189 protein-coding genes, 5 pseudogenes and 2 riboswitches (2 of these 196 running past the window's edge) are annotated in these 230,686 nt (G+C 71.4%); of the genes and pseudogenes, 102 read left to right on the forward strand and 92 right to left on the reverse strand.

From position 1 onward, the window contains the following. Positions 1–729, reverse strand: a pseudogene (locus OG357_RS35830) (FdhF/YdeP family oxidoreductase); its annotated part reaches 1,446 nt to the left of the window's first position; the annotation flags it as partial. Positions 730–1,229: 500 nt separating this feature from the next. Here OG357_RS35830 and OG357_RS35835 point away from each other — a divergent pair. The 3 genes from OG357_RS35835 to OG357_RS35845 all read left to right on the forward strand — a co-directional run bounded on the left by OG357_RS35835 (position 1,230) and on the right by OG357_RS35845 (position 4,368). Beyond that, positions 1,230–2,423, forward strand: a complete 1,194-nt coding sequence (locus tag OG357_RS35835) for a molybdopterin molybdotransferase MoeA (RefSeq protein WP_329625803.1) — start codon at positions 1,230–1,232, stop codon at positions 2,421–2,423. A gap of 32 nt (positions 2,424–2,455) precedes the next feature. Beyond that, on the forward strand, positions 2,456–2,617 hold the full coding sequence (locus tag OG357_RS35840; protein WP_329625069.1) for a hypothetical protein: 162 nt from the start codon (positions 2,456–2,458) through the stop codon (positions 2,615–2,617). 113 nt (positions 2,618–2,730) lie between these two features. Further along, positions 2,731–4,368: an FUSC family protein gene (locus OG357_RS35845; RefSeq protein WP_329625804.1), complete on the forward strand. Its 1,638-nt coding sequence runs from the start codon at positions 2,731–2,733 to the stop codon at positions 4,366–4,368. On the opposite strand, the gene OG357_RS35850 is transcribed toward OG357_RS35845, so the two are convergent. Then, a complete protein-coding gene (locus OG357_RS35850) occupies positions 4,346–6,616 on the reverse strand; it encodes an FdhF/YdeP family oxidoreductase (protein WP_329625805.1) in 2,271 nt (756 codons plus the stop codon). The two genes, OG357_RS35845 and OG357_RS35850, sit on opposite strands and share 23 nt — an antisense overlap. 308 nt (positions 6,617–6,924) lie before the next feature. Between OG357_RS35850 and OG357_RS35855 the strand changes: the two genes are divergently transcribed. From OG357_RS35855 to OG357_RS35865, 3 genes are read left to right on the forward strand one after another with little or no spacing between them, the layout of a single operon-like run. Then, the gene (locus OG357_RS35855; RefSeq protein WP_329625070.1) at positions 6,925–7,920 is read left to right on the forward strand and encodes a Dyp-type peroxidase; all 996 of its coding nucleotides are present in this window, start codon (positions 6,925–6,927) and stop codon (positions 7,918–7,920) included. Then, complete coding sequence (locus OG357_RS35860) at positions 7,917–8,732, forward strand: family 1 encapsulin nanocompartment shell protein (protein ID WP_329625071.1); 816 nt, start codon at positions 7,917–7,919, stop codon at positions 8,730–8,732. Before OG357_RS35855 ends, OG357_RS35860 begins: the two co-directional genes overlap by 4 nt. 3 nt (positions 8,733–8,735) lie before the next feature. Continuing rightward, the gene (locus OG357_RS35865) at positions 8,736–9,371 is read left to right on the forward strand and encodes a DUF1345 domain-containing protein (RefSeq protein WP_329625072.1); all 636 of its coding nucleotides are present in this window, start codon (positions 8,736–8,738) and stop codon (positions 9,369–9,371) included. Between the two features lie 174 nt (positions 9,372–9,545). On the opposite strand, the gene OG357_RS35870 is transcribed toward OG357_RS35865, so the two are convergent. Further along, positions 9,546–10,028: a GreA/GreB family elongation factor gene (locus tag OG357_RS35870; protein ID WP_329625073.1), complete on the reverse strand. Its 483-nt coding sequence runs from the start codon at positions 10,026–10,028 to the stop codon at positions 9,546–9,548. Positions 10,029–10,382: 354 nt separating this feature from the next. Between OG357_RS35870 and OG357_RS35875 the strand changes: the two genes are divergently transcribed. Both OG357_RS35875 and OG357_RS35880 read left to right on the forward strand, forming a co-directional pair. Then, positions 10,383–11,597, forward strand: a complete 1,215-nt coding sequence (locus OG357_RS35875; protein WP_329625074.1) for a S8 family peptidase — start codon at positions 10,383–10,385, stop codon at positions 11,595–11,597. Between the two features lie 113 nt (positions 11,598–11,710). Beyond that, a complete protein-coding gene (locus OG357_RS35880; protein WP_329625075.1) occupies positions 11,711–13,399 on the forward strand; it encodes a glycosyl hydrolase family 8 in 1,689 nt (562 codons plus the stop codon). A 27-nt stretch (positions 13,400–13,426) separates the two neighbouring features. On the opposite strand, the gene OG357_RS35885 is transcribed toward OG357_RS35880, so the two are convergent. The 4 genes from OG357_RS35885 to OG357_RS35900 all read right to left on the reverse strand — a co-directional run bounded on the left by OG357_RS35885 (position 13,427) and on the right by OG357_RS35900 (position 18,146). Continuing rightward, the gene (locus OG357_RS35885) at positions 13,427–14,587 is read right to left on the reverse strand and encodes a phosphoribosylaminoimidazolecarboxamide formyltransferase (protein ID WP_329625076.1); all 1,161 of its coding nucleotides are present in this window, start codon (positions 14,585–14,587) and stop codon (positions 13,427–13,429) included. 34 nt (positions 14,588–14,621) lie between these two features. Continuing rightward, positions 14,622–14,715: riboswitch (ZMP/ZTP riboswitch) on the reverse strand. A gap of 86 nt (positions 14,716–14,801) precedes the next feature. Further along, positions 14,802–16,247: a glyceraldehyde-3-phosphate dehydrogenase gene (locus tag OG357_RS35890; protein WP_329625077.1), complete on the reverse strand. Its 1,446-nt coding sequence runs from the start codon at positions 16,245–16,247 to the stop codon at positions 14,802–14,804. A gap of 27 nt (positions 16,248–16,274) precedes the next feature. Further along, positions 16,275–16,967 (reverse strand): GNAT family N-acetyltransferase, encoded by a 693-nt coding sequence (locus OG357_RS35895; protein ID WP_329625078.1) that lies wholly within the window; start codon positions 16,965–16,967, stop codon positions 16,275–16,277. A 111-nt stretch (positions 16,968–17,078) separates the two neighbouring features. After that, on the reverse strand, positions 17,079–18,146 hold the full coding sequence (locus OG357_RS35900) for a serine hydrolase domain-containing protein (protein ID WP_329625079.1): 1,068 nt from the start codon (positions 18,144–18,146) through the stop codon (positions 17,079–17,081). 247 nt (positions 18,147–18,393) lie between these two features. On the opposite strand from OG357_RS35900, the gene OG357_RS35905 reads away from it, so the two are divergent. Beyond that, entirely contained in the window at positions 18,394–19,332 is a 939-nt protein-coding gene (locus OG357_RS35905; protein ID WP_329625080.1) for an RNA-guided endonuclease InsQ/TnpB family protein, read from the forward strand. An 85-nt stretch (positions 19,333–19,417) separates the two neighbouring features. On the opposite strand, the gene OG357_RS35910 is transcribed toward OG357_RS35905, so the two are convergent. Then, positions 19,418–21,172, reverse strand: a complete 1,755-nt coding sequence (locus tag OG357_RS35910; protein WP_329625081.1) for a VanW family protein — start codon at positions 21,170–21,172, stop codon at positions 19,418–19,420. A 167-nt stretch (positions 21,173–21,339) separates the two neighbouring features. Here OG357_RS35910 and OG357_RS35915 point away from each other — a divergent pair, with 167 nt between their 5' ends. The 6 genes from OG357_RS35915 to OG357_RS35940 all read left to right on the forward strand — a co-directional run bounded on the left by OG357_RS35915 (position 21,340) and on the right by OG357_RS35940 (position 29,834). Next, complete coding sequence (locus tag OG357_RS35915) at positions 21,340–21,771, forward strand: VOC family protein (RefSeq protein ID WP_171166537.1); 432 nt, start codon at positions 21,340–21,342, stop codon at positions 21,769–21,771. Between the two features lie 130 nt (positions 21,772–21,901). After that, positions 21,902–22,705: an IclR family transcriptional regulator gene (locus OG357_RS35920; RefSeq protein ID WP_329625082.1), complete on the forward strand. Its 804-nt coding sequence runs from the start codon at positions 21,902–21,904 to the stop codon at positions 22,703–22,705. Between the two features lie 45 nt (positions 22,706–22,750). Next, entirely contained in the window at positions 22,751–23,080 is a 330-nt protein-coding gene (locus tag OG357_RS35925; protein WP_329625083.1) for a putative quinol monooxygenase, read from the forward strand. Positions 23,081–23,173: 93 nt separating this feature from the next. Further along, entirely contained in the window at positions 23,174–24,208 is a 1,035-nt protein-coding gene (locus tag OG357_RS35930; protein WP_329625084.1) for a LacI family DNA-binding transcriptional regulator, read from the forward strand. Between the two features lie 230 nt (positions 24,209–24,438). Next, a complete protein-coding gene (locus OG357_RS35935) occupies positions 24,439–29,031 on the forward strand; it encodes an aminotransferase class I/II-fold pyridoxal phosphate-dependent enzyme (protein ID WP_329625085.1) in 4,593 nt (1,530 codons plus the stop codon). Next, positions 29,031–29,834, forward strand: a complete 804-nt coding sequence (locus tag OG357_RS35940; RefSeq protein ID WP_329625086.1) for a class I SAM-dependent methyltransferase — start codon at positions 29,031–29,033, stop codon at positions 29,832–29,834. The genes OG357_RS35935 and OG357_RS35940 overlap by 1 nt, the downstream gene beginning before the upstream one ends. 108 nt (positions 29,835–29,942) lie before the next feature. Here the strand turns inward: OG357_RS35940 and OG357_RS35945 are convergent, their stop codons facing one another. The 3 genes from OG357_RS35945 to OG357_RS35955 all read right to left on the reverse strand — a co-directional run bounded on the left by OG357_RS35945 (position 29,943) and on the right by OG357_RS35955 (position 34,638). Next, positions 29,943–31,034: a glycosyltransferase family 4 protein gene (locus OG357_RS35945; protein WP_329625087.1), complete on the reverse strand. Its 1,092-nt coding sequence runs from the start codon at positions 31,032–31,034 to the stop codon at positions 29,943–29,945. Positions 31,035–31,238: 204 nt separating this feature from the next. Beyond that, positions 31,239–33,125 (reverse strand): glycosyltransferase family 4 protein, encoded by a 1,887-nt coding sequence (locus OG357_RS35950; RefSeq protein WP_329625088.1) that lies wholly within the window; start codon positions 33,123–33,125, stop codon positions 31,239–31,241. A gap of 694 nt (positions 33,126–33,819) precedes the next feature. Next, entirely contained in the window at positions 33,820–34,638 is an 819-nt protein-coding gene (locus OG357_RS35955) for a glycosyltransferase family 2 protein (RefSeq protein ID WP_329625089.1), read from the reverse strand. Between the two features lie 161 nt (positions 34,639–34,799). On the opposite strand from OG357_RS35955, the gene OG357_RS35960 reads away from it, so the two are divergent. The 5 genes from OG357_RS35960 to OG357_RS35980 all read left to right on the forward strand — a co-directional run bounded on the left by OG357_RS35960 (position 34,800) and on the right by OG357_RS35980 (position 42,095). Beyond that, positions 34,800–36,650, forward strand: coding sequence for a glycoside hydrolase family 15 protein (locus OG357_RS35960; RefSeq protein WP_329625090.1), 1,851 nt, complete (start codon positions 34,800–34,802; stop codon positions 36,648–36,650). 120 nt (positions 36,651–36,770) lie between these two features. Beyond that, a complete protein-coding gene (locus tag OG357_RS35965; RefSeq protein WP_329625091.1) occupies positions 36,771–37,841 on the forward strand; it encodes a phosphatase PAP2 family protein in 1,071 nt (356 codons plus the stop codon). A gap of 43 nt (positions 37,842–37,884) precedes the next feature. After that, complete coding sequence (locus tag OG357_RS35970) at positions 37,885–40,104, forward strand: NADP-dependent isocitrate dehydrogenase (protein ID WP_329625092.1); 2,220 nt, start codon at positions 37,885–37,887, stop codon at positions 40,102–40,104. A gap of 121 nt (positions 40,105–40,225) precedes the next feature. Further along, positions 40,226–40,516 (forward strand): hypothetical protein, encoded by a 291-nt coding sequence (locus OG357_RS35975; protein WP_329625093.1) that lies wholly within the window; start codon positions 40,226–40,228, stop codon positions 40,514–40,516. A 118-nt stretch (positions 40,517–40,634) separates the two neighbouring features. Then, a complete protein-coding gene (locus tag OG357_RS35980; RefSeq protein WP_329625094.1) occupies positions 40,635–42,095 on the forward strand; it encodes a sigma-70 family RNA polymerase sigma factor in 1,461 nt (486 codons plus the stop codon). Between the two features lie 28 nt (positions 42,096–42,123). On the opposite strand, the gene OG357_RS35985 is transcribed toward OG357_RS35980, so the two are convergent. The 4 genes from OG357_RS35985 to OG357_RS36000 form a co-directional block, all read right to left on the reverse strand. Continuing rightward, a complete protein-coding gene (locus tag OG357_RS35985; protein WP_329625095.1) occupies positions 42,124–42,855 on the reverse strand; it encodes a CAP domain-containing protein in 732 nt (243 codons plus the stop codon). A gap of 138 nt (positions 42,856–42,993) precedes the next feature. Then, entirely contained in the window at positions 42,994–43,866 is an 873-nt protein-coding gene (locus OG357_RS35990; RefSeq protein WP_329625096.1) for a universal stress protein, read from the reverse strand. Between the two features lie 177 nt (positions 43,867–44,043). Further along, entirely contained in the window at positions 44,044–45,390 is a 1,347-nt protein-coding gene (locus OG357_RS35995; protein WP_329625097.1) for an acyl-CoA dehydrogenase, read from the reverse strand. 192 nt (positions 45,391–45,582) lie between these two features. Beyond that, the gene (locus OG357_RS36000; protein WP_329625098.1) at positions 45,583–46,038 is read right to left on the reverse strand and encodes an RrF2 family transcriptional regulator; all 456 of its coding nucleotides are present in this window, start codon (positions 46,036–46,038) and stop codon (positions 45,583–45,585) included. A gap of 492 nt (positions 46,039–46,530) precedes the next feature. Between OG357_RS36000 and OG357_RS36005 the strand changes: the two genes are divergently transcribed. Further along, on the forward strand, positions 46,531–47,391 hold the full coding sequence (locus OG357_RS36005; protein ID WP_329625099.1) for a glutathione S-transferase C-terminal domain-containing protein: 861 nt from the start codon (positions 46,531–46,533) through the stop codon (positions 47,389–47,391). A 34-nt stretch (positions 47,392–47,425) separates the two neighbouring features. Here OG357_RS36005 and OG357_RS36010 read toward each other — a convergent pair whose 3' ends face one another. Beyond that, complete coding sequence (locus OG357_RS36010) at positions 47,426–48,463, reverse strand: NAD-dependent epimerase/dehydratase family protein (protein ID WP_329625100.1); 1,038 nt, start codon at positions 48,461–48,463, stop codon at positions 47,426–47,428. Positions 48,464–48,601: 138 nt separating this feature from the next. Between OG357_RS36010 and OG357_RS36015 the strand changes: the two genes are divergently transcribed. After that, positions 48,602–48,844, forward strand: a complete 243-nt coding sequence (locus OG357_RS36015) for a DUF5133 domain-containing protein (RefSeq protein WP_329625101.1) — start codon at positions 48,602–48,604, stop codon at positions 48,842–48,844. A gap of 157 nt (positions 48,845–49,001) precedes the next feature. Beyond that, a complete protein-coding gene (locus OG357_RS36020; protein WP_329625102.1) occupies positions 49,002–51,395 on the forward strand; it encodes an excinuclease ABC subunit UvrA in 2,394 nt (797 codons plus the stop codon). 152 nt (positions 51,396–51,547) lie between these two features. On the opposite strand, the gene OG357_RS36025 is transcribed toward OG357_RS36020, so the two are convergent. Continuing rightward, positions 51,548–52,837, reverse strand: coding sequence for a D-alanyl-D-alanine carboxypeptidase family protein (locus OG357_RS36025; RefSeq protein WP_329625103.1), 1,290 nt, complete (start codon positions 52,835–52,837; stop codon positions 51,548–51,550). A 406-nt stretch (positions 52,838–53,243) separates the two neighbouring features. On the opposite strand from OG357_RS36025, the gene OG357_RS36030 reads away from it, so the two are divergent. Both OG357_RS36030 and OG357_RS36035 read left to right on the forward strand, forming a co-directional pair. Next, the gene (locus OG357_RS36030) at positions 53,244–55,235 is read left to right on the forward strand and encodes an NAD-binding protein (RefSeq protein WP_329625806.1); all 1,992 of its coding nucleotides are present in this window, start codon (positions 53,244–53,246) and stop codon (positions 55,233–55,235) included. Continuing rightward, on the forward strand, positions 55,228–55,419 hold the full coding sequence (locus OG357_RS36035; RefSeq protein ID WP_329625104.1) for a hypothetical protein: 192 nt from the start codon (positions 55,228–55,230) through the stop codon (positions 55,417–55,419). The genes OG357_RS36030 and OG357_RS36035 overlap by 8 nt, the downstream gene beginning before the upstream one ends. A gap of 73 nt (positions 55,420–55,492) precedes the next feature. On the opposite strand, the gene OG357_RS36040 is transcribed toward OG357_RS36035, so the two are convergent. Together OG357_RS36040 and OG357_RS36045 are read right to left on the reverse strand one after the other, a co-directional pair. Further along, on the reverse strand, positions 55,493–56,326 hold the full coding sequence (locus OG357_RS36040) for an NAD(P)H-binding protein (RefSeq protein WP_329625105.1): 834 nt from the start codon (positions 56,324–56,326) through the stop codon (positions 55,493–55,495). Positions 56,327–56,587: 261 nt separating this feature from the next. Then, positions 56,588–56,833, reverse strand: coding sequence for a hypothetical protein (locus tag OG357_RS36045; RefSeq protein WP_037646345.1), 246 nt, complete (start codon positions 56,831–56,833; stop codon positions 56,588–56,590). A 233-nt stretch (positions 56,834–57,066) separates the two neighbouring features. On the opposite strand from OG357_RS36045, the gene OG357_RS36050 reads away from it, so the two are divergent. Next, positions 57,067–58,347, forward strand: a complete 1,281-nt coding sequence (locus OG357_RS36050) for an outer membrane protein assembly factor BamB family protein (protein ID WP_329625106.1) — start codon at positions 57,067–57,069, stop codon at positions 58,345–58,347. A gap of 43 nt (positions 58,348–58,390) precedes the next feature. On the opposite strand, the gene OG357_RS36055 is transcribed toward OG357_RS36050, so the two are convergent. The 4 genes from OG357_RS36055 to OG357_RS36070 are packed head-to-tail and all read right to left on the reverse strand — an operon-like array spanning position 58,391 to position 63,022. Then, entirely contained in the window at positions 58,391–58,867 is a 477-nt protein-coding gene (locus OG357_RS36055) for an NUDIX domain-containing protein (RefSeq protein ID WP_329625107.1), read from the reverse strand. A gap of 32 nt (positions 58,868–58,899) precedes the next feature. Next, entirely contained in the window at positions 58,900–60,117 is a 1,218-nt protein-coding gene (locus tag OG357_RS36060) for an FAD-dependent oxidoreductase (protein ID WP_329625807.1), read from the reverse strand. Between the two features lie 11 nt (positions 60,118–60,128). Further along, the gene (locus OG357_RS36065; RefSeq protein WP_329625108.1) at positions 60,129–61,547 is read right to left on the reverse strand and encodes an FAD-dependent oxidoreductase; all 1,419 of its coding nucleotides are present in this window, start codon (positions 61,545–61,547) and stop codon (positions 60,129–60,131) included. After that, the gene (locus OG357_RS36070; RefSeq protein WP_329625109.1) at positions 61,544–63,022 is read right to left on the reverse strand and encodes an FGGY family carbohydrate kinase; all 1,479 of its coding nucleotides are present in this window, start codon (positions 63,020–63,022) and stop codon (positions 61,544–61,546) included. The genes OG357_RS36065 and OG357_RS36070 overlap by 4 nt, the downstream gene beginning before the upstream one ends. A gap of 303 nt (positions 63,023–63,325) precedes the next feature. Here OG357_RS36070 and OG357_RS36075 point away from each other — a divergent pair, with 303 nt between their 5' ends. From OG357_RS36075 to OG357_RS36095, 5 genes and pseudogenes are all read left to right on the forward strand, one after another. Further along, on the forward strand, positions 63,326–64,300 hold the full coding sequence (locus tag OG357_RS36075) for a hypothetical protein (RefSeq protein ID WP_329625110.1): 975 nt from the start codon (positions 63,326–63,328) through the stop codon (positions 64,298–64,300). Between the two features lie 115 nt (positions 64,301–64,415). Next, positions 64,416–65,951, forward strand: a complete 1,536-nt coding sequence (locus tag OG357_RS36080) for an amino acid permease (RefSeq protein ID WP_329625111.1) — start codon at positions 64,416–64,418, stop codon at positions 65,949–65,951. Between the two features lie 137 nt (positions 65,952–66,088). Further along, positions 66,089–67,417 carry a phytase gene (locus tag OG357_RS36085; protein WP_329625112.1) on the forward strand — a complete coding sequence of 443 codons (1,329 nt, stop codon included), beginning with the start codon at positions 66,089–66,091 and terminating at the stop codon, positions 67,415–67,417. A gap of 42 nt (positions 67,418–67,459) precedes the next feature. Continuing rightward, positions 67,460–67,600, forward strand: a pseudogene (locus OG357_RS36090) (RNA-guided endonuclease TnpB family protein); the annotation flags it as partial. A gap of 32 nt (positions 67,601–67,632) precedes the next feature. Beyond that, a pseudogene (locus OG357_RS36095) lies at positions 67,633–67,806 on the forward strand (rhamnogalacturonan lyase family protein); the annotation flags it as partial. 23 nt (positions 67,807–67,829) lie between these two features. Here the strand turns inward: OG357_RS36095 and OG357_RS36100 are convergent. Then, entirely contained in the window at positions 67,830–68,582 is a 753-nt protein-coding gene (locus OG357_RS36100; protein WP_329625113.1) for a GntR family transcriptional regulator, read from the reverse strand. A gap of 183 nt (positions 68,583–68,765) precedes the next feature. Between OG357_RS36100 and OG357_RS36105 the strand changes: the two genes are divergently transcribed. Continuing rightward, positions 68,766–70,106 (forward strand): DUF2252 domain-containing protein, encoded by a 1,341-nt coding sequence (locus OG357_RS36105; protein WP_329625114.1) that lies wholly within the window; start codon positions 68,766–68,768, stop codon positions 70,104–70,106. 36 nt (positions 70,107–70,142) lie between these two features. On the opposite strand, the gene OG357_RS36110 is transcribed toward OG357_RS36105, so the two are convergent. Next, positions 70,143–71,534, reverse strand: coding sequence for an NAD(P)/FAD-dependent oxidoreductase (locus tag OG357_RS36110; RefSeq protein ID WP_329625115.1), 1,392 nt, complete (start codon positions 71,532–71,534; stop codon positions 70,143–70,145). A gap of 23 nt (positions 71,535–71,557) precedes the next feature. Next, positions 71,558–71,935: an ArsR/SmtB family transcription factor gene (locus tag OG357_RS36115; RefSeq protein WP_329625116.1), complete on the reverse strand. Its 378-nt coding sequence runs from the start codon at positions 71,933–71,935 to the stop codon at positions 71,558–71,560. Between the two features lie 106 nt (positions 71,936–72,041). On the opposite strand from OG357_RS36115, the gene OG357_RS36120 reads away from it, so the two are divergent. After that, positions 72,042–73,940, forward strand: coding sequence for a heavy metal translocating P-type ATPase (locus OG357_RS36120; RefSeq protein WP_329625117.1), 1,899 nt, complete (start codon positions 72,042–72,044; stop codon positions 73,938–73,940). Positions 73,941–74,001: 61 nt separating this feature from the next. Here the strand turns inward: OG357_RS36120 and OG357_RS36125 are convergent, their stop codons facing one another. The 6 genes from OG357_RS36125 to OG357_RS36150 form a co-directional block, all read right to left on the reverse strand. Next, the gene (locus tag OG357_RS36125) at positions 74,002–74,544 is read right to left on the reverse strand and encodes a PadR family transcriptional regulator (protein WP_329625118.1); all 543 of its coding nucleotides are present in this window, start codon (positions 74,542–74,544) and stop codon (positions 74,002–74,004) included. A gap of 32 nt (positions 74,545–74,576) precedes the next feature. Next, complete coding sequence (locus OG357_RS36130) at positions 74,577–76,610, reverse strand: NADPH-dependent 2,4-dienoyl-CoA reductase (protein ID WP_329625119.1); 2,034 nt, start codon at positions 76,608–76,610, stop codon at positions 74,577–74,579. Between the two features lie 96 nt (positions 76,611–76,706). Then, complete coding sequence (locus OG357_RS36135) at positions 76,707–77,573, reverse strand: ATP-binding cassette domain-containing protein (protein WP_329625120.1); 867 nt, start codon at positions 77,571–77,573, stop codon at positions 76,707–76,709. Beyond that, positions 77,570–78,319, reverse strand: coding sequence for a cobalt ECF transporter T component CbiQ (gene cbiQ, locus OG357_RS36140; protein WP_329625121.1), 750 nt, complete (start codon positions 78,317–78,319; stop codon positions 77,570–77,572). Before cbiQ ends, OG357_RS36135 begins: the two co-directional genes overlap by 4 nt. A 6-nt stretch (positions 78,320–78,325) precedes the next feature. Next, on the reverse strand, positions 78,326–78,736 hold the full coding sequence (locus OG357_RS36145) for an energy-coupling factor ABC transporter substrate-binding protein (RefSeq protein WP_329625122.1): 411 nt from the start codon (positions 78,734–78,736) through the stop codon (positions 78,326–78,328). Beyond that, complete coding sequence (locus OG357_RS36150; RefSeq protein WP_317593183.1) at positions 78,733–79,431, reverse strand: energy-coupling factor ABC transporter permease; 699 nt, start codon at positions 79,429–79,431, stop codon at positions 78,733–78,735. The genes OG357_RS36145 and OG357_RS36150 overlap by 4 nt, the downstream gene beginning before the upstream one ends. A gap of 28 nt (positions 79,432–79,459) precedes the next feature. Beyond that, a riboswitch (cobalamin riboswitch) is annotated at positions 79,460–79,695 on the reverse strand. 14 nt (positions 79,696–79,709) lie between these two features. On the opposite strand from OG357_RS36150, the gene OG357_RS36155 reads away from it, so the two are divergent. After that, positions 79,710–80,102 (forward strand): RidA family protein, encoded by a 393-nt coding sequence (locus OG357_RS36155; protein ID WP_329625123.1) that lies wholly within the window; start codon positions 79,710–79,712, stop codon positions 80,100–80,102. Positions 80,103–80,150: 48 nt separating this feature from the next. On the opposite strand, the gene OG357_RS36160 is transcribed toward OG357_RS36155, so the two are convergent. The 5 genes from OG357_RS36160 to dhaK all read right to left on the reverse strand — a co-directional run bounded on the left by OG357_RS36160 (position 80,151) and on the right by dhaK (position 82,980). Further along, positions 80,151–80,543 (reverse strand): VOC family protein, encoded by a 393-nt coding sequence (locus OG357_RS36160; RefSeq protein WP_329625124.1) that lies wholly within the window; start codon positions 80,541–80,543, stop codon positions 80,151–80,153. Next, positions 80,540–80,842, reverse strand: a complete 303-nt coding sequence (locus OG357_RS36165) for an ArsR/SmtB family transcription factor (protein ID WP_329625125.1) — start codon at positions 80,840–80,842, stop codon at positions 80,540–80,542. The genes OG357_RS36160 and OG357_RS36165 overlap by 4 nt, the downstream gene beginning before the upstream one ends. A gap of 73 nt (positions 80,843–80,915) precedes the next feature. Next, positions 80,916–81,326: a PTS-dependent dihydroxyacetone kinase phosphotransferase subunit DhaM gene (locus OG357_RS36170; protein WP_329625126.1), complete on the reverse strand. Its 411-nt coding sequence runs from the start codon at positions 81,324–81,326 to the stop codon at positions 80,916–80,918. Then, entirely contained in the window at positions 81,323–81,943 is a 621-nt protein-coding gene (dhaL, locus tag OG357_RS36175) for a dihydroxyacetone kinase subunit DhaL (protein ID WP_329625127.1), read from the reverse strand. The genes OG357_RS36170 and dhaL overlap by 4 nt, the downstream gene beginning before the upstream one ends. Positions 81,944–81,987: 44 nt before the next feature. Next, positions 81,988–82,980, reverse strand: a complete 993-nt coding sequence (gene dhaK / locus OG357_RS36180) for a dihydroxyacetone kinase subunit DhaK (protein ID WP_329625128.1) — start codon at positions 82,978–82,980, stop codon at positions 81,988–81,990. Positions 82,981–83,426: 446 nt separating this feature from the next. Between dhaK and OG357_RS36185 the strand changes: the two genes are divergently transcribed. The 5 genes and pseudogenes from OG357_RS36185 to OG357_RS36205 all read left to right on the forward strand — a co-directional run bounded on the left by OG357_RS36185 (position 83,427) and on the right by OG357_RS36205 (position 87,052). Next, a complete protein-coding gene (locus OG357_RS36185; protein ID WP_329625129.1) occupies positions 83,427–84,932 on the forward strand; it encodes a hypothetical protein in 1,506 nt (501 codons plus the stop codon). Next, a complete protein-coding gene (locus OG357_RS36190) occupies positions 84,929–85,483 on the forward strand; it encodes a hypothetical protein (protein WP_329625130.1) in 555 nt (184 codons plus the stop codon). Before OG357_RS36185 ends, OG357_RS36190 begins: the two co-directional genes overlap by 4 nt. A 31-nt stretch (positions 85,484–85,514) precedes the next feature. Then, positions 85,515–85,805 (forward strand): hypothetical protein, encoded by a 291-nt coding sequence (locus OG357_RS36195; RefSeq protein ID WP_329625131.1) that lies wholly within the window; start codon positions 85,515–85,517, stop codon positions 85,803–85,805. A 172-nt stretch (positions 85,806–85,977) separates the two neighbouring features. Beyond that, positions 85,978–86,534 (forward strand): annotated as a pseudogene (locus OG357_RS36200) (transposase family protein); the annotation flags it as partial. After that, a complete protein-coding gene (locus OG357_RS36205; RefSeq protein ID WP_329625132.1) occupies positions 86,516–87,052 on the forward strand; it encodes a universal stress protein in 537 nt (178 codons plus the stop codon). The pseudogene OG357_RS36200 and the gene OG357_RS36205, both read left to right, overlap by 19 nt. Positions 87,053–87,188: 136 nt before the next feature. Here OG357_RS36205 and OG357_RS36210 read toward each other — a convergent pair whose 3' ends face one another. Continuing rightward, positions 87,189–88,469 carry a glycoside hydrolase family 6 protein gene (locus OG357_RS36210; RefSeq protein WP_329625133.1) on the reverse strand — a complete coding sequence of 427 codons (1,281 nt, stop codon included), beginning with the start codon at positions 88,467–88,469 and terminating at the stop codon, positions 87,189–87,191. Between the two features lie 95 nt (positions 88,470–88,564). Further along, positions 88,565–89,530, reverse strand: coding sequence for a glycoside hydrolase family 6 protein (locus OG357_RS36215; RefSeq protein WP_329625134.1), 966 nt, complete (start codon positions 89,528–89,530; stop codon positions 88,565–88,567). A 362-nt stretch (positions 89,531–89,892) separates the two neighbouring features. On the opposite strand from OG357_RS36215, the gene OG357_RS36220 reads away from it, so the two are divergent. The 5 genes from OG357_RS36220 to OG357_RS36240 all read left to right on the forward strand — a co-directional run bounded on the left by OG357_RS36220 (position 89,893) and on the right by OG357_RS36240 (position 96,083). Next, the gene (locus OG357_RS36220; RefSeq protein WP_329625135.1) at positions 89,893–90,906 is read left to right on the forward strand and encodes a LacI family DNA-binding transcriptional regulator; all 1,014 of its coding nucleotides are present in this window, start codon (positions 89,893–89,895) and stop codon (positions 90,904–90,906) included. Between the two features lie 321 nt (positions 90,907–91,227). Continuing rightward, a complete protein-coding gene (locus tag OG357_RS36225; RefSeq protein WP_329625136.1) occupies positions 91,228–92,538 on the forward strand; it encodes an ABC transporter substrate-binding protein in 1,311 nt (436 codons plus the stop codon). Positions 92,539–92,660: 122 nt separating this feature from the next. Beyond that, positions 92,661–93,665 carry a carbohydrate ABC transporter permease gene (locus OG357_RS36230; RefSeq protein ID WP_443066778.1) on the forward strand — a complete coding sequence of 335 codons (1,005 nt, stop codon included), beginning with the start codon at positions 92,661–92,663 and terminating at the stop codon, positions 93,663–93,665. Between the two features lie 13 nt (positions 93,666–93,678). Continuing rightward, a complete protein-coding gene (locus OG357_RS36235; RefSeq protein WP_329625137.1) occupies positions 93,679–94,587 on the forward strand; it encodes a carbohydrate ABC transporter permease in 909 nt (302 codons plus the stop codon). Positions 94,588–94,637: 50 nt separating this feature from the next. Continuing rightward, positions 94,638–96,083 (forward strand): GH1 family beta-glucosidase, encoded by a 1,446-nt coding sequence (locus tag OG357_RS36240; RefSeq protein WP_329625138.1) that lies wholly within the window; start codon positions 94,638–94,640, stop codon positions 96,081–96,083. 3 nt (positions 96,084–96,086) lie between these two features. Here OG357_RS36240 and OG357_RS36245 read toward each other — a convergent pair whose 3' ends face one another. Next, a complete protein-coding gene (locus OG357_RS36245) occupies positions 96,087–97,049 on the reverse strand; it encodes a zinc-dependent alcohol dehydrogenase (RefSeq protein ID WP_329625139.1) in 963 nt (320 codons plus the stop codon). A gap of 490 nt (positions 97,050–97,539) precedes the next feature. Between OG357_RS36245 and OG357_RS36250 the strand changes: the two genes are divergently transcribed. The 5 genes from OG357_RS36250 to OG357_RS36270 all read left to right on the forward strand — a co-directional run bounded on the left by OG357_RS36250 (position 97,540) and on the right by OG357_RS36270 (position 103,459). Next, complete coding sequence (locus OG357_RS36250; protein ID WP_329625140.1) at positions 97,540–98,541, forward strand: ABC transporter substrate-binding protein; 1,002 nt, start codon at positions 97,540–97,542, stop codon at positions 98,539–98,541. Between the two features lie 67 nt (positions 98,542–98,608). Next, entirely contained in the window at positions 98,609–100,168 is a 1,560-nt protein-coding gene (locus OG357_RS36255) for a sugar ABC transporter ATP-binding protein (RefSeq protein ID WP_329625141.1), read from the forward strand. Further along, positions 100,165–101,280 (forward strand): ABC transporter permease, encoded by a 1,116-nt coding sequence (locus OG357_RS36260; RefSeq protein WP_051786916.1) that lies wholly within the window; start codon positions 100,165–100,167, stop codon positions 101,278–101,280. Before OG357_RS36255 ends, OG357_RS36260 begins: the two co-directional genes overlap by 4 nt. Further along, positions 101,277–102,275 (forward strand): galactofuranose ABC transporter, permease protein YjfF, encoded by a 999-nt coding sequence (gene yjfF, locus OG357_RS36265; protein WP_329625142.1) that lies wholly within the window; start codon positions 101,277–101,279, stop codon positions 102,273–102,275. The genes OG357_RS36260 and yjfF overlap by 4 nt, the downstream gene beginning before the upstream one ends. A gap of 116 nt (positions 102,276–102,391) precedes the next feature. Beyond that, on the forward strand, positions 102,392–103,459 hold the full coding sequence (locus tag OG357_RS36270; protein WP_329625143.1) for an aldose epimerase family protein: 1,068 nt from the start codon (positions 102,392–102,394) through the stop codon (positions 103,457–103,459). Between the two features lie 65 nt (positions 103,460–103,524). On the opposite strand, the gene mmsB is transcribed toward OG357_RS36270, so the two are convergent. Genes mmsB through chvE form a run of 3 tightly spaced genes read right to left on the reverse strand, consistent with a single transcriptional unit; the run spans position 103,525 to position 107,515 of the window. Beyond that, a complete protein-coding gene (gene mmsB / locus OG357_RS36275; protein ID WP_329625144.1) occupies positions 103,525–104,769 on the reverse strand; it encodes a multiple monosaccharide ABC transporter permease in 1,245 nt (414 codons plus the stop codon). Continuing rightward, positions 104,766–106,409: a multiple monosaccharide ABC transporter ATP-binding protein gene (mmsA, locus tag OG357_RS36280; RefSeq protein WP_329625145.1), complete on the reverse strand. Its 1,644-nt coding sequence runs from the start codon at positions 106,407–106,409 to the stop codon at positions 104,766–104,768. Before mmsA ends, mmsB begins: the two co-directional genes overlap by 4 nt. After that, entirely contained in the window at positions 106,406–107,515 is a 1,110-nt protein-coding gene (gene chvE, locus OG357_RS36285) for a multiple monosaccharide ABC transporter substrate-binding protein (protein ID WP_329625146.1), read from the reverse strand. The genes mmsA and chvE overlap by 4 nt, the downstream gene beginning before the upstream one ends. A 226-nt stretch (positions 107,516–107,741) precedes the next feature. Between chvE and OG357_RS36290 the strand changes: the two genes are divergently transcribed. The 4 genes from OG357_RS36290 (at position 107,742) to araD (ending at position 113,201) form a co-directional block, all read left to right on the forward strand. Further along, positions 107,742–108,788: a LacI family DNA-binding transcriptional regulator gene (locus tag OG357_RS36290; RefSeq protein ID WP_015037908.1), complete on the forward strand. Its 1,047-nt coding sequence runs from the start codon at positions 107,742–107,744 to the stop codon at positions 108,786–108,788. A gap of 365 nt (positions 108,789–109,153) precedes the next feature. Then, complete coding sequence (araB, locus tag OG357_RS36295; protein WP_329625147.1) at positions 109,154–110,860, forward strand: ribulokinase; 1,707 nt, start codon at positions 109,154–109,156, stop codon at positions 110,858–110,860. Positions 110,861–110,934: 74 nt separating this feature from the next. Then, positions 110,935–112,443, forward strand: coding sequence for an L-arabinose isomerase (araA, locus tag OG357_RS36300; RefSeq protein ID WP_329625148.1), 1,509 nt, complete (start codon positions 110,935–110,937; stop codon positions 112,441–112,443). 44 nt (positions 112,444–112,487) lie between these two features. Beyond that, positions 112,488–113,201 carry an L-ribulose-5-phosphate 4-epimerase AraD gene (gene araD / locus OG357_RS36305; protein ID WP_329625149.1) on the forward strand — a complete coding sequence of 238 codons (714 nt, stop codon included), beginning with the start codon at positions 112,488–112,490 and terminating at the stop codon, positions 113,199–113,201. A gap of 57 nt (positions 113,202–113,258) precedes the next feature. Here the strand turns inward: araD and OG357_RS36310 are convergent, their stop codons facing one another. From OG357_RS36310 to OG357_RS36325, 4 genes are all read right to left on the reverse strand, one after another. Next, a complete protein-coding gene (locus OG357_RS36310) occupies positions 113,259–114,707 on the reverse strand; it encodes an endo-1,4-beta-xylanase (protein ID WP_329625150.1) in 1,449 nt (482 codons plus the stop codon). 138 nt (positions 114,708–114,845) lie between these two features. Then, the gene (locus tag OG357_RS36315; protein ID WP_329625151.1) at positions 114,846–116,537 is read right to left on the reverse strand and encodes a glycoside hydrolase family 43 protein; all 1,692 of its coding nucleotides are present in this window, start codon (positions 116,535–116,537) and stop codon (positions 114,846–114,848) included. Continuing rightward, positions 116,534–118,753: a beta-glucosidase gene (locus OG357_RS36320; RefSeq protein WP_329625152.1), complete on the reverse strand. Its 2,220-nt coding sequence runs from the start codon at positions 118,751–118,753 to the stop codon at positions 116,534–116,536. Before OG357_RS36320 ends, OG357_RS36315 begins: the two co-directional genes overlap by 4 nt. Before the next feature lie 9 nt (positions 118,754–118,762). Then, the gene (locus OG357_RS36325) at positions 118,763–119,776 is read right to left on the reverse strand and encodes a LacI family DNA-binding transcriptional regulator (RefSeq protein ID WP_314614121.1); all 1,014 of its coding nucleotides are present in this window, start codon (positions 119,774–119,776) and stop codon (positions 118,763–118,765) included. Positions 119,777–120,040: 264 nt separating this feature from the next. On the opposite strand from OG357_RS36325, the gene OG357_RS36330 reads away from it, so the two are divergent. The 12 genes from OG357_RS36330 (at position 120,041) to OG357_RS36385 (ending at position 136,885) form a co-directional block, all read left to right on the forward strand. Beyond that, entirely contained in the window at positions 120,041–121,333 is a 1,293-nt protein-coding gene (locus tag OG357_RS36330; protein WP_329625153.1) for an extracellular solute-binding protein, read from the forward strand. Next, positions 121,326–122,315, forward strand: coding sequence for a carbohydrate ABC transporter permease (locus OG357_RS36335; protein ID WP_443066779.1), 990 nt, complete (start codon positions 121,326–121,328; stop codon positions 122,313–122,315). Before OG357_RS36330 ends, OG357_RS36335 begins: the two co-directional genes overlap by 8 nt. Further along, positions 122,312–123,142, forward strand: a complete 831-nt coding sequence (locus OG357_RS36340; protein WP_314614118.1) for a carbohydrate ABC transporter permease — start codon at positions 122,312–122,314, stop codon at positions 123,140–123,142. The genes OG357_RS36335 and OG357_RS36340 overlap by 4 nt, the downstream gene beginning before the upstream one ends. Before the next feature lie 60 nt (positions 123,143–123,202). Beyond that, on the forward strand, positions 123,203–124,603 hold the full coding sequence (locus OG357_RS36345; RefSeq protein WP_329625154.1) for a glycoside hydrolase family 30 protein: 1,401 nt from the start codon (positions 123,203–123,205) through the stop codon (positions 124,601–124,603). 29 nt (positions 124,604–124,632) lie between these two features. Further along, the gene (locus tag OG357_RS36350; protein ID WP_329625155.1) at positions 124,633–125,679 is read left to right on the forward strand and encodes an endo-1,4-beta-xylanase; all 1,047 of its coding nucleotides are present in this window, start codon (positions 124,633–124,635) and stop codon (positions 125,677–125,679) included. Then, on the forward strand, positions 125,676–126,722 hold the full coding sequence (locus OG357_RS36355) for a Gfo/Idh/MocA family protein (protein WP_329625156.1): 1,047 nt from the start codon (positions 125,676–125,678) through the stop codon (positions 126,720–126,722). The genes OG357_RS36350 and OG357_RS36355 overlap by 4 nt, the downstream gene beginning before the upstream one ends. After that, complete coding sequence (locus tag OG357_RS36360; RefSeq protein WP_329625157.1) at positions 126,719–127,615, forward strand: PmoA family protein; 897 nt, start codon at positions 126,719–126,721, stop codon at positions 127,613–127,615. Before OG357_RS36355 ends, OG357_RS36360 begins: the two co-directional genes overlap by 4 nt. Continuing rightward, the gene (locus OG357_RS36365) at positions 127,612–128,358 is read left to right on the forward strand and encodes a cupin domain-containing protein (RefSeq protein WP_329625809.1); all 747 of its coding nucleotides are present in this window, start codon (positions 127,612–127,614) and stop codon (positions 128,356–128,358) included. Before OG357_RS36360 ends, OG357_RS36365 begins: the two co-directional genes overlap by 4 nt. Next, positions 128,358–129,833, forward strand: coding sequence for a non-reducing end alpha-L-arabinofuranosidase family hydrolase (locus tag OG357_RS36370; RefSeq protein ID WP_329625158.1), 1,476 nt, complete (start codon positions 128,358–128,360; stop codon positions 129,831–129,833). Before OG357_RS36365 ends, OG357_RS36370 begins: the two co-directional genes overlap by 1 nt. Positions 129,834–130,026: 193 nt before the next feature. Next, positions 130,027–131,577 carry a sigma-70 family RNA polymerase sigma factor gene (locus OG357_RS36375; protein WP_329625159.1) on the forward strand — a complete coding sequence of 517 codons (1,551 nt, stop codon included), beginning with the start codon at positions 130,027–130,029 and terminating at the stop codon, positions 131,575–131,577. Positions 131,578–131,856: 279 nt separating this feature from the next. After that, positions 131,857–134,220: a non-reducing end alpha-L-arabinofuranosidase family hydrolase gene (locus OG357_RS36380; RefSeq protein ID WP_329625160.1), complete on the forward strand. Its 2,364-nt coding sequence runs from the start codon at positions 131,857–131,859 to the stop codon at positions 134,218–134,220. A 40-nt stretch (positions 134,221–134,260) separates the two neighbouring features. Beyond that, entirely contained in the window at positions 134,261–136,885 is a 2,625-nt protein-coding gene (locus OG357_RS36385) for an RICIN domain-containing protein (RefSeq protein WP_329625161.1), read from the forward strand. Positions 136,886–136,996: 111 nt separating this feature from the next. Here the strand turns inward: OG357_RS36385 and OG357_RS36390 are convergent, their stop codons facing one another. Together OG357_RS36390 and OG357_RS36395 are read right to left on the reverse strand one after the other, a co-directional pair. Next, positions 136,997–138,118, reverse strand: coding sequence for a sensor histidine kinase (locus OG357_RS36390; RefSeq protein WP_329625162.1), 1,122 nt, complete (start codon positions 138,116–138,118; stop codon positions 136,997–136,999). Continuing rightward, positions 138,115–138,741 carry a response regulator gene (locus OG357_RS36395; RefSeq protein WP_443066839.1) on the reverse strand — a complete coding sequence of 209 codons (627 nt, stop codon included), beginning with the start codon at positions 138,739–138,741 and terminating at the stop codon, positions 138,115–138,117. Before OG357_RS36395 ends, OG357_RS36390 begins: the two co-directional genes overlap by 4 nt. Before the next feature lie 380 nt (positions 138,742–139,121). Between OG357_RS36395 and OG357_RS36400 the strand changes: the two genes are divergently transcribed. Then, complete coding sequence (locus OG357_RS36400) at positions 139,122–139,649, forward strand: hypothetical protein (protein WP_329625164.1); 528 nt, start codon at positions 139,122–139,124, stop codon at positions 139,647–139,649. 138 nt (positions 139,650–139,787) lie between these two features. Beyond that, entirely contained in the window at positions 139,788–141,026 is a 1,239-nt protein-coding gene (locus OG357_RS36405) for a DUF418 domain-containing protein (protein ID WP_329625165.1), read from the forward strand. Positions 141,027–141,288: 262 nt separating this feature from the next. Here the strand turns inward: OG357_RS36405 and OG357_RS36410 are convergent, their stop codons facing one another. Then, positions 141,289–143,076, reverse strand: coding sequence for an ABC transporter ATP-binding protein (locus OG357_RS36410; RefSeq protein ID WP_329625166.1), 1,788 nt, complete (start codon positions 143,074–143,076; stop codon positions 141,289–141,291). A 313-nt stretch (positions 143,077–143,389) separates the two neighbouring features. Here OG357_RS36410 and OG357_RS36415 point away from each other — a divergent pair, with 313 nt between their 5' ends. The 4 genes from OG357_RS36415 (at position 143,390) to OG357_RS36430 (ending at position 147,052) form a co-directional block, all read left to right on the forward strand. Then, complete coding sequence (locus OG357_RS36415; RefSeq protein WP_329625167.1) at positions 143,390–143,692, forward strand: response regulator transcription factor; 303 nt, start codon at positions 143,390–143,392, stop codon at positions 143,690–143,692. 281 nt (positions 143,693–143,973) lie between these two features. Then, positions 143,974–144,240, forward strand: coding sequence for a hypothetical protein (locus OG357_RS36420; RefSeq protein ID WP_329625168.1), 267 nt, complete (start codon positions 143,974–143,976; stop codon positions 144,238–144,240). A 492-nt stretch (positions 144,241–144,732) separates the two neighbouring features. Next, positions 144,733–145,785, forward strand: coding sequence for a tyrosine-type recombinase/integrase (locus OG357_RS36425; RefSeq protein ID WP_329625169.1), 1,053 nt, complete (start codon positions 144,733–144,735; stop codon positions 145,783–145,785). A gap of 439 nt (positions 145,786–146,224) precedes the next feature. Next, positions 146,225–147,052, forward strand: coding sequence for a helix-turn-helix domain-containing protein (locus OG357_RS36430; protein ID WP_329625170.1), 828 nt, complete (start codon positions 146,225–146,227; stop codon positions 147,050–147,052). Between the two features lie 153 nt (positions 147,053–147,205). Here OG357_RS36430 and OG357_RS36435 read toward each other — a convergent pair whose 3' ends face one another. The 5 genes from OG357_RS36435 to OG357_RS36455 all read right to left on the reverse strand — a co-directional run bounded on the left by OG357_RS36435 (position 147,206) and on the right by OG357_RS36455 (position 153,641). Beyond that, positions 147,206–147,583: a nuclear transport factor 2 family protein gene (locus OG357_RS36435; RefSeq protein WP_024757633.1), complete on the reverse strand. Its 378-nt coding sequence runs from the start codon at positions 147,581–147,583 to the stop codon at positions 147,206–147,208. 639 nt (positions 147,584–148,222) lie between these two features. Beyond that, positions 148,223–149,641: a cellulose binding domain-containing protein gene (locus tag OG357_RS36440; RefSeq protein ID WP_329625810.1), complete on the reverse strand. Its 1,419-nt coding sequence runs from the start codon at positions 149,639–149,641 to the stop codon at positions 148,223–148,225. Positions 149,642–149,954: 313 nt separating this feature from the next. Further along, positions 149,955–150,854 carry an alpha/beta hydrolase fold domain-containing protein gene (locus OG357_RS36445; protein ID WP_329625171.1) on the reverse strand — a complete coding sequence of 300 codons (900 nt, stop codon included), beginning with the start codon at positions 150,852–150,854 and terminating at the stop codon, positions 149,955–149,957. Positions 150,855–150,891: 37 nt separating this feature from the next. Further along, positions 150,892–152,259 (reverse strand): MFS transporter, encoded by a 1,368-nt coding sequence (locus OG357_RS36450; protein ID WP_329625172.1) that lies wholly within the window; start codon positions 152,257–152,259, stop codon positions 150,892–150,894. 170 nt (positions 152,260–152,429) lie between these two features. Next, on the reverse strand, positions 152,430–153,641 hold the full coding sequence (locus OG357_RS36455; protein WP_329625173.1) for a M20 metallopeptidase family protein: 1,212 nt from the start codon (positions 153,639–153,641) through the stop codon (positions 152,430–152,432). Between the two features lie 101 nt (positions 153,642–153,742). Here OG357_RS36455 and OG357_RS36460 point away from each other — a divergent pair, with 101 nt between their 5' ends. Then, complete coding sequence (locus OG357_RS36460) at positions 153,743–154,783, forward strand: Lrp/AsnC family transcriptional regulator (protein ID WP_329625174.1); 1,041 nt, start codon at positions 153,743–153,745, stop codon at positions 154,781–154,783. Here OG357_RS36460 and OG357_RS36465 read toward each other — a convergent pair. Further along, positions 154,780–155,736, reverse strand: coding sequence for a helix-turn-helix domain-containing protein (locus OG357_RS36465; protein WP_329625175.1), 957 nt, complete (start codon positions 155,734–155,736; stop codon positions 154,780–154,782). The genes OG357_RS36460 and OG357_RS36465 overlap by 4 nt on opposite strands. Before the next feature lie 123 nt (positions 155,737–155,859). Between OG357_RS36465 and OG357_RS36470 the strand changes: the two genes are divergently transcribed. Then, positions 155,860–156,618: a nuclear transport factor 2 family protein gene (locus OG357_RS36470; RefSeq protein WP_329625176.1), complete on the forward strand. Its 759-nt coding sequence runs from the start codon at positions 155,860–155,862 to the stop codon at positions 156,616–156,618. Positions 156,619–156,714: 96 nt separating this feature from the next. Here OG357_RS36470 and OG357_RS36475 read toward each other — a convergent pair whose 3' ends face one another. The 3 genes from OG357_RS36475 to OG357_RS36485 form a co-directional block, all read right to left on the reverse strand. Further along, on the reverse strand, positions 156,715–158,061 hold the full coding sequence (locus tag OG357_RS36475) for an MFS transporter (protein ID WP_329625177.1): 1,347 nt from the start codon (positions 158,059–158,061) through the stop codon (positions 156,715–156,717). Between the two features lie 115 nt (positions 158,062–158,176). Continuing rightward, a complete protein-coding gene (locus OG357_RS36480) occupies positions 158,177–159,943 on the reverse strand; it encodes a sulfatase (RefSeq protein WP_329625178.1) in 1,767 nt (588 codons plus the stop codon). Next, complete coding sequence (locus OG357_RS36485; RefSeq protein WP_329625179.1) at positions 159,940–161,532, reverse strand: sulfatase family protein; 1,593 nt, start codon at positions 161,530–161,532, stop codon at positions 159,940–159,942. The genes OG357_RS36480 and OG357_RS36485 overlap by 4 nt, the downstream gene beginning before the upstream one ends. Positions 161,533–161,817: 285 nt before the next feature. Here OG357_RS36485 and OG357_RS36490 point away from each other — a divergent pair, with 285 nt between their 5' ends. Next, positions 161,818–162,828, forward strand: coding sequence for a formylglycine-generating enzyme family protein (locus OG357_RS36490; protein ID WP_329625180.1), 1,011 nt, complete (start codon positions 161,818–161,820; stop codon positions 162,826–162,828). A 61-nt stretch (positions 162,829–162,889) separates the two neighbouring features. Further along, positions 162,890–163,519, forward strand: a complete 630-nt coding sequence (locus OG357_RS36495) for a PadR family transcriptional regulator (protein WP_329625181.1) — start codon at positions 162,890–162,892, stop codon at positions 163,517–163,519. A gap of 590 nt (positions 163,520–164,109) precedes the next feature. On the opposite strand, the gene OG357_RS36500 is transcribed toward OG357_RS36495, so the two are convergent. From OG357_RS36500 to OG357_RS36510, 3 genes are all read right to left on the reverse strand, one after another. Continuing rightward, on the reverse strand, positions 164,110–167,046 hold the full coding sequence (locus tag OG357_RS36500; RefSeq protein ID WP_329625182.1) for an FtsX-like permease family protein: 2,937 nt from the start codon (positions 167,044–167,046) through the stop codon (positions 164,110–164,112). Positions 167,047–167,048: 2 nt separating this feature from the next. Beyond that, entirely contained in the window at positions 167,049–167,795 is a 747-nt protein-coding gene (locus OG357_RS36505; RefSeq protein ID WP_329625183.1) for an ABC transporter ATP-binding protein, read from the reverse strand. 111 nt (positions 167,796–167,906) lie between these two features. Further along, entirely contained in the window at positions 167,907–169,067 is a 1,161-nt protein-coding gene (locus tag OG357_RS36510) for an MFS transporter (RefSeq protein ID WP_443066840.1), read from the reverse strand. Positions 169,068–169,357: 290 nt separating this feature from the next. Here OG357_RS36510 and OG357_RS36515 point away from each other — a divergent pair, with 290 nt between their 5' ends. The 3 genes from OG357_RS36515 (at position 169,358) to fdhF (ending at position 174,053) form a co-directional block, all read left to right on the forward strand. After that, the gene (locus OG357_RS36515; RefSeq protein WP_329625811.1) at positions 169,358–169,615 is read left to right on the forward strand and encodes an SHOCT domain-containing protein; all 258 of its coding nucleotides are present in this window, start codon (positions 169,358–169,360) and stop codon (positions 169,613–169,615) included. An 89-nt stretch (positions 169,616–169,704) separates the two neighbouring features. Then, positions 169,705–171,363: an NAD(P)H-dependent oxidoreductase subunit E gene (locus OG357_RS36520; protein WP_329625185.1), complete on the forward strand. Its 1,659-nt coding sequence runs from the start codon at positions 169,705–169,707 to the stop codon at positions 171,361–171,363. Further along, positions 171,360–174,053 carry a formate dehydrogenase subunit alpha gene (gene fdhF / locus OG357_RS36525; protein WP_329625186.1) on the forward strand — a complete coding sequence of 898 codons (2,694 nt, stop codon included), beginning with the start codon at positions 171,360–171,362 and terminating at the stop codon, positions 174,051–174,053. The genes OG357_RS36520 and fdhF overlap by 4 nt, the downstream gene beginning before the upstream one ends. 10 nt (positions 174,054–174,063) lie before the next feature. On the opposite strand, the gene OG357_RS36530 is transcribed toward fdhF, so the two are convergent. The 8 genes from OG357_RS36530 to OG357_RS36565 are packed head-to-tail and all read right to left on the reverse strand — an operon-like array spanning position 174,064 to position 181,807. Further along, positions 174,064–174,921 carry a universal stress protein gene (locus OG357_RS36530; RefSeq protein WP_329625187.1) on the reverse strand — a complete coding sequence of 286 codons (858 nt, stop codon included), beginning with the start codon at positions 174,919–174,921 and terminating at the stop codon, positions 174,064–174,066. Continuing rightward, a complete protein-coding gene (locus OG357_RS36535) occupies positions 174,918–175,598 on the reverse strand; it encodes a CBS domain-containing protein (protein ID WP_329625188.1) in 681 nt (226 codons plus the stop codon). Before OG357_RS36535 ends, OG357_RS36530 begins: the two co-directional genes overlap by 4 nt. Continuing rightward, on the reverse strand, positions 175,598–175,867 hold the full coding sequence (locus OG357_RS36540; RefSeq protein WP_329625189.1) for a phosphopantetheine-binding protein: 270 nt from the start codon (positions 175,865–175,867) through the stop codon (positions 175,598–175,600). Before OG357_RS36540 ends, OG357_RS36535 begins: the two co-directional genes overlap by 1 nt. Further along, positions 175,864–177,258 carry a dihydrolipoamide acetyltransferase family protein gene (locus OG357_RS36545; RefSeq protein WP_329625190.1) on the reverse strand — a complete coding sequence of 465 codons (1,395 nt, stop codon included), beginning with the start codon at positions 177,256–177,258 and terminating at the stop codon, positions 175,864–175,866. The genes OG357_RS36540 and OG357_RS36545 overlap by 4 nt, the downstream gene beginning before the upstream one ends. Position 177,259: 1 nt before the next feature. Then, positions 177,260–178,270: an alpha-ketoacid dehydrogenase subunit beta gene (locus OG357_RS36550; protein ID WP_329625191.1), complete on the reverse strand. Its 1,011-nt coding sequence runs from the start codon at positions 178,268–178,270 to the stop codon at positions 177,260–177,262. After that, positions 178,267–179,331, reverse strand: a complete 1,065-nt coding sequence (gene pdhA / locus OG357_RS36555) for a pyruvate dehydrogenase (acetyl-transferring) E1 component subunit alpha (RefSeq protein ID WP_329625192.1) — start codon at positions 179,329–179,331, stop codon at positions 178,267–178,269. The genes OG357_RS36550 and pdhA overlap by 4 nt, the downstream gene beginning before the upstream one ends. Then, positions 179,331–181,133 (reverse strand): acetate--CoA ligase, encoded by a 1,803-nt coding sequence (gene acsA / locus OG357_RS36560; RefSeq protein ID WP_329625193.1) that lies wholly within the window; start codon positions 181,131–181,133, stop codon positions 179,331–179,333. The genes pdhA and acsA overlap by 1 nt, the downstream gene beginning before the upstream one ends. Further along, on the reverse strand, positions 181,130–181,807 hold the full coding sequence (locus tag OG357_RS36565) for a CBS domain-containing protein (protein WP_329625194.1): 678 nt from the start codon (positions 181,805–181,807) through the stop codon (positions 181,130–181,132). Before OG357_RS36565 ends, acsA begins: the two co-directional genes overlap by 4 nt. A gap of 248 nt (positions 181,808–182,055) precedes the next feature. Here OG357_RS36565 and OG357_RS36570 point away from each other — a divergent pair. Beyond that, positions 182,056–182,253 (forward strand): annotated as a pseudogene (locus tag OG357_RS36570) (DUF1918 domain-containing protein); the annotation flags it as partial. 25 nt (positions 182,254–182,278) lie between these two features. Here OG357_RS36570 and OG357_RS36575 read toward each other — a convergent pair. Next, a complete protein-coding gene (locus OG357_RS36575) occupies positions 182,279–182,878 on the reverse strand; it encodes a CBS domain-containing protein (RefSeq protein ID WP_329625196.1) in 600 nt (199 codons plus the stop codon). 367 nt (positions 182,879–183,245) lie between these two features. On the opposite strand from OG357_RS36575, the gene OG357_RS36580 reads away from it, so the two are divergent. Beyond that, the gene (locus OG357_RS36580) at positions 183,246–184,145 is read left to right on the forward strand and encodes a universal stress protein (protein WP_329625197.1); all 900 of its coding nucleotides are present in this window, start codon (positions 183,246–183,248) and stop codon (positions 184,143–184,145) included. Continuing rightward, a complete protein-coding gene (locus tag OG357_RS36585; protein ID WP_329625198.1) occupies positions 184,145–184,852 on the forward strand; it encodes a helix-turn-helix domain-containing protein in 708 nt (235 codons plus the stop codon). The genes OG357_RS36580 and OG357_RS36585 overlap by 1 nt, the downstream gene beginning before the upstream one ends. Positions 184,853–185,211: 359 nt before the next feature. Here the strand turns inward: OG357_RS36585 and OG357_RS36590 are convergent, their stop codons facing one another. Further along, a complete protein-coding gene (locus OG357_RS36590) occupies positions 185,212–185,748 on the reverse strand; it encodes a hypothetical protein (protein ID WP_329625199.1) in 537 nt (178 codons plus the stop codon). 540 nt (positions 185,749–186,288) lie between these two features. On the opposite strand from OG357_RS36590, the gene OG357_RS36595 reads away from it, so the two are divergent. Then, positions 186,289–189,003 (forward strand): heavy metal translocating P-type ATPase, encoded by a 2,715-nt coding sequence (locus tag OG357_RS36595; RefSeq protein WP_329625200.1) that lies wholly within the window; start codon positions 186,289–186,291, stop codon positions 189,001–189,003. A gap of 59 nt (positions 189,004–189,062) precedes the next feature. On the opposite strand, the gene OG357_RS36600 is transcribed toward OG357_RS36595, so the two are convergent. Next, positions 189,063–189,926, reverse strand: coding sequence for a universal stress protein (locus tag OG357_RS36600; RefSeq protein ID WP_329625201.1), 864 nt, complete (start codon positions 189,924–189,926; stop codon positions 189,063–189,065). Positions 189,927–190,152: 226 nt separating this feature from the next. Between OG357_RS36600 and OG357_RS36605 the strand changes: the two genes are divergently transcribed. From OG357_RS36605 to OG357_RS36640, 8 genes are all read left to right on the forward strand, one after another. Continuing rightward, positions 190,153–191,058, forward strand: coding sequence for a universal stress protein (locus tag OG357_RS36605; protein WP_329625202.1), 906 nt, complete (start codon positions 190,153–190,155; stop codon positions 191,056–191,058). Then, positions 191,055–192,167 (forward strand): universal stress protein, encoded by a 1,113-nt coding sequence (locus OG357_RS36610; protein ID WP_329625203.1) that lies wholly within the window; start codon positions 191,055–191,057, stop codon positions 192,165–192,167. Before OG357_RS36605 ends, OG357_RS36610 begins: the two co-directional genes overlap by 4 nt. 27 nt (positions 192,168–192,194) lie before the next feature. Beyond that, complete coding sequence (gene ppsA, locus OG357_RS36615) at positions 192,195–194,597, forward strand: phosphoenolpyruvate synthase (RefSeq protein ID WP_329625204.1); 2,403 nt, start codon at positions 192,195–192,197, stop codon at positions 194,595–194,597. Positions 194,598–194,841: 244 nt separating this feature from the next. Continuing rightward, positions 194,842–195,255, forward strand: a complete 414-nt coding sequence (locus OG357_RS36620) for a CBS domain-containing protein (protein ID WP_329625205.1) — start codon at positions 194,842–194,844, stop codon at positions 195,253–195,255. 219 nt (positions 195,256–195,474) lie between these two features. After that, on the forward strand, positions 195,475–195,939 hold the full coding sequence (locus tag OG357_RS36625; RefSeq protein ID WP_329625206.1) for an Hsp20/alpha crystallin family protein: 465 nt from the start codon (positions 195,475–195,477) through the stop codon (positions 195,937–195,939). After that, positions 195,936–196,439 (forward strand): flavodoxin domain-containing protein, encoded by a 504-nt coding sequence (locus tag OG357_RS36630; RefSeq protein WP_329625207.1) that lies wholly within the window; start codon positions 195,936–195,938, stop codon positions 196,437–196,439. The genes OG357_RS36625 and OG357_RS36630 overlap by 4 nt, the downstream gene beginning before the upstream one ends. Before the next feature lie 48 nt (positions 196,440–196,487). Beyond that, a complete protein-coding gene (locus OG357_RS36635) occupies positions 196,488–197,075 on the forward strand; it encodes a LapA family protein (RefSeq protein WP_329625208.1) in 588 nt (195 codons plus the stop codon). Next, a complete protein-coding gene (locus OG357_RS36640; RefSeq protein ID WP_329625209.1) occupies positions 197,068–199,779 on the forward strand; it encodes a cation-translocating P-type ATPase in 2,712 nt (903 codons plus the stop codon). The genes OG357_RS36635 and OG357_RS36640 overlap by 8 nt, the downstream gene beginning before the upstream one ends. On the opposite strand, the gene OG357_RS36645 is transcribed toward OG357_RS36640, so the two are convergent. The 6 genes from OG357_RS36645 to OG357_RS36670 all read right to left on the reverse strand — a co-directional run bounded on the left by OG357_RS36645 (position 199,749) and on the right by OG357_RS36670 (position 205,649). Beyond that, positions 199,749–200,408 carry a DUF4389 domain-containing protein gene (locus OG357_RS36645; protein WP_329625210.1) on the reverse strand — a complete coding sequence of 220 codons (660 nt, stop codon included), beginning with the start codon at positions 200,406–200,408 and terminating at the stop codon, positions 199,749–199,751. The genes OG357_RS36640 and OG357_RS36645 overlap by 31 nt on opposite strands. 5 nt (positions 200,409–200,413) lie before the next feature. After that, entirely contained in the window at positions 200,414–201,019 is a 606-nt protein-coding gene (locus OG357_RS36650; RefSeq protein WP_329625211.1) for a CBS domain-containing protein, read from the reverse strand. A 42-nt stretch (positions 201,020–201,061) separates the two neighbouring features. After that, positions 201,062–201,973 carry a potassium channel family protein gene (locus tag OG357_RS36655; protein WP_329625212.1) on the reverse strand — a complete coding sequence of 304 codons (912 nt, stop codon included), beginning with the start codon at positions 201,971–201,973 and terminating at the stop codon, positions 201,062–201,064. 113 nt (positions 201,974–202,086) lie between these two features. Further along, the gene (locus OG357_RS36660) at positions 202,087–203,421 is read right to left on the reverse strand and encodes a nicotinate phosphoribosyltransferase (protein WP_329625213.1); all 1,335 of its coding nucleotides are present in this window, start codon (positions 203,419–203,421) and stop codon (positions 202,087–202,089) included. A 53-nt stretch (positions 203,422–203,474) separates the two neighbouring features. Next, complete coding sequence (locus OG357_RS36665) at positions 203,475–204,128, reverse strand: CBS domain-containing protein (protein WP_329625214.1); 654 nt, start codon at positions 204,126–204,128, stop codon at positions 203,475–203,477. A gap of 93 nt (positions 204,129–204,221) precedes the next feature. Next, entirely contained in the window at positions 204,222–205,649 is a 1,428-nt protein-coding gene (locus tag OG357_RS36670; protein ID WP_329625215.1) for an MBL fold metallo-hydrolase, read from the reverse strand. Positions 205,650–205,825: 176 nt separating this feature from the next. On the opposite strand from OG357_RS36670, the gene OG357_RS36675 reads away from it, so the two are divergent. Genes OG357_RS36675 through OG357_RS36685 form a run of 3 tightly spaced genes read left to right on the forward strand, consistent with a single transcriptional unit; the run spans position 205,826 to position 210,065 of the window. Further along, on the forward strand, positions 205,826–206,905 hold the full coding sequence (locus tag OG357_RS36675; RefSeq protein WP_329625216.1) for a zinc-dependent alcohol dehydrogenase family protein: 1,080 nt from the start codon (positions 205,826–205,828) through the stop codon (positions 206,903–206,905). After that, positions 206,905–207,678, forward strand: coding sequence for an HAD family hydrolase (locus OG357_RS36680; protein WP_329625217.1), 774 nt, complete (start codon positions 206,905–206,907; stop codon positions 207,676–207,678). Before OG357_RS36675 ends, OG357_RS36680 begins: the two co-directional genes overlap by 1 nt. Beyond that, positions 207,675–210,065, forward strand: a complete 2,391-nt coding sequence (locus tag OG357_RS36685; RefSeq protein WP_329625218.1) for a glycoside hydrolase family 65 protein — start codon at positions 207,675–207,677, stop codon at positions 210,063–210,065. Before OG357_RS36680 ends, OG357_RS36685 begins: the two co-directional genes overlap by 4 nt. Before the next feature lie 10 nt (positions 210,066–210,075). Here OG357_RS36685 and OG357_RS36690 read toward each other — a convergent pair whose 3' ends face one another. Then, complete coding sequence (locus tag OG357_RS36690) at positions 210,076–211,065, reverse strand: Acg family FMN-binding oxidoreductase (protein ID WP_329625219.1); 990 nt, start codon at positions 211,063–211,065, stop codon at positions 210,076–210,078. A 22-nt stretch (positions 211,066–211,087) separates the two neighbouring features. Then, positions 211,088–211,711 (reverse strand): CBS domain-containing protein, encoded by a 624-nt coding sequence (locus OG357_RS36695; protein ID WP_329625220.1) that lies wholly within the window; start codon positions 211,709–211,711, stop codon positions 211,088–211,090. A gap of 246 nt (positions 211,712–211,957) precedes the next feature. Here OG357_RS36695 and OG357_RS36700 point away from each other — a divergent pair, with 246 nt between their 5' ends. From OG357_RS36700 to OG357_RS36715, 4 genes are read left to right on the forward strand one after another with little or no spacing between them, the layout of a single operon-like run. Next, a complete protein-coding gene (locus OG357_RS36700; protein ID WP_329625221.1) occupies positions 211,958–212,860 on the forward strand; it encodes a universal stress protein in 903 nt (300 codons plus the stop codon). After that, on the forward strand, positions 212,857–213,717 hold the full coding sequence (locus OG357_RS36705; protein WP_329625222.1) for a universal stress protein: 861 nt from the start codon (positions 212,857–212,859) through the stop codon (positions 213,715–213,717). The genes OG357_RS36700 and OG357_RS36705 overlap by 4 nt, the downstream gene beginning before the upstream one ends. Positions 213,718–213,724: 7 nt before the next feature. Continuing rightward, positions 213,725–216,346, forward strand: coding sequence for a cation-translocating P-type ATPase (locus OG357_RS36710; protein WP_329625223.1), 2,622 nt, complete (start codon positions 213,725–213,727; stop codon positions 216,344–216,346). Between the two features lie 50 nt (positions 216,347–216,396). After that, entirely contained in the window at positions 216,397–218,130 is a 1,734-nt protein-coding gene (locus tag OG357_RS36715; protein WP_329625224.1) for a sensor histidine kinase, read from the forward strand. Positions 218,131–218,136: 6 nt separating this feature from the next. Here the strand turns inward: OG357_RS36715 and OG357_RS36720 are convergent, their stop codons facing one another. The 11 genes from OG357_RS36720 to OG357_RS36770 all read right to left on the reverse strand — a co-directional run bounded on the left by OG357_RS36720 (position 218,137) and on the right by OG357_RS36770 (position 226,994). Further along, positions 218,137–218,823: a response regulator transcription factor gene (locus tag OG357_RS36720; protein ID WP_329625225.1), complete on the reverse strand. Its 687-nt coding sequence runs from the start codon at positions 218,821–218,823 to the stop codon at positions 218,137–218,139. A gap of 51 nt (positions 218,824–218,874) precedes the next feature. Further along, positions 218,875–219,513 carry a CBS domain-containing protein gene (locus OG357_RS36725; RefSeq protein WP_329625226.1) on the reverse strand — a complete coding sequence of 213 codons (639 nt, stop codon included), beginning with the start codon at positions 219,511–219,513 and terminating at the stop codon, positions 218,875–218,877. A 27-nt stretch (positions 219,514–219,540) separates the two neighbouring features. After that, complete coding sequence (locus tag OG357_RS36730; RefSeq protein ID WP_328940959.1) at positions 219,541–219,999, reverse strand: Crp/Fnr family transcriptional regulator; 459 nt, start codon at positions 219,997–219,999, stop codon at positions 219,541–219,543. 190 nt (positions 220,000–220,189) lie between these two features. Further along, the gene (locus OG357_RS36735) at positions 220,190–220,384 is read right to left on the reverse strand and encodes a hypothetical protein (RefSeq protein WP_329625812.1); all 195 of its coding nucleotides are present in this window, start codon (positions 220,382–220,384) and stop codon (positions 220,190–220,192) included. A gap of 109 nt (positions 220,385–220,493) precedes the next feature. Then, positions 220,494–221,963: a bifunctional aminoglycoside phosphotransferase/ATP-binding protein gene (locus OG357_RS36740; protein ID WP_329625813.1), complete on the reverse strand. Its 1,470-nt coding sequence runs from the start codon at positions 221,961–221,963 to the stop codon at positions 220,494–220,496. A gap of 106 nt (positions 221,964–222,069) precedes the next feature. Beyond that, on the reverse strand, positions 222,070–222,780 hold the full coding sequence (locus OG357_RS36745; RefSeq protein ID WP_329625227.1) for a universal stress protein: 711 nt from the start codon (positions 222,778–222,780) through the stop codon (positions 222,070–222,072). Positions 222,781–223,380: 600 nt separating this feature from the next. Further along, positions 223,381–223,926, reverse strand: coding sequence for a flavodoxin domain-containing protein (locus OG357_RS36750; RefSeq protein WP_329625814.1), 546 nt, complete (start codon positions 223,924–223,926; stop codon positions 223,381–223,383). Positions 223,927–223,940: 14 nt separating this feature from the next. Then, positions 223,941–224,576: a hypothetical protein gene (locus OG357_RS36755; protein ID WP_329625228.1), complete on the reverse strand. Its 636-nt coding sequence runs from the start codon at positions 224,574–224,576 to the stop codon at positions 223,941–223,943. A gap of 315 nt (positions 224,577–224,891) precedes the next feature. Next, positions 224,892–225,890 carry a thioredoxin-disulfide reductase gene (gene trxB / locus OG357_RS36760; RefSeq protein WP_329625815.1) on the reverse strand — a complete coding sequence of 333 codons (999 nt, stop codon included), beginning with the start codon at positions 225,888–225,890 and terminating at the stop codon, positions 224,892–224,894. 5 nt (positions 225,891–225,895) lie between these two features. Then, entirely contained in the window at positions 225,896–226,312 is a 417-nt protein-coding gene (locus tag OG357_RS36765) for an arsenate reductase ArsC (RefSeq protein ID WP_329625229.1), read from the reverse strand. A 49-nt stretch (positions 226,313–226,361) separates the two neighbouring features. After that, positions 226,362–226,994: an arsenate reductase ArsC gene (locus OG357_RS36770; RefSeq protein ID WP_329625230.1), complete on the reverse strand. Its 633-nt coding sequence runs from the start codon at positions 226,992–226,994 to the stop codon at positions 226,362–226,364. Between the two features lie 79 nt (positions 226,995–227,073). Here OG357_RS36770 and OG357_RS36775 point away from each other — a divergent pair, with 79 nt between their 5' ends. From OG357_RS36775 to OG357_RS36795, 5 genes are all read left to right on the forward strand, one after another. After that, positions 227,074–227,388 (forward strand): ArsR/SmtB family transcription factor, encoded by a 315-nt coding sequence (locus OG357_RS36775; RefSeq protein WP_030842180.1) that lies wholly within the window; start codon positions 227,074–227,076, stop codon positions 227,386–227,388. A 40-nt stretch (positions 227,389–227,428) separates the two neighbouring features. Continuing rightward, positions 227,429–228,199: an MIP/aquaporin family protein gene (locus OG357_RS36780; protein ID WP_329625816.1), complete on the forward strand. Its 771-nt coding sequence runs from the start codon at positions 227,429–227,431 to the stop codon at positions 228,197–228,199. Continuing rightward, positions 228,196–229,254, forward strand: coding sequence for an ArsO family NAD(P)H-dependent flavin-containing monooxygenase (locus OG357_RS36785; RefSeq protein WP_329625231.1), 1,059 nt, complete (start codon positions 228,196–228,198; stop codon positions 229,252–229,254). The genes OG357_RS36780 and OG357_RS36785 overlap by 4 nt, the downstream gene beginning before the upstream one ends. 34 nt (positions 229,255–229,288) lie before the next feature. Then, the gene (locus tag OG357_RS36790) at positions 229,289–230,080 is read left to right on the forward strand and encodes a MerR family transcriptional regulator (RefSeq protein ID WP_329625232.1); all 792 of its coding nucleotides are present in this window, start codon (positions 229,289–229,291) and stop codon (positions 230,078–230,080) included. Positions 230,081–230,171: 91 nt separating this feature from the next. Then, positions 230,172–230,686, forward strand: the 5' portion of a protein-coding gene (locus tag OG357_RS36795; RefSeq protein WP_329625233.1) for a DinB family protein. It continues 34 nt past the right edge of the window; only the first 515 of its 549 coding nucleotides appear in the window; it begins with the start codon at positions 230,172–230,174; its stop codon lies off the right edge, out of view.

Below are 230,686 nucleotides of genomic sequence, written 5' to 3' on the forward strand. Positions count from 1 at the left end.
GGTCTCCTCCAGGGCGGAGAGCATGCGCGGGTGGTTGGTGCCCGGGTTCTGGCCCACGACGAAGACCAGGTCGGCGTGGTGGATGTCGTCGAGCGAGACGCTGCCCTTGCCGATGCCGAGGGCCTCCGACATCGCGGACCCGCTCGACTCGTGGCACATGTTGGAGCAGTCCGGCAGGTTGTTGGTGCCGTACGCGCGGGCGAAGAGCTGGAGGAGGAACGCGGCCTCGTTGTTCAGCCGGCCGGAGACGTAGAAGAGGGCCTCGTCGGGGGAGGACAACGCCTTGAGCTCCGCGGCCAGCAGCCCGAGAGCCTCGTCCCAGCCGACCGGCTCGTAGTGCGTCGCGCCGGGGCGCTTCACCATCGGCTCGGTCAGCCGGCCCTGCTGGTTGAGCCAGTAGTCGGACTTCCCGTCCAGCTCGGCTATCGAGTGCTCGCGGAAGAACTCCCGGGTGACGCGGCGCGAGGTCGCCTCGTCGTTGATGTGCTTGGCGCCGTTCTCGCAGTACTCGTTCCGGTGCCGCTCGCCCGCCGGGGGCTCCGGCCAGGCGCAGCCAGGACAGTCGATGCCCTTCGGCTGGTTGATGTTCAGCAGGGTCAGCGCGGTGCGGCGCGGGGACGTCTGGCCGAGGGAGTACTCCAGCGCGTGCGTCACGGCGGGCAGGCCCGTCGCCCAGGTCTTGGGCGCGGTGACCTTCAGGTCGTCGCTCGGGTCCTCGATGACACTCATGTTCCGCTCTGCCTCTTTCCGAATTCCGGCTCGCGCTGCGGGGGGAAGCTTCGTGGGATTTCCCGGGCAATGTCAAAGAGGTGTTTCCGATGAGGTGACAGGCGCGGCCTATCGATGTGTCGCACGGCTGTGTACAGGGGTTCTGTGGTCGGATAGGCGCCGCCGATGAACCCATCGAGAATCCCTCTTTGACTTCCCGGGGGAATGCGCCGAAGGTGATCGGCGGGTGATTGTTCCGGTTTCGCCGGCCGGCAGGAATGACAGTGAATTCCGGCACCGCACGACTGAAGGGGAGCCGGATGTACCAGATGCGTCAGTGGATCGCCGCGGCCGAGGCCGAACTGGACAGGGAGCTCGCCCTCGAAAGGCTGCTCGGCTCGGCCAACGCGCGGCCTCCTGAGCACGCGCCCGTACCTGAGCCCGTACCTGAGCCCGCGCCTGCACCCGTGCCCGCGCCACTGCCTGCACTCGTGCCCGCGCCTACGACGGCGGGTCTCCCCATGGCGTGGGAGCAGGCCCGTGCCCGTGCCCGCGCCGCGCAGCCGCTGCCCGTCGTGACCCGCGCGCTCGACGCGGCTCTCGGCCACGCCCTCGCCGGACCGCTGACGGCCCTCACCGACCTGCCGCCGTTCGACACCTCGGCCATGGACGGCTGGGCCGTCGCCGGACCCGGGCCGTGGCGGCTGCGGGACGGCCGCGTCCTGGCGGGCGGCCGGCCCGAACCGCTGGGCCACGGCACCGCCGTGGCCATCGCCACCGGCGCCCGCCTGCCGACGGGAGCGAGCGGCGTACTGCGCACGGAGCACGGCGAGACACGGACGGACGACGGCATGCTGCTCGACCGCTCGGGACGCCCGGCGGCCGGTGGCGCGGGCCCCGGCCGTGACGTCCGGGCGCGAGGGCAGGAGTGTCGCGCGGGCGACACCCTGCTTCCCGCCGGGACGGCCGTGACCCCGGCCGTCGTCGGCCTGGCGGCCGCGGCCGGCTACGACCGGCTGGCCGTCCACCGGCGCCCCCATGTGGAACTCCTCGTCCTCGACGACGAGTTGCTGGAGTCAGGCCCGCCCCGCGACGGACGCGTCCGTGACGCGCTCGGCCCGCTCCTCCCGCCGTGGCTGGCCCGCCTCGGAGCGGAGGTGACCGGCCGCCGTCTCCTGGCGGACGACTTCGGACGGCTGCGGGACGCCCTGCGCGACTCCGCCGCCGACGTCGTCGTCACCACCGGCAGCACGGCCGCCGGGCCCGTGGACCATCTGCACGCCGCCCTCGGCGACTTGGGCGCCCGCCTCCTGGTCGACTCCGTCGCCGTACGGCCCGGCCACCCCATGCTGCTCGCCGAACTGCCGCCGTCCCCCGACGGCCGGTCCCGCCACCTGGTCGGGCTGCCCGGCAACCCGCTGGCCGCCGTCGCCGGCACGGTCACCCTCGCCGTACCCCTGCTGCGCCGCCTCGGCGGCCACACGGACCCGGACCCCGCGCCGTACCGGACGACCGCCGCCGAGGCGCTGCCCGGGCACGCGCACGACACCCGGCTGCTCCCCGTGCGGCGCGTGGCGCGCGGGGTCGCGCCGCTGCCGTTCGGCGGACCGGCGATGCTGCGCGGTCTCGCGGTGGCCGACGGCCTGGCGGTCGTCCCGCCCGGCGGCGTGCCGGCCGGGGCCGACGTCGAGGTCCTGGACGTACCGGGACCGTGAAGAGCGGACGAGCCATCCCCGTGGAGACCCCGATGACGTACCGCCCCGCATCCGCCGACGCTCCGGTCCACCGCTGCCTCCGCGTCGTACGCGACACCCCGCTCTCTTCCGACGAGGTGTACGCGGCGGTGGCCGCCGACCCCACGGCCGCCTCCTGCCCGCATCGCGCGGACGAGTGGGTCGGCGCGTGCTGAACGGCCTGCGGCGCACGGCGGGCCGGGCGCGGAGCGCGCTCTCCCCGCGCGGCGCGCTCGCGCTGCAGAGTGTGGACGGCGCCCTGTCCTTCGCGCTGCGGGCCGCCCTCGCGATGGCGCTGCCCGCTATGCCGATGGCCCTCGCGGGCCGGGCGGACCTGGCCGTCTACGCCATGCTCGGGTCCTTCACCACGACCTTCGGCCGCAATCTGCCCTACGCGCGACGCGCCCGCGTGCTCGCGCTCGCCGCGGTGGCCATGACCGCGTGCGTGGGCGGCGGTTCGGCGCTCGCGGCGTGGGCCGAACCGGCCGGCGGGGGAGCGGGCGCCGCCGTGGTGGTCGCGGCGACGGCCGTCGTGGCCGGGCTCGCCAAGCTCGCCTGTGACGCGGCCCGCCTGAGCGGCCTCGGCGCGGTGCTGCTGCTCTTCTCGTTCGCCGTGGCGGCCAACAGCTCCTCGACGACGGCCGACGTCCTGCCCCACACCGCCCTGGCCGCGTCGGGCGCCGCCGTGGCCTGGGTCCTCGCGGTGTCCGGCCGGCTCGTGCACCCGGACCGACCGCAGCGCCTCGCCGTCGCCGCGGCGCTCCGCGAGCTCGCGGACCTCCTCGACCTCCAGGCGACCACCGGCACGGCGTACGACAGCGGGCTCCCGCGCCACCGCGCGACCGCCGCCGTCCTCCAGGCGTACCGGACACTGGGCCGCGTGCCCCCGACCGCCGCCGACGCCGTCCGCGGAGACCGGGACGGCACCTGCCTGCGGCTCGCCGACCTCGCCTGGTCCCTGCTCATCGGCATCGCCCGCCGCCCGTCCGACGACCCCACCGGCCTGGCCCGCTCCCTCCGCGCCCAGGTCCGGCTGCTCGTGAGCCGTCGCCGGCGGGACCCGGGACTCCTGCCCGAACTCGCGCTCCTGTCCGCCCTGGCCAGGGACGACACCGGCCCCGACCCGGCGCCGCCGGCCCCCACCACCCGCCGCGCCGCCGAACTCCGCGCGGCGGAACTGCTGACGGGCGGCAGAAGCGCCGAGACGCACGCCTCGGTCCTGCTCGTCCCCGCCCTGCGGATGGTCCTCGGCACCGGTCTCGCGGGCGGCGCGGCCCTCCTGCTCGGCCTCGGCCACGGCTACTGGGCGGCCGTGTCCGCCGCCGCCGTCCTGCACTCGGTCAACGTCCGTACGGCGACCCAGCGCGCCGTCCAGCGCACCTTGGGCACCGTCGTCGGCCTGGCCCTCGCCCTCGGCGTGCTGGCCGCGCACCCCGAACCCGTCGTGCTGGTCCTCGTGATCGTGCTCCTGGAGTTCCTGCTCGAATACGTGGTGGCCCGCAATTACGGTCTCGGCGTCGTCTTCCTGACACCGCTAGCCCTGCTCCTGACCGACCTGGCCGCCGACTCCCCGGCCGAAGCGCTCGTCCAGGACCGGGCGCTGAGCTGCGTCCTCGGCATGGGCATCGCCCTGGTCTGCGCGCTGCTCGTCGTCCACGACCGGGCGGCCGTCCGGGCGCAGCGCGCGCTGGCCGCGTGCACGGACGCCGCCGACCGCGCGGAACACGCCCTGGCCGAGGGGCCACAGGCGTCGTTCCCGCTCGTACAGACGCGTCTCGCGGCGGCCGTCGTGGAGCTCCGTGAGGCCGACGACGCCGCGGCGGGCGAGCTCTGGCCCGCGGAGATGGACCCCACCGAACTGGCCGCCGCGGAGCAGCGCGCGTACCGGCTCCTCGATCGGATCGTCAGGCCGCCGGGCCGATCGTGACCTTCACGTGCTTCATGATCGGCTGGTCGCTCTGGGTGCTGTAGTCGCCGAGCGCGCACAGCACGTTCATCTCCGGCATGTAGCCGGCCGCGCAGCCCCGGGGGATGTCGTACGGGACCGCGAGATAGCCGTGCAGGAAGCGTTGGCTGCCGTCCTTCGCGGTGCTCGTGATGTCGACGGGCCCCAGGTCGGGGATGCCGCGTTCGCGCATGTCCGCCCGGTTCATGAAGACGAGCGTCCGGAGGTTCTTGACGCCCCGGTAGCGGTCGTTGTCGGAGTAGATCGTGGTGTTCCACTGGTCGTGGGACCGCATCGTGCCCAGCGCCAGGGTGCCGGGGGCGGGAACGACGTCGGGCAGCGCGGCAGAGGAGAACTCGGCGCGTCCGGACGGGGTGAGGAAGACCAGTTCCCGCGCGGGCTGCTTGATGCGGAAGCCGAGGGGCAGCCGGACCCGCCGGTTGAAGTCCTCGAAGCCGTCGAGGGCCCGGGCCATGGTGTCGCGGATGCGGTCGTAGTCCTCGACGTACCACTCCCACGGCGTTTCGCTCCCCGGCAGCGCCGCGCGCGCCATGCCCGCGACGATGGCCGGCTCGGACAGCAGATGCGGCGACGCGGGGCGCTTCATGCCGACGGAGAGGTGGACCATGCTCATCGAGTCCTCGACGGACGTGCTCTGGATCCCCTTGCGCTGATGGTCCTTCTCGGTCCGGCCGAGGCACGGCAGGATCAGGGCCCGGCGGCCGTGGACGATATGGCTCCGGTTGAGCTTGGTGCTCACCTGCACGGTGAGGTCGCAGTTGGCGAGTGCGGCGTACGTGTACGGGGTGTCCGGCGCCGCGAGGGCGAAGTTGCCGCCCATGCCGACGAACACCGTGATGTCGCCGTTGTGCATCGCGGGGATCGCCCGGACGGTGTCCAGACCGTGCTCGCGCGGCGGGTCGATCCTGCAGACCTCGGCGAGGCGGTCGAGGAACGCGTCGGTGGGGCGGTGGTCGATGCCGCAGGTGCGGTTGCCCTGGACGTTGCTGTGGCCGCGGACGGGGGAGGGGCCCGCGCCCTCGCGGCCCAGATTGCCGCGCAGCAGAAGGAGGTTGACGATCTCCCGGACGGTGTCGACACCGTGCTCGTGCTGTGTGACGCCCAGACACCAGCTGACGATGGAGCGGTCGGCCTCCCCGTACACGCGCGCGGCCGCGAGGATGTCGGCGCGGCTCAGCCCGGACTGCCTCTCCAGCTGCTCCCACGACGTGGCCTCGCACACCGCGCGGTACTCGTCGAAGCCGGCGGTGTGCCGGTCGATGAACTCCCGGTCCAGCGCCTTGGGGTCGGTCTCCGACTGCTCCAGGATCGCCTTGGCCATGCCGCGCAGCAGCGCCATGTCGCCGCCGATGCGCGGCTGGAGGTTCAGGGTGCTCGTCTTCGTCGTCTTGAAGAGGGCCATGTCGAGGAAGTCGTGGGGGACGATGGTGCGGGTGGCGGCCGCCTCGACCAGCGGATTGACGTGCACGATCTGCGCGCCCCTGTGGTGCGCCTCCGCGAGGGCGGTGAGCATCCGGGGTGCGTTGGAGGCGGCGTTGACCCCCAGGATGAACAGCGCGTCGGCGCTCTCCCAGTCCTTCAGGTCGACGGTCCCCTTGCCCGTACCCAGCGAGGCCTGGAGGGCCCGGCCGCTGGCCTCGTGGCACATGTTCGAGCAGTCCGGCAGGTTGTTCGTGCCCAGCTCGCGGGCCATCAGCTGGTAGAGGAACGTGGCCTCGTTGCCGAGCCGGCCGGAGGTGTAGAAGGCCGCCTGATGGGGGCTGTCCAGCTCGCGCAGGGCGCGGCCGACCACCTCGAAGGCGTCCTTCCAGCTGATCGGCACGTAGTGGTCCGTGTCCGGGTCGTAGACCATCGGCTCGGTCAGCCGGCCCTGGTTCTCCAGGTCGTAGTCGCTCCACCCCGCGAGCTCGGTGACCGAGTGGGCGGCGAAGAACTCGCGCCCGACCCGCTTGCTCGTCATCTCCCAGGTGACGTGCTTGATGCCGTTCTCGCAGATGTCGAGGTGCAGGCCCTTGGTGTCGTCGGGCCACGCGCAGCCGGGACAGTCGAACCCGGTGTTCTCGTGGTTCATCTTCATGATCGCGCGGGGGCCGTCGACCAGCGCGCCCTCGGCGACGAGGAAGCGCGTCACGCTCTTGGCCGCGCCCCAGCCGGCCGCGGGGTGGTGGTACGGGCGGAACTCCGGTTCACCCTCGGGCGTGGGCCCCACACGGGCTTCCGGATGCGCGGGCCGCTCGGCAAGCCCCGAGCGCTCCGGGCGTTCCTGGTCGTCGCGGTCGGCAGCATTCACGACTCTCAACCCTTCCGGCCATCGGGCACGGGGAGGCGAAACGGCTCTCTCCGGCAGGCTAGGCCGGGCCGGTACCCGCTGCCACTCGACCCCGGCCACCGTCCGGATGCCCGTCCACCGCCCGGAGGCCCGTCCGGCCGGGCAGGCGGGCTGCTCCGCGCGCGGCTACGCTGACGCCGCTCCAGAAATCCTTCTTATATGAATCTGTCCTGCTCGACGGGAGTCCCATGGTCGTCGCTCAGCCCGTCATCACGCCCTCCTCCCAGGCGGCCGTCTTCCTGGTGGCCACCGTCGCCCCGGGCGGAGAGGCGGCCGTACGGGAGGCACTCCAGGACCTCGCGGGTCTGACCCGTTCGGTGGCGTTCCGTTCCCCCGAATCCGCGCTCAGCTGCGTCGCCGGCGTGGGATCGGAGGCCTGGGACCGGCTCGTCGGCGAACCGCGCCCGCGCGACCTGCACCCCTTCCCGCCCCTGAGCGGCCCCCGCCACCGCGCCCCGGCGACCCCGGGCGACCTGTTGTTCCATCTGCGCGCCCGGCGCATGGACCTCTGCTTCGAACTGGCCCGGCTGATCCTGGACCGCCTCGCCGGCGCGGTCACGGTCGTCGACGAGGTGCACGGCTTCACCTACTTCGACGAGCGCGACCTGCTCGGCTTCGTCGACGGCAGCGAGAACCCCGCGGGCACGGCCGCCGCCGAGGCGGTGCTCATCGGCGACGAGGACCCCGACTTCCGGGGCGGCAGCTACGTCGTCGTGCAGAAGTACGTGCACGACATGACCGCCTGGGACTCCCTCACCGTCGAGGAGCAGGAGCGGGTCATCGGCCGCACCAAGCAGGCCAACGTCGAACTGCCCGACGGCGTCAAGCCGGCCGACTCGCACGTCGCGCTCAACACGGTCGTCGACGACGACGGCGTCGAGCAGCAGATCCTGCGCCAGAACATGCCGTTCGGACGCGTCGGCAGCGGCGAGCTGGGCACCTACTTCATCGGCTACGCGCGCACCCCCGCCGTCACCGAGCGGATGCTGCGCAACATGTTCCTCGGGGATCCCCCGGGCAACACGGACCGCATCCTCGACTTCTCCCGCGCCGTCACCGGCTGCCTCTTCTTCGTGCCGAGCGCCGACCTGCTCGACGATCTCCCCGCCGCCCCGTCCGCGGGCGCCGCGCGCCCCGGGGACTCCCTGGGCATCGGCAGCCTGAAAGGAGCCCCCGCGTCATGACGACTCCCGACGTGACGAACAACCTGCACCGAGAACTCGCCCCGATCACCCCCGCGGCCTGGGCGGAGATCGAGGAGGAGGCCCGCCGCACCTTCCGGCGCCACGTCGCCGGCCGTCGCGTCGTCGACGTGCCCGACCCGGCGGGCCCCGGGCTCGCCGCCGTCGGTGTCGGCCACCTCGCCGACATCGCGCCGCCCGCGCCCGGTGTCTCGGCGCGGCTGCGCGAGGCGAGGCCGATCGTGGAACTGCGCGTACCGTTCACCGTCTCCCGGGCCGCCGTCGACGACGTCGAGCGCGGCTCCAAGGACTCCGACTGGCAGCCCGTCAAGGACGCGGCGCGCACGATGGCGTACGTCGAGGACCGGACGATCTTCGACGGGTACGGCGCCGCCGGCGTCGACGGACTGCGCTCCCGCTCCTCCAACCCGGTGCTGCGGCTGCCCGCCGAGCCGCGCGAGTACCCCGACGCGGTCAGCCGGGCCCTGACGGCGCTGCGGCTCGTCGGCGTCGACGGGCCGTACGCGCTGCTGCTCGGCGCCGACCAGTACCGGGCGGTCAGCGAGACCTCCGACCACGGCTACCCGATCGCCGCCCACCTGGGCCGGATGCTCGACGGCTCCCCGATCTGGGCGCCGGCCCTCAGCGGCGGCTTCCTCCTCTCCACCCGGGGCGGCGACTTCGAGCTGCTGCTCGGCCAGGACGTGGCGATCGGCTACACGGGTCACGACGCGGACGACATCCACCTGTACTTCCACGAGACGCTGACCTTCCTCGCCCATACCGACGAGGCCGTGGTCGTCCTGGAGGCCTGAGCCGTGAACCGCCGACTGGCCGACGCCGTCCCACGGCTCGTCGGAAGTACGGTCGTCGGGGCGGCGATCGGGGTGGTCGTCGGCGCTCTCTCGAACACGCCGCTGGGCATCCTCGCGGGCATCGCCACGGCGGAGACCCTCTTCGTCGTCACGGGGTGGCTCGTGCTCTGGCCCATGGACGCGGCCACCACCCATCGCAACGTCCGGCGGGAGGAGTTCCGGCCCGTCGTCGAGGAACTCGTCGTCGTCGGGACCGCCGTGTGCGGCCTCGTCGGCATCATCGTGATGCTCCTGGTCGGCCACTCGGACCTGGGCCACGCCGCCGCCGCGACGGCGCTCTGCGGCGTCTTCATGGCCTGGGCGGCGCTCCACCTGATGTACGCGGCCCGCTACGCGTACGTCTACTACGCCGTACAGCCCGGCGGCGGCATCGACTTCAACACCCACGACCCGCCGCGGTACAGCGACTTCCTGTACTTCAGCTTCAACCTCGGCATGACCTACCAGGTCTCCGACACGAACGTCTCGACGTCCTCACTCCGCGCGATCGTCCTCCGCCACTGCCTGCTGTCGTACGTCTTCGGCGCCAGCATCCTGGCCACCACGATCAACCTGGTGACCGGCATCGTCACGGGCTGAGCCGGCGCCCTAGGGCCTGTCCGGCGGATCATGGCCGGGGTCGCGGTGTCTGGCACGGCACCTCGCCGCGTTGCCGAAACGCCCGAATAGCTCCGCTATTAGTGCGCTCCGGCGCCTTGCGATGCACCGCACCAGACACCGCGACCTATCCGACCCTGATCCGCCGGACAGGCCCTAGCCGTCCCCGTTCGCGTCGCCGAGCGCCAGTACGACCGCGCTCGTGCGTCCCTCGGGCGTGTCGTACGTGACGGTGTCGCCTGCGCGGTGGCCGAGCAGTGCGCGGCCGAGCGGACTGTCGGCGGTGACCATCGTGGCGTCCAGGACCTCGGCGACCTCGCCGATCTGGACGGTCGTCTCCACGCCGTCCGCGAACCGTACGGTCACGGAACTGCCGACGCCGACCTCGTCGGTGTTCGGCGGACCGGCGACGGAGCCCTCACGCAGTCGCGCGTCGATGTCGGTGATGCGCGCGTCCAGGCGCTGGAGCTCCGTGACGCGTTGCAGCTCGTCGGCCTGGTCGGCGCGGTCGCCCACCTGATCGCCGCCGCCGTCGCGCAAGGTCACGGCGACCGTTTCGCGTTCGGCGCGCAGGTCGGCGAGTTCGCGCTCGAACGCCGCACGGGTGATGGCGCTGAGGGGCTCGGGTCCACCGGTCATGTCTGATCCCGTCGGGCAGCGGTCGGCACGGATGCGTGCCGCGGATTGGTCACGGCAAGCCGAAGATATCAGGCGAATCAGGGCATTACGCCCAGGGTCGCCGGGCAGTTCGACGCGCGTTCCCGGGGCGGTGCGGTGGGCGTTTTCCGTGGGTTCGACGGGAGTTCGATTGCGGGAGTATGGCAGATGCATGACAAGCGCCCAACTCCCTTGAGCTACGCCCGTAGACCGGAGAGGCTGCTGGTCATCCGGAGCGCCCCACACGGCTCCCGGCCGTGCGTGTGACCCACACGCGCCCCCCACAGTTGCGCCGCCCCACACGAGGCGCGACGCCGAAGAGGAGGACTCCCTCGCATGGCACTCCCTCAGCACACCAAGGCCCGGCTCGCCCTGACCGTGTCCGCCGCGACCGCGGCCGCAGTGCTCGGCACCTTCGCCGCCGTCCCCGCCCAGGCGGCCCCCGCCGAGGGCGTCGTCCTCGCGGCCGGTTCGGCCGACGCGGTGCCCGGCAGCTACATCGTCACCCTGAAGCAGGGTGCGGGCTTCAAGGCCGCCTCCTCCAAGGGTCGGAACCTGATAGCCGGTTACGGCGGCACGGTCGGCAAGACCTTCGGCTCCGCCCTCAACGGCTACACGGCCACCCTCGGTGCGACGGAGGCCCGCCGCCTCGCCGCCGACCCCGCCGTCGCCTCCGTCGAGCAGAACCAGATCTACCGCGCCGACGCGACGCAGACCAACGCCCCCTGGGGCCTGGACCGCATCGACCAGGCGAACCTGCCGCTCAACGGCACGTACACCTACCCCGACTCGGCGGGTGCCGGCGTCACCGCGTACGTCATCGACACCGGCGTCCGCATCTCGCACGCCCAGCTCGCCGGCAGGGCCGTGAACGGGTACGACGCGGTCGACGGCGACACGGTCGCCCAGGACGGCAACGGGCACGGCACGCACGTCGCCACGACCATCGCGGGATCGACGTACGGCGTGGCCAAGGCCGCGAAGATCGTCGCCGTCCGCGTCCTCGACAACGCGGGCTCCGGCACCACCGCCGGCGTCATCGCGGGCATCGACTGGGTCACCTCCCACCACACGGCGGGGGCCCCCGCCGTCGCCAACCTCTCCCTCGGAGGCGGCGCCTCCACCGCCCTCGACAACGCGGTGAAGAACTCCATCGCGGACGGCGTCACCTACGCGGTCGCCGCCGGCAACTCCGGTGTCAACGCCTCCTCCACGTCCCCCGCCCGGGTCGCCGCCGCCATCACGGTCGGCGCCACGAGCAACACGGACGCCAAGGCGAGCTGGTCCAACTACGGTTCGGTGCTCGACCTGTTCGCCCCCGGCGTCTCGATCACCGCGGGCTGGCACACGAGCGACACGGCCACCAACACGATCTCCGGTACCTCGATGGCCACCCCGCACGTCGCGGGCGCCGCCGCCGTGTATCTCGCGGGGCACACCTCCGCCACTCCGGCGCAGGTCGCGACCGCTCTGGTGAACGGCTCGACCCCGAACAAGGTGACCAGCCCGGGCAGCGGCTCGCCCAACCGCCTCCTGCGGCTCGTCCCGTAGCGCGTACGTGACGGGTCGGGGGTCTTGCGCGGATCCCCGACCCTCTCTACCCTCGCGGCTCAATGGTTAGGAAAACTTCCTAACGAATGAGCCGCGAAGGAAAGGGAGTTGTCATGCGTCGACGAAGCGTCTCGCTTCTCGGGCTCGCCGGACTGCTGGCGTTGCCCCTGGTGTCGATCCCGCAGGCACAGGCACAACCCCAGGCGCAGCCGCGCGCGCAGGATCAGGCGGCGGCCGCCGACAGTCTGGTCTCCGTCGGAAAGCCGGTGACGGCCTCGTCCGTCGAGGCCGCGGGCTTCGAGGCCGGCAAGGCCGTGGACGGCAACACCGGCACCCGCTGGGCCAGTCTGGAAGGCGTCGACCCGCAGTGGGTCAGAATCGACCTCGGAGCGAGCCACACCGTCTCCCGGGTGAAGCTCAACTGGGAGGCCGCCTACGGCAAGGCGTACCGGATCCAGACCTCGGCCGACGGCTCGAACTGGACCGACGTCTACGCGACGACGACCGGTGACGGCGGCGTCGACGACCTCACGGTCTCCGGCAGCGGCCGGTACCTCCGCATGCACGGGACCACGCGCGGCACGCCGTACGGCTACTCCCTCTGGGAGTTCGAGGTCTACGGCGCTCCGACCGGCGGCGGTGTCCCCGGCGGTCCGGCCGTCCCCTTCGGCAGCCACCTCAAGCCGTACACCGCCGGAACGCTGAAGCCCTCCGGCGCGCAGGCCACCGTCGACCAGAAGGTCGTCGAGTACTACAACAAGTGGAAGGCCGCCTTCGTCCGGCAGAACTGCGGCAACGGCTGGTACCAGATCATCTCGCCGGACGCCGACCACCCGTACGTCGCTGAGGCGCAGGGCTACGGCATGGTCGTCGCCGCGACGATGGCAGGCGCCGACCCCGACGCGAAGAAGATCTTCGACGGTCTCGTGAAGTGGAAGATCGACCACCCGTCCTCGATCAACCCGAACCTCCTCGCGGCCGAACAGGACGTCGCCTGCAAGAGCGTCAACGGCGGTGACGGCGCCACCGACGGCGACATGGACGTCGCCTACGGCCTGCTCCTCGCCGACAAGCAGTGGGGGAGCGCCGGCACGTACGACTACAAGGACCTCGCGCTCAAGCACATCGCCGCGATCAAGAAGGACGAGCTCAACCCGACGACCAAGCTCCTGAAGCTCGGCGACTGGAGCAGCTCCGGCGACCAGTACTACTACATCTCCCGCACCTCGGACTGGATGGTCGACCACTTCCGCGCCTTCCGTACGGCCTCCGGCGACACGACCTGGGACGCCGTGCGCAGCGCGCACCAGACCCAGATATCGCGGCTCCAGTCGACGTACGCGTCCGGCACCGGCCTGCTGCCCGACTTCGTCGTCGACACGAACACCACGCCCAAGCCCGCCCCCGGCCAGGTCCTGGAGGACCCGAACGACGGCGCGTACTGGTGGAACGCGTGTCGTACCCCGTGGCGCATCGCGGACGACGCGGTGACCAGCGGGGACGCCACGTCGCTCGCCGCCGCGCGGAAGCTCAACAGCTGGATCAAGACGAAGACCGGCGGAGACCCGAACAAGATCGCCATCGGCTACCAGCTCAACGGCACCCAGATCTCGGCGGGCAGCGAGGCCGCCTTCTTCGCGCCGTTCGCCGTGGCGGCCATGACCGACCCGGGCAGCCAGGCCTGGCTGGACGCCCTCTGGAACAAGATGCTGGCCACCCCCGTCGACACGAGCAGCTACTTCTCGGCCAGCATCCAGCTCCAGGTCATGATCACGGCCTCCGGGAACCACTGGGTCCCGTAGGCGCCGCCTCGGCGGTCATCGCGCCGATCAGTGGTGGAAGAGCCTCAGCCCGGTGCGCGCGAGCGTGATCCCGTGCTCGCGGCAGGCGTCCTCGACGTCGGTGGAGCGGATCGACCCGCCGGGTTCGGCGACGGCGGTGACGCCGTGCCGGTGCGCGTGATCGACGTTGTCGCGGAAGGGCAGCGCGCCGTCCGAGGCGAACGCCACCCCGGTCAGCTCCGCGAGCCACGCGGTGCGCCGGACGTCGGTGAGGTCGGGGGCGGGCACGGACAGGGCCCCGGACAGGCGCTCGCGCTCGTCCGGGGTGAGGTCGCCCTCGACGAACCGGATCTGCCAGTTGATCCGGTCCTGCCGGCGGATGTCGGGCCGGAAATCGAGCGCGCGGACGGCGGGGTGGCGGCGCAGCCACCACGTGTCGGTCTTCGCGCCCGCCAGCCGGGTGCAGTCCACCCGGGACTGCTGCCCGGCGCCGATCCCGAGCGTCGCCCCGCCGCGTACGTAACAGACCGAGTTGGACTGGGTGTAGCGCAGCACCGCGAGTCCGAGCAGTAGGTCCTCCCTGGCCGAGGCCGTGAGTTCACCGCACACGACGTCGTCCAGGAGCGCGGGGGAGAGGGGCACGTCGTCGCGCTGCTGGGTCAGCCGCATGCCGAACACCTCCCGGGCCTCCTGGCCCGGCGGGGTGAAGGCCGCGTCGGCCTCCATGACCAGGAAGCGGCCGCTCTTCTTCCGGCTGAGGGTCTCGACGGTGCCGGGAGCGTAGCCGGGGGCGATGACACCGTCGCAGACCACCCGGGTCAGCAGCTCGGCGAGTTCGGCGTCGACCGGATGCGAGACGGCGGCGAAGTCGCCGTAGGAAGACTTCGGATCGGCGTCACGCGCCCGCAGGTAGGCGCTGGTGACCGCGCCGACGCGGTCGCGGTCCACGCCGTACAGCTCGGCGGTCACCTCGTCGACCGGCCCGGCCACCGCCGCGCCGGCCGGCGAGACGTGCTTGAAGGAGGCGGCGGCCGGCCGGCCGCCCAGGGCGCGGCTCGCGTCCCGGACCAGCTGCCAACTGTTCAGCGCGTCCAGCAGATTGACGTAGGACGGGCTGCCGTTCACCACCCGCACCGGCCGGCTTCCGGGCTCCACCGGCACGGCGGTCGCCACCAGCTGCTGGGGATTGATGCCGTAGCGCAGTTCCATCTCAAGACCTCCTGGGTCAGCGGGACATCACTGACGCAGGCGCCCAGGCGGTCGACGCGCACGCGGGAAGACGGGACCGAATGCCGCTCCCCGGTGGTGATCCACCTTCGCCAGTCGCGGCGGGCACGATGCTACCCGCCCGGCGGAAACGCGGAGCGCCGCACCCCCCGTACGGGAAGTGCGGCGCGCCGCCGTGCTGTCGGTGCCGGGGGGATCAGACCGCCGGAGCCGGGAAGGTCGGGTACTCCACGCCGGAGACGTGCTGGACGACCCGGATGACCTGGCACGAGTAGCCGAACTCGTTGTCGTACCACAGGTAGAGAATCGCGTTGTCGCCGTCGACCTTGGTCGCACCGGCGTCGACGATGGACGCGTGGCGCGAGCCGACGAAGTCCATCGAGACGGCGTCGGGGGCCGTGGTGAAGTCGATCTGGCGCTTCAGCGGCGAGTGCAGCGAGACGTCGCGGAGGTACTCGAGGACCTCTTCGCGGGTGGTCTCGCGGCCCAGGCGCAGGCTCAGGATGGCGATCGATACGTCCGGCACCGGCACGCGGATGGAGCTGCCGGTGATCGGGGCCTTGAGGTCGGGCAGCGCCTTGGCGACGGCCGAGGCGGCACCGGTCTCGGTGATCACCATGTTCAGCGGCGCGGAGCGGCCGCGACGGTCGGCCTTGTGGTAGTTGTCGAGGAGGTTCTGATCGTTCGTGAACGAGTGGACCGTCTCGACGTGACCGCGGAGCACACCGTACTCGTCGTCCATCGCCTTCAGCGGCGGGACGATCGCGTTGGTCGTGCAGGAAGCGCAGGACAGGATCTTCTCGTCCGGCTTCACCGTCTCGTGGTTCACACCGTGGACGATGTTCGGCACGTCGCCCTTGCCGGGCGCGGTCAGGACGACCTTGTCGATGCCCGGGCGCAGGTGCTTGGAGAGACCCTCGCGGTCGCGCCACTTGCCGGTGTTGTCGATGAGGATGGCGTTCTCGATGCCGTACGCCGTGTAGTCGACCTCGGACGGGTCGTTGGCGTAGATCACCTTGATCGTGTTGCCGTTGGCGAGGATCGTGCTGTTCGCCTCGTCGACCGTGATCGTGCCCTGGAACTGGCCGTGGATCGAGTCGCGGCGCAGCAGCGACGCGCGCTTCACCAGGTCCTGGTCGCCGCCGCCGCGGACGACGATCGCGCGCAGGCGCAGACCGTTGCCGGAGCCGGCCTTCTCGATGAGGAGGCGGGCGACGAGCCGGCCGATGCGGCCGAAGCCGTAGAGGACGACGTCACGCCCGTCGCGGCGCTCGATCTTGTTCTCACCGATCGCGCCGGCGACGGCCTCGGCGGTGAAGTCCGCGACGGACAGACCGCGGTCGTCGTTCTTGTACTCGGCGGCCAGCATGCCGATGTCGATCTGGGACGGGCCCAGGTCGAGCGTCGTGAGCGTCTGGAGGAACGGGAGCGTCTCGGTGACCGAGAGCTCCTCGCCGTCGATCTGCCGGGCGAAGCGGTGGGTCTTGAGGATGCTGACCACCGACTTGTTCACCAGGGAGCGGCTGTGGACCAGGACGGTGACGTCCTGCTCCCGGTGCAGCTTCCCGATGATCGGGATCATCGACTCCGCGATCTCCTCGCGGTTCTTCCAGCTGGTGAACGAGTCGTCATTGACAGTCACAAGTTTATCTTTCGAGCTAGGCGGCGCTCATATGGTAACCCCAGGTCCGCGCGGTGGTTCAGAGGGGTGGCGCATCCCACGCTCCGCCCCCGCACGCCGCTCGCCGACGCGCGCCAGACGCTCCTCCAGAGCCGCCCGGCGTACGGGCCACTCCTCGGCCACGATCGAGAAGACGGCGGAGTCGCGCAGCCGGCCCTCCTCGCCGGGGACCCACGAGACGGACCAGTTCCGCAGGACGCCCTCGAAGGTCGCACCCACGCTCTCGATCGCCGCCCGCGAGCGGGCGTTGCGCGCGTCCGTCTTGAGGTCCACCCGCGCCACGTCCCAGCTCTCGAAGGCGTGCCGGAAGAGCAGGTACTTGGCCTCGGCGTTCACGCCCGTGCCCTGGGCCGAGGCCGCGAGCCACGTGAAGCCGATCTCGATCGCGCACAGGCGCTCACCGGACGGCCAGAAACGCGGGTCCCAGAAGGAGGTGGCGCCGACCACCCGCCCGGTCGCCACGTCCACCTGCGCGTACGGGGCGAGCCTGCCGTCGGCGGCGCGGCCGAGCTGCGCGGCGACGTACGCCCCGATCTCCTCCCGCCCCGGCACCCAGGTGAACCCGTACGACTCCCGGTTCTCCTCGGCCGCCTCGGCGAGACCCGCGGCGTGCTGATGCCCCAGCGGCTCCAGGCGCACGAACGCGCCCTCCAGAACCGGCCCTTCCAGCGTGAAACCCATGAATCCCCACCCGTGTACGTGTCGAGTCCGTCGACGATCACCGGACGGTGAGGAGAATCGCAGAGCCAGGCCGCGGAAGCACGCGTGTTTCAGGTGCCGGTCAGGCGCCGGTCAGAGGCTGGGCCGGTCCGGGAACGCGAGCGTCCGGAAGACGTCACGGACCCGGGCCAGTGGTCCGGGGTCCCGGGTGAAGTACAGCCGGTTCGTGAGGAGCACCGCCCAGCGGCCGCGCGCGGGCGAGACCCACAGGCCCGTGCCGGTGAACCCGAAGTGCGCCCAGATGTCGTCCGCCGGGTCCGTGCCCGGTGCCGGGTGCCAGAAGAGCCCGCGCGGCGGGGTCAGCGCGCCGGTGCGGACGCGCAGCGAGGCCGCCGCCCACTCGGCGGAGAAAGTCCCGGGCACCGGAGCGAGCAGGTGGCGGAGGAACAGGCCGACGTCGCCCGCGGTGGTGAAGACGCCGGCGATCCCGCAGGCGCCGCCGAGGAGCCGGGCCGAGAAGTCGTGCACGGTCCCCCGGAGCGGGGCGCCGCTCTCCTCGTCGTACTCGGTGGGCGCGCAGCGCTCCCGGGTCTCGGCGGACAGCGGTCCGTAGCGGGTCTCCGTCATGCCGAGCGGTGTCCAGACCCGGTCCTGGGCGAGCCGGGCCAGGGGCCGACGCGTGAGGTGCTCGGCGAGGTAGCCGAGGATCAGCGCCGCCCGGTCGGTGTACGCGACGGCCTCCCCGGGCCGGTGCCGCAGGGGCTCGGAGAGGACCCCGTCGCGGACGTCCTGCGGGTCGGAGCCGTACAGGGGCCGCAGATTGGCGCGGAGCGGCAGCCCGGCGGTGTGGGTGAGGAGGTTCAGGGCCGTGACGCCGGCGAGGGGCCGGCCCGCGGCCTCCGGCCAGTACGCGCCGAGGGGCGCGTCCGGTTCCAGTTTCCCCGCGTCGACGAGGGTGCCGACCACGGCCCAGACCGCGAGGATCTTGGTCAGGCTCGCGACGTCGAAGAGGGTGTCCCGGAGCATCGGCCCGGCGGGCCGCGCGGGATCGAGCGCTCCTACGGCCCCCGCGGAGAGGGTCGTACGGGCGTCGCCCACCGCCCACACGGCACCGGGGTACACGCCCGCGCGCACGCCGTCGTCGAGGAGCGGACCGAAGGGATTGTCGTGCTGGGCCAAGGGATCGCTGAGCTGGACCAAGGCGTGCCTCCGGCGGGTCGGGGCGGACCCGTCCGGGGCCGGCGGGCCGGACCCGTCCGCTCCCTGGCGGGCCCCGCTCCGGAGTCATGCCCGGGCAGTGGGGGAAGACACCCTTCCGTCAGCCCCTGTCCCAGGACTTCACCTGTTCATCTGCCTAGGAAGCCCGGGGCTTCAACCCCGGGAGGAATCGGCTCCCTGGAGCGGAGCCGCGCAGCAGCGGAGTTCCCTTCGGCGCGTCTGAGGGAACGTGAGCATCCAACAGCCACTCGTAGCGAACATCAAGGCCGGAAACCTCGGCCGGGAAGGCGCCAAGCGCCGCCTTCGGGCGGAGGCGAAGCCGATCATCTTCCGTGAGGACGCGGCTCAGCCGTTCGACGACCGCATCCTGACGTGGAACCTCGACGCCCGCACGGTGTCGATCTGGACTCTCGCAGGGCGAATCAAGCACATCCCGTTCGTCTGCTCAGATCAGGCATTCAAGCTCCTGGCCTCCCGCAAGGGGGAGTCGGACCTGGTGATGCGGGACGGCATGTTCTTCCTGATCGCCACCATCGACATCTCTGAGCCCGAGGTGTCCGAGCCGGACGGCTTCCTCGGCGTGGACCTCGGCATCGTGAACATCGCCACCACCTCGGACGGCGAGATCATGGCCGGACGCGGACTCAACCGCTATCGGCAGCGGCACCGTGCTCTGCGGCAGAAGTTGCAGAAGAAGCGCACCAAGAGCGCGAAGCGCGTCCTCAAGCGCGTCCGGTGCCGGGAGGCCCGGCACGCCGCGAACCAGAACCACATCATCGCCAAACAGCTCGTCGCCACAGCTGAACGCACCTCGCGTGGGATCGCCCTGGAAGACCTCTCGGGCATCCGGCAGAGGGTTACGGCCAAGAAAGACCAGCGGGCACGACTGCACTCCTGGGCGTTCGCCCAGCTCGGCGCCTTCGTCGAGTACAAGGCACGCCGGGCGGGGGTGCCCGTGGTCTTCGTGGACCCGCGCAACACCTCCCGCCAGTGCTCGGAGTGCTGGCACACCCATCGCACGAACAGGGTGACTCAAGCACGGTTCGTCTGCCGGTCCTGCGGGACCGTCATGCACGCGGACCGCAACGGCTCCCGCAACATCGCCCACCGAGGCGACGCTGTGTGGAAGCGGGGCGCAGTCAACCGCCCCAGAACCAGCACACGCTGATTCCGGACGCAGGGGACAACGCGGCAGCCAGCCGCGCTCCACTTGCCATCACGACCCTCCCGACCGCGCCGACAAGCTCGGTCCTTCAGGGCCGAGAAGTTGACTTGCACGTGACCTCGTCACGCGGGGTGTAGTGCGTGGTGAAGGTCTCCCGCTTCACCTCGGCGCCGCCGTCCTTGAAGACGCGGTCCACGGAGATGTCGAAGCCTTCGAGGGGCTCCTGCGGCATGCAGGCCTCGCCGGTGCCCTCGCGCTTCGCGGGTTCCGTTTCGTTGGTGCGCGGACCGGCCACCGCCTCCACGGAGTCGTACTTCTTCGTCCCGAGGAAGCTCACGGTGACCGAGGAGTCCGTCGCGTCCGCCTTGATGTAGATCGGCTTGCCCGAGTCGTTGCGGAACTTCAGGTCCAGGCTGCCCCAGGCGACGGTGGCCTCCCGGCCGGCGGGGTAGCGCTCGATGTAGAAGGAGTGGGCGCCGTACTCGACGGGCTTCACCCCGGCGAAGAACATCGCGTTGAAGACGGTGGTGGCCATGGCCGACACGCCGCCGCCCGGTGCGGAGCGGTACTGGCCGTCGAGGATCATCGTGCCGTCCACGAAGCCGTTGTCCGCGGTGCGCTCGCCGACCGTCTCGTTGAAGCTCCAGACCTCACCGGGCTGCACCACGGAGCCGTTGATGAGCTCGGCGGCCCGGCCGATGTTCGTGGTCCGGTAGGGCGCGGTGGGGAAGTCGACGGTGAAGGTCGACATCTGCTCGGTGATGCCGAGGCGGGCCAGCGAGTCGGCGGTCAGCTCGGGCTGCGTGACCGTGGTGGCCACCGGGGCCGTGCGGGCCGTGGCGCCGTCCTTGGTGAGCAGCGGGCGCACGGCCTCGCCGAGGGCCTTCGCGGTGACCTCCTGCCCCGCCTTGCCCTCCGCCTCGACGACGACCTTGCCGTCCCGCACCCCGAGGGTCGCCTCGACCGGGGCGCCCGTCATGGACGCGAGAGGTTGGGCGACGTCGGGGTCGCGGAGGAGGGCCTCGGCGTCGAGCGCGGCGCTGAGCGTGCCGTTCTCGGCCTTCACGGAGAGGTGGTCGCCGAGGGTGGCGGGGGAGATCCGCAGCCGTTCGGCACCGGCCGTGAGCGTCACCGGGGCGGAGACGGCGGGCTTCGCGTACGTGTCGAGGAAGCGGGTGACCTCGGAGTCGCCCAGCTTCGGTTCCGTGAGGGCGACGGGGAGGGTGACGGGCGAGGCGCCCGAAGCGGCGGGGTAGGCCGCGCGGAGGGTCTCGGCGGCCCGCCCGGTGTCGAGCTTCTGGCCGGTGACCGCCCGGGTCGCGACGGCTTCGCCGTCGCGGAAGGCGACGGAGCCCTCGCGGACCTTCCGGTCGTTCTTCTTGGCCAGCTCGGCCACGGCGGCCTGTGTCCTGGCCTCGTCGTAGGCGAACACGGGACGTATCTCGCGCTCGCCGGAGGAGAAGAGCCGCCCGATGACGGTCACGGGGTCGCGGGACGGGTCGGCCGCCAGCTCGGCGGTCTTCTCCACGTCCACGGTCAGGCCCGCGGCGGCGGGGGAGACGGTGGCATTGCGGTCGCCGACCGTGACGGGTATCGGCGCGCTCCAGGCGGCCGGGGCCTCGGCCGCGAGCTTCGCCCGCGCCTCGGCGCGGCTCATGCCGCCCACGTCCACGCCGGCGACGCTGGTGCCGGCGGATATGTCGTCCCCGGTGGTGACAAGCCCCGCGACGTACAGGCCGCCCGCGGCGACGGCGACCACACCCGTCGCGATCGCCGCCGTCCGGAGGCGCGGACTGCGCCCCTCGCGGGGCGTCGGGGCATGGTCGGTCCTGGAGCGGGGCACACGCTCTCCCGGGGCGTCGAGGGTGAGGGGGATCCCCACGACGGTACGCCGAAAGAGTGTCAAATGCACATAAAGCTGGGGTGACCTGCGGGGATACGGAGTGAGAGCGAGGCGGTACGGACCGTTCCGGGGGACTGGGAAGGGTGGGCCCCTGTTATCGTGCGCCGATGTCAACGATCAAGCAGTTCCAAGTGACCTTCGACTGCGCGGAACCCGCGCGCCTCGCCGCCTTCTGGTGCGAGGTGTTGGGGTACGTCGTACCGACAGTCCCGGAGGGCTTTGCCACGTGGGAGGAGTACCACCACTCGCTGCCGCCCGAGGACGAGGTCTACTTCGCGTGCGCTGATCCCTCGGGTGTGGGCCCGCGCGTGCTGTTCCAGCGAGTTCCCGAAGGCAAGGTCGTCAAGAACCGGGTGCATCTTGATGTGCGGGTCGGCACAGGGCTCGTGGGTGACGAGCGCCTGGCCACGCTCGAGGCCGAATGCGCACGGCTGATGGCGCTCGGCGCGAAACACGTGCTGACGCAGCGCGCCGACGGCGTCAACGAGTCGTGCATCACGATGCAGGACATCGAGGGCAACGAGTTCTGCCTCGCCTGATTCTCCTCCGAGACTGCGAGGGGGGAGCCGTCTCCCGGGGACCTCTCAGGCCTCGTATGCGGCAGAAGGTATCCCGATCAAGATCATTGCAGAGCGAGATCACTTACGGGACAACCCTTAAGCTGGAACGATGCCCGCCACCCCGAGCCCCGGACCCGCGAGCCACGGACCCCTGAGCCCCGGACCCCCGAGCCACGGGCCCCAGTCCGTCGACCGGGCCCTCGCCGTGCTCGACGCCGTCGGCGACGCCGACCGGCCCGTCGGGGCGAAGGCGCTGGCGCGACGGCTCGGCTGCGCGCTCTCGACCGTCTACCACGTCACCGGGCCCCTGCTCGCGCGCGGCTACCTCGTCCGCACCGCCGAGGGGTACGCGCCCGGGCCCCGCGTCCCCGCCCTGCACCGCTCCCACCAGCGCCACCACGGCCTCGGCGCCGGGACCGGCGAGCTCCTCGGCCGGCTGCGGCGGGCCACGGGAGCGGAGGCGTACCACACCGCCTACCGCGACGGACTGATCACCGTCGTCGACACCACCGCCCCGGTGACCGACACCGCCCACCCCTTCACCCCCGGCCCCGAGGACCGCGCGCACGCGACAGCCCACGGCAAGGCGCTCCTCGCCGCGCTCCCGCGCCCGCTGCGCCGCCGCTATCTCGCCGACCACGGCATGGCCCGCTTCACCGAGCGGACCATCACCAGCGCCGAACGCTTCGAGGCGGAGGCCGCCCAGGTGCGCGGCCAGGGGTTCGCCGTCTCGGTGGGCGAGGCGGACCTCGCCTACACCTGCCTCGCCGTGGCCCTGCCCGAGCGCGGCGACGGCATCGTCCACGCGCTGTCCGTCTCCCTCCCCACCGCCGACTTCGGACGGCGGCAGGGCGAACTCCGGGCGGCGCTCGCCCGCGCCGTACCCGACTTTCCGGCCCTGCCGGAATCCTGACCGGCCCGGCTGGCCGACCGGGCGGGAGCGCCGCAGGGTGGACGCATGATCTTCATCGCCGTCCGTTTCACCGCCCGTCCCGACCACGCCGACCGCTGGCTCGACCTGGTCGCCGACTTCACCCGCGCCACCCGCGAGGAGCCCGGCAACCTCTTCTTCGACTGGTCCCGGAGCGTCGACGACCCGAACGTCTTCGTCCTCCTGGAGGCGTTCGCCGACGCCGAGGCCGGCGCCGCCCACGTCTCCTCCGCCCATTTCGCCGCCGGCCTCGCCGCCATGGCCGGCGCCATCGCCACGACCCCCGAGATCATCAACGTCGAGGTCCCGCAGCAGGGCTGGGGCGCCATGGCCGAGCTCGCCCCGACCGACGCCTGAGCACCCCGGCCCGCACGCCTCCGGGGGCCCCGGCCCGCCTGATAGGTTCGCGGAAACGCAGGCGGGGCGGCGGCCCGAGGGGAGAAGCGGCACATGGCGGTGAGCGGACGGCAGACCGGCAGGCCCACCCTGGAAGAGGTCGCGGCCCGGGCCGGAGTCGGCCGCGGCACGGTCTCCCGGGTCATCAACGGCTCCCCGAAGGTGAGCGAGCAGGCCAAGGCCGCCGTCGAACAGGCCGTCGCCGAACTCGGCTACGTCCCCAACCGGGCCGCCCGCGCCCTCGCCGGCAGCCGCACCGACGCCGTCGCCCTGGTGATCCCCGAGACCGAGGCGCGGCTCTTCGCCGAGCCGTACTTCCTCGACATCATCCGCGGCGTCAGCACCGAACTCGCCGACGCCGACAAGCAGTTGCTGCTCACCCTGATCCGCAGCGACCAGGAGCGCCAGCGCTTCGAGCAGTACCTCGCCGCCCAGCGCGTCGATGGCGTCCTGCTCGTCTCCGTGCACGGCGACGACCCGCTGCCGGACCAGGTCCGCGCCCTCGGCCTGCCCGCCGTCCTCAACGGCCGTCGCCGAGAGGACGAGCGCGTCGCCTTCGTCGACTCCGACAACACCGGCGCCGGCCGGACCGCCGTCGCCCACCTCGCCGCGCGCGGCCGGCGCGGCATCGCCACCATCACGGGCCCCCTCGACATGTACGTGGCGCGCTGCCGGCTCGACGGCTACCGCGAGGGCCTGGCGGAGGCCGGACTCGCCCCCGACGAGGCCCTCGTCGCCAACGGAGACTTCACCGAGGAGGGCGGCCGGCGCGCCATGCGGGAACTCCTCGACCGCAGGCCCGGCCTCGACGCCGTCTTCGCCGCCTCCGACGTGATGGCCGCCGGCGCGCGCGGGGTGCTGCGCGAGGCGGGCCGCCGGGTCCCCGAGGACGTCGCGCTCGTCGGCGTCGACGACTCGGCCGTCGCCCGGCACATGGACCCGCCCCTCACGAGCGTCCGGCAGCCCATCGAGGAGATGGGCCGCACGATGGCGCGCCTCCTCCTCCAGGAGATCGCCGAGCCCAGCGAGCCGGACGAGCAGCCCCGCCGGATGCTGCCCACCGAGCTGGTCGTCCGCGGCTCTTCCTGACGCGCCCCTCCAGGGCCGGCTCCCGGCCCGGGGCGGTCCGAGACGGTCCGGGGCGGTCCGAGACGGGCCGCGGTCCGAGACGGTCCAGGGCGGTCCGCGAAGGGTCCGAGGCGACCCGGGACGGTCCGAGATGCAGCCCGCTCCGGGCCCCCGGACAATGGACACCGTACGGGGTCCGTATCCGCGACCAGGGCGCTTCCCTCGGCGTCCGACCCGGCAAGGGGGCCACGATGGCGTTGCGTCAGCCGATCCGGTCACACACCGCCTCCGGGTCACTACGCACGTGGACGCTGGTCTATCTCGTGGCCGTCACCCTGCTGACGCTCGCGTACCTCCAGTTCCCGGCCCGGCACACCATCCTCTGGGCACTCATCGGACTCGGCGGCGTCGTCGCCATCCTCGTCGGCGTCCATCTGCACCGGCCCGCCCGCCGCTGGCCCTGGCTGGTGCTCGCCGCCGCCAACTTCGCCTTCGTCGCCGGAGACACCGCCTACAACGTCCTGGAGGGCTTCTTCGGCCAGACCCGGCCCTTCCCCTCCGTCGCCGACGCCCTGTACCTGGCCACGTACCCCCTGTTCGCCATCGGCCTCTTCGGCTTCATCCGCTACCGGGCCGCCGGCCGCGACCTCGCGGTCGTCCTCGACGCGCTGATCCTCACCTCGGGAATCGCGCTGCTCTCCTGGGTCAACCTCATCACCCCGCTCGCCCGGAGCGAGGACATGACCTGGACCGAGAAGGCCATCTCCATCGCCTATCCCCTCGGCGACGTCCTGATGCTCGCGATGCTCGCCCGGCTGCTCGTCCCCGGCGGCCTGCGCTCCCGGTCCGTGCAGCTCCTCACCCTCGGCACCTGCGGCATCCTCGCCTCCGACGTCATCTACGGCACGCTCCAGCTCAAGGGCACCTGGCAGGTCGGCACACCGTGGGACCTCGGCTGGGTCGTGTTCTTCACCGCCTGGGGCCTCGCCGCGCTCCACCCCTCGATGACCGGCCTCACCGAGCGCGCCCCCGAACCGGCACCGCGCGTCGCGGAACGCCGCCTCGCGCTCCTCGCCGGCGCCTCCCTCGTCGCCCCCGCCCTGCTCCTCTTCCAGTCGCTGCGCCTCGACAAGGACCAGGACATCGGCGTCATCGCGATCTTCTCGGCGCTGATGTTCCTGCTGGTCCTCGCCCGACTGTGGAGCATGATGACCGCTCACGGGAAGGCCGAGGCGCGCGAGCGCAGCCTCCGGGTCGCCGCCGCCTCCCTCGTCGCCGCCCTGAGCCCCCGGGAGGTCGCCGGATCGGTGGAGACGGCCTCCGCGACGCTCTTCGGTCCCGGCACCGATCACCGGGTCCTCCTCTTCACCCGTGACCGCAAGGGCGGCCTCACGGCCGTGGCCACCGTGGCCCACCCGTGGAGCTGTAGTACCGACCGGCTGACGCTCCCTCCCACGACGGCCTGGCCCGAGCTCGTCGCCCACGGTGCCCGGCTCCTCCCCGTGACCCGGCTCGACCCCGCCGTCGCCGCCGAGGCGGCGCCCGAGTCCCACGCGCTGCTCTGCCCCCTGGAGCTCCAGACGCCGACCGGACGCGAATCGATGCTCGGCGTGCTGCTCCTCGCGGGACCCGAGAAGAAGCTCTCCGAGATCGCGGGCCCCGCCCAGTCGCTCGCCTCCCAGGCGGCCCTCGCCCTGGAACGCTTCGGGCTCACGGAGGAGGTCAACCGCCGGACGAGCGAGGCCTACTTCCGGACGCTCGTCCACAACACCTCGGACGTCATCCTCATCGTCGACGACGACGACACCGTCCGGTACGCGAGCCCGTCCGCCGAGTCCATGTTCGGTCACTCCCTGCTCCCGGGCACCCCGCTCACCGAGCTGCTCGCCCCCGCCGACCAGGCCAGCGCCCTGCGCATCCTCGCCGACGCCCGTTCGCACGACGCGGTCGACGCCCGGGACGACTGGAAACTGCTCCACGGCGGCGCCGGCGGCGGCTCCACCGACCTCCAGGTCGAGGTCCGGTGCAGCAACCTCCGCAACGAACGCACCGTGCACGGTCTCGTCCTCACCCTGAGGGACGTCACCGAACAGCGGAAGCTGGAACGGGAACTCACCCACCGGGCCTTCCACGACTCCCTCACGGGCCTCCCCAACCGCGTCCTGCTGCTCGAACGGATCGAGCGCGCCCTGCTCCGCGGCCGCCGCGAATCCACCCTGACCTGCATGCTCTTCGTCGACCTCGACGACTTCAAGGTCGTCAACGACACCATGGGGCACTCCGTCGGCGACGAACTCCTCGTCGCCGTGGCCCGCCGCCTCACCTCCGTCCTGCGGCTCACCGACACGGCGGCCCGGCTCGGCGGCGACGAGTTCGCCGTCCTCATCGAGGGGGCCAGGGAACCCCGCGACGCCGAGACCCTCGCCGCCGAGATCGTGCACACGCTCAGCCAGCCCTTCCACCTCACCGACGGAGCCGTCTCCGTCTCCACGAGCGTCGGCATCGCGACCGTCCTCGACAGCGCGCACGCCGAGGAGCTCCTCGGCCACGCCGACCTCGCCCTGTACGCGGCGAAGGCGGCCGGCAAGAAGCGGTGGCGGCTCTTCCACCCGGAACTCCACTCCCGGCTCGTCGCCCGGCACGAGCTCCAGGCGGGCATGGACACGGCCATCGCCGACCACGCCTTCGCCTTGCGCTACCAGCCCATCGTGGAGGTCGACGGCGGCGCCACCGCCGGCCTGGAAGCGCTCATCCGCTGGCCGCACGCCCGGCGCGGGATGGTGCCGCCCGACCAGTTCATCACCCTGGCCGAGGAGAGCGGCCACATCATGCCGCTGGGCGCCTGGGTCCTCGAACACGCGGCACTCGACATCGCGCGCTGGCAGCGCTCCCGACCGCACCGGCCGCCCTTGTACGCCAACGTCAACGTCTCCGCCCGCCAGTTCCGCGACCCGGGGTTCCTCGAAGGGGTCAAGCGCACCCTCCGCTCCTCCGGGCTCGCGCCGGGCTCGCTCGTCCTGGAGCTCACCGAGACCGTCCTCATGCGCCAGGACACCCAGATCCGGACGACCATGGCCGCCCTGAAGGACCTCGGAGTCTCGATCGCCATCGACGACTTCGGCACCGGCTTCTCCTCGCTCAGCTATCTCCGCGAGTTCCCGATCGACATCCTCAAGGTCGACAAGTCGTTCATCGACGACATCACGACCGACCCCCAGCAGGTCGCCCTCGTGGAGGGCATCGTGCGCATCGCCGACGTCCTCGGCCTGCTGGTCGTCGCCGAGGGCATCGAGCACGAGGAGCAGCGGGAGCTCCTCGCCGAGATGGGCTGCCGCTACGGGCAGGGCTACCTCTTCGCCCGGCCGATGACCGTCCACCAGGCCGACTCGTACCTGCACCGCGCCCCGTCCCCGGGCGCCCACCGCGCCGTCCGCCCGGCTCGGCCCGTCTCCCCGGCCGCACCGGGAACCGCCCCCGCCACCGTCCCCACCAGCGCGGGTGTCGGCACCCCCGCCCCCGCAATCGGACCGGCCCGAGCCCCCGGACCCACCGCCGCGACCGCCCGGACCGGCCGGCCGCCGCGCCCCTCCCGCTGGCGCGATCTGGAGCACCTCCAGCGGACCAGCCTCATGTGCGACGCCGTCATCGACGAGATCGACGGCCGCCGCATCCGGGTCGGCGACGACTGGCTCGTCGACTTCGCCTCCTGCAACTACCTCGGCTTCGACCTCGACCCCACGATCATGGCGTCGATCGAACCGGAGGTCAGACGGTGGGGCACCCACCCGAGCTGGTCCCGGCTCATCGGCAGTCCGCGGCTCTACCCGCGCATCGAGGAGCGGCTCACCGAACTCCTGGGCGCCCCCGACACCCTCCTGCTGCCCACGATCACCCTCATCCACCAGTCCGTCATCCCGCTCCTGGCCGGCACGGGCCAGGTCTTCGTCGAGGCACAGGCCCACCGCACCGTGTACGACGGCTGTGTCGTCGCCCGCGGCCAGGGCGCCGAGATCCACCGCTTCAGCGCGGACCGGCCCGAGGAGCTGGCCTCGCTGCTCCGCGGCGCCCCCGGCGACGCCGGCCGGCTCGTCTGCATGGACGGTGTCAACAGCATGACCGGCAACTTCCCGGACCTGCGGACCCTGGCCAGGATCTGCCGGGAGAACGGCGCCCTGCTGTACGTCGACGACGCCCACGGCTTCGGCGTCATCGGAGAGCGAACCGCGGACGAGAGCAGCCCGTACGGCTCGCGCGGCAACAGCATCGTCCGCCACCTCGGCGAGACCTACGACGACCTGGTGCTCGTCGGCGGCTTCTCCAAGGCGTTCTCCTCGCTGCTCGCCTTCCTCGCCGTCCCGAAGTGGCTCAAGGACCACCTGAAGGTGGCGGCGGCCCCGTACCTCTACTCAGGCCCCTCGCCGACGGCCTCCCTCGCCACCGCCCTCGCCGGGCTCGACGTCAACGACGAGCGCGGCGACGAGATCCGGGCCGACCTCTACCGCAAGACGGCCCGGGTCCTCGCCCACGTCCGGGGCCTCGGCCTCGCCACCCCGAACACCGACGGGCTGCCGATCGTCGAGATCCCGCTCGCCGACTCCGCGGACCTCGACGCCGTCGCCGCCTTCCTCTGGGAGCACGGGATCTACGTGACGCTCGCCTCCTACCCGCTCGTCCCGCGCGACCGGGTCGGCTTCCGCATCCAGGTCACCGCCGCCAACACCGACGAGGAGATCGACCAATTGTGCGAGGCCCTCACGGCGCTCGCCGAGCGGTTCACCCTCCAGCACGCCGACGTCCAGCGCCCCGGTGCCATCGCGGCCGGCCGCCGGCCGCCCGAGCGGTGATGGACACGACCGGGCGTTCCGGCCCGCCGTACCCGTCGCACGCGCCGGGCCGGTGGAACCGGTCGGCGGGGCCGCGCCGCAACAGGGACGCCGACTGGAACGCCTGGCCCGTCGCGGACTACCTCGCCGAGAACTACCGCAGGCTCCACCCGTGCGACGTCGGCGTCATCCGCCACCACGCCGCCGTCTACCGGACCTTCGCCCCCGGCGCCCTTCCCCGCACCCTCGAACTGGGCGCGGGCCCGAACCTCTACCCCCTGATGCAGGCGGGCGCCGCCAGCCTCCGTGTCGACGCCCTGGAACCGAGCGCCGCCAACGTCCGCTATCTGCGCCAGCAGCTCGACAACGGCCCCGACGACAGCTGGCGGCCCTTCTACACCCTGTGCCGCAGCCTCGACCCCGCACTCCCGGAGAGCTGTACGGACGCGCTCCGCCGGGTCCGGGTCGTGCCGGGCACCGCGGAGGAACTGACCGACGGCACGTACGCCCTCGCGTCGATGAACTTCGTCGCCGAGAGCGTCACCGAGGACTTCGCCGAGTTCACGGCCCTCTGCGACACCTTCGTCCGGGCGGTCCGCCCCGGCGGCCGCCTCGTCGCCTCCTTCATGGAACGCATGCCGAGCTACCGCATCGGAGAGGGGCCGGTCTGGCCGGCCTGCCCGGTCGACGGCGCCGCCCTGCAGGCCGTCTTCGGACCCCGCACCACCGGCCTGCGGATCGAGCGACTCGCCAAGGACCGCACCCTGCCCGAATACGGCGACACCGGCGTCCTGCTCATGACAGCACTGCGGTCCGACACCTGAACCCGCCGCACCGGACGTACTTCGCCAAGAAGGACCACGTCGCGCAGAGCATCGACGGCCTGCCCGGGCTGCCTCTTCCCCCGCCGCCCGGCAACTTCTGAGGAACGGTCATCTCAGCAGCTCCCGGTAGAGCGCCGCGTACCGGGCGGCGAACCGTTCGGGGCCGAAGTGGTCCTCGGCCAGGGCCCGTCCGCGCTCCGCGAGCACGTCCCAGGAGCGCGGCTGGTCGAGCAGCCACGCCAGTTGCTGTCCGGTGCGTCGCGCGTCGCCCGCGGGCGCCCGCAGCACGGCGTGGCCGAAGTCGGCGAACTGCGGCAGGTCGCTGAGGACGGCAGGCCGTCCCGAGGCCAGCGACTGGAGCACGATGAGCGGGATGTCCGCCTTGCCGCCGAGCACGGCCGGTGCGTACACCAGCACGTGGGCCGAGGCGATCAGGGCCCGCATGTCCTCGACGTGACCCCGGACTTCGACGTCGGGGAGCCCCGTCGCGCCGGCCCGCTCCCGCAGCGCCTGGTCCAGCAGCCCGGAATGCTGCCCCGGCCGCCTGCGCATCGCGAGCACCAGCCGGAACCTGGCGCCCGCCCGCCACGCCTCGGCCGCCGCGTCGATCGCCGTCTCCGCGCCGCCCCGCAGATCGTGGTACCCGGCGAAGAGGACCATCGGATACCCCCGCGGGCGCGGCAGATACGGCCATTGGTCCAAGTCGATCATGGGCGGGATCACCCGTACGTCCCCGAAGTCCGCGGACCGCAGCCGCCGCGCCATCGACTCCGACAGGGCGACCGTCGCTCCCAGGGGCCGGGAGCGGGCCAGGAAGCGGCAGTCCGCGACCCCGGGCACCGTGTGCACGACCGGCCGCCCCCCGAGGAACAGCGGGCGGAGCCACGAGAAGACCGGGAAGGCGCTGCCGACGGAGAGGAAGGCATGGACGAGGTCGACCCGGCGGGCGAACACGGCTCCGGCGAGTACGGCCTGCACCCGCTGCGGGACGTGGGAGACGCCGTCGCGGGAGAGCATGCGGACCGGGCGCCCACGCCGCGGCGGGTCCCGCCCGTGGTCCGGCCACCGGGCGAACCAGACGAAGTCGACGTCGGGCAGCGCTTCGAGGACGTCGGAGGCGAGCCGCACGTCGGAGCCCTCCGTCCCGTCCAGCGGGCCGCCGGTCAGGAGCAGCACCCGGGGCCGCTCATGGCGGACCATCACGCGCCTCCGTCCCCGTCGAGGCCGCGGCGCGGGGAACCGTACAGGGGGATCGTCACGACACACCTCCGGGGGAACGGGCCCGGCGACGGCCCCTCCGGGCGGTTTCAGGCAGCGCGCCACAGGAGAGCACGGCGTCGGCCAGGTGCGGAGAGAGCACCGGCATGGGGGCGTCCGGTCCGAGGCCGGTCCGGACGAAGCCGGTCAGCGGGTCGACTGCCATGACGTCCCCCTCTTCCTCGGCCGCCGTGCGGGGGCGGGTGCGTCCAGGAGCCGGTGGGCCAGGGCCAGATAGCGGCCCGTCATCTCGTCCCACGTGTAGTGCCGGGCGGCGAGCGCGGAGCGCCGGCCCAGGCCGCGGCGGAGCGCCGCGTCGCGGGCCAGCTCGCCCATCCGGTCGCCGAAGGCCGCCACGTCGAACGGCGGGACGGCCACGTCGCCGCCGTCGCGCATCCAGCGCAGGGCGGGCAGGTCGAAGTGGAGGACGGGCTTGCCGTACGCCATGCCTTCGAGAGCCACGAGACCGAACGTCTCGTGGCGGGAGGGCATCACGAGGAAGGCGCTGTCGCGCAGCAGTTGCCGCCTGCGCTCCTCGTCGGCGCAGCCCACCCAGTGGATCCGGGGCTCGGGTCCCCCCGCGCGGGCGGCGACGAGCGCCGCGAGCCGGCGTTCCTCGGCCGGCGTGCCACTGCCCGCGAGCAGCAGCTCCAGGGGTGCCCCGGCCCGGTCGTAGGCGTCGAGGAGCAGGTCGAGGCCCTTGGCCCAGGTGTCGATCCGCCCCAGGAAGAGGATGAACTGCCCCCTGCCGAGCCGGGATTCGTCGAGGAGGCGCGGCTCCACGCCGTTGGCGATGACCTGGACGTCGGCGCGGGGGCTGAGCCGGCGGATCGCCGAGGCGTCCGCCGCGTTCATCGCCACCAGGTGGCGGTAGCGGCTCAGCCCGAGCCGTTCGGCCAGGACGAACGGCACGCGGTAGCGGCGCCACAGCGTCTCGGTGCCGCGGTTCTGGTCGATGCCGACGACGGGCGCGTGGGTCGCCAGGGGCAGCAAGCCGGTCGAGAACGGGGGAGTGAAGCTCTCCAGCCACAGGTCGTGCCGGATGCGACGGGCCGCGAACGGCAGCAGCGCCAGGAACACCAGCCGCCCGGCGCGCGGGCCCGCGCGGCCCACCGGCAGTCGTACGTACCGGATGCCGTCGCGGTACTCGGTCCCGGCGCGGCGGCCCGCCGTCACGACCGTCACGCGGAAGTCCTCCGCGAGCCTGCGGGCCACCTTGCCGACGACCACGGCACCGCCGCCCCGGTAGCCGGGGCCGACGACCACGGCACCGCCGCCCCGGTAGCCGGGGCCGTCGGCGTCGTCGTAGACCGACAGGACCACGTGCTGACGGGCATCGGCGCCGTGCTCGGCGCCCCCGCCGTCCTCCTCGGGCCTCGGCGGGGGCGTCCGCACCACGTCGAGGATCTGCTCCAGCATGCCTGCCGCGACGAGCGACGGGGGCCGCGCTCCGTCGATGTGCACCACGTGCGGCAGCCGCGCGGACCAGGACCGGTAGCGGGCCCGCAAGGCGGCGGGGGAGCCGGCGAGCACCTGTGGGCCGCGCCCGAGCAGCGTGTCGGTCCCGGTCTCCACGAGGAGCGTCAGGGCGTACCGGCCGGCCAGCCGGCGGAAGGCGCCGGCCGCCGCCGACGAGGCGGGCGGGCCGAATCTCACCAGACCGTCGAGGGGCCCCCGGTCGGTCAGGACCACGGCCTGCCTGCCGTGCGCCCGCGCGGTCGCCGTCAGCCTGGCCGCCGTGATCCGCACCGCCAGCTCGGCGGCGTCGAGGAACGCGTGGGCGCGGCGCGGCAGGGATCCCCGGCGCACGGGATCCGATGCCCGCCGTGCCCACCGCTCACCCGGTTCCCCCTCTTCCCTCACCCGCGGCGGAACCGGGAACCTGCGGCACAGGAAACAGCCGTGGCCTTGCGTGGTGACGACGTGCACCCCCCGCTCCCCGAGCAGCGCCGTGAGCCTGCGGAGCAGCGAGGACCGGCCCGCTCCTTCCGGACCGGACACCGCCACCAGCAGAACGCCGCGTGAGGTCGTCATGGCAGGCGCCCCTTGGGCTTCCCGCCCACCGCGTGCCCGCCGAACACCGCGTCTCCGCGCACGTCGCGGTACCCCAGGGCGCGCGAGCCGGGGTACCGCGACGAGTCGAGGGTGTGGTGGGAGAAGGCGCGGCGCGTGGCGCGCGCGGCAGAGCGGGGGATCAGGGCGGGGGCGGGGGCGGGGCGTCGACCAGGGCGACGGCCGCGGTGGGCCTGGGCACGTGGGCCGTCAGGCCCGGAGGGGGCGTCGGATCCGGCTGGGCCACCGGAACCGGCTGGGCCACCGGAACCGGTGCGGCTCCGGGCGTGTGTCCTGACGGTACGAGCGCGACGGCGGCGGGCGGCGCCCCGGGGCCTGCACGCCCTGCTGAGGGGCGGAGGAGCGGCCGCGCGGAGCCGGTCGGAGACCCGGCGGGCCGGGTGAGCGGTCGGGCGGTGCGGGGCGCGGCAGACGGGACTGCGTCGGGCCTCGGCGAGGGGCCAGTCGGTCACCCGCCGCAGGGGATGCGGAACGGGTGCCGCCGGCACGCGGTTGATATGGCGTGAGGTCACAACGAGCCTCTTCCGGACAACCGACCCAACCGAGGGTCTGCTCTGGCCTGAAATCATGCTCTTTCCAGCCTTAGCCCCCCGGGTGCGATTCGTCAACCGGAGGAGTCGGCCGGAGGTCCCGGGCGGAGGTCCCGGGCGGAGGGTCAGCCAGGGGGTCGGCCGGTGGCGTCCAGCGGCGGACTGCCGGGGCCTCCCTGGCCGTGCCGGGAGCGGCCGTGGGCGAACCGCGAGAGGGCGTTGTGCGGCCTTTCGTCGAGGAGCGTGCCGAGGATGCGGGCGCCGTCGCGGACCGTGCGGGGGTGCGAAGGGCCGTGGCGGCGCGGCAGTTCGCGACTGGGGACTTCGGCGACGCGCAGCCCGTAGTGCAGGGCGTGCGTCACGAGCTCGGCGCCGAGCTCGACACCGTCCTCGCGCAGGTCGAGAAGGTCGACGAAGCCCCGCCGGAACGCACAGAATCCGTACCAGAGATCGGTGAGCTGCTGGCCGTACAGCCGGCGCGCGACCCGGAGCAGGGCGCGATGGCCGAGGCGGCGCGCGAGCGGATAGTCGGCGACGTCCCCGCCCGCGATGAAACGGGATCCCTTGACGAAGTCGAATCCGCTCTCCAGGTAATACAGGTAGTGCGGGATCTCGTGCGGCGACATGCTGCCGTCGGCGTCCATCAGCACGATCAGATCCCCGGTGGCCGCGCGCAGCCCCGCGTGCGGAATGTCGCCCCGGGCGAAGTCCCAGGCCCCGAGCGTCCGGATGGTCATGCCGTCCCGCGCGGGACGCGTGCCCGTCGGTCCGCCGATCAGGACCACGTCCCGCACGTCCTCCGGCATCTGGTCGAGCAGCAGGTCGAGCGCGTGTCCCGGGTCCCGTCCGTCGGGGCGGACCGTCAGGACGAGGCTCACGGTGCGCGTGCCGGAGCCCGGCACCCGGTCGGTCGACCGGCGGAGGGGATGCGCGTCACTACCCATGGGTACGGCCTTCCGCGAGGCGAACCCGCGTAATTCAGAATCCTGCGGGGAAGGCGATGCCGTCAAGGAAACCGGAAGAATATGCGGAAGGCCGCGAAAGAATACCCTTCCCCGCCGCCGCTGTTTCTGCGCGAGATTTCTGAACGGCATACAATCCGGTCATGGCAGGGCGAATTGAAGACTACGCCCTCGTCGGGGACCTGGAGACGGCCGCGCTCATCGGGACCGACGGGTCCGTCGACTGGTGGTGCGCGCCCCGCTTCGACTCGCCCGCCTGTTTCGCGGCCCTCCTCGGCGATCCCGGTCACGGCCGGTGGATCCTCGCCCCGGTCGGGAAAACCCGCTGCACGCGCAGGAGTTACCGAGGCGACACGCTTGTCCTCGACACGTTCTGGGAGTCTCTCACCGGCACCGTCCGGGTCACCGACTTCATGCCCCCGCGCTCCCCGGACTCCTCCCACGAGAGCGGGCCGAGGATCGTCCGCGTCGTCGAGGGGATCGCAGGCCGCGTCGCCATGCGCGGCGAGTCGAGACTCCGCTTCCACCACGGCAGCATCGTGCCCTGGACCCGTGCGCTGGACCGGCACACCGTCGCCTGCGTCGCGGGACCCGACGCCGCCTATCTTTCCTGCGGCCCCGGAGCCGACCCCGTCGTCACGTCGGACCGTACGACCGTCGAGTTCACCGTCACCGCCGGGAGCAGCGTCGCGTTCGTCCTCGGCTGGCGCCCCTCGCACGCCTCCGTGCCCCCCACCGCCTCGCCCGCCGAGATCGACGCCACCCTTCTGCGTACCCTCGACTTCTGGAACGACTGGGCGGGCGCGCTCCGTTACGAAGGGCCGGCCAGGGAGGCCGTCCTCCGCTCCCTCCTCACCCTCAAGGCCCTCACCTACGCCCCCACCGGCGGTGTCGTCGCGGCCGCCACCGCCTCCCTCCCCGAGAGCATCGGAGGGCAGCGCAACTGGGACTACCGTTTCTGCTGGCTGCGCGACTCCACCTTCACCCTGTCCTGTCTGCTGCGCGGCGGATTCCGGCGGGAGGCGATGGCCTGGACGGACTGGCTGCTCCGGGCCGTCGCGGGCGATCCCGCCGACCTCCAGCCGCTGTACGGGGTCGAGGGGCAGCGCCGGCTTCCCGAGACGTACGCCGACTGGCTTCCCGGCTACGAGAATTCACGCCCCGTCAGATTCGGTAACGCGGCCGTCGACCAGTTCCAGCTCGACATCTACGGCGAGGTGCTCAACACCGTCTACTCGGCCGTACGGGCCGGGGTCGCCGTCGACCCGCCGGCCTGGGCGCTGGTGGCCGAGCTCCTGGAATACCTCGGGACGCGCTGGCAGGAACCCGACGAGGGCATCTGGGAAGTCCGGGGCCCGCGCCGCCACTTCGTCCACTCCAAGGTCATGGCCTGGGTCGCCGCCGACCGCGCCGTGCGCCTCGCCCGCGTCGCCGGCCTGCGCGGCACCGTGCGCCGCTGGCAGGCCCTGCGCCACGAGATCCACGCGGAGATCTGCGCCCAGGGCTGGAGCGAGGAGCAGCAGTCGTTCACGCAGTACTACGGCAGCCCCCAGGTCGACGCCACCGCCCTGCTGATCCCCCGGCTCGGTTTCCTCCCCGCCGACGACCCCCGGGTCCTCGGCACCGTCAAGGCGATGGGACGGCTCGACGGGCACGGATTCCTCCGCCGGTACGGCGACGTCCGGGACGGCGGGACACACCGCCTCGACGACCTCGGCGGCACCGAAGGGGCCTTCGTCGCGTGCACGTTCTGGTACGCCGACGCCCTCGCCGCCACCGGCCGCCCCGCCGAGGCCCGCACCGTCTTCGAGCGGGTCCTCGCCATCCGCAACGACGTCGGGCTGCTCGCCGAGGAATGGGACCCGGTGGCCGGCCGCCAGCTCGGCAACACGCCGCAGGCGCTCAGCCACGTGGCACTGGTGAACACCGCCTTCACGCTGTACGGCACACGCCGCCACGACCGGGCGGCCGCCCACCGTCTCGCCGTGGCGTGAGCGCCCCGCCGCGTCCGGTCGAGCCGCCGGGAAGCGGCACACAGCCCCGCCAGAACCTTCGGCGTGTCGTTCGGGTGCATCCAGCGGGCGGGTGCGCCGCGCGTGGGTTCGAATCGGGGCATGGCTTCCTACGACAGGCTCCGCGCCGGCGGCACCCCGAGGCCGCTGGAGACCGGTGACACCTGGTGGTACGCCGCCGTGGCCGGCGAGGCCGCCGGCTCCTTCAGCACCCGGGTCCGCACCCGGACCCGGCGTGCCTGCCTCGGGACCGTCCTCCTCCTCACGGTCGTCTACGCGGGCCTCGTGCTCACCGCGACCGGCCGTCGCTGGGGCGACGCCGCCCTCACCGGACGGCGCGCCGACACCGCCGCCGCCACCGTCCTCCGCGAGCACCCCTCGCTCGCCGGGCTCACCACGCTCTCCCTCGTCCTCGGCTGCGTCCTGCTGCTCGCCACCGGCCTCCTACGCAAGCGGTACGCGCTCACCGGAGCCGTCGCCGGCGCCCTCGTCACCTGCCTCGCGCTGACGGGGCTCCTCCAGCGGTACGCGCCACGCCCCCGCCTCCTCGACGCCGGCGGCGCTCTCCTCCAGAGCGGCTTCCCCAGCGCCCAGACCACCCTCGCCCTCGGCACCGCCTTCGGTCTCGCCCTCGTCGTCCCGTACCGGCTCCGCGGCCCCACCGTCCTCGCCGGCACCCTCTGGGCCGGAGCCGTCGGCGCGTACACCATCGCGGCGGGCGACCACCGTCCCGGCGACCTCATAGCCGCCGCCCTCGTCGTCCTCGCCGTCTTCTGCGGCCTGGTCGGCCTCCTCGCCCGCAAGGGCAAGATCCGCCCCGCCCCCCGCGGCCCCCTCCCGCACGTGCTCCTCGCGACCGTCCCGCTCGCGGTCCTCGCCGCCGCGGGGCTCGGCGCCGGCGTCTGGCTCCTCGGCGACACCCTCGGCCTGCCCGCCACCGCCCCCTACGACCCGGCCGAGCTCCGGCTCGCCCACCGCTGCGGACAGGCCCTCGCCGCGGGCGTCACCGCCGCCGCCGGACTGCTCCTGCTCACCCTGCTCCGCCGCGTCGCCGTGGACGGGGCCCCCGCTCCGTACCGCCTCGGCGGCCCCTTCGTGGAGGCCGCGGGGGCACCGCACGACGGCGAGCTCGTGGGGCCCTTTACGGAGGACCGCGATCACGAGATATCTTGATGTCGAGCAATCTCGCATACGCAGACGTGGAGCGGAGCACCCGGTGACTGACTCGACCATCATCTACACCCACACTGACGAGGCGCCTGCCCTGGCGACGTACTCGTTCCTGCCCGTGATCCAGGCGTATGCCTCGCAGGCCGGCGTCACGGTCGAGACGCGGGACATCTCCCTCGCCGGCCGCATCATCGCCGTCTTCCCGGAGTACCTGGAGGAGGGCCAGCGCATCGCCGACGCCCTCGCGGAGCTCGGCGCGCTCGCCAAGACCCCCGGCGCCAACATCATCAAGCTGCCGAACGTCTCGGCGTCCATCCCGCAGCTGAAGGCCGCGGTCGCCGAGCTCCAGGCGCAGGGCTACGCCCTCCCGGACTACCCGGACGACCCGCAGACGGACCAGGACAAGGACGTCCGCGCCCGTTACGACAAGATCAAGGGCTCGGCCGTCAACCCGGTCCTGCGCGAGGGCAACTCCGACCGCCGCGCCCCCGCCTCGGTCAAGAACTACGCCAAGGCCCACCCGCACCGCATGGGCGCCTGGACCCCCGAGTCGAAGACGAACGTCGCCACCATGAGCGACAACGACTTCGCCTCCACGGAGAAGTCCGCCGTCATCGCGCAGGACGACACCCTCCGCTTCGAGTTCACCGCCGCCGACGGCACGGTCTCCGAGCTCCGCGAGCCGCTGAAGGTCATCGCCGGCGAGGTCGTCGACGCCGCCGTCATGCGCGCCGCCGCCCTGCGCACCTTCCTGAGCGAGCAGGTCGCCCGCGCCAAGGCCGAGGGCGTGCTCTTCTCCGTGCACCTCAAGGCCACGATGATGAAGGTCTCCGACCCGATCGTCTTCGGCCACGTCGTCCGCGCCTTCTTCCCGGAGACCTTCGCGAAGTACGGCGAGGTCCTCGCCGCCGCCGGTCTCACCCCGAACGACGGCCTCGGCGGCGTCCTCAAGGGCCTGGAGGCCCTCCCGCAGGGCGCGGAGATCAAGGCCTCCTTCGAGGCCGAGCTCGCCGCGGGCCCCGCCCTGGCGATGGTCGACTCCGACAAGGGCATCACCAACCTGCACGTGCCGTCCGACGTCATCGTCGACGCCTCGATGCCGGCCATGATCCGCACCTCCGGCCACATGTGGGGCCCGGACGGCCAGGAGGCCGACACCCTCGCGGTCCTCCCGGACCACAGCTACTCGGGCGTCTACCAGGTCGTCCTCGACGACTGCCGCGCCCACGGCGCCTTCGACCCGTCGACCATGGGCTCCGTCCCGAACGTCGGCCTCATGGCGCAGAAGGCCGAGGAGTACGGCTCCCACGACAAGACCTTCGAGATCGCCGAGGCCGGCACCGTCCGCCTCGTCGACTCCGCGGGCAACGTCGTCCTGGAGCAGGAGGTCGCCGAGGGCGACCTGTTCCGCGCCTGCCAGACCAAGGACCTGCCCATCCAGGACTGGGTCAAGCTCGCCGTCACCCGCGCCCGCGCCACCGGCTCCCCGGCCGTCTTCTGGCTGGACGCCGCGCGCGCCCACGACGCCCAGCTGATCGCCAAGGTCGAGCAGTACCTGCCGGAGCACGACACCGAGGGCCTGGACATCAAGATCCTGTCCCCGGTCGAGGCCACCAAGTTCTCCCTGGAGCGCATCCGCCGCGGCGAGGACACCATCTCGGTCACCGGCAACGTCCTCCGCGACTACCTGACGGACCTCTTCCCGATCCTGGAGCTGGGCACCAGCGCCAAGATGCTGTCGGTCGTCCCGCTGATGGCGGGCGGCGGCCTCTTCGAGACCGGCGCCGGCGGCTCCGCCCCGAAGCACGTCCAGCAGCTCGTCAAGGAGAACTACCTCCGCTGGGACAGCCTCGGCGAGTTCTTCGCCCTGGCCGCCAGCTTCGAGCACCTCGCGACGACCACGGGCAACGGCCGCGCCCAGGTCCTCGCCGACACCCTGGACCGCGCCACCGGCACCTTCCTCAACGAGGACAAGTCGCCGACCCGCCGCCTCGGCGGCATCGACAACCGCGGCAGCCACTTCTACCTCGGCCTCTACTGGGCCCAGGAGCTCGCCGCCCAGACCGAGGACGCGGAGCTGGCCAAGGCCTTCGCCCCGCTCGCCGAGACGCTGGCCGCCAACGAGCAGAAGATCGTCGACGAGCTCGTCGCCGTCCAGGGCTCCCCGGCCGAGATCGGCGGCTACTACCAGCCCGACCCGGCCAAGGCCGCGGCCGTGATGCGCCCGTCCGCCACGCTGAACGAGGCCCTCGCGTCTCTCGCCTGATCCGGCGCGCGACCCGGTCACCCGCTCCCGGCGGATGACACGTACCGCCCCGGCCGGAAGGATTCCGGTCGGGGCGGTCCCGTCGGTGGCGCATCCGCCGTCCGGGTGTGAACCTGGATGGATGAGCTGGGCATCTTGGACGACCGCCGGTGTCTACACCGGGCGTGGTGGGGTGCTGACCGACGAGGCCGGAGTCGTCACGGGCGATCTGACCGTGCACACGACCTGGGCCGAGCGCGAGGCACGCGTGGCCGTGCAGTACAGCGGCGCATCCGACTGGTTCACCATGTCGGGCAGTCCCGTTCCGTGCGCGACGGAGGAGGAGAGCCGAGATCTCCACGACGCGGTCGTGGAGGCCGTCCGGGAAGGCAAGGGGGCCACGGTCCCGTCGCTGCCCGGAGCAGTACCGTAGTCGCGAGGGCTCGCACGGTCGCGACGCATACCGTCATACCGCAGGAAGTGTTATCCCTCCCGCTCCCACGGGTCTCCGAACGACGGGGGACTCGGATCACGGATGAGGGAGCAGACCCATGCACAGCGACGAGCGCCGCACCACCGCCCTGGTGGAGGCGGCCCGGGCCGGTGACGCGCACGCCAGGGACGAGCTGGTACGCGCGTACCTGCCCCTCGTCCACAACGTCGTCGGCCGCGCCCTCGACGGCCACGCCGACACCGACGACATCGTCCAGGAGACGTTGGTCCGCGCCCTCGACGGCCTCGCCGGGCTCCGTGACCCGGCCCGCTTCCGTTCCTGGCTCGTCGCCATCGCCATGAACGGGATACGCCGTCGCTGGCGCGAGAACCGGCAGGCCCCCGTGCCCGGCCTCGACGGGGCGGCCGAGCTCGCCGACCCGGCCGGCGACTTCACCGAACTCACCATCCTCCGCCTCCGCCTCTCCGGAGAGCGCCGCGAGGTGGCCCGCGCCACCCGCTGGCTCGACGACGAGGACCGCGAACTCCTCTCCCTGTGGTGGCTGGAGGCCGCCGGGGAACTCACCCGCACCGAACTCGCCGAGGGCCTCGGCGTCTCCCCGCAGCACGCCGCCGTCCGGGTCCAGCGGATGAAGGAACGCCTGGAGACCGGCCGGGCCGTGGTCCGCGCCCTCGACGCCGACCCGTCGTGCCCCCGACTCGCCGAGTCCCTCACCGGCTGGGACGGCCGCCCCTCGCCCCTCTGGCGCAAGCGGATCGCCCGCCACCTGCGCGACTGCGCCGCCTGTACGGGGCAGGCGACCGGGAGCCGCGGCCTCGCCCCCGTCGAGGGCCTGCTCGTCGGCATCGGCCTCGTCCCCCCGCTGGCCGCGGCGGCCCTCGCCCGGCCCGGCGCGGAGACCTTCGCGGCCGAGCCCGTGGGCTGGTGGACGCCGATACGGCGGGCCGGCCTCGCCGGAGCCGTGACCGTCGTCGTCCTCGGCACGCTCGCCGTGCTCGTACCGAGGCAGGAGGAGGTACGGGTGACACCCGACCGGCCCCGCGCCGCGACCCCGGCACCCGCGCCCCCGACCACCCCGGCGCCCCCCACCACCACGGCGGCCACCGTCGCGGCCCCGGCCCCCACGACCCGTACCCCGGCACCCCGCCGCACCACGCCCCCCGCACCCGCGCCCACCGTCGAGGAGCGGGTGACGGAGAGGGTCAACAGGCTGCGGGCGGCGGCGGGTTGCGCCCCGCTGCGGACCGACCCGCGCCTGGTCGCGGCGGCCCGGGGATACGCCCGCGACATGGTCGCGCGCGGCTACTACGCGCACAGCAGCCCGGAGGGCGACTTCGCGGACGCGCGGATCACCGCGGCCGGGTACGACTGGAGCGCCTGGGCCGAGAACCTCGCCCAGGGCGCGGCGGACCCGGCGGCCGTCGTCGAGGACTGGACCGACGGGGCGATGCACGAGGAGAACATGCTGGACTGCCGGTACCGGGACACCGGAGTGGCGTCGGTGCCCGGTCCCGGCGGCACGATCTGGGTGCAGAAGCTGGCGGCCCCGGCCTCCTGAACCGGTGGACGGGCCGGGGGCCGGCGGATCAGCCCTTGGCGCCGAAGTTCTGTACCCACCAAGGGCCGTTGGCGGTGAGGGTCACCCCGACGCCGATGTCCTTGAAGGAGCAGTTGAGGATGTTGTCGCGGTGTCCGGGACTGCCCATCCACTCCTCCATCGCCTGCGCCGGGGTCTTCGGCCCGCGATGGATGTTCTCCCCCCACGTCGACCACGTGTACCCGGCGACGGTCATCCGGTCGCCCGCGTCTCGGCCCTCCGGGCTGTCGTGCTCGTAGTAGTCGCGCGAGGCCATGTCGTCGGCGTGCCCCTGAGCGGCGGTCCGCAGATGGCTCTCCGCGCGGAGCGGGCCGCAACCGGCCTTGTCCCGTTCCGTGTTGGCGAGGACGACGACCTGCTGGACGTACTCCGAGACGGTACCGACGGCGTCGGCTCCACCGGCTCCGGCTCCGGCACCGGCTCCGGCTTCGGCGGTGGCGGGTCCTGCCCCGGCATCGGCCGTGGCGGGTGCCGCGACGGCCGAGGTGCCGGCGGCCGGGGCGGGGGTGGCCACGTACACCCCGCCCGCCACCGTGAGGACGACGGCCGCGGACCCGGCGGCGGTGACGGTCGTACGGAAGCCCGGACGCCGAAGAGCGCGCCGCCGTGATCCGTGGCCCTTCCGGTGGCGCCCGCCGTCCCGCACGACCTGCTCTTCGTGTTCGGCGTGATCGACGTGTTCAGGGGCGTCGGGGGGACCGGGATGGTCGTGGTACCGCATGGAGCTCCGCTCTCTCACCGAGGTCGCCGGACGGTCCGGCGCTGGGAGAGCCACCGGGGCGACGGCGTTAACCCTTTCCGGCCCCGGCCGCCCCGACACTCCTCGTCAACCCGACGCGTCAACGCACGTCAGAGCCTTTCAGCCCTGCGGGATCACCGCCACCGGGCACGGCGCGAGATGGAGCGCCGCGTGGGCCACGGAGCCGATGCGCGGGCCGGCGGCGCCGCGCCTGGCCCGCCGGCCGACCACCAGGAGCTGGGCCGCCCCCGAGGCGGAGAGCAGCACCTGCCCCGCGCTGCCCAGTTCGACGTGTTCCGTCACCGGAACCTCGGGGAACCGATCCCGCCAGGGCGCCAAGGCCTCGCGCAGCGCCTTCTCCTCGTACGGGACGAGACCGCCGGCCTCGTCGGCGATCCGCATCGAGGCCGGGCTGTACGCGTAGAGGGGCGGCAGGCTCCAGGCGCGGACGGCCCGCACCGAGGCCCCGCGCGCGGCAGCGGTCTCGAAGGCGAAGCCGAGCGCCGCGGCACTGTCCTCGGGACTGCCGAGCTGGCCGACGAGGACGTCGCCGACCGGCGGCTCGGCGGGCTCGCCGTCCCGGGACCTGACGGCCACCACGGGCCGGCCGGCGGCGGCGATGATCTGCTGCCCGTACGAGCCGAGCAGGAAGCCCGTGACGGCGCCGTGGCCGCGTGAGCCGATGACGAGCATCTCGGCCCGTGGCTCGGTGCCGAGCAGCGCCGCGACCGGTGTGTCGGGGAGCACCTCGGCCGTGAGAGTGACGTCCGGGTGGCGCCGTGCGACCGTCGCCTCGGCCTCGCGCAGGACCTCGTCGGCTGCCCGCTCCTGGCTCGCCCGGTCCTGGACCAGCGGGATGTCGAGGGGTTCCCAGCGCCACGCGTGGGCGAGCCGCAGCGGGAGCCCCCGGTGGAGGGCCTCGCGGGCGGCCCAGTCGGCCGCGGCGAGACTCTCCGGGGAACCGTCCACTCCTGCGACGATCTCACGACTCATCGGACTGCCTCCGTCGGTAGCGCGACGGGCCCCCCGGGCGGCGGGGCCCTCCTCCCTCCAGCTTGGGCCCATCGGCAGCCCGAAGAGAGGGACGGACGTCCCGACATGCCGGACCGTCCGTCCCTTCTGCCGTGCGGTCCGGCGGTCGTGCGGTCGTGCGGTCGTTCTGTCGTGATGTCAGGCCGGCAGGGTGAGCCGTGCGTGGGTGCCGTTGAGGTAGTGGTCGCCGATGTCGCGGAGCCGATGGGCCGGCTGCGTGTGGGCGGTGAGCGCGCGGGCGTTGCGCCAGAAGCGGTCGAAGCCCGGGCCCCCTGACTGGGCATCGGCGCCCTCGGCACCGTCGACGAGTTCGAGGACGCGGGTCGTGATGCGGACGGCGGCCCGGCCGGTGACCGTCTCGGCGGCGGAGACCAGGACGGCGATGTCGGCGCGCTCCTCGGGGCTCAGCGTCCGTCCGGCGAGGAGACCGCGGGCCAGGGCGTCCGTCGCCCGCTCCACCACCGCGGAGGCGGCGTGCGCGGCCGTGGCCAGCTCGCCGTACGCGAGGAGCAGGTAGGGGTCGTCGTCCGTCCCGAGCGGATCCGCGCCGACGGCGGACGGCCTGCCGTCGGCCGAGGGCGCCGGGGCCGGTCCGGCCTGCCCGGCGCGGCTGATGTCCCGGGCCTCGGCGAGCGCCCCCTCGGCGATGCCGAGTCCGACCTGGACGAGGAGCAGCCGCAGGGCGAGCGGGGCGAGGGCGGCGAAGGGGGTGACGGCGTGTTCGTCGTGGGGGAGCAGTCCGAGGACCTGGTCGGCCGGGACCGGGACGTGGTCGAAGGTGACGGTGCCCGCGCCGGAGACCCGTTGCCCGACCCGGTCCGTGCCGGCGTCGGTGAACACGCCGGGGTGCGCCGGGTCCACCAGGACGATCAGCCAGTCGCCGGTCCCGCCGGGACGCGCGCCGACGACGAGCCGGTCGGCGACGGCGACACCGGAGGCGAAGGCGCGGCGCCCGTCGAGGATCCAGCCGCCCGCGTCGGGCGTGAGTCTGAGGCCGGGGTCCTTCCGGGTACGCGGCGGCTCGACGCCCCCGCCGAGCAGCCAGTGCTCCTCGGCCGTCCGTACGTCGAGGTCGGGGGCGGGGGCGCCTGCCGTGTCTTTCGTGTCCGCCGCGTCTTCCATGGATTCCGCCCGTCCGAAGAACCGGCTGCTCCAGGACAGGACGTAATGGTGGGCGAGGAGTTCGCCGACCGAGCTGTCGGCGGCGGAGATCTCCCGTACGACGGCGGACGCGGCCCGCCAGTCCGCGCCCCGCCGGTTCGCGCCGGGCGCCGTGAGGAGGGCGGGCAGGCCGGCCTCCTGGAGCCGGGCGACCTCGTCGAAGGGCGCTTTGCCCGCCCGGTCACGGGCCGGCGCGTCGACGGCGAGGTCGTCCGCGAGCTCGCGGGTGACACGGGGCCAGATCTCGTCGTCCGCGGGCCGGTCGGCCGGTGCCGGGACGGTGCGTATCGCGGTTCTCCTGAGCGATTTCCTCGGCGTACTCACGTCACCTCACCCGATCCCTTGTATCCCCACTGGAATACTAGGGATAGTGACAGAGGCGGTCGCCTGCCCCCAAGAGGCGTCCGAGGGCTGGACATGCGCGTCTTGATCGGTGAGATGTCGTCACGTCGGCGCAGGTCGCGCGGAGTTGGCTGTGTCGGGAATCGGTCGGGTGGGCGTTTTTCGGACACCCCCTCAGGGGTTCGTCCATGCCTCCGGGTCGTCCGCGAGCGCGGTGATGTCCGCCGGCAGCTCGGCCGCCGCCACCTCGGCGAGCGAGACCCCGAGCACCTCGCGCACGCTCGCGCGGAGCGCGATCCACAGCGGGAGCAGCGACTCGGCGGGCCCCGTGTACGCCAGGTCCGGGGGCCGCTCGCCGCGCACGGAGACCAGCGGGCCCTCCACGCAGCGGATGACGTCCGCGACCGAGATCGACTCGGCCGGCCTGGCCAGCCAGTACCCGCCGTTGCCGCCGCGCTGGCTCTGGACAAGACCGCCCTTGCGCATGTCGCCGAGGATGCCCTCCAGGAACTTGTGGGAGATCCCCTGGACTTCGGCGATCGCCTCGGCCTTCAGCGGCCCCGCGTCCTGGGCGGCGGCGAGCTGGAGGGCGGCGCGTACCGCGTAGTCGGCCCTGGCTGAAATGCGCATGCTCGCATTATCCCGCACGCCCCTGACCGGATCCGTGCGCCCCGGAGGCGGCGCGTCCCGCACCCTTGACGTCACGGGTGCCCGGTCGGAGACTCGTGAAAGAGAAAACCGAGTGAACGGGTAGGGAATCATGGGACACGCCGGCCGGCGGGACACCGCGCACGCCGTGCTCCTCCCGTGCTCCGTGCCCCTCACGTCCCGCCGCCACATCGATCTGCTGCGGGTCTGCAGCGCCGCGAGTCGCCGTCCCCGCCGGGGCGTTCACCGCGTCCGCTGAGCCCGTCCGCCCCGCCCAGGCCGCTCCGGCCCGCTTCGGTCCGGGCCGGGCTCCGGGACCGGACGTGCACCTCGCCGCGGTCCGCCCGTCTCCTCCTTCCCGTTCCTCTGCTGCCTCCGGGCCCTGCCCGGCAGCCGACTCCGTCGCGCGCCACCGCGACCGTCGCCGCCGCGCACCGCCCCGGCCCCAGCACCGAGCACCCTCCAGGGAGAAGCATGTCCGTCGTCCCGTCCTCGCTGCTGCCCGCCTCCGCCGTGCCCGCCTTCCGCGGCCGGATCGGCCGCGACGTGCGCAGCGGCCACTACGCCGTACCGCACCGCTACCGCCTCCATCTGGCACCGTCGGGTCCCGGCTGTCTGAGCATCGCCCTCACCCACGGCCTGCTCGGCCTCGACGACACCCTTCCGCTGACCGTGCTCCCCGGGACCCCCGACATGCCCGACGGCGGGTACGCCGCGCTCCGTCCGCTGTACGAGGCGAGCGCCCACCTGTACCGGGGACCGGCCGCCGCGCCCGTCCTGAGCGACGGGTGGACCGGGCGCATCGTCAGCACGCACGTGCCCGACATCCTGCGGGACCTCGCCCTGCGCTTCCGCGGCGACGGCCCCGACCTGCTGCCCGAGGAGCACCGGGGCGAGATCGAGGCCATCGCCGACCTCTGCGAGCGGAGCGTCAACCGGGCCGCCCAGCGCGCCGGCGAACTCGGCCTCGACGGCGACGCCGCCCACCACGACCCGCTCGGCGTCCTCTTCGCGGCGCTCGGCTCCCTGGAGCGGCGCCTGACCGGCCGCCCGTACGTCCTCGGCGACGGCCCGACCGCCGCCGACGTCCAGGTCTGGGTCACCCTCGTACGGCTCGACACCGTCCACCGCTGGCACCTGGACGCCGCGGCGATGGACCGGGTCGCCGGGCATCCCGCCCTCTGGGCGTACGCCCAGCGCCTCGCCGCCCGCCCGGAGTTCGCCCGCCACCTCGACATCGATGCCATGCTGCTCCGGCACCTCGCCGACTGTCGTGGCCATGAGGCCGCGGGCGCCGGGATCCGGCTCGTCGACTGGTCCGGCGCCACGGGCTGACGGCGGAGGCGGCCGCGGGTCGCGCGGCGTCACCTCAGCCGATGCGGTGGCCGGCCAGCGGAGCCGTGTCGTCGCCCGTGCCCGCGCGGACCCCGCGCAGGAACGCCTCCACGGCCTCCAGCGAGCTCGCCGACGGTTCCCACCCCAGCTCCCGCCGGGCCCGCTCGGTGGCGAGCAGGGGCATCTGCAGCAGCGCGTCGAAGAGCCCGGGGGAGGCCGGGGCGAGCCGCAGGCGCCAGGCCGCGGACAGCGCGCCGCGTACCGCTCCGGCCGGGACCCTCACCGGCCGGGCGTGCAGCAGCCGGCCGAGCGTCTCGGCGTCGAGCACCGGTTCGGCAGCGAGGTTGAACGCGCCGCGGACGTCCCGGAGGAGCACCCTCCGGTAGGCGTCCGCGGCGTCCTCGGTGTGCAGGACCTGGAAGCGGAGCCCCTCGAACTCCGGCAGCAGCGGCAGCAGTTCCGGCCGCATCAGCTGACCGGGGAAGAATCGTCCCGCGAAGATCCGCCGCTGCCCGCTCGCCGACTCCTCCTTGAAGAGGAAGGCCGGGCGCATCCGGACCACCCGGGTCAGCGGATGGTCACGCTCGAAGGTGTCGAGGACCCGTTCCAGGTACGCCTTCTCCCGGGTGTACGCGGCGCCGGGCCAGCCGTGCGTCGGCCAGGCCTCGGACACGGGGGCGCCACCGCTCGGGCCGGGGGAGTACGCCCCCACCGAGGAGGCGTGCACGAGGACCGGCACCCGCGCCGCCGCGACCGCGTCGAAGACGCGCACCGCGCCCAGGACGTTGGTCCGCCAGGTCTTCACCGGGTCGTGCGTCGGCCCGAACCGCCAGGCCAGGTGCACGACCGCGTCCGCGTCCGCCACGTACTGCGCGAGCCGCGGCTCGTCGCCCTCCCGGGAGAGGTCGACCTCGGCCCACTCCACGCCGGGCAGCTCCAGGCCGGGCCTGCGCCGGGCCAGCCCGAGGACGGAACCGACCCGCGGTTCGCGGGCCAGCGCCCGTACCAGGCTCGTACCGACGTTGCCGGTGGCGCCGGTGACGACCACCCGCTGTCGCGTGCTCGGGTTCATGTCTCCGACCCTCCGCCATGGGCGGCGGAAGCGCACTCCGGAACCCGCCCCGTAACGCAGCGTGCCCGCGCGGGTCGCGGGCGTGGTCGACGACCGTCAGGATGGAGCGACTCGGGAGCCAGGAGACAGGAGGACGCGATGCTGCTGCCCGACACGAACACGGTCGACCGGCTGCTCCGGCACTACCGCACCCAGGAGCGGTCCGTGCTCGCCAGGCCGTGCGACCTGTCGGTCCGCCGGCGCTTCGAGGACACGGCGTACACCCTCTGCGTCCTGATGGGAGAGCGGACCGCGCACGAGGCGGTCCGCGCCGCCGAGCGGTACGTCTCCGAGGGGCGGCCCGCTCCCCGGCAGGCCCTGGAGGGGCTGCCGGGCTCCTGACCGGCGTCCGGTCAGGAATCGAGAAGCGTGGACATCGGGCCCCGGCTAGCGTGGCCGACGTGGACATCGCCGTTTCCCGGGCGTCGGAGCCGACGCGGTGCGATGATCACGACGTTCGCGATGATCATGATTCGGCCCGTCCGACGGAGGAGAAACGATGAGCCAGACCCCGAGGACGGGTAAGAAGGCGGCCACGCCGCACGCCGCCGACCAGCACGACACGATCCGCGTGCTCGGCGCGCGCGAGAACAACCTGAAGGACATCAGCATCGAGATCCCGAAGCGCCGGCTCACGGTCTTCACGGGCGTCTCCGGCTCGGGCAAGAGCTCCCTCGTCTTCGACACGATCGCCGCGGAGTCCCAGCGGCTGATCAACGAGACGTACAGCGCCTTCGTCCAGGGCTTCATGCCGACCCTCGCCCGGCCGGAGGTCGACGTCCTCGAAGGGCTGACGACCGCGATCATCGTCGATCAGCAGCGGATGGGAGCCGACCCCCGCTCCACCGTCGGCACCGCCACCGACGCCAACGCGATGCTCCGCATCCTCTTCAGCCGCCTCGGGAAGCCCCACATCGGCCCGCCCAGCGCCTACGCCTTCAACGTCCCCTCGGTCCGGGCGAGCGGCGCGATCACCGTCGAGCGAGGGAACAAGAAGGCCGTACGGGCGAGCTTCGAGCGCACCGGCGGCATGTGTCCCCGCTGCGAGGGCCGGGGCTCCGTCTCCGACATCGACCTCACCCAGCTCTACGACGACTCCAAGTCGCTCGACGAGGGCGCGCTCACCATCCCCGGCTACACCCCGGGCGGCTGGAACTACCGCCTCTACAGCGAGTCGGGCCTCGTCGACCCGGCCAAGCCGATCCGCAAGTACACGAAGAAGGAACTGCACGCCTTCCTCCACCACGAGCCGACCCGCATGAAGATCGCGGGCATCAACATGACGTACGAAGGGTTGATCCCGCGGATCCAGAAGTCCTTCCTGGCCAAGGACAAGGAGGGCATGCAGCCGCACATCCGGGCGTTCGTCGACCGGGCGGTCACCTTCACCACGTGCCCCGAGTGCGACGGCACCCGGCTCAGCGAGGGGGCCCGGGCGTCGAAGATCAAGAAGGTCAGCATCGCCGACGCCTGCGCCATGCAGATCAGCGACCTGGCCGAGTGGGTCCGCGGGCTCGACGAGCCCTCGGTGGCGCCGCTGCTCACCGCCCTGCGGGACACCCTCGTCTCGTTCGTGGAGATCGGCCTCGGCTACCTCTCGCTCGACCGGCCCGCGGGCACGCTGTCGGGTGGCGAGGCACAGCGCGTCAAGATGATCCGGCACCTCGGCTCCTCGCTCACCGACGTCACGTACGTCTTCGACGAGCCGACCATCGGCCTGCACCCCCACGACATCCAGCGGATGAACGACCTGCTGCTCCGCCTGCGCGACAAGGGCAACACGGTGCTCGTCGTGGAGCACAAGCCGGAGACGATCGCGATCGCCGACCACGTCGTCGACCTCGGCCCCGGCGCCGGTACGGGCGGCGGCACCGTCTGCTTCGAAGGCACCGTCGAGGGGCTGCGGGCGGGCGACACCATCACCGGACGGCACTTCGACGACCGGTCCTCCGTCAAGGACGTGGTCCGGACACCCACCGGCACGCTGGAGATCCGCGGCGCGTCCACGCACAACCTCCGCGACGTCGACGTCGACATCCCGCTCGGCGTGCTCGCCGTCGTCACCGGCGTCGCCGGCTCCGGCAAGAGCTCGCTCGTACACGGTTCGATCCCGCCCGGCGAGGACGTCGTCTCCGTCGACCAGAGCGCCATCCGCGGCTCGCGCCGGAGCAACCCGGCGACGTACACCGGACTGCTCGAACCGATCCGCAAGGCCTTCGCCAAGGCCAACGGCGTGAAGCCGGCGCTGTTCAGCGCCAACTCCGAGGGCGCGTGCCCGACCTGCAACGGCGCGGGCGTCATCTACACCGACCTGGCGATGATGGCCGGGGTCGCGACCACCTGCGAGGACTGCGAGGGCAAGCGGTTCCAGGCCTCGGTCCTGGAGTACCACCTCGGTGGCAAGGACATCAGCGAGGTGCTCGCGATGTCGGTGACCGAGGCCGAGGACTTCTTCGGCGACGGCGACGGTGAGGCGCGCACGCCGGCCGCGCACAAGATCCTCGAACGCCTCGCCGACGTCGGCCTCGGCTACCTCAGCCTCGGGCAGCCGCTCACCACGCTCTCCGGCGGCGAGCGGCAACGGCTCAAGCTGGCCACGCACATGGGCGACAAGGGCGGGATCTACGTCCTCGACGAGCCGACCACCGGTCTGCACCTCGCCGACGTCGAACAGCTCCTCGGCCTGCTCGACCGGCTCGTCGACTCCGGCAAGTCCGTCATCGTCGTCGAGCACCACCAGGCGGTCATGGCCCACGCCGACTGGATCATCGACCTCGGCCCGGGCGCCGGCCACGACGGCGGTTCGATCGTCTTCGAGGGCACGCCCGCGAAGCTCGTCGCCGACCGCTCCACCCTCACCGGCGAACACCTCGCGGCGTACGTGGGCGCCTGACCGCACGTCCCAGGGGGTGCCCGGCATGAACGGGCACCCCCCCGCAGCCGGACCGTGCGGCGCCCGCCGGACCGTCGCCGACACGACCGTCCGATGTCTCCAGTGGCGCCGCACGACCGGCGGTCCTGACCCCCGTCCCCCGAGTGCCGCCGTCAGACCTGGTGGTGGGCCGCCCGGCGCCGCCAGGCCCAGAGCGCGAGGGCCGCCGCGCAGGCCGAGCCCACCAGTGCCAGCGGAATCCCGGCCGACGGGCCCGACGGGCCCGACGGCGTGTCCTCGCGCGCGAAGCCCTCGTGGGCCGCCGCCACCGCCTCGGCCCCGGCGCGCGGAGCTCCGCCGGCGGCGACGGAGACGGTCTCGTCCGCGCGGCCCGCGGCACGCGCCGCCGCCGTGGCCCGACCGCCCGCCTCGGCCGCGGCCTTCGGCCGGCCCGGCAGCAGCGAGCCCACCGCCTGCACCCGCCCCGCGGCCTCGAAGCCCCAGTCGAGCAGCGAGCGCGCCTCCTCGTAGACGGCGAGCCCGCCGCCGCCCTGCGGGTTCATCACCGAGACGACCAGCGTCCGGTCGCCCCGGCGTGCGGCGGAGATCAGCGTGTTGCCCGCGTTCGTCGTGTAGCCGTTCTTGATGCCGAGGAGCCCCGGGTAGCGGGCCACGCCGTCCGCGCCCGTGAGGAGCCGGTTGGTGTTGGCGATGCCGTACGACCAGGAACCCGCGGGGAAGTCCGCGTACCGCGTGGAGCAGTACCGGGTGAAGACGGGATCCTGGAGCCCGGCCCGTCCGAAGACCGCGAGGTCGTACGCGGAGGACACCTGCCCGGGCGCGTCGTACCCGTCCGGGGAGACCACATGGGTGTCCCGCGCCCCGAGGGAGCGGGCCTTCGCCTGCATCTGCCGGGACATCGACTCCCAGCCGCCGTTCATCGCGGCCAGGACGTGCACGGCGTCGTTCCCCGAGCTGAGGAAGACCCCGTTCCACAGGTCGGACACCTTGTAGGTGTACCCCTCCTTGATCCCGACGAGACTGCTGCCCGCCCCGATTCCGGTCAGCTCGGAATCGGCCACGGTGTGCTGGTCGGAGGGTTCGTTGTGGGGGAGCGCCGTGAGCGCGAAGAGCGCCTTGAGGGTGCTGGCGGGCGGCAGCTTCCGGTGGGCGTTCCGCGCGGCGAGCACCTCGCCCGAGGACGCGTCCGCCACCACCCACGACAGCGCGGAGACGTCCGGTACGGAGGGTGCGCCCGGCAGCCGCTGCACCTGCGTGCCCCGCCGGTCGAGCCGGGCCGGGTCGACGAACCGCGGTGCGGGCGGAGTCGGCTCGTCCACGGAGGAGCCGGCGGCGGGGGAGAGGGGAGGAGCGGGGGAGGCCGTGGCCGCCGGAGCGGGCAGCACGAACAGCAGCGCCGCGGTACCGGCGGCAGCATGACGGACAGCTGACGTGACGATCATTCAGCCACCGTAGGAAGGAGGGGCGGACCGCGCAGGACGGAGTGCGCCGACCGGCGTAGAGGTTCCGGCGTACGGCGGCACGGCGTGCGCCCGCCCGGGGGAGGACGGAGCCGTATGGGCACCCGCAGCTGTTGTCGGTCCGACAGGGCATGCTGGTGACGTGCCCTCACACCCGAACCAGAACAGCGCCGTTCCGGACGGCAGCGCCGGCGACCCGCCCGCCGGCGCCGCCGCCCCGCCTGCCGGCACGCCTCCCGCCGCCCCGCCCGCCGGTACGCCTTCCGTCGCCGCGGCCACCCGGTCGGTGCCCGCTCCCGCGCGGGCCCAGGGGAGCCCGGCCGGCGGTCCCTTCGGCGCGCCCGCGTTCCGGACCGAGCGGCAGCCTCGTACCGCCCCCGCGGGGCACATGATCGTCTGCGGGGACGACGCGCTCGCCCACCGCCTCGCGGGCGAACTGCACGGGGTGTACGGAGAGCGGGTCACCCTCCTCGTGCCGGTACGGCCCGACGCCCCGGTCACCCCCACCGCCCGCACCGGCCGGGCCCTCGCCCTGTTCGGGCGAGTCACCGCCGCCGTCACCCGTACCACCACCGCTGCCGCCGGGGCCGGGGCCGCGGGCGCGATCGGAGGTGACCCGGACGGCAGCGAGCCGACCGGTACCCTGCGGGTCGTCGAAGCCGCGGAGGCCGACGACCGGGCCCTGACGGACGCCGGAGTCGAGCGCGCCGCCGCGCTCGCCCTCGTCCACGAGGACGACGAGACCAACATCCGGGCGGCGCTCACCGCCCGCCGCCTCAACCCCCGGCTGCGTCTGGTCATCCGGCTCTACAACCGCAAGCTCGGCCAGCACCTCGAAACGCTCCTCGACCAGGCCGCGGCCGTCGCGGAACCGGGCCTCGACCCCGAGAAGCTCGACGCCGCCACCACTGTCCTGTCCGACGTCGACACGGCGGCCCCGGGGCTCGCCGCCGCGGCCGTCGCGGGCACCAGCAAGGTCGTCCAGGCCGGCGGACTCCTGCTGCACGCCGTAGAGCGGACCCCGCCCGAGGGCGAGGCCCCCGACCCCGGCCGGTGCACCCTCGCGCTGCTCTCCGCCACGGTCGGCGACCCGGCGGGCTGCGAGGGCTCCGAGCGCAGCGGCGACGAGGGCCCGCGCCTCCTCCCGGACGACCGCACGGTGGCCGCCGCCACGGGCAGGGCCACCGTCACCCTCGAAGCGGTCACCCCGGCCGCCCCGACCGTCCCGTCCGGTCGCTTCGGCGGCACGGGACTGCCCGTCGCCTCGCTCTTCTCCCGCCGCCTGCGCTGGTCCCTCGGCGGCGCGGTCGCCGCCGTCCTCGCCCTGACCCTCGCCTCCACCTTCACCACCGGCGACCACCCGCTGCACGCCGCCTATCTGACGCTCCTCGACATCTTCGCGATCGGCGACCCGGCCGTCGGGGAGGCGACCAGCCGTCAGGTCCTCCAGATCCTGGCCGGGTTCGTCGGACTGCTCCTGCTGCCCGTGATCGTCGCCGCCCTCCTCGAAGGCCTCGGGACCTTCCGCACGGCGACCACCCTGCGACGGCCGCCGCGCGGACTCCACGGCCACGTCGTTCTCCTCGGCCTGGGCAAGGTCGGCACCCGGGTCCTCGCCAGGCTCCGCCGGATGGACATCCCGGTCGTGTGCGTCGAGTCCGACCCGGAGGCGCGCGGCATCGCCGTGGCGCGGCGGCTGCGGGTTCCCACGGTCATCGGCGACGTCACGGAGGAAGGCGTCCTGGAGGCCGCCCGCATCCACCGCGCCCACGCCCTCCTCGCCCTGACCAGCGTCGACATCACCAATCTGGAGGCCGCTCTCTCCGCCCGCTCCGTCACCCCCGACCTGCGGGTCGTGCTCCGCCTGTACGACGACGACTTCGCCACCGCCGTCTACCGCACCCTGCGCACCGCCCACCCCGAGGCGCTCACCCGGAGCCGCAGCGTCTCCCACCTCGCCGCGCCCGCCTTCGCCGGGGCCATGATGGGCCGCCAGGTCCTCGGAGCCGTCCCCGTGGAGCGTCGCGTCCTGCTCTTCGCCGCCGTCGACGTCGCGGACCACCCGCTCCTGGAGGACCGCACGGTCGCCGAGGCCTTCACGCCCGGAGCGTGGCGGGTGATCGCCCTCGACCGGAGCCCCTCCGCGTACGGCGCCTACGGCGTCCCGTCCGGCGCCGGGACACCGGCCCGGGGCCAGGACTGGCGCCTCGCCCCGGAGCGGGTCCTCGGCCGGGGCGACCGGGTGATCGTGGCCGCGACCCGCCGGGGCCTGGCCGAACTCCTCGGCCGCGGGGGAGCGACGGCTCACCGCACCGCCGAAGCCCATGCATCGGACAACTCCCCACAATCCGAGGCGCGTCAGGGTCGGACACATGAATGATCACGAGAGCGCGGAGGGGCCGGAGCGCGTGCGGGAGACATGGGAGTGGATCGTCCGGGCCCTGAGCGATGCCGACGGGCCCTTGGTGGGGCCCGGCAGCGCCCCCGGGCTCGCGGGCGGGGCTCTGGTGTGGCTCGACCCCCGCGATGTGTACGTGGAGGGATGGGGGCCGCTCCGCCCCTGACCGCTGTGCCGCCCCCGAGCGGGGCGGCGGGACGAGTCGGACGGACGAGGCGAACGGGATCAGGTGGGGCGATTCAGCGGAAGGCGGCGGCGTTCTCCGCAGCCCACTGCCGGAACGGCCGGGCCGGTACTCCGGTGACCTGCGACACCGTGTCACGCACCGTCAGAAGCTCGTCGTTGACGTCTCCACCCGTCACGTCGAGCACCGCGTCGGCGGCCTCGGCCCCGAAGACCGCCGCCATGTGCGCGTGGGCCTCCTGCCGGCTGATCTCGGCGAAGGGGACCTCCCGGCCGAGAGCGGCCGCGATGGCCTCGACCTGCTGCCGGGCGGACACCGGCTCCGGACCGGTCAGGGCGTACACGCGCCCCTGGTGGCCGGGCTCGGTCAACGCGACCCGTGCCACCGACGCGATGTCCGCAGGATGGATGGTGGGCAGAGCGGTCTCGGCATAGGGCGCGCGGACCGTCTCGTGGCCACGGATGGAGCCCGCCCACATCCGGGCGTTCGACGCGAACTGCGTCGGCCGCAGGATCGTCCAGGCCATACCGCTGTTCCGGAGCAGCTGCTCGACCGCCGCGTTCTCGGCGGCGGGGCCGAGGTGCGGATGGGTCTGGACGGTGATCGACGACACCAGCACCACGTGCGCCACACCCGCCTGCCGGGCGGCTTCGAGGATGTCGGCGTCCGGACCCACGCGCGACACGAGGAACAGCGAGCGCACCCCCTCCAGCGCACGCTTCAACGACGCCGGCTCCGCGAAATCGCCCTCCACGGCCTCGACCCCCTCGGGGAAGGCGGCCTGCGCGGCATTCCGGCTGAGTGCCCTCAGCGGCCCCGCACCGCACGCTCGCAGCTCCTTCACCAGCGCACTGCCTATGTTTCCGGTGGCTCCGGTCACGAGGATCATGAGCGTGTTCTCCCGTCATCAAATGATCAACTGGAGACGACGATAGAAGGTCAATCACGCTTGAGGTCAAGAAGCTCCGCGGCACCGAGCGGTCCACGAGGTGATTGACCGCCTCAGGCCACCGCTCGGGCAACCGCCAAGGTCAGGGCGAAACCGACCGTCATCGATACGCCGCGCTCGCGCAGCGCTGTTGCCGTCGCCTGCCATGTCGTCCCCCCCCCGAGCACGCTGAACCAACAACGGGGAGCCTCCAGCGCCGGGCTACCCGGTCCTCCCCCACACGCTCGCGGGGGAGGCCCGCAGCGAGGAGACGAGGCGCAACAGCCGGTCCTCGTTCCCCGAGAGGCCCGCCGCACGGAGCGCCTCGTCGGCCTCCGCCATCGGATGGGTGAGCATCACCCCGGCGTACGGGGCGAGCTGCGGGTCGGTCAGCACGGCCTGCGTGGATTCGAGCAGCCGCAGGTACGCCTGGGCCGCCGCGCGCTCGGTGGCGGTCATCGTGGTCATGTCGGGCTCCCTCTCGACAGTTCTGCGGTGCCCACTCTCTCGCACGGGTCTGACATTGATACGCGGAGCGGGTTCCGGTGGCCGCGCCCCAGGCTCTGACCGACGCCCTGCCGGGCTGTCCGTGAGGCCGAGCTCGCCGGTGTCCCCGCACCGGCGCCCCTTGCCCCGCCGCCACGAGGCGATTGATTGACGTACCATCAATTGCCTCTATCGGATGGATAGTTGGGGGACAAGTGGACCACCTCTTGCGTCGGTGTGCCGTCGGTGTCGCCGCCCTGCTCGCCCTGCTCGCCGGCTGCGGTGGCAGTGGCGGCAGTGGCGAGCCGTCCGCGCGCGACGACTCCCGGGCCTCCTCCTCCGCGCCCCCGACGACCCCCACCGCCACCCCCGAGGAGTCCGAGGCGGCGTCGCTCACCGCGTACGATCCGCCCACCCGTTTCGAGGAGCACGGCGGTATCCGCGCGCCGGGGCTGCGGAACGTCGCGCTCGACGGTCGGAAGGCGTACTCCTTCGCCGGGGACAGGCTCGTTGCCTGGGACCTCGCCGGCGGGGAGGAGATCGGGACCGTCGAGGCCGGGACGCCGACCTCCTCGGTTCGTGACCCCGCGCCGTACCCCCCGGGGCTCGGTACCGTCGAGGGCAAGCGGTACGCGGTCGCCGCCTTCCGGACCAGCACGAAGGGTGCGGGAAGTGCCGAGGACGCCGTCGGCGTCGAGGTCGTCGCGATGGACGCCGAGACCGGCCGGGAGGCATGGCGGACGCAATGGGACCTTCCGGCGTACGACGAGTCGTATCTCGTCACCTACGTCGCCGGGGTCGCCGGCCGCACGGCGGTCGTCGTGTCCCACGGTGAGTACCGCTACCCCGTGACCTACGGGATCGATCTCGTCACCCACAAGGTGACCTGGCGCGCTCCCGACTTCAAGGCGCAGCTGGTGCAAGGGACCCGCGTCATCGGCCAGAAGCGCGGAGCGGAGGACGCGCTCGCACTGGCGGCCGTCGACGGCGGGACCGGCCGGTACGTCTGGACGGGCATGGCGGTCGGCAAGGACTGGTCGGCCAGAGCGTTCGCGCCGGACCGGATCTGGGTCGGGGACCCGGAAGGCCGGGCCGTGGTCGACAGCGCTACCGGCGAGGACAAGAAGTACGAGGGCTTCGGCGAGAAGCTGCACAGCATCACGGACTGCATGGACGACCAGCTCAAGAGCACCTTCTGCTTCTCCCGCACGGTCAAGGGCGGCGAGATCTCCGCTTACGCCCGGACCGGCAAGCGCCTGTGGCGCGTGGGCGGCCCCTCGGACGGCTCGGGACGCAAGGAGATGCGCCTGGAGTCCGCGTTCCGCGGGGCGGTCTACGTCTACGTCAGCGACGGCCCCTACAAGCCGATCGTGCTGGACGGTGCGACCGGGGCCGACAAGATCACTGATCTCGCTGTGGCTCCGCAGCTGACCAACGCGTACGTGGGGCTGGTCGTCGTGGGGGGCGAGATCAAGGTCTACCGAGCCACAGGCTGAACCGCATCTCACAGGAGCGGCATCGAGGGGTTCGGGCCGGGGTTCAGGCCGGTGCCCCGAGATGTTCCGTCAGCCGGTCCAGGAAGACAAGCTGGCCGGTGACCAGCAGGGGAGCGGCTGCCTCCGGGGTGAACCAGCCGACCCGGTCGATCTCAGGGAACTCCCGGCGGACACCGGACCGGGGCGGCCACTCCATGGTGAACGTGCCGGGGACCGCCGCCGCCGGGTCGAGGTCCCCCTCGACCGCCCAGACGGTGACGGTCTTCCCGCTGCGCTGGCGGGACTCCCCGAGGTCGATCCACGCGCCCTCGGGGGCCGGCAGCCCCAGCTCCTCCAGGAACTCCCGCCGCGCCGCCGCCTCGGGAGCCTCGTCCGGTTCGTACTCCCCCTTGGGGATCGACCAGGCCTCCTGCTCCCGGGAGGCCCAGAGCGGGCCGCCCATGTGGCCGATGAGGACCTCGACGCCCTTGCCCGCCGTGTGACGGAAGACCAGAAGACCCGCGCTGCGTTTCGCCGACATGCGGCCCAGTCTGACCGACCGTCCTCAGCCGGTCACTCCTCCGCGCCGATCACCACCGGACCGCCCGCGGGATCCATCCCGCGCGTCCACTCCGGACCCAGCCGCACCGAACGCCACGGCGCGAGCGACCCGCGCAGCCGCTCCCGCCGGAGCGGTACACCCCCCTGGGTGACGGTCAGGAGGGGGCGTACGAGATGCCGGTCCGGCCTGACGAGCACGGTGGCGGCCACCGCGTCGAGGAGACCGGGTGTCACCCACCGCAGGGGTCCCTCCGTCACCACCGGCACTCCCTCGGCGGGGCGGTGCCGCCCGGCGAGCAGGTCGAGGACGGCGTCGGCGGCCGCGCGGCCCTCGGCGGCGGCCACCCGCGCCGGTTCCACCCCGCGCAGGAGGTTGCCTGCGGCGAAGACCCCCGGCTCGACCGTGCGGTACGAGCCGTCCGTGACGGGCCCGCGGGTGTCCGGCGCCATGGCGAGACCGCGCGCCCGGGCCAGCTCGTGGTCGGGGATCCAGTCCCCGGTGAACACCACGGTGTCGCAGCGCAGTACGGACGTCCCTCCTCCCCGCCCCCGGACCGCGACCCCGGTCAGCCGCCCCCGTCCCAGCAGTTCGGTCACCGCTGTCCGAGTGAGGACGGGTACGGGCCCGAAGCCGTGGGCCGCTCGCGGGAGTTCGGTGACGACCGCGGCCACCTCCACGCCTGCCCCGCGCAGCGCCCGCACCGCGTGCCGGGCCACCGGCTCACCGCCGACGACCACCGCCCGACGCCCGACGCGCTCGCGCACGCGCTCGTCGCCGGGCCCGAACATCCTTACCGTCTGCTGGAGTTCCCCGGTGGTCAGCACCCCGGCGGGCCTCGATCCGGGTACGAGCCGTGCGCTGCGCGGGCGTTCGCGTGTCCCCGTCGCGAGGACCACGGCGCCCGCCCGGATCCGTTCGAGCCCCGTCGGCGCCGTGACGTCCAGGGTGAGCGGTCCGGCCCAGCCGGTGGCGGAGACCCCGGTGCGGACGACGGCCCCGGCGCGGAGCGCCGCCCGGACCGCGCGGCGCGCGTACGCGGGGCCGTCCAGCGGCCGCCCCCGGCGGTCCGCCCCGAACCCGGGGTGCCCGCAGTGCCGCGGTACGCCCCCGGCCGCGCGCTCCCGCTCCAGCACCTCGACCCGTCCCGCGCCCGCCGCCGCCAGGCGCGCGGCGGCGGCGAGCCCGGCGGGTCCCGCGCCCACGACGAGCACGTCGACCGTCCGGTTCACCACGCCTCCGCTCACCGGGCCCCCTTCCCGTACTCCTCGCTCAACGCCCGCACCTCCGCGCCGCAGAAGTGGCCCTGGCACCGCCCGCCCCGGGCGCGTGTCCGGCGCCGCAGTCCGTCCGGGCCCGCCGGGGGGATCGCCGACGCGTAGGCGGCCCGGATCTCGCCGCGCGTCACCCGCTCGCAGTGGCAGACGACCATCCCGAACTCCGGATCCCGCGCGATGAGTTCGGCGTCGCGGTACGGGCGCGGGAAGGCCTCGCCGAGATTCGGCATGCGGATCGGGGCGAGCGGACGCTCGGGCCCGGGGTCGAGGCCGCAGTCGGCGAGGAGTCCCAGGACGTGCTCGGCGAGCGCCAGGGAGGCGGTGAGCCCGGTGGAGCGGATCCCGCCGACCGTGACGTACCGCAGCCCGGGGTGAGCCGCGCACCGGTAGTCCTCCTGTCCGGTGGCGGCCCGCAGCCCCGCGTAGACCGCCGTGACCTCCTCGTCGAGGAGCGCGGGAACGATGCGGCCGCCCTGCTCGCGGAGCCCGGCGAGCCCCTCCGCCGTCGTGCCGGTCGCGGACTTGTCGTCGAGGTCCTCGGCGGTCGGCCCGAGCATGACGTTCCCGTACACCGTGGGGGAGACGAGCACGCCCTTGCCGAGCGGTCCGGGGACGGGGAGGAGGATGTGCCGGACCAGGTCGCGGGCGAACTTGTCGAAGACGAGCAGCTGGCCCCGGCGCGGGGTCACGGTGAAGTCGCGGCGGTCCAGGAGCGCGTCGAAGGCATCCGCGTGGAGCCCGCAGGCGTTCACCAGGTGGCGGGTCCGCAGCACCCCGCGCCGGGTGACGAGCCGGTGCCAGGGATCGCCGGTACGGACCTTCTCCACCCGGCAGCCGAGGTAGAGGTCGACGCCCGACCGCACGGCCTGCGTCGCGTAGGCGAGGGTGGTCGTCCACGGGCAGATCACCGACTCGCCCGGCACGGCGAGCGCGGCGAGCGCGCCCGGACCCAAGTGGGGCTCACGGGACGGAAGTTCGTCGGCGGAGAGCAGTCGGGTCGTGCGGTGGCCGTTGCGCACGGCCTTCTCCGCGAGGCGGGGGAGCGCCGCCAGCTGCTGCTCGTCCCAGGCGACGAGCAGCGCGCCGAGCGGCTCGACGGGAATGCCCGCCTCCCCGGCGAACGCGCCGAGCAGCCGGTGCCCCTCGCGGACGAGCCGGGCTTCGAGCGTGCCCGGGACGGCGTCGAAACCGGTGTGCAGAATGGCCGTGTTGGCCTTCGAGGTGCCGTCGCCGACGTCGCTCGAGGCTTCCACGAGCGCGATCCGCAGCGGATGGCGGGCGAGGGCGCGCGCGATGGCGCAGCCGACGACCCCCGCGCCGACGACCACGACGTCGTACTCGGCCTCCCGGCCCGTCGGCAGCGGGCCCGTGCGGGTGACGCTCACCCGGCACTCCCCGCGCCACCGGTACCACCCGCACCCGCGCCGCCGCGGTCGAGCAGCACCGACACCTCCGCCCGGAACGCCGCCAGGCGCGCGGCGGCCTCGTCGCCCGGGATCCGGGGCTCGTACACGGCCGAGGGCTTCCACTCCGGCACGGCCTCGCGGAGCGAGAGCCCCGGCTGGAGGCCGAGGCGGGCCACCGCGCCCACCCCGAGGGCCGTGGCATCGGGCGACGACGCCACCTCGACGGGGAGTTGCAGCAGGTCGGCCTGGGTCTGCATGAGCAGTGCCGACCGGGTCAGCCCGCCGTCCGCGCGCAGCGAGGTCAGCGGTGCGCCCCGGTCGGCGGCGACCGCCGCGGCGAGCTCCACCACCTGGGCGGCGATGCCCTCGCACAGCGCGCGCACGAGATGCCCGCCGGAGGTGTCCAGGCCGAGCCCGGTCAGCGAGCCGCGCACGTCCCCCCGCCACCACGGCGCGGCGAGGCCGGCGAGCGCGGGCACGAACGTGACGCCGCCGGTGTCCGGCACACCGCCGCCGACCGCGTCGATCTCCTCCGCGCCGGCGAGGACGCCCAGGTCGGTGAGCCAGCGGACGGCCGAGGCCACCGTGTACACCTGACCGTCCAGGCAGTGCTCGACGCGCCCGCCGAGCCGCCAGGCGACACAGCTCACCAGGCCCGAGGTGACGCGCCGCGGCTCCGGCCCGGTCCGCGCGAGGAGGAAGGCGCCCGTGCCGTACGTGCACTTGGCGGCGGACGGGTCGCCCGCGCTCTGCGCGAGCAGGGCGGCCTGCTGGTCGACGAGGAGGCCGGTCAGCGGCAGCGGCGGCCCGAAGGCGGTCGTGGTGCCGACCGGGGTGTCGCAGTCCACCACCCGGGGCAGCCGCTCGCCGCCCAGGCCGTACAGGTCGAGAGCCGTCTCCGACCAGGCGACCGTGTCCGGATCGAGCAGTCCGGTACGCCCGGCGGTCGCCGCGTCGGTGACGAAGGCGCCCGTCAGCCGGTGCACGAGCCAGGCGTCGCTCGTGGTGACCACCCCGGCGCCGGTGGCGTGACGGCGGATCCAGGCCATCTTGGGCGCCGCGAAGTACGGGTCCAGCGGCAGCCCGGTCAGCCGGTGCAACAGCTCGGCGTGGTCGTCGAGTCCGGCGCAGACGGAGGCGGCCCTGCGGTCCTGCCAGACGAGCGCGTCCGTCAGGGGTTCGCCGGTCGCGGGGTCCCAGGCGAGCACGGTCTCCCCCTGGTTGGCGAGACCCACGGCCGAGACCGGGGTGCCGGCCTCGGCCAGCGCCGCCCGCCCGGCCGCGACGACGGTGTCGTACAGCTCACGGGGGTCGACCTCGACGAGGCCGCCCGGGAGGTAGCGGGGCCGGACCGGGGCCGTGCCGGTGCCGATCACCCCGCGCTCCGGGCACAGGACGAGCGCCTTCGTGCCCGACGTGCCCTGGTCGACGGCGAGTACCGGGCCGCCCGTCATTCCACTGCTCCCGTCGCAGGATCGGAGGGTGATCGTCCGATCACCGAAAAGGGTCAGGGTGCCGCCGCCCGGGGCCCGCGTCAAGTGTCGGCGCCCGAGACCGTCAGGTCGGTCCCGCCAACCTGACAGTAAGTCAAATTCAGTCGCTGTCTTAATAGTTACTGTCGCCGAGAAGAGTGGACTGGTCGAGTCCAGTGCCCTCTATAGTGATCGCCGATCAACGGCAGGAAGGCCTTCGGGGGACTGACCACCCCCCTTCGTCCACCGAGGAACCATGTCATCCACACCAGACACCACCCCCTGATGGCCGCACAGGGCTTCCGGCCCGTCTACCACCCCGCGGGACACGACCACGCCCTGCGGGGTGCCGTCCAGGACCTGCGCACCGGCCGCTGGGTGGCCATGGCCCGGCTGCTCGACGAGACCTCCGGGTGGGACGGCTGGACCCGGCGCACCCAGGTCCTCGCCGCCGTCGCCGCGGGCACCGACGTCGTCCACACCTGGCGCACCGAACAGCCCGGGAGCATCGCCGCCACCGTGATGCACAGCCGCGTCGCCGTCGAGCGGGCCGTGCGCGCCCACCGCGCCGGCCACGCCCGCACCCGCGAACTCTGGCAGGAGGCGTGGACCGCTTGCCGCGAGGCCGCCGAACTGGCACCCGCCGACCCCGTGCCCTGGGTGGGCCTCCTCGCCCTCGCCGCCCTCGACGGACGCCAGCGCATGGCCGAGCACCGGCACTCCCCGCCGGCGCCCATGCTGGCCCCCGGCCCCTGGGGGCTGCTCGCGGAGGCGGAGAAGCGTGACCCGTACAACCGCGAAGCGCACCACCGTATGCTCCAGTTCGTCTACGCACGCAGCCCCGGACCGCTCTCCGAGGCCGTCAACTATGCCCAGTGGGCCGCCACTTCCGCACCCGTCGGCTCCGCCCTGCACGCCCTCCCGCTCTACGTGCGCGTCGAGCGCTACCGGCGCGAGCGCGGCCACGAGCGCGCCCTCGACCTCCACTGGGTCGCCGAGGACGCCGTACGCGACGCCGAGCGCGCTCTGGACACCTGGTTCCTCTTCTGCGCCACCGAAGAGGCCTCCCTGCTCGACCTGAACCACCTGGCGCACGCGCTCTACGGGGCCCTCCGCTTCGACGACGCAGCCCGGGTCTTCAAGGCGCTCGGCCCGTACTACGCGACGCTGCCGTGGGCCTACCGCACCGCCCGGCCGGACGACCGAGCCCTCGCGGAGGACGTCTTCCTCCGCGCCCGCGCCCGCTGTCTCACCGGCTGACCCCGCCGCCCACGGCCCCTTCCCGGCGCCGCGGCCCGGCCACCGGCGCCACCGCGCCCCCCCGTACGCACCACCCCCGCTCCCGCTCCATCCGTCCGTCCCCCGGAGGTCCCCAATGTCCCGCAGCACGGCCCCGATCGACGCGATACGCAAGCCGCCACCCCCCGCCCAGGACGAGGAGGCGCGGCTCAGAGAGCTCGGCTACCAGCCGGTCCTGGCCCGTCGCATGGGCGGCTTCGGCAACTTCGCGATCAGCTTCTCCGTCATCTCGGTGCTCTCCGGCTGCATGACCCTCTACGGCTTCGGCATGGGCACGGGCGGCCCCGCCGTCATGCTCTGGGGCTGGGTCGGCGTCGGCCTCTTCGTCCTGTGCGTGGGCCTCGCCCTCGCCGAGGTGACCAGCGCCTACCCCACCTCCGGCGCGCTCTACTACATGGCGGACCGGCTCGGCGGGCGACGCTGGGGCTGGTACACCGGCTGGCTGAACCTGCTCGGCCTGCTCGGGGCCATCGCCGGCATCGACTACGGGGCCGCCCTCTTCACCGGGGCCTTCCTCAACCTCCAGTGGGGCTTCGAACCCACGGCGGGCTCCACCTTCCTCATCTTCCTCGCGATCCTGCTGCTGCACGCCGTCCTGAACCTCTTCGGCGTCCGCCTGGTCAGCGTCCTCAACTCGATCAGCGTCTGGTGGCACCTCGCGGGCGTCGCGGTCATCGTCGGCGCGCTCGCGTTCATCCCCGACCGCCACCAGTCCGTCGGCTTCGTCTTCACCGAGTTCGTCAACGACACCGGCTGGGCCAACCCCTTCTACGTCGCGGCGGTCGGCCTGCTCCTCGCCCAGTACACGTTCTCCGGCTACGACGCCTCGGCCCACCTCTCCGAGGAGACGTCCAACGCCTCCGTCACCGCCGCCAAGGGCATCGTGCGGGCCATCTGGGTCTCCTGGATCGCCGGCTTCGCCCTCCTCGCGGGACTCAGCTTCGCCATCCAGGACTACGCCGCCACGCAGGGCACCGCCACCGGCGTCCCGCCCGCCCAGATCTTCCTGGACGCGCTCGGCTCCGGCGGTGCCACCGCCCTCCTGCTCGTCGTGATCGTCGCCCAGCTGTTCTGCGGCAATGCCGAGGTCGCCGCCGCGAGCCGTATGGTCTTCGCCTTCAGCCGCGACAACGCCCTTCCCGGCTCCGCGATCTGGCGGAAGGTCAGCGGCCGCACCCAGACCCCGGTCCCGGCCGTCTGGCTCGCCGTCGCCGTGGCGGCGGTGCTCGCCCTGCCCTCGCTGTACTCCGCCACCGCCTACGGTGCGGTCACCGCGATCAACGTCATCGGCATCACCCCGGCCTACGCCATCCCGATCTACCTCCGGCTGCGCGCCGGAGACCGGTTCACCCCCGGTCCGTGGAGCCTGGGGCGCTGGAGCAAGCCGATCGGCTGGACCGCCGTCGTGTGGGTGGCCCTGGTGACCGTCCTCTTCTGCCTGCCGCAGAAGTCCCCGGTGACGGTCGACACCATGAACTACGCCGTGATCGCGCTCGCCGTCGTCCTGGTCCTGGCCAGCGTCTGGTGGTACGTCGCCCGCCGCTCGTACGGCACGCCGACGACGTACGGCACGGCCCGCGAGGAAGCGGACATCGCGGAGGGCATCGTCTGACGGCATTCCCCCCGGCCGTGAACCCCCGCACACACAGCGGGGGTTCACGGTGCATCCGGTGTTCACATCGGCGTCCCCGGTGCTCCACCCTCCGTCCGTAGCGTCACGCCCGTCCGCAAACGCTACCGAGGAGTACCGTGAGCGCTTCCGCTCTGACCGCTCTCGCCGCCGCCGCCCTCGCGGTGGTCACCGCGGCCTCCGCGACCACCCAGCCCGTCCCCGTCACCGTCACCGCGCGCGTCGAGACGCCCGCCGTGTACGACGACGAGGCCGGCGGCAACGCGAACGCCGACGACCCCGCCGTCTGGGTCGACCCGGCACGCCCCGGCCGCAGCATCGTGATCGGCACCCTGAAGGAGGCCGGGCTCGACGTCTACGGCCTCGACGGACGCCGGCTCCAGCACATCGCCGCACCCCCGGCCCCTGGCGAGGACGCGGCACCCGGCCGCTTCAACAACGTCGACATCGTCTACGGCTTCGAGCTGGCCGGCCGGAAGACCGACCTGGCCCTGGTCAGCGACCGCGGCCGGGACCGCGTCCGGGCCTACGCCATCGACCCCGCCGCCGTCGCCGCGGGCCGCCCGCCCCTGCGCGACGTGACCGCCGCCGGCGTGGCGCCGGTCTTCGCCGCGGACGAGTCCGAGGTGGACGAGCAGCACACCACGTACGGTCTCGCCGCGTACAGCGACGACGACGACGCCTACGTCGTGGTCTCCCGTCGCGCGGAGACGAGCCTGCGCCTGCTCGAACTGGTGGACCGGGGCGGCCGGGTCGGCTACCGCACGAAGGACACCCTCGACCTGCCCGCCTCCTTCACCCTCCCCGACGGCACCTCCTGGCGGCCCTGCGCCGACCCCGGCGAGCGCCCGCAGGTCGAGGGCATGGCCGTCGACCAGGAGGAGCACGTCCTCTACGCGGCCCAGGAGGCCATCGGCCTCTGGCGGGTCGAGCTCGACGACGCGGAGTTCGAGAAGCCCGAACTCCTCGACCGCGTACGCGAGTACGGCACCCCGTGGACGTACGACAGCGCCGAGGAGGAGTGCGTCGTCGACACGGCCCACGACCCCGGCTTCGGCGGCGAGCACCTGAGCGCCGACGCCGAGGGCGTCACCGTCTACCACGCCGCTGACGGCGCGGGCTACGTGCTCGCCTCCAGCCAGGGCGACAACACCTTCGCCGCCTACGACCGGCGGGGCGACAACGCCTACCTCGGCTCCTTCGCCATAGGCGACGGCGCCGCCACCGACGGGGTGCAGCACTCCGACGGCAGCACCGTGGTCAACGTGCCGCTCGGCCGGAACTTCCCCCGGGGCCTCCTCATCACCCACGACGGCGAGGCCGCGCCCGCCGACGGCGAACGTGAGAGCACGAACTTCAAGTTCACGCCCTGGGAATCGGTGGCTCGCGCCTTCCCCCGGCCCCTGCTCGTCGACACCGAGTCCTTCGACCCGCGCGACACCGACTGACGGACGGTCCGACCGCCGGGGTCGGGCAACCGATCCCGGGGGAACCCGGACTGCGGGTGGTCGGGCAACGCCGACCACAACGCGGCCCGAAACGTTCTGCACCTGTACTGGACTGGCCTCGCGCTGATCCCGGCTGCCGGGAGGGCAGTCGTCAGGCGCGCCAAGCCCGCTGCCGCAAGGTAAGCAGGAATCTCCCGGCTTCAGCCGGGAGAGCACTTCAATCGACGCCGTTCGAGACAGGGACCCGGATCACGACCCTGCTGCACGACACGATGTACCGCACGGGGCTGGCCTGGCAGAACACCGCCTACAACCAGCCCCCGCACCCGAGCTTCCACATCGGCAACGGCTTGCGCACCCCGCCGAGGCCGCTGATCACGACACCGTAGCGAGCAGATCAGGAGAGAACGGATCAGGCGCTGAACTCGTACGTCCAGGCCGCGGACCGGGCCGAGAAGTCGATGTCCGTGATCTCCAGCGCGTGTCCGTGCTGGTCGCTCACCACCCGGTGGACGATCAGCCGGGCCGCGCCGTCGCCCGTCGTCGTGGTGACCGGGCCGGGCGGGACGCCGACCGACTCCCGGTGGGTGATCCGCAACCCCGCCTGGTGCATCCAGTGGTAGAGGAGCCGCAGGTCGGGCTGGTGTTGGCTCTCCTTGATCCGCCGGTAGCGGGCGAGCTGCGGAATCTCGGAGAGTGCCGGCCGGGAGAACCACGACACCGCCCGCTGGAGCGCCGCTCCTTGGGGCCCCAGCACCAGATGCCGGTGGACGAGCGTCGGCTCGCCGGGGGCGAGCAGCAGGCGCGAGGTGAGCGGGGCCGGTGGTGGCTCCCAGCTGAGCGAGGCCCGCACGAGGGCCTCGCTCACGCGCGGACCGCCGGGGAAGGTCGGCCGGCGCGCCGCGAGCGCCGGCGCGGCGGGATCGCCGCCCGCCGCCGCGGCGAACGTGCCGCGCCGGTCGGTGACCACGAGGCGCTCGTCCCGCAGGAGCTGGAGCGCGCTGCGGACCGTCTGCCGGTTGACGTGGTAGCGCTGGGACAGGCACCGTTCCGAAGGGAGCCGGCTCCCGGGGGAGATGCGCCGGTGAGCGAGATCCTCGCGCAGGGCGGCGGCGACCCGGAGATAGAGCGGGACCTCCGCCGCTTCGACATCGGGCTCGGCCATGATCAAACCCTCTCTAAGCGCAGCGTGACCGCATGGGCCGTATCGGTGATCAATTCCTATCATTGGTCTAAACCATTTTGCTAGAGCGGCCCGGCAGAGTGGCCGAAACGAGCGTCGCACCGTGTAATGGGTTCCAGGCGGCGGGCGTCGGGCCGCGGCGGCGGAAGAGGCGGGTGAGGCTGGATGACGACACCGTCGGAGCGCGCGGCGAGAGGTCGGGCCGCACGCAAGCGCGTCCCCCGCTCCTCGCACGGCCGCTGGATCCCGTCCGCCCAGCGCCCCGACCCGCTGGCCGTCCTGGAGCGCGAGTCCCAGGACCGGCTGCCCGAGTTCGTTCCCCTCCGCTACGGCCGGATGGCGGTCTCGCCCTTCGCGTTCCTCCGCGGCGCCGCCGGCGTCATGGCGGCCGACCTCGCCGCCCCGCGCGACACCGGACTCACCGTCCAGCTCTGCGGCGACGCCCATCTCCTCAACTTCGGGGTGTACGCCTCACCCGAACGGACGCTCCTCTTCGATGTGAACGACTTCGACGAGACCCTCCCCGGCCCCTTCGAGTGGGACGTCAAGCGGCTCGCCGCCAGCGTCACCGTCGCCGCCCTCCAGAACGGCAGCACGAAGGCCAAGGCCCACCGGGCCGCGCTCGTGGCCACGGAGGCGTACCGCACGGCCATGAGCCGCCTCGCGGAGCTCGGTGAACTCGAGGTCTGGTACGAGCGGATAGCCGCCGACGACCTGCTTCCCCTCGTCCGCGGCGGCGACCGCTCCCGCCTGGCCGACCGGCTCGCCCGGGCCCGCCGCCGCACCAGCCTCCAGGCCGTCTCCAAGCTCACCGAGACCGACGAGTCCGGTGCCCGGCGCATCGTCGAGGACCCGCCGCTCCTGGAGCGGGCCACGGACATCGACCGCGTCAGCCTCGGCAAGATCTTCAGCGACTACCGCAGCTCGCTCTCCGAGGAGAGGCGCGTACTGCTCGACCGCTACCGCTTCGTCGACGCGGCCCGGAAGGTCGTCGGCGTCGGGAGCGTCGGCACCCGCTGCTTCGTGCTCCTCCTCGAAGGCCGCGACGGCGGCGACCCGCTCTTCCTCCAGATCAAGGAGGCCGGCCGCTCCGCCCTGGAGCCCTACCTGCCGCCGACGGCCTACGAACACCAGGGCCGCCGCGTCGTCTCCGGGCAGCGCCTCACGCAGGCCGCCAGCGACATCTTCCTCGGCTGGATGACCGGACCCGGGCAACGACACTTCTACTGGCGCCAGTTGCGTGACATGAAGGGCTCGGCCGAAGTGGAGACGATGTCCCCGGCCACCCTCCGGAACTACGCGCGGCTCTGCGGCAGAGCCCTGGCCCGCGCCCACGCACGCTCCGGCGACCGGATCGCCATCGCCGCCTACCTCGGCACCTCGGACGTCTTCGACCGTGCCGTCGCCGACTTCTCGCTCGCCTACGCCGGCCAGAACGCCGACGACTACGCGGCGCTCGGCGCGGCCATCGCGGCCGGCATGGTGACGGCGGCCCCGGGCGTCTGAACCGTCCGGCACCCGGGACCGCCGACCCCTGCTTTCCTACGCGTCGCGGCGCAGCGGCGGAGCGGCCGGCGTCTCCGGCACCGGCCCGAAGAGCACGGCCTTCGCCACGGCCGGGGCGAACAGCGCCGTCAGCGGGGAGGCCAGGGTGAGGGCCGCACGGAAGGGCGCCCCGACGCCCGGGTCGCCCGCGGCCCGCTCCTGCACCCGGCGCAGGTACCAGCCGAGCACCTTGTCCATCGGCGCCGGGCGCGCCGCGTCCCCGGTGGCGCCCGGCATCTTCTTGTCGGCGCCCGCCGAGATGTCCCAGGCCTGCCGCGAGGCGTCGAGGAGCGCGCGCTGCACCTGCCGCGTGGTCGCGGTGCGCTTCGGGTCGGCGAGGGCCCGGCGCAGGGCGACGGCGGAGAGCGCGGCGACCGCCATGCCCTGTCCATAGATCGGGTTGAAGGTGCAGAGGGCGTCGCCGGTGGCGAGGAAGCCGGCCGGTCGGCGCCCCGGACGGTCGTACCGGCGCCGGATGTTGGCGGTCTTCCGGAAGCCGTACACCGGGGACACCGGCTCGGCCTGCGCCAGCCACTCGCTGACCACCGGGTGCGGCAGTCGCTTCGCGTACTCCTCGAACGCCCCCTCCTCCGTGGGAGGTTCGTCGCCGCGCAGCCCCGACAGGGTCACCAGGTGGTGTCCGTCGCCGAGGGGAAGGATCACGCCGCCGTACACCTGGGAGGGGTTGGGCACGATGTAGTAGCCGAGGGCGTCGGTGTCCGCGTCCGTGGCCGGCGAGCGGTAGACCCGTGTGCCGTAGGCGAGTCCGGTGTCGAGGGTCTCCTCGTGCGGGGCCTCGGCGCCGATCGCCGCCAGCCAGTCCGCCGCCTTCGTGGACCGCCCGGAGGCGTCCACGACGAGGTCGGCCTCCAGGACGCGGGTCTCCTTCTCGGCGCCCGCGCCGCGCTCGCGCAGCCGTACGCCGCGGACGCGCGACGAGTCGCCGGTCAGGCCCACCGTCTCGTGGCCCTCGATCAGTTCGATGCGCGGGTCGGCGAGGACCCGCTGCCGCACCAGCCACTCCAGTTGCGGGCGCGGGCCCGTGGAGTAGTGCGTGGTCGCCGCCGTCCGGCGGAACCACTGGCCGTTCTGCCACTGGACCATGTCCTCGGGCGCGCCCACCCTGGGCGCCCCGAGCTCCTTCAGCTCCGCCATGAATCCCGGAAGCAGCTCGTCGAACGCCTGCTGCCCGCCCGCGATGAGCACATGGAGGTGTCGGCCCTGCGGAACGCCCGGCCGGGCGTCCGGACCCTCCGGGAGGCGGTCGCGCTCGACGACCGTCACCTTCTCCGCGTGCTCCGCGAGGACCCGTGCGGCCAGGAGACCCGCGAGACTTCCCCCGATGACCACCGCGTGACGTGTCGCGCGGCGCCCCAAGTCGTCGGCCATGCCCGCCCTTTCGTAGCGTGGATTTACAACTGACCAGTATCCACTGCGGTGCGGGCCGCGTCGCGTGCCCCGAGACGCAAGTGCTCGATGTGGTAGACGGCTTCGTCGAGGAGCTGGGCGACGTGGTTGTCGTAGAGGCTGTACTCGATCCGGCGGCCCTGGCGGACTCCGTTGACGAGGCCGAGGGCGCGCAGCAGACGGAGCTGGTGGGAGACGGCGGACTGCTCCATGTCGACGGCGGCGGCGAGCTCGGTCACTCCGCAGGGGCCCTGGCGGAGCTTGGTGAGGATCATCAGCCGCGACGGGGTGGCGAGGGCCTGGAGGGTGGCGGCGATGGTCGCCGCGGACTCGGCGTCCAGGTGGGTTGCGGGGGTCGTCTCGCCGTTCACTCCGTGTCCCATGCGCTCATCGTAGCCGCGGCTTGTATGTCAATACGTGAAGACCTCTTCATGTGTTCCGGTATGGTGATGGCCCCGCCGCCCCGCCACCTTCGAAAGAGGTGCCCCCATGGCCCTCCCGGAGCTCGACACCGCTCAGGCCCCCGCCGCCGCCCGGCCGGTCCGCCCCGGCCCCACCCGCACCCGCGCCACCGCGCTCCCCGAGGTGCGCTGGGCCGCGCTCGCCGCCCTCGCCTTCCTCGCGGCCTTCCCCCTCGACCTCGCCGGCGCCCCCGGCTGGGCCTGGGGGCCGCTCTACGCCGTCTGCTACGCCGCCGGAGGCTGGGAGCCGGCCCTCGCGGGCCTCCGGGCGCTGCGCGAGCGGTCCCTCGACGTCGACCTGCTGATGGTGGTCGCCGCGCTCGGCGCCGCCGCCATCGGCCAGTACCTCGACGGCGGGCTCCTCATCGTGATCTTCGCCGCCTCCGGCGCCCTGGAGGCCCTCGCCACCCGTCGTACGGCCGACTCCGTACGCGGGCTCCTCGACCTCGCGCCCGCCACCGCCGTACGCCTCACGGGGGCGGGCGAGGAGTCCGTCGAGGCCACCGCGCTCACGCCCGGCGACACCGTCCTCGTGCGGCCGGGGGAACGCCTCCCCGCCGACGGAACCGTCCTGAGCGGCACGAGCGACATCGACCGGGCGAGCATCACCGGCGAACCGCTCCCGGCCCCCGCGGCACCCGGCGACGAGGTCTTCGCGGGCACCCTGAACGGCTCCGGGGCGCTGCGCGTCCGCGTCGGCAAGGACCCCGGCGACTTCGTCGTCGCCCGGATCGTCGCCCTCGTCGAGGAGGCCAGCGCCACCAAGGCCCCCACCCAGCTCTTCGTCGAGAAGATCGAACAGCGCTACTCCGTCGGCGTCGTCGTCGCCACCCTCGCGCTCTTCGGCCTGCCCGTCGCCTTCGGCGCGGACCTCACCGAGGCCCTCCTGCGCGCGATGACCTTCATGATCGTCGCCTCGCCCTGCGCGGTCGTCCTCGCCACCATGCCCCCGCTGCTCTCCGCCATCGCCACCGCCGGGCGCCACGGCGTCCTCGTGAAGTCCGCCGTCGTCATGGAACGGCTCGGCGCGGTCGACCGCGTGGCGCTCGACAAGACGGGCACCCTCACCGAGGGCGCGCCCCGGGTGACCGCCGTCCGCGGCGACGCGACCGCGCTCGCCCTCGCCGCCGCCGCCGAACTCCCCAGCGAGCACCCGCTGGCCCGCGCCGTGGTCGCCGAAGCCCGCGCCCGGGGCCTGCGCGTACCCGAGGCGACCGACTTCGCCGCCGAGCCGGGACAGGGTGTACGGGCGGTGGTCGACGGCCATGACGTACGGGTCCGCCGGGCGTCCGGCACCCACGGCGACACGGCGGTCGAGGTCGTCGTCGACGGCGCCCCGGCGGCCGTCCTGGAACTCTCCGACCGGCTCCGCGAGGGCGCGGCGGAGTCCGTCGCCGCCCTCGGCCGGCTCACCGGCACCGCCCCCACCCTGCTGACCGGCGACAACGCGGGCGCCGCCGCCCGGATCGCCGCCGAGGCGGGCATCGGCGACGTCCGCGCCGGACTCCTCCCGCACGAGAAGGCGGAGGCGGTACGGGCATGGGAGCGGGCGGGCGCGAAGGTGCTGCTCGTCGGCGACGGCGTCAACGACGCTCCGGCCCTGGCCGCCGCCCACACGGGCGTCGCCATGGGCAGGGCCGGTTCCGACCTGGCCCTGGAGACCGCCGACGTGGTCGTGGTCCGCGACGAGCTCGGCGCGATCCCGGCCGTCGTGGCGCTCTCGCGCCGCGCCCGCCGCCTGGTCGTGCAGAACCTGGTGATCGCGGGCGTCTGCATCGGCGCCCTGGTCGTCTGGGACCTCGTCGGCCACCTGCCGCTGCCCCTGGGCGTCGCCGGCCACGAGGGCTCGACGGTCCTCGTGGGCCTCAACGGCCTGCGGCTGCTGAGGGAGGCGGCCTGGCGCCGGGCGGAGGGCGCCGCGGCGTGAGTCGTGGTGTGCGACGGGGGGTTCGCGGAACCGGGGCCGGCGGGGAGCAGGCCGCGCGCGGCTACGCCTCCGGCCGTCCCAGCTCCGCCAGGGCCCCCGTCAGCCACTCCACCCAGAACCGCTCCAGATCCACCCCGCCCCGCAGGACGAGATGGCGCAGCCGGTCCGGTTCGGTGCGGCGCCGCTCCGCCGGGAAGTCCCGCTCCTCGATCGCGAGGTACTCCGCCAACTGCTCCCGGTGCAGGGCGAGATGGCGCTCCAACTCGGACCGGAGCCCCTCGGTCCCGACGATCGCGGCCGCCCGCATCCGCAGCAGCAGGGCGGCCCGCATCGGCTTGGGGTCCTCGGACCTGGCGACCCAGTCGGTCAGCTCCCCCCGGCCCGCGGGCAGCACCTCGTACTCCTTCTTCTGCCCGCGCGCGGGCACCGGAGCGGGCAGGGCGCGGATGTGCCCCGCCTGCTCCAGCCTGCCCAGCTCGCGGTAGATCTGCTGGTGCGTGGCCGACCAGAAGTAGCCGATCGACTTGTCGAAGCGGCGCGTCAGTTCGAGGCCGGAGGACGGCTTTTCGAGCAACGCGGTGAGGATCGCGTGCGGGAGGGACATGCTCGCATCCTAGATTCGGCCGGCCACACGGATCACAGCGCGGCGGCGAGCCGCGTGCCCTGGTCGATCGCCCGCTTGGCGTCCAGCTCGGCGGCGACGTCCGCGCCACCGATCAGGTGCGTCGAACGCCCCGCAGCCACCAGCTCCTCGTACAGGTCCCGCCGAGGCTCCTGGCCGGCGCACAGCACGATCGTGTCGACCGGCAGGAGCTGGGCCTCGCCGTCGATCGTGACGTGCAGGCCCTCGTCGTCGATCCGGTCGTACGACACGCCCGCCACCATGGCGACGCCCCGGTGCTTGAGCTCGGTGCGGTGGATCCAGCCGGTCGTCTTGCCGAGGCCCGCGCCGACCTTGGTGCTCTTGCGCTGGAGCAGGTGCACCTGGCGCGGCGGCGCGGTGCGCTCGGGGGCCCGCAGTCCGCCCCGGTTCTCGTAGGAGGTGTCCACGCCCCACTGGCGGAAGTACGTCTCGGGGTCCTGGCTCGCGCCCTCCCCGCCGTCCGTGAGGAACTCGGCGACGTCGAAGCCGATGCCGCCGGCGCCGATGATCGCCACCCGCTCGCCGACCGGCGCGCCGTCCCGGAGCACGTCCAGGTAGCTGACGACGCTCGGGTGGTCCACGCCCGCGATCCCGGGGGTGCGCGGGGAGACGCCGGTGGCGACGACGACCTCGTCGTAGCCGTCGAGGTCGCCCGCCGCCACCGGGGTGTTCAGGCGGACCTCGACACCGCGCTCGGCGAGCTGGACGCGGAAGTAGCGGAGGGTCTCGTCGAACTCCTCCTTGCCCGGCACGCGCTTGGCGATGTTGAGCTGGCCGCCGATCTCGGCGGCGGCGTCGAAGAGGGTGACGGCGTGGCCGCGCTCGGCCGCCGACACCGCGCAGGCGAGTCCGGCGGGGCCGGCGCCGACGACCGCGACGCGCTTGGCGAGGCGGGTGGGGGAGAGGACGAGCTCGGTCTCGTGGCAGGCGCGCGGATTGACCAGGCAGGAGGTGATCTTCAGGTTGAAGGTGTGGTCGAGGCAGGCCTGGTTGCAGCCGATGCACGTGTTGATCGTGTCGGCGCGGCCTTCCGAGGCCTTCGCGACGAAGGCGGGGTCGGCGAGGAAGGGGCGGGCCAGCGAGACCAGGTCGGCCCGTCCGTCGGCGAGGATCTCCTCCGCGACCTCGGGGGTGTTGATGCGGTTGCTGGTGACGAGCGGGACGGAGACCGCGCCCATCAGCTTCTTCGTGACCCAGGTGTACGCGCCGCGCGGCACGGAGGTGGCGATGGTGGGGATGCGCGCCTCGTGCCAGCCGATGCCGGTGTTGATGATGGTGGCGCCGGCCGCCTCGATCTCCTTGGCGAGCCGGACGACCTCCTCCAGGGTGGAGCCGCCGGGCACGAGGTCCAGCATGGAGAGGCGGTAGACGAGGATGAAGTCCGCGCCGACCCGCTCGCGGATCCGGCGGACGATCTCCAGCGGGAAGCGGACCCGGTTCTCGTACGAACCGCCCCACCGGTCGGTGCGCTGGTTCGTCGCCGCGGCGATGAACTCGTTGATGAGGTAGCCCTCGGAGCCCATGACCTCGACGCCGTCGTATCCCGCCTGCTTGGCGAGCTCGGCGCAGCGGGCGTAGTCCTCGACGGTCTGCTCGACCTCGGCGTCGGTCAGCTCGTTCGGTACGAAGGGGCTGATCGGGGCCTGGATGGCGCTGGGCGCCACGAGGCCGGGGTGGTACGCGTACCGGCCGAAGTGCAGGATCTGCATCGCGATCCGGCCGCCCTCGCCGTGCACGGCGTCGGTGATCAGCCGGTGCTCGGCGACCTCCTCGGCGGTGGTGAGCTTGGCCCCGCCGTCCCAGGGGCGGCCGGCCTCGTTGGGCGCGATGCCGCCGGTGACGATGAGGCCGACGCCGCCGCGGGCGCGCTCGGCGTAGAAGGCGGCCATGCGCTCGAAGCCGTGCTCCGTCTCCTCCAGGCCGACGTGCATCGAACCCATGATCACCCGGTTGGGCAGGGTCGTGAACCCGAGGTCGAGCGGGCTCAGCAGATGCGGGTACGGGGTGGGTGTGGGGGTCGCGGTCATGGGGGCGCCTCCTCGCGCAGGATCAGTCGACCTCAGTTCTAGGGGACCCCTCTCTGTTATGCAACTAGTTGCAGAAGATTCGGAACGTGATGTCTACTACTCAGTAGCAAGAGGTGCTGCCTGCAGCCAGGCGTCCAGCTCCTCCGGTGTACGGGGCTCGGGCGCGTCCGGGGCGAGCAGCCCGTGGGCGCGCAGCAGCCGGGCGACGGACGTGCCCCAGGGCCGCCGCAGCCGCGCCGCGTCGAGCAGGGCGTCGTCGCCGAGGAGCTCGGCGACCGGACCGGTCCGCAGACCGGCGGGGGAGAGCACCGCCGCCTCGTCCGCCCAGCGCAGCGCGAGATCCACGTCGTGCGTCGCCATCACCACCGTCGTGCCGGACGCGCGGAGCCGCGCGAGGGCGTCGAGGAGCCGCTCCTGACCGTGCGGATCGAGCCCGGCCGTCGGCTCGTCCATGATCAGCACCCGGGGTCGCATGGCCACCGCGCCCGCGATCGCGGCCCGCTTGCGCTGCCCGTACGACAGCAGATGCGTCGGCCGGTCCTCCAGGGCCACGATGTCCAGCGCCTCCAGGGCCTCCCGCACCCGGAGCCGTACCTCCTCCTCCGGCAGCCCCAGGTTCATCGGCCCGAAGGACACGTCCTGACCGACCGAGGCCGCGAACAGCTGGTCGTCCGGGTCCTGCACCACCAGCTGCACGGTCGTCCGCAGCCGGGTCAGCCCCTTCCGGTCGTACGTCACCTCCGCCCCGTCCAGGAGCAGCGACCCGCTCCCGCGCCGCAGCCCCCCGCTGAGCAGCCGCAGCAGCGTCGTCTTGCCGCTGCCGTTCCGCCCGAGCAGCGCGATCGCCCGCCCCTCCGGCACCGCGAAGTCCACGTCCGACAGGACCGCCGGCCCGTCCTCGTAGGCGAAACCCGCCTTCACCAGCTCCACGACGGGCGTCGCGGAGGTCGTCGGAGACGTCACGGCAGGAACCTTTCGAGTACGAGGGTGAGGGCGACGAGCCCGCAGAGGAGCCCGACGGCCGCCGCCAGGAACCGGCGGGAGACCGCGGCCGTGGGGACCAGGACCCGCAGGGTCCCGTCGTAGCCGCGCCCGGCGAGCCCCGACTGCAGGCGCTGCGCCCGGTCGAAGGCGCGCACGAACGCCGTGGCGCCGAGCCCGGCGAGCGAACGCCAGGTCGCCGCCCGGGTGGTGTGCCCGAGGCGGGCGGCCTGCGCCTGGCGGATCTTGGACAGGGAGTCGAGGAGCAGGAAGATGATCCGGTACATCACGAGCGCCACGTCCACCACGGGAGCGGGCACCCCCGCACGGACGAGCCGGGGGAGCACGTCGGAGACGGGCGTCGTGAACGCGAAGAGCAGCACCCCCAGCGAGGCGGCGGCGGTCCGCAGCAGCAGCTCGCCCGCGTGGACGGGCCCGCCGGGCGCGAGGGCCACGAACCCCCGCGCCCCGCCCACCTCGAAGAGCAGCGGCACCGCGCCCGTGACGCAGAACCCGAGCGGCACGCGGAACGCCCGCCACAACTGACGGCCCGCCACCCCGGCCGGGCCCAGCAGGACCGCGAGCGTGGCCGCCGCGACGAGCACCGCACCCGGCCACGGCGGCAGACACACCGCGCAGAGCGTGAGACCGAAGCCGAGCAGGGCCTTCTCGACGGGATGGCGGCGGCGCCAGCGACTGCTGTGCGCCGCCGCGTCGATCGGCAACATGGGCGGCTACGCGTCCTTGCCCTCGGCTTCGATGCGGGAGCCCGCGGTCGCGGCACCCGCTGTGTCCGCGCTCTCCGCACCCTCGCCGGCCTGCGACGCCAGCGCGCGGGCCTCACCCTGCCGACGTCCGCGCCGCACACCGAAGTAGTAGGCGAGGACACCGGCGCCCAGCGCCGCCTGGAGGGCGAACAGTGCCGACTCGATCTCGCCGGACGGCGGCTCGTACAGGGGGCTGAACCACGGCTCGTAGTCCGGCTGGAGCTCCGCGATCGCGGTCTCCGCCTCCGCGTCCGCCCCGGTGAACGGCTCTTCCTTGTGGTCGCCGAGCCCCAGCGCGAGCGGCAGCACGGCGAGCGCGGCGACGACGAGCAGGAGCAGGGCGTTGATCTTCGTGTTCCGGCTGACGGTGAAGCTCATCGCGCGGCCGCCTCCTCGTGTCGCTTCGTGGCGGACCGGGTCAGGACGCCCAGCCGGGTCAGCTCGCCCTTGCTGGACTGCATGAGCAGCCGCATCACGAGCACGGTGAGCAGGCCCTCGCTCACCGCCAGCGGGATCTGTGTCACGGCGAAGATGGAACCGAACTTGGCCAGGGCGCCCATGATGCCGCTGCCCTGGTCGGGGAAGGCCAGCGCGAGCTGGACGCTCGTGACGCAGTACGTGGACAGATCGGCGACGAACGCGCCGAAGAAGACGGCGACCATCAGCGGCGCACCGAACCGGCGCACCAGCAGATAGGTCCCGTACCCCGCCCAGGGCCCGACGATCGCCATCGAGAAGGCGTTCGCGCCGAGCGTGGTGAGCCCGCCGTGGGCGAGCAGCAGGGCCTGGAAGAGCAGGGTGATCGTCCCGAGGACCGCCATGATCGGCGGCCGGAAGAGGATCGCGCCCAGACCCGTACCCGTCGGATGCGAGCAACTGCCCGTCACCGAAGGGAGTTTGAGCGCGGACAGGACGAACGTGAAGGCGCCGGAGGCGCCGAGCAGCAGAGTGGACTCGGGGTTGGAACGCACCTCACGGGTGAGCGCGCGAACCCCGTGGACGACGAACGGAGCGGCCGCGACGCCCCAGGCGGCGGCGTGAACGGGGGGCAGATACCCCTCGGCTATATGCATGGTTGGGAGACCCTCTCCAGCACCTCGTGGATGGACAACGCACCCTGGCCGGTCTCCTGGCTGACGGTCATACGTCCCGACTCCGCCTTCCCACACCGCGGTGGTCTCCCACAACGGTCCAGTGGCTTGCCCGCGGGGGTCTCCCATGGGTGTGGAGCCGGAACTCCCGATCACAGTGGCGAGGGCCGCACCGGTACCGCACCGGTTTCCCGTACACCAAGGCCCTGCGACACTAGTGCGTTGACCAGGTGCATTACAACGCGGAGGAGCACGGAGCGGTGAGTGATGTTCGACAGAGGGTCAGTTCCGGGTCCCCACTCGAACCGGAGATCGGCTTTTCCCGGGCCGTTCGAAAGGGTGCGTACGTGGCGGTCGCCGGGACCGCTCCCATCGGCGACGACGGGGCCGCCGTCGCGCCGGGTGACGTGTACGCCCAGACCGTCAGGTGTCTCGACATCGCCGAGGAGGCACTGAAGGCGGCGGGTGCGTCACTGGAGGACGTCGTGCGCACCCGCGTCATGCTGACCGACGTGACCTCGTGGAAGGAGGCCGCGCGGGCACACGGGGAGCGGTTCTCGGAGGTTCGGCCGGTGACGACCTTCGTCGAGGTCTCGCGGTTCATCGATCCCGCATGGCTCGTCGAGGTGGAGCTCGACGCCGTCGTCGGCTGACGGCGGGGAGAGCGGGCCGACCGGTGGCCGGCCCGCCACCGCTTCGTACTACTTAGGCTCCGTCGCGATCTGGATCAGGTTGCCGCAGGTGTCGTCGAAGACGGCGGTGGTGACGGGGCCCATCTCCAGGGGCTCCTGGGTGAAGTGGACGCCGAGGCCGCGCAGACGGGCGTACTCCGCCTGCACGTCGTCGACCGCGAACTGGGCCAGCGGGATGCCGTCCTGGACCAGCGCGTCGCGGTACGGCTTGACCGCCGGATGGCCGGCGGGCTCCAGGAGGAGTTCGGTGCCGGCGGGCTCGTGGGGCGAGACGACGGTCAGCCACCGGTCCGTCTCGCCCAGCGGGACGTCGTGCTTCTTCACGAAGCCGAGGATCTCGGTGTAGAAACGCTCGGCCTTGGCCTGGTCGTCGACGAAGACGCTGGTCAGATGGATCTTCATGAGGTGCTCTTCTCCGGTCCTGGGGTGTCGGGCACGGGCCATCGCTCGGTGATGTGCCGCAAGGGGGTGGTGTTCAGGTCGTGGAACTTGTAGCGGCCCTCTCGCCTGGTCTCGACGAGCCCGGCGGCCTCCAGCACGGCGAGGTGCTGGGAGACCCCCTGGCGCGAGATGCCGAGCTGATGCTTCATGCTCAGGCGCGAACAGATCTCGAACAGTGTCTGTCCGGATTTCTCCGTGAGCTCGTCGAGGATCGTGCGGCGGGTGGGGTCGGCCAGGGCTTTGAAAAGGTCGTCGGCCACCACCCCAGGATAGGCAACTCCTCACTTGCTTATCAAGTCGACACCCTCGCCCCTTCCCTCCGTCCCTCCTGCCTCACTCCTTGCGATAGGCGTACGCCTCCGACGCCGCCGCGGCGACCGCGTCGAGATCCCCGCCCGCGCTCGCCGTCACCAGCGCCGCGACCGCGCCCTCGACGAACGGCGCGTCGACCAGCCGGGCGCCCTCCGGCAGCTCGTCGCCCTCGGCGAGCAGCGCCTTCACCGTCAGGACCGCACTGCCCAGGTCGACGAGGAGCGCCACCCCGGCGCCGCCGTCGACGGCCTCCGCCGCCGCGCAGATCAGCTCGGCGCTCGTCCCGAGACCGCCGTCGGGGAGCCCGCCTGCCGGCCGGATCGGCGCCGTCCCGCCGCTGCCCGCGAGGCCCTGGGCCAGCGCCGCCACCGAGGCCGCGACATCCGCGCTGTGCGAGACCAGCACGATGCCGACCGGCGCGGTCTCGCTCACGCGGCACCCTCCGTACGGGCTGTGGCGGCGAGCTCGGCGAACAACAGCGCCGACGACGTCGCCCCCGGGTCCTGGTGCCCGATCGACCGCTCGCCGAGATAGCTGGCCCTGCCCTTGCGCGCCTGGAGCGGTACGGTCGCGAGCGCGCCCTCCTCGGCCGCCGCGCGCGCCGCCCCGAAGGAGCTCCACAGCCCCTCCACGGCCGGGACGAGCGCGTCCAGCATCGTCTTGTCGCCCACCTGGGCGCCGCCCAACTGGGCCACGGCGGCCACACCTGCACCGAACGCCTCCGCGAGCCGCTCCCGGTCGACCCGCTCGCCCTTGCCCAGCGCCTTGCCCGTACGGCGCAGCAGCGTCCCGTACAGCGGCCCCGAAGCACCGCCCACCGTGGAGATCAGCTGCCGCCCCGCGGCGACGAGCACCGCACCGGGCGTCGCGGGCGGTTCCTTCGCCAGCAGCTCCGCCACGGCCGCGAACCCTCGCTTCAGATTGACGCCGTGGTCGGCGTCACCGATCGCCGAGTCCAGCTCGGTGAGCCGATCGGCCTCACGGTCGACGGCCCCGGCCATCGCCTCCAGCCACCGCACGAGAAACTCCGCGCCGAATGTCTCACCCATGTCTGCGTCCTTTCCCTCTCCCACACCGTCTCCCCTACGTTGCCTCACCGACCCCAGCGCAGCGCGGGCGTCTGCACCGGCGCGTCCCACAAGCGCAGCAGCTCCTCGTCCACCTCGCACAGGGTCACCGAGCAGCCGGCCATGTCGAGCGACGTCACGTAGTTCCCGACGAGTGTCCGGGCCACCGGGATCCGGCGCTCGGCCAGCACCCGCTGCACCTCGGCGTTGAAGCCGTACAGTTCGAGCAGCGGGGTCCCGCCCATGCCGTTGACCAGCGCGAGCACCGGACCGGACGGACGCAGGTCCTCGACCACGATGTCGACGGCGTAGTCCGCGATCTCCCGCGAGGTCATCATGGCGCGCCGCTCGCGGCCCGGCTCGCCGTGGATGCCGATGCCCAACTCCAGCTCGCCGTCGGGGAGATCGAAGGTGGGGCTGCCCTTGGCGGGGGTGGTGCACGCGCTCAGCGCGACCCCGAAGGACCGGCAGCGCGCGTCCACTTGGCGGGCGATCGCCTCCACCCGCGCCAGTGGGGCGCCTTCCTCGGCGGCGGCCCCCGCGATCTTCTCCACGAACAGGGTGCCCCCGGTCCCACGCCGCCCCGCCGTGTACAGGCTGTCGGTCACCGCCACGTCGTCGTCGACCAGGACCTTCGCGACCTGGATGCCCTCGTCCTCGGCGAGCTCCGCCGCCATCTCGAAGTTGAGCACGTCGCCGGTGTAGTTCTTGACGACGAACAGCACCCCGGCGCCGCTGTCGACGGCGGCCGCGGCCCGCACCATCTGCTCGGGCACGGGCGACGTGAAAACTTCCCCGGGGCACGCCGCCGACAGCATCCCGGGCCCCACGAACCCGCCGTGCAACGGCTCGTGCCCGGACCCGCCCCCGGACACCAGCGCGACCTTCCCGGCCACGGGAGCATCCCGCCGCACGACGATCCGCCGCCCCACGTCCACGGTCAGCTCGGGGTGGGCGGCGGCCATCCCGCGCAGAGCGTCGGCCACGACGGTCTCCGGGACGTTGATCAGCATCCTCACGGATACCTCCTGGTGAGACTAGCAGGCATGTGGCTGAGCAGGCTTTTCGCAGGTCAGAATGGGTGAGGCCGGTCATTGATCTTGGCGGTTCATGGCGCCCGGGGGCGGTTTCGAGCGGTACTGGTGCTGACCTGTTGCTGACTTTTCTGACTGCCCGTCAGGGATGGGTTGAGCTGGGTGCTCTTTGCACTTGTGCATGATGGCGCAATTATCGGCATGGGGGTCCGGTTGCGCACTGGTGCGTCGCGGCCGGAGGTGGCCGATCCCGTGTCGGCAGGCTTTGTGTGGCGCCTCGGGGCTCAACTGTGGCCGGCTGGATGGCGAGTGTCCGTGCGCGGGGATGCATGCTCGAAACGCAGGCCACAGATGAGCTGGCAGGTAATACAGTTCTTGGCCGTGGACTCCCCGTTGAGGAGTCCGTTGCGGTCCTGGGGAAGTGATGCGCGATGGGGCTGTCGGGCGGGGCAGCGGATAAAGCGGGCAACCGGTACGAGAACTGGTGGACCGCGCTGAAGGTTGCGGACCTCCTGCGAGGAGAGGCCCCGCGGATCCGTCTTGAGCCTCCGGGGCAGGCCGGTGAGGGCATCGAGTTCCAGCTCGTGGCCAAGGGGCAGACCTGGTGCGATCAGGTGAAGGACGTGGCTTCGAAGGGGCCATGGACGCTGAAATCCGCGGCAGCCCTTCTCACGGCCGTGTCCGGCCACCTTGCCGGCGGCAGGAAAGTGCGACTCGTTCTCTCGACCGGGGCGCCCAGACTGCAGGACCTCGCCGGCCGTGCGAGGGCCGCTGTCACCCTCGCCGAGTTCGAAGAGATTCTCACCGACACCCAAGGGAGCGACTTCACGGTCCTGTGTGGCACTTGGGCCGATGACGGCAGACTCGTAGCCCGGGAGACCGCCTGGCGGTACCTCCGGTCCGTGTACGTGGAGCACTACCCGCCGGAGAACCTGCGCCAACTGGTCCACCTCACTTACGAGCAACTGTTCGTAGGGAATCCTGAGGGAATCGTCAGGCAGCTGAGCGGATACCTGGACGACAACCTCCACAAGTGGCTCACCGGGTCCGAGATCCGTAACCACTTGCTCTCTCTCGACGGAGTTCGACTCCGGCTGTTGGCCGGGGACAGCAATACGCTCAATTCCCTGGCGGACACCAAGGACGGGTTCCTGCGGCGCGTGCGTGGTACAGCGCCCATCCTCGGACTGGCCGCGCGTCCTCACCTCGACCAGCTGTACCGTCGGTTGGTGGCGGAGAACGGTCCGCAGATCGTGTTGTGCGAGGGACGGGCGGGCTCGGGTAAGTCGACGGTTGTTGCGGATGTACTGGAACGCCTCGCAGACCAGGGGTGGCCGATCGCCGCTGTTCGTATGGACCAGGCTGATCTGTCGGTGCGAACGGCGAGAGATCTCGGCACCATGATGAATCTGCAGGATTCGCCCGGGATCCTGCTGCCCGGAGTCGCCGATGGAAGGTCAGGGCTCTTCGTCATCGACCAGCTGGACGCTGTCAGTCTGTACAGCGGTCGCATGGCGGATGCTTTCGAGGCCGTTGAGGGAGTACTCGCTCAACTCTCGGTCGCGCCGAACATCAAGGTGCTCTTGGTGGCCCGTACCGTCGACATCGAACAGGACGGCAGGCTCAGCAGACTGATCACGGCGGACGCACGAGCGGCGAGATTCCCAGTGGGGGAGCTGGCCGAAGAGTCAGTGCGTGCCGTACTCGCCGCGAGTGGGAACGATCCCGACAGCCTGAGCCCGGTGACGCTGGAGCTGCTGCGCACCCCTCTGCACCTGGCGGTCTTCAGTACCCTCCCCCTGCCGCCCGCGCAGTGTCCTACCGAACTTTGCAGCAGCTCTACGGCGGTTACACCAAGGAGGTGCGCAGACGTGTCGGAATCCGGAGGGAACGCTTCGACTGGCAGGGCATCACCGGCGCTCTGTGTGCCTTCATGAGCGAACGGGAGAGTCTGCAGGCACCACTCTCCCTCCTCGACAGCTACGCGCTGGAGGACGTCGAGGCCTTGAAGTCGCAGGGGGTACTGGTGGGCGACGAGGAACACGTCGGGTTCTTCCACGAGACCTACTTCGACTACCTCTTCGCCCGGTCCTTCCTCACGACCGGAAGAGACGTCCACGACTTCCTGGCCGACTCCGGGCAGCACCTCTTCAGACGGGCACAGACCCGCCAGATCCTCGAGCACCTCGCCGGCACGGACCGCGACCGGTTCCGTGAGACCACGGCACGGCTGCTCGGCTCCACCCGGATCCGCTCCCACCTGCACGACGTGATCACCATCGTCCTCGCACAGCTCGATGCGACCCTGCCGGACTGGCTGGCCATCGAAGCGTTCGCCTGGGGAACAAGCCCCGTGGCACGTAACAGGGCTGGCGGTCCTCGTCACCGGCTGCACGACCAGCCCGTCGGAGCCGGTGCCCGCACCGCCCGCTCCCGCGTCTTCATCCACGGCTGGCACGTCCTCGCCCAACTCCGATCCCCTCGCTGAACGCGCGAAGAGCGCCGTATCAGGCGTTTCGGTGGACGAGGACGCATTTGTCGAATCCGGCGTCACGACGGTGGGGGAAGGCACCCGCAATCTCTCTTCTCTCACAAAGGGGAAGAGGTACGAGGCTGTCGTCGCGTGCGTGGGCACGGGAGCCGTCAACGTAACCATCGGCTCCACACCCGCGCGGACGCAGAACTGCGACGGAAACGCCGTCACCTACCGGATCCAGTCGGCGCCCGCGGACCTGACCCTCATCATTAAGGGAAGTCCTGGAGCGTCCGGAGCCGTCGCCTGGCAGATCAACGAGGAGCAAGGCCACTGACGCCCTGGAGCTTCTGGGATGTGCGTTCGCCTCTTGATGAAGGCTTCGGCGCACAGCGAGCTTCTTCGAGTTGGCCACCGATCGGGTGATGGGCCGTGAAGCGCAACGAACGAGGCCCCCGAGCTGTTGATCGAGATGTCTGACGTCTCAATCACGTTGCTCGGGGGCCTTGTTGGTCATCCATCCTGCCGCACTTGACCTGCCGCATGTGCTCGTGGAGTGGGTCACCATGCTGGTTGTCACCCGTGAGGGCGACCGGCGCTGCAAGCTCCGTCCGTCTCAGCGGGCGATGGTGGCACTGGTGTTCCTACGAGAGCGCACCACTCTGGCGAAGATCGCGGCCGGGTTCGGGATCAGCGAGTCCACCGCCCACGCCTACACCCGCGCGGTCGTCGACCTGCTCGCCGAACGAGCACCGGGTCTGCTCAAGACGCTGCGCGAGCACGATCCCGACTTCATCCTGCTCGACGGCACCCTCGCCGAGTGCGACCGGGTCGGCGACGGCCGGGCCGACTACTCCCACAAACACCGGCGCCACGGCGTGAACGTGCAGGCCGTCACCTACCCCTGCGGCCGGCTGCTGTGACTCTCGCCGCCCTGCCGGGCCGCACCCACGACCTGACCGCCGCCCGCACCCACCGGATCATCCGGATCTGCGAGCGCCAGGGCGTTCCCATCCTGGCCGATCTCGCCTACCAAGGCGCAGGACCGTGGCTGACGACCGGCATGCCGTGGTCGTCTGGATCGCCGAGGGCACCTGGCCCGCCTGTGTGGACGCCGCCCGCGCGCACACCCCGGCGGACGCCGAGACCGTCCTGCTGCACGTCACCTCGGTCGACGTCCCGGGTGCGGCCCATGGCGCCTTCGCCGGGCTCATGGGCCGCGGCCACCCCTCGGGGAACCGCCCGGCCGAAGGCTGGGGGAGGGACCCCGGAACGCACATGGAACACCTCGCGGCCGACTCCGCGCGGCAGTTGCTCCAGGATGCCGCCGACCGTCTGGGGCGCCCCTGCACGCGTACCGAGCGCACCGGACGAGTCGAGTGCGAGGTCGTCGCCGCGGCCGAGGGGTGCGACCTGCTGATCCTGGCCCGGGACGGCGACCGTGCCCACCTCGGACCGCACAGCCTCGGTCCCGCCCCACGCTTCGTCGTCGACCACGCCCCCTGCCCGGTGCTGCTCGTTTGGCTCGAACCGCCGCCGGGACCGCCCACTTCGCCGCCTCCTCTTCCGCGTCGTACCGGCTGACGGGCGACGAACCGCCGCCCGTCAGTCGGCGGGGCCGGTCACGCGCCCTGCTTCCGCGCGAGGCCGGCCGCGAGCGGGAGGCCTGCTGTGGCCAACGTGGCCGACGTGGCCGACGTGGACGGGGGCTGAGCGGGACTCAGCGGTTGAAGGTCAGCCGCGGTGCCGCGTTGCGGGCCAGCGTGTGGGTCTGGTCGGGCCACCAGGTGCCGGCCGGCGGGTCGACGATGCCGTACTCGGGGTCGATCGTGCCGCCGGTGTTGCGCGTGCAGCTGCCGTCGGACTCGCCGGGGATCTTGACCCACAGATAGGCGTCGACGAGCGGGACACCGGTGTCGGCGGTCGGGCGCGCGCCGAGGCCGCGGCCGGGCGCGTTGCACCAGATCTCCGGGTCGCCGGTGTACTTGCCGGGCTCCGGGGTCCAGGCGCCCAGACCGTTGCGGCTGGTGTCGATGACGAAGTGGTGCAGGGCGTAGTTCGGCGGGGTGCCCACGTTCTGGTCGAACCAGGCGTCGGTCCAGCGCCAGGTGGCCGGGTCGGCGGAGTCGACCGCGTTGCCCGGGGCGCCGTCGTTGGGCGCGGCGGGCGAGTAGTACTGGGTGGCGCACCAGTCGGTGTGGCCGCGGGCGTACTCGGGTCCTTCGGTGGCGAACCACATGCACTTGGCTATCCAGCTGCCGTAGCGCGCGTTGTGATCGGTGGGGTGGGTGTTGGACACGTTGAGGGCGAAGCCGTCGCTGTCCTGGACACCGGCGTCGAGCAGTCGTCGCGCCATGTCGCCGACGGGCCGCCACAGGACGTTGCCCGCGTCGAGGTAGACCGCGGTGCGGGCCTTGGCCTTGATGGTCCTGACGGCGTACGCGAGGTCGGCGACGCGGGTCGCCGTGAGTTCGCCGGTCGGGTCCACGCCCGGCCCGCAGTCGCTCGGGAGGAGGGCCAGGCCGTCGGGCTCGACCACGACGACGGCCTTGCTGTCGCCGATGCCGGCGGCGAAGGCGTCGATCCACTGCCGGTAGGCGGCGGAGGACGCGGCGCCGCCGCTGGAGTACTGGGTGCAGTCCCGGCCCGGCACGTTGTAGGCGACCAGGACCGGCGTCCGGTTCACCAGCCGGGCCTCGCGGACGAGGTTTCTCACCTTGGTCCGGACCTCGTCGGGTGTGCCTTCGGTGAACCACTCGGCCTGCGGCCAGCTCGCGAGCCTGGCCATGTTCAGGGCGTTCGCGAAGTCGCCGTTCCCGAGGTCGGTGAGCGCCTGCTTGGCGGCCTTGCTGTGCGGGTCCACGTAGAACCTCGTGGCCGGGGTGAGCGCGTCCGCGACGGGTGCGGCCTGCGCCTGCGCCTGCGTCGCGATGAGGGCGGCACAGGCCGCGAGCGCCGCGAGGGCGGCGGTCGTACGGCGCCGGAGGCTGCGTGGATTCATGGGGGCTCCTGGTCGGAGGGATGGGGGCGAGGAGGGCCGGTGGTGCCTGTGGCCCGGTCGCGGGGCGGCGGATACCGGGCCACAGGAGCCGGATGTCAGTAGCCGTAGATCATCTTGTAGGCGGCCTCCGGGAGGAACTGGCCGGCCGTGGAACCGGTTCCGACGCCGCAGTTGCCGTCGGACTCGCCCGGGGCCTTGATCCACAGCAGCATCTCGGCGCCGCCGCCCAGCCGGGTGGGCGTGCCGATGCGGCGGCCGGCCGCGTTGCACCACTCGCCGTTGGAGCCGTTGCCGTTGCGGCTGGTGTCGACGACGAACGGCTTGGTGTAGCCGTAGCGGGCGGCCAGTTCGCTGTTGACGGCGTTGCCGTAGGCGGTGTTCTGGGCGGTGGTGTAGTAGTTCGAGATGTTGAGGGAGAAGCCGTGCGCCTGTCGGAGCCCGGCTTCGTGGAGGCGCTGGGCCATCGTCGCCGCGCTCACCCAGCCGGGGTTGCCGGCGTCGAGGTAGACCCAGGTGTTGGGGGCCTGGCGGTTGAACTCGGCGAGGGCGCCGCTGATCATGCCCTGGCGTTCGCGGATCTGGGTCTGGTTCAGGCAGCCGTAGTCCGCGAGGGAGTCGGGTTCGAGGACGACGACGGCCGGGCGGTTGGCGATTCCGCCGGCGAACTGCGCGATCCAGGTCGCGTAGGCGGAGGCCGACGAGGCTCCGCCTCCGGAGTGCCCGCCGCACGAGTCGCGGAGGTAGATGTTGTACGCGACCAGGACGGGCAGCTTGTCGTGGGAGTCCGCTGCGCCGACGTACGCGCCCGCCGCGGTGCCGATCGTGCCGCTCCAGGCGCCGAACCAGCGGGCCATGGGCGTGTTGGCGAGGGAAGTGTTGATCGCGGGGGCCCGGCCGTCGCCGGGGTTGGCGGCGACCCACTTCCTCGCGCTGGAGTCAGGGTCCGTGTAGAACCCGCTGGTCATGGTGGTGGGATCCGCAGCGTGGGCGGACGGGGCGACGACGAGCGCCAACGGCAGTGCGGAGAGGGCTGCGACGAGGGCGCGGATTCTGCGGCGCATGGCTGTACCTCGATTTCCTGACGGCGGACGCGTCGACCGCTCTCGTCCCGAGCGGTGCGACGCGGTGAGGAATTGCGGCGGTACGAAGTTCTCCGTGCGGCGGCTCACGGAGGCGGCGCCCCGGCGGGGACACCAGCGCACTCCGGACGCACAAGAGCCCGTGGAAGCGCTCCCACTGGAAGCGTTCCCAGACCATGATCTGTGGGGCCGAGGTGTGGCCGTATCGTGTGATGCGCCCAGCGGGACTGTCAAGTGCGCCCACTTGAACAGCACTTCACAGGACGAGGGGAAGGGTTTACAGTCCTGAAACTGGAAGCGCTTCCAGCCTTCCAGGTGTTCAGATGGAGGGAGGAGGGCAGCTCATGGCGCAAGGTGTGCCGAACCGGCAGTCGACACTCGACGAGGTGGCCGAACTGGCCGGCGTCTCGCGATCGGTGGCCTCGCGTGTGCTCAACAACGCCCCGCACGTCAGCCGCGCGAAACGCGAGGCCGTCGAGCGGGCGGTCCTTCAACTCGGATACGTGCCGAATCCGACCGCCCGGGCGCTGGCGACCCGTCAGACCGGTGCGGCCGCCCTGGTCGTCTCGGGAGAGGATCCGTCGATCTTCGCGGACCCGTTCTTCGCTCAGGTGATCGTGGGTGCCTCGGCCGCGCTGGAGGAGGCCGAACTGCACCTGATGCTGTGTCTGGCGGCCTCCGACCGGGGGCGCCGGCGCGTGGAGCAGCTTCTCCGGTCCAAGGGGGCCGACGGAGTGATGCTGATGGCGCTGCGCGAGGACGATCCGCTGGCCCGCATGGCGGAAGAGGCGGAGATTCCCGTGGTGTTCGGCGGGCGCCCGGTCGGTTTAGACCCGCGGTGGTATGTGGACGTGGACAACCTCGGAGGAGCGCGCGCGGCGACCGAGTACCTGATCTCGCTCGGCCGGACCAGGATCGTGACGATCTGCGGGCGGCTGGACACCGAGGTGGGGCGCGCCCGTTACCGCGGCTACCAGGACGCCATGCTGGCGGCCGGCCTCGAACCGTATCCGCCGGAAGCCGGTGACTTCACCGAGTCGAGCGGCGCGGCCGCCATGGCGGCGCTGTCGGCGCGGCACCCGGAGCTGGACGGAGTGTTCACCGCCAGCGACAACATGGGGGCCGGGGCGTTGCGCACACTGCGTGATGCCGGCCGCCGCGTCCCCGCCGACGTCGCCGTGATCGGCTTCGACGACCTGGCCGTGGCCAGGATCTCCGATCCGCCGCTGACCACGGTGCACCAGCCCGTAGAGGGTCTCGGTCGTGAGATGGCGCGCATGCTCGTCGCGCTCATCAACGGGCAGGCCCCCACCCCATTGATCCTCCCCACGCGTTTGGTCACCCGCGCCAGCGCCTGACGAACCGCCTCCCGACCGGGCCTGGCGTACGGCCCCGTGCTCCGGCCCGCGCTCTGCGTGCGCCCCCCTTCCCCGCTCACCCGTGCGCCCTTCCGCGCTCACCCGCGCGCCGCGTACGGCCTGCCCCCTGCCAGCCGGCTTGACAGACCGTCAAGGTGGCGGCAGGGTTTCGACGCCACCTTTTGGGAGCGCTCCCACTCTGGGAAGGAGCTCCAGAAGCATGGCTTCACCCCGGCCTTCGAAGGCCGCCTCCCACGCCGACCGCCATCGAAGCGACCTGTCGGCGTACCTCCAGCCCCCCTGACGCATCGAGGAGATGCCATGTCCCGCTCGTCCGTGCCGCGCGCCCGTATCCGCTCCGTCGTACTCGCCTCCGCCGCGGCGACGCTGGCCCTCGCCCTCACCGGCTGCTCGACCTCCGGCGACGCTTCCGCCTCCGCCGACGGGAAGATCACCCTCACCGTCGGCACCTTCGGGACCTTCGGATACAAGGAGGCCGGCCTGTACGACGCGTACATGAAGCAGCACCCGGAGATCACCATCAAGGAGAACCCGACGACCGCCGAGGGCAACTACTGGACGGCCCTGCAGACCCGCCTGTCCGGCGGCGGACTCGACGACGTCCAGGCCCTGGAGGTCGGCCGCATAGCCCGCGCCACCTCCGAGGACCTCGCCGACGCCTTCGCCGACCTGTCCGACGCCCCCGGTGTCGAGAAGAAGAACTACCTGCCCTGGAAGTGGGACCAGGCCACCACTGCCGACGGCAGGACGATCGGCCTGGGCACCGACGTCGGCCCGATGGCCATCTGCTACCGCCAGGACCTGTTCAAGGCCGCGGGTCTGCCCTCCGACCCCGAGTCCGTCGGCAAGCTGTGGGCGGGCGACTGGGCGAAGTTCGTCGAGACGGGCAAGCGGTACCAGGCCAAGGCGCCCAAGGGCACCTCCTTCATGGACAGCGCCACCGGTCTGTTCAACGCCGTCGTCTCCAGCAGCACCGTCCAGTACTACAAGGACGGCAAGCTCGCCTACAAGGACTCGCCCAGCGTCAAGACCGGCTGGGACCTGGCCGTCAAGGCCGTCCAGGGCAGGACCAGCCAGGGTCTGAAGATGTTCGACACCCCCTGGCAGACCGCGTTCTCCAAGTCCACCTTCGCCACCACGGTCTGCCCCTCCTGGCAGCAGGCGAACATCCAGCAGTTCTCCGGCCCGTCCAACAAGGGCAAGTGGAACATCGCCCAGCCCCCGGCCGCCGGCAACTGGGGCGGTTCCTTCCTGGCCGCACCGGCCTCCGGCAAGCACGTCGACGAGGCCAAGAAGCTCGTCGCCTGGCTCACCGCGCCCGAGCAGCAGGCGAAGGTCTTCCAGAAGGTCGGCAACATCCCCGCCAACCAGGCTGCCCATGACCTGCCGGGCGTCGTCGACTACAAGAACGCCTACATCGGCCCCGACGCCGCCACCGGACAGATCTTCTCCACCGCCGCCAAGGCCATCCAGCCCGCCGAGACCGGCCCGCACGCGCAGGACCTGACCGGGGCGTTCAGCACCGGCGTCCAGCTGATGGAGCAGAACGGCAAGAGCCCGGAGGAGGCGTGGAACGCCACGGTGCGCCAGATCGACAGCACCATCCAGTAGCGCTCCCCGCCCTCACCTCTTCCGGGCCGCCGTCGCGGGGGAGAGGGTGGCCGGCCACCGGGGAGCCGGCCGCCCCCACCCCGTAGCGACGCGACCGGCCGTGACCACCGAAGGAACCGCCCGTGGCCTCCACGACCGCACCCAGCCGCAACGGCCCAGCAGGCCGGCAGGACACTCCACCGCCCCATGCCCACCCCTCCGGCCCCTCGGTCTGGCGCAGCCGCCTGCACCGCTGGGACACCAAGGGCACGCCGTACGCCCTCGTCGCACCCTTCTTCCTCGTCTTCGCCGCCTTCGGCCTCTTCCCGCTGCTCTACACGGGGTGGCTCTCCTTCCACCGGGTGAGCCTGTACAACGTCGACCGCGCCGAATGGGTCGGCCTGCGGAACTACACCGACCTGTTCACCGGTCAGGTCAGCCACTACTTCTGGAACGCGCTCCTCAACACCTTCACCCTCGGTGTCCTGTCCACCGTCCCGCAGCTGCTGATGGCACTGGGTCTCGCCCACCTGCTCAACTACCGGCTGCGCGCCCGCGGGTTCCTGCGCACGGCGCTCCTCGCCCCGTACGCGACCTCCGTCGCCGCCGCCACCCTCGTCTTCGCCCTGATCTTCAGCCCCGAGGGGGGCATGGCCAACTGGTTCCTCGGCCTGTTCGGCGCCGGGCCCGTGCACTGGGAGGCCGGTCGCTGGAGCTCGCAGTTCGCGATCTCCGTGATCGTCACCTGGCGCTGGACCGGCTACAACGCCCTGATCTACCTCGCCGCCATGCAGGCCGTGCCGCGCGAGCTGTACGAGGCCGCCGCCCTGGACGGCGCCAGCCGCTGGCAGCAGTTCCTGCACGTCACGGTCCCCGCCCTGAAGCCCACGATCCTCTTCACGGTGATCGTGTCGACCATCGGAGCGACCCAGCTCTTCGGCGAGCCCTATCTGTTCGGTGGTCAGAGCGGCCACCAGGGCGGCACCGACCACCAGTACGAGACCCTCGGAATCCTCATGTACGACCAGGGCTTCCACTCCAGCATGCTCGGGCGCGCCAGCGCGGTCGCCTGGATCATGTTCGGCGTGCTGCTGCTCATCGGGCTCGTCAACGCGCTGATCACCCGCCGCCTGCGCGCCTCCCAGTGACGTGGAGTACGACATGACCACCACCGCCCCCGTGTCCGACCGTCCTCACCGGACGGCGACGCGATCGTCCGTCCGCGCCGGCAGGGCCGGCGGACAGCACCGGGCCGGGCCACTCGCCCACATCGTCCTCGGACTCGCTGCCCTGGCCTCGCTGTTCCCGCTGTACTGGACGCTGGTCGCCGCGTCCACCGACAGCCACGCGGTCGTCTCCAGCCCGCCCCCGATGCTGCCCGGCGGCAACCTCTTCGAGAACCTCACCTACGTCTGGCACAACGCCGGCGGGCGTGGCATGGGCGTCGCCCTGCTCAACTCCACGCTCGTCGCGGGCGCCGTCACCGTCACCACGGTGACCTTCTCCGTGCTCGCCGGCTTCGCCTTCGCCAAACTCCGGTTCCGGGGGAAGAAGGTGATGCTCGGCCTGGTCCTGTCCACCCTCGCCGTGCCCGCGCAGCTCAGCGTCGTACCCCTGTTCATCCTGACCAAGAACCTGGGACTGGGAAATCACCTCGGGGCGCTGATCCTGCCCGTCCTGGTCACCGCCTTCGGCGTCTTCTTCATGCGGCAGTTCCTCTCCCAGGCACTGCCCACCGAACTGCTGGAGGCCGCGCGCGTCGACGGCGCCAACTCGCTGCGCGTCATCTGGCACGTCGTCTTCCCCGTCGCCCGCCCGGCGATGGCGGTCCTGGGCATGCTGACCTTCGTCCAGTCCTGGAACGACTTCCTCTGGCCGATCATCGTCATGAACGGCTCCACCAACCCGACCGTGCAGGTCGCCCTCGCCGGACTGGGAACCGGCTGGTCGACCGACTGGTCCGTCATCACCGCCGGAGCGCTCATGGGCACCCTGCCGCTCCTCCTGGTCTTCGCCCTCTTCGGCCGGCACATCGTCGGCGGCATCACCCAGGGCGCCATCAAGGGCTGACCTCTGCCTCCTCTCCTCGTCCCACACCTCCGCCAAAGGGAGACTCCGCCATGCCCGCAACCCCCGCCACCGCCCCCGCCTCCGCGGCCGTCGACCGCCTCCACTTCCCGCCCGGCTTCCTGTGGGGCGCGGCCACCGCCGCCTACCAGATCGAGGGCGCCGTCGCCGAGGACGGCCGCACGCCGTCCATCTGGGACACCTTCTCCCGCACCCCCGGGAAGGTCGCCAACGGCGACACCGGCGACATCGCCTGCGACCACTACCACCGCTACCGCACGGACGTCACCCTGATGTCCCACCTCGGTCTTCAGGCGTACCGCTTCTCCCTGTCCTGGCCCCGCATCCAGCCCCGCGGGCGGGGCCCCGCCAACGCCGCCGGCCTCGACTTCTACAGCCGGCTCGTCGACGAACTCCTCGACGCCGGCGTCCAGCCCGTCGCCACCCTGTACCACTGGGACCTTCCCCAGGCGCTGGAGGACGAAGGGGGCTGGACGGTACGCGAGACCGCCGAGCGCTTCGGCGAGTACGCGGCGCTGGCCGCCGACGCACTGGGCGACCGGGTCGCCCTGTGGACCACGCTCAACGAGCCCTGGTGCTCGGCCTTCCTCGGCTACGGCTCCGGCGTCCACGCCCCGGGCCGCACCGACCCCGCCCTAGCCCTGCGCGCGGCCCACCACCTCAACCTCGGACACGGCCGCGCCACCGCGGCCCTGCGCGCGTCCCTGCCCGCCCACGCCCGGATCGCGGTCTCCCTCAACCTGCACCACGTCCGGCCGCTTACCCAGGAACCGGCCGACCTCGACGCGGCCCGCCGCATCGACGCCGTCGCCAACCGAGTCTTCACCGGCCCGATGCTCTCCGGCGGATATCCGGCCGACCTCCTCGCCGACACCGCCCACGTCGTCGACTGGGGCACCCTCGTCAAGCCCGGCGACGAGTCCGCCATAGGCGCCCCCATTGACCTCCTGGGCATCAACTACTACACGCCCGCCGTCGTCTCCGCCCCGATGCCCGGAGCGGCTGCGGTCAACCACGCCCACGGCGAGAGCGACCATTCCCCGTGGCCCGGCTCCGAGGACGTCAACTTCCACCTCCCGCCCGGCGACACCACCGACATGGGCTGGACCATCGATCCCACCGGGCTCTACGACCTCCTCATGGCCACGTCCCGCGCCCACCCCGGCCTCCCCCTCGCGATCACCGAGAACGGCGCCGCCTTCCCCGACATCCCTTCGGCGGACGGCCAGATCCAGGACCACGACCGGATCGACTACCTCCACCGGCACCTCAAGGCCGTTCACCAGGCCATCGCCGACGGTGCCGACGTACGCGGCTACTTCCTCTGGTCGCTGCTCGACAACTTCGAGTGGGCGTACGGGTACGAGAAGCGCTTCGGCGCCGTCCACGTCGACTACACCACCCAGCTGCGCACCCCGAAGCGCAGCGCCCGCTGGTACGCCAGGGCCATCGCCGCGAACGCGATCCCGGGTCTTTGAGCCTCAAGGACGGAGCAGGATTCTCCCGACGCGGGGATCGCCGCTGCCCGTGAGTTCCATGGCCCGCTCGAACTCGTCGATGCCCAGCTGGTGCGTGACGAGTTCGAGCGGCGTCAGCCGTTCCGCGGAGAAGGCGCCTACGGCGTAGGACCAGGCGCCGGAGGAGGCTCCGAAGGCGGTGCCGATCGACAGCTGCCGTGCGACCACCTCGGTGGGATCGAGTCCTTCCGCTCCCTGGACCGGGATGCCCGTGAGAACCAGACGTCCTCCCGGCCGCAACAAGGACGTCGCGGCGCGCGCGCTCGACGTCGCGCCCGCGGCGTCGATCACCACGTCGAAGTCCGCGAGACCGGAGGCGCGGTCCCACGTCCGGTAGGCGGTGGCTCCGAAGCGACGGGAGAGATCGGCTCGGTCGGGGCTCGTACCGACGACCGTCAGCTCGCTCGGGGAGAAGGCGCAGAGGAGCTGTGCGGCGAGCAGGCCGAGGGCGCCGGAGCCGATGACGGCCACCCGTGAACCGGGCAGCGGGCGCGCCTTCAGGACAGCGGCGGCCGCGCGGGCGGCCGGCTCGAGGAACGCGGCGGCGGTGAGATCGGCGTCCGGCGCGAGCGTGTGCAGCAGACGAGCTGGGAGGACGAGGGTGGGGGCCATGGCGCCGGGAAGGGTGAACCCCGTCTCCTCGTAGCCGACGGTGCACAGGTTGGTGTCGCCGTCGCGGCAGGGCGCGCAGGTCTCGCAGTTCCGCAGCCCTTCGCCCACGACCTTGCGGCCGAGCAGGGAAGCCGGCGCGCCCTCTCCCACGGCGGTGACGGTGCCGGACCACTCGTGGCCAGGGGTGACCGGATAGCGCACGTACGGAACGGGGCGGCGACCCAGGTAGACGTCGCGGTCGCTGCGGCTGATCCCGACGGCATGCACGCGCACCTGGGCTTCGCCGGGCCCCGCCTGACGAGGCACGTGCTGCACGAGGCGAATCGTCTTGGGAGCGTCGAGGACGACAGCCTGCCCCCGGCGGCTCACAGGAAGCCGCCCTGGCCGGTGGGCGGAGTGGGACACATGGGGCGACTCCTGTCGTTCGATATTTCGGGCATCGTTCGAAATTGTGTCGCGACGATACGAAGCATGGGGGGGTGTGTCAACGGGCCTCATTCTGCGAGGCCTTCTGTGCCGCAAGGCGCCTCAGTAGCCTGTTAACGCTCACATCTTCGAGGCGCGACTGGCCGCGCAGCGACTGGTCTCTCCGCATCAAAAACCGGTAACGGCCGTACGAACCCTTGAGTTGCGCGTCTGTTAGCGCTCACAATGTGTCGCGTTCGGCAGCCCGCCGGTCGTCGGGGGCCTACGCCCACTCCGCCTCCGCCCAGCGCAACCACCGCTGCGCAGCCGCACCTTCGCCGGGCCCGGCCCCTTCAGGGCACCGCCCTGTACGACGCACGTCCCCGAAAGGAACCACGACATGGCCCACAGAGCCCTCCGTGTCATCACCGCCGCCGTTCTGGCCGCTGGTGTGCTGACCGCCTGCACCACCGAGCCCGCGCCCACCGGTACCACCGGCGGCACCGGCAAGGGCTCCTCCGACGGCAAGCTGGTGCTCGGGTTCGCCCAGGTGGGAGCCGAGAGCGGCTGGCGCACCGCCAACACCAAGTCCGTACGCGAGGCGGCCGAGAAGGTCGGCATCACGCTGAAGTTCTCCGACGCGCAGCAGAAGCAGGAGAACCAGATCAAGGCGATCCGCACGTTCATCCAGCAGAAGGTGGACGTCATCGCCTTCTCCCCGGTGGTGGAGTCCGGCTGGGACACCGTCCTCAAGGAGGCCAAGAGCGCCGGCATCCCGGTGATCCTCACCGACCGTGCGGTCGACTCGCAGGACACCTCCCTCTACCGGACCTTCCTCGGCTCCGACTTCGTCAAGGAGGGGCAGGAGGCCGGCAAGTGGCTCGTGAAGGAGTACGAGGGGACCTCCGAACCGGTCAACGTCGTCGAGCTCCAGGGCACCACCGGCTCCGCACCCGCCAACGACCGCAAGGCCGGCTTCGCCGAAGTCATCAAGGGAGAGCCCAAGTTCAAGGTCGTCGCGTCCCAGACCGGGGACTTCACCCGCGCCAAGGGCAAGGAGGTCATGCAGGCCTTCCTCAAGTCCCACAAGGACATCGACGTCCTGTACGCCCACAACGACGACATGGCCCTGGGCGCCATCCAGGCCATCGAGGAGGCGGGCAGGAAGCCGGGCACCGACATCAAGGTGATCTCCGTCGACGGAATCAAGGACGCCTTCGTCGCCATGCAGGAGAAGAAGATCAACGTGGTGGTCGAGTGCAACCCGCTCCTCGGCGACCAGCTGATGGAACTCGCCGAGAAGGTCGCGGCGGGGGAGAGCGTCCCGATACGGGTCGAGGTCAAGGAGGGCGTCTTCACCCAGGACCAGGCCGCGGCCGCCCTGCCCGGCCGCCAGTACTGACCCGACGCCCGCACCAGACCGGGGGCGGTCCTCGCGCCGCCCCCGACCCCTCAGGAGAGGAGGGCGGATGGCAGTCCCACCCACCCCCACACCCACCCGCACCGACCGGCCGGTCCTGGAGGCCCAGGGCATCCGCAAGGTGTTCCCCGGCGTCCTCGCCCTCGACAGCGTGGATTTGCGCCTCTTCCCCGGCGAGGTCCACGCCCTGATGGGCGAGAACGGCGCCGGGAAGTCGACCCTCATCAAGGTGCTCACCGGCGTCCACCCGCCCGACGCGGGAACGGTCTCCGTCGACGGCAGCTTCCAGCGATTCGCCGAACCGCTGGAAGCGCAGCACGCCGGAATCAGCACGGTGTACCAGGAGGTGAACCTGTGCCCCAACCTCTCGGTCGCGGAGAACATCCTCATCGGCCGCGAACCCCGGCGCCTGGGGCTGGTCCACTGGTCGGCCCTCCACGAACGCGCGGCACGGCTCATCACCGAACTGGAACTCGACCTCGACGTCCGCATGCCGCTGGGCACGTACTCCCTCGCCGTCCAGCAACTGGTCGCGATCGTACGGGCCGTGGACGTCAAGGCGAAGGTCCTCATCCTCGACGAGCCCACCTCCAGCCTCGACCGGGACGAAGTCGCCCAGCTGTTCACCCTGGTCCGCAGACTGCGCGACCGGGGTGTCGCGATCCTCTTCGTCACCCACTTCCTCGACCAGGTCTTCGACCTGTGCGACCGGGTGACCGTCCTGCGCAACGGGCGCCTCGAAGGCGAGTACCGGATCGACGAGCTGACACCCGTCACCCTCGTACACCGCATGGTCGGCAGCGAACTGGGCATTCTCGACGAACTGGCCGAGACATCCCACACCGGCACTACTGACGGCCCCGGTTCCGGGGACACGCCCTTCCTCAGCGCCCGCGGCCTCGGGCGGGCCGGTGGCGTCCAGCCCTATGACCTGGACATCCACCGCGGCGAGGTCATCGGCCTGGCCGGGCTCCTCGGCTCCGGACGCACCGAGGCGGCCCGGCTGCTCTTCGGCGCCGACCACGCCGACGGAGGCGAGCTGCGGATCCACGGCAAGCGCGCCGTCCTGCGCTCGCCGCGCGCCGCGATCGCCCACAAGATCGCCTTCTGCTCGGAGAACCGCAAGGCGGAGGGTCTGATCGGCGAACTCACCGTCCGCGAGAACATCGTGCTCGCCCTCCAGGCCGCACGCGGCTGGACCAAACCCCTTTCCCGCACCCGGCAGGACGAGATCGCCGCCCGGTGGACCGAGGTTCTCGACATCCGCCCGGCCGACCCCGAGGCAGAGGTCCGCAACCTCAGCGGGGGCAACCAGCAGAAGGTGCTGCTCGCCCGATGGCTGCTCACCGACCCCGAGCTGCTGATCCTGGACGAACCCACCAGGGGCATCGACATCGGTGCCAAGACGGAGATCCAGAAACTGGTCACCAGCCTGGCCGCGGAAGGCACAGCGGTCCTCTTCATCTCCGCCGAACTCGAGGAGGTGCTGCGGCTGAGCCACCGCGTGGGCGTCCTGCGCGACCACCGGCTCGTCGCCACCCTCCCCAACGACACGACCCTGACGCCCGACCGGATCCTGGGCGCCATCGCCACCGGAGCCACCTCATGACACCACCTGACGACACCGGCGCCGGGGGGCGCCCTGTCCGGGCGCCCGGCACCCGGCGGCTCATGGAGCACCGCCTGTTCTGGCCCGCCGCCGTGCTGGCCGCCCTGCTGGTGGGGAACGTCGTGTTCACCCATGACTTCCTCGCCGTCCGCGTCCAGAACGGACACCTGTACGGCAGCCTGATCGACATCCTGCAGTTCGGTGCCCCCCTGATCCTCGTCTCGCTCGGCATGACGCTCGTGATCGCCACCCGGGGCATCGATCTCTCGGTCGGCTCGACGGTCGCCATCGCCGGCGCCCTCGCGTGCGAGCACATCGCCACCGCGAAGGACCCGGGGAGCCTGTCCACCGTCCTGTCCGCGATCGCGCTGGCGGTCGGCGTGGCCGCCGCGATCGGACTGCTGAACGGCTTCCTCGTCGCCCGGCTCGGCGTCCAGCCCATCATCGCCACGCTGGTCCTCATGGTCGCAGGGCGCGGCGTGGCCCAGCTGATCACCGACGGCCAGATCATCAGCGTGTCCAGCAGCGCCTACAAGATGATCGGCGGCGGCTACTGGCTCACCCTCCCCTTCGCCGTCCTCCTCGCCGCGGCCCTCGTCGCCGTCACCTCCCTCGTCACCCGGCGGACCGCGCTCGGGCTGCTCATCGAATCGGTGGGCGGCAACCCGGTCGCCAGCCGACTCGTCGGCATCCGGGCAGTCGGCCTCCTGGTCATGGTCTACGTCGTCAGCGCCGTGTGCGCCGCGGTGGCGGGCCTGATGATCAGCTCCAACGTGTCCAGTGCGGACGGCAACAACGCCGGCCTGTGGATCGAACTGGACGCGATCCTCGCCGTCGTCATCGGCGGCACCGCCCTGACGGGCGGTCGCTTCTCCCTCGGTGGGACGGTCCTGGGCGCGCTGATCATCCAGACCCTCTCGACCACGATCTACACCCTCGGCGTACCGCCCGAGACCACCCTCGTCTTCAAGGCCCTGGTCGTCATCGTCGTGTGTCTCGTCCAGTCGCCCGCGTTCCGCGCGCGACTCTCACGCCGTCGCCGAACGGCCGCCCCGGACCCGGCATCCGCGGCCGGCGACCTGACGGCCCGTCGGCAGGAGGTCCACCCGTGAGCACCACCCTCACCAAGCCGCTCCACCGCTTCTCGGCACGGCACGCCGCCCGCCTGCCGCTCATGGTGACGGCCACGCTGCTGGTCGCGATGTTCTCGATCGGGTCCGTGCAGTACGAAGGCTTCTTCTCCGCGCAGGTCCTGCTCAACGTCCTGATCGACAACGGCTTCTTGCTCGTCGTGGCGATCGGCATGACGTTCGTCGTCCTCACAGGCGGGATCGACCTCTCGGTCGGCTCGATGGTGGCCCTGTCGACCATGCTGACGGCCTGGCTCGTCGAACAGAACGGCCTGCCGCTCGCGCTGGCGGTGCCGGTGGTCCTGCTGGTGGGAGCAGGGGGCGGTGCCCTCATGGGCTGGGTGATCCACGCCTTCGAGATCCAGCCCTTCATCGTCACTCTCGCGGGCATGTTCCTCGGCCGCGGCCTCTGTTACATGATCAGCACCGAGTCCATCTCCCTCACCGACCCGACGACCACGCGGATCGCCCAGACGCGGGTGCTCCTGCCCGGGGGCCTGTTCGTCTCACCCGCCGTGATCATCGCCCTGGTCGTGCTGGCACTCGCCTTCGTCGTCCTCCACCACACCCGCTTCGGCCGCACCGTCTACGCCTTGGGCGGCAACGAGTCCTCAGCCCGTCTCATGGGCCTGCCCGTAGGGCGCACCAAGGTCGCGGTGTACGCCGTGAGCGGCCTGTGTTCCGCCCTCGGCGGTCTGCTGCTGACCTTCTACATGCTGTCCGGCTACGCCCTGCACGCCGTCGGCATGGAACTCGACGCCATCGCCGCCGCCGTGATCGGCGGGACGCTGCTGACCGGTGGTTCCGGCTTCGTCCTGGGAACCGCCCTGGGCGTGACGGTCCTCGGTCTGATCCAGACCATCATCAGCTTCCAGGGCACGCTCAGTTCGTGGTGGACCCGCATCGTCATCGGCGGTCTGCTGTTCGTCTTCATCCTCCTCCAACGCCTCTTCGGAGGATCGCGCCAGGCGGAATAGACCCCTCGCCGAGTGCGAACCCCGAGCCGTCCTCCGCGTACGAACGCGCCCGGGGCGGGGGCAGGGCCATCCCTGCCCCCGCCCCGGGCGCGCCCTCTCGCCGACAAGGAACCTCCATGAACCCAGCACCGTCCCCCTTCACCGGGGTCCCTCCGGTCTGCCGTCCCGAACCGTACGCCGGACAACGATGGACCTTCGGCTTCCCCGGCGGACTCACGGCGGAGGTGCACACTCGCGGCGCCCGCCTCCACGGGCTGTGGGCGCCGGACCGGAACGGCACCCCGGCCGACATCGTCCTCGCTCCCCACGACCCCGCCCGGGCGGCCGACACCGCCCGGTACTTCGGCTCCACCGTCGGCCGCTACGCCAACCGCATCGCACACGGCCGGTTCTCCCTGGACGGGAAGCCGTACCAGCTGACCACGCAGGAGAACGGCCACTGCCTGCACGGCGGCACCGACGGCTTCGACACCCGCCTCTGGGAAGCCGAGAGCGTGCACACCCCGGAGTGGACCGGTGTGCTCCTGCGCCTCCGGAGCCCGGACGGTGACCAGGGGTTCCCGGGAAACCTGGACGTCACCGTCAGCTGTCTCATCGGCCGTGCCGGCGAACTCGCCTTCACCTACTCGGCGGTCACCGATGCGGCCACCCTGGTCAACCTGACCAACCACGCGTATTTCAACCTCGACGGCGAAGGCGCCGGCGACATCCTCGGTCACGAACTCGCCGTGCAAGCCTCCCACTACACTCCGGTCGACGACGACCTCCTTCCCCACGGGGACCACCGCCCCGTGTCCGGCACCGCGTTCGACCTCCGCCGGCCGCTGAGGATCGCCGACGCCCTGGCCCGCCCCGGCGCGGACGGCGGATACGACCACAACTTCGTCTTGAGCCCGCACGGCGACGAGGCACTGCGCCCCGCCGCCGTCCTGTACGCGCCGGCCACCGGCCGCCGCATGGAGGTGCTGACCACGGAGCCCGGGCTCCAGGTCTACACCGCGGGTCAGTTCGACGGCACGGTCCTCGGCAAGAGCGGTATGCCCTACGGGGCGGGCGCCGGCATCGCGCTGGAGACCCAGCACTTCCCCGACTCGCCGAACCGCACCGGTGACCCGTCTCCGGTGCTTCGGCCTGGCGAGGAGTACAGGTCGAGTACGGTCCTAAGGTTCGGCACCTGTGACTGACCGTGTGGACATGGCTGTGCCCGCCGGCGGAGGAGCCGGCGGGCACAGCCATGTCCGGAGCGGTGTCAGGCACCCGCCCTGCGCTTGTTCCACACGTCGAAGCCGACCGCCGCGAGGAGCACCAGGCCCTTGATGACCTGCTGCCAGTCGGTGCCCACCCCGACGAGGTTCATGCCGTTGTTGAGCACGCCGAGGACCAGGCCGCCGATGATCGCTCCCAGGACGGTCCCGACTCCACCGCTCATCGACGCCCCGCCGATGAACGCGGCGGCGATGGCCTCCAGTTCGAAGTTCACGCCGGCCTTCGGCGAGGCCGCGTTGAAGCGCGCGGCGAAGACGAGCCCGGCGAGCGCCGCGAGCATTCCCATGTTGAGGAACACGGCGAAGGTCACCTTCTTGTCCTTGACCCCGGACAGCTTGGCGGCCGGCAGGTTCCCCCCGATCGCGTACACGTGACGGCCGATCACCGCGTTGCGCATCACGTAGCCGAAGCCGACCAGCAGCGCGGCCAGGATCAGGAGGACCACGGGGGCGCCCTTGTAGCTTGCGAGCAGCAGGGTGGTGACCAGGACAGCGGCGACCAGTGCCGTCAACTTCAGCGCGAACAGGCCCGTGGGGAGCGGCTCCAGAGCGAATTCGCGCTGGCGACCACGGTCCCGCACCTCCTGGAACACCACGTAGGCGACCAGTCCCAGGCCGAGGAGCAGGGTCCCGTTGTGGTAGTTGGTCTGCGGTCCCACCTCCGGCAGGAAGCCGTTGGCGATCTTCTGCAGTCCGTCCGGGAACGGACCGAGCGTCTGCCCCTTGAGGAAGATCTCCGTGAGCCCGCGGAACAGCAGCATGCCGGCGAGGGTCACGATGAACGACGGTATGCCGACGTACGCGATGAAGAAGCCCTGCAGGGCGCCGGCGATGGCTCCCAGCAGCAGGGTGAGGAGCACCGCGACGGGCCAGGCCACATGGTGCTCGACCATGAGCACCGCCCCGATGCCACCGACCAGGGCCATCAGGGAGCCCACGGACAGGTCGATGTGCCCGGAGATGATGACGATCATCATGCCGATGGCCAGGATGAGGATGTAGCTGTTCTGCAGCACCAGATTGGAGACGTTCCGCGGCAGCAGGAGGTCGCCGCCCGTCCAGATCTGGAACAGGAGCACGATCAGGCCGAGTGCGAAGAGCATCCCGTACTGGCGCATGTTCCGCCGGACGCCTTCCAGAAGTACCCGGGTCAGCGGTGCCCCGGTGGACGGAGCCCCGCGGCCCGGGGGCGCCGGTGTGGTCGTTTTCGTGCTGACGTCGGTGCTCATGCCTGGTGTCCTTCGCTGGGGGCGGCGCCTGCGGTGACCGCCTGTGGCGCGGGGGTGTCCTGCGTCATGTGCCGCATCAGGACTTCCTGGGTGGCGTCCTCGCGGGCGACTTCGCCGGTCAGCCGGCCTGCGGCCATGGTGTAGACGCGGTCGCACATGCCGAGCAGTTCGGGCAGCTCGGAGGAGATGAGGAGAATCGCCTTGCCCTCGGCGGCGAGCCGGTCGATCACGGTGTAGATCTCGAACTTGGCTCCCACGTCGACTCCGCGGGTGGGCTCGTCGAGGATCAGGACGTCCGGCCCGGCGAGGATCCACTTGCTGAGAACGACCTTCTGCTGGTTGCCGCCGGAAAGGCGGCCGACCGGCTCGAGGACGTTCGGAGCCTTGATGTTCATGATCTGCCGGTACCTTTCGGCCACCTTGCGCTCTTCATGCCCGTCGACGACGCCGCGGCGGGCGATGGCGCCGAGGGACGCGAGCGAGATGTTCCGGCTCACGGAGTCCCCGAGGTTGAGACCGTAGTGCTTGCGGTCCTCCGTGACGTACGCGATGCCGTGGGCGACCGCCTCGGGGACCGTGCGTGTCCGTACCTCGCGGCCGTCCTTGAGTACGGTGCCCTGCTCGTAGTGGCCGTAGGAACGGCCGAAGACGCTCATCGCGAGTTCGGTCCGGCCGGCACCCATGAGTCCCGCGACGCCGACGATCTCCCCGCGGCGGACCTGGAGCGAGACCCCGTCGACGGCCTTGCGGCCGCGGTCGAGGGGGTGACGTACGGTCCAGTCACGGATCTCCAGGACAGGGTCGGCGGCGGACGGGCCCTCGTACGGCGTGCGGTCGGGGAACCGGCTGTCGAGGTCCCGCCCCACCATGCCGCGGATGATGCGTTCCTCGGTGGTGGCGGGGTCCCGGACCTCGAGGGTCTCGATGGAGCGCCCGTCGCGCAGGATGGTGACGGAGTCGGCGATCTGGGCGATCTCGTTCAGCTTGTGCGAGATGATGATCGACGTGATGCCCTGGCTTTTCAACTCCCGCATCAGCCGCAGCAGTTGCGCGCTGTCCTCGTCGTTGAGCGCCGCGGTGGGCTCGTCGAGGATCAGCAGGCGGACGTTCTTCGCCAGCGCCTTCGCGATCTCCACGAGCTGCTGCTTGCCGACACCGATGTCGGCGACCCGTGTCTCGGGATGTTCGTCGAGCCCGACCCGCCTGAGCAGTTCGGAAGCACGGCGCAGCGCCTCGTGCCAGTCGATGATCCCGCGCCGGGACGGCTCGTTGCCGAGGAAGACGTTCTCGGCGATCGACAGATAGGGAACGAGTGCGAGCTCCTGGTGGATGATGACGATGCCGCGCCGCTCGCTGGCCCTGATGTCCTTGAACCGGCACGGCTCGCCTTCGAAGAGGATCTCGCCCTCGTAGGTGCCGTGCGGGTGGACGCCGGACAGGACCTTCATGAGCGTCGACTTGCCGGCACCGTTCTCTCCGCACAGGGCGTGCACCTCGCCGCGCTCCACGGACAGGGTCACGTCGGACAGTGCTCTGACCCCGGGGAAGGACTTCACGATGGACCGCATCTCGAGGACGGGGCCGGACGGGGACGAGACGGAGACGGGAACCTTGGGGGAGTCGGCAGGGGCGGGCGTCACCGCAGTTCCTCGGCGTTGATGTAGCCCGAATCGACCAGGACCTTCCGGTAGTTCGTCTTGTCGACGCTGACCGGATCGAGCAGGAAGGCCGGGACCACCTTCTTGCCGTTGTCGTAGGTGGCGTTGTCGTTGATCTCGGGCTTCTTGCCGGCGAGGACGGCGGTCACCATGTCTGCGGCGACCTGCGCGAGTGCGCGTGTGTCCTTGTAGACGGTCTGCGTCTGCTGGCCCGCGATGATCGACTTCACGGAGGCGACCTCCGCGTCCTGGCCGGTGACGACCGGCAGCGGCTTGGCGGCGCTCCCGTAGTCGTCGGACTTCAGGGCGGACAGGATGCCGATGGAGATGCCGTCGTAGGGGGAGAGCACGGCGTCGACCCGGGCGGTGGAGTACGAGGAGGTCAGCAGGTCGTCCATGCGCTTCTGCGCCGTCCCTCCGTCCCACCGCAACGTGGTGACCTGGTTGAGCTGGGTCTGCTGGGAGCGTACGACCAGCTGCTTCTTGTCGAGGTAGGGCTTCAGCACCTTCATGGCGCCGTTGAAGAAGTACTTGGTGTTGTTGTCGTCGTTGGACCCGGCGAACAACTCGATGTTGAAGGGGCCCTTCTTCGAGCCGGCCTTCAGCCCCAGCTTCTCGACGATGTACGTGGCCTGGAGCTCGCCGACCTTCTCGTTGTCGAAGGAGGCGTAGTAGTCGACGTGCGGGGAGCCCAGGATGAGCCGGTCGTAGGAGATGACCGGGATGTGGGCGTCGGCCGCCTGCTGCAGGACGTTGGACAGTGCCTCGCCGTTGATGGCGGCCACGACCAGGGCGTCGACGCCCTGAGTGATCATGTTCTCGATCTGGGCGACCTGCTGGTCGGGGTCGTCCTCGCCGTACTGCAGGGTCGTGGCGAAGCCGGCCTTCTTCAGGCTTTCGGTCATGTTGCGGCCGTCGGCGATCCACCGCTCGGAGGATTTGGTGGGCATCGCGATGCCGATGGTGAGGTCCTTCGTGTCCTTCGACTCCTGGCTGCCGCCCTCGCTGTTCTGCCCGCAGGCTGTCAGGAGCAGGGCACAGCCGGTGGTCACGGCCAGGAGGGCGGATGCGGATCGGAACTTCTTCATGGGTTACCTGGCAATCCCGTCGTCGAGGGCGGCTCCGGCCGAGGGACGGGTCCGGCGGCGGCGCGTGAGCTCGCACCACCGGGACGGCGCCGTTCCGGCTGGGTGGCCGGGGCGTCGGCGCCCCGGTCGAGGTTGATTGTTAGCGCTCACAACAGCGTGATACAAGAGGCGCTAAGGTTTTTCTCGCATCGATGTACAGCCGTGAACACGGAGAAGGGAGGCGAACGTGGCGCATCCCGCGGAAGACGTCCGCCCGCCGACGATGGCCGACGTCGCACGAGAGGCGGGGGTCTCCCACCAGACCGTCTCCCGGGTGCTGAGCGATCACCCCAACGTGCGCGCGGCCACCCGGGAGCAGGTCACCCTGGCCATCGAGCGGCTGGGCTACCGTCGCAACTCCGCCGCACGCGCCCTGGTGACGCGCCGTACGAGGACGCTGGGTGTCATCGCCGTCAACACCGCCCTGTACGGCCCTGCCAGCACCCTGACCGGCCTGGAGGAGGCGGCCCGGGAGCAGGGCTACCTCGTCTCGACCGTCAGTCTGCGCACCGGAGAGGGGCAGGGGCTCAAGGACGCCATCGACCACCTCGCGTCCTGGGGCGTGGAGGGCGTCGTCGCCATCACCCCGCAACGCTCGCACGTGCAGGCGCTCGCCGAGCTGGACGCACCCTTCCCCGTGGTCACCGTGGAGGGTGGACACCAGCTCGACCTGCCCGGCGTCTCCCTCGACCAGGAGCTCGGCGCCCGCATGGTCACGGAGCACCTGCTCGCCGCCGGGCACGGCAACGTCTGGCACGTGGCGGGTCCCGACGACTGGCTGGAGAGCGAGGCCCGCACCGCGGGATGGCGCACCGTCCTGGAGGAGAGCGGCATCCGCCCTCCGCGCGTACTGACGGGGGACTGGAGCCCGCTGTCCGGGTACCGGGCGGGACAGGAACTCGCGGGACTCGCCCTGGCCCGTCGCGGGGCGACACCGGTCACGGCCGTCTTCGTCGCCAACGACCAGATGGCGCTCGGCGTCCTGCGGGCGCTGCGCGAGGGCGGGATCCGCACCCCCGGACAGGTCGCCGTCGCCGGCTTCGACGACATCCCGGAGGCCGAGTTCTTCCCTCCGCCGCTGACGACGGTCCGCCAGGACTTCGCCGCCATCGGGCGCCGGAGCATCGGGCTGCTGGTGGACCACATCGAGGGTCGCGCCCGGAAGGCCGAGCACCTCCTGGTGGAACCGCAGCTCATCATGCGTGCGAGCACGCGCCCCTCGAACGAATCCTGACGCGGGGGGCCGGGCTCTCCCACCACCTCCTGGCGGCCGTCCTGGAGGCCGGTGACAGGTCTCCAGTCTGCTGTGTCTGCTGTCTGGGGCCTGCCGTCTGATGTCCGGCGTCCGGCGGCGCACGCGCGTCGGTCCGCCCGCGCAAGCGCTCCGTCGACCGTTCCGTCCGCTCGGCCCTACCGCCGCCCGGCAGGCCGGGCGCGACGCGGGGGTTGCCCCCGGGACGGTAGGTGAGCGCTCACTTCAGAGGCCCTTCTTCTTGCCGAATGTTCGACAGAACTGCACGCAACTCTTGCCCAGCCAATTGTGAGCGTTAACAATCAGGGTGCTCCTCTGGCCCTGTTCATGACGAGAGAGACCGCATCGTGACCACACACGCCCTATCCGGCCCCGCAGCCCCTCACCAGTCCGAGGCATGCACCATCGGAGTCGACTTCGGCACCCTCTCCGGGCGCGCCGTCGTGGTCAGGGTCCGGGACGGCGCAGAACTCGGTTCGTCGGTCCACGAGTACCGCCACGCAGTCATCGAGGACCACCTTCCCTCCACCAGCGCCCCCCTGCCCCCCGACTGGGCCCTGCAACACCCCGAGGACTGGCGCGACGTCCTGCGTACCGCTGTTCCGGCGGCGCTCGCCGACGCCGGGGTCGACCCGGCCCGCGTCATCGGCATCGCCACCGACTTCACCGCCTGCACGGTCCTGCCGACCGCCCCGGACGGCACCCCGCTCGCCCTGACGCCCGAGTGGGCCGACCGCCCGCACGCCTGGCCCAAACTGTGGAAGCACCACGCGGCCCAGGCCCAGGCCGACCGCATCAACGCCCTCGCTCACGCACGCGGCGAGAAGTGGATCGCACGGTACGGCGGCAAGATCTCCTCCGAGTGGCAGTACGCCAAGGCCCTGCAGGTCCTGGAAGAGGACCCGGCCGTCTACGCCGCCTGCGCCCGCTGGATCGAGGCGGCCGACTGGATCGTCTGGCAGCTGACCGGCGCCGAGTCCCGCAACACCTGCACCGCCGGCTACAAGGGCATCCACCAGGACGGGACCTACCCCTCGCCCGACTTCCTCGCCGGACTCCACCCGGACTTCGCCGACTTCCCCGCCACCCGCCTGGAGCACCCCCTCTCCTCGCTGGGCTCCCGCGTCGGCACCCTGAGCAGCCGGGCCGCACACTGGACCGGTCTCCCCGAGGGCATCGCCGTCGCGGCGGGCAACGTCGACGCACACGTCGCCGCACCCGCGGCGGGCGCCGTGGAGAACGGCCGGATGCTCGCCATCATGGGAACCTCCACCTGCCACGTCCTCAACGGCGCCACCCTCGCCGAGGTACCCGGCATCTGCGGGGTCGTCGACGGCGGCATCGTCGAGGGCGCCTACGGCTACGAGGCCGGCCAGAGCGCGGTCGGCGACATCTTCGCCTGGTGGCTCCGCCAGGGCGTCCCGGACCACTACCGCGCCGAGGCCGAGGCATCGGGCGAGGACCTCCACCGACTCCTGACCCGCAAGGCCGCCGACCAGCCGGTCGGCGCGCACGGCCTGGTCGCCCTGGACTGGATGAACGGCAACCGCTCCACCCTGGTCGACCACCACCTCTCCGGAGTCATCGCCGGCCTCACCCTCGACACCCGGCCCGAGGACGTCTACCGGGCCCTGCTCGAATCCACCGCCTACGGCACCCGGATGATCGTCGAGACCTTCGAGGGCGGCGGGATCCCCGTCGAGGAGTTCATCGTCACCGGAGGGCTGAGGAAGAACGCGCTGCTCATGCAGATCTACGCCGACGTGCTCCGCCGCCCAGTGTCCGTCGGCACCTCCGAGCAGGGTCCGGCGCTCGGCTCGGCCATCCACGCCGCCGTCGCCGCGGGCGCCTACCCCGACGTCCGTTCCGCCGCTTCCGTGATGGGCAGCGTCCAGCGCCACGCGTACGTGCCAGACCCCGCACGGGCGGACGCCTACGACGCGCTGTTCGACGAGTACCGCGCCCTGCACGACCACTTCGGTACCGGAGCGGACCTCCTCCTGCACCGCCTGCGACGGATCCGCAACACCGCACGCCTCGTCACCACCGGCTGACCGGGGCGCCTCTTCGCCCCGGCCTCCATCGGCCCGACCTCTCCGCCCCAGCACCTCCGAGGAGCACACCCGACATGACGCTCGCCCAGCCCGACCGCGAGATCTGGTTTCTCACCGGAAGCCAGGCCCTCTACGGCGACGACACCCTGGCTCAGGTCGCCGACCAGTCCCGCGCCATCTGCGACACCCTCGCCGGGCAGCCCCGGATGACCGTCCGCCTGGTGTGGAAGCCGGTCCTCACCGACGCGGCCGCCATCCGCGCGATCTGCCTGGAGGCCAACGCCGACGACCGCTGCATCGGCCTTATCGCCTGGATGCACACCTTCTCCCCGGCCAAGATGTGGATCGCCGGCCTCGACGCCCTGAGCAAGCCCCTGCTCCACCTGCACACCCAGGCCAACCGCCAACTGCCCTGGTCCACCATCGACATGGACTTCATGAACCTGAACCAGGCCGCCCACGGTGACCGCGAGTTCGGCTTCGTCCAGACCCGCCTCGGTGTCCCGCGCAAGACCGTGGCGGGCCACGTCTCCACCCCCGAGGTCGTCGACCGCATCGCCGGTTGGGCGCGCGCCGCCGTCGGCCGCTCCGAACTCACCACCCTCAAACTCGCCAGGTTCGGCGACAACATGCGCGACGTCGCCGTCACCGAGGGCGACAAGGTCGAGGCGCAGCTGCGGTTCGGGGTCTCGGTCAACACGTACGGCGTCAACGACCTCGTCGCCGTGATCGACGCCACAGACGAGGACACCGTCACCGCCCTCGTCAAGGAGTACCAGGACCTCTACGCCCTCACGCCCGAGCTGCGCCCCGGCGGCGAGCGCCACGAATCCCTGCGCTACGCCGCCCGCATCGAAGCCGGTCTGCGCACCTTCCTCACGGAAGGCGGGTTCCGCGCCTTCACCACCAACTTCGAGGACCTCGGCGGCCTGCGCCAGCTGCCCGGCCTCGCCGTGCAGCGCCTGATGGCGGACGGCTACGGTTTCGGCGGCGAAGGGGACTGGAAGACCTCCACACTGCTGCGCGCGCTGAAGGCGATGGCCCACGGCCTGCCCGGCGGCACCTCCTTCATGGAGGACTACACCTACGACCTCACACCAGGCCAGGAACTCATCCTCGGCGCCCATATGCTGGAGGTCTGCCCCTCCCTTACGACGGCCACGCCCAGCTGCGAGATCCACGCGCTCGGGATCGGCGGACGCGAGGAACCGGTCCGACTCGTCTTCGACGCGGATCCCGGTCCGGCCGTCGTCGTCGGTCTCGCCGACATGGGCGACCGGTTCCGCCTCGTCGCCAACCACGTCGACGTCGTCGCCCCGCCCGAGCCGCTGCCCAAGCTCCCCGTCGCCCGGGCCGTCTGGCGCCCCCGTCCCGACCTGCGCACTTCCACCGAGGCCTGGCTGACGGCCGGAGCACCGCACCACACAGTCCTGACGACCGCTCTCGGCGCCGAGGAGCTCGACGACCTCGCCGAGATGCTGCGGACCGAACTCGCCGTCATCGACGAGGGCACCACGGTCCGGACCTTCACGCGCGAGCTGCGCTGGAACCAGGCGTACCACCGTCTGGCCCAGAGCCTGTGAGCACCCCCGCCACCCCATCCACCCCCACGAGGACGGAGCCCTCCGTGAGCACCGCCGTCTCCAAGGAACTGCGCCGGGAGGTGCTGGAGGCCAACCTCCGCATCCCCCGGGCCGGTCTGGCCACCCTCACCTGGGGCAACGTGAGCGGAGTGGACCGACAAGCCGGCGTCTTCGTCATCAAGCCCTCGGGCGTGGCCTACGACGTGCTGAGCGAGGAGGACCTGGTCGTCGTCTCCCTGTCCGACGGAAGCGTCATGGAGGGCCACCTGCGACCGTCCACCGACACGGAGACGCACCGGAGCCTCTACCTGGCCTTCCCCTCCATCGGAGGCGTGACCCACACGCACTCCACCCATGCCGTCGCCTTCGCCCAGGCCCGTCGTCCGATACCGGTGCTCGGCACGACCCACGCGGACACCTTCAACGGTCCCGTCCCCGTCACCGCGGCTCTCACCCCCCAGCAGTGCGCCATGGGCTACGAGTACAACACCGGCCAGGTCATCGTGGACCTGCTGGGCCGTGACGACTCCCGGGCCCGCGAGGTCCCCGGTGCCCTGGTCGCCCACCACGGCCCCTTCACCTGGGGCGCCGACGCCACCGCATCCCTGGAGCACGCCATCATCTGCGAGGCGGTGGCCGAGATGGCCCTCCACACCATCGCCCTGGGCACGGTCGAGCCTCCGCAGCACCTCCTGGACCGCCACTTCACACGCAAGCACGGCCCGGACGCCTACTACGGCAACCCTTCCTCCGCCTGATAGCACCGAGGGGAGCCAGGATCATCCTGGCTCCCCTCCATGGTGTGCCGCAGCGTGTCAGGTGCGGGTCCAGCGCTGGTTGCCGCTGTTCCAGCAGGAGTAGAGCTGGATCAGCGTGCCGTTGGCGGTGCCGTTGGCAGCGGCGTCGAGGCAGAGGCCGGACTGGACGCCGACGATGGATCCGTCGGAGTCGAGGCGCCACTTCTGGTTGTCGCCGCCCCAGCAGCTGTAGATCTGGACCTTGGCGCCGTTGCCTGTGCCGGCGGCGTCCAGGCACTTGTCGCCGTAGACCCTGATCTCACCCGCGGCGGTGTGGGTCCACTGCTGGTTGGTGCGGTTGTTGCAGTCCCACAGCTGGACCTGGGTGCCGTCGGTGGTGACGGCACCGGGTACGTCCAGGCAGCGGCCCGAGGCGACTCCCTTGATCGGTCCGGAGCCGGGGGAGGGGGTCGGAGTGGGGTTGGGGTTGGGGGAGACGGAGTTGAGCGCGTTGAGGACGGAGGAGTAGGCGGGCTTCTTGCTGCCGTCGCCGTTGAAGAGCAGCGGCGTGTGCTCGGCTCGCCAGGAGTCGGTGTCGCGCACACCCCAGACGGTGATGCCGAGGCAGCGCGGGACGGCCAGGCAGTCGTTGGTCACGTTGGCGTAGGTCGTGCCCGAGGCGCCCTGGATGTCGAGTTCGGTGATGGCCACGTCGACGCCGAGGGCCGCGAAGCTCTGGAGGGTGGTGCGGAAGTTGCTGTTGTAGGGGCTGTCGTTGTTGAAGTGCGACTGGAAGCCGACGCAGTCGATGGGCACGCCGCGCTGCTTGAAGTCCTTGACCATGGCGTACATGGCCTGGGTCTTGGCCCACGTCCAGTTCTCGACGTTGTAGTCGTTGTAGCAGAGCTTGGCGGCCGGGTCGGCGGCACGTGCGGTGCGGAAGGCGACCTCGATCCAGTCGTTGCCGGTGCGCTGCAGGTTGGAGTCGCGCCGGGCTCCCGAGGTGCCGTCGACGAAGGCCTCGTTCACGACGTCCCACTGGCCGATCTTGCCCTTGTAGTGGGCCATCACGCCGTTGATGTGGTTGTTCATGGCCTGGCGCAGCGCGCTGCCGCCGAGGTTCTGCATCCAGGCGGGCTGCTGGGAGTGCCAGGCCAGGGTGTGGCCCCGTATCCGCTTGCCGTTCTGCACCGCCCAGTTGTAGACGCGGTCGCCGGCGGTGAAGTCGAACCGGCCCTGCTGGGGTTCGGTGGCGTCGATCTTCATCTCGTTCTCGGCGGTCACCGAGTTGAACTCGCGGTTCGCGATCGTCGTGTACGTCGAGTCACCGAGCCTGCCCGAGGCGATGGCGGTGCCGAAGTACCGGCCGCTCTGCGCCGCCGCGCTGCCGAGCGTGCTCTCGGCGGCGTGTGAGGGCAGCGGCGCCACCAGCACGGTGGCGGAACCGAGGACGCCGACGATCAGCGCCGCGCCGAGGCCACCTATTTTCCGGCGGACGGTGGACGGGGGAGTGGCATGTGAACGCATGGCTGGACCTCCAGTACGGAAATCACGGATGGATGCGAGCGCGGCGGAAAGATTCCGCGAGGGTGATGTCCGCGTGCGTGGAAAAGGACGCGGACCATCAGGGCGCGATGATGCGAGGCCGGCGCCGCGACATGCAGGTCAAGGGGCGGTGGCGTCCTCGGGATTCAGTCTGGAAACACTGCAGGAACATGTCAAGTGTTTCGGAGATGTTTCGGGAATGCGGCCCGAGAATGGGGCCTTTGAGGCCTCTCGAAAGGGTCCTTCAAGGAATGTCGAGAGCGCCATGACGAAGTAGTCCCTATCGAAAGTATTTCGATAGGGACTGCTTCGTTCATAAGCGAGTTCTTGCTTCGGTTCACATTTCCGGGTCGTCGATGCCCGTCGCCCCGGAGGCCCGGCGCGGGTACGCGATGTCGAACCACGTGAAGTGGGCGTGGTTCGTGGACGGGTGGCCGTGGGAGGTGGCGTAGAGGCCGAGCTGGACGCTGGTGAACAGCGGCGTGAGGAACGTGGCTGCGACGGTGGCCAGGTCCTGCCAGGTGCCGTCCGGCGCCGCGTGGGCGAAGGTGTGGCTGAAGCCCCGGACGCGCACTCCCAGGCGAACGGGCCCCGGGGGACGGGAGCGCCGGCCAGGACCTCGGGCCCGTGGCGGAGGACGAGCCCTTCCTCGGTGCGAAGGAAGAGGAGGTGGGTGTCGTCGTCGAGGACTACGGCGAGGCCGGCCTGTTCATCGGGTGCGGCGGGGGTGAAGCGCAGTTCGGTGGAGACGTCGCAGTCCGGCTGTTCCTGCGGGCGGACCAGGAGGGAGGGGACGGTGCGTTCGCCGAGGCGTTCGGGGCGGAGCTGGAGGCGTATCCCGTCGCCGGTGGTCCAGAACGACGCGCGTGGGGTGCGCAGGGTGCTCCAGTCGGTGGAGAGCGCGGCGAAGTCGTCCTGGAGACGGCGCCGGGGGCTCGTGTGGTCGACAGGGGAGAAGACCGGCCAGCCGTCGTTCCAGGTGACCCTGCTGAGGAAGGTCTCGCGTCCGATGGCGGAGCCCGGGCGGACGCCCAGGAGGACGGCCCGCCAGTCGCCGTCCGAGGTCTGCACGAGGTCGGCGTGCCCGGTGCAGGTCACGGGGCCCGTGGCGGGAGGCAGCACAGGGTTGTCGGGGGCGCCCTCGTACGGGCCGGTCACGTGGTCGGCGAGGGCGGCCACCACGCTGTGGTCCACGTCGGTACCGCCCTCCGCGGTGAGCAGGAGATAGGTACTGTCGATCTTGTAGATGTGCGGAGCCTCCGACCAGCGGGCACCCGGTCGGCTTCCCGACCACAGGACGTACTCGGGTCCCGTGAGCCGTCGTTCGCGGGGAAGGTACTCACGCATCCAGATCTCGGTGCGGCCGGCGGCCTCGTCCAGCACACGGGCGGCGGTGAACCAGGCCCGGCCGTCGCCGTCCGGCCCGTCGTCGAAGAACAGCGACGGGTCGAAGCCCTCTCCTTCCAGCCAGTACGGTTCCGACCAGGGCCCGGCCGGGTCGGCCGCCGTGACGGCGAAATGTCCGGGGCCGTCCATCAGCGTGCAGACGAGGTGAAAGAGCCCGTCATGGTGGCGGATCGTCGGCGCGAACAGGCCGCGGGAGGGCTCGCACCCGTCGAGATCGAGCTGGGACGGCCGGTCCAGCGCGGAGCCGAGACGTCGCCAGTTCACGAGATCGCGGCTGTGGAACACGGGAAGCCCCGGGAACCACTCGAAGCTGGACGTCACCAGGTAGTAGTCCGCCCCCACCCGGCAGACGGACGGGTCGGGCCGGAACCCGGGCAGCACGGGATCCCCGAAGGGCGTGGTCACGGCACCGGGACGATCTCGACCGGCACGGACAGCACCCGCTCGGCCGCCGGGTGACGTACGGGGCCGTGCAGGGTGAAGGAGCCCTGGAGCGGGAGGTCGCCGCTGGACCGTCCGACGGCCACGCCGATCTCTCCGGGCTCCACTCTCCTGCGCAGGTCGACCCCGGTGAAGGAAGTCCGGTCGGCGTGGACGGAGAAGGTGATCCGCGCGGCCTCGCCTGGCCGCAGCTCTACCCTGCCGAATCCGGCGAGCCATCGCCTCGGTCGCACGACGGACGCCTCGGGGTCCGAGAGGTAGAGCTGGACCACCTCGGTCCCGGCCACCTCGCCGACGTTGCGTACGGTGACCGCGACGGAGACGGCTCCGTCCGTCGGGGCGACGGGATCCACGGAGAGATCCGAGCAGGTGAAGCTGGTCCAGCTCAGCCCGTGCCCGAACGGGAACAGCGGAGTCGGGTCCACCGAGCTCCAGTCGGTGTGCCCGCCCAACGTGGAGTGCAGGTAGGTGCCGGGCTGTCCCCCGGCCTGGCGGGGGATGGAGACGGGGAGCCGCCCGGATGGCTCCGCGGCCCCGCTGATGATCCGGGCCAGCGCCGTTCCGCCCTCCTCGCCGGGGAAGAAGGCCTGGACGACGGCCGCCGCGCGCTCCGCCAGCGAGCCGAGCGCGTAGGGGCGTCCGGAGACGAGGACCAGGACGGTCGGCACCCCGGAGTCCAGCACAGCGGAGGCGAGTGCGGCCTGGTCGCCGGGCAGGTCGAGGGTCTCGGCGTCACAGCCCTCTCCCGAGGTGCCCCGGCCGAACATGCCCGCCCGGTCGCCGAGTACCAGCACGTTCACCTCCGGATCCTCCGCGGTGACCGTGAACCCGGCAGAGGTGAGTGCCTCGTCGAGCGTCGGGATCTCCAGCCCTGGGGCGCCGGGCAGCGCCACGTGGTTGGGGAAGGAGTAGCAGCCGAGGAACGAGTGGGGGTCGTCGGCGTACGGCCCGCTGACCGCGACCCGGCACGGACGCAGCGGCAGGATGCCGTCGTTGGCGAGCAGCACGGTGGACCGCTCGGCCAGGAGCCTGGCCAGTGCCCGGTTCTCCGGCGGGTCGAGGTCGACCGGTACGGGTTTGACGGGTTCCCAGTCGGGGTCGAGCAGACCGAGTTCGGCCTTCTGCAGCAGGACCCGCTCCGCGGCCCGGTCGACGAGCTCCTCGGGTACGTCTCCCGACCGTACGAGCGCGGTCAGCGGCTCGCCGTAGCAGCGTGCCGTGGGCAGCTCGACGTCGATTCCGGCGGTCAACGCCAGCGCGCCGGCCGCGCCGCGCGACCCCGCGACGCCGTGCCGGCTCTCCAGGAAGGAGACGGAGTAGTAGTCGGCGACGACGACGCCGCCGAAACCGAGCTCGTCCCTGAGCAGTCCGGTCAGCAGGCGTTCGTCGGCGGCGACCGGGACGCCGTCCACGTCGGTGTAGCTGTTCATCACCGACCGGGCGCCTCCCTCGCGCAGCGCCCGTACGAAGGGCTCGACCAGCACGTCGGCGAACTCGCGCGGCCCCGAGGCGACGGGGGCCATGTTCCGGCCGCCGCGCGAGGCCGAGTAACCGGCGAAATGCTTGAGCGTCGCCACGATGCCGGCGCCTTCCAGGCCCTGCACGTACGCGGTGCCGATCGCTCCGACGAGATAGGGGTCCTCACCGATGCACTCCTCGGTCCTGCCCCACCGGTAGTCGCGGACCACGTCGAGCACCGGAGCCAGCCCCTGGTGGACGCCGACCCGCCGCATCCCCTCGCCGATGGCGACGGCCATCCGGCGTATGAGCGCGGAATCGAAGGACGCGCCCCAGGCGAGCGGCCCGGGGAAGACCGTGGCCCCGAGGGTCATGAACCCGGTCAGGCACTCCTCGTGAGCGAGGGCCGGGATGCCGAACCGGCCGGCCTCGGTCACCTGCCGCTGAAGTGAGGCGAGCCGCTCCATCCCGGCTTCCGCCGTGATCGGCGCGGTTCCGTACACCCGGGTGAGCTGGCCGAGACCGTGCTCGATGATGTCGTCGAGGCCCGGCGCCGGTTCGCCGGAATCGTCCTCCATCGGTGCGACGGGCGCTCCGGGATTCGAGGGCAGGGCCCAGAAGCCGGCCAGTTGCCCCGCCTTCTCCTCCAGCGTCATCCGGCCCAGCAGGTCGGCGACTCGTACGGAAGCGGGCAGGAGGGGGTCACGCCAAGGCTCGGTCACGGGGTTCTCCTAGAGGCGGGGCGGGGCGGTGGAGACCCGGACCTTGAGTTCGGTCGAGAGCTCCATCCGGGGGCTGACCAGGGGCTGGTCCTCCAGAAGCTGGAACAGGGCGCGGGCGGCGAGCCGACCCATCTCCTCCAGCGGCTGACGCACCGTCGTCAGCGGCGGTGACAGCCATTCACACATCGGCAGGTCGTCGAAACCGACCACACTGAGGTCCTGAGGGATGCTCAGTCCGGCCTGGCGGGCGGCCTCGTAGACGCCCATCGCCTGCTGGTCGCTGCCCGCGAAGACGGCGGTCGGCGGATCGGGGAGGGCGAGCAGCTCCTGGGCGCACCGGAATCCGCCTTCGTGCTGGAAGTCGCCGAACCGGATCAGGTCGCGGTCGACCTCGATCCCGGCCCGCTCCAGAGCGGCCCGGTAGCCGTCGATGCGGGCCTGGCTGCAGAGCATCTCCTTGCGCCCGCCGATCGCGGCGATCCGGCGGTGCCCCAACTCCAGCAGGTGTTCGGTGGCCGCGAGTCCGCCGGCCCAGTTCGTCGCGCCGATGCTCGGCACGCCGTTGTCCGGCAGGTCGATCGGGTCGATGACGACCAGCGCCACCCCGCCCCGCTCGACCTGGGCGCGCTGCGCCTCGGTGACCGAGGCGGTGACGAGGATGACGCCGTCGCTGTGGTGCATGACCGGCAGCGCGGACCAGCTCGACGGTGTGGCCTCGCCCGGCGGGACGAGCGACACGACGGTGCCGACGCCCCGCTGGGCGCACTCGGCCTCGACGCCGCGCAGGATCTCCACCGCCCAGGCACTGTCCAGACCGCCGATGATCAGGTCGACGAGGCCTGATCTGCGGGCCCTGTTCTGCCGGCCGGGCTGGAGGTAGTTGTGGGCCCGCAGCAGGCCCTCGATCCGCTCGCGGGTCGCGGGCGCGACGTCGGAACGGCCGTTGATCACCTTGGAGACGGTGGCCTGGGAGACCCCTGCCTCCGCGGCGATGACCGCCAGAGTCGCACGCTGCTCGCTCAACTTCTCTCCTCCTCGATGCCGTCGGTCGACGACAGTTATCGCAAACTTTCGAAGAGTTTCTGGGCGGCGCGACGGCTTGTCAAGCCCGGAGTGCCGGGAGATTTCTCAGAGAAATCGGTGAGAAGTCTTGACCGTGCCGCCTGACGTTCCTAGTTTGTGGCACCACGGAATTCGAGAGTATTTCGAAAAAGTTTCGAGACCACGACCGGCACGAACCCGGCAACGGCTCGGCATCGAACCCGGCATCCCGCTCACGGAGGTCCCATGGCCAGCACCACCCCGAGCCGACGCAGCTTCCTGGCGCTCGCGGGCTTGACCACCCTGTCCGTCGCCCTGACCGCGGCCTGCGGGGCCGACGAGTCGGGCGGCAACCTGTCGGCCGACGGCAAGATGACGTTCGAGTGGTGGAACATCGCCACGACGGAACCGGGCAAGTCCCTCTTCCCGCAGATCTCCACGGCGTTCACGACCGCCCACCCGAACATCGCGATCAACACGACCTCGTTGGAGAACGAGGCGTTCAAGTCCAAGCTGACCGCCACCACGTCCTCGGGCAAGCTCCCCGACGTCTACCAGACCTGGGGCGGCGGCGTGCTCCAGCAGCAGGTCGACGCGGGGCTCGTCGAGGACCTCACCGACCTCCTCGACTGGTCGTCCCAGCTCACCCCGGTCTCGCTCCAGGCCTACCAGATCGGGGGCCGCACCTACGGAGTGCCGTACGACATCGGCATGGTCGGCTTCTGGTACAACAAGAAGCTCTTCGCCAAGGCCGGGATCACCGCTCCGCCGGTCACCTGGGCCGCGTTCCTCGACGACGTGAAGAAGCTCAAGGCGGCGGGCATCACCCCGATCGCCCTCGCCGGCAAGGAGAAGTGGCCGGGCCACTACTACTGGGCCTACCTCGCGATGCGCGTCGCCGGCCTCCCCGCCCTGCAGAAGGCCGCGACCACCAAGGACTTCACGGGCGCCGGCTTCGTCCAGGCGGGCGCCCACCTCAAGGAGCTCGTCGACCTCCAGCCGTTCCAGCAGGGTTTCCTCGGCGCCGGCTACGCCACCCCGGGCGGCCAGGCCGCGACCGTGGGCAACGGCAAGGCCGCCATGGAGCTGATGGGACAGTGGGGACCGTCGGTGCAGAAGGACGCGGGCGCCGACCTCGGAGCGGACCTGGGCTTCTTCCCGTTCCCGACGGTCGACGGCGGTGTGGGGCAGGCCACCGAGGTGTTCGGCGGCGGCGGTGGCTTCGCGCTGCGCAAGGGCGCTCCGAAGGAGGCGCTGGACTTCCTGAAGTTCTTCGTCCTGGAGAACGAGTCCAAGCTGCTGGCCTCCAACGGCTACCTCCCGGTGGTCAAGGGCGCGGAGAGCCAACTCACCGACGCCAACAAGAAGGTGGTGGCCGAGAGCCTGGTCAAGGCGACGGGCTTCCAGCTCTTCCTCGACCAGGCGTACCCGCCCGCGGTCGGCCAGGAGGTCAACGACAGCGTCGCCGACCTCATAGCGGGCAAGAAGACGCCCGAGCAGGTCACCGCGTCGATCACCGAGGCTGCGAAGAGTGCCTAGCTCACTGTCCACCCTGGCAAAGGAACGGACGGAGGAGTCCGTGGCGGTGCCCCCGCCGCCACCGGCCCGGTCACGCCTGAGCCGGTGGGGGGCCTGGGCATCGGTCGCGTGGTTCCTCGTCCCTGCCCTGGTCCTCTTCCTCGTCTTCGTCCTCGCCCCGATCGTCGTCGCCGTCTGGACCGGCTTCTTCAAATGGGGCGGAATCGGCCCCATGGACGACTTCGTCGGCTTCGCGAACTACACCAAGCTCTTCGACGACCAGGTCTTCCTCGGCGATCTGTGGCGCGGACTGTACCTGATCGTCCTATCGATCACGGTGCAGCTGCCGTTCGCCCTGTTCACCGCGGTCCTGCTCAACCAGAGGCTCCGCGGCCGGGCCGTCTACCGGATGCTGTTCTTCGCGCCCTACATCCTGTCCGAGGTGGTCACGGCGGTCCTCTTCACGATGATCTTCCTGCCCGGCGCCGGCATGGCCGACCACCTCGCCGGCCTCCTGGGCCTGGAGGGCTTGCAGGGCAAGTGGCTCGCCGATCCCTCGACCGTCATGCCGACCCTGTTCGTCGTCATGATCTGGAAGTACTTCGGTTTCCACATGATGCTGTTCCTCGCCGGACTGCAGAGCATCCCGTCCGAGATCCTCGAGGCCGCCTCCATCGACGGCGCCGGCGCCTGGCAGCGCTTCCGGCACATCACGCTGCCGCTGCTCGGACCGACGATCCGGATCAGCGTCTTCCTGTCGATCATCGGGTCCATCCAGCTCTTCGACCTCGTCTGGGTCATGACCGCGGGCGGGCCCAACCACTCCTCGGAGACGATGGCGATCGCGATGTTCCAGTTCGGGTTCAAGCGGTACCAGGTCGGCTACGCCAGTGCGATCAGTGTGGTGCTGTTCATGATCAGCCTCGTCTTCTCGCTCTTCTACCAGCGTTACGTGCTCCGCCGGGATCTGAGCGGGGCCGTCACCTCGGGAGGTGGCCGATGAACGCCCGTCGGACGGTACGCGGCCTTTCGCTGCACGCCGTGGTCTGGCTGATCGCCGCTTTCGTCGCCGTACCGCTGCTCTACGCGGTGATCTCCGGTTTCAAGAGCACCGCGGAACTGACGACGAATCCGTTCGGGCTGCCGCAGCAGTGGAAGATCGCCAACTACATCGGAATTCTTGGCGACGGAATGTTCTGGCGGCAGATCGCCAACAGCGCGGGCATCGCGATCGGCACGACCGTCTGCACGGTGGTGGCCTCCGCGATGGCGGCGTTCGTGCTGGCCCGTTATGCCTTCCGGGGCAGGGAGTTGTTCTATACGCTTTTCACGATCGGGCTGATGTTCCCGTTCGCAGTGGCCGTTCTGCCGCTCTTCCTCATGCTGCGCACCTTCGGCCTGCTCGACAACCCGCTCGGGGTGATCCTGCCGCAGGCGGCTTTCGGGCTCCCCATGACGATCGTGATCCTGCGCGGTTTCTTCCGGACCATCCCGGCGGAGATCGAGGAGGCCGCCACCATGGACGGCTGCGGCAAGTTCCGCTTCTTCTGGAAGATCCTGCTGCCGATGGCGCGTCCGGCGCTCGGTACGGTCTCGGTGCTCGCGGTCGTCGCGAGCTGGAACAACTTCTTCCTTCCACTGCTGGTGTTCAGCGACCCGAAGTGGCAGACGATCCCGGTCGGCGTCCAGCAGTTCCAGGGCCAGTACTCGACGGACTTCGCGCTCGTCCTCGCCTACATCGTGCTCGCCATGGTCCCCGCCCTCGCCTTCTACGCCGTCGCCGAGCGCCAGCTGATCGGCGGCCTCACCGCCGGCGCGACCAAGGGCTGACCCGTACCGCGCGGCCAGGGGCTGACCCGTCCGCGCGACCTCCACCCCCGAGGAGACTCCGTGAAACGCCTGACCGCTCTGACAGCCGTCGTAGTGTTAGCGCTAACAACACAGGTCGCCGCCGCCGTCCCCGCGCCGTCGGCAGCCGGCCCCGCCCGCCCCGCCATCGACTTCCGGGCCGCACTCCAGCCCATCGACGGATTCGGCTTCTCCATGGCCTTCCAGCGGGCCGACCTGCTGCACGGCGCGCGCGGCCTCAGCCCCGCCAAGCAGCGCGAGGTGCTCGACCTGCTGCTCAGCAAGGAGAAGGGCGCCGGCCTGTCGATCCTGCGCCTGGGCATCGGGTCGTCGACCGACCGGGTCTACGACCACATGCCGACGATCCTGCCGACCGACCCGGGCGGCCCGGACGCCACACCGACGTACGTCTGGGACGGCTGGGACGGCGGCCAGGTCTGGCTCGCCAAGGAGGCCAAGGCGTACGGCGTCGAGCGGTTCTTCGCCGACGCCTGGAGCGCGCCGGCCTTCATGAAGACCAACGGCAGCGAGAACGACGGCGGCGAGCTCCTGCCCGCATGGCGTCAGGCCTACGCGAACTACCTCGTCCAGTACGCGAAGTTCTACGAGCGCGAAGGCATCGACATCACCGACCTCGGGTTCACCAACGAACCCGACTGGACGGCGACCTACGCCTCGATGCGCTTCACGCCCCAGCAGGCCGTCGACTTCCTCAAGGTGCTCGGGCCGACCGTCCGCGCCTCCGGACTGAAGACCGGGGTGGTCTGCTGCGACGCCGCGGGCTGGGACCGCCAGGTCGCCTACACCGAGGCCATCGAGGCGGACCCGGAGGCAGACAAGGCCGTGCGGACCGTCACCGGCCACCGCTACAGCGGCCCCACCACGGTCCCGCAGCCGACCGACAAGCACGTGTGGATGTCCGAGTGGTCGCCGGACGGCACCACCTGGAACGAGAACTGGGACGACGGCAGCGGCTACGACGGCCTCACCGTCGTGGCCGACATCCAGAACACCCTGACCGTCGGCAACGCCAACGCCTACGTCTACTGGACCGGCGCGTCCCTCAACGCGACCCGCGGACTCATCCAGCTCGCCGACCCCGGTGACGACTACCGGGTGTCCAAGCGGTACTGGGCACTGGCCGCCTTCAGCCGGTTCATCCGCCCCGACGCCGTCCGCGTGCCGGTCACGAACGCCGACCCGGCCCTGAGTGTCACGGCCTTCCGCAACACCGACGGCAGCCGCGTGATCGAGATCCTCAACACCGCGACCACCGAGAAGTCCGCCGAGTTCGCCCTCCGCGGTGGCCACGACCGGCACCCCGAGGGCTACGTCACCGACGAGACCCGCTCGATCACCCCGGCCGACGTCGCCTCCGCGCACGGTACGACCCTCACGGCCACGCTCGCCCCGCGCGCGCTGACCACGATCGTCCTCGACTGAAACGACGGACCCCCTCCGAGGAGTCATCCATGTCCATGTCCATGTCCCGGCACCTCATCGCCCTGTCCGCCGCCGTCTGCCTCGCGGCCGGCCTCGCCGCCGCGCCCGCGAGTGCCGAGCCGCGTCCCAGGACGCTCGGCGAACTGGCCAGGAAGCACCACAAGTACTTCGGCTCGGCCACCGACAACCCCGAGTTCACCGACGCCGCCTATCTGAAGCTCCTCGGCAGCGAGTTCGGGCAGACCACCCCCGGCAACGCCATGAAGTGGTACGCCACCGAACCCGAGCCCGGCGTCTTCGACTTCACCGCCGGCGACGAGGTCGTGGCCTTCGCCAAGGCCCACCACCAGAAGGTCCGCGGCCACACCCTCGTCTGGCACAGCCAGCTCCCCGCCTGGCTCACCGAGCGCAGCTGGACCGCCGAAGAGCTGCGCCCCGTCCTCAAGAACCACATCCAGAAGGTGGCCCGGTACTACAAGGGCAAGGTCATCCACTGGGACGTCGTCAACGAGGCCTTCAACGAGGACGGTAGCTACCGCGAGTCGGTCTTCTACAAGACGCTCGGCCCCGGCTACATCGCCGACGCCCTGCGCTGGGCCCACGAGGTCGACCCGCACGCCAAGCTGTACCTCAACGACTACAACGTCGACGGGATCGGCCCCAAGAGCGACGCCTACTACCACCTGATCAAGCAGCTGAAGGCCGACGGCGTCCCGGTGGAGGGCTTCGGCATCCAGGGGCACCTGGCGCTCCAGTACGGCTTCCCCGCCGACGTCAAGCAGAACATGCAGCGCTTCGCCGACCTCGGCGTCGAGGTCGCGGTCACCGAGCTCGACATCCGTATGAACCTCCCCGCGACCCCGGAAAAGCTCGCCACCCAGGCCACCTGGTACGCCGACTACGTCAAAGCCTGCCTGGAGGTCAGGAAGTGCGTCGGCGTCACCATCTGGGACTACACCGACAAGTACTCGTGGATCCCCTCCGTCTTCCCCGGTGAGGGCGCCGCGCTGCCCTACGACGAGAACCTGGCGCCCAAGCCCGCCTACCACGCGATCAGGAAGGTGCTGGGCGGATGATCAGGACGGCGATCGTCGGAGCGGGCGGGATCGCGGGCATCTGCCACGTACCCGCCCTCCGGGCGCAGGCACATCGCGCCGAGATCGTGGCCGCCGTCGACGTGGACGCCGCACGCGCCGAGGCCTTCGCGGCCGAGCACGGCATTCCCGCCGTCTACACCGACCTGCGCACGATGCTCGACGAGCAGTGGCCGGACCTCGTGCACCTGTGCACGCCGCCGTACCTGCACGCCGAACAGGCCGTGGTCTGCCTGGAGTCCGGGGCGTGGGTGTGGTGCGAGAAGCCGGTGGCCCTGTCGCTGGCCGAGCTCGACCGGATCCACGCGGCCGAGGGCACCGCCGCCGCGGGCGCCGTGTTCCAGCACAGGTACGGCTCGGGCGCCCGGTACCTGCGCGACCGGATCGCGGCCGGGACCCTGGGCCGTCCGCTGGTCGCGCAGTGCGTCACGGCGTGGTACCGCGACGACGCCTACTACGACGTGCCCTGGCGCGGCACCTGGCGGAGCGAGGGCGGCGGCCCGACGCTCGGCCACGGCATCCACCAGATGGACCTGATGCTCGCGGTGCTCGGCCCATGGGCCGAGGTACGCGCGATGGCCGGCCGCCTCGCACGCGACGTGCAGACCGAGGACGTGTCCACGGCGCTGGTCCGGTTCGAGAACGGAGCCCTCGCGACGGTCGTCAACAGCGTCCTCTCGCCACGCGAGGAGAGCTACCTGCGGTTCGACCTCACCGGTGCCACGGTCGAGCTGCGGCACCTGTACGGCTACTCCAACGCGGACTGGACGTTCACCGCCAGGTCGCCCCACGCGAAGTGGGAGCCGCCGGACGACCTGCCCAGCTCGCACACCGCCCAGCTCGCGGAGTTCCTGGACGGCTACGAGGCCGGCATCCGGCCCGACCTCGGCCGCCCCACCATGGAACTGGTCACCGCCCTGTACAAGGCAGCGATCACCGGCCTGCCGGTCCGGCGCGGGGAGATCGACGGGACCGACCCGTTCCACGGATCGCTCGACGGGGGTCACCCGGAGGTGTTCCGATGACGTCCGAACCCCCCGAGCACGTCGGACTCCCGGAGCGTTTCGAGCTCCTGGAGCACGAGGACGCGCTGGCCGTCCGGGCACGCGGCACCGACCTCTTCCGGTACGTGCACCGGCCGGTCATGAACCCCTTCGAGGCGCCGAAACCCTACCTTCATCCGGTGCGCACCCTCGCCGGCGACGTGGTCACCGCGTACCGCCCGCACGACCACCGCTGGCACAAGGGCGTCCAGTTCACGGCGTCATGGGTGTCGGGCCAGAACTTCTGGGGCGGCGGCACCTACCTGCGCGGGCAGGGCTACGTCGACCTGCCGAACCTCGGCACGATGCGCAGCCTCTCCCTGGCCGCCGAAACGAGCCCCGGCCGCGCCGTCGTCACCGAACACCTCGCCTGGCACACGATGGCGGGGCAGCACTGGATCGACGAGCGCCGCACGCTGACCGCGCGCGACGTCGAGGCCGACTCCTGGACCCTGGAGATCACCACCGCGCTGACCAACGTCCTCGACATCGACCTGATGTTCGGCAGCCCCGGCACACAGGGCAGAGAACTCGCCGGATACTCGGGCCTCTTCTGGCGCGGCCCGCGCGACTTCACCGGCGGCGGGGTGATCGGCCCCGGCATGGGCGAGCAGGGCGACTGGCTGGCCTTCGTCGGTACGCACGACGAGGTCGACCGCTCCTCCACGCTGCTGTTCCTGGACGATCCGGACGCCCCCTGCCACTGGTTCGTCCGCAGCGAGCCCTTCCCCGCCGTCAACCCGTCCCTGGCGTTCGACAAGGAACTGCCCCTGGCCCCGGGCGACACCCTGTCGCGCCGCTACAGGATCGTCGTGGCCGACGGCGCGTGGACCCCCTCACGCCTGTCCCGCCACGTCGAGGAACACCCGTGGTGACCCCGCTTCCCGGCGGGGTGGGGATCTCCGGGCTGACTGTGTACGACTGGGAGGCCGCCGACGGGCTGTGCGGCGGTACCCCGCACATGCACCTCGTCTGCTCCGAGGCGTACGTCGTCATCGGCGGCGAGGGCAGCGTCCAGACCCTCACCGCCTCCGGTTTCGCCGACACCCCGCTGCGCCCCGGCGACGTCGTCTGGTTCACCCCCGGAACGATCCACCGCCTCGTCAATGCCGGCGGCCTGCGTCTCGTGGTCCTCATGCAGAACAGCGGCCTCCCCGAGGCGGGCGACGCCGTCTTCACCTTCCCCGCGCCCGTGCTTGCCGATCCCGACGCCTACCGGGCGGCGGCCGTCCTGACCGGCGACCACGCCGCGGCGGCGCGCCGCCGCCGTGACCTGGCACTGGAGGGATTCCTGACCCTGCGCCGCGAAGGAGGGCTGCGGGAGTTCCACGGCGCGGCGCACCGCCTGAAGAGCGAGCTGCTCGACGCCTGGTGGTTCCGCTGGCGTGACGGGCCGCTGGCGGCGACCCTCGCGACCGGCTGCCAACTGGCATCGCTGAAGGCGGGAGACCTCTCCCACCTCGATCACGGCGAGGTGTCGCGGCTGGAGAGCCCGGAGGACCCGGTCTTCGGCATGTGCGGCCGTCTCCGTCCCTATCCCGTCCCCGACCTCCCGACGCGGCCGCCGCGCGGTTCGTCGGAGTCACCTCACCCCCACCCTCCGAAGGAGCTCTCCTGATGAGATTTCGCCGTCCACCCCTGGTCCTGAGTCTCGTCCTCGCGGTCCTGTCGTCGCTGCTGCTCGGGGCCTCTCTCCTCACCGCCCCGCCCGCCGCCGCCGCGGCCGTCGACACCAATGCCTGGTACGTGCTGGTCAACCGCAACAGCGGCAAGGCCCTGGACGTCTACAACCTGGCGACCGGTGACGGCGCCCGCATCACCCAGTGGACCAGGAACGACCAGAACCAGCAGCAGTGGCAGTTCGTCGCCTCAGGCGACGGCTACTACCGCGTCAAGTCCCGCCACTCCGGCAAGGTCCTGGACATCCAGAACAGTTCCACGGCCAATGGCGCCGCGATCGTCCAGTGGGCCGACGTGAACGGCACCAACCAGCAGTGGCGCCTGGCCGACAGCGCGGACGGCCACGTCAGGCTCGTCGCGCGCCACAGCGGCAAGGCCCTCGAAGTCCAGGGCGCCTCCACCGCCGACCTGGCGAACGTCGTCCAGTACGACGACTGGGGCGGCGCCAACCAGCAGTGGCAGTTCGTCAAGGTGGGCGGCGGCACCCCCGGCACCTGTGCCCTTCCCTCGACGTACCGCTGGTCGTCGACGGGCGCGCTGGCGCAGCCCAAGGCCGGATGGGCCTCGCTCAAGGACTTCACCGTCGCCCCCCACAACGGCAAGCACCTCGTCTACGCGACGACCCACGGCACCACGGGGACGGGAGTGGGCTGGGGCTCGATGAACTTCACCCCGTTCGCCGACTGGTCGCAGATGGCCACGACGGGCCAGAACAAGATGTCGAATTCCGTCGTCGCACCCACGCTCTTCTACTTCGCGCCGAAGAACATCTGGGTGCTCGCCTACCAGTGGGGCAGGACCGCCTTCTCCTACCGGACGTCGACCGACCCCACCAACCCGAACGGATGGTCGGCGGAGCAGGAGCTCTTCTCCGGAAGCATCGCCGGGTCGGGAACGGGCCCCATCGACCAGACGCTCATCGGCGACGGGACGAACATGTACCTGTTCTTCGCCGGTGACAACGGCAAGATCTACCGGGCCGGCATGCCGATCGGGAACTTCCCGGGCAGCTTCGGCTCGTCGTACACGACGATCATGAGCGACACGGAGAAGAACCTCTTCGAGGCGCCCCAGGTCTACAAGGTCAAGGACCAGAACCAGTACCTCATGATCGTCGAGGCCCGGGGCGCGAGCGAGCACCGCTACTTCCGCTCGTTCACGGCCACCAGCCTCAACGGCTCGTGGACGCCGCAGGCCGCGACCGAGAGCAACCCCTTCGCCGGCAAGGCCAACAGCGGCGCCACCTGGACCAACGACATCAGCCACGGCGAGCTGATCCGCGCCGGCGCCGACCAGACCTTCACGATCGACCCCTGCAACCTGCAGTTCCTCTACCAGGGTCGTGATCCCAACTCCGGCGGCGACTACGGCCAGTGGGCCTACCGCCCGGGTCTGCTGACGCGACAGCGCTGACCACGTGGCGGGCCCGGTCGTCACCCGGGCCCGCCATGGTCCCGGGCCAGGGCCGGGTCCGGGACCAGCGTCACCTGTGCCGGCCGCCCACCGGGCGACGCCGGCGGACCGACCCCGTCTCACGTCGTATTCTTTGCCGACGCAGAGGCCGGTCGCCGTCCGCCGGTGGACCGCTTCCCTGGAGAGGGTGGGAATGGGGCTCATCGACGTGGACCACGCGGGGCTGGTCGTCGCGGCGCAGGCCGGTGACGACCTTGCGCGCGAGGAGCTGATCGCCGCGTACCTGCCGCTGGTCTACAACATCGTAGGGCGAGCGCTGAGCGGCCATGCCGACGTCGACGACGTCGTCCAGGAGACCCTGCTGCGTGTGGTGCGCGACCTGCCGGCCGTGCGCGCCCCGGAGAGCTTCCGGTCCTGGCTCGTGTCGATCACGCTCCGCCAGATCAACACCCACCTGCACCGGAAGCACGCCTTCGCCGAACGGACCGCGGTCATCGACGAGGCGTACCGGATACCGGACGCCGGCGCGGAGCCTGTGGACACGGCGATCCTGCGGCTGCATGTCTCGGACGAGCGCCGTCGCGTCGTCGAGGCCGGCCGATGGCTCGATCCGGATCATCGGGTGCTGCTGTCGCTCTGGTGGCAGGAATGCGCCGGTTCGCTGAGCCGTGACGACATCGCCGCCGCGACCGGGCTCACGGTCGCCCACGTCGGAGTGCGCCTGCAACGCATGCGTGAGCAGCTGGAACTGTGCAGGACGATCGTCGCCGCGCTGGAGGCCGACCCGCGCTGTCCCCGACTGGACGAGGCCGTCGTCGGCTGGGACGGCTTGCGCGCATCGGTGTGGCGCAAGCGCTTGGCGCGGCACACCCGTGAGTGCCCGGTCTGCACGGCGCCGACGGCGGAACGGGTTCCGGCCGAGCTGCTCCCCCTCGGCCTCGCGACACTGGCCGTGCCGGCCGGACTGGTCTCCGCGCTCGCCGCCAAGGGCCTGCTGTCGAGTGCCGCCGCGATCGCCGCCGGGCCGGCCGCGGCACACCTCGCTGTCGGCACCGCGACGGGGGGAGGTGGCCTGCCCGTCGCGCTGACCGGCAAACTCGCGGCGATCACCGCTCACCCGCTGGTGAGCCTCGCCACCGGCGCGGTGCTCATCGCCGGAACCGCCACCTATGTGACCTGGCCCGAACCGGCGCCTCGGGTGCCCGCCGTCATCGCCGCCCCCACGGCCGGCACCGCCTCGCCGGTCCCGTCGCGCGCCACGACGTCGGACGAACCGTCCCCCGTGAGTCCGTCCGCCGCCGCAGCCACTGTCCCGCTCGGCGCGCGGTCGCTGGAGTCCGTGGACGAACCCGGCCTGTTCGTCACCTATGCCGGCGACCACGCGACGCTCGGTCGGGTCTCCGCGTCCAGCGGCGCGCAGACCCGCAACCGGGGCACCTTCACGGTCATCGCGGGGCTGGCCGACACACGGTGCGTCACCTTCCGCGCCGCGGACGGCCGGTATCTTCGCCACTACTACCTCCGGCTGCGGCTGAGCGCCGACGACGGCAGCAATCTGTTCCGTGAAGACGCGACCTTCTGTCCGCGCCCTGGGTCGGTCGCGGGGTCGGTGACCCTGCACGCGCACAACTATCCCGGCTCCGTCCTCCGCCACCGTGACGGAGGCATCTGGCTCGACGGCTCCGACGGAACACGGACCTTCGCCGGGCAGGCATCCTTCATCGTGCGCCGGACCTGGTCCTGAGAGTCGCTCCTGCGCCATGCCGTTTCCCACCAGGCAGTGAGTCGGGTGCCTCGCACCGCCTCCGCGGGGACGACCGAACCGCGGGGCTCGGCATAACGCTTTCTGCCTGCGACATGCGTCACTGAGCGAACTTCCGGACGGCGCGACTTTTCTGTTACGCGTCCGCGAGTTCGGCAGCCTCCACTTCAGGGGTGACCTTCCCCCACTGGCGTATCCCCCTGAAGAGAGGCCTCCCATGACGCAACGCCCCCACCTGAACCGCGACCCGCGAGGAAAGGCATGAAGGGCCTGCACCGGCTCCGCCGCCGTCGCCGGACCTGGGCGATAGGACTGTCGGCCGCAGCGGTGGTCGCCGGTGCCCTTACGCTCCTCCCCAACTCCGCCGGAGCCGCGGCCCTGGGTACCGAGGCGGCCCCCTCGGGCCGGTACTTCGGCACGGCTGTGGCCGCAGGCCGGCTCGGCGACTCGGCGTACACCGCGATCGCCGACCGGGAGTTCAACATGATCACCCCGGAGAACGAGATGAAGTGGGACGCCATCGAGCCGTCCCGCGGCCGTTTCGACTTCGGTCCCGCGGACCGGATCGTCGACCGTGCCCTGGCTCGCGGTCAGCGCGTACGCGGCCACACCACGGTCTGGCACTCGCAGCTTCCCTCCTGGGTGGGCTCCATCCGCGACGCGAAGACGCTGCGCGGCGTGATGAACCACCACATCACCACCCAGCTGACTCACTACAAGGGCAAGATCTACGCCTGGGACGTGGTCAACGAGGCGTTCGCCGACGGCGGCGGCGGCCGGCTCCGCGACTCGGTCTTCCAGAAGGTGCTGGGCGACGGCTTCATCGAGGAAGCGTTCCGCACCGCCCGCGCGGCCGACCCCTCGGCCAAGCTCTGCTACAACGACTACAACATCGAGAACTGGTCGGACGCCAAGACCCAGGGCGTCTACCGCATGGTGAAGGACTTCAAGTCCCGCGGCGTGCCCATCGACTGCGTCGGGTTCCAGAGCCACTTCGGCGCGGGTGGCCCGCCGGCGAGCTTCAGGACCACCCTGGCCGCCTTCGCCTCCCTGGGCGCCGACGCCCAGATCACCGAGCTGGACATCGCCCAGGCATCACCCACCCACTACGCGAACACGGTCAGCACCTGCCTGTCCGTGGCCCGGTGCACCGGCATCACTGTGTGGGGCGTCCGTGACAGCGACTCCTGGCGGAGCGGCGAAAGCCCCCTGCTGTTCGACCGGAACGGCAAGCCCAAGCCCGCCTACACCGCCGTCATGAACGCTCTCACGTCCGGCTCCGGCACCACGCCGACCAAACCGACCGACCGTGCCGGGGAGATCAAGGGTGTGGCCTCCGGCCGCTGTATCGACATCCCCGGCTCCGCCACGGCCAACGGCACCCGGGCGCACCTGTGGGACTGCGGCGGACCGGCCGGCCAGCGCTGGACCCACACCGCCGCCAAGCAGCTGCAGGTCCACGGCGACAAGTGCCTGGACGCCAAGGGCAAGGGCACCGCCAATGGCACCCCGGTGATCATCTGGGACTGCAACGGCGGCGCCAACCAGCAGTGGGACATCAACGCCGACGGCACGATCACCGGCGTCCAGGCCGGGCTGTGCCTCGACGCCGTCGGCGCGGCCACCGCGAACGGCACCACGATCCAGCTGTACACCTGCGCGTCGGTCGGCAACCAGAAGTGGACCGCCCCCTCCGCGACGGGCAGCGGCGCGTGTGCTCTTCCCTCGACGTACAAGTGGAGCTCGACGGGCGCCCTCGCCCAGCCGGCGAACGGATGGGCCGCGGTGAAGGACTTCACCCACGCCATGCACAACGGCAAGCACCTGGTCTACGCGTCGAGCGCGTCGGGAACCTCGTACGGCTCGATGGCGTTCAGCCCCTTCACGAACTGGTCAGACATGGCGTCGGCCGGCCAGACGAAGATGAGCCAGAACGCGGTGGCACCGACGCTCTTCTACTTCGCGCCCAAGAAGACCTGGGTGCTCGCGTACCAGTGGGGTGCGTCGCCCTTCAGCTACCGCACGTCCAGCGACCCCACCGACCCCGACGGCTGGTCCGCGCCGAAGCCACTGTTCACCGGCAGCATTCCCCGCACCGAATCCGGCACCGGCCCGATCGACCAGACGCTCATCGCCGACGACCGGAACATGTACCTGTTCTTCGCCGGTGACAACGGCAAGATCTACCGGGCGAGCATGCCGATCGGGAACTTCCCGGGCAGCTTCGGCTCGTCGTACACGACGGTCATGAGCGACACGGCGAAGAACCTGTTCGAGGCCCCCCAGGTCTACAAGGTCAAGGGCCAGGACCAGTACCTCATGATCGTCGAGGCCCGGGGCGTGAACGAACAGCGCTACTTCCGCTCGTTCACGGCCTCCAGCCTGAGCGGTGCGTGGACCCCGCAGGCCGCGACCGAGAGCAACCCCTTCGCGGGCAGGGCCAACAGCGGCGCCACCTGGACCGACGACATCAGCCACGGTGACCTGGTCCGCAGCAACCCCGATCAGACCATGCCCATCGACCCCTGCAACCTGCAGTTCCTCTACCAGGGCAAGTCCCGCACCGCGGGTGGCCCCTACGACCGAATGCCGTACCGGCCGGGCGTCCTCACCCTGCAGCGCTGACCCGCCCGATCCACGGTTACCCAAGGAGAACACCCCCCTCATGAACAACCCCACGAACGGCGCGCGCCGCGGGCGTCACCGTCGTCGCTGGAGCGCTACCGCCCTGCTGCTCGGTGTGCCCGCCGCCGTCGTCCCGTACCTCCTGTTCACCCAGGAGGACTCGCAGGCCGCGACGGTCGACGCCAACGCCTACTACCGGCTGCTCTCCGTGCGCAGCGGCAAGGCCCTGGACGTCAACGCCTTCTCCACCGCCGACGGCACCCGCATCCAGCAGTGGACCGACCAGAACACCGCCAACCAGCAGTGGCGGCTGCGGCCCACCGGCGACGGCTACTACGAGCTGGTGAACCGCAACAGCGGCAAGGTGCTGGGCATAGCAGGCGATGCGACCGCACAGGCGGCCGCCGCCGAGCAGCAGACCGACAGCCCCTCCGCCTCCCAGGAGTGGCGGATCGACGAGGTGAGCGGTTCCGGCGCCGTCACCTTCACCTCCCGCAGGAGCGGCCAGGTCCTGGACGTCTCCGGAGGCTCCACGGCTCAGGGCGCGGCGGTCATCCAGTATCCCGGCAGGGGCAGCGCCAACCAGCAGTGGAGGCTGCTGAAGGTCGCCGACGCGCAGGCGGCCGCGGCCGGACCGTACACGTGGAGGAACGCCCAGGTGGTCGGCGGCGGTTACGTCACCGGGCTGGTGTTCAACCCGCGGGAGAAGGGGCTGCTGTACGCGCGTACCGACATGGGCGGCGCCTACCGCTGGGACAGCGCGGCCGAGCAGTGGATCCCGCTGACCGACTGGCTCGGTGAGAAGGACTGGAACCTGCTGGGCATCGACGCGCTGGCCACCGACCCCGTCGACCCCGACCGGCTCTACCTCGCGGCCGGCACTTACACCAACGAGTGGGCCGGCAACGGCGCGCTCCTGCGCTCCACCGACCGGGGCCGCACCTTCCGGCGCACCGACCTGCCGTTCAAGCTGGGCGGCAACGAGGACGGCCGCGGGGCGGGCGAACGGCTCGTGATCGACCCCTCGGACAACCGCACCCTGCTGCTCGGCACCCGTAAGAACGGCCTGTGGCGCAGCACCGACCACGGCGCGACATGGCAGCAGGTCTCCTCGTTCCCCGTCAAGGACGGGGCGGTCAGCGGCGCGGGGATCTCCTTCGTGACGTACGGCCCGGCCGGCAGCAGGACGATCTACGTCGGCGTCGCCGACAGGTCCACCTCCCTGTACCGGTCCACCGACGGCGGCAGCACCTGGCAGGCCGTCTCCGGGCAGCCCACCGGACAGCTGCCGCAGCACGGCGTGCTCTCCGGTGACGGCTCGCTCTACCTGACGTACACCAACGCACTCGGACCCAACGGCGTGACGGCGGGCTCGGTGTGGAAGCACACGCCGGCCGGCGGGACGTGGAAGAACATCTCCCCGTCCCAGGGCGACTACGGGTTCTCCGGCCTGTCCGTCGACCCGCAGAAGCCGTCCACGGTGATGGTCACCACCCTCGGCCGCTGGTGGCCCGAGGACGAGATCTACCGGACCACCGACGGCGGCACGACCTGGAAGGCACTGGCCGGGAAGTCGGTACGGGACGCCTCCGCTGCCCCTTACGTCGGTACCCACACCGGGCACTGGATGACCGCCCTGGCCATCGACCCCTTCAACTCCGGGCACGTGCTGTACGGCACCGGCAACGGCATCCTGCGCAGCAAGGACGCCGACGCCTCCGACAGCGGAGGCACCAGCCACTGGAGCATGGGCGCCCGAGGGCTGGAGGAGACCGCGCTGATGGACGCGATCGCCCCGCCCGGCGGCGCCACCGTGATCACCGCCATGGGCGACCAAGGCGGCTTCCGCCATGACGACCTCACCAAGGTGCCCGCCGGGCGGCTGAGCAACCCGATGATGAGCAACAGCACCGACATCGACTTCGCCCAGGCCAACCCATCGGTGATGGTCCGTGTCGGCCGTGGCGGCGCGCAGGACGGCGCCTACTCCACCGATGGCGGCACAAGCTGGACCGGTTTCAATGCGGAGCCGGTGGCCGGCGCCCAGGACGGTCATGCCGCGCTCGCGGCGGACGGCTCAACCATCGTCTGGACCCAGGCCGGCCAGGCCCCGTACCGCTCGACCGACAAGGGGGCGAGCTGGTCCAAGGTCCACGGCCTCGGCACCGACGCCGTCGTCGTCGCCGACCGCTCCTCGGCCAGGACCTTCTACTCACTGTCCGGCGGCACGCTCCACGCCAGCACGGACGGCGGCGCGACCTTCACCGCCCGCGCCACGAACCTGCCCGCCGGCAGGGTCACGGCCGTCCCCGGCGTCGCCGGAGACCTGTGGATCGCCGGCGGCGGCCAGGGGCTGCTGCACTCCACCGACGGCGGCCGCACCTTCACCACGCTCACCACGGTGCGGTCCGCGTCCGCCCTCGGCTTCGGCAAGGCCGCACCCGGCGCCTCCTACCAGGCCCTCTACCTGATCGGTACCGTCAAGGACGTCACCGGAGTCTTCCGCTCCACCGACAAGGGCGCCACCTGGCTCCGCGTCAACGACGACGCCCACCAGTGGGGCGCCATCGGAGGCGTCGGCGTCGTCACCGGCGACCCCGACACCTACGGCCGCGTCTACGTCGGCACCAACGGACGCGGCCTCCAGTACGGCGACCCGTCCTGACCCTCCCCCCGAGCGGGGCCGCAGGCACGGTGCCTGCGGCCCCGGCAGGTGCTACGGCCCCGAGGGGCGACCCGTTGCCGACACGCCTCGCGGGCTGCTTGCGCGGCCGGCTCAGTCGGACCGGGCGGGGGCTCGTAGTTCGACCTTGTACCCGCCCTGTGGGGTGGATTCGGCGGTGAGGACGCCGTCGAGCAGTTCGGCGCGTTCCTTCAGACCGATGAGGCCGTGGTGGGCGCTGGGCAGGGCGACAGACGGCCGGGTGGGGGCGGAGTTGGTCACGGTGACGCCGAAGTGGTGTGCGTCGTGCCACAGGCGTACCTCGGCGCGGGCGCCGGGGGCGTGTTTGCGCACGTTGGTGAGTGCTTCCTGGACCGTACGGTAGACGGTGCGCTGAGCGGTGGTGCTGATGCCGGCGGGGAGCTCCCCGGCCAGGGTGGTCTCGATGCCGCTGTTGGCGATGAGCTGCTGGAGGTCGGCGAGGGTGGGCTGGGGGGTGAGTGCGGTTTCCCTGCCGCCTGAGGCGCGGAGCAGGGTGACCATGTGGCGGAGTTCGTCCAGGGTGTTCGTGCTCAGGGTGCGGATGGTGCGAGCCGCCTCTCGGGCGTCGAGGTCCTTGGCGGCCACCTGCATCGCCCCGGCCTGCACGGCGATGAGGCTGACCTGGTGGGAGACGACGTCGTGCATCTCGCGGGCGAGTTGGGCGCGCTCGCTGGCGAGGACGGTCTGGGCGTGCAGGGCACGTTCGTGTTCCCGGGCCTCTTCGACCTCGACGAGCTGTCGGGCCACGTCGTGCCTGGCCTGCACGAGCTGGCCGAACAGCACGGGGGCGACGGCCGTGGCCAGCGTGTAGACGAACTGGACGAGCGTCCATGTCCGGTCGCCGTCGAACGCGTCGGACAACGGCCAGACGAGGGTGTCCACCCCCGCGTTCAGCAGGGCACAGCCGGCCAGCATCGGTCGGTTGCGGGTGGACGCGGCCAGTGTGTACAGGGCGGTTATCGGCGCGACCGCGACGTCCATGAACAGGGTCATGGGCAGGGTGAACAGGAAGACGGCAAGCGGGAAGCGCCTGCGCAGGAACAACGCCGTGCTGCCGAGGGCGACGCAGGCCCAGACGAGAGGGGTCCCCTCGCCGTAGAGGTTGATCCAGGCGTCGAGCACGGCGAGGACGACGAGACCCCCGTCGACGGCCCAGGGGGGTACGCGCCGCCACAGTGCCCGGCCCGTGCTCATCGCCCGTTGTCCCGTGACGGGTTGTCGCCGTTCCTGCCGAGCAGTCCGGCGCGCTCGGCGAGCAGTGCGGCCTGGACACGGCCGGCGACCCGCAGTTTGTTCAGGATCGAGCTGACGTGGTCCTTGACGGTGCCCGCGCTCAGATGGATACGGGTGCCGATCTCGGCGTTGGACAGTCCTTCCGCGACCAGGACGAGGACGGCGCGCTCCCGGTCGCTGAGCAGGTTCACGCGTGCCACCTCCGCGTCCTGGGGTGCTCCCGCCCCAGGGTGACCGCGCAGCAGCGCGCGTGAGGCTTTCGGGGACATCACCACCCCGCCGGCGGCCAGGGTGCGCACGAGCTGGGCGAGCTGCTCGGGTTCGGTGTCCTTGAGCAGGAAGCCGGCGGCACCCGACCGCAGCGCGGTGAGGATGTACTCGTCGGTGTCGAAGGTGGTCAGCATGGCGACGTGCGGCGGTGCGGCCAGTTCCTGGATCTTCCGCAGGACGGTCAGGCCGTCTACGTCCGGCATGCGGATGTCGAGGAGTACGACGTCCGGCCTCTCGCGCCGGATGACGTCGGCCGCCTGCGCCCCCTCGGCGGTCGCGACGACCTCGATGCCGTCGGACGCGTTCAGGATCATCTGGAAACCGGACCGCACCAGGGCCTCGTCATCCACCACCACTACCCGGATCACCGGCGTTCCGCCTCACACTCGTCTGCTCCGTCCGGCCTCTCGGCGATCCGTGTCGGCACCCGCACCGGGGCGTACACGCTCTCGTACGGTGATCGCCTGCCGTCGACAGTACGTCCGGCAGGGTACGCGGTGGCGCGATGACCGTGGAGTGTGGACATCCGGCGGGTCGGCTCCAGCCGTTCGGGGGGACGATCCCGCCCGTCGGCGGGCAGTGCACGAAGGACGGCGGATGGTGTCCGTCGTCCTCGTCCGCTGGAGTCGGTCCATGGGCCCGCACGAGTCCGCGGGCCGCAGCCGTTTCCCTACCGATCGAGGACGACCCCGTCATGCCCCGCCCGTTCCTGCGTCAGCCCGTCCGCGCTCTGCGTCGCTGTGCGGCGCGACCCCGTGTGCTCTTCGGGGGTGTGTACGGGGCGGTGCTGGCCAGTTCCATGGTGGCCGCCCTGACGGAACAGGGTGAGACGGCGCCCGCCGACCGGCTCAACAGCGCCCAATGGCTCCTGGTGACGGCTTTCGCCTCGGCCTTGGCCCACGGCTACGCGCATCTGATGGCCCTGCGTGGCGACCGGACCCATCACGGTGTGCGCGCCGGCGTGCGGCTGTTGCTGTCCGAGTGGCCGTTGGTGGTGGCGACGGTGCCGACGCTGGGCGTGCTGCTCGGCGCCGCCTGGGGATGGTGGCCCACGGCGGACGTCGAGTGCGTGGTCTTCGCCGTGAACGTGGTGCTGCTGTTCGCCTGGGGTCTGTCCGCGGCCCGCGCCGCCGGTCGCACCTGGGGCTCCGCCGTGAGGATCGGCACGGTGGACGCGTTGCTCGGCCTCGTGGTCGTGGTGGCCAACGCCGTCATCAAGTAGGACGGTGGGCCGTCCGGGCCCGCGAACCGTCCTGGGCGCTGTTCCGCCACTCGGCGGGGCTGGTCCCGGGGGTCGGCGGGGATCTCACCGAAGCCCGTCGGATGGTCCGCTTCCTGGCGGCGCCCGGAGATTGTCCGTATGACACAGATACAGCCGCCGCAGGAGAACTCGCCTCCACTGCCCCGCACTTCGACCGAGTCCGCCAGGAAGCTCTCCGGAGGTCCCTCGACGGGGCGCCTGGTCGGGGTGGATCTGGCCCGCGCGCTGGCGGTGTTCGGCATGTACATCGTGCACATCGGCCCGCCGCTGTCGGCCACGGACGGCGTCGCCAGATGGGTCCGGTACCTTGCCGACGGCCACTCGTCGGTTCTGTTCGCCACCCTCGCCGGGTTCTCGCTGATGCTGATCGCCGGGCGCCGTGAGCCGAAGACCGGCCTGGCGGGCCGGCAGGCGAAGGCCCGGATCGCGATCCGCGCCGTGGTCCTGCTGGCGCTGGGCACCGTGCTGGCGATGGAGTACGGGGGAGTGATCATCCTCGGCTTCTACGGTGTCTACTTCCTCCTCGCCCTGCCCCTGCTGCGGCTGTCCGCCAAGGCACTGGCGATCACCGCGGCCGGGCTCGCGCTCGTCACACCCCAGCTGGCGTTCGTCCTGAACTCGCGGCTCAGCGAGTCCGTCCAGCAGACCATCGACGCCTACGACCCGCTCAAGAAGATCAGCGAGGTCGGCGTGCTCGACCTGCTGCTCACCGGCTTCTATCCGACGATCACGTGGATGTCGTTCGTGGTCGCCGGCATGGCGCTGGCCCGCCTCGACCTGTCGTCCGTCCCCGTCCAGCGTCGCCTGGCCGCGCTCGGTGCCGCTCTGACCGTCGGCGCGTACGGCCTGTCCCTGCTGCTGGCGGGCAAGGACGCGCTGCGCAGCATGGCGGAGGACGGGAAGTCGTCCGCCGGGTTCGAGAAGGCGTCGTCCTTCGGCAGCGGATCCTTCGAGGCCCCCCAGCGGGCGGCCTCGGAACTGCTGTCCGCCGGGCCGCACAGCGGCACCACCTTCGACATCATCGGCAGCGTCGGCGTCGCCATCCTCGTGGTCGTCGGTGCGACGGTGCTCATGGACCGCCTGCCGCGCCTGCGCAGCCTGGCGAAACCCGTCATCGCCGTGGGCACCATGTCCCTGACGGCCTACGTCGGTCACTTCCTTGCCCAGCCCATGCTCGGCATATCGGCCGGCGAAAGCAGCCAGACGTCCTGGATCCCCGTGCTCCTGTTCATCCTCGGAGCGATCGCGTTCGCCGCGGGCTGGTCCCGCTTCTTCCGCCGCGGACCGATGGAGGCGTTGCTCAACGCCGCCACCAAGACGGCGAAGCACATCCGATGAGGCCGGGCCGGGACGGTCGGCACGCATGGCCCGTCCCGGCTGCGCCGATCCACGTGACCCGCAAGGGCTGTTCCCGTCAGCCCTTGCGGGGGCGGTGCCCGGCGCGGGCGTGCCGGTCACGGCTCACGGCACAGCAGCGTAGCCCGGTGTCGGCGGCACGCCGCCGACTGGACCCCCGCTCGATCAGGCGTGGCACTCCTCGTGGTCTCTGCGTGCACCTCCGCCCCGCCGTGCGGCGGGGGCGGCCGGTGGGACACCCGCCCTACCCGCCGGGGCGCCCCGCCGGGGTCAGGAGCTGGGTCGCGGCCAGCTGTGTGTACAGCTCGTCCCTGTCCACCAGTTCCTCATGGGTGCCGATCGCACGGACCGTGCCGGCGTCCATGACGACGATGCGCTCGGCGTTCGTGACCGTCGACAGGCGGTGTGCCACCACCAGGACGGTGGTCTCGCGTGCCGTCTCGGCGATGACGTCCCGCAGCGCCAGCTCGTTGACGGCGTCGAGCTGCGAGGTCGCCTCGTCCAGGAGTAGCAGCCGGGGCCTGCGCAGCAGTGCGCGGGCGATCGCGACGCGCTGGCGTTCGCCGCCGGACAGCTTCGAGCCGCGGTGCCCGACCAGGGTGTCCAGGCCGTGCGGGAGACGGTCGACGAGCGTGTCGAGCCTGGTCCGGGCGAGGACGGCGCGGATGTCGTCGTCCGTCGCGCCGGGCGCGCTGAAGACCAGGTTCTCCCGCAGGGTGCCGGCCAGCACCGGCGCGTCCTGCTCGACGTACCCGATGGCGGACCGCAGCTCGGCCAGCGGCCACTGGCGTATGTCCTTGCCGTCTACCAGGATCCGGCCGCCGGTCGTCTCGTAGAACCGCTCGATGAGCGAGAAGACCGTCGACTTGCCCGCGCCCGAAGGCCCGACGAAGGCGGTCATCCCGGCGCCCGGCACCTCGAAGTCCACCTGCTGGTGGATGGGCGGCAGCCCCGGTCCGTAGCGGAAGGACACATCCTCGAAGCGGACCGACGCCGGACGCGCCTCGGTCCGCACCGGCTTGTACGTGGCCGGCCGCTCCGCCGCGAGGCGGTCCACCTCCTTGATCCGGGAGATCGCGGCCGCGCCCTCTTGGTACGCGGAGGCGGCCTCGACCAGCTTGTACACCGGCTCCATCAGGTAGAACAGGTACAGCAGGAAGGCGATGAGCGTGGAGACGGGGATGTCCCCGGACGCCACCCGTGCCCCGCCGACCGAGAGCACGGCGAGGAACGCCAGCTCGACGGCGAGGTTGTCCGCCGTTCCCAGCAGGGCCTCCCACTTCGCGCCGCGCACACCGTGGCGCCACGCCCGCCGGGCCGACGCCTCGATGCGAGCGGTCTCCCGCTGCTCGGCACCGGACGCCTTCACCGTGCGGAACGCGCCGAAGGCCCTCTCCAGGCCGGTGGACATCTCCCCGACCGCTGCCTGGGAACGCTCGGCGGCCTGCCCGATCTTCGGCATCACCAGGGCGGCGCCCGCGCCGACGGCCGCGACCACGACGAGGGTGACGCCGAGCAGGACGGCGTCCAGGAACGCCATCACCACGACCGCCGCGATCAGCGTGAGCGCCCCGGTCGCGGCGTTGACCACGGCCTGGGTGCTGACGGCCCGCAGGAGTGTGGTGTCGGAGGTGACCCGTGACATCAGATCGCCCGGCTGCATCCGGTCCACCGCCGTCAGCCGCAGGTGCAGCAGTCGGCCGATCAGGCTGCGGCGGGCGGCCAGGACCACCGACTCCGCCGTCCGCTCCAGGATATAGGCGCCGAACGCCTCGGCCACCGTGCTCAGCAGCACCAGCACGGTCAGCGCCAGCAGAATGGTGGTGAGCGTGCCACCGGACGAGAGCCGGTCGACCAGCGCCTTCGTGGCCAGCGGCTGCAGCAGCCCTCCGGCGGCCCCGACCAGCGCCAACAGCAGACCGAGTACGACGGTCCACCGGTGCGGTCGGACATACCCGTACAGCGCCTTGAGCGTCTCGCGGACGAGCAGGGACTCGGCACCCGTCGTCTCCGGGGCGGATGCGGTGTTCACAAGAATCCTCTCCTGGTGGTCTGCCGCTATGGCAGGGCGAACGCCCCGTAGCTGGCGTCACGACGGTCCGCCGCACCGGCCGGTGAACCGGTGTGAGATGGCCAGCTCGTGCTCGTGTGTACGGCGTGTCATGCCCCAGCCTGCAAGGCGGGACGTCTCTTCGACCATCCGAAGATCGTCGGGCGGACCCCCGCCGAGTGGCTGGAAGCGGAGATCCCCCACGGGGCGAGAGATCTGATGAACGGCGCCTCTATTGCCCCGCGAGTCGCCTGCTTCGCAGGGAGTCCGCACCGTCCGCATCCAGAGGTCCGCGGTGACTCCTCGAACGCCGTGGGGCCGGATCGACCCCTTGCACGCAGCGGCGGTGCGGTGCGTCGAGAAGGCGACGTTCAACGCCCTGGTCGCCAACGAGTCCATGACCGGCCGTCGGGGACACCGCACGCCGGCCCTCTACGGCCCGAGCCCGCGCGAGCTCGATGTCCTGGGGCTGATCACCCGCGGCTGCTCCAACCCCGAGACCGCGGCCCGGCTCGCGCTCAGCGCCCGCACCGTCACCACCCACATCGTGCACATCTTCGAGAGGCTCGGATGCGGCAAACTGCGGCGATCGCCCTGAGGGAGGGGGGTGGAGTTCGCCGGCGGATGACTGCCGCAGCGTGCGTCAGATCTTCTCCGGGTCACGCGGTGAGCGGCCAGCTGGACGGGTATCGGCCCGGTGGCGCGGGCGAGCTGCGGTTGGCGGGTCCGGATCTCCCCGGATTCCCCCAGTGTCTGAGGGGACCTCGATACCCCGGCTCCAGGGCCTCTTCGAAGGAGGACGAGGAGATCGCCCGCATCGATTCTCCTCGGAGACCGCGGCTACGATGCCGCCTACCGGGTTCCCCACATCATTGTCATATGAAGGCGACGAGCATCAGCACGCTCCTGCCGATGATGCTGCATCTTGCTGACCTCCGAGGCTCGCAAGCTGCTGACCTGCAGCGATGTTCGTTGATTGTGATGTGGTGGAACTTCGTCGGCCGCACTGGCGAGCAGATCCGCCAGGCCCGCGAGGACTGGATGAAGTGTAGATCGGCGGCTGCCACGTCCCCTCTCGGGACTGCACCGCCGCGCGCGCCCCCTCATCCGTCCGTGATCCCGGCGCATCGCCCGGCAAAGAACTGACGTATCGTCAATGAAGTCGGCATCTGGTCAGCATGAGTCCCTGGCCGTTCCGGGGCAGATACCTCAACAGGCCCTGCTGCGACCGAGATCCCGGGCAGAATGCGCCGTCTCGCCCCAGCGGAGCGATGTTCCTCACAAGCATCGAACGGGGGTGTCGGTGTAAGGTCGGGGCCGCCCTTGACCTGCAGGAAGCAGGCAGGGAGCCGTCTTCGAGGAGTCCACAGTGCTGCGCACTCTGTTCAAGTCCAAGATCTGACTATTTGGCGTCGCCGCAGGTCAGGGGCATCATGTGCCCCCCTCAAGTCAGCAAACGGTCAGCACGCGTCCCCGCCGTGTCCCGCTTGCTGACCTCCGACCCGCGGTGCGGCGCCTGAGCACGGTTCTTGGGCTGGAACGGATGGTCCGACACATGGCCCGACAGCTCGCCCGCGGCATGGGGTCCTGCTTCAAGGACTGCGGCTGCGCCAAGCCCACCCGCTGCCCCACCCGTACATGATCCGTTTCCGGGACGCGCTCGGCAGGCAGCGCGAGGAGTCCGGTTACGGCACGCAGGACGACGCGATCGAACGCCTCACACAGCTCTACGCGGAGAAGAAGACCACGGCGCCGTCCGTGGCGGCGGCCCGCCGGGAACTGGGCCAGCAGACGGTCGAGGAGTACGCGAAGCAGTGGCGGCCCCGGCAGCGCAAGATCACGGACTACTCCACCGGCGAGCACGTCGACAGCTCGATCAACGTACGCATTGTCCCCCGCCTCGGATCACGAAAGCTGAACTCGGTCACGCCGATGGTGATCGAGCGGTTCCTGGACGAGATGGAAAGCGACGGGGTCGGCCTAGGGAACCAGGTGAACATGTTCCGGGTTCTCAAGACCATCCTGCGGGACGCGTACGCCAAGGGGGCCATGGCGGACGACCCGGTGAAGGGAGTCCAGGAACCGGAATACGTGCGCGAGCAGGTGGCCATCCCGTCGCTCGCCTACGTGAAACAGGCGTTGGCTGTAGCCGACGAGGACCTTGCGCTGGAGATCGTCATGATGGCGGGGTGCGGCCTGCGTAATGGTGAGGCGCGGGCGGTGAACGTCAACAATGTCGTGGCACAGGATGTCTACCGGGTGCGGGAGCAGATCCACTCGAACACGCTGAAGCCGGCAAAGCTGAAGCACCGCAAGGTGGGGGAATTCCGAGAGGTGCCCCTGCCTCGGTCGGTGCGAGAGGCGATCGAACGGTACGAGGCCAAGCACGGCGCCACGAAGGACGGCTACCTCCTGCGTGGCCCGGGCGGCTACTTCACCGAAGGCATGGAGCGGCGCCGCGCGAAGCGGCTCTTCACGGACCTCCCGCCGGAGAAGGGCGTCGGGATGTACGGCTTCCGCCACTACTTCGCCTCGAACGCCCTCGGGAACGGCATCCCCATCACCGACGTCGCTGAATGGATGGGCCACAAGTCCATCGAGGAGACGTACCGGACCTACCGACACCTGATGCCGGGCAGCATCACCAAAGCCGCGCGGATCCTGGACGCCGGTCTCTGGGAAGCGGCCTGATTCCGCTGCCTCTGAGAACAACAGGTTCTTCGTCTGCTGGTGGTACACGCCGTGCGTGGGTGTCTGACCAGTGGAGATGGGCTCGATTCGGCCGGGCGGGGCGTGGTTGGTCCGTGTATGGCCCGGATCCTGGGTCGCAGAGTGGGCGGTGGGCGCCGCGCGTAGGACGCCACCGGGGCGGGTGCCGGCGGGCGGTCCTGGCGCGTCTGGACAGGATCCGACCAGCCCGCACCCGCCGCCGTGCGAACGGTGTGAGAGCAGGGCTCGGCTCTCCGGCGGTCTTGCACGCGCGGACAGTCCGTCCGGGGCTACGTTGTCCGGCTCGACCAAACGGAAACAGGGTCCGCCACGGCTAGTTCTGTGACCGCATAGGTTAGCCGGGTTGGTTGTCGTGGCGGTTGGATGTGCGGTGACGTCCGATCCGACCACTGGAGGCGCGGTGGCCGAGCCTGTCCGTGTGCGCAGACTGACCGACCAGGAGGGGCAGCGGCTGCAGCAGATCGTGCGCCGGGGCAGCACCAACTCGGTGCGCTATCGGCGCGCGATGATGCTGCTGGCCTCGGCCGGCGGGAATCGGGTGCCGGTGATCGCCCAGCTGGTGGCGGCCGACGAGGACACCGTGCGCGATGTGATCCACCGGTTCAACGAGATCGGCCTGGCCTGCCTGGACCCTCGGTGGGCGGGAGGCCGTCCCCGCCTGCTCAGCGATGACGACGAGGACTTCGTCGTCCAGACGGCCACCACCCGCCCCACCAAGCTCGGCCAGCCTTTCACTCGCTGGTCGCTTCGCAGACTCGTCGCCTACCTGCCCACAGTCCACGGCCGAGTGATCCGTATTGGCCGCGAGGCGTTACGCGGCCTGCTCGCCCGCCGTGGAGTCACCTTCCAGCGCACCAAGACATGGAAGGAATCCACCGACCCCGACCGCGAGGCGAAGCTGGACCGGATCGAGCACGTCCTGGACCGTTTCCCCGACCGGGTCTTCGCGTTCGACGAGTTCGGCCCACTCGGGATCCGGCCCACCGCAGGCTCGGGCTGGGCCGAACGGAAACACCCCGACCGGGTGCCGGCCACCTACCACCGCATCGCCAACTCCCACCACCCCAACCACACCGTGCAGACACGAGCCCTGCACGCCTATCTACGCTGGCGCAACGCCAACGCCCGCCACCGCGATGTCCTGGCCGCCGAACGCAAGGAACGCGCCCGCATCCGAAGCGAGAAGGGCATCCGTTGGGGCGGACGCCCCCTCAACACCGCAGCCTGACCAACCGCGAACTTACACAGCCACAGCGCATCATCGGTCTGCTCGTGGCCAAGCGCGGACGACCGAAGCGTTGTGAAGATGATCTCGGCTGGGCAGATCCGGAGCCCCGAACGGGGCCGGTTCAGGAGAAGGACGGCGCCAGAGGAGAATGGCTCAGGAGGCGGACGGCTCGATCTCCCCCGCGAAGACGATGACCTGGTCGATGAGGCTCCGCCGCAGATGGACGACGTCCGTTCCCGCCAGGCGGGGGCCTCCATCCGGCGTCGTGAAGACCCACTGGTACCGGGCCCACTCGTCCGGCATGTCCACCGCCGAACAGCGCACCATCGTGCCGGTCCCCGCGGGGTGGCGCCGGATGTCCAGCACGAACCGCTCGACCGCCTCGATCCCCTCACTGCGGCCCAACGGTCCCCAGAAGACCACGTCCGAGGTGAGGGCCTGGGAGAGCAACGCAGTCACATAGCTGTCGTCCGAGGCGTTGAACGCGGAGATGAACGTGTCGATCGCGGACCGCGCGGTCTCTTCCTGCATGCACCAGTAATACCAGTCTCCTCGCGGAACGCGCTCGTCCCGTGAGCCATCCTCCGACCACGGTGAACCATCCCGGTCACAGCACTAGCGTCCGGGAGTTCCCGTCTGCCCCGGAGACTCGCCATGCATGTATCCGCCGCTCCTCACCACGACGCATCCCGTCACCCGCCACGCTTAGGACGGATTCGGTGATGTGACCCGGACCGCCGAGGCGCTCAACGTCCACCCGAACACCCTCTGTACCGGGGCCGCAAGGCGGTCGCCCTGAGCGGGATCAGCCTCGACGACCCAGACCAGCGGCTCGTCGCGATGCTGCAGCTGCGCTTGGCCGAAAAACGGCGAGCCCATCGCGAAGGCCCCCTTCCCGGCCGGTATTCCGTTGCCCCAGCCCGGTGGACCGGTCGGTTGACAGCCGCTCGTGGTGAGGCACGGGTGGTCGTCGGAGGGCCGGAACCTGGTCCTCGCCCGGCGCCGTGTCCCTGTGCCGTCCGGGGTCGAGGTCGCGCACACCAGCAGTCGTGCGGCAGGCCGTCGGGCGCGAGGAGGGAGACCTCCTTTCTGCCCATGACGGGGCTGACAATGACGACGGCCGGCGCCGCGGGCGGTCGCACCGCCACAGCCCGGCGCCGGCCGGTTCGTTCAGGAGCTGGGTACGGAGTCCTTGAAGACGGTCCCGGACGTGCGGAAGCCGGCGACCTTCGCGGCCACCTGGGCCGGGGTGAGGACCTCGTCCTTCACGTGGAGCATGTAGTCGACCCGCTCCTCGTAGGCGCGGGTGGTCGTGGAGGTTTGTCCGGCGAGGTCGATCAGCCACTGGTTGAAGTGGATCGACATGGGCCGCTCGGGCAGATAGCGGGCGTCGTGCCGGGCGAACTCCTTGCCGTCGATGTAGTAGACGAGTGCCGTGTCGTCGATGGTCAGGACGAGGTCGTGCCAGCCGGCCTGGCTCGTGCGGGCCTCGGTGTGCTGGTTGACCGCCTCCCAGGGGTCGGGGCGGAAGGTCTCCCAGGAGGTCGTGTAGAGGACGTTTGCCGTCTCGCCCCAGCCGCCGTTGGGGAGGTACTCGAAGTCGTACTCGGCGTAGTCGTCCGCCATCGGTGCGGTGAGGTCGTTGATGGTGAAGAAGCTCTGGACCAGGTGGTCGCCGTCCGGGCCGCTGGTCGGGGTGTCCGCGAAGCGCACCCGGGCGGCGTAGGTGCCGTTCTTGAACTTCCTTGCGGCGGTGTGCACTTCGGTCTGCCGGGTCGATGCGCCGGTGCCGGCGGTCGACGTGCGCAGCGTCATGAAGGAGTTCGTGCCTTCTTTGGCGAAGGTCACGTTCTCGGGCGCCCAGGTCGCGTCGCCGACGCCGGGGCCGCCTCCGCCGGAGCGGATGGTCCAGCCGTGTGCGGTGATCGCAGGGTCGGTGTGGCCGGTGTAGTCGAAGTCGTCGAAGAGGACCCTCTGTTCGGCCGGGGGAGTGGTCGGGGCCGTGGGGGAGGGATCAGTGGGTGTCGGGGTCGGCGTCGGGGCTGACTCGTTGCCGCCCGGGGCGGTGCCCCAGACCTGGACTCCGTCGATGGTGGCGGTGACCTTGGTCCAGTTCCCGTACGTGGTCTGCGCGGGCCCGAACGAGTAGTCGTCGGACTGGTCGAGCGGCTGCCAGTCCGAGCGGTGGAAGCGCAGTTGTACGTCCCCGGTGTCGGCGCCCGGCGCCAGGGAGCCCGCCCCCGCCGTGAACCCGACCTCCAGGTACCGGTCCGCTGTGGCGGTGGGGGCGGTCGGCGTGCCGAACGTGCCCGTGAGGTGCGTACAGCCCTTGACGGCCCAGTCGCACGCGTAGGCGTACGAGGCGCCGGGGTCGGCCTTGAAGTAGTAGCGCAGCTTGACCTGGCTCAACGGGACGCTTGTCGTCCCGGTGTTGACCACGGTGACCCAGGGCGCCGCCTGGTCACTGCCCGTGCCGCCGTGCCGGTACTGGACGGCGATGCTCTCGTCCGCGGCGGCGGCCGGGAGAGCGGTCAGCGCGGTGGCGCCGAGACCGATCACGGTGGTGGCGGCGGCGAGCGCGGTGCGCATGCCCGGATTCCGGCGGCTGGTTCCGTTGCTCACGGGGTTCCTCTCGGGGAGGTGATGGGGGAGGGCAGCATGGTGCCGCGGGCGAAGTCCGATGCTTCAACACCCGTGTGGGGAAAGGCTGATCATGCGCCGAGGAGAAGTTGGCATAGACCAATGACGGCGTCAACCCCTGGTCCGTCGACCGGATGTGGAAGTCGTGGCCCTGGGGCGGCGATGCATGACGACGACGTGCCCGATCATCCGGCGGATCTTCGGGACCCCGATGGAGGCCCCGCGCATACCGATGTGTCCGGACGGCCGTTGACGGTGTGCGTCAGCTCCGCAGGGTGGTGCAGATGGTGGCGCGTGCTGCTCTGCCTTCGGGGATCGGCAGGAGGGGGTAGACGTGCAGCATCTCCGGTGCCTCGTGGAAGTCCAGCTCGACGCCCGCGGCCGTGGCGCGGGTGGCCAGTCGTCGGGCGTCGGCGTTGACGATGTCGCGGGTTCCGCTGAACAGCGTGATCGGGTTCAACCCGGTGAGGTCGGCGAGGAGAGGGCTGACGTGCGGGTGGTCGGCGGGGAGTGCGCCGCGGTAGAGGTCTCCGGCGTAGCGCGCGCCGGGGACGGCAAGCCAGGGGTCGCGGTCTTCGAGCAGTGCGATGCGCTGGTCGGTCAGGCTGATGTCCAGCCACGGGGAGATGAGGATGGTGCGGGCGGGCGCGGGCAGTCCTCGGTCCCGCAGGTGGACGGCGACGGCGAGGGCCATCCCGCCGCCGGCGGAGTCTCCGATGAGAGTGAGGGCTGTGGTGGCCGCGTCGTCGAGGAGCTCGGCGGCCAGGTCGGTGACGGCCGGCACCACCTCGGATGCCGTCGCCAGGGGAGCGAGGGGGTAGATCGGCACCGTGATCCGGGTGGCGGTCTCGGCGGCCACGTGGGCGATCAGCTTCCAGTGCTGGGGGGCTATCTCGTTGATGTACGCGCCGCCGTGCAGATAGATCGCCCGCCGTACGTGGTTGCGGGCGCCGCGCGGGGAGACCTCGTAGACCGGCCATCCGGCCACCCGGCGTACGGAGAGGTCGACCGAGCGCTCCAGTCCGGATGGTGGGGCGTACCCGGTCGGCCGCAGGGAACGGGCGAGGACCTGTTCCCGGACGGCCTCCGCCGAGCTGAACACCTTCTTGGCCCGCCGGAGCCGCACCACGGTCGGCATCGCTCTGCTGGTCAGGCTAGGCACGGTACGGCTCCGTTCCCACAGTCCGTGTTCTTCGGTGTCACGTCAGGTCGGTGTTCTTCGTTTCGGGCATCCGGTGCACCACGGCCAGGGCGAGGAGCAGCAGGACCACTGTGTAGCCGAGGAAGAGGTCGCCCTTGCCGGTGCTGGTCAGCCATGTCTGAAGATACGGGGCGCTGCCGCCGCAGGCGGCCACGGCGATGGCGTAGGGGAAGCCCACGCCCGTCGTGCGCAGCCGGGTCGGGAACATCTCCGCGAACACCGCGGGGGTGATCGCCGCGCCGGCGGACATGAAGAGCATGGCCGTGGTCATCGACACGGCCAGCTGCCAGGCCTGGTCCTGGATGAACCAGTTCAGGGGGAAGGCCAGGACGGCTCCGCCGATGTAGGAGCCGTACAGGATGGGCTTGCGTCCGACGCGGTCGGAGAGGGCGCCGAACAGGGGCAGCGTCACGAGGAAGACGAGGTTGGCGAGGACTCCCGCCCACAGCGCGGCCGAGGCGTCGATGCCCTTGAGGGAGATGGCCTGGGCGGGGGCGGAGACGGCCCAGGTGTAGTAGACGACCGTTCCGCCCAGGGTGAGGCCGATCACGCGCATGCACGCCGCCCGGTTCTCCCAGAAGCCGCGCCACACGGAGGTGTGCGGCTCGTGGTCCGGGGTGTCGGCCTGCTTCTCGAACGCGTCGGTCTCCTCAAGGCGGAGCCGCATGATCAGCGCGTACAGGCCGAGAAGTCCACCGATGATGAAGGGCACCCGCCAGCCCCAGGCGTGGAGCTGGTCCTCGCTGAGGAAGGAGGCGAGGACCGCTGCGAGCACGGTGGCGACCATGATGCCGCAGGTGCCGGAGATATAGATCAGGCTCGACCAGAGCCCTCGCCGCTCGCGGGGGGCCATCTCCGCCACGTACGTCTGGGCCGCGGGAAGCTCTCCGCCGTGGGCCAGGCCCTGGACGAGCCGCGCGAACACCAGTAGGGCCGAGGCGCCCACGCCGATCGTGGCGTACGTCGGCGCGAGGCCGATCAGCAGGCTTCCGGCGGCGGCCAGCGCGATGGAGCCGACCATCGCCGCGCGCCGCCCCTTGCGGTCACTGAGCCGGCCGAAGACGAGCCCGCCCAGGGGACGCATGAGGAAGCCCACGGCGAAGATCGCCAGGGTGCTCAGCAGGGCCGAGGTCGGATCGGCGGAGGGGAAGAACTGCGAGGCGAAGAACGGGGTGAAGATGGCGTAGACGTTCCAGTCGTACCACTCCAGGGCGTTGCCCACGCCGGTGCCGATGACAGTACGCAGCCGGGACGGGGCGGGGGCGCTCTTGGTCGTGGCGCTCGTGGCGCTCGTGGCGCTCGTGGCGCTCGTGGTCGAGGCGCCGGGTGTGACGGATCTGGTGGCCGGGGATGCGTGGTCGGGCACGGGCTTCTCCTGGGGTACGGGACGCGGCCTGGATGAGCTGCGTCCGGCGGGGCTGCGGGCGGGGATGTACTGCCGGCGGTGCGGCGGGCCTGTCTGAGGGGCGGTGCTGTGCTGCGTCCGGGGGCACGGGGCGCACGGTGACGCGGTACGTGGTGCTGGGGGTGGAGGGGTCAGCAGACGGGGGCGGCCTTCGCCCGTGCCAGGCGCCGCAGGGCGAGTGCGGCGTAGAGCGCGGCTCCGTCACCCAGTACGCGGTCGTCGAAGACGGCCAGCGGCGAGTGGTTGTACGGGGCTTGCTGGAGGTCCCGGTCCGGCGGGCAGGCGCCCAGGACCACGAACGCGCCGGGGACCTCGTCGAGCACCCGGGAGAAGTCCTCCGAGCCGGCGGCCGGGCGGGGCGCCCACGCGAAGCGTTCCTCTCCGTGCACCTCCGCCACCACGTCGGCGACGAACTCGGCCTCGGCCGGGTCGTTGACGGTGAGGGGGTACTGCTCGACGAAGTCCACCTCGACGTCGAGGCCGTGGGCGGCCGCGACACCCCGGCACAGCTGGACCGCGCCGTCCTTGATCCGGCCGTGCGACGAGGCGGAGAACGACCGCACGGTAGCTGTGAACCGGGCCTCGTCGGGGATGACGTTGGCGGCCGTGCCCGCGTGGAAGGCGCCCACGGTCAGCACCACGGGATCGAACGGGTCGAACCTGCGGCTGATGAAGGTCTGCAGCGCGGTGACCATCTCGCACGCCGCGGGTACGGGGTCGTTGGCCAGGTGCGGCATCGAGCCGTGGCCTCCCGCGCCGCGGACGGTCACGCGAAGACTGTCGGAGGAGGCGAGCACCGGGCCCCGGCGGGTGGCGAACATCCCGTTGGGGTGGCCCGCCGAGGTCACGTGCAGGGCGTAGGCGGCCACCGGCCGCTCACCGGAGGCGTCCAGGACCCCTTCGCCGAGCATGTGGCCGGCGCCGTCCTGGCCCTCCTCGCCGGGCTGGAACATGAAGACCACGTCGCCGGCGAGTTCGTCCCGGCGAGCGGAGAGGAGCTGTGCCGCGCCGGTGAGCATGGAGGTGTGCAGGTCGTGACCACAGGCGTGCATGACCCCCTCCGTGCGGGAGGCGTACGCGAGACCGGCGCGCTCGGCCACGGGCAGCGCGTCCATGTCGGCGCGCAGCAGCACCGTGGGACCGGGGCGGGAGCCCCGCAGGACCGCGGTGACGGAGGTCAGCTGGTTGCCTGTGGTGACCTCCAGTGGCAGCCCGTCCAGGGCGGCCAGGACTTTGTCCTGCGTACGCGGCAACTCCAGGCCGAGTTCCGGCTCGGCATGCAGCGCCCGCCGCAGGCGAACCAGATCACCTTGCACGCTCCGTGCGTCCTCGCACACCGACACCCTCGTCCCCTTTCACTGACGTTCACCTCGCTGTCGCTCGGTTGCCAGTGATGATGGATACTCGGCACCAACACCCATCGAAAACGCAGGATCTTTCCTCCATGCCTGATCGTTTGCAGAAATCTGCGCCCCTGGACGAGCTCGACCTCAGCCTGGTCAACACCCTGCAGATCGACCCCCGAGCCCCTTGGTCGCGCATCGGACGGGCACTCGACCTCGACCCCGTCACCGTGGCCCGGCGCTGGTCCCGGCTGACCGAGACGGGCGTCGCGTGGATCACGGCACAGCCCGGGCGTGCTCAGATCTCCCAGGGCTGTCTGGCCTTCGTCGAAGTGGACTGTCAGGCGGGCCGTGCGCTCGAAGTCGCCAACACCCTTGCGCAGTGGCCCCACGTCCTGACCGTGGAGCACACCAGCGGCGGCCGGGACCTGCTGCTCACCGTGTCGACGCCCACGCTTCCCGCCCTCTCCGAATACCTACTCGAACGCCTCGGAGCACTCCCGGGAATCAGCGCCACCCGCACCCAGCTCGGCACCCATGTCTTCACGCACGCAACCGACTGGCGCCTGCGCGCCCTCGACCCCCGCCAGCGGGCCCACATCACCGCCGAGCGGCCGACCCGGTCGCCGTCGACGCCCCAGACGCTCACCACGAGGGACCGGCTCCTCGTCGTGCGCCTCGGGGCCGACGGACGTACCTCGCTTACGGACCTCGCGGAGGAGCAGGGCGTCGGGATCACCACCGTACGCAAGCGTCTCGCGCTCCTCATCGCCAACGAGGACCTGGAGCTGCGCTGCGAAGTCGCTCAGCCGCTGTGCGGCTGGCCGATCTCCACCTCGATCTGGGCCCAGGCCGAGATCGACGACCGAGATGCCTTGAACAGACTCCTGGCCGCCGTCCCCGAGACCCGGGCGTGCATCGGCCTCGCCGGGGGCACGGCGAATCTGCTCATCAGCGTCTGGCTCCGCTCCCTTCCCGACATCCGCGGCCTCGAAGCACGCCTCACCGGCGCACTGCCGCGGCTGAAGGTGCTCGACCAAGCGGTCTCGCTGCGCTTCGTCAAGCGCATGGGCCGCATCCTCGACCCGGCCGGCCGCAGCGTGAGCACCGTCCCCATGGACATCTGGTCCGATCCCTCCTAGGGGCGTGTGGACGACTCACGAGGATCGATCTCCGTGCCGGGGTCGGCTTGGCTTTGCATGTCGCGGAAGGCACCCGGGGTGCGGCCGGTGGCGCGGGTGAAGAACTTGCCGAAGTTGGTGGGCTCGGTGAAGCCGAGACGGTGACTGACGGCAGCGACCGGTACATCGGTGTGGGCCAGCAGGCGCTGGGCCTCCAGGGCGAGGCGTGCGTCGATGAGCTGTTTTGCGGTGCGGCCGGCGGCACGCCTGCAGGCCCGGTTGAGGGTTTTGACGGAGTAGCCGAGGCGGGCAGCGTAGTCCTGGGCCTGGTGCTGGACGGTGAAGGAGCGTTCCAGCTCGTGCCGGAAGAGCCGGTACGGCTCCTCCGAGGCTGCTTCCGCAGCGTGCGGTACGGGACGGTCGGGAGTGGGCAGGCGGGCGATCCGCAAGAGGAGTCCGGCCAGGAGCTGGCGCAGGAGTTCCTTCGTGATCCCTGGCTCCCAGTCCGCGAGGGTGGCGTATTCGGCGCCGAGGTCGGTCAGAGCGTGGCGGAAGGAGCTGCGGTCTTCTTGGCCGAGTTGCCAGGAGACCGGACCGAACGGGTCGTCGACCACGCGCGTAGTGGCGGAGAGGCGGGGCGGGAAGTCGGGGGTGAACAGGACGATCGTGGCATCCAGGTCCGCAGGGGAACCGTCGGGTGCGACGGGTAGGCGCTGCACTTGTCCGGGGCGGGTGTGCAGCAGCGTCCCCGGACGGCAGGGTCGGTCCACGAAGTCGACCACGGCGGAGCCGTGGCCCTTCTCGACCAGGGTGAGGTGGTGGAAGTTGAGGCGGTGCAGCCGCGTGAATTCCTCTCCGGGAAGGCGGTGCCGCAGGTCCGTGAAGGTGAGGACTTCCATGTCCAGGCCCGGCCGCGCGGGGTTGCGATAGTGCCGCTCATCCACCACCACATGTCCCATTTCGACCATATTCATGCCTGAATGTATCGTGCGTTGGAGGCCGGATGCGACGACACTGGGTTGCAGGCCGGTGGACAGTGTGTCGCCGGATCCCGCAGAGCGAACCCACAGACGGAACCCACAGATCGGAGTCAATCCGTGAGGAGCAAGGACATCGTCACCAAGGCGGCGGGGGAACTGTTCGGCCAGAAGGACCCCAGCGCGGTCGACCGCTGGGTCGCCGCCGACTACCGCCAGCACAGCAGTCTGGCCGCGGATGGGCCGGAGGCGCTGCGCCGGCTGGTGTCGGAGTTGCCGGAAGGCTTCCGGTACGAGGGTGCCCGAGTGATCGCCGACGGTGACCTGGTTGCGCTGCACGGCACGTACTACGGCTTCGGGCCCGACCCTCTCGTGGCGTTCGACCTGTTCCGCGTGGACGCGGACGGCAAGCTGGCCGAGCACTGGGACGCGCTGACCCCCCTCGTGACGGACACCGCCTCCGGCCGTACGCAGACCGACGGTCCCACCCAGCCCTCGGACCTGGACCAGACCGAGGCCAACCGGGCGCTCGTCCTGGAGTTCGCCGAGAAGGCCCTCAAGGGCGCCGACTACTCCGCCCTCACCGACTACATCTCCACCGAGACCTACGACCAGCACAACCCGGAGGCCGCCGACGGCCTGGACGGCTTCGGCACCGCCGCCGCGAAGTGGGCCGAGCAGGGCAAGAACCTGGTCTACAAGGACGTCCACAAGGCCGTTGCCGAGGGTGACTTCGTCCTTCTGCATTCCGAAGGCGAGTTCGGCGTCCCGGTCGCCTACTGGGACCTCTTCCGCGTCGCCGACGGCAAGATCGTCGAGCACTGGGACGCCATCACCCCCGTGCCCGCCGAACTGCCGCACGCCAACGGCCTGTTCTGAGCGGACGGAACGACACCGTGAGCGCTCCGACGTAAGCAGGGAAGACCTTCCGGTTCACCGTCGGCAGCGGCACCTTGTTCCACATCACCTTCCGGTCTATCCGGCCAGAGCCGCCTGTCGCCGGTGCTCGAGGGCCTGCTGGACGCGGGCTACGTCGGCGGCATAGGTGCGGTAGAGCAGGGTGAGGAAGGCGCCGTTGACGGCCATGAGGCCGACGAGGACCCACAGGAACACCGAGCGCAGTCCGAAGGCGTCGCCGAGGAAGCCGGCTCCGAGGCTGAACGCGGCGATGGCGACGGCCTCGAAGACGCTGAGGTAGATGGCGAAGGCCGCGCCGCGGAGCTCGGGAAGGGTCACGGCCATGATCATGGGCCGGTTGACCACCGGGTTGACGCCCTGGGTGAGGCCCATGAGGGCGAAGAAGACGGCGAACAGACCGATTCCGCCCCAATCGATCTGGGTGCCGAAGTAGGCGATGACCGCGAAGGCGAACTGGGCGGTCTGGAGGATGGCCACGGGCCCGTTGCGCAGGTTGCGGCGGACGGTCCAGTCGGTGAGGAAGCCGCCGAGCAGGGTGCCGGTGAAGAAACCGATGCCCATGGGGAAGAGGATGACGGAGGCGACCTGGGTGCTGAATCCGTAGACGTCCACCAGGAAGATCACGCCGAACGCCGCGGCGAGGAGATGTCCGGACAGGAGTCGGGAGACGAGCAGGATCACCAGGCTTCGGATCCGGAAGAGTGCGGTCACCTGCTTCATGGTGACCTTGGCGTGGGCCTCGCGTGTCTGTCGGTCGAGGCCGGCGAGCTGGTGCTCGGACGCGCCTCTGCCCGGGTCGCGCATCCAGATCAACAGGGCGACGCCGAAGAGGACGTTGAGGGCGCCGATGCTCCACAGGCCCCAGCGCCAGCCGTCGTCGAAACCGGCGAGCTGTCCCTTGAGGGTGGCGAAGAGAGAGGCGGCGAGGTTGATGGCGCCGTACAGCATGCCGACGGCGCGGCCCCGGGATTCGCTGTCGAAGAGGTCACCCAGGATTTCCGTGCTGAGGGGCTGGGAGGCGGCGTACCCGGCGGCGAGGATGGTCATCAGGATGAGGAGCTGGGTGAAGTTCTGGGCGAAGCCGGCGGCTATGCCCCACACTCCCCAGAAGCCGGTGGCCAGGACGAGGACGCCCTTGCGGGACCAGCGCTGGGCGACCCACACCCAGAACGGCCCGGCGAACACGCCGACGATCCGGCCCGCGGCGGTCAGGACGCCGAGCGCGCCGAGCGAGACCCCGAGCGAGTGACGGATCACCGGGAACAGCCCGCTGATCAGACTCGCCTCGGTGTTCTCGACCAGCATGGTGCCGCCGAGAAGCGACAACTGCCGCCAGCGGCCCTTCACGGGGACTGCCTTTCTCTCGTTCGTCGTGCCGACGGGTGCCTCGGTAAGATCGGGCAAGACGCCACCTCTTCTTCGTCTCGTTCTTCGCTGGATGGGCGAGGGAGGAAAGGCAAGCCGGTGACGGGGTAGCCGCCCCGTCACCGGCGTTCATCTGTGATCTGACGACCGGGCCTCAGAGTTTCGCGAGCTCCTCGGCGACCAGGCGCAGCCGGTCCGGCGGGATCATTCCGCCCGACATCGCGGCGATGTCGATGAGCGGGGTCGGTCCCAGGAACTGCAGGAGTTCCGAGTCGGCGATCCCGGGCAGGTGCCGCTTGAGCACCTCCAGCGCCACCGGATCGCCGATCAGCGTCGCGACCGGCGTCCGCAGGGACAACCGCCCTTCCGGATAGTCCTCGGCACGCGGCAAGGGCACCGCAGCCCGCTGGGCCTGATCGCGCTGGGTCCGTACGAGGAGGTGCGCACCGGTCACCGGAACCTCAGAGGGCAGGCCGAGACGTTCGTACTGACTGGGCGGCGCCTCCGTACCCCGCATCAGCTCTACCAGCAGCGTCGCGAGCCGCAGCTCCACCTCGTCGTCGACGAGCGGCTCCAGCTGCTCGGGGTCGTTCTCCAGGTCGAAGAGCAGGCTGCCATGGTGGTACGGATTGACGAAGGTGCGGCCCGGCACCCGAAGGGTGCGGACGCCCTTGGTGAAGCCGAACGGCTCGGCCAGCTCCACGTCGGCGAGTTCGGCGGGGGTAAAGCGGCCGCGCATGTGCGTCGGCATCAACGTGTGCTCTTGGAGAGGGGTGTTGCTGGGGGAGGCGGGCGCGCGCATGTACACGTACCGGCCGTCGGTGATGTTCACGTGACCGCCGTGGATGCCGAAGAGACCGGCCTCGCGCACGGGGTCGTCGTCGGCGGCGACGGGCAGCGGCGCGCCCTGCATGTCGGCCGGGCGCTCGACGCCGAAGTACTCCAGGAGCGTGGGGGCGAGGTCGATGGTCTGCACGAGCGTGTCGCGCCGCTCGCCCGCGCCGCCGGAGCGCGGGTCCCAGACGAACAGCGGCAGATGGACCAGCTCGTTGTACCAGGGCTGGACCGACTTGCCCCACCAACCCTTCTCGCCGAGCAGCAGACCGTGGTCGGTGTTGACGATCAGGAGCGTGTCGTCCCACAGGCCATGCTCGTCCATGGCGTCCAGGACCCGGCCCAGGGAGTGGTCGCACATGGAGAGCAGGGCGGCGTACTCGTAACCGGCGTGGGCGACCTGCTCATCCGTCTCCACCACCTGCTTGTAGTCGGGCCAGTCGAAGTGCGGCCCGTCGTACGCGTGCGGATAGAGGTCCTTGTAGCGCTGGTGGGAGAAGAACGGCTCGTGCGGGTCGAAGGTCTCGATCTGCACGAACCACCGGTCCGCGTCCTTGTTCGTCCGGAGGAACTCCAGGCCGGCGTCGAAGGTGAGGGTCTGCGGATGCCGGTCCTCGGTCGCCATGTGCGGCCGGTTGACCCAGTCCTGCCGGTACACGGCCGAGCGCATCCGCTTCAGGTCCTCGGGCATCTCCGGATCGGCCACCTGCCCCTTCCAAGGGTCGCCCTCCTGACCGCGGAAGAACTCCCAGGAGTTGTACCGGCCGTGGTAGGTGGCGCCACCGTCCTCCCAGTAGTGCGGATGGTCGCTGGCCAGATGCGTGTACACGCCGTTCTGCTTGAGCAGTTCGGGCATCGAGTCGTCGAACGGCTCCAGCGGTCCCCAGCTGCGATGCAGGAAGTTGTAGCGCCCCGTGTGCAGTTCGCGGCGGGCCGGCATGCACGGCATCGACCCCGCGTACGCCCTGTCGAAAGTGACTGTCCGCTCGGCGAGCCGCGCGAAGTTCGGGGCGTGCGTCCAGTCTCCGCCGTACGGCGGCAGCATGCGCCGGTTGAGACTGTCGAACATCACCATGATCGCCCTCATCGGACGGACTTCCCTTCTGTCGCCTTCTTCGTGGCACGTTCCTGGAAGATCTCCATCCACCGCCCGAAGAGCTCCGCGGAACGCGGCGGTGCCGGTGCGTGCCAGGGGACCGGCACCGAGGCTCGGGGTACGGCCAGACGCTGTTCCAGGTCCTCGGCCAGGTGGGACCGGCCGGTGTCGCGCAGATGCCGGGCGTACCGGGTGGGATCGGCGTAGTAGACAGGGCCGGCCTGGAGATTGCTCAGCATCGGATCGGGCAGACAGCCGGGGCGGCCGGCGTGCTCGTGCCACCACTCGGCCAGGTGGGAGCGCATCGTCCCGGCGAGAGCGGGCTCCTCGTCCAGGAGGTCACGCGTCAGGTACGGGTCGTCGGTGACGTCGTACAGCTGCTCCCAGGCCGTCTTGAAGCACCCGGGGTGATAGGTGCGGATGTAGAGGTGGTCGCGGGTGCGGACGGCACGCTGGTAGGTGTGGGCGCCGTGGCCGAGGACCAGGTACGGCCGGGAGTCGGTCTCCTCGCCGCGTACCGCGCCCGCGAAGGAGGCGCCCTGCCAGCCCTCGGGCGCGTCGAGGCCGAGCAGGTCGCACAAGGTGGGCGCCAGGTCGATGTTGTACAGGAGATCGTCGTTGCGCCGGGCCTCGGCCGGAAGGGCGTCGGTGACCCCGGGCCAGTACACGACGAGGGGGATCCGCTGGACGGACTCCGTGGCCAGTCCGTGTTCCGCGTACATGCCGTGCTCGCCGAACGCCTCGCCGTGGTCGGCGCTGACGACGATCGCCGTGTCGTCCGCGATGCCCAGCTCCTCCAGGGTGGCCAGGAGCCGGCCGAAGTGGTGGTCCCAGTAGGCGATGGCGCCGTCGAAGCCGTTGACGAGGTGCTCGAAGTCGGCGCGGGAGCGTATCGCGTCGGGCATGTTGTGCGGCACGGGCGAGGTGCCGCCTCCGGTGAGCGAGTAGTGCAGGTCCAGGGCGCTGCGTGGCCCGTAGATCTCGGCGTGCTCCTGGATCGTCTCCTCGTCGGGCCAGGACTGCACGGGGGCGGAGGCCGCCATGCGTTCGGTCCACTCGGCGGGCTGGGTGTAGTCGGTGTGCGGGTCCCAGTAGGTGAGGTGGAGGTACCAGTCGTCGTCCTCGGCGTGCCTGCGGATCCAGTCGAGGGCGGCGCGGTTGACGTCGGCGGCGTCCTCGTCGCCCCAGTTCCCGGTGGCCCGGACGGACTCGCGGAAGTTGCCGTGGAACCAGTACGCGCGGTGACGCTCGGCGAAGACGGAGACGGCCGCGGTGTAGTAGCCGTCGAGCTGGAGGCGCTGCCCGAGAAGAGGCCGGTCGGGCTCGGGGCCGTGGCCGGAGTCGAGCCGGAACTGGGCGTCGGCGCCGTAGTGGCCGATCACGCCGTTCGTGATCCCGAACTGTCCGCTGGTCAGGGCGGTCCGGGACGGGAGGCAGGGCGAGTCGGAGCAGTAGTAGCGGTCGAAGACCACCGACTTGTCGGCGAGCTTCTGGAGGTGAGGTGTGGTGGGCCGGTGGTAGCCGTACGGGGTGGTGTGGTCGGCCCGCAGGGTGTCGACGTCCACATAGATGATGCGCAAGGGGAACTCCGGGGGGACAAGACGGGGGCCGCAGGCGGGCGGCATTCGATGAGCGCTCAGGGCATATGTGCGTCAGCAGCTATGAGCCTCAGGTTTCAGGGCTGTTGCCGACGGTGTCAAGATGTCGCACCTGAGTTCTCGGATTCGCAACATTCCCGCATCACTTCGCTGATCGTGTCCCCTGAGGAAGAGGGTGTCGACGCTCGATGCTTGCTCGGTGATAAGTTCTGACGTACATATGAAGCTGTCTTGGAGTCACAACCGAGGAGCGAGGAGAAGTCCGCCGTGGACAGCTGTTGCACCCCGGGCCGCACGGCCGCTCGCGAGAACACGACGCTGCTGCCGGTGCCGTCCGTACCGGCCCCGCTTGCCGCGTCGCCGGGGAGGCGGCCGGAGGGGCAGGAAGAACCAGAGTTCGTGGAGCTTCCCGGCGGAGAGTTCCTGATGGGCGACGGATTCGGTGAGGGCTACCCGTCGGACGGGGAACAGCCCGTGCACCGGGTGGAACTCACCCCCTTCGTCATCGCCACCACTGCGGTCACCAACGCCCAGTTCGCCGCCTTCGCCGCCGCGACCGGCCACCGCACGGACGCCGAGCGCTACGGCTCGTCCGCCGTCTTCCACCTCGCACTGCGCGCCCGCGCCCGGGACGTCAGAGGGCAAGCTCCCCGTACCCCCTGGTGGCTCGACGTCGCCGGCGCCGACTGGGCACACCCCGCCGGCTCCCTCTCCCACTGGGAGGAGACCCCCGACCACCCCGTCGTGCACGTCTCCTGGGACGACGCCGTCGCCTACTGCCACTGGGCCGGCGCCCGCCTGCCCACCGAGGCCGAATGGGAGTACGCGGCCAGGGGCGGTCACCGCGGACGCCGCTACCCCTGGGGCGACACCCTCACCCCCGACGGCGAGGACCGGTGCAACATCTGGCACGGCACCTTCCCCACCCACAACACCCTGAGCGACGGCCACCTCACCACCGCGCCCGTACGCTCCTACCCGCCCAACGACCACGGCCTGTACGAGACCTCCGGCAACGTCTGGGAATGGTGCGCCGACTGGTTCTCCCCGGCGTACTACCGCCGCTCGCCCCGGCACAACCCACTCGGCCCGCGCACCGGCACCGCCCGCGTCACCCGCGGCGGCTCCTACCTCTGCCACGACAGCTACTGCAACCGCTACCGGCTCGCCGCCCGCTCCGCCAACACCCCCGAATCCTCGGCCGGCAACTGCGGCTTCCGGATCGCCCGCGACCTCGCTGAGGACAAGCGGCCCGGCCCGGCGGATGGACTACGGTGAGCCGCCCCCCAGCCGGCCCCTGAAACAATCCGTACCAACCCCGCTCTGTTGAGGACCCGCCATGCGTCTGGAACACGTCATTCTCGGCCTGCTGGCCCTGCGTCCGCTGTCGGGCTACGACATGCGCAAGTGGATGGACGGCCCGGGCAAGTACATCGGCTACGGCGTGCAGCTGCCCCAGATCTACCGTGTCCTGCCCCGTCTCGTCGCCAACGGCTGGGCGGAGTTCGAGGTCGATCCCCGCGACGGCAAACCTGACGCCAAGGTCTACCGGCTCACCGACGCCGGCCGCGACGAGCTCCTGGCCTGGGCCCGCTCTCCGTACGAACCCTCCCCACGTCCCATGGACCCCGACTTCAAGCTTCGGTTCCTCTTCGCCGGACAGCTCGGCCCCGAGGTCACCGTCCACATTCTCCGCACCGAGCTCGACTACCGACTCGCCCAACTCCGCGAACCCGGCTGGATGGACTTCACCACCGTCGCACTGGACCCGGTCCCGGAGATCGACCTGGCATGGGCGCGCACCATCCAGCTCTCGGCCCACGAGTTCGGCTACAGCAACACCGCCGCGTACATCGCCTGGCTTCAGCTCACCCTCGCCAAAGCGGAGGTCGGGGCAGGTCAGGCACTCAGTAACACCCCTTATGGGAGCCTTCCACAGGCGCCATCGCACTCGTCATCGTCCCCTTGAACCGCGAGCAGGGGCCTCGGGCACCCGGTCGCGCGAGCGACGATCGGAGGGAACCAGCCTGTCCCGGAGGCGGAATGGCGTGCACGTACCGCCGTGGTAGGCGATGCGGACCCCAGCGACTGGTGCGACGCTGGGAGCCATGGCGGAGGCGCCATGGTCTCCGTACGGGTGCTCTATGCGTCCCAGCGTCACTCCGCGCAGGAGATCGCTGACCGGGGCGTGATCGCATGGGTGATCAGCCGACGTGGGTGTTCAGCGTCGGTATGACCGCCGCGTTGCCCTTGCCCGTTGCGCCTGCTTGCCGAATGTGTTGTACAGCCTCGCATGGCTGCTCTCGTCGATGTCATCCGTCCGCGGGAGCATCGGCGCTTCTCCGGCGTGAACACCTCGACCGCAAGGGTTCCTTGTTGTTTCGGTTGCTCGGTTGCATTTACGGGGACCACTGGGATCGGGCGGCGATCGACGCCTGGGCGGACGACATCGCTCGGGGGCTCGATGTGCTTCGGAGCGGGACAGCCGGTGGTGATGGGGAGGCGAGAGCATGACGAGGTGGCTGGTCCCCCGGGAGCCAACCTCGAAGGAGCCGCTGGTCATTCGGTGACGCGGACCGCGAGCGCCGGGCGGATGGCGGCCGCGCGGCGCGCCGGCCCGATCGTGGCCAGGAGGGACGCGGCGAAGGCGGCTGCGGCCAGGCCGCAGATGCTGGTCCATTCGACCGGGAAGCCTCCTTCGAGGCCCTCGAACGCGGCGCTGTTGGCGTACATCAGCCAGGTGGTGAGCACGCCCAGGAGGGAGCCGAGCACGATTCCTTCCACGGCGATGAAGGAGCTCTCCCAGAGGAAGGACCGCTGGACCGTTCGTGCCCGGAAGCCGAGGGCCCGCAGGATGCCGATGGTGCGTCGGCGTTCACGTACGGATCGGACCATGACGACGCCGAGGCCGGTGATGCCCACGCCGAGGCCGAGGGCGAGAAAGCCCTGCATGAGGCGGAAGAAGGCGGTGCTGGAGTCGAACTGTTGGCGGATGTCCGACTCTATGGGTGTGGCGACCAGGCTGGACGAGAGCTGCTCGCCCTGCAGTCGGGTCGCCAGGGCGTCGGGGGAGATGCCTGGGGCGGTTCTGACCAATGCGGAGGCGTTCTGGGCCTGGGCGCCGAAGAGCTCGCGCGTCGCCTGCTCGCTCGACACCACGGGGTAGGTGGTCGAACTGGCGCCGGTGCCCGGGTAGAAGACCAACCCGTTGCTGAGCACGCCGGCGATGACCTTCTGTTCGCTGCGGCCCGTCCGGGGGTCGGTCAGGGTGAGGGTGTCCCCGGGGTCGTAGTAGTCGCCGGCCGGGCCGCCGGTGCTGCCGAAGAAGGCGTCGAGCACGACGTAGCGGGGGTCGGAGGCGAGGGCCTGCCATACGGCGGCGTCGTTGTTCAGGCCGGGCAGCCGCTCCCGGAACGTGATGCCGGTGATGGCCTCGTTGGGCACTCCGACGACGGCGGCGTCGAGCGGTTGGGGGCTGCGGTGTCCCGGATCGGTGGCCCGCCCTGTGGCGTTGAGCAGCGGTGTCACGGCGGCGATCCCGGCGGCCGACGGGCCGCCGCGGAGATCGGAGACGAGTCGGTCGCCAGCGACCTGCGGGTTGTAGTCCAGTCGCAGGGAGTATCCGGCGGTGGCATCGGCGACGACTCCGTCGACTCCGGCGCGCAGGATGCCCGAGATCTCCGTCAGGAGGACGAGGACGAACACGATCAGCGTGTACATCACCAGCGTCGCGCCGGTCCTGAACCGCTTGGCCAGCGGGTACGCGACGGCGAGCCGCGCCGCCAGGCCGCCCTCCGTCGGGCGCTGGAGGAGTCGCCGTACGGGGCGTAGCAGGGTCTTCTGGTTGTCGCTGACGAGCACCACGGCGGAGAAGGCGGCCAGGGCGCCCTGGATGACGTATACGGACATCGAGGGGGTGTCGAAGATCCGGGGGCGTATGACGGGTGCCAAGAGCGTCCAGGCGAGGACGGTTCCCGCGACCAGGGTGGTGATCGTGTGACGGGGGAGGACACGCAGCAGTGCCGGGGTGGCGAAGGCGAGGGCGAGCGCCGGCATGAGGTACGTCGCGTCGGGCTGGCTGCGTGCCACGGCCGGGACGGCTGCGAACGCGCACAGGACGGCCAGGGTGCTGGAGACCGCCAGCAGACGGCGTCGCGGTCCCTGCCCGGGCGTCGTCGGGAGGTCGCGGATCGCGGCGATGATGTTGAACCTGCTGATGCGCACGCTGGTGGCCAGGATGGCGGCAAAGGCGATCAGCAGGCCCATGGCCAGTCCGTTGAGGACGCTGGTAGGGGTGATGGCGAACGCGATGCGGATGCTGCTGCCGCCGACCGACCAGCCCTGGAAGATCTGCGCCGCCACGACGGCGACGCCCCAGCCGACCGCGACCCCGATGGCCACGCCTGGCAGCGCGGACAGCAACGCGTAGGTGGCACCTTCGAGCGTGAAGGACCCGACGAGCCGCGAGCGCTTCATCCCCACGGCCCGCACCATGCCCATCTGGGACTTCCGCTCCTCGCCGAGCATCACGAAGATGTTCACCAGGAGCAGTGCGCCGGCGATGATGCTGAAGCTGCCGATCATGAGGAACAGGGCTCCGAGGGAGTCCCCGGCCTGCTTGGCGTCCCGCAGGACCGTCTGCTTGGGTGTCTCGATCGCCGTCTGGCCGGCGAGCGGGCCCAGCGCCTGCCGGATGTCGGCTGTCACCTTGCCGGTCAGGGCTTCGCCGCTTTCGACGCCGCCTCGGTTGGAGACGAAGGTGACCGAGCGCGGTTCCTCACCGGCGGCCCGGGCAGCGGATTCCAGGGCCCCCGGTGCCAGGAACACGTCGCGGTTCAGCCTGCCTCCGAGGCCCACACCGGCCAGACCCTCTTCCGGCACCACACGCTCGACCCGGTACGTCCCCGGAACTCCGAACAGGTACAGCGTGACCGGATCGCCGGCTCCCACGCTCAGGGAGCGGGCCAGCGGCTCGTTGACCACGACCTGTCCTGGCTTCGGATTCGGTCCTTCGAGGCCGGAATCCCCACCCGGTGCGCCGAAGCGCGCCGCCTTGTCGAAGTCCATTTGCCAGGCCAGGACGCGTGGCTCCGCGGCCGTACGACCGTCGGCACGGGTGACGGCGGATGCCTGGGTGGCCTGGGCGTTCAGCACTCCGTCGATGTCGGGATTCCCCGCCAGGGAGGCCATCCGTTCCGTCGCGGCGCGCCCGGTCGGGCCGGGGGGCGCGACGACGCGCTCGTCCACCGGTCCCAGGGTCCGGTAGGCCTCCTGGCGTACGGAGAAGTTCAGGGTGTCGCCGACGACCAGGGCCCCGATGACGATGGCCGTTCCGAGCATCGATCCGCCGATCACCAGCGCTGCCTCCGTGCGCCGTCGGGCGACCTGCCGGAAGGCCAGCCGCCGTGACACCGGCTGCCGGACGGCGACCAGCACCAAGGCCGCGAGGGCGAGCGCCAGGGCGGTGAGCAGCGGGATGAGGAGGTTCGGGTACATGGTCAGCCCAAGGGTGCGTCGGGGATCGAGGCTCGGGCCGTGACGGTCTGGCGGACGTCGTCGACCAGCTGCCCGTCGTGCATCCGGATCAGTCGGGGGACGCGCGCGCCGATGGCGCTGTCGTGGGTGACCAGGACGATCGTCTGGCTCTCGTCCTGGTTGAGCTCGCACAGCAGGTCCATGACCTGATCGGCCATCGCGCTGTCGAGGTTGCCCGTCGGTTCGTCCGCCCACACGATGGCCGGGCGTCCCGCCAGGGCGCGGGCGATGGTCACCCGCTGTTGTTCACCCCCGGACAACTCGCTCGGCCGGTGCTCGACCCGGTGGCCCAGGTCCACCCGGTCGAGCATGTCCAGCGCCCTGCGACGGGCTTCGCGCGGCCGGGTGCCCACGAGCAGCAGGGGCAGTTCGACGTTCTCCACCGCGGAGAAGACCGGGATGAGGTTGAACGCCTGGAAGACGAAGCCCATGGTGTGAGCCCGGTGCTCCGTGCGCGCCGCGTCCGACATCGCGAACAGGTCGTGGCCGTCCACCTCCACCCGGCCGGCGTCGATGTCGTCGAGCCCGGACAGACAGTTCAGGAGCGTGGTCTTTCCGGAGCCGGACGGTCCCATGACCGCCACCATCTCCCCGTGGCGCACGACGAGATCAAGGTCGAGCAGGGCGGTGACCTCGACAGAGCCCGTCCGGTAGATCTTGCGTACCCCGGTGGCGACGAGGAGCGCGCGGTCGGCGTTCATGCTTCCCATACCAACCTCCGGAAGGAATCGGCGGCTACGGCCACCCAGGCCCGGAAATGGGCCGAACGGCCCAATCCCCGGGTCACCGGGAGGCCCGCATGAGCGGTCTCGCCGCCGTGGTCAGGCGTCTGCGGACGCCCGGGCGCGTCGCCGGACAGCGGTGGCTGCCAAGGTTCCCGCGCCGGTCGCAGTAACGGCGAGGAGGACGAATCCCCACGTGTAGTCGTGCGCGACGCTGTCGACCGCTCCCATCACGAGGGGTGGGAAGAAGCCGCCGAGACCGCCAGCCGCCCCGACGACTCCCGTCACCGAGCCGACCCGCTCGGCCGGAACCAGACGAGCGACGAGAGCGAAGACAGCCCCTGACCCGGCGCCCAGGCCGGCGGCCATGCCGAAGAAGGCCGCCGTTCCCACGGGGACCAGGTCCGCCTCGAACGCCGCGATCAGGGCGCACACCGCAACGAGCCCGTACGAGACCGCCAGCACGGGTACGGGGTGGATACGGTCCGACAACCAGCCGCCCAGCGGCCGCATGGCCACCGCGAGGACGACGAATCCCGCGGTCCTCAGCGCCGCGTCGGAGCGGCCGAGCTCGTAGGCCCTGGTGAGGTAGGTCGGCAGGTAGACGCTGAACGCGACGAATCCACCGAATGAGACGGCGTACAGGAATGCCAGCTGCCAGGTGGCCGGTGTACGCATGGCCAGTGCTGTGCGCGAGAACAGTGACCCCGGCACCGTCGCGCGCCCCGGCCTGTCGCGGAGCAGGAACCAGGCCAACCCGGTGAACACGGCGAGGCAGGCGGCCACGAGATCGAAGGGGAAGGCCCGTCCGACGGCGTCGGCGAGCTGGACGGTGGTGAACGCCGACAGGGCCGTACCGCCGGTGCCGATCCCGAAGATCCCGAGGGCGACGCCCCGCCGTGCGGGTGGATACCAGGCGTTGACGAAGGGGACGCCGACGGCGAAGGCTGTTCCGCCGAGCCCGAGGAGGAAGCCGCCTGCGAGTACCTCGGCGAACGAGTCGGCCACGTGACCCAGGTACAGCACGGGGATGATCGTCAGGGCCGCGACGAGGGGGAAGACCCGGCGTGCTCCCCAGCGGTCCGTCAGCGCCCCTGCCGGGATCCGGCCGAGCGCGCCGACCACCACGGGCACGGCGACCACCAGTGCCTGCTCGAAGGAACTGAGGCCCAGGTCGTCCCGCAGCCGTGGGCCGAGTGGGCCCAGCAGCGCCCACGCCCAGAAGCAGAGGGCGAACCCGACGGTGGCGAGGAACAGCATCTGCCACGGTCGCGGCGCATCCACGACGGGTGGGATCCCCGAGTTCCGGACCATGGTGGCCTCCCGGCGGTGATCCTCATGGGCCGCGTGAGCCCTGCTGTTCCCCACCCTCTGGCCGTCGGGATCCCGGCTACAGGGGCCGTTTGTTCCCTTCCGTGCCCGTCCGGCCCCCTGCCAGGGACCGGACGGGCCTGTCGGGGCCTCCTGGGGCGGCGCACGGTGGTGGTGGACAGACCGGGAGGCAGGTGCGTCGGTTCCTGCCGGCCCGGCCGTCGGGAGTGTGAGTGGCGATGATGTTCTGGTACGGCGACGGCATGAGCGGATGGGGATGGTTCGCCATGTCGGCCGGGATGGTGCTGTTCTGGGGCCTTCTCATCACCGTCGCGGTGATGCTCCTCCGCACCCTGGGACGCCCTGCGGAACGGCCGTCGGGGTCTCGGCCCGCGACGTCGGCAGAGCAGATCCTGGGCGAGCGACTGGCGCGTGGCGAGATCGACGAGGAGGAGTACCGCCGGCGCCTGACCGCCCTGCGCAGCGCGGCACTGTGATCCCCGTGACCGGCCGGGATGCGCGTGGGGGCGTGGCCGGTCACTCTGGGATCATGGCCGGTCGGATACCCAGGGAGCCAGGCGGGCGGATGGATGCGCTCCGTGAGCTGACCGCACGGCACGGAGGGCGTCGGGGGCTGCTGCCGGCGGCGCTGGAGCGCGCCAGATCGAGTACTGCCGAAGGGCCCGGGGCATGGGCGCCCCAGGTCGCGGAGGCAGCCGGACTGCCGGCCGCCGCAGGGCTTGGCCCCGCCACCTTCTTCGCCGATCTCGCCGCCCCACGCGGTGAGCGGCACGTGCGGGTGTGCACCGCGACGGCGTGCTTCGCCGCGCGGGGCGGGGAGCATCTGGCGGAGGTCGAGCGGGCTCTCGGTGTGGTGGCGGGCACGGCAGACGAGACGGGTTCGACCTCGTTGCAGACCGTGCACTGCCTCGGCTACTGCTACGCGGGTCCCGCCGCCCTCGACGGCACCCTTCCCCGTACGGGCCCGGACCTGGCCGACCAACTCCGTGGGCGGGCGGAACCATGCGCACCGGACATCCCCGCGACCGACACCACCGGGGCGCCCGTCCTGCTTGCCGGGATCGTGGCAGGGCACTCCGCCTGGGACGTGTGGCGGGAGGCCGTGGCCGGGCTGCGACCCGAGGACGTACGGGCGGAGATCGTAGTCTCAGGGCTGCGCGGGCGCGGCGGCGCCGGATTCCCGGTGGCCGACAAGTGGGCCGCGGCGGCGGGAAGACCGGACACGGTCGTCGTCGCCAACGGGGACGAGGGTGACCCGGGCTCGTACGCCGACCGGCTGCTCATGGAGGAGGATCCCGATCGCGTCCTCACCGGACTCGCCCTGGCCTGCTTTGCCTGCGGCGCCCGGCGCGGGATCGTCCTGGTGCGCTCCGAGTACCCGAAAGCCATGGTCCGGCTCAGGCAAGAGGTGGAGCGCGCGACGGAGACGGGGGACCTGGCGCCCTCGGCCGAGGAAGCCGGTTCGCTGCCGTTCGTCGAGATCGTCGAAGGAGCCGGTTCCTACGTTGCCGGCGAGGAGACCGCCCTCATCGCCCGTCTGGAAGGCGCTCGGGGTTGTGCCCGGCCGAGGCCCCCGTACCCCACGGACCACGGCCTGTGGGACTCACCGACGGTGGTCAACAACGTGGAGACGCTGGCGGCCGTGCCCTGGATCGTCGCCCACGGCGGAGCGCCGTACGCCCGGTTCGGCGTGCCGGACGAGACCGGTACCAAGCTGGTGTGCCTGTCCGAACGCTTTGTCCGGCCCGGAGCCTACGAGGTCGAACTCGGCACTCCCGTGGACGAGATCGTCACCCGGTTCGGCGGTGGTCTCAAGGGCGGGGGTGAGCTCGTCGCCCTCCAGATCGGCGGGCCCCTTGGCGGCTTCCTCGCCGGGACGGCGCTCGACGTCCCGCTCACCACCGCAGCGCTCGCCGAGCGCGGTGCCGCCCTCGGCCACGCCGGCATGGTCGCCTTCGACGCCGCCGTCGACCCTTACGAACTCCTCCGGCACATCTGGGAGTTCGCCGCCGGCGAGAGCTGCGGAGCCTGCTCCCCCTGCCGGATCGGCACCCGGCGAGGGCTCGCACTCGCGCAGCGCCAGGCCGGGCCGGGGGAGTCCTACGAGCAACTGGCACGGCTGATGGGCGAGGCGAGCCTCTGCGCCTTCGGCCGTCGCGTTCCCGCCGCCGTCCGCAGCTTGGCACGCGCTTACGGGCCGCTCCTGGAGGGATGGGACCGATGACCCGGCTCCAGGTCGACGGCGTACCGGTCGAACTGCCCGCCGGGGCCTCACTGCTCGATGCGGTACGTGCCGCCGGAACCGAACTGCCCACCCTCTGCCACGACGACCGACTCCGGCCGGCCGGCTCCTGCCGGACCTGCCTGGTCCGCGCCGACGGGCGAACCGTCGCCGCCTGCGTCACGCCCGCCACGTCGGGCCTCACCGTCGACACTGCCGACGAGGGCGTGCGCAACCTGCGCCGGGACGCCGTCGCCCTCATCGCCTCGGCGCTCCCACCGCAAGCGCTCGCCGACAGCGCGCACAGTGAACTGGCCCAAGCGTGCCGGACCTTGGGGATCCCCGCGGACACGGCGGCCGGTGACCCCGTGCGCGGCCGGGACGAGAGCCACCCGTACGTCCATCTCGACCGCGACCTGTGCATCGCGTGCGGGCGCTGCGTACGGATGTGCTCCGACGTCCAGGGCACCTTCGCGCTCACCCTCACCGGACGCGGTGCCGACACGGTCGTCGCCCCTGGAACCGGCGGCCCCTGGGCCGGCTCCGACTGTGTGTCCTGCGGCGGCTGCGTCGACACCTGTCCGACGGGGGCGATCACCCAGCCCGGACCCGGTCAGGGCCTCACCTCGCGGCAGGCCCCCACGGACCGCGTACGCACCACCTGCGGCTACTGCGGAGTCGGCTGCGCCCTCGACGTCGTCGTCCGCGAGGACCGTGTCGCCGCCGTGCTTCCCGCCCGGGACGGACCCGTCAACCGGGGCCACGCCTGCGTCAAGGGCCGCTTCGCGTATGGATACCTCGGCTCCGCCGAACGTCTCACCGAGCCCCTCGTCCGCGAGAGCGGCGAACTACGACCGGCGACCTGGGAGGAGGCGGTGACCCGGATCGCCGACGGCCTGCGCGCGGCCGTCCTCGACGGCGGACCCGACTCGGTCGCCGCGATCTCCTCCGCCCGTGCCACCAACGAGGAGAACTACCTCGTCCAGAAGTTCCTGCGGACCGTCATCGGCACCAACAACGTCGACAACTGCTCCCGCCTCTGCCACGCGCCCTCCGCCGCCGGACTCACCGCCTCCTTCGGACGGGCCGGTGGCACCGACCCCTTCGACGACGTCGAGACCGCCGACTGCCTCCTGGTCGTCGGTGCCAATCCCGTCGAAGCCCACCCCGTCGTCGGCGCCCGCCTCCTCCAGCGGGCACTCGCGGGCGCCTCCCTGATCGTGGCCGACCCCCGTGCCGTGGGCCTCGCCCATCATGCCGACGTACACCTGCGTCCTCGCCCCGGTACGAACGTCGCCCTCTTCCACGGCCTCGCCCACGTCCTCGTCGACGAAGGCATGACCGACCCGGGCTTCCTCCACGACCGGGCCACCGGGCTGGACGAACTCGCCGACCTGCTGGCCGACTACCCGCCCGAACGGGTCGCCCGGATCACCGGAGTCCCGGCCGACGACATCAGGAGAGCCGCCCGACTCTACGGCCGTGCCGAACGTCCGGCCGTCCTGTACGGGCTCGGCGTCACCGAGCACCTGCACGGCACCGACGGTGTACGCACCCTGGCGAACCTCCCCATCCTGCGGGGAGCCGTCGGAGGCACCGGCCGCGGGTTCGGCATCAGCCCCCTGCGCGGCCAGAACAACGTGCAAGGAGCCTCCGACATGGGCGCCCTGCCCGACCTGCTCCCCGGCTACGGCCGGGTCACCGACCCGGAGGCCCGTGCCCGCGCCGAGGCGGTGTGGGGCCGACCGGTCCCACCGGAACCAGGGCTGCGCATCCCCGAGATGTTCGCAGCGGCCCGGGAAGGCCGCCTGCGGGCGCTGTGGATCATCGGCGAGGACGTGTGCGCGACCGACCCCGACAGCCGGCGCGTCGCCGAGGCCCTCGACGCCTGCCCGCTCGTCGTCGTCAACGAGCTCTTCCTCGGCGAGACCGCCCGGCGTGCCGATGTCGTCCTGCCCGTGGCCTCCTGGCTGGAGAAGGACGGGACCTTCGTCAACTTCGACCGCCGCTTCCAGCGCGTACGGCCGGCGGTGAAACCGCCGGGTACGGCGCGCTCCGACTTCGAGGTCGTGCACGCCGTCGCCGATGCCCTCGGTGCCGACCTGGGCTGCCCCACCCCGGCAGCGGCGCTCGCCGAGTGCGGACGTGTGACACCTCTCTTCGCGGGTCTCTCGCACGAGCGGCTCGACCGGGAGGCGGCCGTGCCCTGGCCCTGCCCTGAGCCGGACCGGCCGGGCGAAAGGACTCTGTACGCCGACGAGTTCGCCACTCCTGACGGGCGCGCCCACCTGTCGGCGGCCCCCTATCTGCCACCCGGCGAAGAACCGGACCAGGACTATCCGCTGGTGCTCGTCACCGGGCGCCGATGGGCCCACTACAACTCCGGGAGCATGACCCGGCGAGGCGGCAACCTTCTTCTCGACGTGTACGACCGCCTGGACCTGCATCCGGCGGACGCCGCGCGGTTCGGTGTCCGGGACGGCACTCCGGTCACCGTCGAGAGCCGTCACGGACAGGCGCGACTCGTCGCCCGCGTAGGGATGGAGCTCGCTCCCGGGCAGGTCTTCTGCGCGTTTCACTTCCCGGCCAGCGGCGTCAACTCCCTCACCTCGGAGCACGCCGACACCGTGACCTCGTGTCCGGAGTACAAGGTCACGGCGGTACGGCTGCGTCCGACGGCGCCCGAGAACTGACCGGCACCGATCAGTCGTGGGGAACGAGGGCCACGGGCACCGGGCTGTGGTGCAGGACGGCGTGGGCCACACTGCCGATGCGCGCGCCGAGCGTCGAATGGCGGGTACCCCGGCCCACCACCACGAGGGAGGCCTCCCGGGCGATCGCCACCAGTTCGAGTCCGGCCGATCCGACCGCCACGCGGGCGACCGCCTCGACGTCGGGATACTTCGCCCGCCAGGGTTCCAGCATGGCCTCCACCGAACGCCTGATCTCCGGCACCATGGAGAGCCTGAAGTCCGGGACCATCGCGGGGCCCATTCCCGCGTGCAGCGGGAGCTGCTGTACGTACACGACGAGGACCTGGATGTGCCGTCGCGCGGCTTCCTCGAAGGCGAAGCCCAGCACGGAGTCCACCGGCTGTCGCACGTCGGCCCCGACCACGACAGGGCCCCGCGGAGTGCTTGCCGCGCTGACGGCCCGTACGAGCACGACGGGACGCTCGACGACACCGGCGACCGTCAGGCCGACCGAGCCGAGCAGGTATCCGGCCACGCTGCCCAGCGCCCGCGAGCCGAGGACCAGCAGATCGCCCTCCTCGGCCGCGGCGACGAGACCCGGCACGGGCCCCGAGGGCAGCAGCTGTGACGTCACCGTCAGGCCGGGATGGCGCTCACGCAGTTCACCGGCGGTGCGCGCCATCATCTCTCTGGCCCACGGCTCCTCGGACTCCCACTCCACGAGCGACAGAGCGGCCTCCGGTACCGGTTCCGTCGCGTACACCAGATGCACGTCTGTGCCGCGCAGCAGCGCCTCTTCGGCCGCCCACTCCGCGGCTGCCGTCGCTTGTTCCGTGCCGTCCAGGCCGACCACGATGCTCCGCGTCATGATCGTCCACCTCCTCGTTCGGTGTCGTCGACGTCGTACGTGAGACGGGTGCAGGAGACCGAGACCACGCCGTCCACCGTGGCGCACATGCGCTCGATCGCCGGGATCATGCCCCTGAAGGGCAGCCGCCCGCCGAGCTCCACCCGCCCGTCGTGCACGTTGACGGCGAGGGCGGTCGATTCGAGGCGCAGTGTGTCGCCGAGCACGTCCTCGACGATCTCCCGGCGGATGTCGTCGTCCTTGCGGAGGAAGACGGCCAACAGGTCGCGGCGGCTCACGATGCCCACCAGCCGGTCGTCGCCGTCGACGACGACGAGCCGTTTGACCCCCTGGACCTCCATCAGTCGCGCCGTCTCCGCCACGGTCCACTCGGTGCGGGCGCACACGGCGGGTGCGGACATCAGCTCCTCGGCCCGCGTCCCCTCGGCCTTGGCCCGCTCCCACGCCTCCAGGTCCGGAACGGCCGGAAGGCCACTCGGTGCGGCGGCCTGATCGGCGGTCTTGCGCAGGAGATCCCCCTCCGACACGACCCCGACCACCCGGCCCTCGCCGTCCACCACGGGAACAGCGGTCACTCGGTGCTGCGAGAGCGTGCGGACGATCTCCTTGAACGGGGCGTCGCCACGGACGCTCACCACCTCACGGGTCATCAGCTCGCTGATCCTGCGGTGACGCATCATCCGCTCCTTTCCTGTGCGGACGCACTGGCCTCGGCCACCAGGCGAGCGGCGCAGCCATCCCAGGTGTCGAGGGCCGGATAGTCGTCCTCGGTGAGTTCCGTGCCGCCGAGCTCGGCGAGGGCTTCGACGAATTCGAGGAAGTCCAGCGAATCCAGTTCGAACGTGTCCCGCAGGGACACGCCGGGATCGAGCCCGGTGAAGTCGGCGTCGGGGACGACACGCTGCACGGCTTGCCGGACGAATGCCTTTGCCTGGTCGTGGTTCACAGTTCCTCCGGTTGTTGCAGCAGCCGGTCCATGGTGGTCAGGAGGCGCGCGCCGGTGGCGCCGTCGGCGGCTCGGTGGTCGGCGGACAGCGTCGCCGTCACCACGGGACGTACTCCCAGCAGGCCGTTCACGGCCACCGGCCGCTCGACGATCCGGCCGAGGCCGACGAGCGCGACCTGCGGCGGGTAGACGACGCCGAACACGGCCTCGACGCCCTGGTCGCCGAGGTTCGTGACCGTGAGACTGGGGTCGGTGGTCTCGGACGCGCGGAGTCGGCCGCCCCGTGCCCGCGCCACCAGATCCTTGAGCGCGGCCATCACCTCGGCCACGGAGAGCGTGTCGGCGTGGGCGAGGGACGGGGCGGCGAGGCCACCGCCCCGCAGAGAGACGGCGACGCCCAGTCGTACCTCCTTGGCCGGGACGAAGCCGTCGTCGACCCAGTGCCCGTTGAGTTCGGGCACCTTCCGCGCCGCCAGCGCGACGGCCTTGAACATGAGTGCGGCGGGCACCAGACGGGCGGACAAAGGCAGTTCGCGGTTGCGGGCGCGCATCCACGCCAGCGCCGCTGCCATATCCACGGTCGTGGAGAGGTAGAAATGCGGGATCTCCCGCTTGGATCGGCTCATGAGCCGTGCGGTCGCCGCCTGTGCCACATTCGGGACGGCCGGCTGCGCTGTACCCTCGGCTGCTGCGGCGGAACGGACGTCCTCCGCGCGGACGGTGCCGCCCTGGCCCGTGCCGGTCACCTCGGCGAGGTCGATGCCGAGTTCCGTGGCCAGCCGCCGCGCGAGGGGTGAGGACCTCACGCGCTGCGGAGCCTGACGCTCCCCGGTCGAGTCGTCGCTGCGCACCGGCTTCGGCGGCCGTGTCGTCGGCGCGGTCTTTGCCTCGGCCCCGCTTCGGCTCCGCTTTCGTCGCGCCGGCTTCGTGACCGGCTGCCGCCTGATCCCGGTGTGAGTGGGCTCTGAGGGGCCGGCGGTCTTGTCGTGCTCCGGTGCTCGTGCAGGTTCCGGTTCCGCATGCTCCACGTCCGCGCGTGTGATCCTGCCTCCCGGGCCCGAACCATGGACGGCGGCGAGGTCGACGTGCCGGTCCTGGGCGAGTCGGCGGACCAGGGGCGTCGACGGGGGCCGGTCCGCGGTGGGCCTGCTTTCGGCGGACGTGCCGATACGAGCCAGCGGAGTGCCCACCGGGACGGTGGTGCCCTCGTCGACGAGGAGGGTGTCGACCGTACCGCTCTCGAAGCACTCCACCTCGATCGCGGCCTTGTCGGTCTCGACCACCGCGACGACGTCGCCCCGTGCCACCTGGTCGCCGGGGTGCACCAGCCACTGGGAGAGCGTGCCTTCGTCCATGTCGGCGCCGAGCGAGGGCATCGTGAACTCGGCCATGTCAGCTCACCACCCGGCGCGCCGCCGCCACGATTCCGGCCGGCTGGGGGAGTGCCGCCTCTTCCAGACGGCGGGCGTAGGGGATGGGGACCTCCGCGCTGCACACCCGCTCGACGGGCGCGTCGAGTTCGAAGAACGCCTGCTCGCAGATGCGCGACTCGATCTCGGCGGACAGACTGCCACTGCGCCAGCCCTCGTCGACCACGACGGCCCGGTGGGTCCGCCGGACCGAACCCACGAACGTGGCGTCGTCCAGGGGCCGTAGCGTGCGCAGGTCGACGACCTCCGCGCTGATCCCCTCGCCCGCCAGTTCCTCCGCGGCTTCGAGGGCCTTGGACACGCAACCGCCGTACGCGACGACCGTGACGTCGGTGCCCTCGCGGCGGACTGCCGCGCGGTCCAGGTCGACCTGCTGGACCGCCGGGTCAAGCGTTCCGGCCGCGCTGTACAAGCTGCCGTGCTCGAAGAGCAGCACCGGGTCGGGGTCCGCCAGCGCGGCGGACAGCACGTGGCGGGCGTCGTCGACCGTGGCCGGCGCCAGGACACGGAGGCCCGGGATGTGCGCGTACCAGCCTTCGAGACTGTGGGAGTGCTGGGCGGCCAGCTGCCGTCCCGCACCCGTCGTCATGCGGATCACCAGTGGCACACCGAGCTGTCCGCCGGACATGTGCCGCAGAGTGGCGGCGTTGTTGAGGATCTGGTCGAGGGCCAGCAGGCTGAAGTTGACCGTCATGATCTCCACGATCGGCCTCATCCCTGCCAGTGAGGCGCCGATCCCGGCTCCGACGAACGCGGACTCCGACAGGGGCGTGTCCCGGACACGATCGGGGCCGAACTCCTCCAGGAGACCGAGGCTCACCCCGAAGCAGCCGCCGTAGCGGCCCACGTCCTCACCCATCAGGAACACTCGGTCGTCCGAGGCCAGGGCGTCGCGCAGTCCCTCGCGCAGGGCTTCCCTGTAGGTGACGGTGTCGTCGTCGGGATGCGCCCGCGGTCGTGTACGCGTGCTCATGCCTGAGCCTCCTCGTGTCGGCCTGTGACATGCAGCAGCAGATCCTCGGCCGGCTCCTCGGGGGCCTGTTCGGCCGCCCGGACGGCGTCGTCGATCTCCTCGGCGACCTGGTGCTCCAAGTCCTCCAGCGCGGCGGTGTCGAGGAGGCCGGCCGTACGCATCCCGTCGGCGAGGCCGGTGACGGGGTCGTGCCGCTTCCACTCCTCGACCTCGTCCTTCGGCCGGTACCGGTCCGGGTCGTACATCGAGTGCGCGCGGAACCGGTACGTCCGCATCTCCAGGAAGTGCGGTCCGCTGCCGGCGCGAATGGACTCGACCGCCCCGCGCGCGGCCTTCTCCACGGCGTGCACGTCCATGCCGTCGACGGCCCAGGCCGCCATGCCGTACGACGCCGCCCGCATCGCCAGGTCCGTCTGGGCGTGTTCGCGGGCGAGGGCCGTTCCCATCGCGTACAGGTTGTTCTCGCAGACGAAGAGCACGGGCAGTCCCCAGAGCGCCGCCAGATTGGCGGTCTCGTGGAACTCGCCCTCGGCGAAGGCCCCGTCACCGAAGAAGCAGCAGGTGACCCGGGGCTCGCCGCGCAACCGGTCGGCGAGCGCCAGGCCCGCCGCGAGCGGCAGTCCGCCGCCGACGATCGCGTTGCCGCCGTAGAAGCGGCGTTCGGCGTCGAAGAGGTGCATGGACCCGCCGCGGCCGTGGCTGCACCCGGTGGTCTTCCCGTACATCTCCGCCATCACGGCCTCGGGCGGTATCCCACGGGCCAGGGCGTGGCCGTGTTCGCGGTACGTGGAGACGACCGCGTCCCGCTCGTCGAGAGCCTGGTGGACGCCGACCGCCACCGCCTCCTCGCCGATGTAGAGGTGGACGAAGCCCCGGATCGCCGCGGCGCTGTACAGCTCGACGCACCGTTCCTCGAACCGCCGGATGAGCAGCATCCGCCGCAGCAGGTCCAGGTCGTGGGCCGCCGCAGGTGTGCGGGAGGGCGTCACGGGCGCATGTGCGCGACGGGGGCGCTTCGTCTTCGGTGTTCCGGCGGACGTGCCGCCGTGTGCGGTGGCCATCACGGCTCCTTCTCGGAGAGCTCGGCCGTCCCGGCCGGTTCGGGTGTCTCCAGGGTCGACACGTCGCCCTCGGGCAGGCCCAGTTCGCGGGCCCGCAGCAGGCGGCGCATCACCTTCCCGCTGCGGGTGTGGGGCAGGTCCTCGACGAACTCGATCTCCCGGGGGGCGACGGCCGGGCCGAGGCGCCGACGGGCGAACGCCAGGACGTCGCGCCGCAGTTCGGTGCCTGGCGGATACTCGGGGCGCGGCAGCACGAACGCCTTGACTATCGCGCCGGCCAGCGGGTCAGGGCGTCCGATGACACCGGCCTCAGCGACGGCCGGATGCTCCATGAGCGCGCTCTCCACTTCGAACGGCCCGATGAGGTGCCCCGCGGACTTGATGACGTCGTCGGCGCGGCCCACGAACCAGTACCAGCCGCCGGTGTCGCGGCTGACGAGGTCGCCGGTCAGGTACCAGCCGTCGGCGAAGCACGCCTCGTAACGGTGCGGCTCGTGCAGGTAGGCCCGGAACATCGACGGCCAGCCCGCCCGCAGGGCGAGCTCGCCCTGGGCACCCGGTTCCTGGAGGACGTGGACCCGCCCGCCGGTGATCGCGGCCCGGCCGTCCTCGCCGCATGCCAGTACGGCGGCCTCGACGCCGGGAATCGGTCGGCCCATCGAACCGGGCCGCACCGGATCGGCCGCGAAGTTGGCGATCATGATGGCACCGGTCTCGGTCTGCCACCAGGTGTCGTGGACCGGAAGCCCGAGAGCCTCCCGGCCCCAGTGCACGGCTTCGGGATTGAGAGGCTCCCCGACGCTCGCGACGAACCGGAGCGCCGAGAGGTCGTGCCGCGCGGCGGGCGTCGGCTCGCCGCCGCGTGGTGCGGCCCGCATGAGCATGCGGAGCGCGGTGGGCGCGGTGTACCAGACGGTGACGTGCTGGTCGGCGAGTATCCGGTACCAGCGAGCGGGGGCGAAGTCCCCTTCGTCGACGACGGTCGTCACTCCGTGGGTGAGCGGGGCGATGATGCCGTACGACATGCCGGTGACCCAGCCGGGGTCGGCGGTGCACCAGAAGACGTCGCCCTCGTGCAGGTCCAGTGCGTAGGCGGCGGTGACGTGATGAGCGAGGACCGCCTCGTGCACGTGTACCGCGCCCTTGGGGGTGCCTGTCGTGCCGCTGGTGAAGTGCAGCAGTGCCGGCTCCGCCGGTTCGGTCGGTCCCACTGTGTACGCGTCCGGCGCGGCGGTCGTGAGAGCGGGGAAGGAGAGGGTGTCCGGGGGCGGGTCGGCCCCGGGGTCGAGAAGCAGGACGTGTCGCAGGTGGGGAAGACGGGACCGTACCGGGGCCACTTTGCGTTCGTACAGCTCCCGGGTCGTGACCAGTGCCCGGGCGTTGCCCAACTCCAAGCGCAGTGCGACGGGTTCGGGACCGAAGGCGCTGAACAGGGGACACACGACTCTTCCGGCCCGCAGCGTTCCGAGGACGGTGCTGTACAGCTCGAAGCGGCGGCCGAGGAGGGTAAACACCCGCTCGCCGCGTTCCAGGCCGAGCGTCTCCAGGACGTGCGCGAAGCGGGAGCTCTCGGCCGCGAGGAGGGCGAAGGTGACCGTCTGGACGGTTCCGTCGCGGGCGATGCAGCACAACGCGACGTGTTCGCCGTGGCCCTCGCTCAAGTGCCGGTCGACCGCCTCGTACCCGATGTTGATGCCGCCGTCCGGTAGCCCGGCGAGCCGGGACCGCTCGCGTCGCCAGGAGAAGACGGCCCGGGCGCTCTCGTAGTCCGGCATGACCGGTGCCACCCACAGGGCGTTCATCGCGGTGGCTCCACGTCGAGCGCGAGGTTGTCATAGGCGTACTCGATCGATTCGTGCAGGGCGACGACTCCGTCGACCGAGCGGCAGAGCCGCACGATCACGCGGACGTCGGCCCGCTCGTCGACCCGGCCCGTCACCCCGACGACCCCGTCGTCGACGCTCACGCGGATCGTGTCGGGGGCCAGGCGCAGAGTGTCGGCCAGGACGTCGTGCTCGATCTCGTCACGGATCGCGGTGTCACTGCGCAGGAAGGGCCGCAGCAGGTCGCTACGGCTGATGATCCCGACGAGTCGACCGGTCTCGTCGGTCACGGGCAGTCTCTTCACCGCCTTGCGCTGCATCGTCCGGGCCGTCTCGACGAGATTCCAGTTCGCCTGCGCCGTGACGGCCGGCGAGGTCATCAGCTGGGCGGCCGTCTCCGCATCGGGCAGCCCTCGCTCCTGGGACAGAAGCCGGACGCCCGCCCAGCGGCCCTCCAGGTCGGGGAGCTCGGCGGTGGACCGCAGCAGGTCGGCCTCGGAGACCACGCCGAGCAGGCGTCGGTCGGCGTCCACGACCGGGACCGCCGAGACGTCGTGGTCGGCGAAGAGCCGGGCAATCTGCTTGAACGGGGTCTCTGGGGCTGCGGTGACCACGTCGTGGGTCATCACCTCGAAAACCGTGCGGTGCTGCATGACGGTCCTCCTTCACGGGACGCGGCCGCCCCAGTGCTCACTCTGCTGTGCGCAGCTCACCCGGGGCAGTGCCGAATGGTCCCCATCCGGGACTGTTCGCCCCTATGGCGTCCCGGCCGGCCGGGACGCACAGTGGAGAAGGCGAGAGAGCCCGTCTCGGGAGGACCGCGGCCGGGCGCTCGTGCAGGGAGGCGACAACCATGACCGCGACCGGAGCACGACAAGGTCAGGAGAAGCCCCGCGCCGGGTTGTGGGCTCGCGTCGGTGACCGGCTGATCGTGGGTGGTGCCACGGTCGGGGACGAGGGACGTGACGGTGAGATCGTCGGGCTCCACCATCCGGACGGCACTCCGCCCTTCGACGTCCGATGGTCGGACACGGGCCGGGTCACCGAGGTGTTCCCGGGCCCGGACGCGCGCGTCCGGCACTTTCCGCCGCACGGCACGAGAGAGGCCGGACCCGTGAAGGCCGTTACGAGGTCATGAATTTCGCCGTCGCGGCCACCACGCCGGGCACCGCCCGGGTCAGGCGCAGGGCCAGATCCGCCGGAACGGACTGTGGCAGGCGTCCGGCGAGCGTCACCGCGCCGTTCTCGACCCGTACGGTCAGTGCCGCGTCACCTTCGGGGATCAGGTGCGTGAGGAGCTCGTGGCGTACGTCCTCGGCGAGCTCGGCGTCGGAGCGAAGGTAGATCTTGAGCAGGTCGCCCCGGCTGACGACACCGACCGGGCGGCCGTCCTCGTCCACCACGGGAAGTCGCTTGAGGTGGCCCTGCGCCATCAGCCGCGCGGCCCCGGCGATCGTGGCATCGCGCGGAACGGTGACGGCCGGAGCCGACATCAGGCTGCCCGCTGTCACCGATCCCGCGTCGTCCCGGGCCTCTCCCGGAACCTTGCCGAGTACGTCCGCCTCGGACACCACGCCGACCACTCGTCCCTGGGCCGACAGCACGGGGACTGCGCTCACGCCCCAGCGCCGCATGGACCGGACGATCTCCTTGACCGGCGCGTCGAGCCTGGCGGAGACCACCGCATGGGTCATCACGTCGTCGACGGTACGTGGGTGCTTCATGACCGGCCTCCGGTGCTCCGGCGCCCAAAGTCCTGTTGCTGCGAGGGTGTCGCCTTCGGGCGGCTGACGACAAGGGCCGAAAGGGGCACGTCGGGACCCGGGCAGCACTGGCACGGACCCGTCTGCCGATGCTTTCCTGAAAGTGAGGAGGGGGCCCGAGGGACGCGGGGAAGCGGCTTCGAGCCGCGCACCGCGCGATCAGGATCCGCGAGAAGCGGTTGGCCCCTCCTCCCGCCGTGTCTCCGCGTCGCCGCCACACCTGGTCCGGGCGGGCCGCGCCCGGGACCGACCGGCCCTATTCGGTCACTCCCGCCCGGTGCGAGCGTGGCAGCAGACCACCTCACGACCCGGAAAGGCGGTGGGCACGATGGAATCGCCCCTGGTGGTAGGAGTCGACGGGTCCGACGCCAGTCTCACGGCCTTGGACTGGGCCGTCGACGAAGCGGTACGGCACGCGCTTCCCCTGCGCATCGTCCATGCCTCCCTGTGGGAACGCTACGAAGGAGTCGTGCCGGCCTGGACCACGGACCGACCCTCGGGCCAGGTCCTCGCAGAGAACATCGTCGGCACCGCGGCCGAACGCGCCCGGCGCCGGGCACCCGACCTCCCCCTCACTACGGACGTCCTCGCCGAGGACGCGTCCAGTGCGCTGCTCAGTGAGGGGAGGGAGGGCACGATCCTCGTCGTCGGGGCACGCGGGCGCGGCGAGTTCGCCGACCTTCTGCTCGGATCCGTCGGACTCATCGTGGCCGCCCGAGCCCACTGTCCGGTTGTCGTCGTCCGTGGGGACCGGCAGGCCCTGGAAGCACGCCACGGGCGCGTCCTGCTCGGCGTCGGTGAACACGACCTGGACTCGCCGGCCGTGAGGTTCGCCTTCCGTGAGGCGGCCGTCCGAGACGCGGAACTCGACGTCGTCCGCACCTGGCGACGGCAGGCCCATGAACCGGCCGACCACCTGCTGATGAGGCGCGCAGGGGCGGCCTACTTCACGGAAGGGGCTTCCGAACTGCTCGACAAGGCCCTTGAGGCCGCGGCGTCCGAACATCCCCAGGTGCGCCTGCGCAGGAGCACGGTCGAGGGCTCCGCCCACAAGGTACTGACCGAGCGCTCCGCCGCCGCCGACCTGCTGGTCGTCGGCGCCAGGCGCCGGGAAGAGCTCGTCGGCCTGGAGCTCGGCAGAGTCGCCCACCGCGCCCTGCACCACGCCGCGTGTCCGGTCGCCGTCGTACCCCAGCGGCGTCCCGAGACCGCGGAAGGAGACCTGTGATGAACACGGACGGTGACCCGCGTGCCTCGCACGCCACGAGCGACCTCGGCCGCCGCGTCGAGGCCAGGCGCACCCGACTCGGCCTGTCCTGGGAAGACGTGGCCGAACGGGCCGGCTCGACACCCGGCTTCATCGCCTATGTGGAGGAGCAGGTGGCCACCCCGGGGATCGAGTTCTTGGTCCGGCTTGCGAACGCTCTGGAGACCACTGTCCAGGAGCTCACCGGCTACACGGCGGACCTTGCGCCAGGAGGTGCCCGCGCTGGGTACCGGGCACGGATGGAGGAGATCGGCCAAGCCGAATGCTGGGAGCTGCTCGACGGCCACGGCGTCGGCCGGGTCGCCCTCGAAGGACGGGACGGGCTGATGGTGTTCCCTGTGAACTACCAGGTCGTCGACGGGGACATCGTCTTCATGACTGCTGCGGACTCGACCCTCGCGCGCGCCTCGGTGTCCGGTGCGGAGGTCGCCTTCGAGGAGGACCACCTGGACGAAGCCTTCAGTCAGGGCTGGAGCGTGCTCCTTGTCGGTCAGGCACGCACAGTGTCGGAGGAGACCGAGGTGCGGAGGATCAAGGATGCTGTCCACTCGGCGCCGTGGGCTGGGGACGGGCGGGACACCGTGGTGACCCTCTCACCGCGCCGAGTGACCGGACGGCGCATCCATGTGCCGGGCGCGCCCGGCACGCCGTCCGGGTCCGCTGACTAGACGGTTCTTCTTGGGGCATCGGATCGTTGCTCCGAGCGTGCCGACGACCGATGCCCAACTGGGCAGCGGGGACCGAGCTGTCGTTGCCGGACCGGGGTGGCCGTTGGGGCATCACAGTTGATGCGATCGCTCGAAAGTACCGGACCGGCTCGCCCCCAGGGGACCGCCGACGAACGCGTCGTCCGACCGATGCCCCAGACCTCGACTGGGTCACCGGTTCGAGCCGGACAGGAACAGCCGGCTCGATCTGGACCGGTCCACGCGAGCGGCGACGGTGCCCGGCCGGCGTCCAAGCCACGACCACGCCGAGCAGGCGTAAACCGCTCGGCTGGTGGCCCCGGTCAGGGGCGGCTGTAGCGTCAGTGCTCGCTGGTGGTGATGTAGATGCCGTGCCAGGTGTGGTCCCACACAGCGCACGTGGAGGCGTTGACCGACAGCATGCCGCTGATCTCGCCCGAGCGCAGGGTGTGCAGGGTGTAGTAGCCGGGGAACGCCTCGGCCTCGCCGACGGTCAGGTCGCTGCCCCGGTCATGCAGCCACTTCTGGGCGCGCTCCTGCGCCTCGTCGGGGGAGATCCGGGTCTCGGTCCGGCCGCGCTGGTGCATGCCGTAGTCGGTGTTCCACATCATCGCCGGCCCGTACTCGATCCCGGTGTCGCCATCGGACGGGTCAACGAGGATCTCCGTCGCCAGCTTCCCGTCAAGGGTCTGCAGTTCGGCGTAGAAGTTCTTCGAGAACTGCATGACTTCACCGACACGCAGGTTGAGCCGGTCGGCGAAGGTGTCGGCCCGCTGGCGGGCCTGGTCCAGAGTCTCGACCGGAGCCCCGTCGCCACGCTGCCAGTAGCCCCCGCCCATCATGCCGGGACCCCACGCGCAGTCATCCCGGCCTGTCATTCCTGGCCTCATGCCTGGCCCCCACGAGTCCCAGTCGTCCCAGTCGTCGCCGGACATGCCCGGCTTCCAGCAATCGCCGCCGGAGGGGCCGGGTTGGGCGGCGGCTGCGCTCAGTGGCCTGCCGCTGGCGGTGCTATTTCCGGCCGCGCATCCAGCGGCCAGAGCGAGGGCCGCCAGCGCGGCCGCGGTCCACCTGCTCGTCCTGGACATGATCATCACCCTTCCGGGTCGTTCCCTGTCCCTACCGACCGACCCGGGTACGTTTCCTCCAGTCTCTCCCCGGACGCAATGACCGCCGAGGGCCGTCCGGACCTGGCCGTTGCACCGGTCGGCCCGTGCGTGAGACGACCCGGGATGCCCTTGAGGTCGGCGTCACCGTCCAGGGTGAGGTGGGCGCGGAGGAAGCCAAAGTGCTGCGTCGGGTGGCGCGCCGACGACGGCGATGACCACGACGCGTTCAGGCCGTGCCCGGCTGAGGTGGCCGACGTGGATGCTGCGCGGGAGGCTGGAACAGCAGGGCGCGCGAGGAGGCGAGTGGCCATGCCTGTCGCGGACGTGATCGTCGTCGTGGTTGCCGTCGGTCTCATCGCCGTGCTGGGCTGGTATTTCTTCGGCCCGCGCAAGGCCGGCACGGTCCGCGTGGAGGACGGGGTGCAGCGGGTCGACGTGACCGTGCGGGGCGGCTACAGCCCGAACCTGATCAAGGTCCGCCAGGGCACACCGGTCGAGCTCGTCTTCGACCGGCAGGAGGCCGGTGAATGTACTTCCCGCGTCGTGTTCCCCGATCTCAGGGTCGGGGCCGGACTGCCCGCCCACACTCGCACGACCGTAAGGCTGAGCCCTGAACGGCCCGGCACGTACGGGTTCGCCTGCGGCATGAACATGATCCACGGGACCCTCGTCGTCGAACCCGCCGACGGCGGAGCACCGGAACCGGGCACGGTGTCAGGCGGAGAAGCGGCGCCGAGTGCGGGGGAGACGTCGGCCCAGGACGCGGAGGCGGCCGACATCGCCGAGCGCCAGGAGGAAATCAAGGACCTGACCCGCCGCGTCGTCGTGGGCGCAGTACTCACCGCACCGGTCCTCTTCGCCGTCATGGCGCACGAGCTGTTCGGCGCCGACTGGGTGCCCGGCTGGATGCTGAACCACTGGTTCCAGCTCGCACTGATCACGCCGGTGATGCTCTACACCGGCTGGCCCGTGCACTCCACCGGCTGGCTGGCCCTGCGCCACCGGTCGGCGGACATGAACTCCCTGATCACCCTGGGCACGAGCGCCGCCTTCGGATTCAGCCTGCTCGTCACCCTCGCTCCCGGGCTGCTCCCCGAGGACGTGCGGGAGGTGTACTTCGAAGCGGTCGGCGTCATCCTGACGCTGATCCTGCTGGGCCGTCTTCTGGAGGCCCGGGCCAAGGCCGGCACGGGCGAGGCCATCCGCGCGCTGATCGGCCTGCAGGCCCGCACCGCGCGCGTCCTGCGGGACGGCACTGAGACCGAGATACCCGTCGAAGAGGTAGTCGTCGGGGACGAGGCCGTCATCCGCCCCGGGGAGAAGATTCCCGTCGACGCCGAGGTCCTGTCGGGCTCGTCCGCCGTGGATGAGTCGATGGTGACGGGCGAGCCGATGCCGGTCACGAAGCACGCGGGCGACGGTGTCATCGGCGCCACCGTCAACACCACCGGTTCCTTGCGGGTGCGCGCGGCCAAGGTCGGCGCGGACACCATGCTCGCGCAGATCGTCCGGTTGGTGCAGCAGGCCCAGGCGTCCAAGGCGCCGATCCAGCGTCTCGCCGACGCGATCTCCGCCTACTTCGTCCCGGCGGTCATCGCCATCGCGATCGCGACGTTCGCTCTCTGGTACACGATCGGACCCGCACCGGCGCTCACCCTGGCCCTGGTCTCCGCCGTCGCCGTCCTGATCATCGCCTGTCCTTGCGCCCTTGGCCTGGCCACCCCGCTCTCGGTCATGGTCGGCACCGGCAAGGGCGCGCAGGCGGGCATCCTCATCCGCTCCGCCGAAGCCCTGGAGACCGCCCACAAGCTCGACACCGTCGTGCTCGACAAGACCGGCACGGTCACCATCGGCAAGCCGGTCCTCACCGACATCCGCCCCGCCGCGGGAGTCGACGCTGCCGAGCTGCTGCGGCTGGTCGCCGCCGCCGAGGCCGACAGCGAGCATCCCCTTGCCCAGGCCATCGTCTCCGGCGCCCGCGACCGTGGCCTTCAGCCGCCGACCGCGACCGGCTTCGGCTCCGTCACAGGCAAGGGCGTCCGTGCCATGGCCGACGGCCACACCATCATGGTCGGCACCGCGCGCCTCCTCCATGACACCGGCGTCGACACCTCCCCTCTCGACGCCGGTGCCGCGGCCCTCGCGGCCGAGGGCAAGACACCCGTCCTCGCCGCGGTCGACGGCCATCCCGCCGGGGTGCTCGCCGTCGCCGACACCGTCAAGAACGACTCCGCCCAGGCCATCGCGGCCTTGCGGCAGTTGGACGCCGAGGTCGTCATGCTCACCGGCGACAACGCCCGCACCGCCGCCGCAATCGCCGCTCAGGTCGGCGTTCCCCGGGTCCTGGCCGAGGTACTGCCCGAGCACAAGACCGATGAGATCCGCCGACTCCAGGCCGAGGGCCGGACCGTCGCCATGGTCGGCGACGGCATCAACGACGCCCCTGCTCTCGCCCAATCCGACGTCGGACTCGCCATCGGAACCGGCACCGACGTCGCCATCGAATCCGCCGACATCACCCTCATCTCCGGCTCCCTCGCCGGAGTCGTCACCGCCATTCGCCTCTCGAAGGCGACCATGCGCAACATCAAGCAGAACCTGTTCTTCGCTCTCGTCTACAACGCCGTCGGCATCCCTCTCGCCGCCGGCGCCCTCTACCCCCTATGGGGCATCCGCCTGAGCCCGATCATCGCCGCGGCCGCCATGGCCCTGTCTTCCCTGTCCGTCGTCACCAACGCCTCCCGCCTGCGCCGCTGGCGCCCTGCGCCGCTGCCAGAAGCGGGCGGCACAGCGACGCGACCCGAAGTCGAGACCGCCACCGACACCACGCGGCGACAGGACGGCCCGCACGGAAGCGAGATGACCGTCGACCCTGTTTGCGGCATGGAAGTCGACCCCACGACCGCACCCGAACACCGGGATTGCTCCGCAGGCCCACTGCACTTCTGCTCCACCCGGTGCGCCGCCGCCTACGATGCCGATCCCGACCGCTACACGCCTTCCATCAGCCGCCGACATCCGTAGAACACCGAGGGCGATGGATCCATCCGTGCGCGGTCGAAGGCCGGGGCGCCACCGTCCGCTCACATCAAGGGGACGACGGCGACCGGTGCGGGGCTGTGGTGGATGACTGCATGAGCGACATGGCCCAGATGCGGGCCGAGGGGGACGTTCCGACTCCGGCGCCCCACGATCACGAGTTGCGCGGTCTGTGACGCCTCGACCAGCTGGTACGCGGGCGAGCCCACCACCGACTTGGCCTCCACTTCCACGCCCGCGTAACGCTTCCGCCACGGCTCCAGCAGGTCGTCCAGCCCCCCGAGAAGATGGCTGCCCAGCTCCTCGCCGATCCCCGGGTCCACGGTGGCCGCGTAGCCGTACGAGGCGGGAAGCGTCCAGCTGTGGAGGAACCGCAGCGGTGTGTCCTTCCGGGCGGCTTCGGAGAAGGAGAACGCGAGCAGCGCTTCGCACGGGTGGTGGATGTCGACGCCCACCACGATGCCGCCTTCGGGAGCTTCCCGGTCGTCCGTCGCGCGTACGAGGACGACCGGCCGTCGGGCCGCGCCGACGACGGCAAGGGAGACCGAGCCGACGAGGAAGCCGCGGACACCGCCGAGTCCGCGCGAACCCAGGACCGTCAGATCCGCCTCGTTCGCGGCGGCCGTCAGTTCCTCGGCTGCCCGGCCATGAGCATGCTCCGTGATGACCTCGAGGTCCGGATGGTTCTTCCGCGCTCGATCCGTCTCCTCTCGCATCAACCTCTCGGTCTGCTCGTCGTGGGCGAGTGTGCGGGCGTACGCCATGGGTACCTCCGGCATGCTCGGCCATTCCTCCACGTGCACCAGCCTGAGGGGCACTTCGCGCAGCACCGCTTGCGTCGCGGCCCAACGGGCGGCGGCGAGGCTTTCATCAGATCCGTCCAGACCGACGGTGACCTGGGCTGTCATTGCGTGCCTCCCTCGTCGAGTCCTCTCCGCCCCGCCCCGACTCCGGCTCGGACAGGACATCTCACCTTTCAGGTTGGTGCTCCGTCGCTTCCGGCAGCAGGGCCGGGCAGGTCTCGATCGGGACCGAACGGCCCATCCCGAGGAGGCCCACCACGGTGCCAGTGTGGGAGATGTCGCCCCTCGGGACGCGCTCCCGAGCCTCGGGTGTTCCCCCGGAGGAGGAGCCATGACCAGCGAGACCCCCGCCCGACCGGAGCTCGGCAACGTCGTCGTGGGAGTCGACGGGTCGCCCTCCGGGCGCGCGGCCGTGCTCTGGGCCGCCGACGAAGCGGACCGACGGGGACGGCCCCTGCATCTCGTCCACGCCGCCGACACCGACCGCCGGGCGATCTTCTCCAACGCCGAGACGATCCAGGCGGTACGTGAAGCGGGTCGCGACCTGCTGGCCGAGACCGCGAGCGAGGTCCGTGACCGCTTTCCGGACCTTGCCGTCACGAAGGAGCTGGGCCGCCAGGAGCCGGTCGCCGGTCTGCTGGCGGCCGCCGGCCACCGGGGCACGATCGTGGTGGGCAACCGGGGGCTCGGCGGCTTCTCCGCGCTCATGCTCGGATCCGTCGGTCTGGGTGTGGCGGGCCGCGCCGAAGTGCCCGTGATCGTGGTCCGTGGCGACGGTGACCGTCCCGCGTCGGGCTCGGTGACGGCAGCCGTGCACGGTGCCTCGGATCTGGGCTGGCTGCTCGTCGCGGCCGCCGAGGCCGACGCCCGCAAGGCGGCGTTGCGGCTGGTGAGCGTCTGGAACGTGCTCAGCCACGTCGGCAGTGTCGCGACCATGTTGGACGACCTCGACGGGATCGCGCAGCAGCGCGTGCACGAGATCAAGTCGCTCGCCGACCTCGCGCATGAGTTCTATCCTCAGCTGATCGTCAGCCATCACGTCGAGACGGGCACGAGCACGCCCGGGATCCTGGTGGAGGCGAGTGCCCACACGGATCTGCTGGTGATGGGCAGGCAACACCGCGCCCTGGGCATAGGCCCCTCCCTGGGGCGAGTCGCCCACGTGCTGCTCCACCACGCCCACTGCCCGGTGGAGATCGTTCCACCCGCCTACGCCACCCGGGTCGAGGAGACGTGAACGAGATACTGCCCGGGGTCGACCCCCGGGAGCAGTCGGTCCCCGCTCTCGTCTGGGCCGCCGACGAGGCCGTACGAAGAGGGCTGGTGCTCCGGCTGGTCGTCGCCGTACCGCCTGCCCACGACGGGCTCCGGTACGACGCGCTCGCCCGCCAGAGCGCTCTGCGTATCCGCGCGGAGTCGGCGATCGCCAACGCGGAGGACCTCGTCCGGGAACTGCACGACGGTCTGCGGATCGCGACGGAACGCGTGAACGGTGTGCCGGCGACCGTGCTGCGCGACATGGCGCAGCACGCCGCACTCGCCGTCGTGGGCTCTCGCCGTCTCGGCAGGCCCGCCGAGATGTTCGGCGAGAGCTCAGTGGTCGTCCCGCTCACGGCACGGGCCGACTGTCCCGTCGTCGTGGTCCGCGCCCCTGAACACACCGCCGTGCACCCACCGACCGTCGTCGTCGGCGTGGACGGAAGCGACTCCTCACAGGCCGCGGTCGCCTTCGCCGTCGAGGAGGCGATCCTCCGCGAGGGACGACTGCGGGCCGTCTGGGTCTGGCCTCATACCCTCCTCGCCCACGACGACGATGAAGAGGGGCTGGCCGAGCGGCGCCGGCTGCTCGCCGAGTCAGTGGCGGGCTGGGCGGAGAGGTATCCGGACGTCACCATCTCCCAAGAGGTCCTGCGGGGACACCCGGTCGAACGACTTGCCCTGGCGTCCCAGGAATCCCTCTCACTCGTGGTCGGTCGCAGAGGTCGTGGCGGCTACTCCGGCATGCGGCTGGGTTCGACGGTGCACGGCCTGCTGCACCGTGCCCCGTGTCCGGTGATCACCGTCCCCCTCCCGCAGCGCGAGCGCCGGACAGGCGACCCGGCACGGGCCGACCGGGCCCGTTCCGGCACGGCCGACCGGGCCCGTGACCACTGCCCCGCTCGGCACTGGGACGCGACCACCTCCACGCGGGACGGTGGGGCGAGAGGACGCCCCCGGTCCATCGGCCGGTTCTGCGGAGAGGTGAGCATCATGAAGCGCATCCGGATCAGCCCCCGGCCGGTCCGCCCCCGCGGGCCCGCTCCCCTCGACCTGCGTACGCCGGCCGGCCGGCGCCTGCCGTACTGAAGACGCCCGAGAGCCGTGGAGGAGACCATGGGACCGATACGACACGTCGTACCGTTCACGGAGCTCGGGCGGCACGACGTCGGCCGAGCGGGTGGCAAGAACGCCTCGCTGGGCGAGATGACCACCCGGCTCGGGGGCGCGGGCATCCGCGTCCCTCCGGGATTCGCCACCACCGCCGAAGCGTACGAGGAACTGCTCGGTTCCCGAGACCTCCGCCCGTGCGTGGAGGCGCAGATCGACAGACTGCACGCCGGTGCCCCACTCGATGAGGTCGGGGCGGCCATCCGGTCCCTCTTCCTCGTGGAGCCGCTGCCCGTGCCTCTGCGGGATGCCGTGCTCGTGGCGTACGAGCGGCTGGCCGAGGAGGTCGGCCGGGAGTCGCCCGAGGTGGCGGTGCGCAGCAGTGCGACGGCGGAGGACCTGCCCGAAGCGAGTTTCGCCGGGCAGCAGGAGACGTACCTGAACGTCAGCGGCGCCGACGCGCTCCTTGAGGCGTGCACGCGCTGCTACGCCTCCCTCTTCACCGACCGGGCGATCGACTACCGCGAACGGATGGGCTTCGACCACCTCGCCGTCGCCCTGTCCATCGGCATCCAGGTCATGGTCCGCTCCGATCTCGCCGGCGCCGGGGTCGTCTTCACCCTCGACCCGGAGAGCGGCTTCCCGGACGTGATCGTGGTGAGCGCCGCCTGGGGGCTGGGGGAGACCGTCGTCAGCGGCCAGGTCGACCCGGACGAGTACACGGTGTTCAAGCCGAGCATGAAGGACCCGGCGCTCGACCCCGTCATTGACGTGCGGATCGGAGCCAAGCGGCTGAAGGCCGTGTACGCGGACACCGGGCTGACCCGCACGGTCGACACACCCGACGGTGAGCGGAACCAGCGGGTCCTCGACGACGCGGAGATCCGCAGGCTCGCCGGCTGGGCGGCGGCCGTCGAGGAGCACTACGGCTGCCCCATGGACATCGAATGGGCCAAGGACGGCCTCACCGGCGAGCTCTGGATCATCCAGGCCCGCCCCGAGACGGTCCAGTCGCGTCGGCGCACCACCACCCTCACCCGCCGCCGGCTCACCGCCACTCCCGGCGAACCGCTCGTCGATGGCATCGCCGTCGGCGAGGCCATCGGCCAGGGCCGTGTCGTGGCGCTCGACGCGCCCGTCGACCTTGACCGCTTCCCCCAGGGCGGCGTCCTCGTCACTGGCGTCACCGACCCGGACTGGGAACCCGTCATGAAGAGGGCCTCCGCCATCGTCACCGACCACGGGGGGCGCACCTCGCACGCCGCCATCGTCAGCCGCGAACTCGGCGTCCCCGCCGTCGTCGGAACCGGAAACGGGACACGGATTCTGCGTGACGGGCATTCCGTCACGGTCTCCTGCGCTGAGGGAGCGAGCGGACGCGTGTACCAAGGGTTGCTCCCGTACGAGGAGATCCAGACGGACCTCGCGGAACTGCCCGCCACCCGAACCCGGGTGATGCTGAACCTTGCTGATCCATCAGCCGCGTTCCGCTGGTGGCGGCTCCCCGCGGACGGAGTGGGACTGGCGCGCCTCGAGTTCATCGTCGCCCACCAGGTGAAGGTCCATCCCATGGCACTGCTGCATCCGGAGCGGCTGGACGCCCACGACCGGCATGTCGTCGAGCGGCTCACCGAGGGCTACCTCGACCGAGGTGACTACTTCGTCGACCGGCTGGCCCACGGCATCGCCCGGATCGCGGCCTCGCGCTGGCCGGCGCCCGTCGTCGTACGCACCAGCGACTTCAAGACCAACGAGTACGCCAAGCTCCTCGGCGGCCGACCATTCGAACCGGACGAGGCGAACCCCATGATCGGCTGGCGTGGCGCGAGTCGGTACTACAGCGACGGCTACCGCGAGGGCTTCGCCCTCGAATGCCGCGCACTGCGCCGGGTCCGTCACGGGATGGGGCTGACGAACGTGATCGTCATGATCCCCTTCTGCCGCACCCTCGGCGAGGCCGACCGCGTGCTGGCGGTGATGGCGGACGAGGGACTGGTACGGGGCGGGAACGGGCTGCAGGTCTACGTCATGGCGGAGATTCCGGCCAACATCATCCTGGCCAGGGAGTTCGCGGAACGCTTCGACGGATTCTCGATCGGCAGCAACGACCTCACCCAGCTCACCCTCGGCGTCGACCGCGACTCCGAGGCCCTCGCCCATGTCTTCGACGAGCGAGACCCCGCCGTCGTCCGGAGCATCCAGACCCTTGCCGTCCGCGCCCACGCGGCGGGCCGGCCGGTCGGGCTGTGCGGGCAGCGGCCCAGCGACGATCCGGCGTTCACCGCGATCCTGGTCGATGCGGGCCTCGACTCGATCTCGGTGGCACCGGACAGCTTCGCAGCGGTCAAGGGGCACGTGGCCCGTGCGGAGACGAGGTTCGAGAACGGCACCGGACGAACGGAGGAGTGACCATGCCGAGGAAGGCACGGCGTCGAGTCGCCGGGGACACCGGGCTGCCGGCCCGGCGCGGTCGACGGGGCGGCCACGGGAGACGAGCTGCCCGGTCGGCCCAGGAACCACCAGCTGCCCGCGGAAGGGCGATGGGGCGTCCCCGGCGCCCGGTTCACACCGTCAGGGTGTCAGCGCTCTTCCTCTGACCTCATGGCGAATCGGCTGGATCGTGAGCAGGGGGGCCGGAAAGGAGGACGCGGCCATGACGACCGCAAGGGAAATCATGCACGCCGGTGCGAGCTGCGTGCAGGAGAACGAGAGCCTGGTGGATGCCGCACGCCGCATGAGGGAACTGGATGTCGGCGCGCTGCCCATCTGCGGGCCGGACGACCGGCTGCACGGCATCATCACCGACCGGGACATCGTGGTGAAGTGCCTTGCCAAGGGCAAGGACCCCCACCGGATGACGGCCGGGGACCTCGCCACGGGCAAGCCGGTCACCGTGGATGCGGGCGCTGGCAGCGACGTGGTGCTCCGCACGATGCAGGACCACCGTGTCCGCCGCGTGCCCGTGATCGACGACCACCGCATGGTCGGCATGATCAGTGAGGCGGACCTGGCGCGGCACCTGCCGGAGGAACGGGTGGGCCATTTCGTCGAGGAGATCTGCCGCTGACAGCACCAGTGCTGTGGCGCCGTGGGCCGGTCGGTCCCCTCCTGGTGCGGCCCGTTCGGCCCTGTCCTTCAGCCCCCTTGGACACTGCGCCACGCGACTTAGTGGGTGGAAGAGTGGGATACGGAGTCGGACCGGGCTCCGCAACCCGATCCGCCGCCTGTCCGCACCTACGCGGGTCCACGGCGACCGTCCTGGGCCCTGAACACAAGGAGCAGAGCCATGGCCGGAGGCAAGGTGGAACGCAGGCACAGCCTCTTCCCCGACTTCAACGACTGGTTCAACCGGGAGTTCCCCGGGCTGCCCGGATGGCGACCCGCGACGGCCGCCCACTCCATCCCGGTCGAGATGACCAGCGGCGACGGCGTGTACGTGCTGCGAGCCGAGCTGCCGGGCATGGACCCGGACGACGGCATCGCCATCACCGTCGACGACAACCTCCTCACGGTGAGTGCGGAGCACAGCGAGAGCAAGGAGGACAAGGAGCACTCGGAGTTCCGCTACGGATCCTTCCGCAGGACCGTGCGCCTCCCGGCCACCATCCCCGCCGACGACGTCGAGGCGTCGTACGCGGACGGCATCCTCACCGTCCGTATCCCGATCCCTGACGAGGAGGACACGACGTCCGTCCGGACCATTCCGGTGAAGCGGGCAGCCGGCGAATCGGCCGAGGGAGCGGAATCATGAACGCCAAACGTGTCCTGGTCGCCTACGGCAGCAAAGCCGGTGCGACCGCCGGAATCGCCGAAGAGATCGGCCGGACGCTCCGGGACGACGGCTTCGACGCCGTCGTCCTGCCGGCCGACACCGTCACCGACGTCAGCGGCTACGACGGAGTCGTCCTCGGCGGAGCCCTCTACGCCGGGCACTGGACCGGCAAGGCGCGACGGTGCGCCCGGCGCAACGCCGAGCAGCTCAGGCATCGGCCTCTCTGGCTGTTCAGCAGCGGTCCCATCGACAGTTCCGCGGAACAGCACGACATCCCGCCCGTACGAGGAGTCGCCCGGCGGATGAAGAAGCTCGGTGCCCGTGAGCACATGACCTTCGGTGGCGCCGTGACCGCCGAGACGTCGGGTCCGGTCGCGCGGGCCATGGTGCGCCGGGGCAAGGGCGGCGACTTCCGCAATCCGGAACGGATCCGGGCATGGGCCAACCACATCGGAACGGAACTCGGCGCCACCCACTGAATCGGGCCTCTGACAGGTCGGCGAGGCCACCCCAACGGGAGGTGCGGCATGCTCCACCAGAAGTCGGGGAGCGGGGCCACCCCGCCCAGGAGACCCGCAAGGCGCGCCGCCCTGGTCCTCGTGCTGTTGATCGCCGTGATCTGCGGTGCCGTGGCCGCCGGGAGCCTGTGGTCGTCGGGATCCAAGACCGACCGTGAACTCGCCGCGCACCGGCATCAGGTGGCCGCGACCACCACCGGGCCGGCGAAGGACCCACCCGTCGCCACCAGGTTCGGATCCAAGCCGCAGGCGGTCGCGCCGGCTGTGTGGGAACAGCCCGAGAACGTCCGCCGGTCCGGGAGCATCCTCGTCCCGCCCCGGACACCGGAGGGACGCGCATTGACGATCTGGGTGGACGACGCAGGGTCCCCCGCCCGGCCCCCCGGCAGTGCTGCCGACCGCGCTCTGACCTCGATGTCGGGCGGTGTGGCGGCGGCAGGCGTCACCGGGGTGACAGGCGCCGCCGTGGTCCTCCTCGTACGGCGGCGGACCGAAGGCCACCGGCTCGCGGCTTGGGACCGCGAGTGGGAGCAGGTGGAACCCGTCTGGTCCGGCCGACTCCACCGGGACAGCGGTGCAGGGGACGACGATGACTGACCGTGCCGGCAGCCGTGCCGGCCCGGAGCGGACCGCTTCCTCCACCCAGGCGCTGCCCTTCGACCCCAGTGAACCGCTGCCCCGGCTGCGTCGTGAACTCGCCACGGGGCCGGATGGCCTCTCGGCCCGCGAGGCCGCCCGGCGCCTCGCCGTCCACGGACCGAACGAGGTACGGCGCAAGGTGCGCTCCTCCTTCGTGCGCGAGCTGGTCGGGCAGCTGATTCACCCCCTGGCCCTGCTGCTGTGGGCTGCCGCCGCCCTCGCCTTCGTCGCGGACCTGGCGGTCCTCGGTTGGGCGATCCTCGCGGTCATCGCCGTCAACGCGGCTTTCGCCCTGCTCCAGGAACGTCAGGCGGAGCGGGCGGTGGAGACGCTCGCCCGCTATCTGCCCGAGCACGCCCTCGCCGTACGCGACGGACAGCCCCGCGTCGTGGAGGCCCGTGACCTCGTACCGGGCGATCTGATCTTCCTGGAGGAGGGCGACAAGGTACCCGCCGACGCACACGTCACCGAGGGTGGGGTCGAAGTCGACCTGTCGATGCTCACCGGCGAGTCCGTGCCGGCTGAACGGATCGCCTCAGCCGGGATCCTCGGCGCCCCGCTGCTCGAGGAGCCGAACCTCGTCTTCAGCGGGACGACCTGTGTCGAGGGGCAGGCCCGCGCCATCGTGTTCGCCACCGGAAACCACACCGAACTCGGTCGGATCGCCGCACTCAGCCAGCGGACGCGGCGCGAGGCGAGCCCTCTGGAACGGCAGGTCAAGCGGGTCGCGTGGCTCATCGCCGGCGTCGCGACCGGCATGGGCGTCGTGTTTCTCGTCCTCGGGGTGGCGGTCGGGCTTCCGGTCACCGACTCCCTGACGTTCGCCATCGGGCTCCTCGTCGCCAACGTCCCCGAGGGACTCCTTCCGACCATCACCCTGGCCCTGGCCGTCGGCGTCCGCGCCCTGGCCCGCCGGGGTGCCCTGGTCAAACGGCTCAGCGCCGTGGAGACCCTGGGTTCCACGAGCGTCATCTGCACGGACAAGACCGGCACGCTCACCCGCAACAGCATGCGCCTCAGGGCGCTGTGGACGGTCGATCACGGGTCGGAGCCGGGCCCCTGGGCAGAGGAATTGGCGAGGGCGGGCGCCCTGTGCACCACCGTCACGCGAGAGGCCGACGGCGAACTGCACGGCGACCCCACCGAGGCTGCCCTGGTCGCCGGCGCCGCCGACCACGGGGCTCCGCTGGACCTGGGTCGCCGCGACGCGGGACGCCGGGCGCTGTTCCGCTTCGACCCGCGGCTGCGCCTGATGTCAGTCGTGCAGAGCGGGGAGAGGCAGGGCCCCACGCGGATCGTGGTCAAGGGCGCGCCCGAGGCGGTGCTGGACCGCCTCCTGCCCGGAACCGCGGCGGACTCGGCCCGCGCCGCGGCCGAGGAGCTGGCCCGGGGCGGCATGCGGGTCCTGGCCGTCGCCGTACGCGACATGCCGAGTGGCGCGGAGCTGCCGTCACGGCGCCAGGACGCGGAGTCGGGGTTGACCCTGCTCGGGCTCGTCGGGCTGTACGACCCGCCGCGCCCCGAGGTGGCGGAGGCCGTACGCCGCTGCCACGAGGCCGGGATCCGGGTACACGTCGTCACGGGCGACAACGGCGCCACCGCCGCGGCCGTCGCCCGGGAGGTCGGCATCGGAGTACCCCGTCTGCATGTGGTCGCGGCGTCGGAGTCGCTGGGCGACGACGAGCTGGACCGGCTCCTCGTGGAAGGAGACGACGAGATCGTCTTCGCCCGGTCGTCGCCCGAGACGAAGCTCAAGGTGGCGGACACCCTGCGGGAGCACGGCCGGATCGTCGCCATGACCGGTGACGGCGTCAACGACGCCCCCGCGCTGCACCGCGCCCATATCGGGGTGGCCATGGGGCGCTCCGGCACCGACGTGGCCCGGGAGGCCGCCGCGATGGTGCTCACCGACGACGACTTCGCCACCATCGTGACCGCGGTCGAAGCAGGGCGCCGCGTCTACGACAACGTACGCAAATTCATCGTCTACATCTTCGCCCACGCGACGCCGGAGATCGTTCCCTTCCTCGTCTTCGCGCTCTCCGCCGGCACGGTACCGCTTCCCCTCACCGTGCTGCAGATCCTCGCCATCGACCTCGGCACCGAGACCCTGCCCGCCCTCGCCCTCGGCCGGGAACGCTCCGAGCCCGGCATCATGCAGCGGCCCCCGCGGCCGCGGCACCAAGGCGTGATCTCCCGCGACATGCTCATACGAAGCTGGGGGTACCTGGGGCTCACGTCTGCGGTCCTCGTCATGGCGGGCTACTTCTACGTGCTGTGGCGCGCGGGCTGGCAGCCGGGTGACCCCACGGGTACCGGCAGCCCCTTGCACCACGCCTACGTGACGGCCACCACGGCCACCTTCGCCGGCATCGTCACCTGCCAGGTCGGCACGGCGTTCGCGGCCCGCACCGATCACGCGGCGCTGCGCGACATCGGAGTGTTCTCGAATCCGCTGCTGCTCGCCGGGATCGCCTTCGAGCTCGCGTTCACTGCGGCTCTCGTCTACGCGCCCCCGCTCCAGCACCTCTTCGGCACGGCCGCCCTCCCTCTGGATGTCGTCCTGCTCGCCGCGACGTTCCCGGTGCTGGTGTGGGGCACGGACGAGCTGCGGCGCGCCAGGCGGCGCCGTCAGCGGCCGGCGGCCGTCCCCGGTTCGTGACCGCCCTGGTCGAGGCGGAAGGGCGGATAGGCGTCCGTCATGAGGCTCGCGTAGGCGGCGACGCGCAGGACCCAGCGGTTCAGCCCGACGATCAGGACGAACAGGTCGCGCGGGTACCGTTCGGTGAAGGTCACGGCGAATCCCGCGATGAGCGCGAGCAGGGTGATCAGCCCGCCGCTCCACCATCCTGCGTGCATGCCGCTGGTGAAGAAGGCGATCACGAGGTAGTGGGGGATGGCGAGCAGCCACCACTTGACCAGGACCAACGAGCGCGAGAGTCGCTCCGGGTAGGCGATGTCCAGCCGGGCCGGGTAGTCCGGCTCAGGGCCCAGACTGAAGGGCGGGTAGCGGTCGGTGCCGAGGGCCCCGTACGAGTAGTACGAGACGCGCCAGGACCAGCGGAGCACACCGAGGTTGAAGTCGAACAGGTCCCGGGGGAAGCGCTCGGTGAAGAGGATGGCGAAGAACGCGATCACCGTCACCACGAAGAACGCGATCCAGAGGAAGAACAGCACGATCCAGTGCGGGATCACCAGGATCCACTTGACCAGCCACAGCCAGCGGGACAGCCGGCTGTCGAGTTCGGCGGATACCACCACGGGACCATGCGGGGCGCTGGGAGTGTCCATGATCGTCACTTCCTCGACAGATCGTCGTCTTCGTACCTGAGTCGGTCGACGACCCCCACGACACCGTCGACGCTGTTGCAGAGCCGGAGGAGCACCGGAACGAGGCTGCGGCGGCGGACCGTGCCGCTGAGAGTGACCCGGCCGTCCACGACCTCCACCGAGAGGTCCGACGGGCTCAGCCTCAAGGTGTGGGTGACCACGTCTTCGACGATCTCCTCCTGGATCGCCCGGTCCCGGCGCAGGAAGAGCTGGACGAGGTCGCTCCGGCTGAGCACACCCACGAGGCACTCGTCCTCGTCGACGACGGGCAGACGCTTGACCCCGGCCCGTTCCATCACTCGGGCGGCGCGCACGACGCTCCACTTCGGGCGGGCGACGACGGCGGGACTCGACATGAGAGCGCCCGCGGTGTCGAGCCCGGCCCCGGCGGCACGGCGGCGTACCAGGTCCGCCTCCGAGACCACGCCCAGCGGCCGGTTCGACTCGTCCACCACGCACACCGCGGTGATGTCGAACTCGTCCAGGAGCCGTGCGATCTCCTTGAACGTCGTGCCCGGACCAACGCTGACCGCCGTGGGTGTCATCAGATCCGCGACGCTGCGGTGCCTCATCGCTCGTCACCTTCTCGCGCGTTCGACCGGCGGCCCCCACGTTCAGGATCGCCCGCTGGCGCCGTCCTGGGGAGGGCCGTCCGGCCCCTGGGGTTGCCCGTGGTCGTCGGCGTAGGCCGCGAACACCCGCTCGGGCCCCTCGCCCGTGCGTAGGAAGCGCTCGTCGAGCACGACGGCCAGGTCCTCCAGTGCCCTGCGCAGTACCGACGCGGAGAGCCTGACGTCCGGGTGGTGCGCCCCGTCGGCCTGGTCCGCGAGGCCGAGGGCGTAGCGGAGCTGCCCGGGCAGGGACGTGTTCTCGTCCCCGTCGTGGAAGTAGTACGACTCGGCGTACTGCAGGAAGTCGACCGTGATCGTGGAGAGGGCCGAGGCGAGTCCGTCCAGGAGGGCGGCGCCGCCGTCGGAGTCGAGGGCCTGGGCGGTGGCCCGGCTGCGGCGCACGTGCGACAGCCGCAGGGCCAGCGCTCTGCGCCGGGCCAGCGCGGGGTAGATGCCGAGGATCCAGGCGACGGTTGCCGACAGCAGGACGAAGCCCACGAGGGCCTCCATGGGGGCGAGTACGCGCAGCCATCCGGAGGCCGGCGCGATGTCGCCAAGGCCGAGCGTGGCCAGGGTGACGAGCGAGATGTAGAGGGCGTCGAGCGGGCCCGCATGTTCGGACGGGACGAGCCCCGCCGCGTACGAGAAGTCCTCCGGCATATGGGGCCAGTAGATGAGTCCCCACCCCACGGCCACGGTCAGCGCCCACGCGGCGACGACCGTCACCATGCCGAGCGGGCCCGCGAGACCGGCAGGCCGTCGGCGCTTGCCGAGGTGTGGCGACAGCCACCACAGCGACACCATCACGAGCCTGCTCAGACCTCCGTGACGGGTCGGGTGCCAAAGGGTGTGGAACACGTCCCGGAGGATGAACAGCACCAGGACAGCGCCCGCGGGCGTCGCAAGCCAGGTCATCCCGGCACCTTTCCCATGAGCAGCGGCGGCGTCCCGCCCTCCGGCTTCGATCTCAGCCCCCTGGCGGCGCCCGCTCGCCCCTTCGGGCGCAGCCTCCGCTGCGTGCCCCGGTGCTACCGCCCGGCTCGCGTCCGCGCCTCGATCCGGTGTCGTACGACGGTCGTCAGAGCCGACAGCCGGGTCGACACGACCGGTACCGGTGGCACAGGGTCCTCGATGCGGCCCGCTGCCTCTGGCAGTGCGGCGACGTCTGCCTCGAAGCGGGATCGGGCGGCTGCCAGGGTGTCGGGCGGTTCCGTGCGGAGCCCACCGTGCATCACGGCCCGCAGCAGTGGCTCCGTGCCCTCGGGCGGCTCCTCGTTCGCAAGGCCGATGACGTCGCGGAAGCCGGGTGCGCGGAACACCTGCTTCGGGGCCGGAGCCGTCACCTTCGCCGACGAGAGCTTCATGACGGGCCGGCCGTCGTACTCGACCAGCTTGTACGCCGCGTCCAGATACGGGGCGTCGGCGGCCGTGCCGACCTTCGTCCCCACGGCGAAGACGTCGACGGGTGCCCCGTCCCGCACGAGCGTGGCGACGGCGTACTCGTCGAGGCCGCCGCTCGCGATGATCTGCACGTCTCTCAGCCCCGCCGCGTCGAGTGCGGTACGGGCACGTCGGGCGAGTGCGCCGAGGTCGCCGCTGTCGAGGCGGATTCCGCACCCCGGGCCGAGACTCAAGTCGCTCAGGACGCGCGCGGCCGTCGCGACCCCGCGGTCGGTGTCGTACGTGTCGACCAGGAGGGTCACAGATCCCGGATGGGTGCGGGCGAAGGCACGGAAGGCGTCCTCCTCCGAGGCGAAGGCCTCGATGTAGGAGTGGGCCATGGTGCCGGAGGCGGGAATGCCGTACCGGGTCGCGGCGGCGACGTTGCTGGTGCCCGCGAACCCGACCAGGGCGCAGAGCCGCGCCGCCTGCATGCCGGCCTCGGGTCCGTGGTTCCGGCGCAGGGAGAAGTCCACCAGGGGCCGCCCGGCGGCGGCGAGCACACACCGCGCCGCTTTGGAGGCGACCGCCGTCTGGTGGCAGACGAGGGACAGCAGGTAGGTCTCCACGAGCTGGGCCTGCGGCAGCGGCGCGGTAACTTCCAGCAGCGGTTCACCTGCGAAGACGAGCCGTCCTTCGGGCACGGCGCGGACCTGGCCGTCGAACGACAGGCCGTGCAGCGGTTCCAGGTCCTCGACCGGCCGACGCAGGGCTTCGGCGAACTCCAGGACGTCGGAGTGGCCCACCCGGAACCGGGAAAGGTAGTCGAGGGCCGGTTCGATCCCCGCCGCGACGAGGAATCCGCGGCCCGGGGGGAGGCCGCGGACGAAGAGGCTGAAGGTGGCCAGGGCCCGCATGTCCTCCCGCAGGTACGAGAGCGCCATCGTGACCTCGTACAGGTCGGTGCTGGTCACCGGGGACATGCTTCGAGCATGCGCGGCGGCCCCGTGACCTGTACCGGAACGGCCGGACATGGCTATGTCCGCCCCTGGGCGGTGAGCTCGCACCGTACGTCCACCACGCCTTCGACGGCGCGGGCCAGGCGGGCTGCGAGCGGGATGAGCGCGCTGTCGCGGACCTCGCCGGACAGCGTCACGACTCCGGCGTCCACACGGACGTCGACCCGGCGCCGGGAGAGCGGGAAAAGGTGCTCGACGACGTCGCGACGCACCTCGGCGGCGAGATCCTCGTCGGGGCGGAGGAAGACCTTGAGCAGGTCGGACCGGCTCACGATGCCCTGGATGACGCCGCTCGCGTCGACGACCGGCAGCCGTTTGACATGGTGTGAGGCCATGAGGCGGGCGGCCTGGGGCAGGGACGCCTCGGGAGCGACGGTGACCGCGGGCGAGGTCATCAGGTCCTCGGCCCGGCGAGAACCGGCCTTGGCCGTGGCGCCGAGCCGCCGCATCTGCTCCATGAGACCGAGGCGGTGGTCGTGGAACTCCTCCTTGAGGAGCAGATCGGCCTCGGAGACCAGCCCGACGACGCGGCCCTCACCCTCGACGACCGGTACGGCCGTGACCTTCCACCGCTCCATAGCGGCGACGATCTCCTTGAACTCCGCGCCGGGCTGGACGGCGACGACCTTCTTGGTCATCACTTCGGCGACGGTGAACGGCTGAGGTGTCATCGCTCTTTCCTTACCTGAGGCATCGGCGCGTCGGCGCTGCCGCAACGGCTGCGGGTACCGGAGCGCATTCGTCGGGGGACCATTGGGCCCGGGTCAGCGGACCAGGACGGCCTCCCCGGAGCGGGGTACGACGGCCGTCCAGCCCAGTTCGCGGTCGATGCGATCGCGCAGCGCCTCGGAGGCGGTCGGCTCGCCGTGGACGAGGTAGGTGGTGTGCGGGGGAGGAGCGCCGCGCAGCCAGTCGATGATCTGTCCGGCGTCGGCGTGGGCCGAGAAGTGGGGTACGTCGGCGATCTCGGCCCGTACGGGCACGTACTCGCCGAACATCTTGAGCGTCCGGACTCCGTCCACGAGGTCCCGGGCCCGGGTTCCCGCGGCGGCGAAGCCGACCACGACAACGGCGTTGCGCGGGTCGGGCAGCAGCCGGTGGAGGTGGTGCAGGACCCGGCCGCCGGTGGCCATGCCGGCAGAGGAGACGATCACGGCGGGCCCGTGCGTGCTGTTGATGTCGATGGACTCCTGTACCGTGCGCGCCGCGAGGAACGGTTCCGGGCTCAACGCGCCCTCTCCCCGTGCGAGGATCTCGGGCCGCAGCTCGGCGGAGCGCTCGCGTACGGCGTCCTGGTAGACGTCCAGCGCGGCGAGGGCCATGGGGCTGTCGACGTATACGGGGACCGAGCGGGGCAGGACGCCCGTGTCGCGCAGGCGGCCCAGTTCGTGCAGGACGACCTCGGTCCGGTCGATCGCGAAGGCCGGGATGACGACGGTGCCGTTCCGTGCGAGGGCGCGGGCGATGACGGAGGCGAACTCCGACCGGGCGGACTCCTGGTCGTGGTGACGGTCGCCGTAGGTGGACTCCATGAGGAGCACGTCTGCGCCCGAGAACGGCTCCGGCGGCAGCAGCAGCGGATGACCTGGACGGCCCAGGTCACCGGACGTGGCCAGGGTGTGGCCGTCCTCCAGCGTGAGGTGGGCCCACGCCGAGCCGAGAATGTGCCCGCCGTGGTGGAGCGTCAGCCTGGTGCCGGACACGATCTCCACGTCCTCGCCGACGGCCACGGGGTCGAAGAACGCCAGGGTCTTCTCGACGTCCGAATCGTCGTAGAGCGGCTTGGCCGGGCGGTGCTTGGACCATCCGTGCGCGTTGGCGTGCCGGGCGGCCTCCATCTGGAGCCGTGCGCTGTCGCGCAGCACGATCCCGGCGAGCCGCGCGGTGTGGGCGTTGGTCAGGATCGGCCCCCGGAAGCCCTGCCGCACCAGGCGGGGCAGGTAGCCGCAGTGGTCCAGGTGGGCATGGGTGACGACCACGGCGTCCACGTCCGCGGCGTCTCGGGCGAACCGCTCCCAGTTGCGGTGCCGCAGCTTCGCGAAACCCTGGAAGAGACCGCAGTCGAGGAGGATCCGCGCATGGTCGCTCTCGACCAGGAACTTGCTGCCGGTGACCGTCCCCACGCCACCCAGGAAGCTGAGCAGCGCCGGCCGCGGGTGCGTGGGAGCGGGATTCGGGGCTGCCTCGGACATGGCCGTCCCTCCTTCGGAACGTGTACCGGTCTCCACCCTCGCATCCTGACCCGGCCCGCCCCGAGAGTCCGTACGGGCACATCGGGGGGCCGACCGGCCCATGCGTCGCCCGAGTACCGGACGGAGCCTGGTGGACGGGGACCGCAGCGCCGCGCGACAGGAAGTGGGTGGGCGCCATGAAGGCACTCGTCTTCCAGGGCACGGGACGGATCGCCTGGCAGGACGTACCCGACCCGGTCATCGAGGATCCCGCCGACGCGATCGTGCGGGTCGACGCCGTCACCATCTGCGGTACCGACCTGCACATCCTCAAGGGGGACGTCCCCGAGGTGACGCCCGGCCGGGTCCTCGGACACGAGGCGGTCGGCACGGTGGTGGAGACCGGAGACGACGTCCGCACGGTCCGGCCGGGCGACCGCGTCCTGGTCTCCTGCATAACGGCCTGCGGAAGATGCCGCTTCTGCCGTGAGAGCCGCTACGGACAGTGCCGGGGCGGAGGCGGCTGGATCCTCGGCCACACCGTCGACGGCACCCAGGCCGAGTACGTCCGCGTCCCCTTCGCCGACCTGTCCGTCCACCCCCTCCCCGAGTCGATCGACAGCTCCGACGCCGTCCTGCTCGCAGACATCTTCCCCACCGCCTACGAGGTCGGGGTCCTGAACGGCGCGGTGCACCCCTCTGACACAGTGGTCGTGGTCGGTGCGGGCCCCATCGGCCTCGCCGCCGTCATCACGGCGGGCCTCTACAGTCCCGGCCGTATCGTCGCCGTCGACCTCGCCGAGTCCCGGCTGAGCGCCGCGCGCGCCCTCGGCGCGGACGCCACCGTGGACGCCAGGGAAGGACCCGAGCAGCTCGTCGCGGATCTGACCGACGGCCTCGGCGCCGACGTCGTCATGGAGGCCGTCGGTGTCCCGGAGGCGTTCGAGATGTGCACGCGCATGGTCCGACCAGGCGGCAGAGTCGCGAACATCGGAGTCCACGGAAAGCCCGCGACCCTTCACCTCGAAGACCTGTGGATCAAGGACGTCACGATCACCACCGGCCTGGTGGACACCTCGTCCACGCCCATGCTGCTGCGCATGATGGCCGCGGGGCGGTTGCCGTCGGCAGAACTGCTCACCCACCGGTTCGAGCTGGGCGAGATGGAGGCGGCCTACGAAGTTTTCGGCCGTGCAGCCGAGACCGGCGCCATCAAGGTCGCGCTGGGCGGCCCGCAGCACACTGCCTTGAGCCTCCCCGACACGTCGGTGGCCTGATGAACGGCCGAGGCCCGGGCTGTCCGCCGCCGGAGAGTGTCGTCCTCGACACCGACGGTGTTCTGCTCGACTCCGCCGTCGTGCACGCGGCGGCGTGGAAGATCGCCTTCGACGCCTGCCTCGACCGACTGGCTCCCGACAGCGGGACACAGCCTCCCTTCGACGCGGACGCCGAGTACCGTCGACTCGTCGACGGAAGGTCCCGGTACGACGGTGCGGTGGCCTTCCTCACCGCTCGCGGCCTTCACCTCCCACCGGGCGAGCCTCACGACGCCCCCGGCTGTGGCACGGTCTGGGCCGTCGCGGCGCACAAGGAACGGGCGTTCGCCGATCTGCTGCGTACCGGAGGCGTCATGGCCTTCGCCGACGTAGGGCCCGCCCTCACGGCCCTGCGCACGGCGGGCGTGCCGTGCGCAGCCGTCTCCGCCTCCCGGCACGCCCGGACACTGATCCGTGCCGCCGGTCTCGCCGCTCTCCTCACGGTGATCGTGGACGGCGCGGACGCCGCCAGGCATGGCCTCGCCGGCAAGCCGGATCCCGCGTTGTTCCTGCGGGCTGCCGCCCTCCTGGGCAGCCGCCCGCAGGAGACCGCGGTCGCCGAGGACGCCCTCGCCGGAGTCGAGGCCGCGCGAAGCGGCGGCTTCGGTCTTGTCGTCGGTGTCGACCGCACACCGCTGGGGCGCGCAGCCGCCCCCCTGCGGGAGAGGGGTGCTGACATGGTGGTGCCGGATCTGACGACGCTGGTCCGGAGCGTGTGGGGTGAGCGCGGATGACCACCGGCTGGACGTGGCGCTACGACCGGTACGAACCGGAACGCGAGCCACTGGTCGAAGCCCTCTGCACCCTCGGCAACGGCCGTTTCGCCACCCGGGGCTCCGCGCCCGAGTGCCCCGCCGGGGGTGCGCACTACCCGGGCACCTACCTGGCCGGCTGCTACGACCGGCTCACCTCGGTCGTCGCGGGCGAGCGGGTCGAGAACGAGGACCTTGTCAACCTTCCGAACTGGACGCTGCTGCGCTACCGCTGCCTCCCGGACGACGGTCCGCCGGGCGAGTGGCTCACTCCCGACGCCGGCGAACTGCGCCACTACGACGTGCACCTCGACCTGCGTGCGGGGGTTCTCACGCGACGTCTGTTCTTCCAGGACGCCCGCGGGCGGGGCCTGCGCGTCAGTCACATCCGCCTCGTTCACATGGGAGAACCCGGACTGGCGGCCCAGTGCACACTCTTCCGCGCCTACGGCTGGAGCGGTGCCGTCGAGGTGCGGTCCCTGCTCGACGGCGCCGTCACCAACGCCGGAGTCGAGCGCTACCGGCGTCTTGACGGGCGCCATCTCACCGACGTCCGGACCGGATTCGAGCACGACGGCATCGCCTGGATCTCCTGCCGTACCGTCGACTCGGGTATCCGGATCGCCATGGCCGTGCGCACGGTCACCCGCCCCTCGCGGTCCGCGCGGGAGGCGGCCACGTCGGTCGGCACCGAGCAGGCGTACCACCTGCCAGTCGTTCCCCGCCGCTCGGCGATGGTCGTGAAGACTCTGGCGCTGCACACATCAATGGACTGGCCCTCCGCCGACTCGCTCACGGCAGCCACTGACGTGATCGCTCGCACTCCCGCCTTTCCTCAGCTGCTCTCCTCTCACAGGGCGGCATGGCGGCGCGTCTGGGAAGAGGGGGAGTTGCAGGTGCCCGGGGAGGCGGGGCGCATCCTGCGGCTGCACGAGTTCCACCTGCTTCAGACGCTCTCCCCGCACACGGCGGCCCTCGACGTGGGCGTGCCCGCGAGGGGACTGCACGGTGAGGCGTACCGGGGGCACGTCTTCTGGGACGAGCTCTTCGTCCTGCCCTACCTCGACCTCCACTTCCCCGAGGTGGCCCGGGCGCTGCTCATGTACCGGCACCGCCGACTGCCGGCCGCCCGCGCGGCCGCCCGCCACGCCGGCCTGCCAGGGGCCATGTACCCATGGCAGAGCGCGAGTTCCGGCCGGGAGGAGACCCAGGCCCTGCACCTCAACCCGCGCTCAGGACGCTGGCTGCCCGACCACTCCCGGCTCCAGCGCCACGTGGGCTCGGCCGTCGCGTTCAACGTCTGGAAGTACGCCCAGGCCACCGGCGACCGTGGATTCCTCCACTCCGCCGGGGCGGAGATCCTCCTTGAGGTGGCCCGCTTCTGGTCCGGGGCCGCCACGTTCGACCCGGCGCTCGGCCGCTACCGCATCCGCGGGGTCGTGGGACCGGACGAGTACCACGACGCCTATCCCGATGCCACGACCCCGGGCATCGACGACAACGCCTACACCAATGCGACCGCCGCCTGGGTACTCGCGCGCGGCCTCGACCTGCTTGGTGACCTGCCCGCGGCTCGCCGCTCGGAACTCTCGGAGCAACTCTCGCTGGACGCAGCCGAGATCGCTCGCTGGGAGGACGTCTCCCGACGCCTGCACGTGCCGTTCCACCACGGCGTGGTGAGCCAGTTCGAGGGGTACGGCGCGCTGGCGGATCTCGACTGGGACGATTATCGGGCCCGGTACGGCGACATCCGCAGGCTCGACCGGATCCTGGAGGCCGAGGGCGACACCGTCAACCGCTACCAGGCGTCGAAGCAGGCCGACACCCTCATGCTCGGCTACCTGTTCCGGCCCGATGAGCTGTCCGACCTGTTCGGCCGGCTCGGCTACGCGGTGGACGACGAGATGTGGCGTGCGACCGTCTCGTACCACCTGCGGCGCACCAGCCACGGCTCGACGCTCAGCAGTCTCGTCCACGGCTGGGTGCTGGCCCGGCAGAAGGGCCGCGACGCCTGGCGCTACTGCGAGGAGGCCCTGCTCGCCGACGTGGCCGACGTCCAGGGCGGAACGACCGGCGAGGGTGTCCATCTCGGCGCCATGGCGGGCACGATCGATCTGGTCGAGCGGGGGATCACCGGCCTGGAAACGGGACCGGAGGGGCTTCGGGTGGCTCCGGTGGCGCTGGCGGAGATCCCGCGCTTCACCTTCACCCTGTGCTGCGGCCGTCATCGAGGAGTGCGCCTGCGGATCCTCCCCGGGCGGCTGGCCATCAAGGTTCCCGCCTCGCCCGAGGGCCCGCTCGCCGTCGTCCTCCCCGGCGACCGGCGGCTCACTGTCGCACCAGGACAGGAGCGTTGGTTCCGTCTGTGACGAGGACGGTTCATTCGAAGCTGAGCACTTCGGAGACCGGCCGGCGGGGCGTGGCCCGCCCCTGGGGACCGTAGCCCAGGCGGAACACCATGTGGACGAAGCTGACCGTCGAGCCGGGATCACGTGCGTCGGAACGGAGTTCGGGCCACTCCAGGGGCTGGGACATGAGGGAGGTGGCGAGACCGTCGAGGGTGGCCTGCAGCAGGACGCGTTGCATGGCCTGGCCCGCCTCCAGCCATTGCTGCGGGGTGTCGTCGGCAGTGCCGAGCAGCGCGAGCTGCGGGCGCTTCTCGAAGCGTGCCGCGACACGGCCGGACACGTGGCGGGTGGCGTCGAAATCCCTGGCGGGGGAGGTCACGTCGTACTGCCGTGGGCCGAAGGCGTACGAGGGAATGCCCTCGGTGCCGGGGCCTTCCCCGGCCGCGCCCGTGCGTGTCCAGGCGGCGATCTCCGCTCGTACGGCCTCGTCCGCCGCCTCGAACAGTTCGGAGGCGTGGACGAGGCTCATGACGGTGTCGGTGTGCCACTCACCCGGTACGACCAGTCGGCAGCCCTCCAGGAACGCCGCGGCACGGAGCCCGTCGACCACCTCGGAGGGGATCCGCTCCTCGGTGAAGGGGAACCGGCTGGTGTGCCGGCGCGCGAGGGCGGGGTACAGCGCGGCGAGCGCGGCGTCGGCATCTTCCGGACGGCCGAGGCGCACGTCGGCCAGGTACCAGGGGTCCGCGGGCTCGGGCAGTGGCCGGACTTCGGCGTGCAGGCCTCTGTGCGCGGCGGCGACCCGTAGACCGAACAAGGCGGCGCCGCAGCCGAGGTGGAGGGCGCGGTGGTCGGGGTCCTGGTGCGGCATGCCGCGCAGGGGATCGCCGTGCAGCTCGATGACGCCCGCACCCGTCCTGCACAAGAACTTCCAGGGCTGTGCGTTGTGCATGGAGGGTGCCGTGACGGCGTCCTCGATCAGCGAGGTCACGAGCGGTCGGGTCAGAGCGGTGGTAGACACGGTGCGTCCTGTCTGCGGTGAGTCACCAAGAGATGTCGTGCGGAGTACGGGTGGAGGACGCGAGGCGGGTGTCGTCTTCGTGGAAGGACAGCCGGTCCACGACGGCGACGACACCGTCGACCCTCTCGGCGAGTCCGACGAGCATCAGGGCCTGACTCCGTCGTCGCACGCGGCCCCCCAGCGTCACCACGCCGTCCAGGACTTGCACGTCCACTGCGTCCCCGGGCAGGTCCAGGGCATCCGTGAGGACGTCCTCACGGATGCGGCGGCGTATCTCCGCGTCCGGACGGAGGTAGACACAGAGAAGATCGCGGCGGGTCACGATGCCGACCAGTCGTTCCTCCTCGTCGACCACGGGGAGACGCTCGACTCCACGGCGCACCATCAGCCGTGCCGCGTCCGCCACCGTCTCCTCGGCGTGGACCGTGACGGCCGGGGTGCTCATCAGCTTCCGTACGGTCAGCTCGTGGCGGGCCAGGAGGTCGCTCTCGGAGACGACACCGACGACATGATCGTCCTCGTCCACGACGGGAACCCCGCTGATGTCGTGCTCGGCGAGCATCTTCGCCACCTCCCTGAACGACGCCGCAGGGACGGCGGAGACCACGTCGTCGGTCATCAGGCCCCCGACCTTCATGTGCTTCATCACCGCGCCTCCTGTTCGAGGGTTCGACCGGTGTGCTGTCCCGTGACACCACCCTCCACCGCACGCTCGGGGTCGGCGAGGGCCGAATGGCCCACCCTCAGGCCCGAACGGGCTCGTCGCTGCCGGCCCGCGCTCTGCCCCGCCCGGGTGGGACCTTTGGTCCCGTCATTGGCCCCAGCGGCCCTCCGGCCGCTCGGGACCAGCTGCCAGGGTGGAAGGAGTCCCCGGACCGCGTGAGGAGGAGCAATGGACGGAACCTCAGCCCGTCCCGGCCCCGGCAGGGTCGTCGTCGGCGTCGACGGATCACCGTCCGCACGCACGGCGCTGATGTGGGCGGCAGCGGAGGCGGCCCTGCGGGGCAGCACTCTCTGCCTCGTCCATGCAACCGGCACGGACACACCGGCCCCGTTTCTGTCCCAGGCGGAGATCGCCAGGAACCGGCAGGCGGGAAGGGAACTGCTCGACCGGACCGCCGAGGCGATCACGGCGCGCCACCCGAAGCTGACGGTCGTCACGGAACTCACCGAGGGTGGAGCCCCCGACGGTCTGCGCCGAGCTGCCGCCCTTACCGGCACGATCGTCGTCGGACACCGGGGCCTCGGCGGATTCTCCTCGTTGTTGCTCGGATCGGTCGGTCTCGAGGTCGCGGCCGCTGCCACCACGCCCGTGGTCGTGGTGCGCGGTACAGCGGAGCCCGTCGAGGCGGGCGTGGTTCTCGTGGCGGTGCGGGACGAGGCCGACGTGGGATGTGCCCGTGCGGCGGCACGCGAGGCCCTGCTGCGCAAGATACCTCTGCGGCTCCTGCACATCTGGAGTGCCGGGCTGTCCGCCCGCTCACGGGCCGTGCTGCACAACGGCGACGACGGGATCGCCGGCGATCACGTTCGCGTCATGGCCTCGGTCTCGGACCGGGTCCGGGAGGAGTTCCCGGGACTCACCGTGCACGCCGACGGTCAGGAGGGCCGTAGCGTCCCCGGGGCCCTCGTGGACGCGTCGCACCACGCAGACCTTCTGGTCGTCGGTGGCCGGCGTTCGCCCGGATACCTCGGACCCACCATCGGACAGACCACGCTCGGCCTGCTGCAGCACGCCCACTGCCCTGTGGAGCTCATCCCCCGGCAAGGCCCCGGACATGGGAGCACGTCGTGACACGCACCAGGGATCGCCGTGACATCGCCGTCGGTATCGACCCGGTCAGGAACGGGCACCTCGCCCTTGCCTGGGCCGCGGACGAGGCTCGATTGCGAGGCGCGGGACTGCGCCTGGTGGTCGCGGTACCCCCGCGGCGCGACACCCGACACGCCGACGACACCGCTCGGCACCTGGCACAGCGGCAGGCCTGCACGGAAGCTCTGCGTACGGCACTCGCCTGGGCGCACGCCCGGCAGCCGGACATCGAAGCCACCTCCTCCCTTCTTGACGGCTTCCCGGCGGCAGTCCTGGCCGCTCTGTCGAACGAGGCCGGCCTGATCGTGCTCGGATCACGGCACCTCAGCCGCCCCGAGGAGTTCCTGAGCGCCGGTTCCCTGGTGGTCCCGGTCACCGCGAAGGCGCACTGCCCGGTGGTCGTCGTGGGCGACGCGGAGCACGTCACGCAGGAGACGCCCTACCTCGTGGTCGGCATCGACGGCAGCGAGTCCTCACGGGCCGCCCTGGCCTGGGCCTTCGAGGAAGCAGACCTCCGGCGCTGCGCCCTGCGGGCCATCGCCGTCTGGCAGCCCCCCGTCTTCACCCTGCACAGCGGTGACACGCTGTTCTCCGCCGAACGCCGCCTGCTCTCGGAGACCACCGCCGGGTGGGCGGAGAAATACCCCGACGTCCGGCTCACACACGAGGTGCTCATCGGCTCGCCCGTCGAGACGCTGGCGGACGCCGCCGAACACGCACTGGCCGTCGTCGTCGGCCGCAGGGGCCGGGGCGGGTACACCGGGATGCGCGTCGGCTCCGTCGTCCACGGGCTGCTGCACCGCGCCCACTGCCCGGTGATCACCGTCCCCGTGGGGTGAGCGGGCCATGACCGCGTCGGCAGCGGACCGGGCCCTCGCCTCGGCGCGGGACACCACGGGGCTCACCGAGGCGGAGGCCGCCTGTCGGCTGGCCGATACCGGCCCCAACGAGGTCACCGCGAGAAGGCCCGTACGACTCCACAGCAGGGTCCTGGCCCAACTGACCGACCCGCTGATCATGGTGCTGCTCGGGGCTGTCGTACTGACCCTCGCGATAGGTGACCACCCCGACGCGATCGTCATCGGACTGGTCGTCCTCGTGAACACGACCGTCGGTGTGGCGCAGGAGATCCGGGCGGACAACGCCGTCGCCGCGCTCTCGGCCCTCACCGCCCCGCACGCGCGCGTGCGGCGCGACGGCGTTGTCCGCGACGTCCCGGCAGCGGCGATCGTCCCAGGTGACGTCCTGCTGGTCGGTGAGGGCGACATCGTCGCCGCCGACGCCGAGCTCGCCGAGGCCTCCGCCGTCCTGGTGGACGAGTCCATGCTCACGGGGGAGTCCGTGTCCGTGGACAAGGACCCCGGTGCGACCCTGAGCGCGGGCACGGTGGTCGTCCGAGGCCGAGGCGTGGCCGTGGTCGAGGCGACCGGGGCATTGAGTGCGCTCGGCCGCATCGCGGCTCTTCTCGACGAACGCCGCGAGCCGACCCCGCTGCAGCGGCGACTCGCCGCCCTCGGGCGCGTCCTCGCGGCCGTGACGCTCGCCCTGTGCGTCCTGGTCTTCGCCCTCGGCCTGGTGCGGGGGCTCCCGCTGGGCACGATGGCCGTCACCGCCATCAGCCTGGCCGTGGCGGCGGTCCCCGAATCCCTTCCCGCCGTCGTCACCCTGGCCCTGGCACTCGGAGCCCGGCGCATGGCCGCCCGGCACGCTCTGGTGCGGCGGCTGCCCGCGGTGGAGACGCTCGGCTCGGTGTCCGTCCTCGCCACCGACAAGACCGGCACCCTGACCGAGGGCCGTATGGTCGTCCAGCACGTCTGGACACCGCGGGTGAGCGCCGAGCTCACGGGCGTGGGGTACGAACCCGAGGGTGAGGTCCTCGTCGCTGGGAGACCGGCGGAAGCGGACGAGCTCGAACCGCTGACGGAGCTGCTGACCGTGACCGCTCTGTGCAACGACGCCACGCTGCGCCCGGCGGACGACCGGAGGCCCGACGGCCGCTGGAAGGCTTTGGGCGACCCCATGGAGGCCGCCTTGCTGGTGGCCGCTGCCAAGACGGGCTGCCCGGAGCCGGCGGAACTGTCGGTGACCCGCCCCCGGATCGGAGAAGCGCCCTTCGACAGCCTCCGCAGACGCATGACCACCCTCCACAAGGCCGATGGAGACGGGGCGCTCGTCTGCCTGAAGGGCGCACCCGAAGCCGTCCTCGACCCTGCAATCCTGCAGGATCCTCCGGACGTGCTCGCGGCGGCCCACCAGGAGGCCGCGCGCCTGGCCGCTCGCGGATACCGCGTGCTCGCAGTGGCATCGGGCGTGCGGAATGACCTCCCGAGCCCGGTCACCGAGGCGGAGTCGGGGCTTGCGCTCCTCGGCCTCGTCGCGCTCAGCGACCCGCCCAAACCGCATGCCGCAGCGACCCTCGCCGCCTGCCGGGCGGCCGGCATCACCCCCGTCCTCATCACCGGGGACCATCCGGCGACGGCTCGGGCGGTGGCGTCCCACGTCGCACTCCTGGGTGACGGCGGTGAGACGGAAGGCCACGTCGTCACAGGGGCGGACGTGACCGCGGGGCGAGTCGCCGACCTCACCTCGGTGCGGGTCTTCGCCCGTACGGACCCCCAGCAGAAGCTGGACATCGTGGAGGCGTGGCGCGCCAGGGGAGCGGTGACCGCCATGACCGGCGACGGGGTCAACGACGGTCCCGCCCTGCACCGTGCCGACATCGGTGTCGCCATGGGCGCACGCGGCACGGAGGTCGCCCGTCAGGCCGCCGACCTCGTCCTCACCGACGACGAGCTCTCGACGGTCGTGGCGGCCGTAGAGGAGGGAAGGCGTGTCTACGACAACATCCGCCGCTTCCTCGTCTACGGGATGGCCGGCGGCGCGGCAGAGATCCTCGTGATGCTCATCGGCCCGCTGCTCGGGCTGCCGCTGCCCCTTCGCGCCGGCCAGATCCTGTGGATCAACCTCCTCACACATGGCCTCACCGGCGTCGCCATGGGCGCCGAACCCGCGTCCCCGGGAGCGATGCACCGCCCGCCGCGCCCACCTGACCAGCACATTCTCGGCGGAGGCGCCTGGCAGAGGCTGCTCCTTCTCGCGGCCGTCGTCACGGCGGCCTCCCTCGGCGCGGGCCTCGCCGCCCAGGCAATGGACCTGGCCTGGCAGAGCGTGCTCTTCCTCGCCCTGCTCGCCGCGCAGCTCGGCGTCGCCCTGGGACTGCGCACCCGACTTCTGACCAAGGAGAACCCGTTCCTCCCTCTGTCCGTCCTCGCTTCTGCCCTTCTGGCAGCGGCAGCGCTGTACGTGCCCTTCCTGAACTCGATCCTGGAGACCGAGCCACTCGGCTGGGCGGGCGCCGGGATCGCTCTCGCATGCGCGCCCGCCGGATTCGTCGCGGCCCGCGTCGTACGGACCGCCTTCCACCCGGGGGGCCCGACAGGAACGGGTGGTTCATCCGGACTACGGTGAGAGTGCGCGCTTCGGGTGGAGCCCGTGCGCTCGATGCAGCCGGAGGTTCGATGGGCCGGGAGGACACCAAGCCCGCAGGTACACGGCTGCCACGGCTGCGCCTCGACGAGCTGCTCGACGAGGTCCAGGTGCGTATCGACGAGTTGCGTGGCACCAGGGACCGGCTCAACGGGCTCCTCGAAGCTGTCATGTCCGTGGGCCGTGAACTCGACCTGCCTCAGGTGCTGCGCGGCATCGTGGCGTCCGCCGTGACTCTGGTGGACGCCGAGTACGGAGCCCTGGGTGTCATCGGTGACGACCGGAAGCTCTCCGCATTCCTCCCCATCGGCATCGACGACGAACTCCGTGAGCGGATCGGCGCGCTACCGTCCGGACACGGCATCCTCGGCGAACTGATCCGCAACCCCAAGCCGCTGCGTCTCGCCGAGCTGTCCGAGCACCCGGCCTCGTACGGCTTCCCCGCCCATCATCCGCCGATGCACACGTTCCTGGGCGTCCCCATCCGGGTCCGCGACGAAGTGTTCGGCAACCTCTACCTCACGGAGAAGCGCGGAGGAGCCGACTTCGACGCCGAGGACGAGGCCGTCGTGACGACCCTGGCCGTCGCGGCCGGCATCGCCATCGAGAACGCCCGCCTCTACGAGGAGGGCCGCCTGCGCCAGCGCTGGCTGGCCGCCAGCTCCGACTTCACCAGCGCCCTCCTGTCCGGTGCGGAGGAGACCGAGGTCCTCGGCGGGATGCTGGAGCAGGCGGTGGACATCGCGGGCGCCGACATGGGGGTCTTCTACCTGGTCGGACCGGGCGGCGAGCTGCGGGGCTCGCTGGCCAGCGGCGAGGGCGCCGAAACGCACCGGGGCGTCGTCCTCCCGAACACCGAAGGAACCCTGGTCGAGGCCGCCCTCGCGGAGGACGGCCTGGTCACGGTCGCCGACGTCGAGAACGAACCGACCATCACGATGCAGACCGAAAGGTGGAAGGGGTACGGACCGGCGGTGGCCGTCGCGGTCGGCACCAAGGAGCAACTCAGAGGGGTGCTGATCCTCGCGCGGTGTCACGGGCGGCCGGCCTTCATGACCGCCGAGGTCACCGCGCTTCCCGGCTTCGCGGGCCAGGCGGCCCTGGCGCTCGAACTGGCCGACCGCCGTCGTGACGCCGAACAGGTGAGCCTTCTGGAGGACCGCGACCGGATCGCCCGAGACCTCCACGATCTGGCGATCCAGCGCTTGTTCGCCACGGGGATGACGCTGCAGAGCGCCCGGCGCTTCGTCGAGCACCCGGAGGCCGTGGACCGATTGACCCGGGCCGTCGACGACCTCGACGCCACCATCAAGATCATCCGATCGACAATCTTCGGCCTCCGGGAACACGACACCCCGGGAACCGCCCCGAAACTGCGAAAGCGCCTGGTCAAGGCCGTGGATTCGGCGGCGACGACGCTCGGATTCACTCCGGCGCTGCGTATGGAGGGCCTGATCGACACCGACGTACCGACGGAAGCGGCCGAGGAGGTGCTCGCCGTCCTCGGGGAGGCCCTCACCAATGTGGCACGGCACGCCCGGGCCCGAACGGCGGAGGTGTCGGTCGTGGCCGACGACGGCGTGCTGGCGGTGACGGTGAGCGACGACGGTGTCGGCATCCCGCACGGCGGCAGCCGCAGCGGACTGCGGAACCTGTCCGAACGGGCCGAGCGGCTGGGCGGCACGCTTTCGGTCCACGCGCGAGCGGCGCCCGGCAGCGGCACGGTCCTCGAGTGGAGGATCCCACTCCCGACCGCGCGGGAATGAAGGCTTCTACGTCCCCTCGGCGTCGTGCTCGTGGACCTGCGCGGCGATGACGGCGGCCTGTACGCGGCGTTCCACGCCGAGTTTGCCGAGCAGCCGGGAGATGTGGTTCTTGACGGTCTTCTCCGACAGATAGAGCCGCTTGGCGATCTGCCGGTTGGTGAGTCCCTCGCCGATGAGTTCGAGCACCGACCGCTCCCTGTCGGACAGCACCGCGAGCCGCTCGTCCTCCGGCGGTTTCGCCGGCTCGGGGTCGCGCAGCGAGTGCATCAGCCGGGCGGTGGTGGCCGGGTCGAGCATCGACTGCCCGGTGGCCACGGTCCGTACGGCCGCCACCAGATCCGACCCCTTGATCTGCTTCAGGACGTACCCGGCCGCCCCAGCCATGATCGCGTCGAGGAGAGCGTCCTCGTCGTCGAACGACGTCAGCATCAGGCACGCCACGTCAGGCATCCGAGACCGCAGCTCCCGGCACACGGAGATGCCGTCTCCGTCGGGCAGCCGCACGTCGAGGACCGCCACGTCCGGGCGCAGGGCGGGGCCCCTGGCCAGTGCCTGCTCCGCACTTGCCGCCTCGCCGACCACTTCCATGTCGGGCTCGTCGTCGATCAGGTCGCGAAGGCCCCGGCGGACGACCTCGTGGTCATCGACGAGGAACACCCGCGTGGGTGCGGTGGCTGCCGGCAGATCGGACATGGCGACCCCTGCGATCGGTGGGTTCGTATCCGCCCCCACAAGGATTGTCCGTCATACAGCGTCTTCGTGGGCACCGAGATCCATCCGTACGTCGACGACACCCTCCACCGCCCGCACGGCGCGGGCGAGCAGCGGAACCAGGGACCGTTCGACGAGCGCACCGCGAAGGGTGGCCACACCCTCCAGAACGGACACGTCGAGCCCTGCCGGGGCGGCCGACTCGCCGAGGATGGAACGGCGGATCTCCTCCTCGATCTCGCCGTCCGTTCGGAGGAACACCTTGAGCAGGTCGCTCCGGCTGACGACCCCTTCCAGCATCCCGATCTCGTTCACCACCGGCAGCCGCTTCACCTTCCGGGTGGCCATGATCCGTGCCGCCTCGGCGAGCGTGGCGTCCGGGTGGACGGTGACGGCCGGACTCGACATGAGTTCGCCCGCCCGCAGGGCTCCGGCCTTGGCCGCTTCGTCGAATTCGCCCGGGCGGGGCCCGTCGAGGCGGAACTCCTCCTTCGGCAGGAGATCCGCCTCCGACACGACTCCGACGACTCGTCCCTCTCCCTCAAGGACGGGAAGGGCACTCACCTTCCACTGGTCCAAGAGCGCGACGATCTCCTTGTAGGGCGCGTCACGGCCGATCGCGATGGCGGTGTGGGTCATGACGTCGCTGACGGTGTAGCGCGAGGCAGGCATGACGTTCTCCGGGGGGTGGACGATGGTCTACAGGCCGCTGCCGTGCGGGGCGTACAGATCGAGCAGTCGTACTCGGGCGGAGACAAGGCGACGAGCGAGCGTCTGCCCGACGAGATGCCCGAGCGCGGAGCCGAGAGCAGGGTCGGCGTCCATCATCATGCGCACGGTCAGTGCATCGAACTCGTACGCCCGCACACGCGTCATGGCCTCCGCACCGAAGTGCCAGCGATACGGGGCGAACAGCCAAGACCATCCGAGCAGCTCACCCGCATTCACGGTGTCGATCACCGCCGGCTGTGTGCCGGGCACGGCGAAGTCCAAGGTGACCGTGCCCGTCCGAAGGATCCAGAAGCGCCGGGCGGGATCGCCCTCCTCGAACAGCCGGGTGCCTTCAGGGAGGTCCACTGGGCGGCCGCATGCCATCAGCCGTTCTTGTTGGTCGGCGGACAGAGCTGTCGTGAGCCGAGGGGAAGGAAGAGAGCTCATCGGGGACCTCCTCGTCGGTGTCCGCCTCCAGTCTCTGCTCCACATAAGGCGGAGAGGGAGGGCCGGATGGCCCCCTCTTCGCACCTCTCGGTCGCCTCTCCCCCTATCGACCGGCCGTTCACGTCAACGGGTTTCCGCGGAGGGTGGCCCCGGATGGTTCATCGCCTCGGACACGGTCGTCGGCCGACTCCTACAACCCCTGGGACAGCAGGAGTTCGTGCGCCAGCCGGGCTCCGCGAGCCGCCTGCTTCTCCCGGTCAGTGTCCTGGGAGGGGATGTCCTCAAGCCCTTCGGCCAGAGCTCTGACAGCCTGCGCCAGGACCTGCACCTGGTCCTCCAGGATGCGCAGCCTCTCATGTTCGTTCGGGGCGACGTTCTCGGTCATCACGGTTCGACCTCCTATGAGAGTGGGGGATGAGGAGCGGACGCTTCCGGACGACGGCGCTGAGCGGTGAGGTGGCCCTGGTCCTGGAGGGCCGTATGAGCGTCGTCCTCTAGTCCGCCGTCATGTAAGGCCGCCGGAAGACCAAGGGGCTGGAGCCGTACGGGCGTACCGCCGCCAGCGCTTGGGCGACAGCGGCCTCCAAGGGACCGCTCGTGTCGACCGGGGCGGCCTCTGCCCAGGGCGGCTCCTGCTCGGCCATGGCGGTGGCGACGCCGAGGTCGGCGTCGGACGGTCCGGCGGCCCGGGCGTCGAGGCGGGCTGCCGTCATGTCGGGCGGGACCTGGCAGTGCAGGGCCACGAGGTCGGCGCTCGTCTGCTCGGCCACGAGCCGGGCGGCTTCGCGTTGCCTCCCGTCCGACCAGGTGGCATCGAGGACGACGGATTCGCCACGGGCCAGCAGGACGGACGCGCGCTCGAGCAGGGTCGTGTACGTGTTCTCGCTCCATTCGGGTGTGTAGAGGCCCTCGCCAAAGGGGGCGGGAGCGGGGTGGTCGGCAGGGATGCCCGCGAGTTCCTTGCGGAGACGGTCGCTGCTGAGCAGGGTGACGCCCAAGCGGTCGGCTAGCGCGCCGGAGAGCGTGGATTTGCCGCTGCCGGGGAGTCCTCCCACGAGCGTGAGGCCGATGACGGAGGCGCGTAGGTGACGCAGAGTCGTCGTGATGAGGTGCCGTGCGGCGAGGGCGGCGCCGGGCGCACCTTGGTGTGCTTGGATCAAGACCACCTTGGCGCGGACGAAGGCGCGGTAGGCGACGTAGTGGTGGCGCAGTGAGGGGGGTGAGGGGTCGCCGGAGTACTCGATGTAGCGGGCGAGGAAGAATGCCGCGGCTTCCGGTGCGTCGAGCAGTTCGAGGTCCATGGCGAGGAAGGCGGCGTCGTCGAGGGCGTCGACGTAGCGGAGGTGGTCGTCGAACTCCAGGCAGTCCAGCACCCGGGGGCCGTCGTCGAGGCAGAAGATGTCCTCGGCGAGTAGGTCGCCGTGTCCGTCGACGATCCGGCCCTCTTCGATGCGCGTGTCGAACAACGCCTCGCGGCCTGCGAGGTACCGGCGGACCAGCTCCTCGATCTCCTCCACGCCCTCGGGCGCGTGGCCATCGGCATCGAGTGCACGAACCTGCGCGAAGCTCGCCTCCCAGCGGGAGGACAGTGCGTCCCGCGTGCCCTGCGCGTCCACGTCCGGCGTGCGGACCGCCTTCGCGTGGTGCGTGGCGAGCAGTCGCGCGACGGCCCGCAAATCATCGTCGACGACCGCGCCCTCCCGTACGAGCCGGGACAGGCGGCGCTCCACCGGCATACGACGCATCACGACGAGAGGTTCGGGTGATGAGTGCGGGACGCTCAACTCGCCCACGCCAATGTAGACGTCGGGGGCGAAGCGACGGTTGAGGGCGACCTCCCGCTCGCACGCCACTCGCCGCGCCTCGACGGTCGTGTAATCCAGGAACGTCAGGTCCACCGGCTTCTTGAGCTTGTAAGCCCGCTCGCCGACGAAGAACACCACCGCGGTGTGGGTCTCGTACACCTCCGCCCGCGGAAGCGAGCCGGCGTCGGCGCCGGAGGCGGCGGTCCGGAGCACGGACGCGTCGTCTTGACGCACTGACGTGACCGCGTCCCCGAGGCGGTTGGACTCAGCCATGGTGAACGACGGCGACAGGACGGCGGACGTGGTGAGGGGATGCCTGAGTCACCGAGCCGAGGGGCGTCGCGAGGGCGGGACGGCGCTCGCGTCGGCCGACGACCTGTAGCTCGGCTCCCTCTGCGGCACTCACGACAGCCTCGGCCGGGCCTTTCAGCCGCACGGCATCGGCCGGCTCCGCATTCGGGAACTTCTCGCGCCAGGGACGAAGACCCTGACCCGGCTGCCTCTGCGCGTCATCCGTGATGTCGTCGGTGACGTCGTGGCCCAGGCCCAAAGGCGTGTGCGCATGAATCGGCTGGCTCCGGCCGTGGACGGCCTGGAGAGGAACGCCGCGTGCCGAGGTGGCGCCGATGGCGAGCAGGTCGTCGCACGAGCCGTACCGTTTCAGCGCGACCACGAGGCCGGCCCGAGCGGACGACGGCGCGGCTTCGCGGGCCTCGCCACGGACCAGCACCTCGGGCCGTGCGGCACGTGCCACGACAGCCGGACTTGCGGAGCTCACGGCGGGAGTCAGGCCGAGTGAACCGAGCACCGGCTGCTCGGACTCCGAGGCCACCCTCTGCGGGGCGTTCCGGGCGTCGTCGGCAACCAGGTTGCCGACGTTCGCGAGACCCGGGACGAGCTCCTTGAGGTGCGTCTGCTCTTGGTGCACGAGGCGTTTCGCCCAGCCATCGAGGCCGACCGTGAAGACTGGCTCCATGGCGATTGCCTCCGTCTCGTACGACTCCGGGTAGGACGGGCGGACGTCGGCAGCTGACGGCCGAAGCTCACCGTTCCTATGCTCCGAGGAGTACCGCAGATCATCGTGCCGCGCACGCGGGCGGCGTGGTGACCCGGCTCGGAATTGGGGTGGGCTTGATCCCCTGCGCCGCCCGTGTTCGGCGACCTTTCCCGCTTGCCTCTGCGAGGCGCGGATTTCGGCCGGCACGCCACCCCGATCGTGGACTGACGGCCACGTCATGGCGGTACGGACTGCTTGTTCGGGTTCCTGCCGCAGACCGTCGCGTCCAGCGTCGGAGTCACAGGGGCGCGGACCAAGAGAAGGCCTTCTTGAAGGCCTCTCCCTTACCCCGCTGATCCGTACAGATCACTTTACGAGCCGTGCTGACCAGCAACTTTGCGTGGATCCCGAGTTTCATGATGACGCTCACGAATGGCCCAGCAGCCCTGGCATCACCCTCGCCGGCGGCGCCACCGACGCCCGGGCACCCTCCACGGGACAGAGGACACCGGCATGGGCCTAGGGCGTCTGGTCGATGTGTGATCACGAAGGTCGGTGGCGTCCCTGAGGGGGGACCGATCAGGCGACCTGGAGGGCCGCTCCCCACGCCCTCGCGCGATCCCTTTCGCCCTCACGCAGCGGCCCTTCGGTGTCCTCGATGATGAACCCTTCAGGTTCCGCGACGAGTTCATAGCCATGGCCGCGCAGCCGACGCGCGATGCCGCCGGCGGCGGCGCCGGCCAGACGCATGTCCGCCCGGGTGTCGAAGGCAGCGGCAGCATGGGTACCGGTGTGGGCCTTCGGGAGCGTGTCGTGGAACCAGTCGCGGACGCCAGGGCCTTCGGCGCCCTCCTCGGGGACGAAGGCACGCTCCTCCTTCTCGGCCTCCTTTTCCTCGGACTTCAGTCCCATCTTCCGGCTCATCCCGGTGGTCATGCCCCGCATATGAGTCGGCCCGCCGACGACCAGGAGGTCGGTGGGACCGATGCGTTCGGGCAGCGCGTCGGCGACTGCCACGCACTCGACCTCGGCGTCCGGGTGCGCCTCCTTCACTCCCTCTCCGATCGCGTCAGCGATCTCGCGCGTGTTGCCGAACAGGCTCTCGTACACGATCACGGCACGCATCACGCCTCATCTCCTCAGGTGCTTCGTTCTCCGGCCTCAGCGGCCTTCTCGATCGACCGCAGCGCCCCGCGCAGCACGATGCCGACGCCCGGGGAGACCAGCGTCCAGTAGCGGCCGAACCGTGTGGTGGAATCCGGGTCGGTGCAGGCGGTGCGCGCCTCGTAGGTCAGGAGGGACTGCCGCGCACCGTAAGGGTGGACGACGAAGGCGGCCGCCATCTTCGCCCAGCCGGGCTCGTCGAAGCCCGCGTAGTCACCTGGTTCGACATGGCGCCACTCGATGGTGGGCTTCCACACCTTGCCGACCGCGCCGAAGACGATCTCGCGGCCCGCGCGCTCACCCAGGGGAACCCAGGGCTGGGCCTCGGGATCCCCCTGATCACCACCCGCGACGGTGTCGAACAGATCGGACACCCGCATCGAAGGCGGTGTGACCACGGGCCGACGGCGCATCCGGTCCGGCACTCCACGCGCCCACATGACCGCGTCGAACAGCGGCGAGTGGATGGACAGCATGTCCAGATCACGGGCTGCGCCGTACACGACGTCCGGCGCGGCGGCGATTACCGCGCACTCCAGGCGGGAGAACCGGAAATCGGGCAGAACTGCGTCGAGCAAGAGGGGCTCGGCGACGCTCAGGTCGGCATTCATGAGTACCTCCCGGAATCCGACACCACCAGTCTGATCCACAGGACACGCACCTCGCTGGGGTCGAACGGTCCCCACTTGCATCGCGATCGTCGCCGCCTCCTCCACGGCGGCACATCTCGCTTGAGGCGGAAGCGGCTTCGACGATGCGCTCACGGCCCGAATCGCCGTGCCCGCTTGGCGTCCTTGCCGCCGTGAAGTGGGTCGGTGGGGCCAGATCCTGCCCGTCAGGTTCGCCAACGCGACGGACAGGATCTGGGGTTCATGGAAGAGACCGCTAGCGCGGGCATACCACCAGAGCTGGTCTCTGCGGCCGGCTCAGACCGTGGCCGGGACGATTTCCGTCGTCTTGGCGCTGTCTGCGAGGGCGGCAAGAAAGCGCTCCGTGTCCAGAGCCGCCTGGCAGCCACTGGCAGCGGCCGTTATGGCCTGGCGGTAGGTGTGGTCGACGACGTCGCCGGCGGCGAAGACGCCGGGCAGGTTCGTACGGGTGGAGGACGCCTCGACCTTGATGTAGCCCTCATCATCCAGGTCGACCTGGTCGGTGAAGAGCTCGGTGCGCGGGTCGTGGCCGATGGCGATGAAGAGGCCGGTTACCGCCAGGTCGCGGGTCTTGCCGGTGATGCTGTCGCGCAGGGCGACTCCGGCGAGCATGCCGTTCTCCGCCTTGATCTCGGCGATCTCGCTGTCGAAGGCGAAGGAGATCTTGTCGTCGGCGAAGGCGCGGTTCTGCATGGCCTTGGAGGCGCGCAGGGTCGAGCGGCGGTGGACGACGGTGACGGAGCGGGCGAAGCGGGTGAGGAAGGTGGCTTCCTCCATGGCGGTGTCGCCGCCGCCGACCACGACGATGTCGCGGCCCTTGAAGAAGAAGCCGTCGCAGGTGGCGCACCACGAGACGCCGCGGCCCGAGAGCTCGTCCTCGTTGGGGAGGCCGAGCTTGCGGTAGCCGGAGCCGGTCGCGATGATCACGGCCTTGGCGCGGTGGACCGTTCCCTCGGAGTCGGTGACGGTCTTGATATCGCCGGTCAGGTCGACGGAGACGATGTCGTCGTCGATCATCTCGGCGCCGAAGCGCTCGGCCTGGGCCCGCATGTTGTCCATGAGATCCGGGCCGTCGATGCCTGTGGGGAAGCCGGGGAAGTTCTCGACCTCGGTCGTCGTGGTCAGGGACCCGCCGACGAAGATCGAGCTGCCGAAGAGCAGGGGCTTGAGCTGGGCGCGGGCGGTGTAGAGGGCGGCGGTATATCCGGCGGGGCCGGAGCCTATGACGATGACCTCACGGACGTCGTCGGCGGTGGTCGCGGTCGGGTCGGTCACTGAGGTCACGCCTCCTTCTTCGCGTCGATCTCGGCGATGAGGCCCTCGATGAGGACCTTGATCTCGTCGCGGATGGGGCGGACGGCATCGACGCCCTGGCCGGCCGGGTCCTCCAGGGCCCAGTCGAGGTACTTCTTGCCCGGGAAGATCGGGCAGGCGTCGCCGCAGCCCATGGTGATGACGTAGTCGGACGCCTGGACGGCCTCGGTGGTCAGCACCTTCGGCTTCTGGTCGGAGATGTCGACGCCGACCTCGGCCATGGCCTCGACCGCGGCCGGGTTGACCTGGTCGCCCGGGATCGAGCCGGCGGAGCGGACCTCGATGCGGTCGCCGGCGAGGTGGTTCAGGAACCCGGCGGCCATCTGGGAGCGGCCGGCGTTGTGGACGCAGACGAAGAGCACGGAGGCGAGCGGAGCGGTCATCGGTTCTTCCTTAGGCAGGGATGGAGCATGGCGCGGGGACGGGGGAGCTTCAGGTGCCGGCCAGGGTGTCCAGCAGGGTGGTGATCCGGGTGTCGATGGCGTCGCGGATGGAGCGCACGACCGCGATCGGGGCGCCGCCGGGGTCCGGGACGGGCCAGTCCAGGTAGCGGTGGCCGGGCACCACGGGGCAGGCGTCGCCGCAGCCCATGGTGATCACGATGTCGGCGGCCTGGACGACCTCGTCGGTCAGCGGTTTGGGGTAGACCTCGTCGAGTGGGACGCCGGCCTCGGTGAGGGCCTGGAGCACGTGGGGGTCGACGGCGCCCGAAGGGTGGGTGCCGGCGGAGGAGACGATGACGTCGTCCCCGGCCCGGTGGGCCAGCAGGGCGGCCGCCATCTGCGATCGCCCGGCGTTCTGGCTGCACACGAAAAGCACCCGCGGCCGTTCGCTGGTTGCGCTCTCGACGTGCGCCAGTGCATCCAGGCGCTCGGCGGCGCATCGCTCCGCGAGCACGACGAGGTGGGTGCGGACGTGCGCGTTCGCGGCGAGCTGCTCGTAGGAGTCGGCGATCAGCCGCTGTACCGTCTCCACGGAGTACCGGCCCTGGTGACGCATGGCGAGGCGGGCGACACCGGCCGCGAGATGTTCGTCGGGAAGGACCGGGTACGGGGACTCGGCCATGGCGAGAACCCCCTTCGGCGGGTTCAAAGAGGTCAGCCCAGGCTGGTATCAGCTGCGGGTGATGTGAGAGTATCAGCACATGATGACGTCAGTCGATACTGATCTGATCCGGGTTCTGGGTGATCCCCTGCGCCTCCAGATCGTGACCCTGCTCGCCCGCGAGACGCTCTGCACCACCCACCTGGTGGAGGAGACCGGTGCCAAGCAGACCAACCTCTCCAACCACCTGAGAGTGCTGCGCGAGGCCGGGGTCGTGGAGACCGAGCCCTGCGGCAGGTTCACGTACTACCGGCTCAAGCCGGACGTCATCGAGCAGCTCGCCGGGCAGTTCGCCGCACTCGCGCAGACCGCGCGCCTTACCGCCGAGGCGAACTTCAAGCGCTCCTGTCCCTGACCCTCCCCCCTTGCCTCACCTGCCCGAGGAGACCCTGCCCGTGACCGCCACCAAGCCCGCCGCGAGCGACGCCATAGCTACCGACACGTCGCCGCAGCCCGCGCCCGGCGCCACCCCGCCCCGTACCCCGCTCGTCGCCCGCGCGGCCGCCGAGCTCGTCGGCACCGCCGCGCTGGTCGCGATCGTCGTCGGCTCCGGCATCCAGGCCACCGACCTCACCGACGACGTCGCCCTGCAGCTCCTCGCGAACTCCACCGCCACCGTCTTCGGGTTGGGCGTCCTGATCGCGCTCCTCGGCCCGGTGTCGGGTGCCCACTTCAACCCGGCCGTCACCCTGGCCGAGTGGTGGACCGCCCGCCGTGGAGGCGCGGGCGTGAACGGGCGCGAGCTCGCCGTGTACGTCCCCTCACAGGTCGTCGGCGCGATCGCGGGCGCGGTGCTGGCGGACGCGATGTTCGGCGAGCCGCTGGTGAAGTGGTCCACGCACGACCGCTCGGCAGGCAACCTGCTCCTCGGCGAGGTCGTGGCGACGGCCGGCCTCATCCTGCTGATCTTCGGCCTGGCCCGTACCGACCGGCTCCGCTTCGCACCCGTCGCCGTGGCTTCGTACATCGGCGCGGCCTACTGGTTCACCTCGTCGACCTCGTTCGCGAACCCGGCCGTGACGATCGGCCGCGCCTTCACCGACACCTTCGCGGGCATCGCTCCCGCCTCCGTCCCCGCATTCATCGGCATGCAGATCATCGGAGCGGTCGCGGGACTGGCCCTGGTCGCGATCATCTTCATGCGCGGCAAGACGACCAGCGAATGACGCAGGCCGTGGACGCGGTGGTGATCGGCGGCGGCCAAGCTGGACTCGCCGCCGGCTACCACTTGCGCCGCCTCGGCCTCGACTTCGTCATCCTCGACGCCCAGGCCGAGCCGGGCGGAGCCTGGCAGCACACCTGGGACTCCCTCCACCTCTTCTCCCCGGCCGCGTACTCCTCCCTGCCGGGCCGGCTCATGCCGCCGCAGCCCGGCGAGACGTACCCGGACGCGGCCCACGTCGTCTCGTACCTCACCGACTACGAGCGGCGGTACGAGCTTCCCGTCGTCCGATCGGTCAGGGTCGAGGCAGTGCACCGGGACGGTGAGTTCCTGCGCGTGGAGGCGGGCGCAGCCACCTGGCGGGCCCGTACGGTGATCAGCGCGACTGGCACCTGGCGGCGGCCGTTCATCCCCGCAGTCCCCGGGCGTACGGAGTTCAAGGGCGCCCAGCTCCACACTGTGGAGTACGACCGCCCCTCCGACTTCGCCGGGCAGAAGGTGGTGGTCGTCGGGGGCGGGAACTCCGGCGCCCAGATCGCCGCCGACCTTGCGTACGACACCGACCTCACCTGGGTCACCCTTCGCGAACCACGCTATCTCGCCGACGACATCGACGGCCGCGCCCTCTTCGACCACGCCACGGCACGCCGCCGCGCCCTCGACGAGGGCCGCACGGACACGGGAGGCGTCGCCTCGATGGGCGACATCGTCGCCGTACCGCCCGTCCGTGAGGCCCGCGACGCCGGGCTCCTCAAGGCCCAGCCGATGTTCGCCCGGCTGACGGCGACGGGCGTGGAGTGGGCCGACGGCATGCACACCGACGCCGACGCGATCATCTGGTGTACCGGCTTCCGTCCCGCCCTCTCCCACCTGGCGCCCCTCGGCCTGCGCGGGCCCCGCGGCCACATCCCCACCGCGGGGACCCAGGCCCTCGCAGAGCCCCGCCTACACCTCCTCGGCTACGGCGACTGGACCGGCCCTGCCTCAGCCACCCTCATCGGCGTCGGCCGCCCCGCGCGTGACGCGGCCCGTGAGATCGCGGGGCTGCTGCGGGCTTGACCTTCAAGTCGACTTGAAGGTTTACGTTCGAGGTATGAGCACTCTGCGGATCTCCCAGCTGGCCGAACGCTCCGGCGTTCGCCCGTCCACGCTGCGGTTCTACGAGTCGGCCGGTCTCTTGCCGGCCGAGCGCACCGCGGCCGGCTACCGCCTCTACGACGAGGGGTCGGTGGAGCGCCTGGCCTTCATCTCCTCCGCCAAGCTGCTGGGGCTCGCGCTGGAGGACATCCGCGACCTCCTCGACGTGCGGGACGAGGGGGTGTGCGCGGCGGTGCGGGCCCGGATGGTGCCGATGGTCGCCGACCGGATCGCGGACGCGGACCGGCGAGCGGCCGAGCTGGCCGCGTTCTCCGCCCACCTGGCCGGTGTGCACGAGCAGCTGGCCGGTCCGGCTCCGGCGGGCGCCTGCGGCCCGGACTGCGGCTGCACCGGCGAAAGCGACGCGCCGGGCCCTGTCCTGGTCGAACTGTCGCCCACACGTCCCCCGGTCCCGGACTCCGTACCCGCTGAGGCCGGGGAGCCGTGGGGCGAGACACCGGTGGCATGCACCCTGAGCAGCGATGAGCTGGGAGAGCGCACCGCGCAGTGGCGGGACCTCGTCGCCCGGGCCACCACACGCGAAGAGGTCCCGGACGGGGTGCGCCTTATCTTCCCCGGTACCTCTGAGCTGGCCGCCGAGGTCGCTTCGCTGGCCGCGGCCGAACAGGGATGCTGCGCGTTCTTCGACTTCACCCTGCACCTGACCCCCGCCACGCTGGAGCTGACCGCGCGTGCCCCCGAGGCCGCGGGATCCCTGCTGGCCGACCTCTTCGGAGCTGCCTCGTGACCATCCCGTCCCCTTGAACGCGGCGGCATCCGGTGAGAGACCGCCCCTCAGCGGGCATCATTCAAGCCCGGGCGACGAGAGCGGGCAGGCCATGACGAACGAGGGCCCTATAGACCGGCAGGCCGTGTACGACGACTACGAGCGCGCCCGCCAGACCTTTCACCGGCTCCTCGACACGGCCTCGAAGGGCGACCTGGCCCGGCCCACCCGCGGCACCAAATGGACCAATGAGCAGCTGCTGTGGCACATGCTCTTCGGCTACATGGTCGTCCGGGCGCTGCTGATCCTGGTCCGCGCATTCGGCCGGCTCCCGCGCAGGGTGAGCAAGGTGTTCGCGCGGGTGCTGGACGCTGTCACCGTGCCGTTCGACCTGGTCAACTACCTAGGTCCGTGCGGGGCGGTGAAGGTGTACGGGCCGCGCCGCATGGCCGCCGCCTTCGACCGGGGCACCCGGGCTCTGGAGCGCCGGCTGGCAGAGGAATCCGAAGCCGGTCTAGCACGCGGCATGCACTACCCGGTCCGCTGGGACCCCTTCTTCCAGGACTACATGACCCTCGCGGACATCTACCGCTACCCGACCCGGCACTTCGACTTCCACCACCGCCA

Origin of the sequence: Streptomyces sp. NBC_01255 (genome assembly GCF_036226445.1) — a bacterium.
Lineage (GTDB): Bacteria > Actinomycetota > Actinomycetes > Streptomycetales > Streptomycetaceae > Streptomyces.

Coding starts and splice junctions, on each gene's coding strand:
- OG357_RS35835 (WP_329625803.1), top strand. CDS start 1,230: ATGGCGTGGGAGCAGGCCCGTGCCCGTGCCCGCGCCGCGCAGCCGCTG.
- OG357_RS35840 (WP_329625069.1), top strand. CDS start 2,456: ATGACGTACCGCCCCGCATCCGCCGACGCTCCGGTCCACCGCTGCCTC.
- OG357_RS35845 (WP_329625804.1), top strand. CDS start 2,731: ATGGCGCTGCCCGCTATGCCGATGGCCCTCGCGGGCCGGGCGGACCTG.
- OG357_RS35855 (WP_329625070.1), top strand. CDS start 6,925: ATGGTCGTCGCTCAGCCCGTCATCACGCCCTCCTCCCAGGCGGCCGTC.
- OG357_RS35860 (WP_329625071.1), top strand. CDS start 7,917: ATGACGACTCCCGACGTGACGAACAACCTGCACCGAGAACTCGCCCCG.
- OG357_RS35870 (WP_329625073.1), bottom strand. CDS start 10,028: ATGACCGGTGGACCCGAGCCCCTCAGCGCCATCACCCGTGCGGCGTTC.
- OG357_RS35875 (WP_329625074.1), top strand. CDS start 10,383: ATGGCACTCCCTCAGCACACCAAGGCCCGGCTCGCCCTGACCGTGTCC.
- OG357_RS35880 (WP_329625075.1), top strand. CDS start 11,711: ATGCGTCGACGAAGCGTCTCGCTTCTCGGGCTCGCCGGACTGCTGGCG.
- OG357_RS35885 (WP_329625076.1), bottom strand. CDS start 14,587: ATGGAACTGCGCTACGGCATCAATCCCCAGCAGCTGGTGGCGACCGCC.
- OG357_RS35895 (WP_329625078.1), bottom strand. CDS start 16,967: ATGGGTTTCACGCTGGAAGGGCCGGTTCTGGAGGGCGCGTTCGTGCGC.
- OG357_RS35915 (WP_171166537.1), top strand. CDS start 21,340: ATGTCAACGATCAAGCAGTTCCAAGTGACCTTCGACTGCGCGGAACCC.
- OG357_RS35920 (WP_329625082.1), top strand. CDS start 21,902: ATGCCCGCCACCCCGAGCCCCGGACCCGCGAGCCACGGACCCCTGAGC.
- OG357_RS35925 (WP_329625083.1), top strand. CDS start 22,751: ATGATCTTCATCGCCGTCCGTTTCACCGCCCGTCCCGACCACGCCGAC.
- OG357_RS35930 (WP_329625084.1), top strand. CDS start 23,174: ATGGCGGTGAGCGGACGGCAGACCGGCAGGCCCACCCTGGAAGAGGTC.
- OG357_RS35935 (WP_329625085.1), top strand. CDS start 24,439: ATGGCGTTGCGTCAGCCGATCCGGTCACACACCGCCTCCGGGTCACTA.
- OG357_RS35940 (WP_329625086.1), top strand. CDS start 29,031: ATGGACACGACCGGGCGTTCCGGCCCGCCGTACCCGTCGCACGCGCCG.
- OG357_RS35945 (WP_329625087.1), bottom strand. CDS start 31,034: ATGGTCCGCCATGAGCGGCCCCGGGTGCTGCTCCTGACCGGCGGCCCG.
- OG357_RS35950 (WP_329625088.1), bottom strand. CDS start 33,125: ATGACGACCTCACGCGGCGTTCTGCTGGTGGCGGTGTCCGGTCCGGAA.
- OG357_RS35955 (WP_329625089.1), bottom strand. CDS start 34,638: ATGGGTAGTGACGCGCATCCCCTCCGCCGGTCGACCGACCGGGTGCCG.
- OG357_RS35960 (WP_329625090.1), top strand. CDS start 34,800: ATGGCAGGGCGAATTGAAGACTACGCCCTCGTCGGGGACCTGGAGACG.
- OG357_RS35965 (WP_329625091.1), top strand. CDS start 36,771: ATGGCTTCCTACGACAGGCTCCGCGCCGGCGGCACCCCGAGGCCGCTG.
- OG357_RS35975 (WP_329625093.1), top strand. CDS start 40,226: ATGAGCTGGGCATCTTGGACGACCGCCGGTGTCTACACCGGGCGTGGT.
- OG357_RS35980 (WP_329625094.1), top strand. CDS start 40,635: ATGCACAGCGACGAGCGCCGCACCACCGCCCTGGTGGAGGCGGCCCGG.
- OG357_RS35985 (WP_329625095.1), bottom strand. CDS start 42,855: ATGCGGTACCACGACCATCCCGGTCCCCCCGACGCCCCTGAACACGTC.
- OG357_RS35990 (WP_329625096.1), bottom strand. CDS start 43,866: ATGAGTCGTGAGATCGTCGCAGGAGTGGACGGTTCCCCGGAGAGTCTC.
- OG357_RS36000 (WP_329625098.1), bottom strand. CDS start 46,038: ATGCGCATTTCAGCCAGGGCCGACTACGCGGTACGCGCCGCCCTCCAG.
- OG357_RS36005 (WP_329625099.1), top strand. CDS start 46,531: ATGTCCGTCGTCCCGTCCTCGCTGCTGCCCGCCTCCGCCGTGCCCGCC.
- OG357_RS36010 (WP_329625100.1), bottom strand. CDS start 48,463: ATGAACCCGAGCACGCGACAGCGGGTGGTCGTCACCGGCGCCACCGGC.
- OG357_RS36015 (WP_329625101.1), top strand. CDS start 48,602: ATGCTGCTGCCCGACACGAACACGGTCGACCGGCTGCTCCGGCACTAC.
- OG357_RS36020 (WP_329625102.1), top strand. CDS start 49,002: ATGAGCCAGACCCCGAGGACGGGTAAGAAGGCGGCCACGCCGCACGCC.
- OG357_RS36025 (WP_329625103.1), bottom strand. CDS start 52,837: ATGATCGTCACGTCAGCTGTCCGTCATGCTGCCGCCGGTACCGCGGCG.
- OG357_RS36030 (WP_329625806.1), top strand. CDS start 53,244: ATGATCGTCTGCGGGGACGACGCGCTCGCCCACCGCCTCGCGGGCGAA.
- OG357_RS36035 (WP_329625104.1), top strand. CDS start 55,228: ATGAATGATCACGAGAGCGCGGAGGGGCCGGAGCGCGTGCGGGAGACA.
- OG357_RS36040 (WP_329625105.1), bottom strand. CDS start 56,326: ATGATCCTCGTGACCGGAGCCACCGGAAACATAGGCAGTGCGCTGGTG.
- OG357_RS36045 (WP_037646345.1), bottom strand. CDS start 56,833: ATGACCACGATGACCGCCACCGAGCGCGCGGCGGCCCAGGCGTACCTG.
- OG357_RS36055 (WP_329625107.1), bottom strand. CDS start 58,867: ATGTCGGCGAAACGCAGCGCGGGTCTTCTGGTCTTCCGTCACACGGCG.
- OG357_RS36070 (WP_329625109.1), bottom strand. CDS start 63,022: ATGACGGGCGGCCCGGTACTCGCCGTCGACCAGGGCACGTCGGGCACG.
- OG357_RS36075 (WP_329625110.1), top strand. CDS start 63,326: ATGGCCGCACAGGGCTTCCGGCCCGTCTACCACCCCGCGGGACACGAC.
- OG357_RS36080 (WP_329625111.1), top strand. CDS start 64,416: ATGTCCCGCAGCACGGCCCCGATCGACGCGATACGCAAGCCGCCACCC.
- OG357_RS36100 (WP_329625113.1), bottom strand. CDS start 68,582: ATGGCCGAGCCCGATGTCGAAGCGGCGGAGGTCCCGCTCTATCTCCGG.
- OG357_RS36105 (WP_329625114.1), top strand. CDS start 68,766: ATGACGACACCGTCGGAGCGCGCGGCGAGAGGTCGGGCCGCACGCAAG.
- OG357_RS36110 (WP_329625115.1), bottom strand. CDS start 71,534: ATGGCCGACGACTTGGGGCGCCGCGCGACACGTCACGCGGTGGTCATC.
- OG357_RS36115 (WP_329625116.1), bottom strand. CDS start 71,935: ATGGGACACGGAGTGAACGGCGAGACGACCCCCGCAACCCACCTGGAC.
- OG357_RS36120 (WP_329625117.1), top strand. CDS start 72,042: ATGGCCCTCCCGGAGCTCGACACCGCTCAGGCCCCCGCCGCCGCCCGG.
- OG357_RS36125 (WP_329625118.1), bottom strand. CDS start 74,544: ATGTCCCTCCCGCACGCGATCCTCACCGCGTTGCTCGAAAAGCCGTCC.
- OG357_RS36130 (WP_329625119.1), bottom strand. CDS start 76,610: ATGACCGCGACCCCCACACCCACCCCGTACCCGCATCTGCTGAGCCCG.
- cbiQ (WP_329625121.1), bottom strand. CDS start 78,319: ATGTTGCCGATCGACGCGGCGGCGCACAGCAGTCGCTGGCGCCGCCGC.
- OG357_RS36145 (WP_329625122.1), bottom strand. CDS start 78,736: ATGAGCTTCACCGTCAGCCGGAACACGAAGATCAACGCCCTGCTCCTG.
- OG357_RS36150 (WP_317593183.1), bottom strand. CDS start 79,431: ATGCATATAGCCGAGGGGTATCTGCCCCCCGTTCACGCCGCCGCCTGG.
- OG357_RS36160 (WP_329625124.1), bottom strand. CDS start 80,543: ATGAAGATCCATCTGACCAGCGTCTTCGTCGACGACCAGGCCAAGGCC.
- dhaL (WP_329625127.1), bottom strand. CDS start 81,943: ATGGGTGAGACATTCGGCGCGGAGTTTCTCGTGCGGTGGCTGGAGGCG.
- OG357_RS36185 (WP_329625129.1), top strand. CDS start 83,427: ATGGGGCTGTCGGGCGGGGCAGCGGATAAAGCGGGCAACCGGTACGAG.
- OG357_RS36190 (WP_329625130.1), top strand. CDS start 84,929: ATGAGCGAACGGGAGAGTCTGCAGGCACCACTCTCCCTCCTCGACAGC.
- OG357_RS36210 (WP_329625133.1), bottom strand. CDS start 88,469: ATGAATCCACGCAGCCTCCGGCGCCGTACGACCGCCGCCCTCGCGGCG.
- OG357_RS36215 (WP_329625134.1), bottom strand. CDS start 89,530: ATGCGCCGCAGAATCCGCGCCCTCGTCGCAGCCCTCTCCGCACTGCCG.
- OG357_RS36220 (WP_329625135.1), top strand. CDS start 89,893: ATGGCGCAAGGTGTGCCGAACCGGCAGTCGACACTCGACGAGGTGGCC.
- OG357_RS36225 (WP_329625136.1), top strand. CDS start 91,228: ATGTCCCGCTCGTCCGTGCCGCGCGCCCGTATCCGCTCCGTCGTACTC.
- OG357_RS36235 (WP_329625137.1), top strand. CDS start 93,679: ATGACCACCACCGCCCCCGTGTCCGACCGTCCTCACCGGACGGCGACG.
- OG357_RS36240 (WP_329625138.1), top strand. CDS start 94,638: ATGCCCGCAACCCCCGCCACCGCCCCCGCCTCCGCGGCCGTCGACCGC.
- OG357_RS36250 (WP_329625140.1), top strand. CDS start 97,540: ATGGCCCACAGAGCCCTCCGTGTCATCACCGCCGCCGTTCTGGCCGCT.
- OG357_RS36255 (WP_329625141.1), top strand. CDS start 98,609: ATGGCAGTCCCACCCACCCCCACACCCACCCGCACCGACCGGCCGGTC.
- OG357_RS36260 (WP_051786916.1), top strand. CDS start 100,165: ATGACACCACCTGACGACACCGGCGCCGGGGGGCGCCCTGTCCGGGCG.
- OG357_RS36270 (WP_329625143.1), top strand. CDS start 102,392: ATGAACCCAGCACCGTCCCCCTTCACCGGGGTCCCTCCGGTCTGCCGT.
- mmsB (WP_329625144.1), bottom strand. CDS start 104,769: ATGAGCACCGACGTCAGCACGAAAACGACCACACCGGCGCCCCCGGGC.
- chvE (WP_329625146.1), bottom strand. CDS start 107,515: ATGAAGAAGTTCCGATCCGCATCCGCCCTCCTGGCCGTGACCACCGGC.
- araA (WP_329625148.1), top strand. CDS start 110,935: ATGACGCTCGCCCAGCCCGACCGCGAGATCTGGTTTCTCACCGGAAGC.
- OG357_RS36310 (WP_329625150.1), bottom strand. CDS start 114,707: ATGCGTTCACATGCCACTCCCCCGTCCACCGTCCGCCGGAAAATAGGT.
- OG357_RS36330 (WP_329625153.1), top strand. CDS start 120,041: ATGGCCAGCACCACCCCGAGCCGACGCAGCTTCCTGGCGCTCGCGGGC.
- OG357_RS36340 (WP_314614118.1), top strand. CDS start 122,312: ATGAACGCCCGTCGGACGGTACGCGGCCTTTCGCTGCACGCCGTGGTC.
- OG357_RS36350 (WP_329625155.1), top strand. CDS start 124,633: ATGTCCATGTCCATGTCCCGGCACCTCATCGCCCTGTCCGCCGCCGTC.
- OG357_RS36355 (WP_329625156.1), top strand. CDS start 125,676: ATGATCAGGACGGCGATCGTCGGAGCGGGCGGGATCGCGGGCATCTGC.
- OG357_RS36360 (WP_329625157.1), top strand. CDS start 126,719: ATGACGTCCGAACCCCCCGAGCACGTCGGACTCCCGGAGCGTTTCGAG.
- OG357_RS36370 (WP_329625158.1), top strand. CDS start 128,358: ATGAGATTTCGCCGTCCACCCCTGGTCCTGAGTCTCGTCCTCGCGGTC.
- OG357_RS36375 (WP_329625159.1), top strand. CDS start 130,027: ATGGGGCTCATCGACGTGGACCACGCGGGGCTGGTCGTCGCGGCGCAG.
- OG357_RS36380 (WP_329625160.1), top strand. CDS start 131,857: ATGAAGGGCCTGCACCGGCTCCGCCGCCGTCGCCGGACCTGGGCGATA.
- OG357_RS36385 (WP_329625161.1), top strand. CDS start 134,261: ATGAACAACCCCACGAACGGCGCGCGCCGCGGGCGTCACCGTCGTCGC.
- OG357_RS36390 (WP_329625162.1), bottom strand. CDS start 138,118: ATGAGCACGGGCCGGGCACTGTGGCGGCGCGTACCCCCCTGGGCCGTC.
- OG357_RS36395 (WP_443066839.1), bottom strand. CDS start 138,741: ATGATCCTGAACGCGTCCGACGGCATCGAGGTCGTCGCGACCGCCGAG.
- OG357_RS36400 (WP_329625164.1), top strand. CDS start 139,122: ATGCCCCGCCCGTTCCTGCGTCAGCCCGTCCGCGCTCTGCGTCGCTGT.
- OG357_RS36405 (WP_329625165.1), top strand. CDS start 139,788: ATGACACAGATACAGCCGCCGCAGGAGAACTCGCCTCCACTGCCCCGC.
- OG357_RS36420 (WP_329625168.1), top strand. CDS start 143,974: ATGAAGGCGACGAGCATCAGCACGCTCCTGCCGATGATGCTGCATCTT.
- OG357_RS36425 (WP_329625169.1), top strand. CDS start 144,733: ATGATCCGTTTCCGGGACGCGCTCGGCAGGCAGCGCGAGGAGTCCGGT.
- OG357_RS36435 (WP_024757633.1), bottom strand. CDS start 147,583: ATGCAGGAAGAGACCGCGCGGTCCGCGATCGACACGTTCATCTCCGCG.
- OG357_RS36440 (WP_329625810.1), bottom strand. CDS start 149,641: ATGCGCACCGCGCTCGCCGCCGCCACCACCGTGATCGGTCTCGGCGCC.
- OG357_RS36460 (WP_329625174.1), top strand. CDS start 153,743: ATGCCTGATCGTTTGCAGAAATCTGCGCCCCTGGACGAGCTCGACCTC.
- OG357_RS36465 (WP_329625175.1), bottom strand. CDS start 155,736: ATGAATATGGTCGAAATGGGACATGTGGTGGTGGATGAGCGGCACTAT.
- OG357_RS36480 (WP_329625178.1), bottom strand. CDS start 159,943: ATGAGGGCGATCATGGTGATGTTCGACAGTCTCAACCGGCGCATGCTG.
- OG357_RS36495 (WP_329625181.1), top strand. CDS start 162,890: ATGCGTCTGGAACACGTCATTCTCGGCCTGCTGGCCCTGCGTCCGCTG.
- OG357_RS36500 (WP_329625182.1), bottom strand. CDS start 167,046: ATGTACCCGAACCTCCTCATCCCGCTGCTCACCGCCCTGGCGCTCGCC.
- OG357_RS36505 (WP_329625183.1), bottom strand. CDS start 167,795: ATGGGAAGCATGAACGCCGACCGCGCGCTCCTCGTCGCCACCGGGGTA.
- OG357_RS36510 (WP_443066840.1), bottom strand. CDS start 169,067: ATGCTGTTCCTCGCCACCGTCGGGTTCGCCCTCTGCTTCTGGGCGTGG.
- OG357_RS36515 (WP_329625811.1), top strand. CDS start 169,358: ATGATGTTCTGGTACGGCGACGGCATGAGCGGATGGGGATGGTTCGCC.
- OG357_RS36520 (WP_329625185.1), top strand. CDS start 169,705: ATGGATGCGCTCCGTGAGCTGACCGCACGGCACGGAGGGCGTCGGGGG.
- fdhF (WP_329625186.1), top strand. CDS start 171,360: ATGACCCGGCTCCAGGTCGACGGCGTACCGGTCGAACTGCCCGCCGGG.
- OG357_RS36530 (WP_329625187.1), bottom strand. CDS start 174,921: ATGACGCGGAGCATCGTGGTCGGCCTGGACGGCACGGAACAAGCGACG.
- OG357_RS36535 (WP_329625188.1), bottom strand. CDS start 175,598: ATGCGTCACCGCAGGATCAGCGAGCTGATGACCCGTGAGGTGGTGAGC.
- OG357_RS36545 (WP_329625190.1), bottom strand. CDS start 177,258: ATGGCCGAGTTCACGATGCCCTCGCTCGGCGCCGACATGGACGAAGGC.
- OG357_RS36550 (WP_329625191.1), bottom strand. CDS start 178,270: ATGAGCACGCGTACACGACCGCGGGCGCATCCCGACGACGACACCGTC.
- pdhA (WP_329625192.1), bottom strand. CDS start 179,331: ATGGCCACCGCACACGGCGGCACGTCCGCCGGAACACCGAAGACGAAG.
- acsA (WP_329625193.1), bottom strand. CDS start 181,133: ATGAACGCCCTGTGGGTGGCACCGGTCATGCCGGACTACGAGAGCGCC.
- OG357_RS36565 (WP_329625194.1), bottom strand. CDS start 181,807: ATGCAGCACCGCACGGTTTTCGAGGTGATGACCCACGACGTGGTCACC.
- OG357_RS36575 (WP_329625196.1), bottom strand. CDS start 182,878: ATGAAGCACCCACGTACCGTCGACGACGTGATGACCCATGCGGTGGTC.
- OG357_RS36580 (WP_329625197.1), top strand. CDS start 183,246: ATGGAATCGCCCCTGGTGGTAGGAGTCGACGGGTCCGACGCCAGTCTC.
- OG357_RS36585 (WP_329625198.1), top strand. CDS start 184,145: ATGAACACGGACGGTGACCCGCGTGCCTCGCACGCCACGAGCGACCTC.
- OG357_RS36590 (WP_329625199.1), bottom strand. CDS start 185,748: ATGACAGGCCGGGATGACTGCGCGTGGGGTCCCGGCATGATGGGCGGG.
- OG357_RS36595 (WP_329625200.1), top strand. CDS start 186,289: ATGCCTGTCGCGGACGTGATCGTCGTCGTGGTTGCCGTCGGTCTCATC.
- OG357_RS36600 (WP_329625201.1), bottom strand. CDS start 189,926: ATGACAGCCCAGGTCACCGTCGGTCTGGACGGATCTGATGAAAGCCTC.
- OG357_RS36605 (WP_329625202.1), top strand. CDS start 190,153: ATGACCAGCGAGACCCCCGCCCGACCGGAGCTCGGCAACGTCGTCGTG.
- ppsA (WP_329625204.1), top strand. CDS start 192,195: ATGGGACCGATACGACACGTCGTACCGTTCACGGAGCTCGGGCGGCAC.
- OG357_RS36620 (WP_329625205.1), top strand. CDS start 194,842: ATGACGACCGCAAGGGAAATCATGCACGCCGGTGCGAGCTGCGTGCAG.
- OG357_RS36625 (WP_329625206.1), top strand. CDS start 195,475: ATGGCCGGAGGCAAGGTGGAACGCAGGCACAGCCTCTTCCCCGACTTC.
- OG357_RS36630 (WP_329625207.1), top strand. CDS start 195,936: ATGAACGCCAAACGTGTCCTGGTCGCCTACGGCAGCAAAGCCGGTGCG.
- OG357_RS36635 (WP_329625208.1), top strand. CDS start 196,488: ATGCTCCACCAGAAGTCGGGGAGCGGGGCCACCCCGCCCAGGAGACCC.
- OG357_RS36640 (WP_329625209.1), top strand. CDS start 197,068: ATGACTGACCGTGCCGGCAGCCGTGCCGGCCCGGAGCGGACCGCTTCC.
- OG357_RS36645 (WP_329625210.1), bottom strand. CDS start 200,408: ATGGACACTCCCAGCGCCCCGCATGGTCCCGTGGTGGTATCCGCCGAA.
- OG357_RS36650 (WP_329625211.1), bottom strand. CDS start 201,019: ATGAGGCACCGCAGCGTCGCGGATCTGATGACACCCACGGCGGTCAGC.
- OG357_RS36655 (WP_329625212.1), bottom strand. CDS start 201,973: ATGACCTGGCTTGCGACGCCCGCGGGCGCTGTCCTGGTGCTGTTCATC.
- OG357_RS36660 (WP_329625213.1), bottom strand. CDS start 203,421: ATGTCCCCGGTGACCAGCACCGACCTGTACGAGGTCACGATGGCGCTC.
- OG357_RS36665 (WP_329625214.1), bottom strand. CDS start 204,128: ATGACACCTCAGCCGTTCACCGTCGCCGAAGTGATGACCAAGAAGGTC.
- OG357_RS36670 (WP_329625215.1), bottom strand. CDS start 205,649: ATGTCCGAGGCAGCCCCGAATCCCGCTCCCACGCACCCGCGGCCGGCG.
- OG357_RS36675 (WP_329625216.1), top strand. CDS start 205,826: ATGAAGGCACTCGTCTTCCAGGGCACGGGACGGATCGCCTGGCAGGAC.
- OG357_RS36680 (WP_329625217.1), top strand. CDS start 206,905: ATGAACGGCCGAGGCCCGGGCTGTCCGCCGCCGGAGAGTGTCGTCCTC.
- OG357_RS36685 (WP_329625218.1), top strand. CDS start 207,675: ATGACCACCGGCTGGACGTGGCGCTACGACCGGTACGAACCGGAACGC.
- OG357_RS36695 (WP_329625220.1), bottom strand. CDS start 211,711: ATGAAGCACATGAAGGTCGGGGGCCTGATGACCGACGACGTGGTCTCC.
- OG357_RS36700 (WP_329625221.1), top strand. CDS start 211,958: ATGGACGGAACCTCAGCCCGTCCCGGCCCCGGCAGGGTCGTCGTCGGC.
- OG357_RS36710 (WP_329625223.1), top strand. CDS start 213,725: ATGACCGCGTCGGCAGCGGACCGGGCCCTCGCCTCGGCGCGGGACACC.
- OG357_RS36715 (WP_329625224.1), top strand. CDS start 216,397: ATGGGCCGGGAGGACACCAAGCCCGCAGGTACACGGCTGCCACGGCTG.
- OG357_RS36720 (WP_329625225.1), bottom strand. CDS start 218,823: ATGTCCGATCTGCCGGCAGCCACCGCACCCACGCGGGTGTTCCTCGTC.
- OG357_RS36725 (WP_329625226.1), bottom strand. CDS start 219,513: ATGCCTGCCTCGCGCTACACCGTCAGCGACGTCATGACCCACACCGCC.
- OG357_RS36730 (WP_328940959.1), bottom strand. CDS start 219,999: ATGAGCTCTCTTCCTTCCCCTCGGCTCACGACAGCTCTGTCCGCCGAC.
- OG357_RS36735 (WP_329625812.1), bottom strand. CDS start 220,384: ATGACCGAGAACGTCGCCCCGAACGAACATGAGAGGCTGCGCATCCTG.
- OG357_RS36745 (WP_329625227.1), bottom strand. CDS start 222,780: ATGGAGCCAGTCTTCACGGTCGGCCTCGATGGCTGGGCGAAACGCCTC.
- OG357_RS36750 (WP_329625814.1), bottom strand. CDS start 223,926: ATGCGTGCCGTGATCGTGTACGAGAGCCTGTTCGGCAACACGCGCGAG.
- OG357_RS36755 (WP_329625228.1), bottom strand. CDS start 224,576: ATGAATGCCGACCTGAGCGTCGCCGAGCCCCTCTTGCTCGACGCAGTT.
- OG357_RS36765 (WP_329625229.1), bottom strand. CDS start 226,312: ATGACCGCTCCGCTCGCCTCCGTGCTCTTCGTCTGCGTCCACAACGCC.
- OG357_RS36770 (WP_329625230.1), bottom strand. CDS start 226,994: ATGGCCGAGTCCCCGTACCCGGTCCTTCCCGACGAACATCTCGCGGCC.
- OG357_RS36775 (WP_030842180.1), top strand. CDS start 227,074: ATGATGACGTCAGTCGATACTGATCTGATCCGGGTTCTGGGTGATCCC.
- OG357_RS36785 (WP_329625231.1), top strand. CDS start 228,196: ATGACGCAGGCCGTGGACGCGGTGGTGATCGGCGGCGGCCAAGCTGGA.
- OG357_RS36790 (WP_329625232.1), top strand. CDS start 229,289: ATGAGCACTCTGCGGATCTCCCAGCTGGCCGAACGCTCCGGCGTTCGC.